We start from the raw sequence: 230,686 nt of genomic DNA, 5'->3' as shown, positions 1-230,686 counted from the left end.
ACGCGAGCTCCAGCGAGGAGGCCCCACCGCGCACCATGGAGGCGGAGGCGGCGGCGCGGGAGGGGGCGACGAGCAGGCCCGGCAGCAGGCCGCCCACGAGCACCGACGCGGCCAGGACGACGACGGGGGCGACGAGCAGCCGGGGCGCGGCGGGCGCGTCCTGGCGCGGCCCTCCGAAGAGGCCCCACCAGAGGCGCAGCGTGTACGCGAGCGTCAGGCCCGCGCCCACGAGCCCCGCCGCCATGAACGCGGGGCCCCTCTGCGCGAGCGCGTGGAAGAACACCTCGTCCTTGAAGAAGCCCACCGTGAGGGGCAGCGCGGCGAGCCCCGCGGCGCCCACGGCGCTCGCGCCCGCGAGCACGGGCAGCGCGTGGCGCAGGCCGCCCACCTCCGACAGCTTCTTCTTGCCCGTCACCTGGGTGATGGCGCCCGCGGTGAGGAACAGGGCCGCCTTGCAGGGGGCGTGGGCCGCGACGTAGAGCGGCGCGCCCTCCGACCCCAGCGCCACCAGGACCAGCGCATAGCCGTACTGCGCGATGGTGGAGTACGCGAGCACGCGCTTGAACGGATCCGCCACCAGGGCCATCAGGCTGCCCACCGTCATGGACAGCAGGCCGATGGCGAGCAGCCCGTCCCGCACGGCCACCGCCGGGGCGAACAGCGGGTAGAGGCGCTGGAGCAGGAAGACGCCCGCGGCCACCATGGCGGCCGAGTGCAGGTACGACGACACCGGCGTGGGCGCGGCCATGGCGCGCGGCAGCCAGAAGTGGAACGGCACCTGCGCGCTCTTGCCCAGCGCGCCCACGGCCAGGCACACCAGCGCGCCGGTGGAGGGCGGGTCGTTCGCGGCGCGCTCGAAGACGAGCGGCAGCGAGAAGGTGTCGTACTGGAGGCCCAGCGCCATCGCGCCCGCGAAGAAGACGACGGAGGTGGCGCCGGTGAGCACCAGCGACAGCAGCGCGGCGGCGCGCGACTCCGGGTCCTCGCGGTCGAAGCCGATGAGCAGGTACGAGACGATGGTGGTGAGGTCCAACGCCACGAACAGCAGCAGCAGGTCATCCACGGTGACCAGCAGCACCATGGCGGCCATGAAGGACAGCAGCAGGACGTGGAAGCGCACCTCGTCGCGCGCGGGCCGGCCCTCCTTGGCCAGGTGGTGCGGCATGTACGCGCGCGAGTAGACGACGACGAGCGCGCCCACCAGCAGCGCCATCGCGGCGTAGAGGCCGGACAGGCCGTCCCGGGTGAACTCCAGCGACAGGCCCCACGTCGGCGCCCAGGGGAGCACCAGGCGCGCGGGCCCCTGCATCAGCTCCCAGCAGAGCGCGACCAGCGCGACCACGGCGCCCGCTGCGCCCGCCCAGGCCGCGGCCTCCGTACGCCACCGGCCCGCCAGGTACGCGAGCGGCGCACACGCCAGGGCCAGCAGGATGGGGAGCACGAGGACGGGCATGGGTGGGCCAACGGCCCACCTTAGGGATCAACCACCGAAGCAGACACACAACCTTCAGCCTGCTCCGCGAAGCGTTGTCCTGTGCCCACTCCGGGTGCGGAGGGTGTGCGATGGTGGACACACCGGGGCCCCGCCCTCCCCTCTACAGCGAGCCCAGCAGCTCCCGGCACTCGCGCCGCCAGTGGAGCGAAGCGCCGGGCACCTGCGCCACGCGCACGGAGCCGTCGGAGGGCTCGCGCGACAGCAGGCGCACCTCCTCCGGGCGCACGTGCTCCAGCAGGTCCGGCGAGTGCGTGGACAGCACCACCTGCACGGGCTGCCCTCCGGTGGACTCGCCGCGCGTCATCGCCCGCAGCAGCTCCAGCACCTCGCGCACGAGCCCCGGGTGCAGGGTGCGCTCGGGCTCGTCCACCGTGAGCAGCTCCGGCAGCGGCCGCTGATACGGCAGCACCAGGAACGCGAGCAGCCACAGCACCCCGTCAGAGACGTGCTCGGGGCCGAACCACACGTCCGGGCTCCAGCGGTCGCGGAAGCGCAGGCGGAAGGAGCGGTCCTCCAGGTCGCGCGCCACGTCCACCTCCGTCAGGGAGGGCACGCGCCGCGCCAGCTCCTGGGAGATGGCCTCGCGCGTGGACATGGGCAGCGCCGCGAAGACGCTCGCGAGGTTGCCGCCCTTGCGCTCCAGCCAGGTGGCCTTCGCGGAGGAGCCCCCCGTGCGCAGGGCCTCCATGTTCAGCGCCAGTTGCTGCGTGGCGTGCCCCTGCCCCGGCAGCGTGTCCATCACGCTGAACGGATACACCACGCGCGTGCGGTCGCCGTGCGCGTACGTCCATTCAATGGAGAGGGGCCGCGACGCGTCCCGCCGCCAGAAGTCGGTGGGCTCGTACGCCAGCTGGTGCTGGAGCCCCTCCAGCACGGCCGTCTTCCCGGAGGCCGTGGGCCCCACCAGGACGGTCAAGGGCTCCAGCGCGAGCTTCACGCCAAGCAGACACCGGAAGTGCTCGAAGTGGACGGACGCAATCACGCCCCCGAGCCTAGCGGGCCCACCCCAGGGGACGTCCACGCCCCCCTCCGGAAGCCCTGCCCGGACGGCAGGGAGGCGTCGCGGCTCAGGACTTCAGCGCGCGCGGCCGCACGGGCACCGACGCCGCCATCACCGACGCCGCCCCCACGTACACGTCCACCGGCGACAGCGGCCCCGAACCCGGCAACGCCGCCACCTCGCGCACCACCTCCGCGCCCGCGTGACAGCACGCGCGCAGCTCCGCCTGGAGCCGCGCGCCCGTGTCGCCCTCCCGGGGCGCGTCCAGCAGCAGCCGGCCCAGCACGTCCCGGGGCGCGGGGGACAGCTCGCGCAGCCCCGCCTCCACCTCCGCGGGCGCTGGATCCGTCGCGCTCACACGGCCCGTGACCAGCTCCAGCAGCACCCGGCCCAGCGCGCGCAGGTCCGCGTGCTCCGCCAGGGGCGCGTCCACCGCGTCTTCCAGGACGGGCAGGACGGGCGGTGGCGCCACGTCCGGGAGGGCCGGCGACGTGAAGCGCCGCAGCAGCCGGCACGCGGGCCGCAAACCGAAGTCCGTCAGCGTCACCTCGCCCCGGGGGCCCAGCCGGATGCGGTTGGCGCGCACGCCCCCGTGCACCACCTGCGTCGCATGCGCGGCGTGCAGCGCGCCCGCGACCTCCGCGCCCACGTGGCACACGAACGCCTCCGACAGCCGCGCGCCCCGCCCCGCCACCCGCCGGCGCGCCGTGGCCAGGGAGCAGCCGGGGACGTAGTCCGACACCACCGTCAGCGTGTCGCGCGCGTCCACCTGGAAGCCGTGCAGCCGCGCGATGCCGGGGTGCCGCAGCGGCACCGCCCGCGTCAGCGCGGACTCCAGGGGGAGCCGCGTCTCCGGCGCGAGCCCCGGCGCCAGCAGGTACGTCTTCACCACCAGCGGGGAGTCACCCCGCTGCCCCGCCTCCAGCGGCCACACCAGGGACACCCACTCCCCCAGCGGTCCCCGCCCCAGCGGATGGATGGGCGCGAACGCGGGCAGCCGGGAGGCGAACGGAAGCACGGACATGACGACCTCCAACCCAACACATCCAACCTGGGACGTCAACCCATCCGTCCCGATGCCACGGGTCCTGCCGGCCTCCCGGCGCCCGGGCGCGCGGCCCGGGCGACGGAAGGGCGCGGCGGGAGGACTAGAAGTAGCCGCCCACCGTCGTGGAGATGCCGAGCGTCACGTCGTTGCCGGTGAAGTTGCCCTGGCTGCTGCCGATGTTGAAGCCCCGGTCGCTGATGAGCGCGCGGACCTGGGGACCCGCGCCCACGAAGAAGTGCTCCGTGACGTGGAAGAGGATGGGCGCGTAGATGTCCAGGACGAAGGACACGTCGCTGTTGTTGGGGACGTGCCCGAAGCGGATGCCGAAGCCCAGCTTCGGCCAGAACGACACGCGCTCGTTCAGCGGCAGGTTGTAGCCGACGCGACCCAGCACGCCGAGCCCCACCTGGGTGGCGTCACCGAAGCCCAGCGACAGCTGCGCGGCCGCGCCCACCGACAGGTTCTGCTGGAGGAAGTAGTCCGCCGCCGGCTCCAGGTTCACCAGGAAGACTTCGCTCCCGGTGTTGTAGCCCAGGAAGCCGGACGCATCCTGGCTGATGACCAGCTGGCCCGGCTGACCGAAGTCCGACGCCCGGCCCGGATCGCTGTTCAGGTTGGGCGCTTCCGCCGCCACCGCGTTCGCCGACACCGCGAGCCCCGCAACCAGCGCCAGACCCATCCACTTGTTGTTTCCACGCATCGAGCATCCCCTCACGTTCGCGCCCGGCCGACCCTTCCCGGTGCGCATGCGGGGCCCCTTCTAATCAAAGGCCGCCGCGATGCGAGGATGTTTTCCCGCCTCCCGACACTTCCGGGGGCGCAACTCCCTTCTGCTGAACACCGCCCGCGCTTCCTGATCGCGGTCCGCTAGCGGACCGCGCGCGCCACGCCCCGGGCGCCCAGGGCCGCTCCGCCCAGCACCCCGCCCGCCAGCGCCGCCAGGCCCAGCGTCGCCGTGAAGCGCAGCCACGCGGGGGTCGGTGGCACGCTGCCCCGGGGGCCCACCCCCTGCGCCACGGGGGAGAACAGGTTGCCTTCGCGCCGCTTGAGGGGCGTGTCCGTCGTCTGCATCCGCGCGCCGAAGCGGCCCAGCACCGCCTTGCCCACCGACGGCGCCAGGCCGTTGAGCCACAGCATCAGCCGGCCCTGGAGGAACGCCGGCACCGACGTGCGCCCCGGCCGCTTCGCCAGCCGCACCACCGCGCGCGCCACCAGGTCCACGTCGTACGTGGGCGGCACCGGCACGGGCTGCCGGTCCAGCAGCGTGGGCGCGTGGTCGAACATCGGCGTGGACACGGAGGGCACCATCACGTTGGAGACGTGGATGCCCGTGCCCGCAAGCTCCATCTCCAGCGACTGCGCCCACCCCAGCGTCGCGTGCTTCGCGGCCGAGTACGCCGACAGCAGCGGCGCCGACCCCGACGCCAGCATGGACTGGACGTTGAGCAGGTGGCCGTGGCCCTGCTCGCGGAAGCGCGGCAGCACCGCCCGCGCGAAGCGGAGGTAGCCGAAGCACGCCACGTCGAACACGCGCGTGATGTGCTCCCACGGGAGCTGTTCGAAGGGGCCATAGGACTGCACCGCCGCCGCGTTCACGAGCAGGTCCACGCGGCCGTAGCGCGCCACGCACTCGCGCACCACGCGCTCCACGTCCTCCTGCGCCGTGACGTCGCCTTCGCACACCAGGCACTCACCGCCGCGCCGGAGCACCTCCGCGCGCAGCTGCTCCAGCGCGAAGCGGCGCCTCGCGGTGACGCACAGCCGCACCCCGGCCTCCGCCAGCCGCACCGCGGACTGCCAGCCCACGCCGCTCGACGCGCCGGTGACGATGGCGACCTGCCCCCTCAAGTCCTCGTGACGTGCCATGCGGGTCCGCCCCTCCCTCCATCAGGTGGGCCTTCCCGCCCCGGGCGGCACGCGCAAGGGGCCGGCCCCCCCGGGAGCATCCCTCCCTCGCCCGGCCGCCCTGCGTGCCGGGGACAGGGCGGGGCCCGCGCCGCCCCTCCCCGCCGTGCACCCGCCAGCGGGGCGCACCACCCTATGGACCAGGAGCGCGCCGGGAGTGTGAAGGCCGCGAACCGCGGGAGCACGCCATGTCAGAGCACCCCTCCAGCCCGGTGACGGATGATTCGCCCCAGCGGCTGGTGACGCGCGCCATGGACCAGGGCCGGCGGCTGGCGCAGGCGGAGGTGGAGCTGGCGAAGGAGGAGCTGCGCCGCGACGCGCGTCAGGCGATGAAGGCGGCGTCGCTCGTGGGCAGCGGGGCGATGCTCATGCTGGGGGGCGCGCTGTCGCTGGCGGTGTCCCTGGGCCTGCGCCTGGACTCGGTGCGCGGCACGCTGCTGCTGGGGCTGGGGCTGGGCGGCGCGGGGGCGGTGCTGGGATGGCAGGGCGTGCGCAGGCTCCCCGGACGACCGCTGGCGGAGACAGGCAGGCGCCTGCGCCAGGACCTGGACGCCCTCCGCCCGTCGCTCTCCTGACGTGGACCGCTCAGCTCCAGGAGATGTCGTAGAAGGCTTCCACCAGCGACAGCGCCTGTCCCCGCACCTGCACGTCCCGCACGCCGGTGATCTCCAGGGCCGCGCGCAGGATGCCTTCCGAATAGGGCACCGGCATCAGGGTGCGCTTCATGGAGATGCGCCCCGCCGTGGGCCCCGTCCACTCCACGGTGCGCTCGCCGAAGTTCAGGGCCATCCGGTAGCCCGTCTGCATCCCCTCCATCAGCCGCCTGGGGTCTCCCCCGGCCTGCTGCACCATCTCCCGCGCGAACATGGAGTTCAGGAAGTCCAGCATGGCCTGGGTGCCAATCTGGCGCATGGCCGCGTCGAAGTCGCCCACGAGCGGCGCCAGCTGGGAGGCCGCCGCATAGGCCAGACGCAGGAAGCGGGGGAACGGGTAGGGCTGCGTGGGGACCCAGTCCGCCGTCTCGCCCGTCTGCTCCAGGATGCTCGCCACCGCCGCCTCGCCGCCCAGGAAGCGCACCGCGTCCAGGGCCCCCAGGAAGAACATGCCTCGCGACGTGTCCTCCTCGTTGGTGACGCCCAGGCGGGCGCTCAGGTCGCGTGCGATGTCCTCTGGAAGCTCCAGTGTTCCGCGCGGCATCGGTCGTCCTTTGGGCGGCAGTGGGGGAGGCTGCCGGAGAGGACCATTCCACAGGTCATGACCCGCCGCGAGTCCCTCGCCGTTCACGCGACACATGTTTCACGACGTGGGAGGTTCTTCCGGACCGGCTCCCGGAGAGGGCAGGAAGCGGCCCACCATCTCCATCAACTGGTTCACGGACACCGGCTTGCGCAGGTAGGCCACCGCGCCCGCGGGCTGGAAGGGACTGCCGGACAGCACGACGATGGGCACGCCCTCCAGCATGCGCTCCTGCGCCAGCCGCGACAGGAACGACTGGCCATCCATCACCGGCATCATCAGGTCCAGCAGCACCAGGTCTGGACACGGATTGGACCCGAGCCAGCCCCAGGCGTCCTCGCCATGCACGCACTGCGCGACCTGGAAGCCTTCCATCTCCAGCAGCGTGCTGACCGCGTCACGGATGTCTTCCTCGTCTTCAATCAGCAGGACGAGAGGGGGGCTGTTTGGCATGCAGGTTCCACTCGCTCCCCGCCACGTTCGAACCTCCCCGTGGCCCCAGGCCTCCACGTTTTCGCCGGACGATATGGGGGTCACCGGGCGAAAGCGGGAGTGGCGTTCGTTGCCAACATGGATGGATAACGGCCGGGCCCCCCGGTCCTGATTCTCCATTTCAGAGATTTTCTACCTGCCCGCCTGCCCCAGCGTACGGCGCTGGACGGCCCTCACGGGTCATGAAGGACCGGGATTGACGTTTCAGGGCAGGCGCCCCATGGGGCGGGGCATGGCGCGACCGCAATGCCAGACACGAAGTCGGCTCCACGCGCACCTTCAGGGCGACGGCAACGTCACACCGAAGCGCACCAGGTCCTCCGGCGTGTTCACGTTCACCAGCGCGCGCGCGTGCGAATCCACCGCGCGCAGGGCGGACTCCGGCAGCGTCCGGGTGCGGAAGCGCGACAGCACCTGGCGCAGGGACGGGTTCTCCGCCAGCGCTTCGCCCCACCGCGCCACCAGCGCCGCGCGGTAGACGGCGAGCAGCGGCTCCCAGCGCCCTTCGCGCTCGAAGCACACCGCGTCCACGTCCCGGGCCCGGGCCTCCAGCACCACCCGCGCCGCGGCCCCCGTGACGAAGGGCATGTCACACGCCACCGCGAACACCCATGGTGTGCGCGCCGCGCCCAGCGCCGCGTGCACGCCGCCCGGCGCGCCCCGGCCCTCCACCGCGTCCGCCACGATGCGCGGCCCGAAGCGCGCGTAGGGCGCGGGCGCGTTCGTCACCAGCAGCACGTCCCCGAAGGATGATCCGAGCCCCAACAACCGCTCCAGCACCGTGCGCCCGTCCACCGTCAGCAGGCCCTTGGCCACACCGCCCAGCCGGGTCCCCTGCCCCCCAGCCAGGATGGCCAGCGTCACGTCGGGAAAGGTCGCGGATCCATCCATGTCCGCGGAAGGCTACACAGCTTTCCCTCCGTCCACGCCTGGGTCATTCTCCCGGGAAGCAGGCCACTCCCTGGATTTCGCCCGGTTCGGGAGGGAGGGAGCAGCCTCAATCCCAACCTCCCCCATGGACAAACGCGACGGGGCCGGGCGTAGAGTCGGGCCTCCGACGCATGCCGCTGACTCCCCTCCCCGCCGCGCGAATGGCCGCGCTCGAAGCCATCTCGCCCGCGGCCCCCTCGCACCTTCCGTTGCTGGAAGCCCACGGGCGGTTCCTCGCCGCCCGCGTGGAGGCCTCGCGCGCGCTGCCCGGCTGCGACAACTCCGCCATGGACGGCTGGGCCGTGCGCGCCGAGGAGACGCGGGGGGCCTCGCGCGACCGCCCCGCGCGCCTGCGCATCGTCGACACCGTCTACGCGGGCCACCTCCCCCGGCGCGCCCTCCAGCCCGGCGAGGCCGCGCGCGTCTTCACCGGCGCCCCGTTGCCGCCCGGCGCGGATGCCATCGTCCGGCAGGAGGCCGCGCGCGCCGACGACGACGGCGCGCACGTGGCGCTCTTCCTCTCCGTCCTGCCCGGCCATGACGTGCGCCGCGCGGGCGAGGAGGTGATGCCCGGCACGCCGCTGTTCCCCCCGGGGCAGCGCGTGGACGCCACCGTGCTGGGCGTGCTCGCGTCGCTGGGCGAGTCCACCGCGCTGGTGCGCCCCGCGCCGCGCGTGGCCGTGGTCGCCACCGGGGACGAGCTCGTCGCGCCGGGCCAGCCCGCGCAGCCGCACCAGGTCTTCGAAAGCAACCGCGTGCTCGTGGCCGCGCTCGCGCGCGAGGCCGGCGCGGACGTCACGCACCTGGCCCGCTCGCGCGACGACGAGGCGGAGCTGCACGCGCACCTGGAGCGGCTGGTGCCCCAGGTGGACGTGCTCATCACCACCGGGGGCGCGTCCGTCGGGGACCGGGACTGCGTGAAGCGCGTGCTCGCCCGGATGGGGGCCCGGTTCCTGGTGGACGGCGTGGCCCTCAAGCCCGGCAAGCCCGTGGCCGTGGCCCGTCTGGGTGACACCGCCGTCGTCGTGCTGCCCGGCAACCCGGGCGCCGCCACCGTCGCGTTCGACCAGTTCGCCAGGCCGCTGCTCTTCAAGCACCAGGGCGTGGTGGAGCAGCGCCGCGTCGCCCGCGCCCGGCTCTCCGAGGGACGCCACAAGCAGGCGGGCCTCACGTACCTCGTCACCGTCGCGGCGCTGGACGTCCGGGACGACGGCCCCCTGCCCTGGGCGAGGCTGCGGCCCCAGGGCGCCGGGCAGATCCTCCAGAACGTGGCGGCCCGGGGCTGGGCCGTGCTGCCGTCGGGCCGCGCGGACTTCGCCCTGGGCGAGCCCGTGGACGTGCAGCTCTTCGAACAGCCGGACTTCCTGGCCGTGGAGGCCGCGTGAAGCCGCGGCCCATGCTCGGCCTCATCGGTGGATCCGGCGCGGGCAAGACGACGCTGCTGGAGCGGCTGCTGCCGGAGCTGTCCTCGCGAGGCCTGCGCGTGGCGTGCCTGAAGCACTCCTCCCACGCGCATCCGCTCCACCGCGGCGGCAGCGACACCGCGAGGCTCCAGGCCGCGGGCGCGGTGCGGGTCGGCTTCGCCACGCCAGAGGGAACGCAGCTCACCACGGCGGAGGCGCTGTCCCCCGCGCACCTCGCGCATGCCACGGAGGCCGTGGACCTGTGGCTCGTGGAGGGGTGGAAGGACGGGCCGCTGCCGAAGCTGGAGGTGTGGCGCGAAGGCCTGGGGCCGCTGCTCGCGACGTCCCGGCCCGAAGTGCTCGCGGTGGTGACGGACGCGCCGGCGCTTCCCCAGGCCCTGGCCTCCCGCTCGCGCCTGCCCCTGGGCGACGCGCGCGCCGTCGCGGACTTCATCGTCGCGTGGATGCAGGAGCAAGGGGACCCGCGCGGCTCCAGCGCGCTGGAAGGGCCCGCGGCGACGGCGGCGGCTTCGCGCGCACCGGCTGCACCACGCCCGGCCCCGAGCGCCGTCTCCCGGGGCATCACCCACCGCCCCGTGCGCCGCTTCGACGGCGAGGTGCTGCGCGCCGCGGAGGACGACCGCATCGCGGTGGAGGAGCCGCTGGAGATCCGCGTCAGCGGTGACGCCGTCGCCACCACCATGCGCACCCCGGGCCATGATCGCGAGCTCGCCGTGGGCTTTCTCTTCGCCGAGGGCATCCTCCAGGACGTGGACGACCTGGGCAGCCTCTTCCACTGCGGCCACCCGGGCGAGGAGGGCTTCGGCAACGTGCTGGAGGTCACCCCCGCCTCCGGCGCCGTGCTGGACCTGGAGCGCGTGCAGGCCACCCGCCGCGGCACCCTCACCACGTCCGCCTGTGGCGTCTGCGGCCGCCGCAGCGTGGAGGACCTGATGGCCGCCTGCGCCCCCGTCGCCCCCGGCCCCGTCCTCTCCGCCCACGCCGTGGCCCGCGCCACCGAACGCCTGCGCGCCGTGCAGCACAACTTCGAGCACACCGGGGGCGTCCACGCCGCCGCCGCGCTCGACGCCCACGGCGCCCTGCTCGCCGTCCACGAGGACGTGGGCCGCCACAACGCCGTGGACAAGGTCGTGGGCACCCTGGTGCTCGCACGCGCCGTGCGCGCCCCGCGCCGCCTGCCCACACCGCCGTTCCCGGCCGCGCCCGCCGTCCTCGCCGTCAGCGGCCGCGCCAGCTTCGAAATCGTCCAGAAGGCCGCCCGCGCCCGCATCCCCGTCGTCGTCAGCGTCTCCGCCGCCAGCTCGCTCGCCATCGACCTGGCCCTGCGTTCTGGCGTGACGCTCGCCGCGTTCTCAAGGAACGGTCGCTGCAACGTCTACACCGGTGCGGAGCGACTGGGACCCGACCTTCCAACTCCCTGGAACCCTTGATGGAACCCCTTGATGACCTCCGCCACGGCCCTCCAGCAGGGGGCGATGCATCCACCTGTCAGACCGGCATCGTACATGCAGTCACCCCCAGGTCCGGGTGTGTTGGGCCCCCGGGACGATCCACCGTCCCATCCAGGGCTCACTGATTCGAGAACACGGGCGGCTTCCCCCGTAGGATGAGGTCGCCCCAGGAATCACCTGTAGTCACGTCTTCCACGCTGAGCGGCGGTTGCGCCGCGACGCACAATTTGGCAGTCTTACATTTCCTCCTGGTTAAACTTTTCTAGCCATGACGGTATCCTCTGCGAAACCCGAACGTTCGAAGCAGAGGGGGGTGGACACGATGAGCAGTGCGACTGCAGGCGCCGAGGTCAAGGCATCCCCGTCGGCGGCCCCGCTGACGGGGAGCGCGGTCTTGGAAGAGGCCACGGATCCTCCGCGGCTGGCCCCCGGCTTCGCCGCGAAGCTGAACCTCACCGTGGACGTGGTGCTGCTGGTGGGCGTGCTGCTGGGCACCGCGTGGCTGCGGGGCGGCCAGACGCTGCCGCTGGGCTGGGAGCTGCCCGGCATGGTGCTCACCGCCGTGCTGGTGTGGCTCATCACCGGCACCGCGCTGTGTCTCTATGATTCGCGCTTCGCCGAGCGCAGCAAGCTGGACCACGTGGCGCTGGTGTCCGTCACCACGCTGGCCGTCGTGACGGTGCAGGCGGTGCTGGAGCTGGCCATGCCCGTCGCCGCGCACGTGGGCGTCGCGCCGCTGCTGGTCGTCTTCTGGCCGGTGGCGCTGCTCCTGCGGTTGGGCGTCTTCCGGCAGGTGGCCTCGCAGGAGGCCCCCACCGACGAGGTCCTCATCGTCGGCACGGGCGCCATGGGCCGCTACACCGGCGAGGACCTGTCCGGCCGCGGCCGCCACAAGATCCTGGGCTACGTGCGCTTCCCGGAGGACCACGCCTCCGGCGACAGCCTGCCCGCGCAGGTGCTGGGGCCCGCGGATGAGCTGGAGCGCCTGCTGCGCACGCTGCCGGTGAGCGAGGTCTACATCGCCGGCAACACGCTCAAGCAGGGCGAGTCCATGCAGGCCGCCATCAAGCTGGCCGAGCGCTTCGGCGTGCCGTTCGCGCTGCCGGCGCACTCGTTCCGCCTGGACCGCGCCCGCCCGGTGGAGTCCCGCGCGGTGGCGGACGGCTACCTGCACTTCGCCGCGGTGGCGCCCAAGCCGCACCAGATGGCCATGAAGCGCCTGTTCGACATCGCGGTGTCCGCGGTGGCGCTGTGGATGCTGCTGCCGCTCTTCGCGGTGGTGGCGGCGGCCATCAAGTTCACCTCGCGCGGCCCCATCTTCTTCAAGCAGCTGCGCACCGGCCAGCACGGCAAGCCGTTCTACATGCTGAAGTTCCGCTCCATGGTGGTGAACGCGGAGGAGCTCAAGGAGCGGCTGGCCGCGCAGAACGAGCAGACCGGCCCCGTCTTCAAGATGAAGAATGATCCGCGCATCACCGGCATCGGTCGTTTCATCCGCAAGTTCTCCATCGACGAGCTGCCCCAGTTCCTCAACGTGCTGCGCGGGGAGATGAGCATCGTGGGGCCGCGTCCCCCGGTGCCCAGCGAGGTCGCCAAGTACGAAACCTGGCAGCGCCGCCGCCTGTCCGTGCGCCCGGGCCTCACCTGCATCTGGCAGGTGTCCGGCCGCAACCAGATCTCCTTTGAACAGTGGATGTACCTGGACATGCAGTACATCGACCACTGGAGTCTGACGGGCGACATCCGCCTGCTCCTGCAGACCGTGCCGGTGGTCATCACGGGGCGCGGAGCAAGCTAGCAGCCAGTGCCGTTTCCCCGGGCCCGACGTTGACGCGTCGGGCCCGTTTGTCTTTCCATGGGGCGGGCCTTCCCCCCATCGCATGCGCAGCGCCCCTGAAGGCCCGCGTCATCCATGACCGTGAACAGTCCGACCCCCTCCTCCCCTGAAGTCGAAGACGGCGCGCGCGCGAACGAAGTCCGCGGCGCCGTGCGCAGCACCCTGCAGCTGGGCGGCTCGCTGATGGTGACGTACGCCATCGCGCTGGGCATCCGGGCGCTGATGCCGCGCTACCTGGGGCCGGAGGCCTTCGGTTACTTCAACTGGTCGGAGGCCTTCGCCGCCACGTTCTTCGTGGCCACGAACCTGGGCCTGGAGACGTACATCCGCAAGGAGGTGCCGGTCCGCCCGGATCACGCGAGCGACTTCTTCGGCACCACCATGCTGCTGCGCCTGGCCATGACGGCGGTCCTCATGGTCGCGCTGGCGCTGGTGCTCCACCACACGGGCGAGCCCCCGGAGGTGCAGCACCTGGTGCAGTGGTTCGCGGTGGCCCATTCGCTCACCGTGGTCAACGCGTCCATGGCGGCGCTGCTGCACTCCAAGGGCAAGGTCGCGGGCCTGTCCATCTCCAACGTCATCACCAAGATTGTCTGGGGCGGGGGCCTGGCGCTGATGGCCGCGATGGGCGTGGGCATCCAGTGGCTGGCCGTGCCCATGGTGGCCTCCGAAGCGGTGAAGCTCGTCATCAGCTGGCGCCTGGCGAAGGTGCACCTGGGGCTGAAGTTCCGCATCGACATCGCCGCCACGAAGAAGGTGATGAAGAAGTGCCTGCCGTTCTTCCTGACGGCGGCGGCGCTCGCGTGCAACGGCCGCACGGACATGTCGCTCCTGGGCAAGCTCGCGTCGAAGGAGGAGGTCGGCTGGTACGGCGGCGCGTTCAGCATCGCGGGCCTGACCTTCCTCATCAGCCCCATCTTCGGCTGGGTGCTGATGCCCATGATGTCGCGCGCCGCGTCCCGCTCCCCCCAGGAGCTGTCGCACCTGACGCGCCGCTCGCTGGAGGGCGTGCTCGCCTTCACCGTGCCGGTGATGATGGCCATGGTGCTGGGCGCGGACCTGTGGGTGCGCCTCATGTGCGGCCCCGGCTTCGAACCCGCGGCGCTGCCGCTGCGCGTGCTGTCGCCCATCTTCGTGATGGCCTACGTCACCATGGTCAGCAGCATCTGGCTCACCATGTCCAACAAGGAGTGGTGGGTGACGCTGGCGGCCACGATGGGCGCGGTGGTGAACCCGCTGCTCAACCTGGCGCTCATCCCGTGGCTCTACGGGCGCATGGGCGCGTCCGGCGGCGCCACCGCCACCGCGCTGTCCATGTTCTTCACGGAGGTCATCGTCACGGTGCTCTTCCTCGGGCGCATGGGAAGGAACTCCTTCGACCGGCGTTCGCTCGTCATGGTGGCCAAGACGGCGGTGGTGTGCGGCGTGTGCGTGGCCCTGGACCGCTTCCTGGCGGGCAGCGTGTCCGCCTGGCCCCGGCTGGGGCTGACGGCCACCACCTACGTGGTGGGCGTGCTCGTCACCGGCGCCATTCGCCCCGCGGAGCTGCTCCAGGTGGTACGCATGGCGCGGCAGCGGGGCAATGCGGCCCCCTCCGAGGTGGTCGTGACGGCCACCCCCACCGTGTGAGGAGCCAGCGCGCCATGCCGTCCCGTCCCTCCCGATTCCGCGGTCCCGGCTCCCTGTCCCGCGCGCTCGCGTGCGCCGGCCTGCTGCTGCTCGCCCCCGCGTGCAGCGGCCTGGGGAAGTACACCTGGGTGAACGACTACCAGGAGAAGCCGACCGAATCCGACGCGGCCTATCAAATCGTCCCGGGCGACGTGCTCAACGTGCGCGTGTGGGGCCAGGACTCCATGACGACGCGCGCGAGGGTGCGCGAGGATGGCCGCATCAGCCTCACCTTCCTGGACGACGTGGAGGCCGCGGGCCACTCGCCGGCCCTGCTGGCGCAGCAGATCCAGACGCGGCTCAAGGACTTCATCAACCACCCCGTCGTCACGGTGGCGCTGGAGGAAGCGCGCCCCATGTCGGTGACGATGCTGGGGGAGGTGGCCAACGTGGGCGCGCACGTGCTCGCGCCCGGCTCCACGCTGCTCCAGGCGCTGGGCGCCGCGGGCAGCTTCACGGACTACGCGCACCGCGACCGCATCTTCGTGCTGCGCCGTGAAGACCCGAAGGTGGAGGAGCCCACGCGCATCCGCGTGAAGTACGACGACCTCATCCGCGGGGAGGGCCGCGCGGCCGCCTTCCGCCTGCGTCCCGGCGACGTGGTCGTGGTGGAATAGCCCGTGCTGGACGCGGTCCTGACCAGCCTGTGGCTGGAGGTGGCGTCCGCCTCCGTGTCCTATGCCGTCCAGGCGCGCGTGGACACGCGCGTGCGCTCCATGGAGGCGCAGGCCACCGGCCCGGACGTGCCCCCCGTGGCCGGGGACATGGACCTGGTGCCCACGCTGGGCCTCAAGTTCGACGACGGCAGCGCGGTGGCCCAGGTGGAGTACGCGCCGCGCATCTCCTTCCGCGAGGCCACCACCGACCCGCGCACGGAGGTGCAGCACGTGGGGCGCCTCCTGGCGGACTGGCGGCCCCAGCGCGGCCTCACCCTGCACGGCACCCAGGAGTTCGTGCTGGGCCAGGTGAACCTCTTCACCAACCTGCCCCTGGGCGGCAGCCTGGATGACCCGCTGGGCGGCGGCCCCATCCCGGGCGACACCGCCGTGGACGTGCCCATCCAGCCCCTGCCGGAGGGCACGGACAGCGTGTTCTTCCTGTCCTCGCTGACGACGCTCGCGGCGGAGACGGTGTGGCTGGGCCGGGGCCTGTCGCTGTCGGGCAGCGCGGGCTTCTCCGCCAGCGGCGGCCTGGACGCCACGGCCCGGGAGGCGGTGCCCTTCCAGTACGGTCCGCGCGGACAGGCGGCCCTGGGCTGGTCCCCCGCGCCCCGGCACACGCTGGCCACCACGGTGGGCGTCACGGATTCGCGCTTCTCCACCGGGGCCCGCGCCACGGTGAGCACCCTCACCGGCGCCTGGACGCACCGGGTGGACCGGCGCACGTCGGTGGAGGTGGGCGTGGGCGTGGGCGTGGCCTACTCCCTGCGGGCGACCGAGGAGCCCCCGGACGAGGAGCTGCCCGGAGCCACCCCAGCGGGTGGGAGGCGCGTGGGGACCTTTCAGGTGGGGGTGCCGCCGGAGGAGGAGCCCCCGGCGCGCCTGGACCTGCTGCCGGACCTGACGCTGGCCATGTCCCACCGGGTGCCGTCGCGGGTGGCGGACTTCAACAGCCGGGTGGCCGCGCGCGTGACGCCCTTCGTGGACCGGCTGACAGGGCTGGTGTACCCGAGGGCCGACCTGACGTTGAACGGCACCTGGGCGCTGGGCCCCCGGGTGCGGCTGTCGGGGACGGGGGGCGCCGCGTTCGCGGTGGGTGGCGCGGTGGGCGACCGTCAGGTGGTGGGCGGGGTGGGCGCCAGCTGGACGGTGTCACGGTGGGTGTCACTGGAGGCGGACACGCGGACGGCGTGGACTCGCTCGCCCGACGTGGAAGCGGCCCGCATGGTGTGGTCCGCGACGCTGGGACTGTCGGTACGGCAAACTGGTATCCTCTGAAGCTCCCCCATGGCGAAGCTCATCCTCCTTTCCGTCCTCATCGCCACCATCGCGCTGCCCGGTGCGGCGGCGCGCGACGCGAATCCGTGGAAGGGGATGAAGAAAGCCATCCTGTGGGTGGCCCTCTTCAATGTGGCGTACGCATACGGCGTGCTCGTGCTCGTGCCCCGGTACGGGTTCGGGTGAGGGAAGGAAAGGCATTCGACGTGATGGAGCTCCAACACCTCACCGTCCTCCTCGTGGAGGACTCTCCGATGTTCCGCGTCATGCTGCGTGACATGCTCCAGGAAATGGGCGTGAAGAGCGTGGTGGAGAAGCCCAACGGGAAGTCCGCCATGGAGTACCTCCAGGGCGCGGAGAAGCCCGACCTCGTGTGCCTGGACCTGACGTTGCCGGACGTGTCCGGCTACGACGTCTGCGAGCACATCCGCCGCACGCCCGCCATCGCCCACGTGCCGGTGCTGATGGTGAGCGCGCGCAACCTGCCGGAGGACAAGGCCTACGCGGAGGAGGCCGGCGCCAACGGCTACCTGGGCAAGCCCTTCACGCCGGAGGAGCTGGAGAAGCGCGTGCGCCAGGTCCTGAAGGCCGCGGTGGCCCGGAGCCCCCAGTGACGTCCCCCGCCCCCCGCCCACCCCCGTCCGCCCCGCCCCCGCATTACGTCCCCGAGCGTGAAGAGACGAACGCGCCGGCGGACCTCATCGACTGGGGCTTCCTGTTCGACGGGCTGGGGTTCGTGCGGCGGGCGGTGCTGCGACACTGGTTCCTGGGCCTGTGCATCATCGTGGTGATGAGCGCCCTGGGCTCCGCGGCGGCGAAGCTGATGCCGCGCAAGTACCACGTCGAAACGCGGATGCTGACGTACCGCAACCTCATCATCTCCTCGCTGGTGAACCCGGGCCGCTCCATCCCCGTGGAGGCCGACCAGCCGACGCGCGCCGCGTGGGAGATGGTGCTCAGCCGGGGCAACCTCAAGTCCGTCATCAAGAACGCGAAGCTCATCGAGTACTGGGACAACATGCGGTCGCCGCTCAGCCGCCTGAAGGAGCAGTACACGAAGAAGGCGCCGCCCCCCATGTCCAACGAGGACAAGGAGGAGGCGCTCATCGCCATGCTGGAGAACAGCCTCAACGTGATGGCGGAGGGCGGCTCCGGCACGGTGACCATCGGCGTGGACTGGAGCGATCCGCAGATGGCCTTCAACATCGTGGAGGCCGCGGCGCAGAACTTCCTCGACATGCGCCACGAGTCGGAGATGGGCGCCATCACGGAGTCCGTCAACATCCTGAAGTCGCAGGTGGAGAACGAAGCGGCGAACATCAAGCAGGCCATCAACGACCTGGAGCGCGCGGTGAAGCAGGCGGACGCGCGCCGCAAGAAGCGGGAAGCGGACCCCAAGCAGGCCAGCGCGCGGCAGGCGCTCTTGCAGACGGACCACGCGCTCGCGCAGCTGAAGTTCCTGGTGCAGGCCAAGCGCCGCGCCATCCGCGACGTGGAGGACTTCAGGAGCCGCCGGCTCACGGAGCTGCGCTCGCAGCTGGCCGAGCAGCGCGTCGTCTTCTCGCCGCAGCACCCGGTCATCGTGGACCTGGAGCAGCGCGTGGCCACGATGCAGGCGGACTCGCCGCAGCTCATCTCGCTGCGCGCGGAGGAGCAGTCGCTCATCCAGGAGTACCTGCGCATGGGCGGCACGGACGTGGAGTCCGCCACGGAGGGCACGAGCCTGGCCGGGTTCGGCGGCCCCATGGCGGGCGCGATGCTGGGCACGCCGGATGATCCGGAGGTGGCGGTGGCCACGGACCGGATGCGCATGGTGGTGATGCGGCACCAGGAGAAGCTGCGCCGGTTGGACCAGGCGCAGACGGAGCTGGAGATCTCCAAGGTGTCCATGAAGCACCGCTACAGCGTGCTGTTGCCGGCGCTCTTCCCGGAGAAGCCGTCCAAGCCGAACCCGAAGCTCATCGCCATCGCGGGCGTGGTGGGCGGGGTGGCGCTGGCGGTGTTCGCGGCGGTGGCGTTGGACATCCTGCGCAGGCGGGTGCTGGAGAAGTGGCAGGTGGAGCGGCTCTTGAAGTTGCCGGTGCTGGCGGAGCTGGAACGCCGCTGAAGGTTCAAGCGCGCGGGGGCCTGGAGGCCACGCGCGCGGGGGTGACACTGTGACGGTCTGGACCTGGGTGGACGTGGCGCTGTGCGTGGGGCTCCTGCCGGTGGTGGGAGGCTGCGGCTACCTGCTGCTCTTGACGCTGCTGTCGGGGCGCAAGGCGGCGCCGGTGCCGCCGTCGCCCGCGACGCGGAAGTTCGACGTGGTGATTCCGTCGCACAACGAGGAGCTGGGCATCGCGCGGACGGTGGCGAACCTGTCCGCGGTGGACTACCCCACGGACCTGCGGCGCATCATCGTCGTGGCGGACAACTGTTCGGACGCGACGGCCCAGAAGGCGCGCGAGGCGGGCGCCACGGTGCTGGAGCGCCAGGACGCGGAGAAGCGCGGCAAGGGCTACGCGCTGGCGCACGCCTTCGAGCGCAGCCAGAAGGACGGCTTCGCGGACGCGGTGGTGGTGGTGGACGCGGACACGGTGGTGACGCCCAACCTGCTGCACGCCTTCTCCCGCCGGCTGGAGGACGGGGCGCACGCGGCGCAGGCGCACTACGGGGTGATGAACCCCACGGCGTCGTGGCGCACGCGGCTGATGACCATCGCGCTGGGCATGTTCCACCGGGTGCGCTCCATGGGGCGCGAGCGGATGGGCGTGTCCTGCGGCCTGCGCGGCAACGGCATGTGCTTCACGCACGCGGTGCTCAAGCAGGTGCCGCACGACGCGTTCAGCGTGGTGGAGGACCTGGAGTACGGCATCCGCCTGGCGCGCGCGGGGCACCGCGTGCACTACGCCTGGGAGGCGGAGGTGTTGGGGGAGATGGTGACGGCGGAGAAGCAGAGCCGCTCGCAGCGGCAGCGCTGGGAGGGGGGCCGCGCGCAGATGCGCAAGCTGCACGGCTGGCCGCTCTTGAGCGACGCGCTGAAGCAGAAGAGCGGGCTCCTGTTCGACCTGTCCATGGACGTGCTGGTGCCGCCCCTGAGCCAGCTGGTGCTGGCGACGGTGGCGGGTTCGGTGCTGGCGACCGGCGTGGTGTGGCTGTCCGGGGGCACGGCGGTGGCGACCTCCGCGCTGGCGGCGTTCGGGCTCACGTCGCTGGCGCTGTACGTGCTGCGCGGCTGGTGGGTGTCCGGCGTGGGCGCGCGCGGGCTGCTGGACCTGGCGTGGGCGCCCATCTACGTGGTGTGGAAGGTGTGGCTCATGGTGCGCGGCCCCGGCGCGGAGAAGCGCGGCGAGTGGGTGCGCACCACGCGCGAGGCGGAGCGGCCGTAGTCGGCTGCCCGGGGCCGCTCCAGCGGCCCCTGCCCCGTGCGCTCGCGCTCCGTGGCGACCTTGGGCCGCACCCGTTCGGACGTGGGTGAGGGCTCAACTTCTTCCAAGCGCGGGACGTCCGACGGCGAACGCGCGGGTGAGGGGCTCAGCCGCCCCGAGCGATGGACGGCCGGCGCGGACGTCGCGCCTCGGTGGGTGTCGAAGCGCGGGACGTCCGCTTCGCCACCGTCGTGGGAGCGCCGAGCGCCGCCTGGATGGGGCACACGGTGTCCTCCGCGCAGAAGCCTTCGGCCATCAGGGTGGTGATGGCGCGACGCATGCGGCGCAGGTCGTCGATGCGGGCATCGATGGCCTGGACCTTCTCGTTGGCGAAGCGGGCCACGTCGCGGGTGGGGATGCCGCGCCGGTCGGACACGGCGAGGAACGCGGAGACCTCCTTCAGGGTGAAGCCCAGCTCCTGGGAGCGGCGGATGAAGCGCACGCGGATGGCGGCCTCCGGGCCGTACAGGCGCTGACCGCTGTCGCTGCGCTCCAGGGGCATCAGCAGCTTGCGCCGTTCGTAGAAGCGCAGCGTGGACAGCTTCACGCCCGCAACGCGAGCGAGCGCGCCGATGCGCAGGGGCCCCTCCGGGGGAGCTTCAGCGGGCCGTCGCGAGGCTGCCATCACGCCACCTCCTGGTGCCGAGGATGACACCGCCCTGCGCGAACATCCACGCCAGCTCCAGCACCAGGAACCCGACGAGCACCTGCGTGGCCCCCTGCGAGAGCGCGTAGAGCATCCACGCGGAGAACAGCGCCCGGCCCACCGTGTCGAAGGCCCCATGGAACGCGGTGGGCTGGAGGATCCGCACGACGGACCACAGCGACACGATGGTGCCGAAGAGGGCCACGAAGAACAGGTGCGTGGGCGTGAACGCGGGCAGCGGGTCCCCGCCCAGGGACAGCGCGTGGTGCACGTCACGAACACCGGAGAGCACCGCGTCCGCCGTCCACGGGGTGGCGAACGGCAGGGTGACGGCCAGGTCATACAGCGCGCTGGCCAGGACGACGCGACGGGACAGGGAGGAGTCAGGGTTCATGCCAGAAACCCTAACCCCTGCACCTTGGTGCAGAGGCAAGCGCCCCTCGCACGGCGGGCCTCAACGGGCCGTCGCGGGAACACCTGCATGGCCCTTCCGCGCGGCCAGCAGGAGCCCGCCCTGCGCGAACATCCCCGCCAGCTCCATCACCAGGAACGCGATGAGCACCTGCGTCGCGCCCTGCGCGAGCGCGAGCACCATCCACGCGGCGACCACGGCCCGGGCCACGGTGTCGGCGGCGCCATGGAACGCGGTCGGCTGGACGACGCGGACCACCGCCCACAGCACCGCCAGGACGCCGAACAGGGAGACGAAGAACAGGTGCATGTCCGTGAACGGCGGCATGGGCTCACCGCGCAGCGACAGCGCCTCGTGCGTCCACCCCATGAGCCCCAGCGCCACCTCCGCCGTCCACGGCGTGGCGAACGGCAGGGTGATGACCAGGTCGTACAGCGCGCTGCCACGGACGATGCGGCGAAGCAGGGAGGAGTCGGGGCTCATGCGGGGAACTCTATCTCCAGCGACAAGCCCCTCCCACGAACCTCAGTCCGCCAGCGGCATCCCGAAGTCCGGCTGTCCACGCTCGCCGGACACCCAGCGGTAGACCTCCAGCACCTGCTCCGCCTTCGCGCGCCACGTGAATTGCTTCTGGATGCGCGCCCTTGCGCGCTCGCCCATGGGGCCAATCACGGACGGATCCGCGACCAGCTTCTCCAGCACCCCACGCACGCGCTGCACGATTTCGTCCGGCGTCCCCATGGGGATGGCGAAGCCCGTGGACGGGCTCACGATTTCACCCGGACCGCCGTAGTCCATCACGATGGGCACCAACCCCAGCGCCATCGCCTCCGCCACCACCGCGCCGCCGAACTCGCGCACGCTCGGGAAGCCGAAGATGTGGTTCTTCGCCAGCCGCCCCTGCAGCTCCTGGTGCTTCACCCAGCCGGCGAACGTGACGCCGTTCTGCAACCCACCCCGGGCCACCTGCGCGCGCAGGTTCTGCATCTCCGCGCCGTCGCCGATGAGCTCCACCACCACCTTGCCCTCGCGCACCAGCGGCGCCGCCGCGTCGATGAGCATCGCCATGCCCTTGTACGGCACGAAGCGCCCCACGAACGCCACCCGCAGCGGCTCGCCCGGCTTCGGCGCCTCCGCCTTCGACGCGCCGAAGCGCCGCACGTCGATGGCGTTCTCCGGGATGTACACCGTCTTGTCCTGGTACTCCGCCGCCAGCTGCGCGCGCGTCGCCCGCGAGCCCATCATCAGCGCCGCCGCGTTCTTGCGCGTCGACTTGTAGAAGGGCATCAGCTTGTAGACGTCCCGGATGTAGCTCAGCCACTCGCGCTCACGCACGCGCGCGTCCCCGAAGCCCTTGGGCCACGGCAGGCCGCCGTTCATCGGGCCCATCACGAAGGGCACCCCGGCCTCCGCGCAGCGCGCCGCCAGCGTGCTGGGCGTCGTGGGGCTGATGGGCGTGTAGCGGTGCACCACGTCGAATTCCTTCGCGCGGATGCGGTCCCCGAAGCGCCGCCAGAGCAGCTCCTCGAAGTAGTAGTAGGGCAGCACGCTCAGCGCCGTGGCCGTCGTCCAGCCCACGCCCGCCTTGCCCCGGAGGACCTCGCCCACCTTCTCCAGCGGGCGCTCCACCGGCGTCGAATCCAGCGCCGTGAAGTCCTTTCCCTCCACCAGCCCCTGCTTGAGGATGTTCTCGCGGTTTCGGACCTGGGTGACCAGGTGCACGTCCGCCACCTCGGCGAGCGCCCTGGCCAGGGACCAGCCTTCCAGGGGGACGCTCACCCAGTCTGGGTTGCACAGCTCAGCAATCAGGAGGACGCGGGGTCGGGAGCCAGCCATACGCCTTCCGCATCTATCCCAACCCGGGCCCGGGATATAGCCTCCCCCGCATCCGTCCGATGACCTTCGCACCCTCCCGCGCCGCCTGGCTCCAGTACATCGTGATGGTCGCGGGCCTGGGAGCCGTCACCCTGGGCGCCGCCGCCGTGGGTAATGGTGACCCCATCGTGACCCTGGCGCCCACGCTGGCGCTCACGGTGGGGTGGGTCATCTGGAAGCTGCCGCTGCGCTATCTGGCGCTCACGGTGCTCTACCTGGTGCTCGCGGTGGACTACACGCCGGAGCGTCCCCAGTCGATGTTCTGGCCCTCGCCGCTGTTCCCCCTGGGCAAGCTGCTCTTCACGCAGATGCACGAGCTGGTGGGCATTGGCGCGCTGAGATTCCCGCTCATCGACGGGCTCATCATCGGGGCCATTGGGATTGGCATCTGGCGGCGGGCGACGAAGTCCACCATCGACCCGCCGGTGGTGCCCATCCCGCGGCCGCTCGCGGTGGTGCTGGCCATCTCCTTCTTCTCCATCATGTGGATGGAGGTGTGGGGCATCGCCCGGGGCGGGGACATCAAGAACTCGCTGTGGCAGTGGCACCAGGCCGCCGTGCTCCCGCTGGTGGCGATGATGTACCACTACAGCCTGCGCGGGCCGGAGGACTGGCCCGTGGTGGCGCGCACCATCATCCTGGCGGCGCTCACCAAGTCCGCGGTGAGCACGTACTTCGCGCTCGTCGTCGTCCCGGCCCAGGGGTTGGAGGTGGAGTACACGACCTGCCACTCGGACTCGATGACGTTCATCTTCGCCATCACGGTGTGCATCGCGCGCTGGCTGGAGAAGCCGAAGTCGGGTCACGCCATCCGGGGCATCCTCATCATCCTCCTGGTGTTCATCGGGATGTTCTTCAACGACCGCCGGCTCGCGTACGTGAGCCTCGTGGGTGGCCTGGCGGCCGCGTACTTCTTCAACCCGTGGACGCCGCTGAAGAAGGCCCTCACGCGCGGGCTCATCGCGTGTTCGCCGCTGCTCGTCGTGTACATCCTCGTCGGGTGGGGTTCGAACAGCAGCGTGTTCAAGCCGGTGGCGACCTTCCGCTCCATGATTGAAGGCCAGCACGCCGAAGGAGAGCTGGACTACCGCGACATCGAGAACCTGAACCTCATCGCGACGTGGAACACCAACCCGCTGTTCGGCACGGGCTACGGACACGAGTTCCTGGAGCCCTACCCGCTGCCCAACATCGCGTTCGTGTTCCCCACGTACCGCTTCCATCCGCACAACTCGCTGCTGGGCCTGCTGGCCTTCGGCGGCTGGTTCGGCTTCACGGGCGTGTGGATGTACCTGGTGGTGACGGTGTATCTGGCGGCGCGCTCGTACCACCGGGCCTACGCCGCGGAGCACCGAACGGCGTGTCTGGTCATCGTGGGCGTGGTCGCGTCGTACCTGAACCAGGTGTTCGGAGACATGGGCATCATCTCGTACATCTGCACGTTCCAGGTGGCCGTGATGTCCGTGCTCTCAGGCAAGCTGGCCATGGTGACCGGCGCGTGGCCATGGCCCCAGCGAGAGAAGGTGCTGGGCCTGAAGCGCGTGGAGCCTCCGCCTCAAGAACCGCGTCCCGTGACGGTGGACGCGGGGCAGGTGGCGTGACGGGGCGTCAGCGCTGGACGGCGAGGATGCGCCACTGGCGCACGTCGATGGCGTAGGTGACGCTCGCGTCCATCACGGGCCCTTCCGAATCACAGGCATGGTCCCTGGGCACAAAGCGCACGAGCAACACGCCTTCGGACGCCGGGGACGTCCACACGTCGAAGGAGTCACGCCGGTAGAGGCAAAGCTCGTCCGGAGTGGCGTCCTTGTGCGGCTTGAGGTCCAGGGGGCGGAAGTCATCCATCGCCAGTTGGGTCGCGACCGCCACGGTGGCGGGGGTCAGCATCCGGCCCTCGGCGGGGAGATCCAACGGGAACTTGAAGCGGGCCGCTTCTTCGGGCGGTGCGTAGATGGGCCGCACCGGCCAGCGGAAGAGCGCGCAGGCGGGAAGGGTCAGCGCCAGCAGCAACACCAGGGCCTGCTTCACTCGCCCAAGCTGCAACACATAATGCGTGCACCCCATCTAGTCCTCACCCACGGGCGTGATGAACCCCGTGTCCTTGTCGCCTTCATGGATGTACCCGATGAGCTTCCACGCCTTGTCCCGCCGAAGATAGACCTCGCCTGGACGACGCTCCCCTTTGTACGGAATCAGCTTCGTGAGGGTGCACTCCGAATCGAACTGGATGCGCAGGGACCAGCGCTGGGTCTTGGCCCAGCGGTCCTCTTGGGACATCTCCGAGGGGAACCAGGGATGACTGTGGAAGTCGGCAAGGATGGACGCGGCGCCCCGGTCGTCCCGCACGCTACCGGGGACGCGGCAACTCTTGCGGCGCAGGTCCGTCCCAACCAGGCCTGTTCGCCCCAGGGGTGAAGGCCAGCTCGCGGAGTACTCCCCACTACCCAGGGAGTAGAGGACTCCGCAGTACTCCCGGCCGTAATCCTTCGCCTGGGCGAGGTCCAAGGCCATGACCGCCGGGCAGAGCTGGTCGATGACGTCATCGACGTTCAATGAAGGGCGGATGGCAGGCCAGGGGCCCTTGACCCAGACCGCGCTTCCCTGACGGCCGAAGAGGACCTCACTTCCGCGCTGCCAGTAGGACGGGGGGCCGGCACAGCCCAGCAGCAACGCCACTCCGACAGTCCAGCCCCACCGCTTGTGCATCCCGCCTCGCATCTCCCAGGCGGGAGGTTGCGGGAGCCCATAGCATGCTCAATTCCAACAAGACCAGAATTTCAATCAAAACAAGACAAACAACAAGCAAGCCGTGGCGCCCTTGGCCGCTGCGTGCAGGGGCTCCAGTCCCAGGGCAAGGTGTTGGCTCTGCGTCCGGAATGGGTGACGCGCGGCCTCTGTCCACACCCGGTCCCTACCGCTGCGGCGTCACGCCCGGCCCCTCCCTGTCCGGCCCGCCCCTGGCCTCGCGCGTCAACAGCGGTGGACAGCCCGGGCCTGGGGTGATTGTTTGCCCTCAAATCATCTAGCTTGAGACTGGGGAGTGTCGCCGTGCGCCGTCCCGCTTCGCCGTGGCTGTGGCTGTTGCTGCTCTTGGGGCCCGTGGGGGCCTTCGCGCTGAACGCGGGGTTGCCTCCGCCGCCCTCGGACGTGGACCGGCGCACGCCTGCGGCGACGGCGACGGGGTTCCTGGACGCGGCCCATGCCCGGGACGCCGTCCGGGCGCCGCAGTACCTGGACCTGTCGCGGCTGCCCCCCGCGACGCAGGCGGAGGAAGGCCTGAAGCTGGCGCGGCGGCTGGTGATGGTGCTGGACCGGACGCTGTGGCTGGACTTCGCGCGCATCGGCCGCGAGCCGGAGGGGCCAGGGGAGCGCGCCCGGCGCGAGGTGCTGGGTCAGGTGGCCACGGCCCGGGGGACGCAGGACATCATCCTGGAGCGCGTGGACGCGGAAGGGGGCCCCGTGTGGGTCTTCAGCGCGGACACGGTGGGCGCCATCGACGCGCTGTTCGAGGAGCACGGCTCGCCGCTGCTGGAGCGCCTGCCGCCCGTGTTCTTCACCCGCCCGCTGTGGGTGCTGGAGGCGTGGCAGTGGCTGGGGCTCGCGGTGCTGCTGGCGGGAGCCTGGGTGCTGGGGCGGCTGGGCGAAGCGCTGGCGCTGCGCATCGGCGCCCGCGCCGCCGGGCTGACGAAGTCCGGGTGGGATGACGAGCTGCTCGCGGCCGGCAAGGGCACGATGCGCCACGTCCTGGGAGCGCTCATCACGGCCACGGGCGCGCGGCTCCTGATGCTACCCCCGCCCGCGCAGGGCGCGGTGGACCTGGGCGCGCGCTCCATCATCATCGTGGGGGCGGCGCTGTTCATGCTGCGCTTCTTCACCCGCGCGGCGCGGTTCGTGGAACAGAAGGTGGCCCAGTCCCCGGAGGGCACCGACGTGGCGCGCGTGCGCGGGCTGCGCACGCAGCTGTCCATCCTGCGCCGCGTGGTGGAGGTGGCGGTGGTGCTGGTGGCCGCGTCGCTGCTGCTCCTCCAGTTCGAGGCGGTGCGCAACGTGGGCGTGTCGCTGCTCGCCTCCGCGGGGCTCGCGGGCCTGGTGATTGGCCTTGCCGCGCAGAAGTCCATCAGCACGCTGCTGGCGGGCATCCAGCTGTCCATCACCCAGCCCATCCGCATTGGCGACACGGTCATCGTGGAGAACGAGTGGGGCTGGGTGGAGGAGATCACCCTCACCTACGTGGTCGTGAAGGTGTGGGACCTGCGCCGGCTGGTCATCCCCATCACCCACTTCCTGGAGAAGCCCTTCCAGAACTGGAGCAAGGTGTCCCCGGACATCCTGGGCACGGCCGAAATCTACGTGGACTTCCGCACCAACGTGCCCGCGGTGCGCGCGGAGTTGAAGCGCATCCTGGATGAGGAGTCCAAGGGCCTGTGGGATGGCAAGGCGCAGGGGCTCCAGGTGACGGACCTGAGCGAGCGCACCATGAAGCTGCGCGCCCTGGTGAGCGCGTCCGACGCGGGCAAGGCCTTCGAGCTGCGCTGCATCGTGCGGGAGAAGCTGGTCGCCTACCTCCAGGCCCAACCCCACGGCCTGCCCCTGCTGCGCGCCGAGGCCAGCCACCTGCCCTTCCCGGAGGCGAACGACTCCGGCCCGGCGCTCCTGCCCGCGCTCCACGGCAACACCGCCCGGGTGGACCCCCCGCGCTGAGCGCTCAGTGCCACGCGCCGACGGAGAGCCGGCGCTCCTCGGCGATGGGCAGCAGCCGCTCGCGCAGCTGCTCCCGCACCTGGTGCAGCCACCAGCCCACCGTGCCGGTGGAGCGCCCCACCTGGGCGCCGATGCTCACGTAGGAGCGCCCCTGCGCGCGCAGGTGGAACACCTCGCGCTGCTGGGGCGGCAGGCCGTCCACCGCCTCCATCAGGTCCTTCTCCTGGATGAACGTCCAGAGCTCGCCGCCCTCCTGCTCGTCCGGATCATCGCTCAGCGCCGTCACCCAGCCGGCGTTGACCGCCTTGCGCTGCTCGGCCCGGTGGTGCCGCAAGAGGCTGATGGCCCGCGTGTTGATGACCCTTCCTGTCCACGCCCGGAACGCCTCCGCCCCCTGCAGGTGCAGCCGCTCCTTCCACGCCTCGTCCAGCGCGTGCTGCACCAGGTCCTCCGCATCCGCGGTGTTCCCCAGGATGCGGCGGGCGTGCTTCAGCAGCCCCGAACGGAATTGAATCACCAGCATCGCGAACAGCTGCGTTTCTTCGTCAGCCATGGAGTGCCCCCCGAGCGGCGTCCGTGCAGGACCATGATGACAAAGCTGCCCAATCCGGACAGAGCCTTCTTTCCCGGTTTTACCAAGACTGTCTGGAAAACCTATCCCACCCGGTGATTTCCAACCGGGCTGTCACGAATGCATCCAGTGTCTGTCTTTCAGGTGTCCAACAGGGGCAGGGGCGCCGGGATTTCCGACAGCCCCTTTGTTGGAATGACAGACAGTCATCACCCGGGCCTGTTTCAGCCCCCCGTGGCCCCGCGGGGCCATTGACCGGATCCACCGCGACGGTGTCCGGGTCCCCTGCCGGACAGCCCGTGCCCTACGGATGCACGTAGCGGCCCAGGAAGAGCGGCGTCCCGGACGGCACGTGCTCGATGAGGAAGACGAACGGCCGGTCCACGGTGAGCGGCGCGGACGGCTCCGCCGAGGGAGGCAGCCACATGAGGGTGTCCACGCGCCCCGTGCCCCGCTCCATCACCACCACCGGGGCCTGCTGGTACGCATGCGACAGCCACAGCCCTCCCGACAAGCCCATGCCCCGCAGGTCCGCGGTCTGGTCGAAGAGGCCTCCCAGCCCCAGCGAGGACAGCGCTGGCGCCAGGGGCGGCCCCTGGCGCACCTCGAAGCGCGGCAGCGCCAGCGCGACGAACGCGTCCTTCAGGCCCGCGCGCACCTCGTCCAGGAAGGCCCGTGACAGGCGCGACGTCACCTCGTCGAAGCGGCCCGCGTGCGGCGCGATGATGACCATGCGCAGCGTGTCGTCCTTGTAGGGCAGCGCGACGGCGTCGTATCCCTCACCCGCCAGCAGGGGGAACAGCCCCCGCGTGTGCATCATCGCCACGGGCACCGGGCCCTCCTCACGGGTCTGGAACAGGCCTTCGGCCGTGTCGCGCTCCTGGAACCGCGTCCGCCAGCCGGCGTGCAGCGCCAGCGTGCTGACGAGCAGCAGCCGCTCCTCCGCGGACAGTCCGTCCCGCGGCAGCACGTCCTGGAGCGCGCCGCTGACGGTCTCTTGAAGCCAGGTGTTGACCCTGGCTCGCGTGGCCAGGGGGTTCTTGCGGAAGTCCTCCATGTAGACGTGCTGGCCGTGGAGGGTGCTGACCGTGTCCTGGTACGCGGAGGGCAGGCCTCCGTCGAGGAGCGCGGCATCCTGCCGGACCCAGAGCGCATTCGTCCGGATCAGCCTGGACATGGGAGAGGTGTTCCGGAGGACGTAGCGCGCGTCGAGCGTCATGGACAACGCCGCCAGCACTTCGTGGAACCGCCCACGCCCGGCCTCGCTCCGGAGCACGGGGAGGACCTCCGCCATGGCCTGCTCGGTTTCGCCCGACGTGCCCGCGTACACCATGCCCAGTGCATCCACGAGGCCATACGGGGAGAAGGCGAAGTTGGCCTCCGTCTTCGCGCTCTCATGGAACAGCGCCACCCCGAAGTCGGTGATGCCAGACACCAGGTTCCGGGTCTCCAGGGGCTCCACCGGGCCGCTGTAGGAAGGACCGCAGCAGGAGCCCACCACCCGCTCCCCCGGTGGCGCGGCCTCGGGCACATCGGGAGGCCCCTGGCATCCGGTCAACGACAGGGCCACGACGAGCAGGGAGGTCCGCGAAACGTTGGAGACGGTCATGCCGCCCACGGATAGCAAGGCCCGTGCGCACGTCCCCTGAAAGCAATTCCAGGGGCTTGCCACGCAGGAGGCGCGGACGGCGCCACGGATTTCCGTGGCGCCCGGGCGGCCCGCCCTGCTCCAGCCGCTACGAAGCCCGCGCGCCCAGCATCGCCGCGAGCATGTCCGCGCTGCGCTCGCTGCTGAACTGCTGCTCCACCTTGCGCCGGCCCGCCTCGCCCAGGCGCAGCGCTTCGGCCGGGTCGCGCGACAGCGTTTCCAGCTTCTGGGCCAGCTCCGCGGGGGCCTGCGGCTGCACCAGCACGCCGTCCACGCCGTCGTCCACCAGCTCCTTCACGCCGCCCGCGCCCGTCACCACCACCGGCACGCGCATGGCCATGGCCTCCATGATGGCCACGCCCAGCGGCTCCTGGAGGCTGGCCAGCGCGAAGATGTGCGAGCGCTGGATGCCGTCCTTCACCACGTCCTCGCTCACCGCGCCCAGCAGCGTCACCGCGTCCTGGAGGCCGTCCTTCGCCAGCTTCGCCTCCAGCACCTTGCGGTACGTCGTGCCGCCCGCCTCGTCCTCGCCCGCGATGGACAGCCGCGCGTCGATGCCCTTCTTGCGCAGCATCCCCACCGCGTCGATGAGGTCCGCGTGCCCCTTGCACGGGTTCAGCCGGCCACACGCGAACAGCTTCAGCGGCCCCTCGCCGGACCACGGCTCGTAGTCCACCGTGCGCTGGAAGCGCGACAGCTCCACGCCCATGGGCGCCAGCTCGATGCGCTCAGGGAGGCTCCCCGCCAGCTCCTGGCGCACCTCCCCCAGCAGCTTCTTCGTGATGACGAAGGCGAACTTCGAGTGCCGCCACTTCTCCCGCTGGTTCGGCCCGTAGTCGTCCAGCGGCCCGTGCAGCGTCATGCTGTACGTGAGCCCCGACAGCAGGTGCGCGAACATCGCCACGTGCGCGGCGTTGGCGCACGAATGCACGTGCACGTGCGTCCAGCCGCGCTCGCGCGCCAGCGACGCCAGCCGCCCGCCCATCACCGCGAACGCCACCAGCTGCGCGCGGCCCTTCGCGTCCAGGCCCTCCGCCCTCGCGATGGACGCCAGGCACCGCGCCCAGCCCGTGGGCAGGGCGCGGGCAATCTCCAGCGCGGCCTTCGCCACGCCCAGCGGCCCCGGCGGCGCCAGGTACTCCGTGCGCGCCATGGCCTCGCGGGCCCAGCTGTGGCTGATGATGCGCGCGGGCGGCGGGCGGGTGGACACCAGCTCCGGTGAGACGCCCTTCCCCGGCAACGCCTGCAGCTCGCGCCAGAAGAAGATGTGGGTCTGCCCGGGGAACTCGGGAATCAGGTAGCCGATCTTCTGCACGGGCCGTTCTTTAACACGCCCGGGCCCCGCCGCCGGCCCCCACCAGGAGCCCGCGCGAGGCCCCCTCCGGGGGTGTCAGTGATGACAGCAGGGCATGGGCGCGCCCCTCCGCCTGCCCGCCCACCCGGGTCGTTGGGCCGTGACGCCCCCATGCGTTATACCGTCCGCGCCGCCTATGTCCGCCGATTCGAGCCCGCCGTCACCTCCCGAGGAGACCCCACCGGCCAGCGCCGTGCCCTCCGCGGAGCTGTCGCGGCTGTGGTTCGCGCTGGACCGCCGCGCGTGGCGCTTCCTCACCGTCATCCCGGCCCACCCTGGCGCGCCCGCGCTGGACGCGGCCCAGGCGCTGCTGGAGGCCGGCTCGCCCTACCCGGAGCCGCCGCTGCGGCTGGTGGACGCCACCGGCATCGAGCCCGCCGGGGCCCCCCGGCTGGTCCAGGAGGTGCGCCGCCGCGTGGAGCAGGGGGAGCGGATCATCGTCGTCATCGACTCGCTCGTCACCCACCCCGCGAGCCTCCCGCTGGCCCTCGCCGCGGACACCGCCCTCATGTGCATCACCCTGGGGGAGACGGACTTCGGCTCCGCGGAGAAGACGCTGCGCCTGGTGGGCGCGGAGCGCTTCGCCGGCAGCGTCACCTTCCCGCGCGCCACCAAGAAGCAGCGCCGCGCCGCCAGCGCCAGGAAGAAGCCATGAGCCCCTCCGCCTCCTCCGCCGCGCCAGCCCCCCGGCTGAGCGTCGTCATCGCCACGTACAACCGGCTGCCCCTCATCACGCGCCTGCTCCAGCAGCTCGCCGGCCAGACGCTGCCGCCGGAGCAGTTCGAGGTCGTCGTGGTGGACGACGGCTCCGCCACCGACGTGCGCGGCCCGCTGCTGGAGCTGAAGCTGCCCTACGCCCTGCGCGTGGAGGTGCAAGCCAACGCGGGCGCCGCCGCCGCGCGGCACCGGGGCGTCATCGCCGCGAAGGGCAGCGTGGTGCTCGTCACCGACGACGACATGCAGGTGGCCTCCGACTTCCTCGCGCGCCACCTGGCGCACCACCCGCAGGGCTCGCGCAACGTCGTGCTGGGCCGCATCCGGCCGGACCCCGAAATCAGCGACATGCCGCTGTTCGAGCGCTGGTACGCGCACCTCAACAACCGCATGGCCGAGGAGCTGTCCGCCCCCGGCGCGCAGGCGCGCGGCAACCACCTGTACACCGGCAACGTGTCCTTCCCCCGCGCGGACTACGTGGGCGTGGGCGGCTTCGACAAGACGCTGGGCCAGTCCGAGGACGTGGAGCTGGGCGTGCGCCTGGAGAAGGCCGGCTGCGCGTTCCTCTTCGCCCCGGACGCCTACGTGCTGCACGGCAGCGACCACGTCAGCTTCGAGAAGTGGATCCGCCGCGCGCACCGCTACGGCATGTTCGACACCCACGTCTCCGTGAAGCACCCGGACGTGAAGGGCGTGAACCCGTGGCGCCTGCTCTTTGAAACGAACCTCCTGTCGCGCCCGCTGCTGGCCTCCGCGGTGGTGGCGCCGGAGGCGTCCCGCCGGCTGACCCACGCGGTGGTGAACGCGTCCCAGGTGGCGGACAAGCTGGGCCTCAAGGGCGCCGCGTTCGCGGGCACGTCCGTGGCCTACGGAATGGAATACCTGCGCGGGGCCCGCACGGAAGCCGGCGGCCTCCGGGGCATCGCCAAGGGCGTCGCGCGCTACCTGCGGGGCCGGGGGAACAACCAGCCATGAAGACCTTGATTGGAGCCCTCATCTCGGACGCGGTGGAGATGGCCAGGGCCGCCTCCGGCAGCTCCGACGCGAAGTCGCTGGCCAAGGTGGTGCTCACCAGCGATTCGTACCGCATCACCGCGCTCAACCGCGCGCGCGAGGCGGCCATCACCTTCCACATCCCGCTGCTCAACCACGTGCTGCGCGTGGCGCAGACGGCGGTGATGGGCATCGAGATTGGCAAGGACGTGACGCTGGGCAAGGGCGTGTACTTCGTGCACAGCCTGGGCGTCGTCATCGGCGGGGACGCGCGCATTGGCGACCGCGTGCGCTTCTACGGCAACAACACCGTGGGCACCGCCAAGGACAACGGCTACCCCATCATCGAGGACGACGTCTGGATTGGCGCCGGGGCCCGCATCCTGGGGCCGGTGCGCATTGGCGCGCGCTCCCGCATCGGGGCGAACGCCGTGGTGCTCCAGGACGTGCCGCCGGACAGCGTCGCGGTGGGCATCCCCGCGCGCATCTTCCCGCGCAAGGATCAGGACGACGTCGCGCTGTAGTGGGCGCGGGTCGCGGGGGTCGTGGCCGGCCGCTGAAGCAGCGGTCGGCGGCAGGGGTCGCGGTCGGCTGTTGGGGTGACGGGCAGCCGTCGCGGTCGTGGTCGGTCGCTGGAGTGGCGGTCGCGGTGGGTCGTCGGAAGTCGGCGGTGGTTTCGTGCCGGGGGATGCGTTGAAGAAGGTCATGGCGGACAGTGCGAAGCAGGCGCGGTGGAAGCGGAGCGTCATCCTCACGTGCGCGGTGCTCGGAAGCAGCGCCGGCGTGGCGATGGCCCAGCAGGGCGCCAGCGCCGCGAAGGACGCCCCCCAGCCTCCGGCGGCGGCCCCCGCGCAGACCCGGGACGCCAACGCCTCCGTGGTCATCTACGACGGCGGCCTGACGCCCGGCTGGAAGGACATCGGCTGGGCGCCGCGCGAACTGCCGAAGAGCGCCCCCGCGCGCGTGCGGATGTACAACCACGGCGGGTGGATCCTCTACCAGCCGAAGCTCACGGGCGCGTACGGCGCGCTGACGTTCCGCTTCACCGCGCCAGAGGCCCACGGCGAGTTCCTGGACGTGCGCCTGGACGCGCCCGGCGCCACGGTGTTCCCGCACGTGCGCATCAGCCCGGAGTTCATCGTCAAGAAGGACAACGAGTGGGCGGAGGTCGTCGTGCCCATGGAGGTCCTCAACCCGCGCAGCGCCCCGTTCGACCGGGTGGTGCTGCGCGCGTCCAAGGACGTGAGCCGCGACTGGGTGCTCTTCGACAAGGTGGCCCTGGTGCCGCTGTCGCCGGACATCGCCGCCGCGCGCGCCGCTGGCGGGGGCCGCGCGGGCCGGGGCGCGGGCCGGGAGTCGAAGATGGTCATCGACTGCGCCGCCCCTTCCCGCCCCATCAGCCCGCTCATCTACGGCATCGCGCTGGACGGCAACCGCGAGACGCAGGACACGCACCAGTGGAAGCTGGGCGCCACCATCCGCCGCTGGGGCGGCAACCCCACCTCCCGCTACAACTGGAAGCTGGGGCGCGCGTGGAACACCGGCAACGACTGGTACTTCCGCAACGTGCAGCTGGGCTTCGGCGCGGATGACTTCCTGGAGTCCAACCGCAAGCACAACCTGCAGTCCGCGCTCACGCTGCCGCTGATTGGCTGGGTGGCCAAGGACACGTCCTCCGTGGGCTTCCCGGTGTCCACGTTCGGCCCGCAGCAGGCCGTGGACGAGACGGAGCCCGCGGGCGGCAACGGCATGCGCCGCGACGGCACGCCCCTGCCCCCGGGCCCGCCCACCGCCACCAGCGTGCAGGCCCCGCCGGAGTTCATCTCCGAATGGGTGCGCTCCCTGCGCGAAGCCGACGCCAGGCGCGGCGGCGCGCGCGGCGTGCACATGTACATCCTGGACAACGAGCCCGCGCTCTGGAACTCCACGCACCGGGACGTGCACCCCGAACCGCTCACCTACGACGAGCTGCTCAAGCGCACCATCGACTACGGCACCGTCGTGCGCCGCGCGGATCCCGAGGCCGTCATCGCCGGCCCCGCGGAGTGGGGCTGGACCAACTACTTCTGGTCCGCCGCCGACTTCGCCCCCGGCCGCCCGCCGTACACCGACCGGCGCGCGCACGGCGACGTGGCGCTGCTGCCCTGGTACCTGCGCTCGCTGCGCGACCACGAGAAGAAGACGGGCGTGCGCGTGCTGGACGTGGTGGACGTGCACTTCTACCCGCAGAGCAACGTGGGCGTGGGCGTGGAGGGCGGCACCGACCCGGACACCAACGCGCGGCGGATCCGCTCCACGCGCGCGCTGTGGGACCCCACCTACAAGGACGAGTCCTGGATTGGTGAACCCATCCAGCTCATCCCCCGCGTGAAGCAGTGGATCGCGGAGAACTACCCCGGCCGGGGCCTGTCCATTGGCGAGTACAACTTCGGCGCGCTCAAGCACATGAGCGGCGGCCTGGCGCAGGCGGAGGCCCTGGGCCGCTTCGGCCAGCAGGGGCTCACGTCCGCCTTCTTCTGGCAGTACCCGCCGGAGAACAGCCCCACGTTCTGGGCCTTCCGCGCGTACCGCGACTTCGACGGCAAGGGCGGCCGCTTCCAGGACGTGTCCCTGCCCACCGCCGCGCCGGAGGGCACCAGCCTCTTCGCGTCGCGCGACGCGTCCGGCAAGAAGCTCACCGCCGTGCTGCTCAACTTCGACCCCGAACAGGCCGCCCAGGCGCAGCTGGAGTTCAAGGGCTGCGGCACGCTCAACACCGTGCGCGTGCTGGGCTACTCCGGCGCGCCGGGTGGCTTCACCGAACAGGCCACCGGAACGAAGGCCGAACAGGCCCTGTCACAACGCCTACCCCCCTACTCCATCACCGTGCTCGACCTCACGGTGAAGTGAAGACGACGCCTTGACCACCGCACACGCCCCCGCCGCCGCCCCTAACCGCCCGCGCCTGAGCATCGGCCACCTCGCCATCGACCAGCTCACCTTCCCGGAGGCCGTGCAGGCCATCGGGGCGCTGGTGGACGCGCACCAGGGCGGCTACGTCTTCACCGCCAACGTGGACCACGTCGTGCTCGCGGAGACGAACACGCGCTTTCGCGACGCGTACTCGAAGGCCGCCATCTCCGTGGTGGACGGGATGCCCATCGTCTGGGCCTCGCGCATGCTGGACGTCGCGCTGCCGGAGCGCATCGCCGGCTCCGACCTCATCCTCCCGCTGGTGAAGCTGGGCGCCGAGCGCAAGTGGCGCATCTTCCTCCTGGGCGCGGGCCCCGGCGTCGCGGAGAAGGTGGGCCGCCAGTTCCAGGCGCAGTACCCCGGCATCCAGGTGGTGGGCTGGGACTCGCCCATGGTGAACCTGGACGCGGGCGACGCGCAGAACGACCCCATCGTGGCCCGGATTCGCGAACAGGACCCGCACCTGCTCTTCGTCGCGCTGGGCAGCCCGAAGCAGGAGGTATGGATTTCCCAGGTGGCCCAGAAGCTGGGGCCCACGGTGGCCATCGGCATCGGCGCGGGCTTCGACTTCATCGCCGGCACCGCCAAGCGCGCCCCGGAGTGGATCTCCAAGGCCGGCTTCGAGTGGCTCTACCGCCTCACGCACGAGCCCAAGCGCCTGTGGCGCCGGTACATCCTCAACGACTCCCAGTTCGGCGCCATCCTGCTGCGCGAGCTGTGGAAGCGCACCGGCGGCAAGGGCGGGTAGGACGCCAGCGCGCGGTCAGCGCTTCGACAGCCGGCGCACCAGCACCTCGTGCGCCGGGTGCCGGGCCACGATGGCCTCCGCGTCCGGCAGCTCGAAGTCCGCGAACTCGAAGCCCGGGGACACCGTGCAGCCCACCAGCGTGTACGCGCCCAGGGTCTCCGCCGCCTGGAGCACGCCCGCGGGCACCAGCACCTGGGGCTGCTCGCCCTTCATCACGTCCCGGCCCAGCACCGCCGTCTCCAGCCGGCCGTCCTCGTGCATCAGGTGCAGCGCCAGGGGTTCCCCGTCGTGGAACAACCACAGCTCATCCGCCCCCACCACCCGGTGCCACGCGGAGAAGATGCCTTGCGTCAGCAGGTAGTAGATGGCCGTCCCCGCCGACCTGCGCCCCCGCAGCGTCTGTACCTGGAAGGCCGCCCGGTAGGTCTCCCGGTAGTAGCCGCCCTCCGGGTGGGGTTTGAGCTCCAGTCTGCGCACCAGTTCTTCGACCATGGTGCCCACAGTCTAACGCCTCACACTCTCAGGGCTTCTTCTTCTGTTGTTGCATCGCGGACGCCACCAGGTTCATCAGCTTGAGCTGGACCGGCGTCAGGCGTCGCAGGTTGCGCAAGAGCCGGCGCATCTCCGGCGGCTCCTCGTCGCCGCGCGCCCGGGCCTTCTCCTTGGGCGGCGGGGCGGCGAACTCCTCGCCCAGGCCCAGCATGTTGTGCGGAGGGATGTTCAGGACGACGCACAGCCGGCGCAGGTTCTGGACGCTGGGCAGCATGTGCCCGCGCTCCAGCCGGCCATACACTTCCGACGCCATGCCGATGCGGTCCGCCACGTCCGCCTGGGTCAGGCCCATCCGCACTCGCACCGTGCGCGCCGCAGCGCCCAGGATGCCCGCCAGTTCAGTGTCCATGTCCTTGCCAGTCCCCGGTAGGAAGCGCCCCCATGGCCGCGGGCGCACCGCATAACCCTGAAGGTCGGGTCATGTCACCATACCCCTGGCGTTTTTTCTTCCCCTCTTTTCGACCCCGCACCTCCTTGATTTCCGTCTGCACCCGCTAGGGCCCGGCTCCTCGGGGCCAGCGCGCCCCTCGGGCCCCATGGACCCGACCCAGCAGGTCCAACCGCCCACCCCACCCGGTCCCCCTCGCTTCAGGCCCCATTCAGGGCGCCGGTTCCACCAGCGGCGAGCGCCTGCGCTCCGCCGCCGTGAACAGCAGCGCCAGGGGCAGGCCCATGAACACCGCGTGCCACACAATCTGGAGGAACTGCGGCGCGTCCAGGAACCAGGGGAAGTAGCCGCGCGCCAGCAGTTGGAAGTCCACCAGCCACACGAAGATGCCGAAGAGCATCCCCACCGCCGCCTGGAACTCCCAGCGGCCGCGGCTGTCGGTGGGCAGCATGGCGTCCAGCAGCGTGTACATGAGGCCCCAGCCCGCGGAGATGGTCAGGTGCACCGCCAGCCCCACCGCCACCGCCATCCCCGTGGACACCTGCGGCGTGAAGGCGGGCGGCCCCAGCAGCACCGCCGCGCTCATCCGCACCGGGTAGAAGGGCCCGTCCCCCGCCGCCACCGACAGCGCCGTCTCCGCCAGCGCCAGCATCACGCCCGCGGCCACGCCGAAGAGCAGCCCGTTCATCAACGACCAGGGGGGGGTCCGCCGTTCCATGGGTGCGCCTCCTCGAAGCATGCGCGGCCCCATCCGGACTCCAGGCCTGGGACTCCGGGCCTGGAGCCCCTGGCTGGGGCCTGTTCGTTCAACGCTGCGCACCCGCGCGGCAGGGGGCAGCCGGCCCGCACCGGATGCCCGTCGCACCGGAGCGCGGTCGTGCGGACGAGCCCCGCCGGCGCCCGGGCCTGGAATGCCACGCCCGGTGGTCATTTCTTCCCCCACGATTCCAGGCAATCGGTAATTTGTTCAGTCCCCCTCCGGGCGATCCAGCCAGGGGCCGCGAAAGTGCCCGGAATTCCCGGCAACGCGGGCGGGCATGCCGTTCGCAAGGAGAGGAGTCCGCCAAGGAACCCGACCCCGTGTCCCAGTCCTCCACCCGAAACCGCCTCGTCCTCCCGTACCGCGTCCACTACGCGCCGCCGGCATGGCGGGAAGTGGGCCGCATGTCCGCGGAGGCCTTCGAGGCCCTCCAGCAGACGCTGGCGCGGCTGGCGGAGCGGTCGCGCGGTCAGGACTCGGTGGCGGGGCCCGCGCGACACCAGGTGGAGGGCCACGGCCTGGAGCTGCTCTACGAACGCGACCCGCGCGCCAGCACGCTCACGCTGCTCGCGGTGACGCGCATGGGCTGAGCGGTCGCCGTCTTCCGCCCGCGCCTCAGGCGCCGCGGCCGGACAGCCGGTTCACGGCGGCCACCAGCTCGTCCGGGATGATGGGCTTGCGCAGCAGGCCCCGCGTGCCCGGGGGCTCCTCGAAGGCCACGGCGGTGAGCACCAGCACCGGCACCTCCCGCAGGCGGGGCCAGTCCGCGCGCAGGTGGCGCAGGAACGTCTCCCCGTCCATCACCGGCATCCGCAGGTCCAGCAGGATGAGGCACGGCGGCGGCAGGTGGACCAGCTCCTCCAGCGCCTCGCGCCCGTGCGCGGCCACCGCCACCTCGTAGCCTTCTCCCTCCAGGATTTCGGCGATGGCGGCGCGGACGTCGTCGTCGTCCTCCACCACCAGCACGGGCCTGCGGGGCGCGGAATGGGGCATGGGCACAGCATACGGACCCCCTCCCCCATTCAGGCACGGCATCCCGGAAATCCCCGACAACTGGTGGACAGATGCCAGCCCTGGAGGGTCCCCCCCTTGGGTCGCGAGCCTGCGCTCTGGGAGGGTGGCCGGATGCTGACGCTGCCCGTCTACCTGGAGCTGGGCGCGGTGGGGTTGGGGGCCCTTTCGGGGGCGCTGCACGCGCTGCGCCGGGAGGTGGACGCCATGGGGGTGCTGGCCCTGGCCATCAGCACCAGCGTGGGGGGCGGCATGCTGCGCGACGTGCTGCTGGCGCAGGGGCCCCCGGCGGCGCTGCGCTCGTCGAAGTTCCTGCTGGCGGTGGCCGCCTGCGCCCTGCTCGCCGTCGTCTTCGCGCCGTGGATGGCCCGCCTGTCCCGGGCGCTGGACGTGGTGGACGCGCTGCTGCTGGGCGTCTGGGTGGTGCTGGGGCTGGAGAAGGCGCTCGCGTTCCACCTGCCCCTGCCGGCCGCGGTGTTCCTGGGGCTGGTGACGTCGGTGGGCGGCGGCGTCATCCGCAACGTGCTCCTGGGGGAGCCCTCCACGCTCGTCATCGCCGGGGAGCTGTACGCGTCCGTGGCCCTCTTGTGCGCGCTCGCGTACGTGGCGCTCTCGGTGGGGCTCCAGGTGCCCGTGCCCGTGGCGGAGACGGTCGCCATCGTCGGCGCCGCCACCCTCCGGCTGCTCGCCATGTGGCGGGGCTGGTGGCTGCCGGCCCGCTTCGACCTGCTCCACCTGCTGGACCGGCTCCGGGCCTGGCACCAGCGCCGTCACCGGTAGCCGCTCCCATCCCCCACCTGTCGGGTCGGTCCCCACCCCCCAGGTGATTTATTTTGAGCAAAAACCATCAGCGGGTGTCCACGGGGCTCCGACGGGGAGTCCCTCGCGGGTTAGGACTCCGGGTCATGACGGAGGGCGGGCAGGCTCGCAAACGTGTGGTGACACACGGGGCCCCGGGGCCTCGGGGGCCTGGGGGGTTAGCGAGGCCCGGCGCCCCTTCCTATCCTTGGGCCGACCATGTCGATGAGGGCCATGAAGCAGGAGCCGCCCCCCACCGGGGAGGCGAGGAGCTGGAAGGCGCGCGCCTTGCGGGAACTGGACGCGGGGCGGGCGCGCATCCAGGCCATGCTGGCGCCGCTGCCGGAGGTGGAGCTGATGCGGCAGCACTCGCCGCTCATGTCGCCGCTCGTCTGGGACGTGGCCCACGTGGCCAACTACGAGGAGCAGTGGCTGCTGCGCGCCCTGGGGGCCCCGGCCTTCACGGACCCCGCGTTCGACGCCATCTACGACGCCTTCCGCCACCCGCGGAGCACCCGCTCCACGCTGCCCCTGCTGGAGCCCGAGGACGCCTGGGCCTACGCCACCCGCGTGCGCGAGGCGGTGCGCGCGCACCTGGAGGTGCTGCCGGAGGAGGGCGCGGATCCGCTGCTCGCCGGGGGCCGCGTCTTCGGCATGGTGGCGCAGCACGAACAGCAGCACGCGGAGACGCTCGCCGCCACGCTGCAGTTGATGACGCACGGCGAGTACCACCCGGTGGAGCCGCCCCGGCACCAGCCCGGCGCGGTGCCGCAGCATGAGGTCCTCATCCCCGGCGGCCCGGTGCACCTGGGCAGCGCGGACGCCTGGGCCTACGACAACGAGCGGCCCCGGCACGCCGTGGACGTGGCGCCCTTCCTGCTGGACGCGCACCCCGTCACCAACGGGGACTACCTCGTCTTCGTCGAGTCCGGCGGCTACGAGGACGCGCGCTGGTGGGACCCGAAGGGCTTCGCGTGGATCCAGGCGGAGGGCCTGCGCCACCCGCTCTTCTGGATGCCCCAGGGCGGGCACGCGTGGCTGCGCCGCCGCTTCAGCGCGGTGGAGCCGCTGCCGAAGGACGAACCCGTCCAGCACGTGTCCTGGTACGAGGCGGACGCCTACGCGCGGTGGGCCGGCAAGCGCCTGCCCACCGAGGCCGAGTGGGAGAAGGCCGCCCAGGGCAGTGACGGCGTGGAGCGCGCGTACCCCTGGGGAAACGACGCGCCCACGGACGCGCACGCCAACCTGGGCGGGACGCGGTGGGGCCCGTCGCCGGTGGGCAGCCACCCCCTGGGCCGCAGCGCGGACGGCGTCTTCGGCCTCGTGGGGGACGTGTGGGAATGGACCTCCAGCGACTTCCAGCCGTACGCGGGGTTCCGGGCCTTTCCCTACCGCGAGTACTCGGAGGTGTTCTTCGGGACCGAGTCGAAGGTGCTTCGGGGAGGCGCCTGGGCGAGCGCGCCGGTGGCGGTGCGCAACAGCTTCCGCAACTGGGACTTCCCCATCCGCCGGCAGATCTTCGCCGGCTTTCGCTGTGCACGGGACGTGAGGTGAGGAACGCGATGAGGATGAGGACGGAGCAGGGAGAGGCGCGGGGTCCGGGCACCGACGACGCCCCGGGCGTGCGGGTGGACGTGTACGTGAAGCCGGGGGACGCGCAGCGCGCGCTCCGGGCCGAAGCGCTCCAGGGCCTGTGCCACGCGCCCAGGGAGCTGAGCCCCAAGTGGCTCTACGACGAGCGCGGCAGCCAGCTCTTCGACGACATCACCCGCCTGCCGGAGTACTACCCGACGCGCCGCGAGCGGGAGATCCTGCGCGCGCACGCGGACGACATCGCCCGCCTGAGCGGCGCGGACACGCTGGTGGAGCTGGGCAGCGGCACCAGCGAGAAGACGCGCCTGCTGCTGGACGCCATGGACGCGGCCGGGCAGCTCCAGCGCTTCGTGCCGTTCGACGTGAGCGAGGCCTTCCTGCGCAAGGCGGCCGAGGGCCTGGCGCGCGAGTACCCGGGCATCGCCGTGCACGCCGTCGTGGGCGACTTCGAGCAGCACCTGGGGCGCATCCCGAGCGGTGGCCGTAGGCTCATCGCCTTCCTGGGCGGCACCATCGGCAACCTGAAGCCCGCGCAGCGCGCGCTGTTCCTGCGCGAGCTGTCCTCCGGGCTGCGACCGGGGGACGGGCTGCTGCTGGGCACCGACCTCATCAAGGACCGCGAGCGCCTCTTCGCCGCCTACAACGACAGCGCGGGCGTGACGGCGGACTTCAACCGCAACGTGCTGCGCGTGCTCAACCGCGAGCTGAACGCGGACTTCGACCCGGAGGCCTTCGACCACCTGGCCCCGTTCGATGAGCGCAACAAGTGGATCGAGATGCGCCTCATCTCCCGCAAGGCCCAGTCCGTGTGGCTGGGGGACCTGGGCAGGCGCGTGGACTTCGCCCCGGGCGAATGTCTGCGCACGGAGGTGAGCTGCAAGTTCTGTCGCGAGCAGGTGCAGGCGGAGCTCAGCGACGCGGGTCTGGACCTGGCCGCGTGGTGGACGGACGCGGACGGCGACTTCGCGCTGTCACTGGCGATGAAGCGCTGAGCGAAGGTTCCGCCCGGCGCGCTGAAGGAGGCGCCGGGCACGGACCCGAAGTCAGGGCACCGGGCCCAAGGGCCCGGGATACGACGGCGCGACTACCGGCGGCGCGGCGGGTTGCGACGCACCGGCACGGGCACCGGGGCCGGCTGCGCCGGACGGGTCCACGCGGCCCACAGCGCCGCCGCCGCGGTGATGACCAGGCCTCCCGCTGCTGCAAGCTGCTCACCCAGGGCGCCGATCTCCACGACGGCCAGGGGGAGGGGAAGCATCTCGGTGAGCGTCATGCGCGGACTCCTTACGAGGGGCACAGCGTGAGGACCTGGGACGGGCCGCGACGGGCGCTCGACGCAGATCGGGAAGCTAAGGTTAGGAAGTCGGAGGGCTTTCGGGAAGTCCCGGAGGCAGGTGATGACGGGGCGTGGACGGAATTGCACCTCGGCGCGGGCCCGAAGTCCATCCCCTCCCCGTCCCAGCTTCGCGAAAACATCACCCGCCTCACCTAATGGGGACACGCGGGCGGCGCAGAACGTTCCTGCCCGCCTGCTTTCTTTCCGCGGCCTCCCACCCCCTCCGGGGCTAGCCCCCGTGCGGATGGTGCGTCTTCCACTCCACCATCATGCAGTGGTCCTGCACCACCTGGATGCCCGCGCGGGCCAGGCGCTCCGCCGCGGCGTCATTGCGGATGCCCTTCTGGAACCACACCGCGCGAGGCTTCTTCGCCAGCAGGTCGTCCACGTGCGCGTTGATGTCTTCGGGGCGCAGGAACACCTCCACCACGTCCACCTCCCCGGGCACGTCCTTCACCGACGCGGACACGGGCTCGCCCAGGATGGTCCCCTGCTCGTGGTGCGTGGGGACGGGCAGCACCGTGAAGCCGTGCTCCTTGAGGAACCGGGGGATGGCGTGCGCGGGCTTGTCCGGGTGGGTGTCCGGCCGGATGCCCAGGACCGCGACGCGCTTGCTGCGGCCCAGCAGCGCGCCAATGCCCGTCGGGTCGTCGATGAGGTTCTTGCGCCAGTCGTCCATGGGCTGCTCCTTGAAGGAAGGAGCGCATCGAACGGGGCGAAGCAGTCCACGCACAACCCGGGGCCTGACGCGACGGGCGCCAACCGTCCTGCGCAGGACGTCCGGCTTCAGCGGGGCGCGGCCTGGACCTGGATGGTGCGGCAGGCCTCGGTGGCCAGGCGCACCTCTTCGGTGGAGGCGCCGGGGAGGCTCGCGCACAGGAACAGGTCCTCCCCCACGCGCCGGGCGCCGTAGAACGCGGGCGCCTCCGGGCCCACGCCGCCGTCCGGCAGCGTCGGGGCCAGGGTGACGCGCAAGAGGGAGAAGGACGCCGTGTCCTCTTCCTGGTCCAGCGACAGCGTGAAGTGCTTCATCTGCTCGCGGACGGTGTCCGCCAGCTTCTCCGAGGAGGGCATCTGTTCGCCCTGTCCCGGCTTCAGGTCCACGCGCAGCGCCGGGCGGCCGGGAGGGCCCGCCTGGAAGCTGCCGTCGGTGGCCACCTGCGCGGACCAGCCCGGCGGCAGCGGCACCTTCACCCCGGAGCGCAGGCCCGCGTCCTCCGTCAGGCTCCCGGAGGACGGCGCTTCGTCCTGGCAGCCCCGGCAGCCCGTGAGCAGCGCGAGGGTCACGAGCCCCGCGACCCTTCGCACGCTGGACGGGAGGACGGACACCTACTTCTTCTCGCCCATGGGCGGAGGGCCACCCTTGCCGATGTTCTCCATCTTCACCGCGCCCTCCAGGATGGCGCCGCGGTCCATGGTGAACGACGGCGTCTCAAGGTTGCCCTTCATGCGGCCCGGCTGCTTGAGCTCGATGAGCTGCGCGGCGCGCACGTTGCCTTCCACGGTGCCGTTGATGATGACGGTGCCGGCCTGGATTTCAGCCTGCACGCGGGCGCCGTCGCCAATGACGAGCACGTCCTTGGTGATGATCTGCCCGTTGAACTTCCCGTCGATTCGAACCTGACCCTCGAAGGTGAGCTTCCCCTCGAACTCGCTTCCCTTACCCAGAAGCGTGTGAACCTCACCCGGACGCGTCGACACGTAATCCTCCTCCCGTTTGAACAGGGGCTTGCTGGGTGCTTCGTCTTTCTTCCCGCCAAGGAGCGCCACGCCCTACTCCTTCCTCAGAAGCTTCAACAGCCTGTCCAGGTCATCGTAGGAGAAGAAGTCCACTTCAAGGGTGCCTTTTCCTGGGCTTTTCTCCGACAGGCGCACCTTTGTCCCCAATCGACGTTGCAGCTCTTCGGTGAGCGCCTTCACCTGCGGGCTCACCTTGGCCGCCGGCTTCCCGGTGTCCTTCGACTTCGCGGACCGGCCCTGCTGCACCAGCCGCTCCGTGTCGCGCACGGACAGCTTCTTCTCCGTCACCTGGCGCGCCAGGTTCTGCAGCTCCGGCAGGCGCGGCACGCCGAGCAGCGCGCGCGCGTGGCCCATGCTGAGCGACCCGTCCGCGACCATCGCCTTCACGTCCGCGGGCAGCGCCAGCAGGCGCAGCGCGTTCGCGACGGTGGAGCGCTCCTTGCCCACCTTCTGGGCCACCTGCTCCTGCGTGAGCTTGAACTCGTCCACCAGGCGCTTGTAGCCATCCGCCTCTTCGATGGGGTTCAGGTCGGAGCGCTGGAGGTTCTCCACCAGCGCCAGCTCGAAGGCCTGCGCCTCCGTGACCTCGCGCACGATGGCGGGGATCTCCTTGAGGCCGGCGGCCTGGGACGCCCGCCAGCGGCGCTCACCGGCGATGATCTTGTACCCGTCCCCGTCCTTGCGCACGAGGATGGGCTGCAGGATGCCCTGCGCCTTGATGGACTCGGCGAGCTCGTGGAGCTTCGTCTCGTCGAAGTGCCGGCGGGGCTGGAGGTTGTCGCGGTGGATGGACTCGATGGCCAGCTTCAGCACCCCGGCCTTCGAGGGGGGCACGGGCGCCGGAGCGGCGGGGGCGGCCTGGGGGATGAGTGCGGAGAGGCCCCGGCCCAGGGCGCGCTTCTGGGTGTCTGCGGTCTTCTGCACGGTGTTCAGGAACTCCCGCGCTGGCGTGGTGCCGGCGCATCGGGCCTTCGGTGTACCCGGCGAACCGGGGCAGGCGTCAGCCCATTCGCTTCAAAGGCGCCAGGCGCTCAGGCGACCCGCCGCTTGGACGGCCGGGGGTTCTCCCGGCGCATCAGCTCCCGGCCGAGCGCCAGGTAGCTCTCGCAGCCCTTGGACTTGATGTCATAGAGGATGATGGGCTTGCCGAAGGACGGGCACTCGGACAGGCGCACGTTGCGCGGCACGACGGCCTGGAACACCTGATCCTTGAAGTAGCCGCGCACCTCGTCCACGACCTGGTGGGCGATGTTCGCCCGCGCGTCGAACATGGTGAGCAGGATGCCCTCCATCTTGAGCGCGGGGTTCAGGCCCTGCTTCACCAGGTCGATGGTGTGCGTGAGCTGCGACAGGCCTTCCAGCGCGTAGTACTCGCACTGGAGGGGGATGAGGACGGAGTCCGCGGTGACGAGCGCGTTGAGGGTGAGCAGGCCCAGCGAGGGCGGACAGTCGATGATGATGTAGTCGTACTTGTCCTTGAGCGGCAGCAGGGCTTCGCGCAGGCGGAACTCGCGCCGCTCCTGGTTGACCAGTTCGACCTCCGCGCCGGTGAGGTCGGGCGTGGCGGGGATGACCTGGAGGAAGCGCAGCTCCGTGGGGTGGATGAGCTCCGAAGCGGGGCGGCCCCCGAGGAGTGCGTCGTAGACGGTGCCGTGGAGGGCGTCGCGCTTGAGGCCCAGGCCGCTGCCGGCGTTGCCCTGGGGGTCCATGTCCACCAGCAGGGTGCGGCGCTCGGCGGACGCGAGACTCGCCGCGAGGTTGATGGCGGTGGTCGTCTTGCCGACCCCGCCCTTCTGGTTGGAGATGCAGATGATACGACCCACGTGGCCCATCCTCTCTCGCCCCGGGTTCACCGGAGCCCCGAGCACTCATGAATGCTCGGGACGCACTAACTGGTGCTGATCAGGCAGCTAGCACGGGGTTCTCGGACGGATCAAATTAGTGTCCGTGATCAGCCGGTGCTCCTGCCAGGCCCCTCGCTCTGGGAGGCCGGGCGTGGCGGAACGGGCAGCGCGTGGGCTGGAATTCACGCGGCGGAGCGACCGTGGCAGTGCCTGCTCGGCTGCTTCGGAATGCGGGAATAGGGCGCGGTTTCCGTGCGGGCTGGAAGGGTGGTGGGTTTTTCAGGGGGTCCGGTGGCGGGAAGTCCGCGCGGGAGGCTTCGGCGGGTTCGCGGCTTCGCGTGGGCGTGGTCTCCGGGCCCGTCACTTTGCGCGCGGCAGGCTCGCGTTCGTGACGCGGTTTCGTGGTGCGGGCGCCAGCTTTCGTGGCAGAGGCCGTGGGCCATGGTTCCGCGTTGGGTTTCGCGGGCACATGCACGAGACGACTGGCGACGCTCGTGGCGGAGGTCTTGGGCCGTGGCTTCGCTTCGAGCCCATGGGCCGCATCCGCGACGTGCCCAGGAACTTCGCGTTGGGACTCCCATGCACCTTCTTGATGCGGACGTGGGCTTTCGCGGTGAAGGTCGTGGTCCGAGGCATCGCATTGAGCCCGTCAGTCGATTTCGCGGCGTAGCCGAGCATCACGCTCGGATGCCCACGCATCCTCGCGAGGCGGTCATGAGGCTTCGTGGTCGAGGTCGCTCAGTGGCTTCGCCTTGAGCCCATCGGTCGCCTTCACGGCGTGGTCCGTGGCGTTGACTTGGGGCGCTTACGCAGCTTCGCGATGAAGTCACGGGCCTTCGCGGTGAGCGGCGCCGTTGGGTCCGGAGGTCGCGAGCCGGTGGCGTCATGTCGGGCTTCGGGTCCGCACCGGACCGAGGTCATGGACCCGCGCGGAGGACAGCTCCCGAAGTGGAGGAGTTCACGGTCGAAGACTCCGCATCGCATGGCGGTGCGACTTCGCGCTGCCGCCCTGCGCATTCGCGGCGAGCCCCCGCGTGTCGTCGATGGCCGTGGGCCAATGGCCGCGCATCCCAGCTCACCGGTTCCATCGGGAGTGGGGCGATGGCCAGGCGACACCTCGTTGCGGGATTCAAGATGGGGCGGGTTCCGGCGACGCAGTTCGACGCCCCCGTACTGGCTGCCTCCACCTGGACGTTTCGCGAAGGCCACCGCATCTGGGTCTTCCCGCCCGTGCCTTTGCGCTCGCGACTCAATCCCGCGTCCGGCGTCCACCCACGCAAGGCAGCGAAGTGCAGCGCAGCCAAGGTCCACACCATCGCCTCCAGCCACCTGGTCGCGCGACGCCGAGCAACGCAGCACTGCGCTCCCCTGCCCCGCTTCGTCCCCCGACGCTGCGCGGAGATGGCGTCCCCGGACCACGCGCTTGATTCAGCACCGATGCGCCGTGAACGGCGACGCGCTGGATCCGGACGACCGCGCAGTCCTCGAAGGCCCGGAAAGGCTCCCGCATTGGTGAGCGCATGAACCTTCCGACGCCTCGCGCGCCCTGACAGTGGAAGCGATGCGGGACCTGGAGCCGCGAAGGCCACGACGTTCATCCTCAAGGACAGGTGGCTGAGTGCGGCCCGGAACGCATCGACCTTCACCGCTCCTGACTCATGCATGAGTCGGCGCTCGACTCCGGCGTTCCACGTGGAACAACCGCGTCCCTTGCCGCCATGGCGGGCAGTCCTCGGTGAGACCAAGGGCCCCAACCAGCACGTCTTCGGTGGTAACGAAGAAGCCATGGGCCGCTGTGCTTCGTGTCTGCACCGACCGCGAGCAGACGCCGCCTGCCCAGGTTCGTGAATCGGCCAGCATCCGCACCCATGCACTGCCCGGATGAAGGGGCACGAGGCACCACGGTTCAGCAGCGCCCTGCGGTCATCGACTCTCTCGCATCCACGTCCCCTGGCATCTGCTTCAGCATCCGCGCGCCAGGCCGGAGCACCTGAAGTCCCTGCTCCATGGGACCGGTGTTCCACGTGGAACAAGGCGGGCCGAACGGCCCCCACCGCATCACCCCATGAGCCCGCCCGACCACTCCGCGCTCCGGTGCATCGCCTCCTGCTCGCGAATCCAATGAAGCGTTCCCCATGGTGGATGTTCCACGTGGAACAACGACCGCCGAGCACCGTGCCCGCCTTCGCGCGAACTCATGTGAACGGATCCCGCCGGACTCCAGACACGGCGGCACCTGATGCGCGTTCCATCACGCGCCATCACCACCGCAGCTCCGCTTCGCGCCAACCCTGCCGATGCTGGGATGTGCATGGAGCAGCGAGGCGGGATGTTCCACGTGGAACACGCTGGGCCTCCCGGAGGCAGGCCGAACGACCCGTGTCGCTTCTGAGCGAATTCACCAGATGAAGGCAGGAGAAGGAGCAGCCGGCCCAGCGCCTCCTTTCACGTCCTTCATCCAGCGGCCCATGCCGCGCACGAACCCACTGCGATGCACATGGATCCGTGGCTTCATCCGCATGCGCGCGAGGCCCTGATTCGGGTGCCAGCACGTCCGATTCGCGCTTCACCGCCAGGTCATCGCATCCATTGCGCGGCCCGCATCCTGTCCACTGCGGCCATGGGTGATGAGCTGGCGCTGAACCCGCGTCGACGCTTGGGGTCCAGGCGGCCAGGAGAGCCCCCACTCCTGACGTATTCGTGTTCCACGTGGAACACGCGCCGCGTCCCCGCGACTTGCTGTCGGGCGGATCCATCTCATCTCCCTGACCAGACCACCCCTGAACGGACAGGGGCCCGGGACCAGGAGCACGGTGCGCCGCATGGCGTCCTCATCCACGGCAAGCCCACCGCCGTGTTCCACGTGGAACATCGAACCGCCTTCCGCATGCCTGTCAGGAAGAAGAGAGCGTGAGCCCTCCCTTCATCCGGCGTGCACGTCGACCTCGGCATGAAGCCCGCCGCGCGAATTCAGCGGACCTCCCATCCATCGCGGGACAGCGTGTTCCACGTGGAACAGCACACCTCGCCTGCGTGGCTTCAAGGCACTCGTGTGGATCCTCCGCCAAGAGGTGTTGGGCGGGTGAGGAGCGCCGCCCCGACAGCCGGTCCCGCTACCGGATGTCAGCGGCCCTTCTTTCCATGCGCTCAGCGTTGCGCCGGCCCCGCCTGGAAGAGGCGACCCGGCGGATGGCGCATGGTTCAAACCTGTCGGACAGTCGGACATGTTCTTGGCGGGTGGCCACCGGCGGGGCGTCCCCATGCCATCCGGTTCTGGCTTGCCCACCTTGGGCCCAGTTCCACACGCCCCTTGTCTCCCATGTCCGGCTATCGCGCCGTGATGCCGGAGCGATGACCCGGGACGAAGGAGCAGTGCACCACGCGGTTCCCGCTCCTCCTCAAGGTCCTTCACCTTGAACCCCGTGGGGCATGTTCCACGTGGAACACCGCCTCCGCGGAGGGCGCCCGGCTCAACGTGCACCGCGCGATGTGGATGAAGCCGGATGACGGGTGCCTCGTTTGCCGGCGCCGAAAGTCCGCGCATCGTCAAAGCTGGGAACGCGACGGGCGCGGTGTCACGAGGTCGGACGCGGCTCCGGACCCGCCAATCCACCGCCACCGTGTTCCACGTGGAACACCCCTCGTCGCGGTCCCCCTTCGTGTGGCTCACCACGCGATGGAAGCCCCGGACCGGTCCCGTGCTTCACGGTCAGCCAGTGCCTGGGCCTTCGCGCGACGGCCTCAAGCGGTACGAACGGAGGCACCGGTCCGACCCCGGCCGTTCACGACCCTCGAAAAAACCAACCACCCTCCCCTGCCCCCATCAGCGGGGCCAGGCCGCGCCTTGGAGCACGACGCGGTAGCCGTCCGGATCCTCGAAGGTCCTCCCGTGCGCATCCCAGTACGGATTGCGCGAAGTCACCGCCGCGAAGCCCGCGGCCTCCATGCGCCGCACCTGCTCCGCCCACGCTTCGGTGTCCGGCACGTAGAACACCAGGAGGTGCTCTGCCGTGGGTGCGCGTGGCGCTTCGTGCCCGCGCTCCACCGTGAACTCCAGATGGTAGGGCGCACCCGGGTGCCCGAGCATCACGCCGTCGAACCCCGCGTGGCCCTCGAACCGACCCAGCACCTCGAAGCCCAACCCGTCCCGGTAGAAGTGCACCACCGCCTCCAGGTCCCTGGTCGGCCTCGCCACCCGCAGCTTCACCGTGTCCATCGAGTGCTCCTCGCGCCATCGACCCGACCGCGCGCGCATCATCATGGAGGTCACGACCGGGAGCATGGCCCCCTGCCCCGCTCCGGCACCCGAACTCCCGGCCTGACGAAACGCTGCGCGGAACACGGAAGCGCATTACCGGACTCGCAGCCATGCGCCTCCGCTCCCCAGGGTTCCCGCTGCTCTCCCTCCTCATCCTGTTCGGCGGAGGTCCCGCTCGGGGTGAGGACACGCAGGCCGGGGTGCCTGCCTTCAAGTTCGCCTGGCCCGTGCCTTCGCGCGTGGGCATCACGGAGCGGGTCGTCAGCGAACGCGAACACGCCACGCTGAAGTACGACGGCGTGCTCACGGCACGAAAGCCCGGCCCCGGCGCCACGCTCCACTTCGAGAACCTCCAGCAGGTCGAACCCGCTGCCCGGAAAAACCCACCAGGGACCGCCGGCACGGAGGACCTGAAGGCGCTGCTCATCACCTTCACCAAGCCCGACCTCCTCCTGTCGGAGACCGGCGCCCTCACCCGCATCGAAGGACTGGAGCCCGCGCTCGGGAGCGCCGTCACCGTGCTCGAACCGGATCCCCAGGAACGTGAAAGCCACCGGGCCCGCTGGGACACGCCCCTCTTCCAGAATCAGGTGCGGGACCGGGCGGAGCTGACGTGGGCCGCGTGGGTGGGAACGTGGAGCGGCGTGCGGCTCGCGTCCGGCGAGGAGCGGACGAAGGCGGTCCGCTTGCGTCACCCCAACGGTCCGCTGGAGCAGCGCTCCACGCTTCGGCACCGGGGCGCGGTCGCGGGAACGTCTGGCGCGGTGCGGTTGGAATGGGAGATGTCGCTGGACGGAGCGCCCTACCGACAGGTCGTCGCGCGGACCCGGGAGCTGCGGTGCAGCGCGGCGCTGGCCCGCAACCCGTCCGACCCGTGCGCCGCGGAGGTGCTGGAGTCCGCGAGCAGCGTGACCACCGTGGAGCTCGTCACCGAACCCGGCACCCTGCGCCCGTTCTCCGCGCGCACCGTGCACACCGAGACCTTCACCCTGAAGGGAAAGCCGCCCGTCATCCAACGGGAAGAGCGGTCCTACGCCTTCGACTGGAACCGGAAGGCGAAGCGGCCGGGGGCCCGCTGACCCGAGAGGCGGACGCGCGGATCCTGGTGGTTCAGGTCATGGGATGAATTCACGCTCTTTTCCCGGCAGCCACCAGCCATCAGGTTGTGGCCATGACCACGAAACAGCAGCCCCTGAAGTCTGGATACGGCGCGCGGACGACGGCGCGGGAGGTGATGGGCGACCGCCGGCTCGATGGCGTCATCGCCGTGGTGACAGGCGGCTACGCGGGCATCGGACTGGAGACCACGCGCGTGCTCTCCGCCGCCGGTGCGGCGGTCATCGTCCCCGCGCGCACGCCCGACAAGGCGCGCTCGGCGCTCGCGGGCATGGAGCGCGTGGAGTTGGAGCAGCTCGACCTGGCGGACCCGGTCACGATTGATGCCTTCGCCGAGCGCTTCCTCGCGTCCGGGCGTCCCCTCCACCTGCTCGTGAACAACGCCGGCATCATGGCGACGCCGCTGGCGCGGGATGCTCGCGGGTTCGAGTCCCAGTTCGCGACCAACCACCTGGGCCACTTCCAGCTCACGGCGCGCCTGTGGCCCGCGCTGCGAAGGGCGAACGGTGCGCGCGTGGTGGCCCTGTCGTCGCGGGGCCATCGCCGCGCCGGAGTGGACTTCGAGGATCCGCACTTCGAACGGCACGCCTACGACAAGTGGGCCGCGTACGGTCAGTCGAAGACGGCGAACATCCTCTTCGCGCTCGCGCTCGACGCACGCGGTGAGGCCCACCGCATCCGCGCGTTCTCCGTCCATCCCGGCGGCATCCTCACCGACCTGATGCGGTCCATGTCGGAGGAGGAGAAGCGCGGCGCCATCGAGAACTCGAACAAGATCGCGCCCCTCAAGACCGTGGAACAAGGAGCGGCGACGAGCATCTGGTGCGCGACGAGCCCCCAGCTCGACGGCCTGGGCGGCGTCTACTGCGATGACGTCGACATCGCGGAGGTGGTGGGCGCGGAGTCCCCCGTCCCCCGGGGCGTGATGCCGTGGGCCGTGGATCCGACGCTGGCCGAACGGCTGTGGACCGCGAGCGAGGCGTGGACCGGCGCGAGGCTCAGCGGGTAGCGCGGGAACAGCGTTCGCGCGCGCGTTTCATCCGCGCCACCCCACGAGCACACCGGAAAAGAAGACGGCCCCGGAGCAAACGCCCCGAGGCCGCTGAGAACCCAGCGGATCCGCGCAGCGTGCGCGGATCCGCTCCCCTCCCCTACCCCTTCGCGAACACCGCGACCTGGCGTTCGGCCCCGGAGAACGGCAGCCGGTAGGAACGCGCGGACACCACCCGCAGGCTGCGCTCCCCCGCCCGGGCCGCGAGCTCCGCGTCCGTCTGCGGCTTGCCGAGCATCGCCACCACGCGCCCACCCTCCTCCACGTACGCGGGCGCCAGCGCGAGCCAGTCCGGCAGGTCCATGAACGCCCGCGCGATGAGCACCTGCGCTTTCGGAATCCCTTCCGTCTCCGGCTTGCCCTCCGCCCGCGCATGCAGCCCGCGCACGCCGGTGAGGCCCAGCCTGGCCGCCGCGGCCTTGATGAACGCGACCTTCTTGCCCACCGCGTCCACCAGCGTCACGCCCAGCGTCGGCAGCACCAGCTTCAACGGCAGGCCCGGGAAGCCCGCGCCCGCGCCCAGGTCGAGCAGCGTCGTCGCGCCCGTCACCTCCGGCAGCACCGCCAGCGAGTCCAGGAAGTGCTTCTCCAGCACCTCCTCCGGCGCGGTGATGGCCGTGAGGTTCACCTTCGCGTTCCACTTCAGCAGCTCCGCCATCAGCCGCTGCAGCCGGGGCCCCACGTCCTCCCCCACCGTCACGCCCAGCGCACTGCATCCCGCCGCCAACTGATCCGCGAACCGCGCGTTATCCACAACGCCTCCACCCCGAAGGGGCCTTCAAGTCCCTGGAATTGCTCAGGGGATGGTCATCCCCAGAATTGCCCACACCTTATCCACAGCCCTGTTCCTGATCACCCCGCGCCCCGCTGCCCCGCTTGAGCGCGACCAGCAGCAGGGACACCGCGGCCGGCGTCAGGCCCGGAATCCTGCGCGCCTGCCCCACCGTCCCGGGCCGGTGCGCGGACAGCTTCTCCACCGCCTCCGAGCCCAACCCCCGCACGTCCGCGAAGCGGAACGTCTCCGGGATCCGCCACCGGTCGGAGGCCTCCGCCTCGCGCGCCGCCGCCCGCTCCGCCTGGGCGATGTAGCCCTCGTACTTCACCTCCACCTCCACCTCGCCGGTGACGTCGGGGCCCAGCGCGGGAAAGTCCTCGCGGCCCTGCGCCAGCTGCGCGTACGTCACCTCCGGGCGCTTGAGCATGAGGGCCAGCCCCGTGCGCTTGATGCGCGCCACCTCGCCCGTCACCGCGTGGGCCCGCGCCTCGGCCCGCTCCAGGGCCTCCTTCGGCAGCAGCCCCACCCGGTGCCCGTGCCGCGCGAGCCGCAGGTCCGCGTTGCCTTCGCGCAGCTTGAGCCGGTGCTCGGAGCGGCTGGTGAACATGCGGAACGGTTCGTCCACGCCCTTCGTCACCAGGTCGTCCACGAGCACCGCGCCGTGCGCCTCCTCCCGCCCGATGACGAGCGCCGGCTCACCCTTCACCTGGAGCGCCGCCTGGATCCCCGCCCACAGGCCCTGGAACGCGGCCTCCTCGTAGCCGGAGGTGCCGTTGAGCTGGCCGGCGAAGTACAGGCCCGCCACGGCCTTCGTCTCCAGCGTGGGGTGGAGCTGCGTGGGGGGCGCGAAGTCGTACTCCACCGCGTAGCCGTAGCGGATCACCTCCACGCGCGACAGGCCCGGGATGGTGCGCAGGAAGTCCAGCTGCACGTCCGCGGGCATGCTCGTGGACAGGCCCGCCGGGTACACCAGCGGCGACGTGGGCCCCTCCGGCTCCAGGAACACCTGGTGTCGTTCGCGCGCGGCGAAGCGCACCACCTTGTCCTCCAGCGACGGGCAGTAGCGCGGCCCCCGCCCCACGATGTCCCCCTGGAACAAGGGCGAGCGGTGCAGGTTGTCGCGCAGCAGCTGGTGCGTCGCCTGCGTCGTCGCGGTGAGGCCGCACATCACGGCGGGCTGGCGAGGGAACGGCTCACCCCGGGTGAGCTCCACCTGCGTGCGCCAGGAGAACGGCCGCACGTCGGTGTCCCCGGGCTGCGGTGCGACAGCGTCCCAGTCAATGCTGTCGCGGGACAGGCGCGCGGGCGTGCCCGTCTTGAAGCGGCCCAGGGTGAAGCCCAGGGCGTGCAGGGATTCGGAGAGGCCGCGCGCGGCGTCATCCCCCAGCCGGCCGCCGACCTCCTTCTGCTCGCCCACATGCATCAGGGCGCGCAGGAAGGTGCCGGTGGTGAGCAGCACCGCGCGGGCGAGCACCTGGGTGCCATCCCCCAGCACGACGCCCCGCACCCGCCCGCCTTCCGCGACGACGGAGGCCACTTCGCCTTCGCGCACGGTGAGGTTCGGCTGGGAGAAGAGGACGGCCTGCATGCCGGCGGCGTAGGCGTCCCGGTCGCAGAGGATGCGGGTGGCCTGCACGGCCGGGCCCTTGGAGGGATTGAGCGTCTTGAGGTGCGTGCCGGCGAGGTCCGCCACGCGGCCCATCTGTCCGCCGAGCGCGTCCATCTCCCGCACCAGGTGGCCCTTGGCGGTGCCGCCCACGGCGGGGTTGCAGCTCATCACCGCGGCGCGGTCGCGCTTGAGCGTCACGCCCAGGGTGGACAGGCCCAGCCGGGCGCACGCGAGCGCCGCCTCGCAGCCGGCGTGGCCCAGGCCCACCACCACGATGTCGTATCGGAGTTCCATCGCGTCACGGGGCCGCAGGGCACCAGCAACCCGCGGCCCGCCGTGGGTATCACGCCCGAGCGCGTCCGTGGCAAGCCGGGGTGCGCGACAGGCCTTCCCCGCGCAAGCCCCCTCCCCTGCCCGGTGGCTCGCCCGGAGTTCGGGAGCACGCGAGGCGGACGGTGGGAGGGGTGACAACGCCGCCCGCCTCGCGCGCACCAGCCATCAGGTCCATCCACGGGCGCGCCCGGCACACCGGTGGCGTCTGGCCCGTGGACAGCCAATGGCATCCATGAAGTTTGCCCGCACGAGTCCCCCGGTCTCGTGCCTTCTCATGGCGTCGCACACACGGGAGACGGGCCTGCCCGTGCGGTGAGGGCGCATGGGGTGTCGGACTCGAACCTGCGAGGCCGGCCTTCTTCCCGTGTGCGCGACGGGGAAGGGTATAGCGAAGGGGTCTGACATCCGGGTTCCGGGCCCCTGCTTCCAGAGGCTCCCGGCCCGGAAGACCGGCTCCCGCGTCAGCGCGTGGGCAGGGGCTTCGCGGAGGGGCAGTGCACGTTGTCCGGGCAGCGGCCCTCCGTCTTCGGGATGCACGCGCCGCAGCACTCCATCTCGTCCGGCTTGCACTCCGGCACGCACGCACCGCACTGCACCACGCCGCCGCAGCCGTCCTCGGCCGCCCCGCAGCGCAGGCCCAGCGAGGAGCACGTCGCGCGCTGGCACACACAGCGGTCGTCCACGCAGGACTCGTTGGGCTTGCAGCCCGGCGTGCACGCGCTGGTGGGGGCGCCGGAGCCCTTCTTGGGCCCTGACGGCACCGGCGGGGCCACGCAGCGGCCCTCGGAGCAGGTGCCGGCCTCGCAGTCACCACAGTCGATGAAGCCGCCACACCCGTCCGGCGTCCGGCCACAGGCCACCATGGCCACGGAGCAGGTCGCCGGAGCGCAGCCATCCACCGCCACGTTGTCGCGCGACACGCCCGAGGAGGCCCGCACCGCCTCACCCCGGCCCGACGTGCACGCTCCGAACAGCCCCACCGCCACGAACAGCCCCGCCCACCGGCCCAGGCTCCGCACCGCTTCCATGTCGTCCACTCCCTCGCTCCCGACGCATCGCGCGTCCGGGAGGCTTCAACGGGCGAGCCGCCAAGGAGGTCTTGCGCGGGCCCGGGCCGCATCATGCGCACACCGGGGCCACTTGTCCGGAGACGCAGAAGCCCGGACGCACCACGGACGGGTTCCCGGAAGTCAGGAGCCCGGCATCTCGGATGCCTGGTGCCTGGAAGCGCCAGGGATTCAGGCGCTCGGAAGGCTCGGCGCCTGGGGGCGCCAGGGCGTCAGGCTCGGCGACGGTGGGGCAGGGGAGGGCTCAGCGCTGGAGCAGCGAGCGGGCCCACGCGACGGCCTGCGCCTCCGTGGGCGCGTCCTCCGGCTTGCGCGCGGGCACCTCCAGCCCCCGCTTCGCGGCGGGACGCGCCTCGATGGCGGCCAGCCACCGCTGCACGCCCGGCAGGCCGTCCACGGACACACCGGCCCAGTCGTGGATGCGCACCCAGGCCCAGTTCGCGATGTCCGCGATGCTGTAGTCGCCGGCCAGGTACTCGTGGTCCTTCAGCTGGCGCTCCAGCACCGTGTACAGCCGGCGCGTCTCGTTCTGGTACCGGTCGATGGCCGGCTGGAGCTTCTCCGGGAAGTAGCGGAAGAAGACGTTGGCCTGCCCCTGCATGGGGCCCACGCCGCCCATCTGGAACATCAGCCACTGCATCACGCGCGAGCGGCCCTTCACGTCCGAGGGCATCAGCCGGCCCGTCTTCTCCGCCAGGTACACCAGGATGGCGCCGGACTCGAAGACGGCGAAGTCACCCTCCGCGCGGTCCACGATGGCGGGGATGCGGCCGTTGGGGTTGATGGCCAGGAAGGCGGGCTCCTTCTGCACGCCCGTGGAGATGTCCACCGCCTGCACCGTGTACGGCAACCCCAGCTCCTCCAGCGCCACCGACACCTTGTGTCCGTTCGGCGTGTTCCACGTGTACAGGTCGATCATCCGCGTCACCCCGGGCCGTGCGTGAGAAAGGGGCCACCTCTAACGGGGGCAGGGGAGGGGCGCCCGACAGAAGTTCACGTCCGCTTCGGGGGGCGGAAGCGGACGATGCGCACGTCGAACGCGGGCGCGTCACCCAATGCCTCACGCATCAGCTCCAACGCCCGGGCCTCGTCGAAGCTCCCGGAGCCCGCGCCGATGACGGGAAACGCCAGGGATTGGAACCCGTGCTCCCCGGCCCGCGTCAGCGCGTTGTGCACCGAGTCCTGGATGGACCGAGCGGAGGCGCGCCACAGCAGGTTGATGCCCGCGACGTGGATGATGCCCTTGAAAGGCAGACGTCCGGGCCCCGTCACCACCGCGGAGCCCAGCGGCATGGGCCCCACCCGCGCCAGCTCACGGAACGGCGCCGTGCCACCCCGGCGCTTGATGGCCCCGGACACCCCCTGGGGCAACAACAGCCACCAGGGGATGATGTTGCGATTCCAGGCATTGACGATGGCATCCACCGGCTGGTCCAGCAGGTCGCCTTCCACGAGCGTCACGGGCATGGCGGGCAGCCTTGCACGGACCCGGTGCTCAGGGTGACGCCGGAACGTTGACCGGCGTCGCGGCCTGCTTCGCCGCGGTGGCGAAGTCCCCCGCGCGCACCAGGGTGGCCTTGCTCCAGTCCACGTGGTTCGCCAATGCCTTGCGCACGTCCTCCGGCGTCAGCTTCAGGAGCTTCGCCTCCAGCGCCGCGTCGAACGCGAGCGTGCGTCCGAAATACAGATAGCTGGCCAGCTGGTTCGCCAGGTTGCCGTTCTGCGCCCGGGACGTCTGGCGATACTCCAACAACCCGGAGCGGGCCTTGTCCAGCTCCTCCTGGGTGAGCCCCTTCTGGACCGCGCGGGTGACCTCCTCGCGCATGGCGGCCTCCAGCTTCTGGGCATTCTGCGGCGCGTAGATGGCATACGTGACGAACGACCCCACCGCGTCCAGGTCCCCGGAGTCCACGCTGCTGCCCACGCCATAGGACAGGCCGTCCTTCTGGCGCACGCGCGTGGCCAGCCGCGAATTGAGGAAGCCGCCACCCAGCACGAAGTTGCCCATCATCACGCCCGGCCAGTCCGCGTCATCCGCGCGCAGCTTCAACGCCTGCCCCGCCAGGAAGTACGCATTGGCCTTGTCCGGCGTCTCCAGCGCGAGCACCTGGGGTGCCACGGGCTGATATGTCTTTGGCACCCGCGCGTACGGGCCCGGGCTCTTCCACCCGTTGAACAGCGTCCCCGCGAGCGCGAGGAGGTCCTTCGCGTCGAAGTCACCCACCACCGCGAGCTCCCCGTTCGAGGCGCCGTAGAACTGGCGATGGAAGTCGCGCGCCTGCTCCAGCGTGACGTCCTTCACGTCGGACAGGCGCTCCTCCAACGTGGGCACGTAGTAGGGGTGGCCCTTGGGGTAGTGCGCGGACAGCGCGCGCCAGAACGCGATGCCGCCCTGCATCTGCGGCTCGCTGCGCTGCGACTCCAACGCGGCCAGCCGCTCCTGCTTGAGGACCGCGAACTCCCGGGCGTCGAAGGAGGGCTCGCGCAGCACCTCCGCCACCAGCTTGAGGACCTCCGGGAGGCTCGCGCGGGGGCACTCGATGGAGACGCTCGCGCCCAGCGCGCCGCCCTCCACGCCCACGCGGGCCTTGAGGGCGTCCAGCGCGTCCGCCAACTGCTGACGGGTGCGCTTCGTCGTGCCGCGCATCAGCATGCGGCCGGTGTACGCGGCGGCGGGCAGCTTGCCGTGCACGGACTCCCCGGTGCCCCAGCGCAGGGTGAGCGCCAGGTTGACCATCTCACCGCGCGTTTTCTTGGGGAGCACCGCGTACTTGATGCCGCCGGGCAGCTCACCGCGCTGCACGCGCGCTTCGATGTTGGCGGGGGAGGGGTCGAAGGCCTCACCCTGCGCGACGAGCGCGCGGCCCTGGTAGCCGTCCACCGCCTTCGCCACGTCCACCGCGGGCGGCAGCTCCGCGCGGTCCGGCTTCGGGGTGGGGAGGAAGGTGCCCAGCGTGCGGTTGGAGCCCTTGAGGTACGCGGCGGCCACGCGGGTGACGTCCGCGGGCGTGACGGCTTCGATGCGGTCGCGGTGCAGGAAGAGCAGGCGCCAGTCGCCCACCGCGGCCCACTCCGACAGGAGGATGGCGGCGCGCTCGGAGTTGTTGAGCAGCAGCTCCGTCTGCTTCGCCAGGCTCGTCTTCGCGCGGTGGACCTCCTCGGCGGTGAAGGGCTTCTTCGCGGCCTCCTCCACGGTCTGGAGCAGCGCTTCGCGCGCGGGAGCCAGGGGCTGGTCCTGGCGGGCCTCGGTGCTGAAGCCGACCACGCCCGGGTCGCGCAGCTGGAAGTTGAAGGCGCTGACGCGCGCGGCCTTCTTCGTCTCCACGAGCGCCTTGTAGAGGCGGCCGGAGGGAGCATCGCCCATCACCTCGGTGAGCACGTCGATGGCGGCGAAGTCGGGGTGGGCGCCCTCGGGCACGTGGTAGACGCTGGTGAGCAGTTGATTGTCACCCACGCGGCGCAGCGTCACCTCACGCTCCCCGTCCTGGGTGGGCTCCTGGGTGTACGTGAGCGGCACGGGCGTGGTGGGGCGCTTGAGCTTGCCGAAGGTGGACTGCACCAGGGCCAGGGCCTTCGCGGGCTGGAAGCTGCCGGCGACGACGAGCACCGCGTTGTCCGGGCGGTAGTAGCGCCGGTAGAAGGACTGGAGCCGGTCGATGGGGACGTGCTCCAGGTCCGCCTTGGCGCCGATGGTGGCCTTGCCGTAGTTGTGCCAGAGGTAGGCGGCGCTCATCGTGCGCTTGAAGAGGATGCCGCGCGGGTCGTTCTCGCCGGACTCGAACTCGTTGCGCACGACGGTCATCTCGCTGTCGAGGTCCTTCTGCGCGATGAAGCTGTGGACCATGCGGTCCGCTTCAAAGGAGAGCGCCCACTTCAGGTTGTCGTCCGACGCGGGCAGGGTCTCGTAGTAGTTGGTGCGATCCAACCAGGTGGTGCCGTTGGGACGCGCGCCGCGTTCGGTGAGGGCCTGGGGCACGTTGGGGGTGGTGGGCGTGCCCTTGAACATCAGGTGTTCGAGCAGGTGGGCCATGCCCGTCTCGCCGTAGCCTTCGTGCTTGCTGCCCACCAGGTAGGTGACGTTGACCGTCACGGTGGGCTTCGTCGGATCCGGAAAGAGCAGCACGCGCAGGCCATTGGGCAGGCGGTATTCGGTGATGCCCTCCACGCTCGCCACGGGGGTGGTGGCGGACGGCTTCGTCTGGGCGCGAGCGGTGACGGCGGGCTTCGCGGCGGGGGAGGGGGCGGCCCACGCGGGAGGGCCGGCCACGAGCAGGACGGCCAGCAGGGCGAGCGGGGTACGACGTGGCATGCGGTCCTCGGGGGACGGGGGAGGGGGCACGGCCCTTCTAACCGCCCCAGGAGGTCCTGCCATCCCGAGCATCGTCACGCCCGGCGGCCGGGCGGCCACGGAAGGACACGGGTGGGGCGTCCCAGGTCATGTCCCGCACTTCCAACCCAGCAGGTTGTACGGTATCCTGGCGCGGATCCGCTCCGCGGGGTGGAGAACCTCCATGTCAGGAGGGGTTGATAGGAGACCCGCTCTCCACGGGAGGAACGGCATGGCGACGGCGATGGGCGGGGACGTGATGATGAAGCTGCTTCAGGAGTTCCGCGAGTTGCAGGAGGAGGCGCGGATCCAGTCCGCGCGGACGGACGCGGTGGTGGACGCGGTCATCCAGCAGACTGAGATGATCCTGGAACACTCGCGACTGCACTTCGAGCGCACGCGGGTGCTCTTTGCACGGTCACGGGAGCTCGCGGCGCAGACACGGGTGCTCTTCGAGCAGACACGGGTGCTCTTCGAGCGCACTGATGAACTCTCAAGACAAATCGGAGGGCTCTCCGAGAGCACGGACACGTTCCGGGAGAGTCTGGAGAAACTCGCTGACCACCTGCTGGCGCTGGCGCAGGAGCTGAAGGGGGTCAAAAGCACGCACAGCAGGATGATTGAGCAGGCGGGTCGCGCCATCCACCGGCTCGTGGAGGCACAGGACTCCGACCGCCAGCGCATCAACGTGCTGGAGCTGCACCTGGACGGCACCGGGAAGGCCTGAGCCTCCCAGACACGGGGTGGCCTGAAGCACCGTCCGCCCCACGTCCGCAATGACAGCTCAGACGCGGGCCTCGTGCCGAACCCCAACGCGGTGAGGTCCATGTCGGAATGGCCCAGCCGTCGCGTCCGCCTCCGTGCCTCCGGGGAGCGGAAGAAGAAGGCGCGGGCCCCCGCCTGCCCGGGCGGCCTCCGCGCGGTGGGACCGCGCTCCACGAAAGAGGGGTGCACCCTGGAGGCGGGGCGCGGGAGCCGGGTCGCCCCCTGTCCGCCGGGAGGGGCGAGCGCCGCCTCCCGTCAGCCGTCTGTCACACGTCGCAAGGCAAGCATCGTCCAACCCGTGCGTTGGTGGTAGGCCGCCCGGAGTCGGGGGGCCGTCCCTCGGGCACGTGGACACCAGGAGTCCTTCCGGATGAAACGCTTCTTCATCGGCGCGCTGGCCTTCATTGGAGCGCTGTCCGTCCTCTTCGTGGTGGGTGTGGTGGGGTTGTTGATGCTCGCGTCGTCGAGCAAGCCGGGCGTGCCCTCCAACATGGTGTTGGAGCTGGACCTGCAGCAGCCGCTGCCGGAGCACACGCTGGACACGTCGTTCGCGGGGGCCTTCGGGGACACGCCCACGTCCCTGCGCGACGTGGTGGAGGCGCTGGAGAAGGCCGGGACGGACTCCCGGGTGAAGGCGCTGGTGGTGCGGGTGGGGCAGCCGGGCAGCGCCTCGCAGGTGCAGGAGCTGCGCGACGCGGTGAAGGCCTTCCGCGCGACGGGCAAGCGGGCGGTGGCGTACGCGGACGGCTTCGGGGAGGCGGGCAACGGCACGGGGGCGTACTACCTGGCGAGCGCCTTCGACACCGTCTACATCCAGCCCTCCGGGGACGTGGGGCTCACGGGCCTCACGGTGGAGACGCCCTTCGCGCGGGACGCCTTCGCGAAGTTCGGCGTGAAGGCGGAGTACGGCAAGCGCGCCGAGTACAAGAACGCGGTCAACTCCTTCACCGACGAGGCCTACGGCCCCGCGCAGCGCGAGGCCACCATGGCCTACGGCACCAGCCTCTTCAACCAGGTGGTGAAGGGCGTGGCCGAGGGCCGCAAGCTGTCCGAGGACCAGGTGCGCGCCCTCATCGACCAGGGGCCCTTCATGGGCCAGAAGGCCCTGGACGCGAAGCTGGTGGACGGGCTGCGCTACCGCGATGAGATCCACGACGAGCTGAAGAAGCTGGCCGGCGACGGCGCCCGGTTCCTCTACGTGGACAAGTACCTGGAGCGCGCGGGCCGGCCGCACCAGACGGGGAGCACCATCGCGCTCATCTACGGCGTGGGGGAGGTGCTGCGCGGCAAGAGCCAGTCCAACCCGCTCTCCGGCGGGCAGGTGATGGGCGCCGACACGGTGGCGGCGGCCTTCCGCAAGGCGACGGAGGACCCGAACGTGAAGGCCATCCTCTTCCGCGTGGACAGCCCGGGCGGCAGCTACTCCGCGAGCGACACCGTGCGCCGCGAGCTGCAGCGGGCGCGCGAGGCGGGCAAGCCGGTCATCGTCACCATGGGCACGTACGCGGCCAGCGGCGGCTACTTCGTGGCCATGGGCGCGGACAAGATCGTCGCGCAGCCGGGCACGCTGACGGGGAGCATTGGCGTGTACAACGGCAAGTTCGTCACCGCGGAGCTCTGGGCGAAGCTGGGCGTGAACTTCGACACGCTCGACTTCGGCAAGAACGCCTCCTACGGCAGCACGGACCTGGAGTTCACGCCCGAGCAGCGCGCGCGGTTCGAGTCGGAGCTGGACGCCATCTACCTGGACTTCACCACCCGCGCCGCCCAGGCGCGCGACATGCCGCTGGAGCAGCTGCAGGCGGTGGCGAAGGGCCGCGTGTGGACGGGCGAGGACGCGAAGGAGCGCGGGCTGGTGGACGCGCTCGGCGGCTACGCGACGGCGCTGGCGCTGGCGAAGGAGGCCGCGAAGCTGGAGAAGGACGCCCCGGTGCGCCTCCAGGTGTTCCCCCGGCCCAAGGACACGGGCGAGGTGCTGTCGGAGCTGCTGGGCAAGAGCGACGCGGACAACAGCGACGACGAAGCGGCCGGGGCGCGGGCGGGGGTGTCACCCCAGCTGCTGGAGCAGGTGCGGGCCGTGTACCGGGTGGGCGCGAAGCTGGGCCTGACGTCGCAGGGGCGCGAGGGCCGCATGCTGTACGCCCCCACGCCAGAGGTGCGCTGGTAGCGCGGCCGGCCGTCAGACGTACACGGCCGGGGCCGGGCGGCCTTCGTCGGGCCGCACCGGGCGCCCGAAGATGCTGTGGTAGCGCAGGGCGTGCGCCGCGCAGCGGCTGCGGCGCGGATCGAAGACGAGGCAGTTCGCCACCGGGCCGGCGTACACGTGCAGCGTCACGCCCGGGGCGCCGGTGGAGCACACGCGGTGGACGGGCGCGTTGGCGTCCCGGAAGTCCACGTGGCCCACGCCCACCGGTCCCACCCGCTCCGGCGCACCCAGCCGGGCCAGCCCAGGCCCGGTCCCGCCCTCCAGCAGCGGGTAGTTCTCCAGCAGGAACTGGCCGCGCTGGACGCTGAACCAGCACTCCTGCCCGTCGTGGTCGTGGATGGGCGAGGACACGCCGGGGGACCAGCAGTTGAGGATGATCTCCAGGCCCTCGTCCCGGTGGACCAGGTTGCGCGTGTAACGGCCCGGAAGGAAATGAAGGTAGGGCTTGAGGCTGGACGGCTCCAGTTGGAGCCCGGCGAGGGAGGTGTCCACGCCCGCCAGGCCGCCGGGGGACGAACGCCGTGCGCGGATCATCCGCACGAATTCTCTCAGGCACGCATCAGCCATGCTTACAGGCTAGGAACGTCTCCGACATCCGGCCACCCTCGGGTTGACCGGTGAACGTCCGCTTCGTCGTCCCCCCCTCAAGGATTGAGCCTTCGTTCGTTCAACGACGGCGGGAGGCGGGAATCACGGCGGTGGGTGTGGCCGCGTTCCCGCCAAGGGGTCCGGCCCAGGCAGCGTCTGGCGGCCCGTTACTCTCCGGTTTCGCTGTAATTTTACACGCCCATGAGCTAAGGGGGCATGTAAGTGGTGGCAGGTCGACCCGGCCGCGGTACCGAGGGGGGCCGAGGGGAGCGAGCAATGAAGAAGCGTTTGGGGGACATCCTGCTCGCGCGGGGTGTGGTGGATGCGATGCAGTTGCAGTCGGCGCTGGCGTACCAGCGCAAGTGGGGCGTGGCGCTCGGACAGGTGGTGGTGGACCAGCGCTTCTGCACGGCGGAGGCGGTGTTGTCCGCGCTGGCGGCGCAGTCCGGTGTCACGTCGGTGGACCTGGACGCGCAGCCGCTGGACGCGGCGCTCGCCAGGTTGATCCCCCTGAAGGTGGCGGAGGCGCACCGGGTGGTGCCGTTGCGGCTGGAGGGCCACGGCCCCCGCGACACGGCGCTGGTGGTGGCCATCGCCGCGCCGGCGAGCCTGGCGGCCCTGGACGTGGTGAAGAGCGTGTCCGGCAAGGCGCGGGTGGTGCCGCTGCTGGCCACGGACGCGGCGCTGGGCCGGGCCATTGGCCGGATGTACCGGGGTGAGTCGGCGACGCCGCAGCGCCGCCCGGGGATGGAGGGCTTCTCGCTGCCGGAGTGGGACGAGTCGCTGCCCCTGGTGGTGGGCGCGTCCCTGGCGGAGCTGACGGAGCAGGAGGCCCCGGGGCAGGAAGCGCAGGGCCTGCCGATGCTCGCGCCCCTGGAGCCCGCGAGGGTGCCAGCGCCGGCGCCGCGCGTGACGGTGCTCGAGCAGGTGCTGGTGTACGGCTGGGGCGCGGAGGCGGCCGCGGGGCTGGTGCGGGTGCTGGGCGACGCGGGCTTCACGGTGAAGGTGGCCAGCACCGGGGACGTGTGCGTGGCGGGGGAGACCCAGGTCGTGGTGGCGCCGCTGCCCGCGATGGAGGTGCTGGCGCAGCGGCTGCGCGCGCAGGTGCTGGTGGCCGGCAAGAACCCGGAGCGGGACCTGGCCCGAGCGCAGGCGGTGCATGCCCGGGGGTTCGTGGCGGCGCCGGTGGATCCGGAGCTGCTCCTGCGGGCGGTGCGGCGCCTGTCGCGCATCTCCGACGAGGCGCGCCTCAAGCACGCGAGCTGAGGGGCCCAGGCCTCCTGGAGGATCCGCCCGGTTTCGCGGATCCGAGGCATCCCGGAGGCTCAGCCCGAATTCGCGGATCCGAGACACCCGGAGGCTCCAATCCGTTCGCGGATCCGAGGCCCCCCGGGGGCATGGCACCCGGGAGGATCCGTGCGCTGCGCGGATCCGGGGTGCGAGGCGGAGCAGGAATCCCGCCTGACCGGGACCGCCCCACCTCGCGGTGACGCCTGCGCGCGGGGCGGCTCCAGGGCCGTGCGCGGATCAGGGCACCGCGACGAGCCGGGGCAGCTCCTCCGCCACGTCGGGGAGCCACAGCGAGCCCAGCTCCAGGGACACGGAGGGGAACGGCTCGGCGCGCACCACGGCGTCGTCCTCGTGGCTGGCGGTGAGGAGCCAGCCGCGCTTGAGCCGCTGGTAGACCTCCAGCGTGCGCGCCACCGGATCCACGAGCCACACGTGGGAGACACCGGCACGAGCATACAGGGGCAGCTTGCGCGCACGGTCCAGCCCGGTGGTGGCCGGGGTGAGCACCTCGCAGACCCAGTCCGGCACGAGGGTGAAGAAGGCAGCGCCGGGCTCCGGCGGCGCGGCCACGCGTTCGCGGCGCCACGCGGCCAGGTCGGGCACCAGCAGGTCCTCGCCCAGGTGCAGCTCCGGGGCGCGCAGGAAGCACCAACGGCCGTTGCCACCGCGACGCTGGTCCAGCCGCTCTCCCAGCTCCACCCCCATCATGAAGGCCGCGCGCGCAGGTGCCACGGAGGGGCGAGGCGAGGCCACCAGCTCGCCATCGAGGATTTCACCCACCCAGCCCGACGGCAGCGCCGAGAGCAGGGAGTGGGAGGTGGGCTGAAGGTGCTGGAGTGCCGTCATGAATCCTCGGGGAGCGCCGGGTAACGCGAGGCATTCTAGGGAGGGGTCTGACATGCCGGCCGGCGCCCGGCGGGGGGGCTATTTCCCGATGCAGAAGCGCTGGAAGAGGGTGTCCAGAAGGGCCTCGGAAACGCTCGTTCCGGACACTTCGCCCAGGGCCTCCAGCGCGAGCCCGACCTCACCGGAGAGGACCTCCAGGGTGGACACGCGCGAGGCCTCCTCGGCGCGGCCCAGCGCCTCGGCGGTGCGACGCAGGGCATCCGCATGGCGCTCGGAGACCAGGGCCACCGCGGAGGGCGTGCCACCGCCCCACAACCGCGTGAGCACGGAGGTCCGGAGCGCGTCCACGCCTTCGCCCGTGAGGCCGCTGACGCGCGGCCGGGGAGGGGGGAGCGGCGCTCCGGGCCCAGCGGGTCCTCCGGTCGCCGGAACCGTCCCGAACACGGGCGAAGCGGAGGCTGTCGCTGCTGCCCGCCCCGTGCCCCCTCCACCCGCGCCGGCCAGGGTCGCGGGCACCGCGTCGCACTTGCCGGTGACGACGAACACGGGCGTGGCGCCGACCTCGCGCATCCACGACGCGGCCTCTTCCACGGAGGCCTCCGGCGGCAGCACGAGCACCGCCAGGTCCACGGCCGCGAGCAGGTCCCGCGTGCGCGCGATGCCCAGGGCCTCCACGCGTCCGGGAGCCTCGCGCAGGCCGGCGGTGTCGTAGAGGGTCACGCCCAGCCCGTCCCATTCGACGCGCGCCTCCAGGGCATCGCGGGTGGTGCCGGGCTCCGCGTCCACGAGCGCGCGCTCCTCGCCCACCAGCCGGTTGAACAGCGTGGACTTGCCCGCGTTCACCGGCCCGTACAGGGCCACGCGCGCGCCCTGGCGCACCAGCCGGCCGCGCCCCACCTCGGCACGCAGGGCGTCGGCTTCGGAGCGCAGCGCGGCGACGCGGGGCCCCGCGTCCTCGTCCGCCCCCTCTGCTTCGTCGGGAAAGTTGAGGACCCCTTCCAGGTCGGCGTGGAGCGCGCGCAGCGGCTCCTCCAGCGCGCGGATCCGCTCCGCCAGCGCCCCGGACAGCCCGGCCGCGGCGGCGCGCACGGCCGCCTCCGAGTCCGCCGCCACCAGGTCCGCGACCGCCTCCGCGCGGGTCAGGTCGATGCGCCCGTTCAGGAACGCGCGCCGGGTGAACTCACCCGGAAGGGCAGGGCGGACCCGCGCGTCCTCCAACGTCCGCGCGAGCAGCAGCCGCAACAGGCGCGGGCTGCCATGCGCCTGGAGCTCCACCACGTCCTCGCCCGTGAAGGACTGGGGCGCTCGGAAGTAGAGGAACAGACCCTCGTCGAGCACCCCGCCCGCCGCGTCCACGAACGTGGCCAGGTACGCGTGGCGCGGCGTGGGCACCTGGGGGACGCCGGGCGCGAGCGCACGGCCCACCTCCAGCGCGGCCGGCCCGGACAGCCGGAGGATGCCCACCGCGCCCGCCGCGGGCGCGGTGGCGAGGGCGACGATGGTGGCGGAAGGAGGCGTCATGGCGGGGCAGGGGAGGGGGCCCGGACACAGGCGGCCCCCGAGTATCAGGGACCGTCCGCATCCAGCACGGGGGACACGACACCTTTCGCCATGGACTCGCGCGGGAGTCCAGGAGCGGGCGTCCACCTGCCCGTCCATCACCCGACCGTCAGCACCTCGACGCTCGCGGGACGGGACTAACGGGGCCCCTGCGGCGGGGTGGAGCCCCGGGCCGCGCGCTCCACGTCGTCGCGGTGGGTTTCGATGTACTTCTCCACTTCCGCGTCGTCGACCTGCAGGTCGCGCAGCACGCCCGGGTACACGAAGCGGAAGGCAGGGGACTCCTCGTCCCCGCGCAGGCGGAAGCTCATCTTCAGCACCGCCGCGCCGTACAACTTGTCTTTCAAACCCTTCGACTTACCCATTCGCTCCTCTGGCTCCCAGACGCCCGCCGGCGGCATGGACGGGCCCTCCCGGGCGCCCGCTCAGGCGTCGACGTCGTCCTCGTCGTCGTCCGGCAGCATGCTCCGCTTGGGCATCGGGGCGGGCTTCGCCGGAGTGAACACCACGCGTCGGTTGCGGCCCTCGCCTTCAGCCGCCACCTTCACGCCTCCTACTCCTTCTACTGCCCTGAGGACGCGCGCGCGGTCCTCTGTCTTCATCGCGGCGAACGCATAGAAGCGCCCCAGGCTGGCGGACTTCTCAGCGAGCTTGCGGACGGCCTCCCGCAGCACCGCGTCCTCCTCGCACTGCACCGAGCGCTCGTCCGCCTCCGCCCCCTTCGCCTGCTGCGGCGTGGAGGCCTTGGGGGTCTGGGCCGCGGGCTGCGCGCCCCGGGCAGGGCGGGCGGGCTGCGCGGCCTTCTCCTGCGCCACACGGGCAGGCTGCGCCGGAGCGGGGGCGGCCGCCACCTGGGCCACGGTCGCCGCCGGAGCGGGGGCCGGGGCCTGCTGCGCCGCCTCGCGACGCGGCCGGGGTTCCGGGTGGCCGCCCGCGCCGAGCATCACCCAGCGACGCTCCACGCCGGGGCGGTGGAGCATCTTGTTGAGCAGGAACTGGAGCGAATCCAGCACCTGGCTGCGCTTGCCCGGCTCCACGCCCGGAGGCGGGCCGGACTCGAAGTGGAGCGCCACGGACAGGCTGCCGTCGGCGGCGTCCTGCAGGTCCAGCCGGGCCGGGAAGCCCATCAGCCCGAGGATGTCGGTGAGCAGCCGCTCCACCCGGGGGCGGAAGTCCGCCCCGCCCGCCCCAGCCTGCGTTCCCTGCGGGCCGCTCACTTGCGCTTGCCTCCCCCGGCGGTGACCACCGCCGGTGTCCCGCCGCCGGACTGATCCTTCTTGCGGTCCAGCCACTTGCGCAGGCCGTACTGCTGCCCGATGGAGAGCACGTTGTTCGTGAAGATGTAGAGCGACAGGCCGGCCGGGTACTGGAGCAGCGTGAAGGTGAAGATGATGGGCATCACCCAGGTCATCATCTTCGCCTGCGCGGCATCCATCATCTGCGGCTGCATCTTCTGCGTGATGATCATCGACACGCCCAGCGCCAGCGGCAGCAGGTACGTGGGGTCCTTGTACGTGAGGTCCCGCCAGATGGGCCCGATGAACGGCTCACCGTAGATTTCAAAGCTGTTGCGCAGCGCCGTGAAGAGCGCGATCCACACCGGCATCTGGATGAGCAGCGGCAGACAGCCGCCCAGGGGGTTCACCTTCGCCTCCTGGTACAGCTTCATGATCTCCAGGTTCTGGCGCTCCTTGTCCTCCGCGAACTTCTTGCGGATCTCCTCCATCTTGGGCTGGAGCACCTTCACCGCCTCCATGCTGACCATGGAGCGGTAGGTGAGCGGCAGGAGCGCCATCTTCACCACCACGGTGAGCAGGATGATGGCGAAGCCCCAGTTGCCCACGAGGCCGTAGAAGAACCGCATGATGGCGAGCAGCAGCTTGCAGACCACCGCCCAGATGCCGAAGTCGACCGTGTCCTCCAGCCGCGGGTGGTACGTCGTGGCGGACAGGCCGGCCACGGTGCGCAGCGCCTGACCGGGCGCCGGGAGCAGGAGGTCCGGGTCCTTGGGGCCCAGGTAGCCGCCGAAGCGGAACGTGGCCGTCTGGCCGGAGGCGACGTTGAGCGGGAAGGCCGCGGAGACCTCGCGCGCGGTGGGCGACGCGACCAGCGTGCAGTTGCCGGCCAGGGGCCCGTCCAGCGGGTAGAGCGCGGACAGGAAGTACTGCTGGTCGATGCCGAAGTAGGAGATCTGCCCGCGCGTCTCATCCGGAGGGCTGTCGCCCGGGGACAGCTTGTGCAGCTCATCCCCCACCCAGCACGCGGAGCGGCTCAGGTTGCCCACGCCGCCGAAGAAGGACGGCGCGTGTTCGAACTCCGGGTCGATGGCGCGGCTGTAGTGCAGCTTCAGCTCGCCCGACTGCGCCTGCGCGGAGGTGTTGCGCACCTGGAGCGTGTAGGCGAACTCGAAGCCCTCGCGCGGCCACAGCACCGTCTTGGTGACTTCCCACGGGCCCTGGCGGCCGGTGAAGACGAGGGTGCCGCCGTTGTCGGTGGGGTTCTCCTGCACCGCGTAGCGGGTGTTCGCCGCGAGCGGGGCGCCGCCTTCGATGCTCACCGCGAGCGGCAGGGGCTGACCGGCCACCGGGTTCGCCACGTTCATCTGCGGCGGCGGGGGGATCTCCTTGCCGAAGAGCTGCGCGAAGCCCTCCTTCACGGAGAGCGACTGCTGCTCGCGCATCTTCACGCCCTGGAGCACGGCGGAGGTGAGGCCAGCGCCCTCGGAGGAGAAGGCGTACTTGACCTCCGGACGGGCGATGTCGACGGTGCGCACCGGGGGAGGGGGCTCTCCGGGGGCGCCCGCGGCGTCGCCGGTCGGCGTCCCCGGGGGCGGCACTGCGGCGACCGTGGGGGTGCCAGCGTCCTGGGTGGCGGCCAGCTCCACACCGGCATCCGCGCCCGCCACGTCCGTCGACGGCGTGGGGGCGAAGAAGAAGGTGTAGGCGGCCGTGGCCGCGAAGGAGAGGGCGAGCGCCAGGAGCAGTCGCTTCTGCGAATCGTTGGACTGGGGCGACAGCGGGTCGTTCGTCATGGATTTCCCTCTGCCGGCGGCAGAGGGCCGGGGGGCAGGCGGAAAGAAACCGTCAGGGGACGGGATCGAATCCGCCGGGGTGGAAGGGCTGGCAGCGCAGCAGGCGCCAGACGGTGAAGGCGCTGCCCTTGAGGCCGCCGTGCTTCTCCAGCGCCTGCATGGCGTAGGTGGAGCACGAGGGATGGAACCGACACGCCTTCGGCAGCAGCGGCCCCAGGAACCGCCGGTAGAAGCGGATGGGCAGTGCGATGACGAAGGCGAGTGGACTCATGGGGCTGGCTCTTTAGGGGGCACGGGCGGTGCCGGAAAGAGCCGTTGCAGCTTACGGGTGACGCCGTCGAACGCACGGGAAACTTGCGCGAAGGAAGCCTCCTTCGCCGAGGAGCGGACGACCAGGACTACGTCGATACCGGGCGGCCATTGCGCGCGGCGCTTGCGGAACAGCTCGCGCAGCACCCTGCGAAGACGCGCGCGCACCACCGCGTTGCCCACCTTGCTGGAAACGGTGAGCCCCACGCGGGAGTGCGCCCGGTTGTTGCGTTGGACGAGCGCCAGGAGGCAGTCGGACGGTAGCTTCTGACCGCCCTCCTGGACCTCCAGGAACTCACGTCGCTGAAGCAGGCGAAAGGCCTTGGGGAAGCGCTCGCCGGTTGCCTGAGGCACCCGCGGCGCCGCTCCCTCGGCCATCACACGTGCGTCCAGTTACTTCTTGAACGACGAAACCACCAGACGCTTACGGCCCTTCGCGCGGCGGCGCTTGAGGACATCCCGGCCGGACTTGGTGCCGTTCCGCTTCCGGAACCCGTGGGCGCGATTGCGCCGGATCTTCGACGGCTGGTACGTGCGCTTGGACACGACTACTCCCTGAGAGCTGAAGGCGGCGCCCGAGACTTCCGGCGCGACCCGTACATTGGAAAGGGGGCGTCCGTAACCCTATTTCCTGGACAAGTCAATCACAGGATCACCCTGCCCCATCCCTGTTGCACGGGGATGGGTGGACCCGGCCGATCATGTGGGAAAAGGGGGGAGGGGGCAAGGAACGTGCCTGCACGGGCTACGTCCGCCAACCGGCGCGCCCGGAAGGCCCTGAATCTTTGACCTTCGCCAAATCCAGACCCGACAATCTTTTCCGGGTTCGCCGTCGACGTCCGGGACGGGCGGCCTGCTCCCGGACAGATCAGGGGGCCTCCATCCATGGCGGCAATGAAGGGGAGTCTTTCATGAAGATGATGACGGGAGTTCTCGTGGTGGCGGTGATGATGCTGACCGCCTGCGGCACCCTGCCTGGCGAACAGCAGGCCCAGGAGTCTCAAGCCGAGGCGTCCACCCCCAGCCTCCAGACGCAGGAGGCCGCGCTCGCCAGGGACTGCACGGTCACCATCGAATGCGCGGACGGGACACCGCGCACCTGCAGCGGCACCGCGGGGGCGTGCGCGGCCAGCGGGGCCGGCAGTGGCAGCGTGACGTGCAACGGGGTCACGACGGGCTGTGCCCCCATCCTGGAGCCCGTCTGCTCCTGTCAGAGCGACCGCTGCTGCAACCCGCGGTGCCTCAACGACCCGGACTGCCGGCTCGTGCCCCAGGACCCGACGTTCCCCTGATGCGCTGAGGGCGTCAGAGCCAATGCTCCCGGCGGGACTCCTGCCGGGGGCGTTGAACCGTGGCGGACCCGACGTCCACGGATTGAGGAGAGCGTCCAGCACAGGACCGCCGGCATCGTCACGCCCGGTCCTGGTCGGATCCGACCTTCCGACCGCTGATCCGTTCAGGTGGAGACTCCGCCCACCTCCACGCCACCCGTGCAGGGTCGCTTCGCAACCCGCCGGAACACTTCGGAAGATCCGTTGCGGAACGGATCCACGCGGGCAGGGCAGGGCGGATCCGAAGCGCTCCAACACCCATGCCGTGGGTGGATCCACCACAGATCACTCCAGGTGGGTGAACCCCTGGGAACTGTTGGGCTTCTGGCCGGTTCCTTGATCGCCCAGAAACCCTCTGTTAGCACCGCCGACGCCCGCTGGTTCTCCCATCCGCACCGTCCTTCGAGCCTCCGTGTGAACGCCCTGGCCACTCAAGCCCCGCCGTCGCTGCCCAGTGCCGGAGTCATCTGGACCCGCACGCTGGAAGCCATCCGTCAGGAGGGCCTCCACTACGCGTTGACGTGGCTGGAGCGGATGCCCCCCCTGGAGGTGCGCGAGAACGCCCTCGTCCTGGGCGTGCCCGACCGCTTCTTCCGCGACTGGGTGGATGACCACTACCGCGCCATGCTGGAGACACACCTGTCCCGGCTGGAGCCCTCGCTGGGCCGCGTCGCCTATGAAGTCGTCGCCGGTCCTCCGCCGTCCGCGAACCTGCCGCCTGCCCCCACCGTGAAGGTGAACTCCGCGCGGCCGTCCCGCCTCAACGCGCGCTTCACCTTCGACACCTACGTGGTGGCGGACAGCAACCAGCTCCCCGCCGCGGCCGCGCAGGCCGTGGCCCACCGGCCGGGCCACAACTACAACCCGCTCTACATCTACGGCGGCACGGGCCTGGGCAAGACGCACCTGCTCCAGGCCGTGGGCAACCACATCTGGGAGAAGGACCCCACCCAGCGCGTCGTCTACCTGTCCAGCGAGCAGTTCACCAACGAGTACGTGGAGAGCGTGCGCGAGCACCGCATGACGGACTTCCGCCGGAAGTTCCGCGAAGAGTGCGACGTGCTGCTCATCGACGACATCCAGTTCCTGGGCAAGCGCGAGGAGACACAGAAGGAGTTCTTCTACACCTTCGAGACGCTCTTCAGCCTCAACAAGGCCATCGTGCTCACCAGCGACATGGTGCCCGCGGAGGTGCCCGGCATGGAGGACCGCCTGCGCAGCCGCTTCGCCATGGGCCTGATGGCGGACATCCGCGAGCCCTCCTACGAGACGCGCGTCGCCATCCTCCAGAAGAAGGCGGAGCAGGAAGGCCTGAACCTGCCCGACCCCGTGGCGCACTTCATCGCCCGGCACGTGCAGAAGAACGTGCGTGAACTGGAGGGCGCGCTCGTGAAGCTGTCCGCGATGCACAGCCTGACGCGCCAGCCGGTGACGGAGGAGTTCGCGGCCCAGGTGCTGCGGGACATCCTGCCCGCGCAGCGCGCCGTGGACGTGGACGCCATCCAGCGCGAGGTGGCCCGCTTCTACAAGCTGACCGTGGAGGCGCTGAAGGAGGACCGGCGCCACAAGGCCCTGGCCCACGCGCGCCAGGTGGCCATGTACCTGAGCCGCAAGCTGACGAAGAGCTCGTTCCCGGAGATCGCGTCCCGCTTCAACAAGGACCACTCCACCGTCATCTCCGCCGTGCGCAAGGTGGAGGGCCTGCGGGAGACGGACCCCAGCGTGCACCGCGACTTGTCGGAGTTGGAGACGAAGCTCGGCGGGATGTGACGGGGAGGGGCGTCCCCGGCTTCGGGCATGCCGCGCCCTCGCGGCCCCGGAGCAACGGGCCCCCTCAGTCCTTCCACACCAACCCGAAGCGCTGGTCGAGGTAGTTCAGGGCGAACAGCCACAGCGGCGGGCTCACCACGCCCAGGACGATGCCGGCGATGGCCTGCCCCCGCCGCCCGATGGGCGGATGCGCCTGGGGGTTCACCCGCATCAGCCCCACCACGCCGCACACCACCGCGAGCGGCGAGAGCAGCGGCATGAACAGGCTGCTGAAGCCGAAGTGGAAGGCCTGACGCGCGATGGGATTGTTGCGCAGCCGGTTCCACAGCGCCGCCAACGCGCCGGGCGTCACGTCCCGCCGGAAGAAGAGCCGGCAGCGCACGTCGCGGTGGATGTGGACCGCGACGAACGTGAAGGGGAGGGCGGCCAGCAGGTGCTGGAAGCGGAGCGCCGGCTGCAGGGCTCCCGCGCCCAGCGCCACCACCAGGGGGGTCGCCACCAGCGCGTGCCGCGCCCACGGCTTGCCCAGGAAGAAGGCCGTGCCCATGGGCACGGTCGCGAGGAACAGCGCCGAGAACAACCACTCCTTGCGCGAGGGCGGGCCCTCGGACGCGGCGGAGTAGAGCACCCCCAGGACGAGGCTCAGCGTGAGCATCCCCACCGTCCAGGCCCAGGAGTCGCGCCGTCCCCAGTACTCCTGGCGGAAGGCCTCCAGGTAGTCCACCCCCGGGCGCTTCGCGCAGGCGACGCAGTAGATGCGCCCATCCCCCAGCAGGGACGTGGCGCAGTCCGCGCAGATGAAGCCGCCACAGCGGGAACAGGTGCCGCCCGCGAGCACGTCGGGGTGGACGGCGCAGTGCGGCCGCGCGGAAGGAGGGACCTCCAGGCTCATGGCCGCAGTGTCGCACGGCGAGCAACATCCGGCACCCCGGAGCCCACCTGCTCGCCTTCGGGCTTACAGGCCCCTGGGCGCGTGTTAAGCGCGCGAGGCACTGTCCTGAACCGTGGAGGAACCTTGTCCCGATTGAAGGCCCTCGCCGCCGCAGCCCTGTTCCTGGGGTCTGCCGCGCTCGCCCAGCAGCCCGAGGCGAAGCCGTTGGAGCCCGGCCGCGAAAACCTGGCCATCCCGTATGAGAAGTACACGCTGCCCAACGGCCTGGAGGTCATCCTCTCCGTGGACCGCAAGCTGCCCGTGGTGGCCGTCAACGTCTGGTACCACGTGGGCGCCTACGACGAGCAGCCGGGCCGCACCGGGTTCGCGCACCTCTTCGAGCACATGATGTTCCAGGGCTCCAAGCACGTCCCGGACGACGTGCACATCGCCCTGATGGAGCAGTCCGGCGCGACCGACCTCAACGGCACCACCAGCTTCGACCGCACCAACTACTACGAGACCGTGCCCAGCAACCTGCTGGAGACCGCGCTGTGGTTGGAGAGCGACCGCATGGGCTTCCTGCTGGACGCCCTCACGGAGAAGAAGCTGGAGACGCAGCGCGAGGTGGTGAAGAACGAGCGCCGCCAGGGCGTGGAGACCGCCCCCTACGGCGAGGCGCAGGAGAAGGCGTGGCAGGCGCTGTTCCCGGCCCCGCACCCGTATTCGGGCAACGTCATCGGGTCCATGAAGGACCTGGACGCGGCCAACGCGGACGACGTGAAGGCGTTCTTCCGCACCTGGTACGCGCCCGCCAACGCGACGCTCGCCATCGTGGGCGACTTCGACGTCGCGAAGACCAAGGCGCTGGTGGAGAAGTACTTCGCCACGCTGCCCTCCGGCCCCAAGCCCAAGCGCCCCGACGTGAAGCCCGTGAAGGTCACGCGCGAGACGGTCATCCGTCACGACGAGAAGGTGGCCACGCTGCCGCTGCTCTCCATGTCCTGGCTCACCGCCCCGTACCTCAAGCCCGGGGACGCGACGGCGGACGTGCTCGCCACCGCGCTGAGCACCGGCCGCGCGAGCCGCCTGTACCGCCGGCTGGTGCTGGACAAGCAGTTGGCGCAGAGCGTGGACGCCACGCAGCAGAGCCACGGCGCGCAGTCCGTCTTCACCATTGAGGCGGTGGCCCGGCCCGGCGTCACCACGGACGCGCTGAAGAAGGAGATCGACGCGGTGCTGGACGAGGTCCGCAAGGACGGCGTCACGCAGGAGGAGATCGTCCGCGCGCGCACCCGCTATGACACGCGTCAGCTGGCGGGCCTGCAGGCCGTGGGCGGATCCGGCAGCAAGTCCGACACGCTCCAGACCTACAACCAGTTCGTGGGCGAGCCCAGCTACGTCGCGCAGGACCTGGCGCGCTACCAGGAAGTGACGCCCGCGCTGGTGAAGCAGTTCGCCACCGACGTGCTGCGCCCCGACGCGCGCGTCGTCCTCCACGCGGTGCCGCCCAGCCAGGGCACGCCGCCGTCTTCCGGTTCGGGCAAGGAGGCCCGTTGACCATGCACCGCCGAATCCTCACTGCCCTCCTCACGCTGACCGTCTCCGCCTGCGCCACCACGAAGCCCGCGGAGGCCCCTCCCGCTGAACCCTCCGGCGCCCAGCAACCCCAGACGCCCGCGCCGGATGCGGAGGCCTTCCGTCAGACGCCGCCCAAGCCGGGCACGCCGCCGGAGCTGGTGCTGCCCACCTTCGAGAAGGCCCAGCTGGACAACGGGCTCACCGTCATCGTCAGCACGCGCAAGGAGCTGCCGCTGGTGTTCGCCGGCATCGCCTTCGCCGCCGGTGTGTCGCAGGAGCCCGCCTCCAAGCTGGGCGTGGCGGACCTGTCCTACCGCATGCTGCTGGAGGGCGCGGGCAAGCGCGACACGGTGGCGCTGGACAACGCGTTCGCGGACCTGGGCGTGTCCCCCGTGATGTCGGTGGAGCCCGACGGCGCCTTCGTGGGCGCGCGCGTGCTCACGCGCAACGTGGACGCGGTGATGGCGCTGCTGTCGGACGTGGTGCTGCGGCCCACGTTCGACGCCAAGGCCTTCGACCGGCGCAAGAAGCAGCAGCTGGGCGAGCTGGTGCGCCGCATGGGCGACCCGAACTTCCTCGCGCAGCAGGCCTACTACGCCGCCGTCTTCGGCGCGGACCACCCGTACGGCCACCCGTCCGGGGGCACCCCCAAGACGGTGCAGGCGCTGACGCTGGCGGACGCGAAGAACTTCTACGTGAAGAACACCGGGCCCCGCGCCGCCGCGCTCATCATGACCGGCGACGTGACGCTGCCGCAGGCGGTGGAGTGGGCGAAGAAGTACTTCGGCGGGTGGAAGGGCGGGGCCGTGGCGCCCAAGCCGCCGCCCGCGCCGCCCGCGCCGCCGCGTGAGCAGGTGCGCATCGTGCCCAAGCCGGGCCTGGAGCAGACGGTGGTGCTGGTGGGCCGTCCCGGCCTCGCCACCGGCCATGCGGACGAGTACCCGCTGGAGCTGGCCACCACGGTGTTCGGCGGCTTCTTCGGCAGCCGGCTCAACATGAACATCCGTGAAGACAAGGGTTACAGCTACGGCGCCAACGCCTCGCTGGGCACGCGGCTGGGCGTGGGTCCGCTCACCGCGTATGCGGCCGTGCGGCAGAACGTGACGGGCCCCGCGCTCAACGAGTTCATCCAGGAGCTGGCGGGCCTCAAGACGAAGCCCATCACGGAGCAGGAGCTGGCCGCCGCGCGCGAGGGCCTCATCCGCGCCTTCCCGGGCGCCTTCGAGACGGTGGAGGGCCTGGGTGGCAGCGCATCACGGCTCTTCTTCCAGCGCCGTCCGATGGACGAGTTCAAGAAGAGCGTGGAGGGCCTGCGCGACGCCACCGCCGCCGAGGTGCAGCGCGTGGCCGAGGCCTACCTGGACCCGGCCTCCATGCAGGTGGTGCTCGTGGGTGACCCGCTGGTCATCCAGGAGCAGGTGACGCCGCTCAACCTGGGCAAGCTGACCCTGGTGGAGACGCCCGCCTCGGACGCGGCGCCCGCGTCCAAGTAGGCGGGGCGTCACGGGAAGTGCTACCGGCCGGGGTCCCGACATGCGTCGGGGCTCCGGCCTTCTTCATTCCCGGGTGGGCTCGTTGTCCTCGCGGGCCTCGGCCTTGAGGCGGCCGCGCACCTCGCGCTCCTCGGCGTCCACGTCGTCCAGGACGCTCTGGGGGTTGTTCACGTCGCCGCCCACCGGGCCGTCGCTGTCGAAGGCGAACTTCTGCTCCTCCGTCGAGTGCTTGGTGTCGTCCGCGTACAGGGGCTTGGTGTCGTCCGCTTCCAGCCCTCCCTCCACGCGGTCCTTGGCGAAGCCGGGCTTGTGGGCAGCGGCGTCCTTGTCGCTCTTCTTGCGGGTGGCCATGGGGTGCTCCCAGTCAGGTGGGTCAACAGGGTGACATTGAGAATGTCGGCAGCCTCAAGGCAGTGCACCACGGTGGACTCCGGGAGGCGGGGGCCCGGTTGCCCGCCCCCTGACCGGGTATCGTTGAAACGGCTAGGATGGTGACTCCATGAACGGACAGCGCGGGCATGGCATGCGACACGAGGGGACGACGTCCTGCGCGGGCACGCGTTCCCAGACCACCCTGACGCGCACTTGCACCGGCCTGGCTCGCGGACCGCCTGATTTCGGACGGACCTCCCCGGTCCCCCTCCCGAACCCGGCCCCGCGCTCCTCCTGAGCGCGGGGCTTTTTCGTCGCCCCAACCCCCAAGAGAACCTCCCCGGAACCGCCATGACGACCCTGACGCCCCCGCTGGACTCCCACCGCCGTCCCCCCTGCCGCCGCGAGGAGGCCGTGTCATGCGCGTGATGAAATTCGGTGGCACCAGTGTCGGGGATGCGGAGCGGATGCGGGGCGTGGTGGCGCTGGTCGAGGAGGCGCGCAGGACGGAGCGGGTGACGGTGGTGGCCTCGGCGGTGTCCGGCATCACCAACCTGCTGGTGGGGGCGGCGCGGGCGGCCCAGGAGGGCGAGCCGGTGCAGGACGTCTGCGCCCGCTTCGAGGACGTGCACTCCGCCATCGCGAAGGCGCTGGGCGCGGAGCTGAAGCCCGCGCAGACGCGGCCCCTGGCCGAGGGCCTGGTGGCGCTGGGCGCGGAGCTGCGCGGGCTGTTGCAGGGCGTGGGGCTGCTGCGCGAGTGCTCGCCGTCGGTGCTCGCGCACCTGTCGGGCCTGGGCGAGCGGGCGTCGTGCCTGCTGCTGGCGGCGCTGCTGGAGGCGCGGGGGCTCCAGCCCACGAGCCTGGATCCGCGACAGGTGTTGCTGTGTTCGGGAGACCCGCTCCAGGCGACGCCGCGCGTGGAGGCGATCCGCGAGCGGTTCGCGCCGTTCCGGGACGGCGGGCCGGGGCTGCTGCTCATGCCGGGCTTCTTCGGGGGGGATGCGCGCGGCAAGACGATGTCGCTGGGGCGGGGTGGGTCGGACTACTCGGCGGCGCTGGCGGCGGCGGCGCTGGATGCGCGGCTGCTGGAGATCTGGACGGACGTGGACGGCATCTTCAGCGCGGATCCGCGCCTGGTGCCGGAGGCGTTCGCGCTGGAGGAGGTGAGCTTCGAGGAGGCGATGGAGCTGGCCTACTTCGGGGCGAAGGTGCTGCACCCGAAGACGATTGCCCCGGCGCGGGAGCGGGGCATCCCGGTGCGCGTGTGCAACAGCTTCCGGCCGGAGCACCCGGGCACGCGGGTGACGGCCACGGCGAAGGCGACGCGGCATCCGGTGCGGGGGCTGTCGTTCCTGCAGGACATCGCGCTCATCAACATCGCGGGCGCGGGGTTGAAGGGCGTGCCGGGCACGGCCGCGCGCGTGTTCGAGGCGATGGCGCGCGCGTCCATCTCCGTGGTGCTCATCACCCAGGGCTCCAGCGAGTCCTCCATCAGCTTCTGCGTGGGGCAGGAGGAGGGCGACCGGGCGGTGCAGGCGCTGGAGGAGGCCTTCGAGGCGGAGCGCGAGGGGGGGAAGGTGGACCCCATCGAGCAGCAGCCGGGGCTGGCGGTGCTGAGCATCGTGGGCGACGGGATGCGGCACCGGGTGGGCGTGGCGGGCACGTTCTTCAGCGCGCTGGCGGACGTGGATTGCAGCATCGCGGCCATCGCGCAGGGCTCCAGCGAGCGGAGCATCTCCGCGGTGATCGCGCAGGTGGACGGGCCCCGGGCCATGGCGCACGTGCACCGCAAGTGCTTTGGCACCACGGAGATTGTGGAGCTGTTGGTGGCGGGCGTGGGCACGGTGGGGGGAGAGCTGCTGCGGCAGATCCACCAGCAGGCGCCGAAGCTGCGGGCGCATGGTCTGGACTTGCGCGTGTGCGCCATCGCGAACAGCCGGCGCAGCCTGGTGGCGCCAGAGGGCGTGGCGCTGGACGGCTGGAAGGCGCTGCTGGAGGCGAGCGCGGCGGGCTTCACGCTGGACACGTTCCGGGAGTGGGCGAAGGCGCGGCGTCCGGGCCGGCCCATCTTCGTGGACTGCACGAGCAGCGAGGACGTGGCGCTGGGGTATCCGGCGCTGATGGCGTCCGGGCTGCATGTGGTGACGGCGAACAAGAAGGCGAATTCGGGACGGCAGGACCACTGGCGCGCCTTGCGGGACACGGCGTCGCGGCACCAGCGGAAGTTCCTCTACGAGACGAACGTGGGGGCGGGGCTGCCGGTCATCGACACGCTGAAGAACATGCTGCGCACGGGTGACACGGTGCACCGGGTGGAGGGCATCCTGTCCGGTTCGCTGTCCTTCATCCTGGGATTGACGGAGCAGGGGGTGCCGCTGTCGAAGGCGGTGGGCACCGCGATGGAGAAGGGCTTCACGGAGCCGGACCCGCGCGACGACCTGGAGGGCACGGACGTGGCGCGCAAGGTGCTCATCCTGGCGCGGGAGCTGGGGCGCACGCTGGAGTTGGAGGAGGTGGCGCTGGCGTCGCTGCTCCCGGAGGAGTTCGACGCGACGGGGCCGCTGCAGGACTTCCTGGCGCGGCTGCCACAGGCGGACGACATCTTCCAGCAGCGGGTGGAGGCGTACCGGAAGGAGGGCAAGGTGCTGCGCTACGTGGGCAGCGTGGGGCCGGAGGGCGTGCGCGTGGGATTGGTGCCGGTGCCGCTGGAGCATCCGCTGGCGGCGGTGAAGGGCGGAGAGAACGCGCTCAGCTTCCTGTCGGAGCGCTACAGCCCCACGCCGCTGGTGATTCGCGGATACGGCGCGGGCGCGGCGGTGACGGCGGCCGGCGTGCTGGCGGATGTGCTGCGATTGGTGGAGGGGCCGCTGCCCTGACGGTGTAGGGGTGGGGCGCGGAAGTAGGGCCTGGGAGGGTCGAGATGGCGGAGATGGGCGAGGACGCGTTCGTTCAGAAGGTCGAGCTACGTCGTCATCACGGCGCTCGAATCCGGCATCGAGACACGGCCTCGTGACAGTGCGAGTCCTGGGGAAGTGGCTGGCGTGCGGTGTGCTGGGATTGTTGCTGGCGGCCTGCGCTTCCAGCACGCCGCTCCAGCAGCGGTGGGATGCGGCGGAAGCGGAGTGCGGCGAAGCGAGTGAAGACGCCTGTGTGACCCTGCTGTGTGAGGGCACGGAGTGCGGCTTCTATCGCTGTGAGGACGTGCCCGGGGAGGTGGTGCTGGCGCGCGGCCTTCCACCCCGTCCGCCTCCCGTGGCGGTGGCTCCCGCCCCGGGCAGCGGGCCCCGGCGCAACTGGGGCGGGAGCATGAACCCGCCGGGCGGCAAGAAGCCCGTCGTGGTGTTCCCCAAGGCCGAAGACATTCGGTCCGTGGTAGTTCCGCAGCGGCGGTTGTCCGCGGGGAAGATGGAGAAGCATCACATCTTCCCGCAGGCGCCGGATCTCGCTCGGTGGTTCAAGCGACAGGGCGTCGACATCCACCTCTACACGCTGCCCCTTCCCGTTCACGTTCACCGACGCATCCATAGCGGAGGGGACAGGGGCGGCGATTGGAATCAGGCTTGGCGCGAGTTTCGCGATGCAAACGAGCATGCCCTACCTGCGGAGATCTACAAACACGCCGGAAGCCTCATCTATCGCTTTCAACTCACGGGTGATTCCATCCAGCAGTATTACTGATCTTCCGCAGCCAAGGCACTCAAAGCCATGAGCCGTTATTTCTATCTTCGTCCCGACAAAGCAACCTGGGCCACCTACAGGGGTGAGTTCAATGCCGTCCCAAAATGGGGGTTGCCCGGCCTGAAGGATTGTCCGGGCTGTGGTGCCTCCTGGTCATCCTGGGGCACTCACTATCCCGCCGTGGATCTGTCGGAGCTTCCAGAACGACACGAGTTCGAAGAAGCTCGACAAGAGCCCTTTCACGAATTCGTGCGTCTCCGGGAGTTGGTGCGTCCCCTGGCGCCTCCCAATTCCAAGCTTCCACCCGGCGCCGACTTCGGTCCGTTGGTCGGTCCTGCTTCCGGTCGGTTCGCTCCCTTCTCGGGACTTGAAAGCTGTTGGATTGTCGTTCGCCGGGACACCTTCGACAGCCTCCAGGCAGCGGGCGTGCGAGGATTACTCGGCTGCAAGACGGAGCTGAAGTTCCGTCAGAAGACGCCGCCGGAGCTCATCGAACTCCAGATCGAACCGCGCGGATTGCTCCACCGGGATTGCCTTCCGCCCGACCTGGCCCCTCCGTGCACCACTTGCGGACGACAAGGCTTCACGCTGCCGGACGACCCCATCCTCGACGAAGCCTCTCTGCCCACGGACACGGACCTGTTCCGCGTGGGCAACTTCGCCACCGTCATCATCGGCACCGACCGCTTCAAGGACGCCGTGGAACAGGGTGGATGGGAGGGCATCCAGTTCCGTGAACTTCCCGTGCGCTGACGCTCAAGTCTGGAGCGGGAAGGGCAGCAGCCCCAGCACAAGTCCCACGCCGGTGGCGATTCGCGGGTACGACGCGGCGGTGACGGCGGATGTGTTGCGGTGGGTGGAGGGGCCACTGCCCTGACGGTGTAGGAATGAGGGGACGGAAGTGGAATCCGGGAGGATCGAGATGGCGGAGATGGGCGAGGACGAGTTCGTTCAGAAGGTCGCTGAACGGCTGGCGCGGATGCCGAAGGACACCGCGCCCACGGGGGAGCCGTACCACCTCCTGGAAGCCGCGACGGCCGACGGTGAGCTGCTGGGCCAGTATTGGATGGAGGGCCCCGAAGGGGGCCTCCCCGTGTTCCAGAGCCGGAAGGATGCGCTCACGGCGATCCGGTGCATGCCGCTGCCCTCGGAGCTTGGAGGATATTCGGAGGCCGCCGATCGCTGGCACATCCGGGCGCTCTCCGGGGATGAGTTCCGCTATTTCTTCCTCAATCCATACGTCACGCTCTACGTCGTCATCACGGTGCTTGAATCCGGCATCGAGACGCGACCTCTGTGACAGTGCGAGTCCTGGGGAAGTGGCTGGCGTGCGGTGTGCTGGGGTTGTTGCTGGCGGCCTGCGCTTCCAGCACGCCGCTCCAGCAACGGTGGGATGAGGCGGAAGCGGAGTGCGGCGAGGCGAGCGAAGATGCCTGCGTGACCCTGCTGTGTGAGGGCGCGGTGTGCGGCTTCTATCGCTGTGAGGACGTGCCCGGGGAGGTGGTGCTGGCGCGCGGCCTTCCGCCACGTCCGCCTCCCGTGGCCGTGGCCCCTGCTCCGGGCAGTGGACCCCGTCGCAACTGGGGCGGGAGCACGAACCCGCCGGGCGGTAGGAAGCCCGTCGTGGTGTTCCCCCTCCCTGACAACGTCAGGCCTGTGGAGCTTCCACAGCGGCGGTTGTCCGCGGGAAAGATGGAGAAGCACCACGTCTTCCCACAGGCGAAGGATCTCGCGGACTGGTTCAGGATACAGGGCGTCGACATCCACCTGTACATCCTGCCCCTTCCTGTTCACGTTCACCGACGCATTCACAGCGGTGGGCCCAAGGGCGGTGAGTGGAATCAGGCGTGGCGCGAATACAAGGACGCCAATCCGAACGCCGCTCCGCAGGAAATCTACCGGCATGCCGGGTCGCTCATCTATCGTTTCCAACTCCTTGGCGGCCCCATCCAGCAGTACAACTGACCCTCTTCTGACCAGGGATTGAAATTCCATGTCTCGCTATTTCTGGCTGCGTGACGACACGGTGGCCACTGCTCGCTACAGCGGAGATTTCGATGCCTCTCACAAATGGGGTCTACCCGGCCTCAAGGATTGTCCAGGCTGCGGGGCCACCTGGGGTGGCGCGGGACACAACTACCCGGCCGTGGACCTTTCACTCATCCCCGAGCATGGAGAATTCGAAGAGCCCCGACCTGAACCCTTCCTCGAGTTCACCCGCCTCCAGGCACTGGTGCGTCCCATTGCCCCACCGAATTCAAAGCTCACTCCTGGGACCCGCTTCGGTCCTCTCGTAGGGACCGGTTCCGGTCAGTTCGGTCCTTTCACGTGGCTTGGACACTCCCTGTTGATCATCCGCCGCGACACGCTCGACAGCCTCCAGGCAGCGGGCGTACGGGGACTTCTTGGAACCCGCACGGAGATCCGGTTCCGTCAGAAGACGCCGCCGGACATCCTCGAACTGCAAATTGAGCCACGTGGGCTGCTTCACCGTGACTGCCTTCCCCCTGACGTGGTGCCCCCTTGCACCACCTGTGGAAGACAGGGTCTCAGTCGGCCGGACGATCCCATCCTTGATAAATCCTCACTGCCCACGGACACGGACCTGTTCCGCGTAGGCAACTTCGCCACCGTCATCATCGGCACTGACCGCTTCAAGGACGCCGTGGAACAGGGCGGATGGGAGGGCATCCAGTTCCGTGAACTGCCCGTGCGTTGACAATCACAATCACAGCACCAGCTCCATGTACGCGGTGCCAGGCACGGGGCTCGGGTAATAGGGCGGAATGCCCACAAAGCCCATCGACCGGTAGAGCATCACCGGGCTGCCATGAAGGTCTCCGCTCATCCCCGGACAGGGAAGGGCGGCGGCTCCACCACCACTTCCATCGGCAGGTGCTGCTTCTCCGCGATCCACCGCACCCACAGCTTCGGCCGGGCCGTCAGGCCATCCCGATGCTTGGGGCGCTCCAACCGGATGGACAGCCAGTTGCGGTCCCTCAAATACAGTTCCTTGCCCACCGGCAGCAACTCCGTCTGGAGAAACCCTGGCAGGTCCTCGCGAGAGTCCTTCGACATCGCGAGCATCCCCTTGAAGGCCAACCAGCACGGCGGCGGGTGGACGATGGGCGAGGACGTCACCTGTTCAATGAACACCTCCCCCACCGTGCCCAGCGCGGGCACCAGGTGGTCCGGGTTGCGGGAGCGCACCCGGGCCCTGGCCCCGACGTGCACGTCTCCGGACAACACCGTCACCGCGCAGTAGGACCGCTTCGACAGGGAGAACAGGTTCATCAACAGCCGCGTGCGCTCGCCGCGGTGCACCGCGGACTCCCACTGGTCCAGCAGGTCGTCGCGCAGTTGGATGCCCCCCGTCATGTCCTCCATCGCCGGCCCGAAGCGCAGGTGCACGAGCGGCACCGAGGACACCACCAGCACGTGCCGCGCCTTCTTCCCGTTCTCCGGTCGCAGGCGGTGCTCCTCGCGCCAGGCGTCGAACGCGTCCCACTGCGCCCGGCTCATCACCGTGAACTCGGACTGCGGATGGGCGTCGTCCGTGTCCAGCACCCGGCTGGTCCGCCCGCTGCGCAGGTCCAGCAGCACCACGTCCAGGTCGCAGTCCTCCGTGGAGAAGCAGAACGTCCGGAAGTAGTGCCGGGTCTCGCGCGGGTCCTCGTCCCGGACCTCCCGCCGCACGGGCTGGATCAACCCCTGGTCATCCGGTTCGCGCGCCGTCTCCGGCCGCTCCAGCGTGCCGTGCTGGAAGGCCTCGAAGGCCCGCGCCGCCGCGCTGTAGATGGCCCGATACCAGGGGGACCGCTGGAGCTCTTCGTGCGAACCCCAGCCGTCGAAGATGTCGTGGTCGTCCCAAGTGAAGAGGCCGGGCACCCGCTGGAGCAGCGCCGCGATGCCCTCCGGCCCACTCCAGCGCTCCCGGTACAGCCAGACGTATTCAGCGAGCAGGGCCTCCCGCAGCCCGTCCGGCACGGCCCGCGTCAGCCGCTTGGACCGGGGCAGCTTCATGTGCCCGTTGAGCACCTCCATCGTGTTGTGGAGCGAGTCCGCGTAGAGCTGGTCTCCGCCGCCAATGAGCAGCTGGAAGCCCGGCGTCTTCGCGGGGTCCGTCGGCTCCTTCTGATGGTGTTGCAGCATCCGCTCCCAGAGCGCGTACGGCTCCGCGAGGTCGCTCCAATCACTCGCGCGGCTGGCGCCGTTGCAGGAGAAGAACGCGATGTTGGGCGACACGCCCCGCTGGGGAACGACGACGTCGGACACGACGAGCGGCGTGGGAGGACCTGCCGGAGACGCGGCGCGGCCGCTGCGCGGCGGAGGAGGCTCGAACGTCACCGGCACGCCGGGCAGGCCCAGCGCTTCGAAGTGGTAGGACAGCCGCTGGGCCACGTCCTTGCGCGGCAGGACGACCTCCCAGCGCCACACCACGCCCGCGGTGTCCTTCGGCAGGCGGGTGAAGTCCGCCGCGGGCTTCACGTCGTCGAACGTCGCGACCGTCACGCCCCGCGCGTCCGTGAAACACAGCCTCGGGGCCGGGCACGCATCCACCGACGGACTGTCCAGGAACACGTTGACGTAGAAGCTCCACACGTCGTGGGACTTCGGGTCGGGTGTGGACTGGGCCTTCGCGTACAGGATGGGTCCGAGCAGCAGCTTCATCACGTCACCCTGGGGTTTCCACGGCCGGAGCCGGCCAGCCCGGGAAGCGTTGCACGGACGTCCTCCCCCGTCGATGCGGGGATGGGGCCTGCCCGCCTCCCGGTGCGGCCGTCGGCCTCTCAGCCCTTCGGCGGCGGCGCGGCGAGCGGCTGGTAGGTGCCGAAGCTCCAGATGTTCCCCTCGGGGTCGAGCGCGCTGAAGTCCCGCGAGCCGTACTCGGTGTCGTGGAGGTCCATGAGGATGCTGGCGCCCGCGGCCTTCGCTCGCGCGCAGAGCGCATCCGGGTCGGTGACGACGACGTAGATGCCCTGGTTCTTCGCGGGCACCTGCTTCGACGTCGCCATCTTCATCCGGTTCGCGGTGTCCGCGCCGCCGAACATGACGAGCCCGTGGCCCAGCGTCAGCTCGACGTGGGCCAGGGCGCCGGCGGGGGAGCGGTAGACCGCGCGCTCCTCGAAGCCGAACGCCTGCTTCAGGAAGCGCAGGGCGGCCTCCGGGTCTTCGTAGCGGAGGAAGGGATACAGGCTGGGCAGGGACGTGGACATGGTGGGCTTCCTTTCACCGTGCATCCTGCCCATCCGCCCAGGCCGGTTCTTGTACGGATTTCACCTGCGCCCCTGCTTCGAAGCCGCCCGCGTCCGGCAGCGAACGGCGCAGCAGGGCGGAGGGGGGCCCGCCGGTGAACTGGCGGAAGTCCCGGCTCAGGTGGGCCTGGTCGAAGTAGCCCAGCTCCACCGCCAGCTCCGCCCAACGCACCGGCCCGCCAGCCTTCAGCCGCTCCACCGCGCGGTCGAAGCGCAGCAGGCGCGCCAGCCGGCGGGGTGGCAGGCCGACCTGTTCATGGAACTGGTGGATGAGGTGCTTGTGGCTGCGGCCCAGCCCTTGCGCCAGCGTGGCGATGTCCAGGTTGCCGCCCGCGTGGAGGATGCGCTCCACGGCCCAGCGCACGCCGGCCTCCACCTCCGGGCCCCGCTCCACCCGCCGCGTCAGGAACGCGTCCACGAGCGCGAAGCGGGCCCCCCAGCCGGGCGCTTCCGCGAGCTGCTCCACCAGGCGCCGCGCGTCCAGGCCCCACAGGTCCTCCAGGCCCACCACGCGGTGCGACAGCTCATGCATGGGCAGGCCGAAGACGCGCCGGGCCCCCAGGGGCGTCAGGTTCACCTGGACCCCGTGGGACACGCCGCCGTGTTCGGTGGTGCTCCAGCGCTCGTCCAGGCCGGCGGTGAAGCCGGAGCGGTGCCGCGTCACCCGTCCCGCGTCGTCCAGGTGCTTCAGGAGCGGGCCGAACTCCAGGATGAGCACCACCTGGACGCCGGGCAGCTCCTGCCGGCGCATGGGCGCGGCCGTGGCCTCGCGGAAGCCGCAGTAGTCCCGAACGAGGGTGGCCAGGTGCGCGGGCGGCGTGGCGAGGGCCATCTCCCAGCCACCCCGCTCCGACGCGTGGCGCACCACGCGGATGGAGTGCATGCGCCTGGATCTCTACGCGGAAGGGGCGGCTACTTCGAGCCCTTGCGCAGGAAATCGAGCAGGGCCGCGTGCCATTTGTCGGGTGCCTCGAAGTGGGGAATGTGGCCCACGCCGGGCAGCTCCACCAGCGTGGCGCCGGGGATGGCGGCGGCGGTCTTCTTTCCCAGCGCGGGGTACTGGCCCAGCTTGGGGAGGAGCGCGGGCGGCACGCTGCCCTTGCCCACGACGGTGCGGTCCTCCTGCCCGATGACGACCAGCGTGGGCGCGCGCACGAGGGGGAACTCGTGCACCACGGGCTGCTCGTAGATCATCGTCTGCGTGGCGGCGGAGACCCAGGCCATGCGCGGGTACTCGCCGCTGAGCGTCTGGCGGTAGAGGACCTGGACGTACTCGTCGTACTCGGGCTTCCACTTCACGTAGTAGGTGCGCTGGTACTTGCGCAGGCCTTCTTCCGTGGCCTGGAGGTTCTCGCGGTAGAGGTCCTCGGTGGACTTCCAGGGGACGCTCTCCCGGTAGTCCTCCAGCCCGATGGGGTTCTCCAGCACGAGCTGGGACGTGGTCTCCGGGTACATCAGCGCGAAGCGGGTGGCGAGCATGCCGCCCATGGAGTGGCCGACGATGACGGCCTGCTTCACGCCCTCGGTGTCGAGCACCTTCTTCGTCAGCGACGCGAGCGTGTGGAAGCTGTACGCGATGGCCGGCTTGGACGACTTGCCGAAGCCCACCTGATCCGGCGCGATGACCCGGAAGCCCGCGCCGGTGAGAGCGCGAAGGGTGTCCTTCCAGTACGCGCCGAAGAAGTTCTTGCCGTGCAGCAGGACGACGGTGCGCCCGTTGGCGTTGGCCGTGGGCTTCACGTCCATGTACGCCATGCGCAGGTCCTGGCCCTCCAGCGTGACGGGCAGGAACTGCACGGGGGCGGGGTAGGGGTAGCCCTCCATGCCCAGGCCCAGCGCTTCCGGCGCGCGGCGCGGCTCCTGCGCGTTGGCGGCCGGGGCGGAGAGCAGCAGGGCGGAGAGGAGCAGGGCGGGGACGCGGACGGACATGGGCCTCCTCGGGCACGGTGGGACGCGGGGGAACGGGGGCGGGGAGGGCGCATTCCCGTCCGGTTCCGGCCCGGTCTGATTCCCTACAGCGCCCCGCCCGCCCGCAGGTGGATGCCGTACTCCAGCCAGGCCTTGAGGCAGCACAGCATGTGCATCCAGCCGCCCACGTTGCCGTAGGCCGACTTGAACCCCTGGGCGTCCTGCGTCCAGCCGGACTCGCTGATGCGCACCATCGTGTTCCCGGCGTCGAGCGGCTCGAAGAGCATCCGCACCTGGGTGAGGGAGCCGTCCTCCGTGGGCCACTCGAAGACGATGCGCTGGTCCGGGATGACCTCCCGGACGATGACGTCGTGCTCGCCTGGCACCTCCGCGAAGCGCCACTTCACCGTCGTGCCCTCCGCGAGCGGCGCGCTGGCGTGCTGGACGAAGTAGGCGCTGAGCTGCTTCGGGTTGACCACCGCGTCGAACACCTGCGCGACCGGCTTCTGGATCTTCAGCTGCACCTGGAACTTCGTCTCCATGGGCGCTCCCTCCTGTTTCCTGGCGCGTCCAGAAATAGGTTATAGAATTATAACATGTCAAGCAGCACCCGGGACGACCTCCTCTTCAAGGCGCTGGCGGACTCACGGAGGCGGGCCATCCTGGACCTGCTGAAGGACGCGCCCCGGACGACGGGGGAGCTGTGCGAGCACTTCGAGGGCACCCTGGACCGCTGCACGGTGATGCAGCACATCGGGGTGCTGGAGCGGGCGGAGCTGGTCCTCTCCCGTCGCGAGGGCCGCACGCGGTGGAACTACCTCAACGCGGCGCCCTTCCTGGAGATCCAGGAGCGGTGGATCTCCTCCTACGCCACGCACGCGGTGGGGCTGCTGTCGAAGCTGAAGCGGGACCTGGAAGGGGAGTGAGGCGGGGGCTTTGGGCTACGTGCCCCAGGGGCGGAGGCGTCGGAGCAGGCCCGCGTCCTGGAGGCGTGCCTGGACGTCGGCGGCGAGGGCCACGTGGTCCGGGTTGGAGACGGTGAATCGCTCGGGCGTGAGGGTGATGATCGTGCCCCGGTCCGACAGATGCTCCACCTGGACGGGGGCAGGGAGCGGAGGCACCGGACCGCGCGAATCGGCGAAGTACATGACCCAGCCGACGAAGGTGCCCGGGAAGGGGAAGCCCTCGGGCACGAGACGCTCCCGATGCTCATGGGAGGTGGCGATACCGAATTCCGGTTCCCATGCGAGCGCCATGGCGCGCACCACGCCGGTCAAGACGGGAGCCGTCAACACCCGCTCCGCGACACTGCCAAGACTGGGAGTGTTGAGGATGCAGACGGAACTCATATGCGTCACGGCACTCCCGCAGTGGCCTTTGACAGCCGAGATTTCATCCTCGTTCTCACCTGCCCAGAGCCAGAAGCTGAACGTATCGCCGAACCGATGGGCTTTGCTGCCCAGGAGCTTCTTGAGCGTAGCGGCGTCCGGCTGCACCTGACGTTTGCGAGCCTTCTCAAATGTCGCCGCCGTTTGATGCCAGCGATTCCACGTGGGCTCCAAGGGGCCCATGTGACGGAAGAGGGCTTCCATCCGCTGCGCGCAGGCATCGACCGGCTCCTGGCGGGCCAACCAGTAGCAGCCCGTGTAGTACGTCTCACTCATGATTCCAGAACTCAGCGGGCAGGAGGAACATGCACGACTTCAATATTGTCGAACTCATAATCAGTGAAGGTTTTTCGGAGGATATCGGCGAATCGCTTCTCCGCGACAATCCAGCGAATGCGCCTGCCCCTCGCCAGTTTGAACTGATTGCGAGCCTGTTCAACCACTCCAGTGAGGCCCTGGAAGAACTCCTTCATCTCCGTGTCGCTCTTGATGAACGCCTCATAGCCCGGCCCCTTGGCTTCCAGCAGCATGTCCTCCTTCGCATTGAAGCCGTCGAAGTCCACCTTCATGTCCCCGTCCTGCATCCGGTACGCGGAGCCCTCCGGCGCTCCCGTTACCTGCGCCTGATACGCCCGGGCGCGGTCGGACATCGACTCGTTCACCTGCACCCACTTGCCCGGCCCTCCCGAGGGCAACCCACCTGGAGCGCCTCCGCTGGGAGGCCCCATCGCCGCCATCGACACCGCCGTGGGCACGAGCGTCAGTTCCACCGTGCCGCCCACCACCGCCACCGCGCTCACCCGCTCCACCGCCGCCACGTTGAAGCCCACCCGCGATGCCCCCAGCATCGCGGCATCCGTGAAGCCAGGCAGCAACGTCAGCGCCGACGTCATCCCCACCGTCACGCCGTGACTCACCAGCACCGTCACCGCGAGCACGAAGAGCCGCGCCACCTCCGGCCCCAACGTCCGGCCGAACGTCTCTCCCGCTTCCTCCAGTTCCTGGAACGTCATGGCCCGGTCCGTCGCGGTCTTCAGCGCCCCGCACGCCCGCACCACGGCGAGGAACGACTCGATTCCCAGGTACGCCAGCACCACGGCGGCCAGCACCGCCGCGGCCTTGGTGAACACAGGGTCCGGCGCCGCGGCCAGCACCACCCATGACGTCAGCGCCCCCACCACCACGGAGACGAAGAACGCCGGGTCGAGCGTTTCATCCACCGCGTCCGCGAGGCTTTCGCGCAGCGGATCCAGCGACATGCCCACGGCGAACGTCAGCCGGTCCATCGCGCTGAAGCCCATTCCCTGCTCCAGCAGGGACAGGCAATCCACGGGAGCTTCATGCGCCCGGCACCACTTCCCGTACCGGTCGCGCAGCAGGAACCCGAGCCCCTCGTCCATGAGCGCGCCATCGCCCGTCCTCGCGCGCACCACGCGTCCCAGCCGCGAAGGCCGGACCGTCAGCGGCACATCCAGCACCAGTTGGGCCAATGCCTCCTTGAAGGCTCCCTCCTGGATGGGGATGCGCTGAGCCGAGGTGCGAGGCGTATACGTCCGCACCTGGCCATCGCCCGTGCGCAAGCGCACCGTGGGGCCACTGGCGCAGCCCGTGACGAGCACGAGCACCAACATCCACACCCCAGACCTGCGCACATCCATGGCGCTGCTCCTCCCGCGAAGCGGCACCAGGGTATTCGGTCTGGATTCAATTCCTCACAACGGACTCCGGGCCTGGTGCTGACGGAGGGCAGGGGCCCCCTCCCCATCAGACTTCGACGAACCGTGCGCCCGTGACCCCTCCTTCTCCAACTGCTGCATCCGGAAGGCGCTGGAGCCGTGGCCCCAGCGCCTCCCGGAACCCGCTTCCTACTGGAGGATGCGGCGCATCCTGGGCGGATGCAGTTGTCCCGCCTTGACGGCCGGTGTCACCCGCTTCGACTTGAGGGCCGCCTTGTTGGCGGCAGGCAGGCCCTGCGCCAGTCCGAAGATGAAGCTGAAGTCGGACGCAATGCCAGACGGACCCTGGATGGTGGCGCTCGCGTGGCAGACGATGCAGTTGCTCGCCCGGGGCCCCTGGCCGAAGTCCGCCGTCTGCTGGATGTAGGTCTCCATCGTCGTGTTCGCGATGGGAACGCTCCCGGACGGCGTCGGTGAGGCGAAGGGCAGGGGTGCCTTCACCGGCCGCGTGGGGCTGGCGCTGGCTCCGGTGGACCACAGCATGTTCACCAACAGGTAGTTCTCCCAGACGGAGCCGGGATAGGCCTGTCGCAGGTGCTGCTGGACCGTCGCCGTCACCTGGGCGGCCGTCGCGTCAATGGGCGTCAACCGCGTCACCTGCACCGCGGACGGCGCCGGACACCCGTTGCCAATGTAATACGGCGGCGGTGTGTTGGGCGTGCAGCCCACCGTCACCTGCGTGGCCCCGCCATCCGCCGAACAGTGCGCCGGCACCGACAGCGTGCGCGGCTGGCATTGCGCGTCGTAGAAGTTCCACGCCGTGGTGCCCGCATCCGCGCCGTGGTCGGGCGCGTTGTCCACGTGCTCGAAGGTGGACCACACCAGCGTGGGCTGGCTCTGCGTCGCGTGGATGATGTGCAACCCCACCAACGCCACCGTCGCCGCGCGGCACTTCTGCGTGGTGGGGTCCACCACCACCGCGGGCGCCAGCTTGTAGCGGTTCCACCGGGAGTCCGTCGGCGAGGAGACCTCCATCCACGCCGACTTCGTCTCGATGGCGCCCACGCTGTTCGGCTGGAACGAACCCTGGGGCAGCACCAGCGCCACCCCCGCGTCCGCCTGCGCCATCTGGTTGGACGCGTTGTAGAGCCCCGCGTCCACCACGTAGTCGAACTCCGGCTGGTTGATGCGCACGTCGTACCAGACGTTCGTGCCGTTCTGGGCCCCCAGCCACGCGGGCCCGGTGAAGGGGAACGCCTGCGCGCTGCTGGTCGGGTCGAACTGCTCCGCGAACTTCGACGCCACCGTCAGCGCCAGCAGCCCCTTCGCCTCCACCGCCGTCAGGCCCGCCTCCGCCAGACAGGCCGGGTCCACCTTCTGCGCCGTGCCCCACGCGGGCGGCGGGCCGCCGTCCGGCAGGAACACCTGCGCCACGTCCATCCACGTCTGCCATTGCACCGCGCCCAGGTCCCCGGGCGTGCCGAAGCCGGCGTCCGTCCCCCCATCCATGGAGGCGGAGGGCCAGTTCAACGCGATGAACTGCTGCCAGGCGAAGCAGTCCGCGTCCACCTGGCTGGCCACCTGGCTGAAGTCAGGCGGGATGTCCGGCCCGAACTGGAGGGTCTGCGTGTTGCCACACGGAAAACTCGAAGGCGTGGCGGCCTTCCGCGCTTCGGTGAGCACCGGAGGGGCCGTCTCCGCCCGCGGGGGATTGGCTTCCGCGGAGGAAGCCCCCGTGAGGCAGCCCGCCGTCAAAGACAGCAGCGCCACCAGCGACAGCGCCGGGAGGTGTCTGGGAGGGGTCATGGAGGCGGAGCTCAGGCCGACACGACGTGGATCGCGGCGGGGAAGCCCACGGACTGGGACTGACCGGGGTTCGTGACCCACAGGCTCCTGGGACCGGGGGCCGCGGTGGCGGACACGTTGATGCTCACCAGGAGCGCGGCGACCGGCGCGGGATAGGTATTGCCCGGCACCGCGTACGTCACGTCCGCCCGGCTCTGCACCGTCGCGGTGATGCCGTCCCCGAAGGACACCGTGGGGAAGCCGCCGCTGGACGACAGCGTGTCGGCGGTGATGACCAGGGAGACGTGGGTCTGCCCCGGCTTCACCCTGGGCGCGATGAGCGTGCTGTTGCTGGCCAGGTTCATGGGGACGCCCATCACGTTGGGCACGTTCGTCTGCACCAGCGCCTGGAACACGGCGGCGTGGAAGATCTGCAGCGGCTGGGCGAACTGGGTCGGCGGCGTGGCCACGCAGGACTGCACCGGGGCCGTGTCCGTCTGCTTCAGGCCCGCGCCGGTGATCTGCATGAGGAACGTCTGCGCCACCTGGGAGGCCCACTGGATCTTCTGGCCGTTGATGGTGAGGTCCGACACCGTGTACGGCTTGGACGCGGGCACCTGGAAGGTGGCGTGCAAGATGTAGTTGCCGGGCAGCTTGCGGCCCTGCTCGTCCTTCAGCTCCGGCGTGCCTCGCACGACGGTCCAGAACTCCGACACGGGGGTCTTGTCCGGCGACTGGTAGTTGAAGGACGCGAAGTCCGGCATCTGGATGTAGAGGCCCGGCGGGTTCGCCAGCGTGGCCTTCATCGACGCCTGCGCGGGGTTGGGCGGCGCGACCAGCTGGTTCACGCTCTGCCCGATGTGCGGGTCGCTGTTGCGCGCGGGCTGGCCGTACTGGGCGCAGCAGATGAGCGACTGCGCGTTGCCGTTGCCCCCGGGGCGCGGCACCGTCGCGGCGGAGGCCAGGCCAATCTCCGTCTGGAGCGTGTTGGGCGTGCTCGTCAGGTGCATCGCGCCGCCCTGCGTGGCGGTGGAGACCGGGCCGCTGTTCCACTTGTTCAGCGGGTTGTACGCGGGCCGCCCGGTGGAGGGATCCACGATGGGCGTCTTGCGCACCGGGTCGTTCAGGTACAGGTCCGCCAGTTGGATCTGCGGCTTGCCCAGCGTGCTCCGGTACAGCTCCAGGACCTTCTCCGGGCTCACCGCCCAGAGCGAGTTCCAGTACTCCGGGTTCTCGCAGGTGAAGTCGATGCGGACGATGTCGCCGTTCGCGTTGCGCTCCACGCTCCACTCGCAGTACTCGTCCTGCCAGCCGCGCGGCCCGAAGGGCCCGTAGTTCGACACGGCGCCCGAGCAGGGATTGGTGATCTGCGGCAGTTCGGAGAAGGGCTTGCCGCTGGCCGTGCTGCCCGTGTCCGCCAGCGCCTGAAGGTCGTTCAGGGGCAGCACCAGGTTCTGGCTGTTCGTGCCCCCGCCACCGCCGTAGTAGTACTCCAGGCGCCCGGGGAACGCGTTCCACTGGATGGGCTGGTACACCACGTTCGTGGGGTCCGTCGTCACCGGGTTGAAGTACCAGGTGTTGTTCGCCGCGTTCATGCTGTTCCACGGGTTGCCGGTGATGCCCTGCTGCGTGAAGCCCGTGAGGTTGAACGTCCAGGCCTCGTTCAATTGCTTCTGGAGCGTGGGGTCGTTCGGGAAGTCCACCTGGTTCGCGGGCGTGAGGAAACGCTGGACCAGGTCAGCGGTCTGGGACGACAGCATGGCGGTGCTCCTTGTGGGGAGGGACAGGCCTCTCGTGGGCGGGGGTGCCCGCCGAGAGTTCAATGCGGGCGCCATCCAGACAGACGCCGAGCCTCCTGGGCAACGCCCCGCGGTGCGTAAGGGATTACCGAGCCCGGGTCGAAAGGGATTGCATCCTCGGGGGGACGCCCTTTGCGCCCCACGGGGGAGGCGATGTCCTGCCGCGTCAGTGCGAGCTGTCTGAGAAAGGCTGCACTTCGGACGGGGCTTCAGCGACGTTCTCGAAGCGGGTCGGGCGCAGCATGCGCAGGGTCAGCACCAGGGCCAGGAAGATGGCGCTGGTGCTGAGCGCCACGAAGCGCAGGCCCACGCGGTCCGCCAGCGCTCCCTGAAACCAGACACCCAGCGAATAGCCCGCGCCCAACACCATGCTGTAGAGGCTGCCCATGCGCGCCTGCAACTGGCGCGGCACGCGGTTCTGGCAGGACGCGCTCAGGCTGCTCATCAGCACCAGGTAGTTGGCGCCCAGGAAGAAGATGCACACCGCCGCCACCTGCAGCGTGGGCGCCAGCCAGTAGATGCCGGACAGCGCCGCGATGGACGTGGCCGCGTAGCCGCGCAGCCTGCGCTGACCGAACAGCTCCGCGAGCGTGCCCACGCCCAGCGCCGCCGTCACCGCGCCCGCGCCCTGACAGGTCACCAGCAGCGACGTCGCCGCCGCGCCCTGGCCCAGCTCGCGGATGGCGAACACCGGCACCAGGCCGATGAAGGGCGCCACCAGCGCCGCCACGAAGAAGGTGGCCACCAGCACCAGCGAGATGTCCTCGTCGTCGCGCGCCACGGTGATGCCGCGCCGGATGCCCGCCCAGAGCGGTTCGCGCTTCGCCGTCGCGTCCCGGGGCTGGGGCACCACGCGTGAGAGCGCCACCAGCACCGCGAAGAACGACAGCGTGTTCGCGAGCAGGGCCCACGCGGGCCCGCCCGCCTGCAACACCAGCGCGGCCAGCGTGGGGCCCAGGATGCGGCCCAGGTTGAACTGCGCCGAGTTGAGGCTCGTCGACAGGTGCAGCTCCTCTGGCGGCACCAGCTCCGCCAGGAGCGCGCCGAAGGCCGGGTAGGTGAGCGTGCTCACGCACCCGTTGAGGAAGGAGATGACGCCAATGACAGGCACCGTCAGCTGCCCCCGGAACGCCAGCACCGTCAGCACGCCCGCCAGCGCCGCCTGCAGCACCGCGCCGAAGGCCGCGTAGGCGCGCCGGTCGAAGCGATCCGCCAGCGCTCCGCCCACCGGCGACAGGATGACCGCGGGCAGGAACGACAGCGCGACGATGGCGCCCGTGGACTCGGCGCGGCCGGTCGTCTGCGTGACGTAGACGCCCATCGCCACCGTCTCCATCCAGGTGCCGATGTTGGAGATGAGCGCGCCCATCCACACCGCGAAGTAACCAGGGTGTTCGAAGGGTCGCAGCGAGGCGAGTCTTGGCAGTCGATGGGAGGAGGGCACGGCGTTGTTTCTCTTAGCGCACGACGTGACCGCGCGCCCGGCACGCCGCGGCACGCTTGGGGGCGCAATGAACCAGACGGCGGTCCAGGCAGCAGCCCGGCTTCAAACAGGCGCTCATCGCGTGACAGCGACGCACGCGACACGGCAATCCCGACACGGGCCCGGACGGTTGTGGAACCGGGGGCCCGTGGGTGGGGGTGCGGCGTTGTCGGGAAGGGGAGGGCGGTGCGCTACGGCGCGCTGCCGGCGGCCGTCACGGGGGCCTGGCGCGGGGTGAGGCGGCCGTCGTCGTCGATGCGGGCGCCCGTTTCGGGGAAGTCCTCCGCGGAGAGCTTGCGCACGAGCGAGACGACGTTGCCGGCGGGATCCGACTGGGCGATGCCCTGGCCCACCTGCTTCGTGGGGAGGATGCGGCCGTTGGAGAAGCGGCCCAGGCCGTCCAGCTCCACCTCCAGCACCATGCCCAGGCCCTGCGGACCCTTGAGGTTGAAGCGGCCGTAGGTGGCGAAGTTGCCCATGGAGTAGGCGATGAGGCGGCCCTGGTAGAACTCCATGGCGCGCGCGACGTGCGGTCCATGGCCGAGCACCAGGTGCGCGCCCGCGTCCACCACCGCGTGGGTGAAGACGCGCAGGTCGCCGCGGTCCTCGCCGAAGAACATCTCCCGGCCCTCCGGCACGTGCAGGGCCTTGCCGCCCTCCGCGCCGCCGTGGAAGGAGACGACGACGATGTCGTGCGAGGCGGCCACCTGCTTCACCAGCGCCGTGGCGTTGGGCAGGTTGTTCAGGTGGTTGCATCCGGGCGACGTGTGGAAGGCCACGAGCCCAATCTTCAGGCCGTTGCGCTCCACCGTGGCCACGCTGCCCGGAGGCCCGCTCCAGGCGATGCCCAGCGCGTCCAGGGTGGACTCGGTGGCGCGGCGGCACTCCTCGCCAAAGTCACCGGAGTGGTTGTTCGCGGTGGAGACGACGTCCACGCCCGCGTCCTTGATGTCCTGGCCGTAGGAGGTGGGGGAGCGGAAGGCATAGCAGTTGGCGGGGGAGCGGCACTTGGTGGTGCGGCCGGTGTCGCACAGCGGGCCCTCCAGGTTGACGAAGGTGAGGTCCGCGTCCTCCAGCAGGGGGCGCACGCCGGCGATGACGCTGGCGCCGCCTTCGGGGGGCAGGTGGCCCTCCGGCACGGTGGTGCCGAGCATCAGGTCGCCGGTGGCGCGGATGCGCACCTTCGCGCCCGGGGGAGGCGGAGGCCGGGGCGTGCCGTCCACGGGCTGCGCCAGCCGGGCCTGGAGCGCGGCCTGGCTGCGGGCCTGGGTGAGCGCGCCCTCCAGGTCGGGCTGGTCCGGGTTGAGCGCGCGCACCTGCGTCCACTGCGTGAGCGTTTCGGACCAGCGGTTATCGAGGGAGTAGGCCCAGCCCAGCTCCCAGCGGCAGTCGGCGCGGGACGGCGCACCCTGGACGCACGCGGACAGCTCCGCGATGGCGGTGCGGGGGTCCTTCGCCTTGAGGGCTTCCACACCCCGCGCGTAGTGCTCGGCCGGGTCGCCCACGGCGATGAGGCCCGGCGCGGTGCCGGACCTGTCCTGCATGGCGACGGCGGCGGCGCGCAGGGCCGCGACGCTGACGTCCACGGCGACGCGGCCTGCCTCGGAGAGGCTGGCGGACGGCGTCGCGGGCTGCGCTGGCGCGGTGGTCGGGGTCTCGGCGCCCGTCCCCGTCCCCGTCGCGGGCGAGGTGTTCGACGGCGCCCCCGGGATCGGGGTCGAGGCAGGGGCTGCCGCTGCCATGCCGGCGGGCATCCGCACCGCGACGGCGGTGGCCTGGGTGTCGGGGACCCTGGCGTTCGCGAAGGTCACACCCGAGGAGGCCACGCGGGGCTCGAAGCCCCCAACCCGCACGGCGCTTCCGTTGCCATGCGGTGGCAGGATCGCCGTGAGCACCGGTGAGGGGTTCTGCGCGGCGGCCCTCACGGAGGCGAGGCCCGCGTTCGCGAGGGATGCCGAGCCCATCCCGGCACTGCCCTGGCCATTCGCCGCGGCCCTCACGGAGGCAAGGCCCGCGTTCGTCAGCCGTGCCGAGCCCATCCCGGCCGTGGGCTGACCGTTCGCCGCGGCCTTCACGGAGGCAAGGCCCGCAGCGCTGAGTTGAGCGGTGCCTGCCCCGGCCGTGCCCGGACTGGCGGACGCCCTCATCACCGCCATCACCCCGGCCGCGCCGAGGCGCTCGGCTCCTGCGTCCCGGATGACGGAGCGCACGGAGGCCGTGCCAGCGTCGAGGAGGAGCGCGGTGCTGGGGCGCTCGGCTGTGGAGAAGTTGGGGACGGACGCGGCGGGCGCGGCGAGCGCCAGCATCAACAGGACGGACGGGGCCATGGCCCGCGCATCTTACGGGAAGGCGGAGGGACGAGGGCGACACCGCTCAAGCCGGCTCGATAGCAGCCGGGCAGGCGACACCCCCACATCCCTCCCGCTCCCGTCCGCGTGTCCCCCCGGACAGTGCCTACCCCAGCGCGTCGAGCAGCACCGAGCCCCGGCGCTGACGCGGCAACAGCCGGAAGTGCCTCAGCTCCCTGCGCTTCACCCGCTGCTCCAGCGCGCTGTGCAGCGACAGCCGCCCCGGCCCGCGCATCAACGTCCCCAGGGCGATGGCGATGAGCGCCACGTTGAACTCGTACCCGCCCTTGGTGATGTCGAAGCCGTTCTTGCCGTGCACCTTCGCGATGGCCACCGCCTGCGTCACGATGATGGAGAGCGCCGTGAACCGCGTCGCGATGCCCAGGATGGAGCTCACCCCCGCCACCAGCTCCGTGATGCCGGTGGCCAGCACCCACGGACGCCCCGGCTTGAACCCGAGCTGCTCGAACATGCCCGCGTGCTGTTCGGTGCCCTCCTTCTTCAGCTTCGCGAGGCCGTGCTGGATCATCGTCGCACCCAATGACAGACGCGGCGGCAGCAACGCGGCCGACTTCAGGAGCGACGGTTGTTCGTTCAGCATCGTCACGTTCATGGGTGCTCTCCTCGTCCGGACGCGAACGCCCGTGGGTGAAGTGCCCATTACGTTGTGACCCGTCCCTCCCTCCGGCCCGGACGCCCGGCGGGCCCCTGGCCCCGCGGGCGGGCGCTCAACCCCCGGCCCGCTCCGCCAGCGGCACGTCCATCAGCGCCGCCACCTCCGGGCCGTAGCCCCCCGGGCCCGCCCCGTGGACGATCAACGGCGGCCTCACCGACAGGCCCCGGTCCTGATCCCGCAGCGCCTGCACCAGGAAGCGCGTCGCCGGGGCCTCCACCCGCGCATGCACCGTGCGCAGCACCCGGGGAAACAGCTTCGCCCGCGCGAGCACCCCCAGCACCTCCGCCAGCCGCGCCGCCGGGTACACCAGGCTCACCGCTCCCCCCGGACGCAGCGCGTGCCGGGCCGCGGCGACCACCGCGTCCGCGTCACACGCCACCTCCGACTTGGACACGGCCCGCTCCTCGTCCGGGCTCACCACGCCCGCCTGGGCCCGGCGGAACGGCGGGTTCGACACCACCTGCGCGTACGCCCCGGAGGCCAGCAGCGTCCGCGCCCGCCGCAGGTCCCCGAGCACCGGCCGCACCCGGCCCTCACACCCGTTGAGCGCCACCGCGCGCGTCAGCCGGGCGTGCACCCCAGGCTGCAGCTCCAGCGCGTCCACCGGGTCCGTGACGCCGAACTGCTTCACCAGCAGCAGCGACACCACGCCACTGCCCGCGCCCAGCTCCAGCACCGGCCCGGGCAGCTCCCGCCCCTCCGTGGCCGCGAAATGCGCCAGCAGCACCGCGTCCAACGTGAAGCGGTAGCCCGACCGACGTTGGAACACCCGCACGTCCGCGGTGCCAATGGCGTCCAGCGTCTCCTCGTCGTCCCGTGGGTCGGGCCCCGTCACGTCAGCGCGCGCCGTGCATCCGCTCGGCCACGTCCAGCACGCGCGCCTCGCAGGAGACCTGGTCCAGGTGGCTGGCCTCCACGAGCCCCGTGGGGCTGGTGACGTTCACCTCCGTGAGGTAGTCGCCCAGCACGTCGATGCCCACCAGGATGAGCCCCTTCTCCTGGAGCGCGGGCTTGAGGCGCTGGCAGATGTGCAGGTCACGCGCGGTGATGTCCGCCTTCATCGCCTTGCCGCCCGCGGCCATGTTGCCCCGGTGGTCCGCGTCCGACGGCACGCGCAGCACCGCGCCCACCGGCTCACCGTCCACCAGGATGATGCGCTTGTCCCCCTGGCGACTCTCCGGCACGTACGTCTGCGCGAGGATGGGCTCCTTCCCGCCCTGCGTCAGCAGCTCCACCATGGAGCGCGCGTTGCGGTCCCCCGGCGCCAGGAAGAGGATGCCCTTGCCCCCGAACCCGTCGATGGGCTTGAGGATGGTGCCCTTCTCGTTCTGGGCCGCGAACTCCATCACCACGGACAGCTCGCTGGTGACGCGCGTCTCCGGCATCAGGTCCGGGAAGTTGAGCGTGAAGAGCTTCTCGTTCGCGTCGCGGATGCCGGACGGATTGTTGATGAACACCGGCATGCGGTCCGGACACAGCTCCACCAGCTGCGTGGCGTGCAGGTAGTTCGCGTCCACCGGCGGGTCCTTGCGCAGGAAGAGCACGTCCAGCTCCGACAGGGGCCGCACCTCCTCGCGCAGCACGTCGAAGTGCCGGCCGGGCTCGCGCCGCACCCGCACCTGGCGCATGCGCGCCTCCGCGCACCGGCCGTTGAAGCGCAGCCACCCCTGCTCGAAGTAGTAGACGTCGTGCCCGCGACGCTGGGCCTCCAGCATCAGCGAGAACGTCGTGTCGTGGTCCACCCGCACGCTCTCGAGCGGGTCCATCAGGAAGCCAAGGGAGAACGCCATGAGGGTCGAGGCTCTTCTTCCAGAAGAAAGGTGGGGGCCGAAAGGATAGCGGACCCCCTCCGCCCGTGCCGCTCATTCCCACCCCTCCCGTCCGCGCCACGACGCAAGCCGGCGGGGCAGGGGAGCGGCGCTTCAGCGTCCGGGCAGCTCCTGCAGCTTGAGGTTCAGGCGCACCGTCTTGCCCGCCTCCACCGGCACCGCGAGCACGCGGCGCTTGTTGTCCGTGCCCACGAGGATCAACTCGTTCGCCCCCGCGGGCAGCGCGCGCTTCAGCAGGGGCGTCTTCCCCAGGGACTTGTTGTTGAGGAACACCTCCGCGGGCTCGTCCAGGAAGAGCGTCACCTCGCCGCGGACGCGCTTGCCCCGGCCACCGCGGGCATCGTCCCGGTCCCGGGTGACGACCTTGTCCCGGTCCTTGTCCCTGTCGTCCGCGTCCGCCACCACGCCCGCGTCCGGCGGAGGGGGCCGGATGGGGATGGCCACCATGGGGCCCACGTCGACGGGCGGGGGAGGGCCACCCTCCTCCAGCAGCTTCGTGACGCGGAAGGCGCCGTAGGCCCCGCCCATGATCAACCCCAGCACCAGCACGGCCCACACGGCGCCCAGCTTCGAGCGCTTCACCGGGGACGCGGTGTCGGCGCTGGACGGCTCCTCCGCCCGCAGCCGCGCGACCTCCGCCTTCTTGCGCGCCTCCACGATGCTCAGCGCGTCCGCCTTGCGCTCCGGCAGGTAGGGGCCGTCGTCCTTCTGGAGCGCCCGCTTCGCCGAAACGATGACCTGGCTGCTCGTCGTCACGTCCGCGCTCTCCAGCAGCGAGCGCGTGGCCGCCATGCGCTCCGCGAAGAGGCTCTTCATCAGGGCCGCGCGCTGCTCGGCGTCCATCAGCTTCGTGCCGGCGGCCTTCTCGATGGCGCGCGCCATGTCCCGGCCGGACGCGTAGCGGCGGTCCACGTTGCGCTCCAGCGCGCGCATCACCACGCGGGAGATGTCCTCGGAGATGTGCGGCAGCAGCACGGAGGGCCACGGGATGGGGTCCTCGAGGATCTTCACCATCTCATCGCGTTCCGTCTTGCCGGCGAACAGCCGCTCGCCGGTGACGAGCTCGTGCAGCACCACGCCCACGGAGAACAGGTCGCTCCTGCCATCCAGCGGATCGCCGCGCACCTGCTCCGGGGACATGTAGCCGGTGGTGCCCTTCACCGTGCCCACGTGGGTGCGCTCCAGGCTGTTCTTCGCCTTGGCGATGCCGAAGTCGAGCAGCTTCACGGTGCCGTCGTACGTCACCATGATGTTCTTCTGCGCCACGTCGCGGTGGATGACGGGGCTGGGCTGGCCCCCGGGCGACGTGAAGGTGTGCGCGTAGTGCAGCGCGAGGCAGACGTCGCGCGCCACCGACAGCGTGAAGCCCAGCGGCACCGGCTGGCGCTTCTTCAGGCACGCGCTCGTGACCTGGTTCAGGTTCTGCCCGCCGATGAACTCCATGGCCAGGTAGAGCCCGTCGTCCTCCTCCCCCAGGTCGAACACCTGCGCGATGTTCGGGTGGTTGAAGGCCGCGGTAATGCGCGCCTCGTCCAGGAACATGCGGACGAACTGCTCGTTCGAGCGCGCGTCCGGGAGGATGCGCTTGATGACCACGTACTTGCGGAAGCCGCCCGGGCCGGACGTGTAGCCCAGGAACAGCTCCGCCATGCCGCCCACGGTCAGCTGCGTGAGCACCTCGTACTTCCCGATGCGCTCGCCCCGATGGAAGTCGATGAGGTCATCCTCCAGCGCCCCGGACCGGCGCGCCCACGTCATGATGAGAAGAAAACGGCCCGCGGACCATAACAGGGCTGTTGCGCCCGGGGACGTTCCGTCCAGGTGGAGACCCACTTGGGGTGGGCCCGCATGCCCCCCAGGTCCCTGTGGATGGCCTGTGGATGGCCGGGGGTGGGCTGTGGACAACCGGCCGGCGAATCCCCGGGCTGTGGATGGCGGGGGGAAACCGGCAACTTGCCCACATGTAGCAGATCGCGGATTCCTTCATGAATCCATGGGGTTGCTGACTTGTCCCCAACTCCGCGCCGCCTACCGCTTCCACCAGTTGATCAACACTACAAATAGACTGGTTAAAGAAGAGGGCGCCTGTGCCTTCGCGTGGGGAACGGGCCACGACAGCACCCGCTACAGGCCGCATCCGCTACAGGATGGTGGCGCGCAGCCGGTCCAGCAGGCCGGGCAGGTCCTGGAGCAGCTGCCGGTCCAGGTCCTCCAGCGCGTCGCGGAACATGACCAGGTCCTCCGGCTCGCGTTCGGCGGACACCATGCGCTGCAGGCCGCGCAGGCGCAGGTTGCGCTGGACCAGGCGGGCCAGGGTGTCCTCCAGCTCGTCGGCGAGCTCGGGGTCCAGGCGCAGCTCCTGCCCCACCAGCTCCCGCAGCTGCTCCACGCGGTAGGTGAACTCCCAGCTCTCCTCGTAGCCCGCGCGCCGGGGCACCGGCTGCCCTTGGGTCCACCGCTCGTTCACGGGGCCTCTAGTGCGGCCGGGGCCGGGTGAGGCCCGTCAGGGAGAGCCGGGTGCGCGTCGGGTCCAGCTCCACGAGCATCCGGCAGTCCGCCACGTCCAGGCGCAGGGTGTAGGGAAGGCAGGGCACGTGGTCAGCATGCTCGCGGCAGGCGTCCGAGCCCATCCGAAACAGCTCCGCCAGCACCGCGCGCCGCACCTCCGGCGACAGCCCGTCCACGGTGGACTGCACGCCCCGGGCGATGAGCACCGTGAACGCCTGCATTCCGGGAGAAACACTGGAGGGGCTGGCCAGGGTCATGCCGTGGACCTTTGCCAGAACCATACCTTGCAACAGGCCTGTGTTTTCAGCGGGTTGCGGTGATTCAAACCCCTTCGGGCTGAAAAAAACTCAGGCCTGGAAGGGGACGATCCTGAAGCCCCGGGGGGTGGGGTGCCGTCGGACATGGGGATGGAGAGGGGTGCTATAGCCCGGGGTCGGGAGGCACGATGACGCGCACGCGGACGGTGGTGAGGTGGGCTCCAACAGGCCTCCTGGGGGCCCTGGCGGCCGTCCTGGCCCTTCTGGGGGCCTGCCGGGACGAACCCCCCCTCACCGGCGCCCGGAGCCTCCTGCGGGTCTCCCAGGAGGTCGTGGCGTTCCAGGCCAGCTACCCCGGGGTGACGCGGGAGGTGGAGCTCCGGGTGGTGAACGCGGGGCGGACGACGCTGGACGTGGAGTGGACGGCGCTGGCGCCCCCCTTCTTCGCGGACAGGCTGCCCACGCGGATGGTGCCGGGGGAGGTGCCGGTGCGGCTGCGCTACCGGCCGGAGGCGACGGGCGCGGCGGAGGCCACGCTGACGGGGCGGGCGCCCGGGGGCGGGGAGGTGCGCGTGGTGCTCCAGGGGCAGGCGAACGCCATCCCCACCTGTCCCACGCCGGTGGCCTGCCACACGGCGACGTTCGACGTGGTGACGGAGGCGTGCGTGGAGGCCCTGCAGCCGGACGGCACGGCGTGCGACCCGGGCAACGCGTGCCTCCAGGACGCCACCTGCGCGGCGGGGCGGTGCCGGGGGACGGAGCGCGTCTGCGACGACGGCGACGCGTGCACCACGGACGTGTGCAACCCGCTGGACGGCTGCGCGTCCGTGCCGGCGCCGCCGTGTCCGGGGGACGGCAGGTGCCAGGTGGGCACGTGCGACCCGAAGGTCGGGTGCGGGCTGGCGAAGGCGCCGGACGGCACCTTCTGCGGCCCGGAGCGCGGCTGTGACGTGGCGGACGTGTGCCTGGACGGGGCGTGTCAGCGGCGCGATCCGCCGGACAACTTCACCTGCGCGCCGGCGAGCCCCTGCCAGGGACCGGGCCGGTGCAAGGGGTCCGTGTGCGAGCGCCCGGCCGCGACGGCGCTGTTCGCGGACTGGACGTACGACGCGGCCTCCAACGGCGAGGCGCTGCACGACCTGCTGGTGGGGCCCACGGGGGACGTGACGCTGGTGGGCTTCTTCATGCCGGCGCTGATGGACGCGGCGGGCCCGGTGCCGGTGCGGGCGAGCGTGGCGGGGCGGCGGTGCATGTTGTGGAACGACCGGCTGCTCTGCATGGACCTGCCGCTCTCCGGGCAGGTGTCGCTGTTGGACCGGGCCACGGGCGCGCCGCGGTGGACGTTCGACCTGGCGACGGCGCGGCCGGACTTCGCGAAGGGGCTGACGACGCTGTTCATGGCGCGGCTGGGGGTGATGCAGCCGGACCGGCTGGCGGCGCTCTTCGAGGCGTATCCGGAGGGCACTGGACGCGACACGTTGTGCCGGCGGTACTTCCTCGTGGTGTTGGATGCCTTTGGCGGGATGGTGTCCGCGCAGGAGGTGAAGGACCCCCTGCTCTCCGAGTGCAACCACCCGCATCCGTACGGCGTGGCGTCGGACGCGGCGGGGGACCTGTACCTGGCCTTCGGGCAGACGCAGAACGTGGGGGCGCCGCTGTATCCGGGGGCGCCCACGCTGCTGATGGCGTTCTCGCAGGACGGGGTGCCGCGCTGGCGCAAGACGGAGGCGTTCAGCGCGGGGGAGCTGGCCATCGTGAACGGGCTGCTGCTCAACGAACGCTCCACGCAGGCGCTGCGCACGCAGGACGGACAGGCGGTGGGCTCCCAGACCTTCCCCAACAAGTTGGGCCGCGTGGTGGCGACCTCCGAGCGCCTCATCCCGTCGCCGTCGCAGGACGACAGCAAGCAGTCCTGGCGGCTGGAGGGGTATGGGTTGCCGGGGCTGGAGCCGGCGTGGACGTACACGTTCCAGGGCTGGCCGGGGCCGGTGGCGCCGGAGCTGAGGCTGGCCAGCTGGACGACGCGGCCGGGCCTGCCGCCGGAGACGGTGGTGCTGGGCACGGGGCTGAATGGGTTCGGGCTGCCCACGATGTTCGCGGTGAGCGCGAAGGACGGCGCGGAGGTGTTCCACTGCCCGGTGTCCAACGCGACGACGCCCGCGCAGTTCCTGGAGCTGGGGCCGGACAGCGTGGTGATGATGGACGGGGCGCAGACGTGCGGTGACTGCGATCCCCCGTTCGCCAACAGCCAGGCGCGCTTCCGGCGCTTCCCCATCCCCGGCCTCAAGCCCGCGGAGGAGCCCTGGCCGGGGACCTTCGGGGGGCCGGGGCATGACCACCACGAGGATCCGGTGCGCGGACGCTGAAGTGGCTACCCCTCCGGGATGAGTGCCTGGCGGGCACCCATGTCGGAAGGGGATGTTATCCCCCGGGTCGTGATTGCAGGGGGGATGCGGGATGAGCGATTCGCGTGACGGGACCCTGGAGGGGTTCGACCATCAGCGCACGGAGGTCGTGCTGGGGTTGGTGGGGGCGCTGGGGACGGACCTCCAACGGATGGAGATCTTCCTGACCGAAGGACTCCAGCGCTTCAACTACGAGCCCAGAGTCATCAAGGTGACCCGACTGCTGGAGACGCTCCAGTCGGCACGGTTGGATCTGGAGTTGAAGGGATCGACGGAGGACGAGCGCATCGCCAGCCGCATCCAGGCCGGCAATGAATTGCGACGTCTTTCAAAGCGCAATGACATCTTCGCGCTCTATGCCGCGCAGCAGATCGCGGAACTCCGGGTCCATCCTGGAAGGGATGAGGAGCGCCTTCCGCGATGGCAGACCGTGAACCTCGTGCACTCGCTGAAACATCCAGACGAGGTGCGGACCCTCCGGCGCATCTACGGGCCGGGGTTCTTCCTGGTGGGTGTGTATTCGCCGGAGTCGCTGCGCCTGCGCAAGCTGGTGGATCGACACCTGATCCCGGAGGAGAAGGCCCGTGAGCTCATCCGGAAGGATGAGAACGAGAAGGTAGGGCACGGACAGCACGCCCGGGACACGTTCGAGTTGTCGGATGTCTTCATTTCGATGACGGGCAACGAAGAGGAGTCCCAGGGCCAGGTCTTCCGCTTCCTGGACCTCGTTTTTGGCTCTCCCTGGACGACCCCTACCCAGCAGGAGCACGCGATGTTCATGGCCTTCGCCGCCGCTCAGCGCTCTGGCAGCCTCGCGCGGCAGGTGGGGGCTGTCATCACCACTCCGACGGGCGACGTCATCTCCACTGGCGCGAATGACGCCCCCCAGTACCGGGGAGGCCAGTACTGGCCCGGCCCCGATGATCGGCGGGACAGCGCGCGGGGCGAGGACTCCAACGACGTCCTCAAGCGGAAGCTCGTCGTGGGTGTCATGCGCAAGGTGAAGAAGCGCTTCGGTCCGGGGGATGAACCCCAGGAGGGGGATGACGCCTTGTACGCGGAGGGGCGGGAGCTCTTCGCCGACACGGGACTGCTGGACATCACCGAGTACAGCCGTGAGGTGCACGCGGAAATGGCGGCCCTGTCCGCATGCGCGCGGCTGGGCGCCTCCACGCAGGGCGCGCACCTGTATGTGACGACCTTCCCCTGTCACAACTGTGCCAAGCACATCGTGGCCGCGGGCATCGAACGGGTGTACTTCGTCGAGCCCTATCCGAAGAGCCATGCGCTCCGTCTGCACGGTGATTCCATCGCCTTGATGGACGGCCAGGATGTCAAGGGGCGAGTCGTCTTCGTCCCCTTCATGGGCGTGGGTCCCCGCCGGTTCTTCGACCTGTTCTCGATGCAACTGAGTTCCGGACGTCCCGTGTCCCGGAAGAACAAGGAAGGGCGCAAGGTGGAATGGGCGAGCACGAAGAGTTCGCCCCGCATGCCGCTGCTCCCGTATGCTTATGTTCAGCGTGAGCGCATCGCGGCGGACGAACTGCTCCAGGCGTCACAGCGAACCCAACAGGAGCCTGAGGGTTCCGGAGGAGAAGGTTGAATGTCCTTCACCAGGCGGACGGACACAGAGGAAGCCCGGCGGTTCTGGGATTCATTGGAGCGCAACCGGCGCGTCGTGGCGAAGTGGCCGGATTGGATGCGACGCGGGTCCGTGGGTGAGACGTTGTCGCGTGAGTGGGATGGGGACGTGGAGACGGAATCAGCGTCCATGCCCCAAACTGAAGCCCCTCCCGAGCAGCCCTGACCGCGGGGGGAAGCAATCCCTCTCACCGTCCTGAGAGGGATTGGAGCCGGTCCAGGATGCGCCCTTCGCGCAGGGTGCCGTCCGGGTCCCGGGTCAGGGGCAGGCCCACCGCGGTGACGTCTTCGGGCCTCATGCGCGTGAGCCACCCCAGCCAGGCGCAGACCGTGGCATCCAGCTGGTCGTGCGTGCACGGAGCTCCGTCCACGAAGCGCAGGCCTTCGGCTTCGAGCAGGGCCTGACGCCGGGCGCGTCCCTCCGGCGTGGCTTTTCCCCCCAACTTCTCCACAGCCAGCGTGCGCCACGTCGCGCCGGGGAAGGCCTCGAACAGGCGCGCCCGCGAAGGCTCCGGCACGTCCAGGTCCAGCAGGGGTGCCCGGCTCCGTAGCGCGGCGAACAGCAGCACGCTCCCGCGCACGAAGCCCGCGAAGGGAGCTCCGGGCAGGGGCAGCACGTCCGGGGTCCGCCCGGGTGCTCGCAGCCGCCGCTCCGCGTCCCGCACCCGGGCGCCGGGGTTCGCCAGCGCCTGCGGCCCGTCCACCACCACCACGTCCCCGGGCCCCACGGGGAAGGCCTCCCACAGGGCGTTCCGGTCCAATCCGTGGCGCGCGTCCGCGCGGGGCCAGACGCGCTGGGAGAAGCGCACGTGGCCCTTCGCATCCAGCACGGCCTCGTCCACGGGGCGGGGCACCCGGGCGAACGGGTCGGTCAAATCCCAACCGACGAAGCGGGTCGTCATCCCGTGCCTTCCTGCGGCGAGGTCGCTCGCCCGGCGTTAAGAGGGGTCGCCTCCCATTCCACCGAAGGTGACTCGCACATGCACTACCGCCCCCTGGGCCGCACCGGGCTGTTCGTCTCTGAACTGTGTTTCGGCGCCATGACGTTCGGCGGTGAGGGCTTCTGGAAGGCCATCGGGCAGCAGGGACAGGCGGAGGCGGACACGCTGGTGGGCAGGTGCCTGGACGCGGGCATCAACTTCTTCGACACCGCGAACGTGTACTCGAACGGCCTGTCGGAGGAGTTGCTGGGTAAGGCGCTCGCGCCGAAGCGCTCCCAGGTGGTGCTGGCCACCAAGGTGCGCGGCCGCATGGGCCCGGGCATGAACGAGGTGGGCCTGTCGCGCTACCACATCCTCGACTCCGTGCACGCGAGCCTGAAGCGCCTGGGCACCGACCACATCGACCTGCTGCAGATCCACGGCTACGACGTGGCCACCCCGCTGGATGAGACGCTGCGCGCGCTGGACGACCTGGTGCGCGACGGCAAGGTGCGCTACCTGGGCGCGTCCAACCTGGCCGCGTGGCAGCTCATGAAGGCGCTGGGCCTGAGCGACAGCCGCAACCAGGCCCGCTTCGAGTCGCTCCAGGCCTACTACTCCATCGCCGGCCGCGACCTGGAGCGGGAGGTGGTGCCGCTGCTCAAGGACCAGGGCGTGGGCCTGATGGTGTGGAGCCCGCTGGCCGGCGGCTTCCTGTCCGGCAAGTTCCGCCGCGACTCGCAGGGCCCCGAGGGCTCCCGCCGCGCCGCCTTCGACTTCCCGCCCGTGGACCGCGAGCGCGCGTACAACGCCATCGACGTGATGGACGTCATCGCGAAGGAGCAGGAGGCCTCCGTGGCCCGCGTGGCGCTCGCGTGGCTGCTGCACCAGCCGCACGTCACCACCGTCATCCTCGGGGCCAAGACGCAGGCCCAGCTGGAGGACAACCTGGCCGCGTCCGAGCTGCGCCTCACCCCCGCCCAGTTGGAGAAGCTGGACGCCGTCTCCAGGCTCCCTCCCGAGTACCCGGGCTGGATGGTGGAGCGTCAGAACGCGGACCGCTTCCCCCCGGCCCGCTGAGCCCATTCCACTCGCAGTCCCATCCATGCGGACTTTTTCAAACGCGCTGGATGGACCCGACCTGCTGCATGCGTCCGGGAGGGGTGCCGCCGGGATGTCCGCGCTTCCACGGACAGTCCGGGATGGCGAGCATCCACGGAGTCAGGGGCCGGGGCTCCAGGTGCGGTGAAAGACACGGAGGGTGTTTGGGATTGGGACGGACTCCCGATATCTTGGGGATTGTGAAGCGCTCGGTGAACCCGGGCGTGGTCCACGGTGCCCACGCGCCTGCCTGGCAACACCCCCGTGTGGTCGGGGTCGCGTGGAAGGAGTGCGGTCGCCCGGATGACCTTGGAGGTCCGGTGCGCGGCGGCTTCGTCGCTTCGTGGGGGGCCTGTCCGGGCCCCGGGGATTCCCCGGGGCCCGGGTAACCTTTCCTCCCTGGGAGGGGAGGGGCGCCTGCCTGGGCTGCTTCAGCGCTTGGAGTCGATGCGGGAGCCGCCGCTGACTTCGAGCTTGGAGTTCTGGGGGCGCACGGACAGGCTGATGACGCTGCCGCCGGACGCCTCGCCGGAGACGCTGCTGGGGGCATCCGCCTCCACGATGGCGCCGCCGCTCGCGTCCACGTCCAGGCTCTTCACGCCCTGGAGCTCGCGGGCATGGAGCTGGGAGCCGCCGCTGACCTCGGCGTCCACATGCTCCGCGCGGCCGATGAGCGTCACCTGGGCGCCGCCGCTGGCCTCCGCGTCCACCTTCTTCGCGTCCACGCCGCGCACGGTGATTTCTGCGCCGCCGCTGGCCTCGGCCTCGAACTCGTCCGCCGCGGTGGCTTCGGCCTCCATGTGGCTGCCGCCGCTGGCCTCCACCTGTTCGACGCGGGGTGAGGACACGATGAGGCGCACCCGGCCGTTCAGGCCACCCCAGAGCCCCTTGCGCTCGATCCGCGTGGTGAGGATGCCGTCCTCCACGACCAGCCGGATGCGGGACAGGGACTCGGCGGGGCCTTCCAGGCGGACGGACTTGGGGCCCACCTTCACCTGGGCGTGCATGCCGTGGCCCACGGAGACGCCGTGGAAGTCCTCCACCTGGCGCGTCTCACCGGTGCCCTGGCTGGGAGGGGTCTTGGCGTCCTCCGCGTGGGCGGTACAGGCGGCGGTGGAGAGGCAGCAGGCGACGAGCACGGACAGCGGGGCGATCCTCATGGTCGGCTCCAGACAGACGTGGCGCGGGACGCAGGAGCACATCCCGGCGGGATGCCCCAGGTACGCGGGAGCCGGCGGGTGATTGCATGCCCGTGACGGGACGCCTCGGGGGCGCCCCTGTCAGGGATTGGCCAGCATCTCCAGGGGGACCCGGACGGACGTGGTGTCGTCGGGTTTGATCTCCACGAGGAGCTTCAGGGGCCGGCCGGTGCCATCCATGAGCTTCAGGGTGTGCCTGCCTACCGGGAGGGCGACCTTGGTGAGGGGCGTCTCCCCGAGCGAGCGGCCACCCAGCGACACCCGCGCCGAGGGTTCGGTGACGAGCGTCAGGAAGCCCTGGGGTGCGGCGGCTTCGGAGGCCTCCGGGGGCTCGGCCTGAGCGGTGTCGGTGGTGGCCGGGCGGGGCTTGCGGACCGGGGCGGCGGTCGCGTCAGCGTCACGCTTCACCCGGCGCGCCGGGGTGGGCTTCTTCTTCTCCCCCTGGGCGTCGTCGGCGGCTACGAGGTCCGGGCTGTCGCCTTCGGCCAGGGGGGCGGAGGGCTCCGTGTCGGAGGGCTCGGTCGGGGCGCCGGCGAGGGCGGTGGACGGCTCCGGCGTCGGCGGTGGGGCGGCCGGTTCGGTCGGCTCGGGCTCTTGCGCCTGGGGCGTTGGCTCCGCGATGGGCGGTGGAGAAGTTGTGGAGGACTTCCCGGACGGGTTCCGCCCGAGCACCGAGTTCCACAGCGCGCCGACCCGTCCGCCATCCCAGCCGAGCGCCACGGTGGTGCCGAGGCCCGCGAGCGCGAGGAACACGACGCAGGCCGCGATGAGCGCGCCACGGCCGCGGCGGGGGGTGGCCTCATCCGGAGGAAGGTCGTGGGGGTCGGCCGTCCGGCCGGCGGTGCGCGCCCCGTTGGAGCGGGTGGGGGGCGTGGACTGCTTGCGACGGGACGATGCCGCGCGGCGGACCGCGGGCGTGTTCTCCGGCGCTCCTTCCGGGGACCGGTTCGGCGCGCGGGAGATGGAGGTTTCGTTGTCGTTGAGCGTCGCCGGCATCGCGTTGTGCGGCAGGGTGACGCGCATGCTGTCCTGCGTGGAGGCACGCGGGGGCCGGGGTCGGGAGTCCTCGGGGGCGCTGCTCGCGGCGTCCCGTGCGGAACGGCCCCGTGCGTCCTCGGCGCCGCTGTTCACCGCGTCGCGGGGCGGCCGGGGGCGCGAGTCTTCAGCGGAGCCGTTGCGTGAAGGCCGGGAACGGTTGTCGTCAGCGGATCCATTCGCGGCATCGCGTGCGGAGCGGGAGCGGTTGTCGTCAGCGGATCCGTTCGCGGCATCGCGTGTGGAGCGGGCACGGTTGTCTTCGGCGGATCCACTCGCGGCGTCGCGCGAGGGCCGTGAGCGTGGGTCTTCGGCGGATCCGTTGACGGCCTCACGAGGCGGCTTCGGTCGTGCGTCCTCGGCGCCATTCGCGGCATCGCGTCCGGCGCGGGCACGCGGCTCTTCCGGAGTCACGAAGGTGGGAGGCTCGCGGGAGCCTCGGGCCCTGGGGTCCTCGGCGGGTGGCGTGGCCACGCGGGACATGGGCGTGAGGATCGTCTCTCCCTCGACGTAGCCGGGGGAGGTCTCCACGGTGGACGGCGTGATGCGCAGGAGCGGATCCAACACCACCGGCGCCAGGGCCGGCTGGGTGCGCGCGCCGGCTTCGGAGTCGTCGGACTTCCCGCTCAGCGCATCATGGGACTGCGAGCGGAGCGGCTCCGGCGTGGGCGGCGACACCCGGCGCGAGGGAGTCGGCGCGGCTGCCGTCTTGCGCGCGACGAGCTCTTCCGTGGTGTTGCGACGGACCGGTGCACTCGTGGGCGGTGAAGCCCTGGCCGGCGCGGGCGGCTTCGACGGGGCCACGGGCGTGGGCGCGCGCGGCGGCGTGGAGACGCCCTGCGGCAGGCCGGGGATGGCGGGCTCGGGCAGCTCCGCGCCCCGGGCCAGCACCTGCGCCACCTGCGTCTCGCTGGAGGAGCCGTTCCCGGTCGCCTGACCGCTCATGAGCAGCAGGCGGGTCTGGTCACGGCGCTCGGAGAACAGGCGCATCATCAATTCGCTGCTCTGCTCCGGGTGCCAGATGCGCGGGCCCACCGCGCGCTCGATGGCGCGGGCGAACTCCAGCGTGGTGCCGTAGCGGTCCTCGCGCCGCTTCGCGAGCGCCTTGAGGACGATGGCGTCCAGCTCCGGGGGAATCTCCTTGTTCACGCGCGAGGGCGGCGTCACCTCTCCGCTCAGCACCGCGTTCATCATCGCGTCGGCGCTCTTCGCGTAGAACAGGCGCATGCCGGTGAGGCACTCGTGCAGCACCACGCCCAGGCTGAACAGGTCGCTGCGGGCGTCCAGCGGATCGCCCATGATCTGCTCCGGCGACATGTAGCCGCTGGTGCCCTTCACCATGCCCACGGCGGTGCGGCCCGCGCGGGCCAGGCTCTTGGCGATCCCGAAGTCGAGCAGCTTGGTGACGCCTTCGTACGTCACCATGATGTTCTTCTCGGCCACGTCCCGGTGCACCACGGGGGAGGGCTGGCCGAGCGGATCCGTGAAGGCGTGCGCGTAGTTGAGCGCCACCGCAGTGTCGCGCACCGCCATCAGGCTCAGGCCCATGGGGATGGGCTCGTGGGCGCTGCGGCAGGCGCGGGCCACCTCCACCAGGGTGGCGCCGGGCACGAACTCCATCGCGAGGAACAGCTCCCCGTCCGCCACGTCCAGGTCGTAGACGTGCGCGATGTGGGGGTGGTTGAAGGCGGCCGTCACCTTGGCCTCGTCCAGGAACATCCGGACGAACTCCTCCTCGCCGCGGATGTCGGGGAGGATCTGCTTCAACACCACCATCTTGCGAAAGCCGGCGAGGCCCTTCTGGGCCGCGAGGAAAATCTCCGCCATCCCGCCCGTGGACAGGCGGCAGAGCACCTCGTACTTGCCCAACACCCGGCCGCGGAACCCGTCCGGAGTGAGCGTGAGCGTCGTCCCAGCCATCGAAGGGGGCTGACTCTACACCCGTGGAGGGAGGGTCGCGAAAGGCCCGGACCCCGGTTTCTGGGCGGATGCCAGGGTTTACAGGGATGAGGCCTCCGTCCGGGTGCGGACAGGGCCTCCGCGAAGTGTCCGACACCGGAGGGGCGGTGCGCGGGGAGGGGCGGAGGAGGCGAGGGGGGCTGGCTAGCGTGGGCGGCCGAGGGTTCGGGGGGGTGCGCATGCGGGCCGGGGCGACGAGCCAGGGAGGAGGTCGGGGCGCGGCGGTGCTGCTGGGCGTGCTGCTGGGGGTGTGGGCAGGGGAGGCCCGGGCGAAGGGGCTCCAGGTGGAGTTCGACCTGCAGACGCCGCTTTTCCTGGACCGCACCTACCTGTTCGCGTCGCCCAACCGCATCCAGCGCCTGGGGGACCCGGAGTCGCCCGCGCCGTTGCTCATCGAGGGCCAGTTCGCGCCCAACCTCTTCCTGCCGCAGCTGCGCTACGGCGACTTCAAGCAGGACGGGCGGGAGACGCTGTTCTCCCTGGTGTTCACGCCGAAGATCCTGCTGCGGATGTTGAACACGGACAGCAACCCCATCCTGCCGCCGTCGTACATGCCGAAGTTCACGCTCCAGGCGGCGCACCTGCGGCTGTTGCATGGTCCGGACCGGGATGGAGAGCCCCGGGTGCTGGCGCTGGGGTTGAACGTCATCCTGGGTCACCACTCCAACGGCGAGGACGGGTGCTTCTTCGCGAACCAGACGGGGAAGGACCCGGACTGCACGCCAGCGGAGGGGCAGCTTCCGCTGAACGAGGTGACGGGGAGCTTCTCCACGAACCTGCTGCGCATCGAGGTGCACGGGCGGCTGGGGTTCGAGGTGGATCCCCACAAGTTGAACGCCTGGCTCATCGGGGCGAATGCCTTCTACGAACTGAATACGGCGATTGGCCCCGGGGGAATGAGCTCGCAGCAGCGCACGGTGTATGGCAATGGGCACTGGGGGGTGGGGCTGGTGGGGGAGCGCGCGGTGAACGGGAACCGCTTCCGGCTGGAAGGGGCGCTGTCGCATCCGTTCGGGGAGACACCGGGTCAGCGCAGCACGCTGAGCGTGGAGGCGGCGGCGAATCCCCGGTGGGGGTCGGGTTTCGGGGTGTTCGCGCGGTACGTGCGGGGGCAGGACTACTACAACATCCTCTTCCTGGAGCGCATCAGCCTGTGGCAGTTCGGGCTTGTCTTTGAGCTGAACCCAGGCACGCGGTTGAAGACAGACAGCGGGAAGCCGCCCGGCTTCCAGTGACGTCCGGCCCGCTCACGGAGCCGTGGGGCGTGAATCACGAGATGAGGGGCCCTCGCGTCCTCTTCATTCGAGTTCGGGGTAGCCCCCGGCGTCCTGGCTCTCCCGCATCATCGCGTCGAGCTGGGCCCGGCGGTCGGACTTTTGTCGCGCGCGGTATTCGAGGACGTCCTTGCTGTAGACGCGCCGATGGGTGCCCGTGCGGTGGAAGGGGATGCGTCCCTCGTCGAGCAGTTGCACCAGGTACTGCCGCGACACGTTGAGCAGGTTCGCGGCCTGCTGGGTCGTGAGTTCCTTGTGGACCGGAACCACGGTCACCGCATCGCCCGACGCGAGGATGGCGAGCAGTTGCTGCATCAGCGTGAGCACGTCCGTCGGCAGGGGCACGGATTCGTGGTTGGGGCCCAACAGCGAGAAAAGCGGATGTCCGCTGCCCTTCTCACCCAGCTCCCGGGTGATGAGCTGCGCGAGCTTCCGCACCTGCTCCAGGGACACGCCACTGGCGGCGACGGGCTCCGACGCACGAGGCGGAAGGGCATCGGCGGTGGGCGAAGTCATAGGTGCCTCCAAGGCCGCGCAGCTCCGGGCCAGAAGGAATCATGTTCACATCCGACGCAAACGCAAGCCGTCCAATGGGTATGGGCCGGATGAGGAGTCAGGAGAACGCCGCAACCGCAACCCGGAGGAGAAGAATCCCGGGATCTCCCCGTGTGCCCTGGAGGTGGGTTACGACGGCGCCGACATGGACACCTCCGCCTCCCCGCGCACCGTCACCGGCCGCGTCGACGTGCATCCCCGTGGTTTCGGCTTCCTCACCGTGCAGAAGCCCGGTGCCCCCGAGGTGCTGTCCGCGTTCATCACGCCCCCGGACCTGAACCCCCTCTTCGCGGGCGACATCGTCTCCGCCACCGTGACGGCCTCCGCCGAAGGCCGGTGGACCGCGTCCGGCCTGTCGCTCGTGGAGCGCTCGCGCACCGTCGTCTACGGCGAGGTGGTGTCGCGCCGGGGCGCCTTCTTCCTGCGCATCGACAAGGAGGTCTCCAACACCGAGTGGCCCCTGGACCCGGGCACCACCCCCATCCAGGCCAATGACGCCGTCGTCGCCCGCATCGCGGACGGCAAGGTCGTGCTGCTCTACAAGTTGGAGCCCGGCGCGGACCGCTCCCTGGAGCGCGTCATCGCCCGCCACGGCCTGCACCGCGATTTTCCCCAGGAGGTCGTCGCCGAGGCCCTCCGCGCCCGGGAAGTCCCCCACGCCCTGGGCACCCGCCGCGACCTGCGCGCCATCCCCACCGTCACCGTGGACGCGCCCTCCACCCGCGACATCGACGACGCCATCTCCGTGCTGCCCGCGGGGCCCGACGGCGCCGTGCGCCTGCTCGTGTCCATCGCGGACGTGGGCGAGTCCGTGAAGGAGGGCAGCGCCCTGGACCTGGAGGCCCGCGCCCGCGCCACCAGCGTGTACCTGGCCGGCCGCGTGCTCCCCATGCTCCCGGAGGAGCTGTCCTCGCACTGGCTCAGCCTCGTGCCCGACCAGGAGCGCCACTGCCTCACCGTGGAGCTGCGAATCGACCCCGACGGCCGCGTCACCTCCGCGGACGTCTATGAGAGCCTCATCCGCTCCTGGGCCCGGCTGAACTACGACGAGGTCGCGGAGTTCCTGGACGATGGCACCGTGTCCCCGGCCATGGAGTCCGTGCGCGAGGCCATGCCCTGGTTCCGGCTGGCGGCGGCCCGCCTCGCCGTGTCCCGCGCGGCCCGGGGCGGCATGGTGATGTCCCGCGACGAGGCGCGCTTCACCTTCGACACCGCCACCGGCGCCGTGTCCGGCCTCGCCGGGGAGAAGGACACCTCCGCGCACGGGATGATTGAGCGCTTCATGGTCGCCGCCAACGAGGCCATGGCCATGTGGCTGATGACGCGCGGCGTGCCCACCGTGTTCCGCGTGCACGAACAGCCCGACCCGCAGCGCGTGGCGGACGTGAACGCGTTCGCGCTGCACTCGGGGTTCGCGGCCGGCTTCGGCGCGCAGCTGACGCCCCTGGCCCTGGCCGCGTTCGACCGGCAGATCTCCGGCGCGAAGGCGGAGCCCGCGCTGCGCTCCGTGCTGCGCCGCTCACTGGGCCCGTCCCACTACACCGTGAAGCCCGGCCCGCACTTCGGCCTGGCCGCCCCCCTGTACCTGCACTTCACGTCCCCCATCCGCCGGTACGCGGACCTCGCCGTGCACCGGCTCATCAAGGCGTACCTCCAGGGCCGCCGTGACTTCGTGCACGAGGATCCTGAGGTCGAGCTGCTCGCCCAGCACATCAACCTGCGCGCCCGCTCCGCCAACCGCGCGGAGGTGGACCGCCACCACGAACTGGAGGCCCGCTTCATGGCCACCCGCATCGGGCAGCAGTTCCCGGCGCGCATCGTGCGCGTGAAGCCCTTTGGCCTCGTCACGCAACTGGATGGCATGTGGGTGGAGGGCATGGTGCCCGCGGACGGCCTCGCCGGCGGCCCCTACCGCCCCGACGCGCGCGAGCTGTCCATGGTGGGCGCCACGCGGACCTTCACCGTGGGCATGCCGGTGAAGGTCAAGGTCGTCTCCACCGACGAACAGCTGGGCCGCGTGGAGTTCTCCCTGGCGGAGTGACGCTTCAGCCCGCCAGCGGCAGGCCCTCCGTGGACTCCAGGAGGGCCTTCCCGCGCACCCACCCGAGCAGCCCGCTGGACGACTTCACCAGGTACCAGACGTCGTCCCGGTCGCCCTTCGCCGGGACGCTCGCGGCCAGCACCTGCACCTTGGACCCCTGCGCGGTGTGGGCCACCACCGCGGCGCCGGTGCGGGCCTGCGCCAGCGGGAAGGACTTCTTCACCGTGGCCTCCACGCCCACCGCGTACAGCTCCTGCGGCACGCGGTTCAGCTTCCACGCCTTGCGGTCCAGCGCGTACTTCTCCCGCCGGTGCCAGAAGCCCATCCACGTATCGACCAGGACGATGCCGTTGCCCTTCGCCTCCGTGAGGGCCCGCACGTCACCCAGCGCCTTCACGCCCCTGCCGTCGTAGCCGTAGAGGAAGAAGCGGTGGTCGTCGTCCACGTCGCCCACGGAGTGCACGAGCAGCTCCTTCCACGTGTCGCCCGTGTCCAGGTCCACCACCGTGAAGCCGCTCACCTCGTTGCCGGCCGCGTTGCCCTGCAGCGTGGTGGCGCCGACCTTCAGCGTGAACTTCCCGTCGGCGCCCGGCGTCAGCGACACCGCTTCGGGCTTGCCGTCACCATCCAGGTCCACGCTGGAGGACTTCACGGGCGCGTCATTCGTCGCCCCGGGCTGGGCTCCGGCGGGAGCGGCGGCGAGCAGCACGGCGGAGGACAGCACGGCCAGCAGGGACGTCTTCACGGGAGCAGGACCTCGGTGGGGCAGGGCTTGGGGCACTCGGAGGAGGACAGGCTAGCTGCCCGGCCACGGACCGGACACCGGCTTTCACCCCGAGCGGCGGAAGCGCCCCCGGAAGTGCCGGTCCAGGAAGGCCTCCGCCTGCGTCAGCGCCTCGCGGGCCTCCGGTGACAGCGCGGCCGCCTCCGCCCGCGCCCTGCGCATCATCGAAGCCGGAGCCGCCGCCACGCCGTCCTCCGGCGGGGGCAGCGAGCGCGCCACCGCCTCCACCCGCGCGTGCGCGGCGTCCACCACCCCCTTCGCCTCGTCCAGGGACACCTCCCCTTCGGCGAGCGCGTTCAGGAGCTGGCAGCGGTAGCGGCGGCAGGCCTCCGGACGCTCCGTATAAGCGGTGCAACACCGGCCGTTCAGCGCCGCGCATGGCTGGGGCAGCACCACGGCGCCGTCTTCTCGGGTGGTGAGAGGCAACCCACGTTGGCCCAGCGCCCCCGACTCATGGGGTTGGAGCGGCACCTGGGTGAAGAGGGTGCCGTCACAGCACATGCCGCAGTGGAGGCAGAGGGTGGACAGGGGCATGGCGAGGAATCCAGATAACCGCTCCGAGGGGCGCGAGTCATCCCGGACGTGTTTCACCGTGTCTCCGCCCCCGGAGGCCGGAGACGTCCCACCACCTGACATGCGACATGCCCGGAGCGCACTGAGTGCGGGGATGACCCGCTTTTCGTGGGTAGCGCGCGACCCGAGGATGGGACATGCGTGCACCCGTCTTGGAAGGCCATGCGTCTGTCCGTGGAAGGATTTCTCCATTCGTGAGAAGCGACTCGAAGACAATCCGAAGGCTGCTTGCCGATGCGGCCCGAAGGTCTGAGTGCAAGCAGGGTGAATCGTCTCCACTCTGTGGGAATCCGAGTTCCCCGGGTCACCCGTAACTGGGGAGAGCACAGTTTCTTCGGACGTCGTAGGATCATGCCTCGTAGGACATCGAGGGAGCCCCCAATGCACACGGACACTCAAGACGCGCCGGCTGGCCGCGAGACCCTTCTCGGATATCGGGTGGGGACGGAGTTGAGCGCGGCGGCGTCGTTCGGAGCGGACTTCTCGCCTGGGCGTCTGGTGCAGCTGTCCCTGGAGCACCTCACGCTCCACCTGGAGTCACGCACCGTGCCCCGCAAGGGACAGGCCGCGTCCGTGGTGGTGGGTGAGGGCGAACGCTGGGCCACCGCGCTGGACGCGGAGGTGATTGGCGTCAACGACGCGCGGCCGGAGGTGAGCCTGCGCTTCGTCGCGCCGCCGCTGGACGCGGGCCGCCGCATCGTGGGGCTCCTGGAGTCGCTGCGTGACAACGGCCTGCTGCTCACGCCGGAGACGCGGCCGGTGTGGCGTGAGCAGATCGACCGCGCGGACCGCGTGGCGCGCATCTGTGAAGCGCTCGCCTCGCGCCAGGCCCGCGGCGTGCTGCGCACCCAGGACGGCCAGCGCGTGGAGGTCACCGCGTCCTTCTTCGAGCCCCTCCAGGACATGTTCGGCTGGCGCCTGCACGGCGCGCTCCCCCCCGGCCCCTTCACGGTGGAGGCCTTCGGCTACAGCAGCGTGGTGCACCTGCAGGGCGAGGCCGCGCGCGTGGAGGGTGAGCTGCTGGTGATGCCGGTGCCCACGTCCATCGTGCGCTTCCGCCACCGCTGGCTGCGCCGCACGCAGGCGAGCCCGTCCTGCACGCTGGACTTCGACCACCCGCTCTGGCCGCAGGTGCACGTCAGCCGCGGCCTGCTGGACGTCTCCTATGAGGGCCTGTCCTTCCTCACCGAGCCCGGCGAGGACCTGATGTACCCGGGCCTGCGCCTGCCGGTGGTGGAGGTGGCGCTGGAGGGCCACGCGCCGGTGCGCCTGCGCGCGGAGGTGCGCAACATCTCCAGCACGCCCAACGGCCGCCGCTGCGGCGTGTGCGTCCGTCCGCTGGACGCGGAAGGGGCCCGGGCGTGGCGCGCGCTGGTGGAGGCGCAGGCCCACCCGACGACGAAGGTGGAGGGCGACTGGAACGACTCCACCTGGAAGCTCTTCGAGCGCTCCGGCTACTTCCGCCTGCCGGGCAAGGAGCCGGAGAAGTTCACCAGCCTGCGCGAACAGTTCGAGCAGACGCAGGACAAGCTCCAGGAGCAGCCCCGGCTGGGCTACCGCGTGGTGCGCCCCGCGGACGACGGCGTGGAAGCGACGCTGTCCGTGCTCAAGCCCTACGCGGGCAGCTGGATGGCGCACCAGCTGGCGCGGCACCAGCCCGTCAACAGCCGCTCCACCGCGCGCGAAGCGCTGCGCGACATCTACCTGCGCGGCTACGAGCCCACGCAGGCGGACCCGGAGGTGAAGTGGTTCTTCGCCTACTGCGAGGCGAACGTGCGCTGGGTGCGCTACACCAAGTTCGACTTCGCCACCTGGTACGCGCACACCGGCCAGACGTGCCTGGTGCCCTTCCGCCTGATGGAGGGCGAGGTGGACGGCACCTGGACCGCGCCGGCCGGCATCCAACTGGACGCGCCCACCGCGGAGGAGCGCGCGCGCTTCTTCCACCAGGTGGCCACCACCCGCCCGGAGGCCTACCGCGAGGCGCTGGACCTGGTGCCGGAGCGCTTCGACCTGAGCGCCATGCGCACCGGCTGGGGTGAAGCCGGGCTGTCCCGCGAGCGGGAGCTGGTGGTGGCCCGTCACGAGGGCCGCGCCGTCGCGCTGGCGGTGTTCGAGTCCGCGCAGCCGGGCCTCAACCTCTTCAACGTGCTGGACGGCGTGCGCCTGGTGCCCCTGGACGACGACGCGCGCCCGGAGGTGCAGGACGCGTTCGTGGCGCTGCTGGGCCGCGCGGCGGAGTGGTACCGCGCGCGCGACCGCAAGGTGTTCGTCCACTACGTGGAGGGCGCGTGCGTGGAGTACGCGGAGCGCGCGTCGCTGGCGGACCTGGGCGAGGGCAAGCTGTGGGTGATGTCCGCCCGACTGCTCCCGGAGTTCCTGGAGCACCTGTGCGAGTCCACCACGCCTCGCGCCGCCTGATGCATGCCCGCGCGCGGGCCGGGTGCTCCCCGGGCCCGCGGCGGTGCGCGGCCTAGAGGCCTTCGTCGTCCGGGTCCGGGTAGGACTCCAGCTCCTCGTCCTCTTCCTCCACCGGCGTCGGGGCCTTGGCGCCCTTGCCCTTGCCACCCTTGCCTTCGTGGGGCGTGGCCGGCAGGTCCGTGTCCGGGCTCACGACGTAGCCCTGACGGCCCTGCTGGATGCGGCGCAACAGGCCCTCCTGCTCCAGCGCCTCCAGCAGGCGCGCGAAGGTGGAGAAGCCGTGGTCGCGCTCGTCGAAGTCGGGCTCCTTGCGGACGATGGTCTCCTTGATGAGGGACGGGTTGAGCGGGCCCGTGGCGCGGCGCAGCAGGCTCTGCACGACCTCGCGGGCGATGGCCGGCACCTCCGCCTTGTTCTTGCCGCCCTTGCCCTCGTGGCCCTCCTTGCCGGAGGACTCGGCCTTGTGGCCCTTGCCCTCGTCCTTGTGGCCCTTGCCGCCGCGCTTGCCGCGGCCCTCGTCCTTGTCGCCCTTGCCCTTGCCGCCGTGGTCCTTGTCCTTCCCACCGTGCGACTTGGGCCGCATGTAGATGAACTGGTCACAGGCGTTCACGAACATGCGGGAGCTGGCCTCCTTCACCGCCAGCCCGATGACGGTGCGGCCGTTCTCACGCAGCTTGTACGCCAGCGGGCAGAAGTCGCTGTCGCCAGAGCCGATGACGAAGGTGTCGATCTGCTCGCGCGCGTAGCACAGCTCCAGCGCGTCGATGACCAGGCGCATGTCCGCGCTGTTCTTGCCGGCGCGGGTGGAGGGGGGCACGTCCACCAGCTCCACGCCCACGTCGTGCAGGCGCACCTTCGCGTCCGCGAAGCGCGACCAGTCGCAGTAGGCGCGGCGGAAGACGACCTTGCCCTGCTCCAGCAGCTGGTCCAGCGCGGGCTGGAGGTCGAAGTTGTTGGAGCTGATGCCGGTGTTGGTGACCAGGTTCTCGAAGTCGATGAAGAGGGCGATGCGGTGCTGCTCGTCGGTGCGTCCAGCCAAGGGTGCCTCGTATTCTTGCCGCGCTCACGCGGCGGGAGAAGGACAGACAGGGGGGCAATCCGCGAGGGGTTGTCGGCCCGTGCGCGCTCCACCCTACGGTGTTGCCGCCACCACGGGTACGGCCCGTGTTCCGCCGCTGAACATTCAGCGCCTCCCACCCTACGTTCAGGTGTGAGCCAGGGGGCAGTGCCCCCAAGGCACGGAGGTATGACGATGATGCGCAGATTCCCCAGAGGATGGCGAGCAGTGCTGTTGAGCGCGCCGATGCTCGGCCTGCTGCTGATGCCCGGACCGGTTCAGGCACGCGAACCCAACGTGGGCAAGACCCAGGACCTGGGCTCGCACGACCAGACCGAACGGGCCAGCACCAGCCCCGCCAACGTGGTGGGCACCGTCCCGGACACCAGCCCCTCGCGACTCACCCAGAACCACTCGGTGCGGCAAATCACTCCCGACGAGGAGCGGATGCGCCAGGTGACGGGGCCGGTGGTGAAGCAGGACGGGCTGACCCTCTACGTGCGGGAGGAGGGGGCGGGGCCGGTGGTGCCGCTCGACATGAGCGCGCTCGAAATCTCCCGGCTGCCGCGGGAGGGCCAACAGGTCGTGGCCCTGTACCAGGTGGAGGGAGAGACGAACAACGTGGCCCTGTCCCTCCAGGGCGAGAAGATGGAATAGCGCTCAGTGCGGCTTCGCGCCACGCACCTCGTCCAGCACGCTCAGGTCCACGAGCCCGGCGATGTCGTCGCTGGGAATGAAGCCCAGCGCCTTCGCGTGACGGGCGGACGTGGCGAGCGCGGCGGGCACCGGGTCCAGCGAGGGCTCCAGGCGGGAGAACGCGTCCTGGAGCACGGGCGCCGGCAGGGGCTTGCGGGTGAGCTGGCCGAAGGCGGCGTTGGCGGACGTGGCGAAGGCGGCCGGGTCCGCGCTCCAACGCTCGGTGAGCCGGACGTGCGTGCGCAGGAGCGCGGCGATGCGCGGGCGCTGCGTCTCCAGCACCTTCTTCGTCGTCACCACCACGGTGGACGGGAAGCGCCTGCCCGGCCACAGGTCGCGCTCGTCCACCAGGATGTGACCGCCCCCTTCGGCGAGCATGCGCGCGCCCCAGGGCTCCGGCACCCAGGCACCTTCAATGGCGCCCTGGAGGTACTGGCCCAGGATGTCCGGGTTGCTGATGGGAATCACCTGCACGTCGCCGTCCGCGTCCGTGGCGATGCTGAGCTTCTGGGCCTTGAGCCAGGTGCGCAGGGCGATGTCCTGGGTGTTGCCCAGCTGGGGCGTCGCCAGCTTCTTGCCCTTGAGCTCCGCGGCCGTCTTCACGTTCTTCACCACCAGCACCGCGCCGCCGTTCACCGCGCCCGCGATGATGCGCAGCTCCCGGCCGGCCTTCAGGTACGTGTTGATGGCGGGGCCGGGCCCCACGTAGGCCACGTCCACGGAGCCCGCGACCAGCGCCTCCATGGCGGCGGGCCCGGCGTTGAACTGGCGCACCTCCAGGCGGCCCGTGCCGGGCTGTGACGCGAACAGCCCCTCGGAGTTCGCCACCAGGGCCTGGGCGTGCGTGATGTTGGGGAAGAAGGCCACGCGCAGGGGAGCGTCAGCGCCCGTGGGCGTGTCGCGCTTGCAGGCGGCGACGCCGGTCAGGAGGGCGCAGAGGAGGAACAGGCGGGTCAGCGGACGCACGGAAGGCATTGCCGCCACGCTAGGGGACAAGCCGTGCCCGTTATCAATGCCCCTGGGGGTGAAGCGTCATGGGGCGCACACGCCCGCGCCTCACCCCGGCGCCGTCAGTCCCCACCGTCGCCGCAGCCGCGTCTCCACCGTCTGGAAGAGGACGCGGTCCACCGTGATGCCGATGAAGATGATGGCCAGCATCACCGCCATCACCTGCGCCACGTCCATCAATTCGCGGCCCATGGTGAGCAGCTGTCCCAGCCCGCCGGAGACGAAGAGCAGCTCGCCCGCGAGCAGCGCGCGCCACGCGAAGCTCCACCCCAGCTTGAGGCCGGTGACGATGCCGGGCAGGGCGCCGGGCAGGAGCACGCCGAAGTAGAAGCGCGGGCCGCGCACGCCCAGCGTCCGGGCCACGCGCGACAGCTGCGGATCCAGGCCGTTGACCGCGTCCTCGGTGGCGATGGAGATGCCCAGCACGCTGCCCATCACCACCACGAAGAGGATGGCGCTGTCGTTGAGGCCGAACCACAAGAGGGCCAGCGGCAGCCAGCAGATGGAGGGCAGCGCCTGCAGGCCCATCACCACGGGCTTCACCGCGTTGCGGAAGAAGGCCGTCCGGGCAATGAGCAGCCCCAGCGGCACGCCGATGGCCACCGACATGAGGTAGGCGCGCAGCAGCCGCCCCATCGAGCGCGCGGTGGCGCCGCCCATCCGCCCGTCGCGCACCATGGCGACGAGCGTCTGCATCACCTCCAGGGGGCCGGGGAACAGGTGCCGGGTCCACACGCCCGAGCGGGCCAGGCCCTCCCAGAGGGCGAACAGCAACACCACCATTCCCAGCTTCTGCGTCCACTTCAGCATGGCGGGGTCCTCACCGTCCGGTCACGACACTGGGGCGCGGCAGGCTGGAGGGCGTCTGCGTGCGGGGGTGCAGGGGCTCCACCCGCCGGGCTTCCAGCGCGGGGCCCTCCACGGCGCGCAGCCGGTGGCGGATGTCGCGGGCCATCGCGTCCAGCGACGGGTCCTCCAGCGAGCGCGGCATGGGCAGGTGGATCTCCAGGTCCTCCACCACGCGCCCGGGGCGGGGCGCCATCAGCACCACGCGGGTGCCCAGCATCAGGGCCTCCTGCACGTCGTGGGTGACGAACACCACCGTCTTGCCGGAGCGCAGCCAGATGGCCTGCAACATCTCCTGCATGTGCACGCGCGTCTGGGCGTCCAGCGCGCCGAAGGGTTCGTCCATCAGCAGCACGGTGGGGTCCACCGCGAGCGCGCGGGCCAGGCTGGCGCGCATCTTCATGCCGCCGGACAGCTCATGCGGCAGCGAGTCCGCGAAGCCCTCCAGGCGCACGCGCTGGATGAAGGTGTCGGCGCGCTCGCGGCGCTCGGAGCGGGGCACACCCCGGGCGCCCAGCGCGAAGGTGATGTTGCCGCGCACGGTGAGCCACGGGAACAGCGCGGCCTCCTGGAACATCAGGAGCCGGTCCGGCCCTGGGCCCTGGATGGACCTGCCGTCGATGGACACCGTGCCGCCGGTGGGCGCCACGTGCCCCGCGAGCGCGTAGAGCAGGGTGGACTTGCCGCAGCCGGAAGGCCCCAGCAGGCAGACGAACTCCCCCGAGCGGACGTTGAGGTTCACGTCCTGGAGCGCGACGACCTTGTTGGAGAAGCGATGACCCAGCTGGGCGATGGAGATCTTCGCCCGGTCCGCTTTCACGTTCGCGGGCCGCAACAGCCGGGGAGCCACCTTGCGCAGGCCACGCAACCGCTCGATGAGGCGTCGCACCATTGTCCACAAGCTATGCATCTGCCCCGGAGTCGCACAGGCTCGGACTGGGAGCAGGCGGGCACCATTCACTGGAGGACAGGTGCCGCGGGCCGCCGCCTAGCGGGCCGCCGCGCGTTCGGCCTTGCGGTGCGCCAGGGTGCGGGAGAAGAGCCAGAGGCTCAGGGCGAGCACCGCCAGGCCCACGCCGGTGAAGGCCCCGCCCACGCGCAGCGACGCCCTCCGGTCGTCCCGGAACACCGTGAGGCTGTCCGTGCGGGGGCCCGTCAGGTAGCGCTGGACGGTGTCCGCGAAGGCGGTGGCCTCCGCTTCGTCCTGCGTCCACTGGAAGGCGAGCGGCTGGTCGCCGGACGTCGTCTCCAACTGGGGCCGGAAGATGGGCGCCGCGCCGCTGCGCCGGCTGCGGCTGCGGTCCACCCCCACGCGGAGGATGTCCTCGGGCGCGTAGCGGCCGACCTCCTCCTCACCCAGCCAACTGGAGCGGGTGAGGACGCAGGGCGCCCGGGGTTCGCACCGCAGGTCCATGCGGGCCATCTGGCGGAGGAAGAACACCCCCAGCACCAGGAAGGGCAGGGCGAGCAGCAGGAAGGCCGTGGCACCGATGGCGGTGGCGCGACTGCGACGGTAGGGGAGCGCACGCACGGCATGCGTCTATAGACCCGTGGGTCGCCGGGGGGCAGTGCTTTCGCGCGCCCGCAAGTGTCGTCCTCCGGGCAGGCAGGCGGCGGAGGGTGTTCAGCGCCGGGGCCCTCCGGGAAGCCGGGCGCGGAAGGCCGGGACGGGGCAATGGCACTTGCGACATGGGTCGGGGGTCCGCACCCCTTGTCCTGGGACGTCGCACCCTTGTCCCGGAGGAGTCAGCCGCCCATGAAGGCCGTGGCCATCACGTTCCCCTCGCGCGAGGTGCGCGTCGTCGACATTCCGGAGCCGCGCCTGCACTCGCCCACCGAGGTGAAGGTGCGCACGTTGGAGGTGGGCGTCTGCGGCACGGACCAGGACATCCTGAAGGGCCACCACGGCGCGGCGCCGAAGGGCGAGGACCACCTCATCCCGGGCCACGAGTGCGTGGGCGAGGTGGTGGAGGTGGGCGCGCACGTCCAGGGCCTGAAGGCCGGGGACCTGGTGGTGCCGCGCGTGCGCCGGCCGTGTCCGCACACGCGCTGTCCGGCATGCCGCCATGGCCACCCGGACTTCTGCGTGACGGGCGACTACACGGAGCGCGGCATCCAGGGCGCACACGGCTTCTGCGCGGAGTTCTTCGTGGAGGACGCGGCGTACCTGCACCGCGTGGACGACGCGCTGCGCGGCGTGGCGGTGCTCACCGAACCGCTCACCATCGCGGAGAAGGGCCTGCGCGAGGTGGCGCACATCCAGACGCGGCTGCCGTGGAAGACGTCCCCGGGCAAGGCGCTGGTGCTGGGCGCGGGGCCGGTGGCGCAGCTGGGCGCGATGCTGCTGATGCGCGCGGGCTATGAGACGACGGCGTATTCGCGCAGCCCCAAGCCCAACGAGAAGGCCGCCGCGACGGAGGCCATGGGCGTTCCATACGTGTCCTCCAAGGAGGTCACGGTGGAGGATTTGAAGAAGCGGTTGGGTGGCGGCGTGGACGTCATCTACGAGGCGACGGGGGCGTCCAAGGTGGCCTTCGATTCGCTCAAGGTGCTGGAGGAGAACGGCGTGCTCATCTTCACCGGGGTGCCCGGGCGCGAGGAGCCGCTGGAGCTGCACGGCGACGAGGTGCTGGGGCAACTGGTGCTGGGCAACCGGGTGATGTTCGGCACGGTGAACGCGTCGGACGGGGACTTCAGCGCGGCGCTGGAGGACCTGGCGCGCTTCCGTGCCCGCTGGCCCGGGAGGCTGGAGGCGCTCATCACCCAGCGCCACCCACCGTCGGAGTTCGCGAAGGTGGTGGAGTCGAAGGGCGGCATCAAGCACGTCATCTCTTTCCAGGAGCATGCCCGGTGAATCGCAACGTGGACCTGAAGGGCGGCGTCGCCATCGAGGACCATGGCGTCATCGGAGACCTGCGCACCGTGGCGCTGGTGGGCCACGAGGGCACCATCGACTGGCTGTGCTACCCGCACTTCGACAGCCCCAGCCTCTTCGCGGCGCTGGTGGACCCGGAGAAGGGCGGGTACTGGCGCGTGTCGCCGGAGCCGGACGGGGTGCTGAAGCGCCAGTTCTACTGGCCGGACACCAACGTGCTGGTGACGCGCTTCTACACGTCGGACGGCGTGGGGGAACTCATCGACCTGATGCCCCTGGGCAAGGGCGCGAGGTCGGAGGGGCGGGAGGTGCTGCGCCGCGTCCGCGTGGTGCGCGGGCACATGGCCTTCCGCATGGAGTGCTTCCCGGCGTTCAACTACGCCCGGGACGAACACGAGACGCACGTCGTGAGCGGCGGCGCGGCCTTCGTGTCCAAGGACCTGAGCATGCAGCTGGTGACGCCGGCGAAGCTGAAGCAGGAGGGCCGGGGCGTCGTCGCGAACTTCACGCTGCAGGAGAGCGAGTCCATGGTCTTCACCCTGCGCGAGGGCGGGGTGGAGGGCTGCCACCTGCACCTGCACACGCACGACTCCGCGGAGAAGCTCTTCCGGGACACGGTGGACTACTGGCGGCACTGGTTGTCCAAGTGCAAGTATACCGGGCGCTGGCGGGAGATGGTGCAGCGCTCGGCGCTGGCCCTGAAGCTGATGACCTTCGAGCCGTCGGGCGCCATCGTCGCGGCGCCGACGTGCAGCCTGCCGGAGTCCCCGGGGGGCACGCGCAACTGGGACTACCGCTACTGCTGGCTCAGGGACGCGGCCTTCACCGTCTACGCGTTCATGCGCATCGGGTTCGACGAGGAGGCCGCCGCGTTCATGCGCTGGGTGGAGGCGCGGTGCGCGGAGTCCGGGGACGGGCCGCTGCCCCTGATGTTCTGCCTGGATGGCAGTCCGGTGCCGAAGGAGGAGGAGCTGCTTCACCTGTCCGGCTACGGCGGCGCGAAGCCGGTGCGCATTGGCAACCTGGCGGCGGGTCAGCTGCAACTGGACATCTACGGCGAGCTGATGGACTCCGTGTACCTGTCCAACAAGTACGCGGCGCCCATCTCCTATGACTTCTGGCGACACCTGCGCCGGCTGGTGGATTGGGTCTGCGAGAACTGGCACATGGCGGACGAGGGCATCTGGGAGATCCGCGGCTCCCGCCGGCACTTCGTCTATTCGAAGCTGATGTGCTGGGTGGCGTTGGACCGGGCCATCCGGCTGGCGGACAAGCGCAGCCTGCCCGCGGATCGCGCGAAGTGGCTGACCACGCGCGACACCATCTTCGAGGAGATCATGGAGAAGGGCTGGTGCGCGGAGAAGGGCGCCTTCATCCAGGCCTACGGGCATGAGGCGCTGGACGCGGCGAACCTCCTGATGCCGCTGGTGTTCTTCCTGTCGCCGGTGGATCCGCGGATGCTCTCCACCCTGGACCTCATCCGCAAGCCGCCGCGCGAGGGCGGCCTGACGTCCGACGGGCTGGTGTTCCGCTACGAGGCGGACGAGAAGCTGGATGGCATTGAAGGCAGCGAAGGCACCTTCAACCTGTGCAGCTTCTGGCTGGTGGAGGCGATGACGCGCGCGAGCGCGGCCCGGCCGGACCTGCTGGACGAGGCGCGGCTCATCTTCGAGCGCATGCAGGGCTACGCGAACCACCTGGGGCTCTACGCGGAGCAGACGGGCATGTCCGGCGAGGCGCTGGGGAACTTCCCGCAGGCGCTCACGCACCTGTCGCTCATCAGCGCCGCGTACAACCTGGACCGGACGCTGGGACGCCACGATTGAGAGGGGGAGGCTGGTAGAGTGCCGGCACCCGCCATGTCCGACCTGTACCCGCTGCTGTTCCGCATCGCCGTGAAGGCGGATGCCCACTACGACGAGCTCAGCCGCCGCGTGCGCAAGGGGCTGGGGATCGCCCCGCCGCTGCGCATCCTGCCGTACCGGGGCTACGGCACCCCGGAGCGCGTGGTCATCAAGGCGCGCGTGCTGGAGGAGCGCAAGGTGAAGCCCTCGCGCCAGCGGCACACGCTCTTGAGCAGCGCGGTGGCGTCGTACAAGCGCTACATGACGCGCGAAATCTCCAGCGCGCACGTGGCGGTGCGCTGGGGGGACAAGCACTGGGAGGGCACGACGGACGAGGAGGGCTTCCTGGAGCTGTGGGTGCCGCCGCCGTCGGGGGTGCGCTCCGGCTGGCACATGGTGGAACTGGAGCTGCTGTCGCCGGACGCGGACGGGGTCTCGCGCGTGTCGGCGCCGGTGCGGGTGGCGGGGGCGAGCGCGGAGCTGGGCGTCATCAGCGACATCGACGACACGGTCATCGCCACGGGGGTGACGGATGTGCTCAAGCGCGCGTGGGCGCTGTTCCTCACGGAGCACCGGGTGCGGCTGCCGTTCCCGGGCGTGGATGCCTTCTACGCGGCGCTCCAGGCGGGCGCGAGCGGCACGGCGGACAACCCCATCTTCTACGTGTCCAGCAGCCCGTGGAACCTCTACGAGCACCTGGACGAGTTCCTGGCCACGCACCGCATCCCCATCGGTCCGCTGCTCTTGCGCGACTGGGGCCTGTCGCGCCACGGCTTCGCGCCGGGCGGGGGACACGGGCACAAGCTGGACAAGATTCGCGGCGTGCTGGAGACGCTGTCGCACCTGCCGTTCGTGTTGATTGGGGACAGCGGGCAGGAGGACGCGGAGCACTACCGCACCATCGTGCGCGAGTTCCCCGGCCGCATCCGCTGCGTCTACATCCGCAACGTGCCGGGGCGCTCCAGCCGCGCGATGGAGATGGCCACCATCGCGGAGGACATCCGCGCGGGGGGCAGCGAGCTGGTGGTGGTGGACGACACGGTGGCCGCCGCCAGGCACGCGGCCCGGGCCGGGTGGATCCGCTGGGAAGAGGTGCCCGAGGTGGAGGCGCACCGCCGCGAGGACGCCGCCCGGGGTGCCCTGGGCGAGCGGGGCTGAAGATTTCCAGCCGCCGCGTGCGGCTTCGCGTCACGGCGGGGTGACGCGGGGGTTGTTGCTTGAGGGTGGGGACGGGGGTGTGGCAGAGCGGGGGCTCCCGCTTCACCGCTCCTCCCCGTCTCACCGCTCAAGGATGTGATCATGCTTCGACACCGGGTGCAGTTGTCCGTGCTGGCTTCCGCGCTGTGGTTGGGTGCCTGCAACGCAGCGCCTCCGCCCACGGAGCCGACGCCGACGCCAGAGGCCACGCGGTCCGTGCGCTCGGTGGAGTCGCGGCTGAGCCAGATTGAGCTGGAGTACGAGGGCCCGACGGCGCTGCTCGAAGCCGACATGGAGGCGGGCAACGAGGAATGCGACACGTACAACAACTGGTGCGACGGCACGCTGGACGTCTACAGCTTCCCGTGGACGTCCACGCAGGCGCCCACGCTGGCGGACGCGGTGGAGTCGGTGTTCGCGCTGCGCCAGGACGACCGCATCCCGTTCCGGTTCCAGGGCAACGTGCCGTTCAGCACGATGTCGCAGCAGCTCTTCTTCTTCGACGCGTTGGATCCGCACCTGTTGACGGAGCTGGGCAACGGCACGGAGCAGGTGCAGGTGGCCTACTACTACGCGTCGTACCTGGTGGCCGCGGGCGCGCATGACTGGAACCACCTGTTCATCGTGCTGTTCCCCCAGTCGCACCGCGTGGCCGTGTTCAACCTCGTGAACCACGAGACCTGAGCCGTCAGCGGCGGCTCACGCCACCGGACGGCCGCTCTGCATGTGGACCATCCGGATGGCGCGCTCCATCAGCTCGCCCTGGGCGGAGCGCTTGTCCCCGGTGGCCGGCGGGATGCGCCGGCGCCAGGTTCCGTCCGAGGCCAGCTCCCAGGAGCCGCTGGTGTCCATCATGCAGCGCTCCACCACGTCGCGCACCTGGGCGCTCAACGACGGCTCCTCCACGGGCGCCAGGATCTCCACGCGGTGGTCCAGGTTGCGCGGCATCATGTCCGCGGACCCGATGTAGCACCGCGACGTCGCGCCCCGTTCAAACGAATAGATGCGCGGGTGCTCCAGGAAGCGGCCCAGGTTGGACACCACGCGGATGTGTTCGGACACGCCGGGCACCCCGGGCCTGAGGCAGCAGATGCCGCGCACGTTGAGCTCCACCTTCACCCCCGCGCGGGACGCGTCGTACAGCGCGCGGATGATGCCGGGGTCCACCAGCGCGTTCATCTTCATCAGGATGCGCGACGGGGTCTCCGGCGTGTGCGCGGCGAGGGTCTTCTTGATCTCCTCCATCAAGCCCTCGCGCATGGTGAGCGGCGCCACCAGCAGCTTGCGGAAGGAGCGCGGCCGGCCAAAGCCCGTCAGGAAGTTGAAGACGTCCGCCACGTCCGCGCCAATGTCCGGATCCGTGGTGAACAGGCCCAGGTCCGTGTAGAGCCGCGCCGTCTTCGGGTTGTAGTTGCCCGTGCCGATGTGCACGTAGTGCCGCACCCGCTCGCCCTCGCGCCGCACGATGAGGATGGCCTTCGCGTGCGTCTTCAGGCTGGGAATCCCATACACGACGTGCACGCCCGCCTCTTCCAGCGCGTTCGCCCAGCGGATGTTGGTGCGCTCGTCGAAGCGGGCCTTCAGCTCCACCATGCACACGGCCTGCTTGCCCTGCTCCGTCGCGCGGATGAGCGCGGGCACCAGCGGGGAGCTGTCCGACGTGCGGTACACCGTCTGCTTCAGCGCCAGCACGTCCGGGTCCTCCACCGCCTCGCTCACGAAGCGCTCCACCGACGTGGTGAAGGATTCGTAGGGGTGGTGCACCAGCAGGTCCCCCCGGCGCATCGCGGACATCACCGTGCCCCCGCCCTCCGGGGACTCGCTGTCCGTGCGCAGCCGCGCCTGCGTCACCGGCGTCCACGGCGGGTCCCGCTGCTCCGTGAAGCCCGGCGTCATGGCCAGCGACATCACGTCCGCCAGGTCCAGCAGGCCGTGCTCCTCGTACACCTGGCGGGGCTCCAGCGTCAGCGCCTCCACCAGCGGCTCCAGCAGCTTCGCGCTCATGCCCGCCTGCACCTCCAGGCGGATGACGTCCCCGAAGCGGCGCTGGCTGAGCTCCGTCTCCACCGCCTTGAGCAGGTCCTCCGCGTCCTCGGACACGGTGAAGTCCGCGTCGCGCGTCACGCGGAACAGGCTCCAGTTGAGCACCTCCATCCCGGGGAACAGGTCCCCCAGGTGCTGCGCGATGATCTCCTCCAGCGGCACGAAGAACGAACCCGCGCCGCCCTTGAGCGGCACGAAGCGCGGCAATATCTCCTTGGGCACCTTCACCCGCGCCACGCTCTCCTCCTCCGCCACCGGGTCGCGCAGCAGCACCGCGAGGCTCAGCGACAGGTTGGAGATGTACGGGAAGTGCCGCCCCAGCCCGATGGCCAGCGGCGTGAGCACCGGGAAGATCTGCTCGCGGAAGCGCTGGTCCACCTGCGCGCGCTGGTCCGCGTCCAGCTCCTTCATGGAGAGGATGCGCAGGCCCTTCTCCGACAGCGCGGGGCGGAGCACCTTCTCGAAGCAGTCCGCGTGGCGGCGGCCCTGCTCCAGGATGCCCGTGTGCAGCTTGTCCAGCGTGTGGCCCGGGGACGCGCCGTCCGGCACCAGCCGCCCCACGCGCGCGGCGATCTGCTCGTGCAGGCGCGCCACGCGAATCATGAAGAACTCGTCCAGGTTGCGCGCGTAGATGGAGATGAACTTCAGCCGCTCCATGAGCTGCACTTCCGGCGACTCGGCCAGCTGCAACACCCGGTCGTTGAACGCGAGCCACGACAGCTCGCGGTTGAAGAACAGGTCGCTGTCCGTCACCTCCGTCCCGGGGGGCACCGCGTCCCGCTCCACGGACTTCTGGGTGACGCCCTTCGCGGCGGCGCGCTTCGCCATGACGTGTGACTCCTCGAGCAGACCCGCACTCAGGATGTGCCCTCTAGCAGCCCCGAACCGTTCCGATTGTGAACTCGCACGCCTGGAATGGCACCAGACGTCCGGACGTATCCCACCCTGGCTGACGTTGTCGGCGGCCGGTGGGGCGGGGGCGGGGTGGACTTTCCTGCATCCCTTGCATCCCGGGAGCGCGGACGGCATTCAGGAGGGGTGAGCGTTCCTGACAGCCCCCTGCGAGTCATCCCCGGTGATGCCCCGGCGGACACGTCCCCGGATGCCCTCTTCTCCGCCTTCCGCGAAGGCAGTCAGAAGAAGCATGGCCACTTCAGCTTCACCTGGTTCGTGGCGGCCGCGGTGCCCCTGTTCCTGGCGGTGGGCTTCTTCTTCCTGTGGCGCAACCACGGCACCACCTTCTCCGTCATCACGCCGCACGGCATCAAGGTGGTGAAGGCGGGCATGTCCAGCCAGGAGGTGAAGGGCCTGCTGGGCTATCCGCTCACGCTCCAGAAGCAGGGCGCCCAGGACTGCTACCGCTACGGCCGGCCCAACTTCCGCAACGACGTCTTCGTCGTCTACTCCGTCTGCTACGAGGAGGGGCAGGTGCGCGACGTGCTCGCCCACCAGTACTCCGCCTGGCAGGTGGACCCCTCCGGCTCCTTCATCGCGCCGGGGCAGGGCACGCCGGCCCCCGTCCAGGAGTAGGGCGGGCCTTCGAGAGGGCGGCTCCTCGCGCCCCATCCAATCCTTTATAAAGGGTTGGATGGGATCCAGTGGGTCCAGTGGATATGGTTTAACGGATTAAAATCCGCGTCCCGCTGCGTCAGGGATTGGCGTCGGGTCCGGACACGTCCGTGATGTGGAGCGTGTAGCGGATGGGGGTGTCCTGCTCCGGGTGGGCCATGCCGTCCACCACCACCAGCACCGTCTGCCCCTGGGCGAGCGTGAGCTCCACCTTCGGAGCGTTCTTCCGGGTGGGGCGTGGGTGGGAGGCGCAGCCCAGCTCCGTGCCCCGGCAGCCGGTGAGGACGTACAGGGCGTTGCCGGCGGCGGCCTGGCCGTCGTCGGGCGCCGTGTCGAAGCGGTAGGTGCCGGCGCGGGGCGCCGTCCACAGGTGGGCCCGGTCCTGCTGGAGGAGCGCGCCGCAGGTGCCCTGGAAGCCGTCGCCGGAGCGGGCCGTCTCCCCCTGGAAGGTGACGGGCAGCGCGCTGCCCAGGTCGTGGTGCGCGCAGCCCGGGCCCTTGCAGCCGGGCTCCTCGCGGCACTCGGTGTCCGCGCAGTCCACCCAGCGGTCACCGTCGTTGTCCATGTTGTCGAAGCACGCGCCGGCCTCGCTGGGGCGAAGCGCGTCGATGTGCAGCTCGAAGTACCCCTGGGTGAACGCCCCGCTGGCCTCCGCGTCCACCGTCACCAGCACCTGCTGGCCCTCTGTCAGCGCCACCGCGACCCGCGCGCCGCCGCCGTAGCTGATGCCGTCCGTGGCGCACGCCAGCTCCTGGCCTCCGCAGCCGCCCCCGTACACGGCGATGACCGAGCGCACCGCCGAGCGGGCCGTGTCGAAGGTGAAGGTGCCCGTCCGGGGCGCCGTCCACAGGTAGCCCCGGTCCGGGGACCCCGCGCCCCCGCATGAGGCCGCGTGGTCGTCGTTGGCCTCCACGGTGGAGCCCTTCACCGTCACCGGCAGCGCGCTGCCCAGGTCCCGGTCCGCGCACACCGGCCCGGACGTGGCGCACACGCCGGGCACGCCCGTGCCGCCGCACGTCTCCGGCGCGGTGCAGCTCCCGCAGGCCAGGGTGCCGCCGCAGCCGTCCGCCACCGCGCCGCACGTCTTGCCGAGCAGGCCGCAGGAGGCCGGCCGACACGCGGGCCCGCCGCACACGTTGGCCACGCCACCCCCGCCGCACGTCGTGCCCGGGCCACACGCGCCGCACTCCAGGGTGCCGCCGCAGCCGTCCGCCACCGCCCCGCACGTCTTGCCCAGTGAAGCGCAGGTGGCCGGGGTGCACGGGGCCTGGCCGCACACGTTGGGCACGCCCGTGCCGCCGCACGTCTGGGGCGCGGCGCAGCCGCCGCACTCCAGCACCGCGCCGCAGCCGTCGGACACGCGGCCGCAGTTCACGCCCAGGGCCTCGCAGGTGGTGGGCACGCAGGTGCCGGGGCCGCAGACGTTGGCCCGCCCCGCGCCGCCGCACGTCGCCTCCGGCCCGCAGGCGCCGCACTCCAGGACGCCGCCGCAGCCGTCCAGCACCTCGCCGCAGTCCCGTCCCAGCACGGCGCAGGTGGCGGCCAGGCAGGTGGCCTGTCCGCAGACGTTGGCCACGCCGGCCGCGCCGCAGGCGAGCCCCGGCCCGCAGGCGCCGCACTCCAGGACGCCGCCACAGCCGTCCGCCACCGTGCCGCAGTCCTTGCCCAGCGAGGCGCAGGTGGCCGGGGTGCACGCGGCGTGGCCGCACACGTTGGCGGCGCCGCCTCCGCCACACGTCTCGTCCGGCCCGCAGGCGCCGCACTCCAGGACGCCGCCGCAGCCGTCCGCCACCTGCCCGCAGTCCTTGCCCAGGGCCGCGCAGGTGGTGGCGACACAGGGGGGCGGCCCGCAGACGTGGGGCACGCCGCTTCCCCCACAGACCTCCGGGGCCGCGCAGGCGCCGCACTCCAGGACGCCGCCGCAGCCATCCGGGGTGGGGCCGCAGTTGGCGCCCAGGGCCCCACAGGTGCCGGGCACGCAGGGCGCGGGGCCGCAGACGTTGGGCACGCCGCCCCCGCCGCAGGCCTCCCCTTCCGCGCACGGGCCGCAGTGCAGCGTGCCGCCACAGCCGTCCACGGCGACGCCGCAGTCCAGGCCCTGGGATTCGCACGTCATGGGATGGCAGAAGGTCGTGGAGGGCAGCAGCCGGAAGGACGTGTCGTAGGGCTGCTGCGTGGGGCCGCAGGCCACCCCCACGACGAGCAGCGCCACCCACCAGCCTCCACCGCGTCCGCTCCCCATGCTCCGCCCCGCCACCCGTGAAGTCCCTGGGCCAGGGTGGGGGTGCGGCGGGTCCCCGCGAAGCGGTGGCAAGCCCCGAAGGGCCGCCAGGGGTTGGAAAGGCGTCACTGCCCCACCCGGCCGGGCGGCGGGGCGCACACTGGCGGACACCGGACAGGCCGGGGAGGGGGGTGGGCGCGGCGCGGCGAAGTCCCCACCGTGAACGGACGCGGATGCGAAGTGGGGGCAGAGGTCGCGTCCGACGGGGAAGGGACACCCATGGCACGTCCCAGGCGCTTCGGACAGACGACCGGCTGGGGATTGGGGGCGAGCCTCCTGGTGGCGCTCGTGCTGGTGGCGGTGGCCGTGGCCGCGGTGCTGACGACGCGCGCCGCCTCCGATGCGCGGGTGATGGAGCGCTCCGTGGACCTGCTCGAGGTGGAGCAGCTGGGGCGGGCCTTCAGCGACAAGGTGTCCCTGGCCAACAGCGCGCTGCTGGCGGGCGGGCGCTCCCTGTCGCAGGACACGGCGCTGCCCCGGCAGCGCTTCCTGGACACCACCGAGCGGCTGCGAGAGCGCCTGACGGATCCGAGGGACCGGGTGTTGGTGGACGCGGTGTGGAGGGCGGAGCAGGAGCACGAGGCGGCCCTGCGGGCCCTGCGCTCCCCGGGCTCCCCGGGCTCTTTCGATGAGGAGCAGGAGGGGACCCGCGCGCGCCTGGCCCAGGCCCATGCCCGGGTGCGCGAGGCCCAGGCCCAGTTGGAGGCGCGGGTGCAGGCGCAGCTGCGCGCGGACAGCCAGGCGGCGGTGGAGGCGGACCAGCGGGAGCTTGTCCTGCTGCTGCTGGCGTCGCTCCTGGGGTTGGGCGTCGCGGCGGCGCTCGCGTGGGTGCTGCACCGCCGGCTGCATCCGCTCAAGCGCGAGGCGCTGGCCAGCGCGAACCGCTTCCAGGCCCTGGTGGAGGGCGTGCGCGACTACGCCCTGGTGCTGCTGGACGCGCGCGGCCGGGTGGCCAGCTGGAACCCGGGCGCCGAACGCATCAAGGGCTGGAGCGAGGCGGAGATTTTGGGCCGCCCGGCCTCCACCTTCTACACGTCCGAGGAGGCGGCGGCGGGCCACGCCGAGCGCGACCTGTCGCGGGCGCTGAAGGACGGGCGGCTGCGCTCGGAGGGCTGGCGGCAGCGCAAGGACGGCTCGCGCTTCTGGGCGGAGGTGGCCCTCACCGCGCTGCGCGACGAGGACGGCGCGCCGCAGGGCTACGCGGTGGTGACGCGCGACATCACCGAACAGCGGCGCTCGGAGCGGATGCAGGAGCTGCTCGCGGAGGCCGGCCGCGTCTTCCACCAGTCGCTGGACCCGGACCTGACGGTGGCGGAGCTGGCCCGGCTGCTGGTGCCGGAGGTGGCGGATGGCTGCATCCTCTACCTGCTGACGCCCGCGGGGGAGCTGCGTCCCCGGGCCGTCACCCACGTGCGGCCCGAACGCGAGGAGAGCCTGTGGGAGTCCCTGCGGCGCTTTCCCCCGCGCGTGGGCATGCCCCCCGCCATCTGGTCCGTGATGCGCAGCGGGCGCTCGCGCCTGGATGAGAACGTGACCATCGGTGACCTGGCGGACTCCGCGGAGAGCCCCGAACACCGGGTGCTCATCGAACGCATCGGCATCGGCTCCTCGCTGGTGGTGCCCTTGCGCGCGGGCAGCCAGACGCTGGGCGTGTTCGTGCTGATGACGGCCCGGGGCCACCGCAGCTTCACGCAGACGGACCGGGTGCTGGTGGAGGAGCTGGCCGGCCGCGCGGCGCTGGCCCTGGACAACACGCGGCTGTTGCGCGAAGCGCGCGAGGCGGTGGAGCTCATCGCCGTCACCGCGCACGACCTGGGCAATCCCTTGCAAGCACTGCAATTGCTGCTGAACAAGGTGCAGCGGGCGCAGGCGTCGGGCCAGGAAGAGGGGGTGCGACAGGGATTGGTGGCGGCGCACGGCCAGGCGCAGCGGCTGGGGCAATTGCTGCACGACCTGCTGGACCTGTCGCGGCTGTCCTCCGGCAAGCGGCTGCTGGACGCGGCGCCCATGGACCTGGGGGAGCTGGCGCGCGAGGTGGTGGACCGCTTCGCGGAGAGCGCCGCGCAGGCCGGGTGCGAACTCACGCTGGAGGTGGAGGGCGGGCAGGTGGGCCAGTGGGACCGGATCCGCCTGGACCGGGTGGTGACGAACCTCATCTCCAACGCCCTGAAGTTCGGCCGGGGCCACCCGGTGTGGGTGCGGGTGTCGGCGCTGGACGCGGAGCACGCGCGGCTGACGGTGCGCGACGAGGGCGTGGGCATCGCGCCGGAGGCCCAGCGCCGCGTCTTCGAGCGCTTCGAGCGCGAACTCTCCGCGAAGGCGGAGGCGGGCTACGGGCTGGGGCTCTACATCGTGCGCCAGCTGGTGGAGGCGCACGGAGGCACCATCCGCCTGGAGAGCGTGCCGGGGCAGGGCGCCACCTTCACCGTGGACCTGCCGCGCACGCCCGCGCTCGTGGATGGGGCGGTGGAGCCCGTCATGCTCCAGTGACGCCGCGCCGTCCTCACAGGTGCAGCGAGGGCACCGGGGGGACCAGGCCTGGCTGGATGGGGAAGTCCAGGGGGAGCTTCTCGCGCTCCTCCAGGCGCTCGAACTCCAGCGAGTCGTGCGCGCAGAACACCGTCACCTGTTCGCCGTGGCGCTGTACCAGCTCCCGCAGGCGGCGCAGGTTGTACCAGCGCATCCAGCCGTCCTTCTGCATCAGCTTCTGGTAGGCGCGCAGCCCCACGGTGCACCGGTAGCGGTCCAGGTCCATCTCCCCGTGGTGGAAGTACGCGTCGCCCGCGTGCAGCAGCCACCCTTCGCCCGTGTCGATGGCCACGCCCGCGTGGCCCAGCGTGTGGCCCGTCAGCGGCACCAGGAGGATTTCGGGCGGCAGGCCGGACAGCTCCCGCACGCAGTCGAAGCCGAACCAGCCTTCGCCCCGCCGCGCGGAGTAGGTCTCCCAGCGCTTGTCCAGCGACCACTGCTGGGGGCGGAAGCGCGCGCGGTCCAGCCAGGTGCGCTGCGCGCTGGCCACGCGGTACTCCTCCGCCAGCAGGTGCACGCGCGCATGGGGGAAGTCGTCCAGGCCGCCCGCGTGGTCGAAGTCCAGGTGCGTGAGGATGATGTCGCGCACGTCGCTGGCCTGGAAGCCCAGCCGCTCGACCTGGCGGATGGCGGTGGACTCCTCCACCAGGGCGGGCCGGCACAGCACATCGCGGAACAGGCCGTTGAGCCGCACGCGCGGTTCATACACGTCATTGAGGCCGAAGCCGGTGTCCACCAGCACCAGACCGCGGGCCGTCTCCACCAGCAGGCAGTGACAGGTGAGCGCCGCCGGGCCGGTGAAGCCGCGCCGTCCGTCCATGAGCCGCCCGCCGGGCGGACACATCGTGGTGCAGTTCAGGTGGTGGATGCGCATGGCGGCTCCCGCTCCTCGTTGGCCGTGGCGGACTCCAGCACCCCAGCAAGCCGAGCCCGTGGGGACCGCCCGTCGTTCGTTCAGGGCAAAAGTGCGCCGTGGCCCTGCTGGGAGGAATCACCCTGCCCGTGAAGGGCCGGGGGCTCGCCTGCCCGTCGGGGAGGGGGCCTGCCTTCAGGGCGGTGGGGACTGGCCTGCGTCCTCGTGGTGCGTGGGCGCGGACACCAGCACCAGCGCTTCGGAGGCGGTGACGGAGCGGTGCTCCACGCCGCGCGGGACGATGAGCAGCTCGCCTGCTTCCAGGTCCACGGAGCGCTCGCGCAGCTCCACGCGCAGGTGGCCCCGGGTGACGAAGAACAGCGCGTCACCGGTGGCGTGCTGGCACCAGGGGCCGTTGCCCGTCAGGCGCACCAGGTGAACCGGCTGTCCATGGAGCATGCCCACGGGCTGGGGCGTGTCGGGGCCGGACAGGTGGGTGAAGGCGTGCGCCAGGTTCACCTTCTCCAGCGGGGGCGGCGGGGTGCCCGCGTCGTCGGCGGTGGGAGTCCGCGCTTCGGCGGGGACGGCCACGGTGCCGCGGCGGCGTGAGTCCCAGCGGGGAGGACGGCCCCCGATGGGGGGCGAGGTCCGGGTGGGCGTGCTCATGCGGACAGGGTCTCCTTGGGGGGAGGCAAGCACACCCCCTGATGGATTGTGTGTCTTTCCCCGGCGGCCGGACCGGTGTTTCGCATCCGGATGGAAGGCCGGGTCCGGTATCCGACGGATGCGGGCATACGATAGGGTTTGCGGTCGCCATGTGCATTCCCCGCCGGTCCCACTGTCCGACAACCCGGGCCGTGACGTGTGGTGAAGGACGGTCGCGCCCCTGGCTTGGGACGCCCCGTGAAACACCCGGTGGTGCATCCCAGCGCTCCACGCCTCACGGCTTGAAGCCAGGCTTCCGGGGAACGCCTTCCATGCTCCCCATGTCCCGCGGGGGGCCCGCCAGGCTCCAGCGGGGGCGGCCAGGGCGCCGCTACGGCCTGGTGGAGGACGGGGGCGCCGGCTCCGTCACCGTCACCGGCCCCTCGTGCACCACCGTGCGGGTCCCGTGGTCCAGCGTGACGACCCGCAGCGTGTACGTGCCCGGCGGCAGGCGCACCGCTGTCTTCACCGTGGAGTGACACATGCACCGGCAGGACTTGCCGGACAGCGTCCGTGTCACCGTCACGGTGCCGTCCTTCAGGTACGAATCCACCTGCGCCGTCAGGCCGCACTCGTGGTCCAGCGGCTGCTCCACCAGCAACCCCGCCGCGGTGGAGCGCGTCGTCACCGGCGAGGCGTCCGTCAGCGAGCCCACGCCCGTCGTCGCCGGGAAGCGCGTGTCGCTGTCCTCGGACGGCGTTGGCTGGGCCAGACACCCGTCGAACGAGGACCGCGATGCTCCCGGTTCGGGCGGGGGCACCAGCGCTCCGCCCCGCCCCACCACGGGAGCCCGGGTGTGTGTCACCGCCGCCCGCGCGGAGGACGCCCGGCCCTGCCGCCGCGCCTGCGGCGCACCGGGGGAGAACGACGGCGGTGACGCATCCTCCGGATTCCCACACCCCACCCACAGCAAGCCCAGACACATCCAGCGCCGCAGGCGCATGGCCGCGTCGCTGCGTGCGTGGCGTCCTCCGCCGCGCCCTCCCGGGCCTCGTCGACGCGCCCCGTCCGCCCCCACTGCCTTCCCGCCCATGTCCCGCCCCCGGCGCGGCGCGGACCGCCGCCCCGCGTCGGCTGAGATGCGCAGGCCCCGCGTGGAAGGGAATCCCTCCCCTCCGCCGGGGCCGGACACTGTCTGGGATTGGGGAACCCGGCGAGCACGGCCAGCAGCGCGGCGACGGGACGTCGTTGGAGTCGCCCTCGCGGAGTTCAGGCGCCTTCCAGCATCCGCCGCACGCGGGCCACCAGGACGTCCATGGCCACGGGCTTGGTCACCATCTCCATGCCCGGCAGGAGGAAGCCCGAGGCCTGGGCCGCCGCCTGCGCGTGGCCCGTCATGAAGAGCACCCTGAGGTCCGGGCGCCGCCGCCGGTCGTCCGGGTGCAGGCGGGCGAGGAGCTCCTGGAGCATGTACGACGGCCGCGCCGGCATGCCCCAGATGCGGCAGAACTCCTCCGACGTGAAGACCGTCTGCGTCTCCCGGTCCAGCTCGAAGACGCCCACGCCCCCCGCCCGCTGCGCCAGGCGCAGCGTGGCCAGGGCGTCCTCCTTCTCCCGCTCCGCGCGCTTGCGCGCCGTCGTCTCCAGCGGCGCGCAGAACACCCCGGAGATGACGCCCGCGTCGTCCCGCACCGGCACGTAGGAGAACGTGAACCAGACCTCCTCCGGGTAGCCCTGGCGCGTGACGGTGAGCGGCAGGTCCTCGAAGGAGACGGTCTCCCCGGAGAGCGTGCGCTTCATCAGCGGCTCCAACTGCGGCCAGATGTCCGGCCAGATGCGCGAACAGGGCCGGGCGAGCGCCGGGTGCCGCGCGCCGATGAAGGGACGGTACGCGTCGTTGTAGAGGTAGCAGAGCTCCGGCCCCCACAGCACGAACATGGGCGTGGTGGCGTCCAGCAGCAGCCGCACCATCGTGCGCAGCGATTGGGGCCAGGCGGAAGGCGGAGGCAGGGGGGTGGACGACCAGTCCAGCCGTCGCATCCGCTCCCCCAGCTCCCCGCCACCCGCGAGGAACGACAGGGCCGCGGCGGAGCCAGAGGTCGGTGCGTCGCTCAAGGCGAAACCCATACCAGCCGTCCGGGGTGATTGCCATCAACGACAGGGCCCGCTCCCACGGCAGGGAAGCGGGCCCCAGGGGCTCACGGGTGGGCAGGCGCTCTGCTCAGCGCACCCAGTTCACGTTGCTGTACGCCTTCGTTCCATCCGCGCGCTCGGTGTTCGTGAGCGGCGCGTAGACGCGCGTGGAGATGGTGTTGGCCGCGGTGTCGATCTCCACCAGCCGCGTCGGGTTCGTCGTGCCGTCGTGGAACGTGTTGAGCATCTGGTAGATGGTGTTGCCGTGGACGCCGGTGTCCGTGCGGTAGGCGGCGTTGCCCACGTGGCCGGAGAAGACGAAGCGCACGTTGGCGTACTGCTTGATGAGGTTGTCGAAGACGTACTGGGGGCTGTTGTTGCCGTAGCCGCCGTTGCCCTGCTCGATGCCGCCGCTGCCGTTGAGGTGCGAGTGGGTGATGAAGATGACGTTGTGCTGGGGGAACTGCGCCAGCACCGTCTTCGCCCAGTTCACGGAGTTCGTGCGCGCCCACAGCTCCAGGTTCACGACCAGCCAGTTCAGGCCGCCCGCGCTGAACGTGTGATAGGCGTTGTCACACTTGCCCGTCTCGAACACGCCGCCCAGCGCCTTGAAGCGCGACAGCGGGAAGTACGTGTTGAAGGTGGTGGTGTTGCGCAGGTTGGCGTTGACGTTGCCGGGGCACGCGCTGCCGCCCTGGCACACCGCCGCCGTGTCGTGGTTGCCCAGGGCGATGGCGTAGGGAATCTGGGCGTTGTCCAGGACCGCGAAGGAGTCGCTGGCGCGCTGGTAGTGGATGTGGTCCGGCGTGTCCCAGTCCATCAGGTCCCCGGTGTGCATCACGAAGCGGATGTCCTGCGCCGTCTTGTTGTCGGCGATCCACTGCATGCGGTGGGTCAGCCGCGCGGGCTGGTAGACCGTCTCCTGCTGCGTGTCGGGGATGACGACGAAGGTGAACTTCGTGTCCACGGGCTGCGCGGTGGTGGGCGCCGCGTAGAACTTGATGCCCTGGTTCGTCCAGCCCGCGGCGGTGAGGCTGTCGCGCTCCGCCTGGGTGACGGCGTGGCGGTGCTTCTGCAGCGTCGTGTTGTTGAAGCGGTAGACGGGGATGAGGCACGCCTCCGCCGTCTTGGAGGCGTAGAAGCCCACGCCCTCGTCGGTGGTGTAGCCGGAGGCCATGAGGCTCGTGCGCTCGGCGGCGTCAATGGTGACGATGTGTTCGACCTTGCCAGGGCTGTAGAGGCGGTACACGGGCGACAGGCCGGTGCCGGCGGTCTTGGAGGCCTTGAAGGGGGTGCCCCGGTCATCCGTGAAGCCGTACGTCGTGCCCGCGTTGGTGGCCTCCGTGGGGTTCGTCGTCAGCAGGCTGGAGCCGGTGGCCGGCCGCACGCGCATGTACACGGGCGCGTTGAGCGCCGCGCAGTCCAGCGCCGCCGTCGTGCTCCCCACCTCCTCCACGGAGGATGGCTGCGCTTCGGGTGCTTCGCCCGGGCCACAGGCGGACAGCACGCCGGCCAGGGCCAGGGAGGCAATGATGGAAGTGGGCTTCAAGGTGTCTTCTCCGTGGAGGCCTCGTCCGAGGCCGTCCGGTGTCGTCAGTGATGTCTGGTTGTACGGTTTAAAATAGTATTACAAGGACGCGCATAGCATTGACGGACCGGCCGGGAAAGGCCCCTGTTGAGGAACGTCGCATGTATCACAGGGCGGAGGATGGCCTCCGCGCAGGGGAGCACCGCGATGGAGGCACGCAGGGCCGGGGTGTGGATGTTGTTGTTCGTGCTGTGCACGGGCTGCGCGGGGGGCCCCACGGTGCGGCTGCGGACCGCCGGTGGTGGGCCGGTGCGAACCCATGCGCCCCGGAGCTGGGATGGGCGTGTTCCCATCAGCGCGCGGGACTTCGAAGCGGCGCTGTCGCGGTTGGCGTTGGAGGTGCCGCTGACGGTGCGCCCTTCGCGGACAGGGCGGGTGGTGCGCGCGAAGGCAGGCGAGGGGGCGCTCCTGGACCAGGGGCTCGGGTTCCTGCTGCGCGACCGGTATGGGAAGTGGTGTCGGGCGCATGAGGCTCCCGTGGATTGTCTGTCCTTTCCACGGCGGTGGCGATGGCCGCGATGGGACCTCCCGCGGCGGGTGGACCGCCGTCAGCAGGAGGGCCCGGGAAGTGGGTCCAGGTGGAGGAGTCGATGTCCGAGCGAGCCCGGGCGTATCAAGAGCAGGTGACGGGAGCCCCGAGGGGGACCGCGTACCGACTGCGGAGCGGGGACTCGCAGGCGGACTTCGACGGCTTCGACCCGAAGGAGGAACTGCTGCTGGAGGCGAAGGGGCCGGGTTATGAGAAGTTCATCAAGGACGACATGGAGATGAAGGACTTCTTCCGGGGGTTCGGGCAGATGCTCAACCAGGCCCGCCGTCAGTCCACCCTGGCGGAGGGAATGCGCATCCGCTGGTATGTCGCTGAGAAGCGAGTCGCGGATCTCCTTCGAGTCGCATTCAGCGGCCAAGGTATCAAGGTCGACGTCGTCCATGTCCCACCGGTTCGTGGAGGAGCCCTGAACCCATGAAGGAGACGTACTACGCGGGCTGCTATTGGCTGGCCCGGCCTGAACCCGTCGATGCTTGCGCCCATCGCCTGGCGGATTTTCTTTCGCGGCTGGGGCCTTTGGAGCCCATGTGGAACCGCTGGCATCAAGCAGGGGCGAACTTCGAGAAGGCCCGTAGACGTCAGGTGCAGCCGGATTCCGCCACCCTTGCGAAGCTGCTGGGCAGCAAGGCGAATCGGTTCGCGGGCAGTTCCAGCTTCTGGCTCTGGGCGGGGGAAAACGAGGATGAAACCTCGGGCGTCAACGGCAACTGCGGAGGCCCCTCCAAGCATGTGTGCTCCGTCTGTGTCCTCACCCTTGGCAATCTTGGGGGCAGCGCGGAGCGCGTCCTGACCGCCCCCTCCCTGACCGCCGTGGTGCGCGCCATGGCGCTCGCGTGGGAGCCTGAGTTCGGCATCGTCACCTCCCACGAACATCGGGAACTCGTGGCGCCGCAGACAGGAGCTGACGCCGGGACGTTCGTCGGCTGGGTCATGTACTTCGCTGACGTTCGTGGCCCCGTGCCGCCGCTGCCCGCCTCCGTCCAGGTGGAGCACCTGCCGGAGCGGGGCACGCTCATCACCCTCACGCAGGAGAAGTTCACCGTCTCCAATCCAGAGCACGTCGCCCTGGCCGCCGATGTCCAGGTGCGCCTCCAGGACGCGGGGCTGCTCCGGCCCCTGCGCCCCTGGGGCACCTGAAGAGCGCTTCAATCCATGCCGTGGCGGACCGCTTCGATGTTGTTGCCGTCGGGGTCGAGCACGAACGCGCCGTAGTACCCGGCGTGGTACTGGGGCCGCTTGCCGGGCGCGCCGTTGTCCTGGCCTCCCGCCTTGAGCGCGGCCTGGTGGAAGGCGTCCACGGCCTTACGGTCCTTCGCGCTGAAGGCCACGTGGCGGGGAGACGCGGGCGTCTTCGTCTCGATGATCCACAGGACGGGGCGCTGGGGCGGACCGAAGGCGGCCATCCGGCGCGTGGGGAACTCCGGGTCCTCGGTGGCGATCCGCTCCATCACGAGGCCGCAGCCCAGCGTGGGCAGCAGCGCTTCGTAGAAGGCCTTCGTGGCGGCGAAGTCGGTCGCGTAGAAGCTCAGGTGGTCGATCATCCCGTCGTCCTAGCAAGAACGCCGGGGCCCGTGCTCCCGTCCTCAGTCCGGGTAGAACATGGGGTCGCGCGTGGCGACGAACGACGAGATGGCGTGCGCCACCTCCGGCGGCAGGGCGGTGAACTGCACGCCCACGCCGGGCATCAGCTCCGGGGTGCGGTCGTTGCCGTCGCGGGCCCAGCGCACCACGCCGTTCACCGTGAGGGGCCGGCCACCGGGCAGGGTGAAGTCCAGGTCCACCGTCGTGCCGCGCGGCACCGCCTCCACCGTGGCGATGAAGATGCCGCCCTCGCTGATGTCCATGGAGAAGCCGGTGAAGAAGTTGGAGTCGCTGCGCATGTCGATGGCCGTGTGCATCCGCACCCGGCCATTGCTGCGCGCCTCGTCCCTGGCCGGCGGGAGCGGGAGCCTGGGCCCCGGCTTGTCGGAGCGGGTCGGCGTCTCGTCGCGGGACGGCTTCGCCCGGGCGGGCGTCATCGCGGGGGGGCGGGCCAGCTCCTCGGTCCGGGCCTCGGCTTCGGCGCGGGCCCTGGCCTCGGCTTCGGCGCGGGCCCTGGCGGCGGCCTCCACGCGCTTCAAGTCGGCTTCGGCGTCCGTCAGCGCCTTCACCACCCGGGCGGCGTCCTCCTGGTGCAGGCGCAGCGAGGACTGGAGGTCCAGCCCGGCCTGACGGCGGGTGTCCAGGGCGGCCTCGCGCGCCTCCAGGGCCTTCTCGCGCAGCTGCTCCATGTCCGGGGTCAGCGCGGGGGACTCGGTGTCCTCCAGGCGCACGGCCCACTGGGACAGGCGGGAGTCCCCGGCGCTCTCCGGGCGGGCCAGGGCCTGGCGCACGCGGTCGAGCCGCTCGGTGAGGGCCTGGGCGTCGGCGGCGGCGCGGGCCACCTGCTCGGCGAGCCGCTCCTCCAGCCGGGCCATGTCGGACTCGGCGCGAGCCAGCTCGGCCTCTCTGGAAGGCGGAGGCGTCCGGGGGGAGGGGGGCAGGGGACTCATCGGTGGGGCTCCAGGCGGGCTTCCACTCTACCGCCGCCGGGGCTCCCCCACGAGCCCCCACCGTTCCCCGGGCCCGGAGCTCAGTCCGCGCCCTTGATGCAGGCCACCGGCTTGAGGCGGTGGGCCACCCGGGCGAGTCCGGCCTGCTCCACCGTCTCCAGCACGTCGTCCAGGTTCTTGTAGCAGGGCCCGGACTCGTCCAGCGGGGTGACGCGGGTGTTGAGCAGGATGCCGGCCTCCTTCATGCGCCGGTCGGTCTCCTCCTGCTGGAGCTGCCGGCGCGCGGCGGCGCGGGACAGCCGCCGGCCGGAGCCGTGGTTCACGGAGTAGATGGACTTCTCCGCGCCGGGTTCGGCGAAGAGGATGGCGCTGCCCGTCTCCATGGACCCGGGGATGAGGATGGGGTGGCCGGTGGCCTCCCACACGGTGCCCTTGAGGGCGGGGTGGCCGCCGGGGAAGGCGCGGGTGGCCCCCTTGCGGGCGACGAACTTCCCGGCCTCGCGCTGGATGAGGTTGTGGGAGATCTCGTAGTAGATGCTCGCGGTGCCGCCGAACACGTCCTCCAGGGCGCCGCACACGGCCTCACCGATGAGCAGCCGGTTGGCCACGGCGAAGTTGGCCGCCATGTTGTGCAGGTTCCAGTAGTCGCGGCCCAGGGCGCTGTCCGCGTCCAGCCAGATGAGGTCCTCGCTGCGGCTCTTGAGGCCCAGGTGCGCCGCGCCCTCCACGAAGAAGTGCTTGGCGATGTTCCACCCGAAGCCGCGGCTGCCGGTGTGGAGCATCACCCAGACGCGGCCCTCTTCATCCACCTGCATCTCGGTGAAGTGGTTGCCGCCGCCCAGGCTGCCCAGCTGCCCGCGCTTGTCGTAGGCGCGCACGGGGATGTCCACCCCGGTGTCCTCCACGGGGATGAAGTCGCGCTCGGTGACGGAGTGGCCCCGGCCCAGGGCCTTGGCGCCGTGGCGGAGGACCTCCTTGACGGTGCTCTCGTTGAGCTTGCGCTGCTTGCTGACCCGCTTGGCGCCCACGCCCACGGCGATGCGTTCCGTGACTTCGTCGATCCACTGGCGGCGCTTCGCGGGGTCCGCCACGTCCTCCACCTTGAGGGAGGTCTGGAGCTGGACCATGCCGCAGCCGATGTCGTACCCGGCGGCGGTGGGCAGCAGGACGCCGTCGGTCTCCACGATGGTGCCAATGGGGACGCCGTAGCCCACGTGACAGTCGGGGGTGATGGCGACGCGGGTGACGCCGGGGAAGGTGGCGGCGTTGACCACCTGGTCGAAGACGGCGTCTTCCAGACCGGGGGACTCCGGGGTGCCTTCGCCCCAGAGGAGCTTGTCGGAGAGGAACAGGTCCGCGTGCACGCGCATGGTCTTCGTGCGTGGCAGGACGTAGTGGCCCTCGGCGACCTTTTCCAGGTGTTGCTTCCAGCTCATGGCGTGTGACCCCAGGTGGGTGAACCCGCGGCAGGGACGAAGCTTTCCCTCTTACCTGACGGGAGGTGGGGTTTCCGACATCCGAATGGCTGCCTGCCTGCTGTGGATGGCGGAGGGAGGGTCGGTGGAGGACGGGTCCGCTGGTCCTGAGTGCACTGATCGGCAGTCGGACAAGCCTGGGGCTTGCGGTGGTGGATCGGCATTCCCATTTCTCTGACGAGCATCAAGGGGGTGGGCGATGGGGTTTCTGACTGGGGTGGTGCTGGCGGTGGCGTTGCAGGCGGGGCCGGTGGAGATGAGCGCGGGCCCGGTGTTCAACCCGGCGCTGTGCGCGAAGAAGCGAGTGGATCCGTGTGGCTGCCATCACGTCTACGGCATCCGGCACTGCCACCAGAGCCGCAAGAGCAACCACTGCGAGGCGCAGGTCCGCGCCACCGAGCCGGAAGAGGCGCACGAGGCGGAGGCCGCGAGCACGCCAGTGCAGAGCCTCATCGACCCGAAGAAGTCCGTGTCGATGTAGGGCGCGGGGGCCGGCCTCTCGTCAGGGGCCGGTTCCGGTCACCTCGGTGAACCGCGGCCCGGTCATGCCCTCCAAGGCCACGGTTCAATCCCAGGTCCGGAACACGCTGCGGTGACGAGCGCGAGCCGCAAGGGACTCCACCACCGTGGCGACATGCGAAGTCCTCCTGGGAGCATGTCCGCTCTCAAGAAGACCCCATGAGCTGGGTTGTGATTGCAAGCGCCCACGCGCGCCAATGCCCGGCCCCTACTGCTGGGCGCGTGGCGTTGTCGTGGCTGGAGCGCACCCCTCAAGGGGCCGTGGCCGCGTCTCCAGGCAGTGCTTCCGAACGGCTCACCTGCAGGTCGCTGTCCGAGCGGATGATGACCCAGCGCGCCTGGGGCGACACGCGCAGGGCCACCACGTTCGGCGCCAGGCGCCGCATCTCCGGCCGGTAGGGCAGCGTGGCCAGGGGCGGCATCGTCAGCGATGACGCGTGCGGGTGCCCGAGCTGGGAGCGCGGCAGGGGCGCGGGAGGCGGCGGCGTTGGCAGGGCCTCCGGCGCACGGTTCAGCAACGCGATGACCTTCACGGTGGGCCGCTCCGGCGGCAGCTCGGACCTCGACACGGGCGTGAGGGCGGTGGGCGCCACGACACCCGCGGGCGTCTGGGGCAGCGCGGGCAGGGCCAGCAGCGCACCGGGCAGGGCCTTCTGCGACGCGGCCTGGGCTGACGGTGAAGAAGCCGGAGCCGTGGACCGCTGCGCGCCATCCATGCCCTGGGACCGCGCCAGGGGCGTGACCTGCACTGGAGCGATTCGCGGAACCGGACCGGCGATCGCGAACGAGGACGGGCCCTGCACCGGAGCACCCCGCGGAGCTGGACCGGGGCTCTGGGGCCGAGCCGAGGGAGAGCCCTGCACCGGCGCACCGTGCGGGACCGGAGCAGGGGAGGGCGCCCGAGCCGGATTCACGGCCGGCGTCGCACCCTGCACCTGCGCACCGTGCGGCGCCGGAGCGGAGCGGAGCGCGGGATTCACGGCCGGCGTCGCGCCCTGCACCTGCGCGGCAGGCGGAACCGGACCGGGTGTCGGTGCCCGGGCGGGCGTCGCGATGCCCGGGCCCCGCGCGCCCTGAACGGGTGTCGGTGCCTGGGTGTGATCACCCGCGGCGATCCGCGACAGGGAGCGCGCGAGGAGCTCCGTGGCCGTCTCCGGCCCCCGCGCGGGAGTGGTGGCCGGCGCGACGGGGCGGTGATGCGGTAGCAGGGCCTCCCGCCCCGGACCCGAGCCGAGCCCCTGCATCCGCCCGGGCCCCGTGCTCCGCGTTCCGGAGGCCGTCATGGGCGTGATGGGCGGCGCGGCGGGGAGTCCCCCGGAAGGGTTCGCTTCCTGCGCGGCGTTGAGCACGAAGGCCGGGGGCGGGGGCGGGGGCATGCTCCGCATATGCCCCGGCGGGGGCGTGGGGGGCAGCCGGTCGAAGAAGTCACCCGTGGAGGGGCAGGCCTGTTCGTCCTCCAGCAACGTCGAGATGACCTCGCCCTGGCCCAGCCGCACCACGTCCATCTGAAGGACCGGATCGCGCGGATCCAACTCCAGCGCCGCCTTCAGCGCCCCCCGCGCGCGAGCGGCGCAACCCAATAGCATCAGTATCGTCGCTGCATCCCGGTACGCGGTGATGGCCTGGGCCCGCTGCCCGGCGCGCCGGCACGCTTCCGCGAGCCGCACGCGCACGTTCGCGTCATGCGGCAACAACCTCACGAGCTGCGAGTACGTCTCCACGCACTGCGAATACCTGCCCCGCTGGTACAGGGCGTGGGCGGTTTCCTTCAACTCCCGCAGCTTCTTCTCGCGCTCGCTCATGGAAGGCCCCTGCGTCCGTGCTGCTTCCTTGAGCTAGCAGGCTGCGTGCCGAGCGCCCTTGACGCGCGGTCCCGTTCACTGGCGCGCCCCCACCGCGACCCGGGACCGGCAGGCCTGTCCACCACCCGGCGGCCCCCAAGGCGACGCGCCGTGCTCCCGTGCACGCTGTCCAATGCAAGACGCCGCAGCGACCCTGTAGAAATGGGAACGACGCTGTAACAACGACAGTGCTGCATTCCGAGTTATCCGCGAATGGCGCGACACCTTCGCGACGTCGGATGCGCACGCATGCGACGCTGGGGCTCCTGTGGAGTCCACCGGAAACACCTGAAAGGTCACACCATGTCCTCCCGTTTCGCGGTCCTGGCGTTGGGAACCCTGCTGTCGGCGTGCATCCCCCTGGGCGCGCGCGAGCCATCCCAGGCGACCAAGGCGTCGGCGAAGAAGGTGGCCCAGCGGAAGGTGGACGCGCCGCCCGCCGACGAGACGCTCACGTTGAAGAAGGGCGCGAAGCGCACGCTGACGGTGACGGGCCTGAGCCGCGTGGCGCTGGGCGACCCGACCATCGCGAACGTGGAGACGAAGGGCGCGGACGTCGTGGAGCTCTCCGGCCTGGCGCCAGGGGTCACCACGCTCATCACCTGGGACGCGGCGGGCAAGCGCCGCACGTACCGCATTGAAGTGGGCGGCTAGCGGCCCGCCCCGCTCACGGCTCCGACAGCAGGAACAGCGCGTGCGAGCTGGCGATGGGGCGGGTGCGGTCGTCCTGCCAGGCCTCCACGCGCACGTTGGCCACGCGCCGTCCCTGCCGGGTGATGAAGGCGCGCGCGAAGGTGTCCTGCGCCTTGCCCGAGCGCAGGTAGTCCACGGTGCTGGAGATGACCTTGGGCACGCGCCCGGTGTCCGTCTGGAGCAGCAATTCGAAGATGGCGGAGGACTCCAGGAGCGCGCCCAGGGCGCCGCCATGCAGCGCGGGCAGGATGCTGTTGCCAATGAGGTGCGGCGCGTACCGCATGCGGCAGAGCATCTCCCCGGCGAGGTTCTCCACGCCAATGCCCATGAAGCGCGTGTAGGGGATGGCGTCGGTGAGGCGGTGGTATTCGCGCGACTGGCGCACCGTGCGCACCAGGTCGGCGAGCGGGAGGGGGGAAGGGGTCATGGCGCTCAGTCCTCCATCCGCATGAAGGTGCCCTGCGAGGAGGCCACCGGCATCGCCGGGTCGCCCTGGTGCACCAGCGCGCGCACGAAGGCGATGAGGCGGGTGACCTTGTAGCACTCGGCGTGCGCGGTCAGCTCCAGGCCGGGCCGCGCGGGGCGCAGGTAGTCGATGCGCAGGTCCAGGGTGACGATGGCGGCGAAGGCGCTCAGCCGCGCGAACACCGCCGCGCCACACGTCGCGTCGATGAGCGTCGTCACCGCGCCGCCCGCGATGACCCCCGTCTCCGGGTTGCCCACCAGGACGTCCGCGTAGGGCATCACCACCGTCGCGTCCGTGGCGCCCACGTCCACGAGCCGCAGCCCGAGCGCGTGGTTGTGGGGCACCGCCTCGGTGAACAGCACGGAGAGCTGCTCCTGCCGTCCCGCCTTGTCCGTTGGAAGCGTGAAGTCCGACATGGCCGTCAGCGATAGCAGATTCGAATGCGCGATGGGGCGTGCCTTCGGGACTGCGCGCCACGGCTGGCCGGTTAGGCTGCCGCGCCTTTCACCTTCTGCCTTCTTGAAGAGGACTCCACCGGTGAACCGACTGACCTCCGCCCTCTGCTTCGCGCTGCTGGTGCCGGGCCTGCTCCTGGCCGCGCAGCCCCTGCCCCGGCCCGCGGGCGCCGCCGTCCCGCAGCCGAAGGGTGAGGCCCCCCAGGAGCCACCCCCGCCGCCCGCGCCCAGGGACACCGCGCGCGACGCCGCCCGGGCGAGCGAGGGAGACGGTGGCACCCTGGCCCCCGTCGCGGCCGCCGAGGCGCCGGACGCGAAGAAGGACGCCTGGAGCGTGGACGCGCCCCCGGGCGCGACCGCCACGCAGGTGCCCATCGACGTGCGCGAGGGCACGTGGATGAACGTGGACGTGAGCCCGCGCGGGGACGAGCTCGTCTTCGACCTGCTGGGGGACGTGTACGTGCTGCCGCTGACGGGCGGCGAGGCGCGGCCGCTGACGTCCGGCGCGTCCTGGGACATGCAGCCGCGCTACAGCCCGGACGGGAAGTCCATCGCGTTCACGAGCGACCGCGGCGGCGGCGACAACCTCTGGGTGATGAACCGGGACGGCTCCGACCCGAAGCCGGTGACGCAGGAGAAGTTCCGCCTGCTCAACAGCCCGGCGTGGAGCCCGGACGGGCAGTTCCTGGTGGGGCGCAAGCACTTCACCGGCCGGCGCTCGCTGGGCGCGGGCGAGGTGTGGATGTACCACCGCGCGGGCGGTGAGGGCGTGAAGCTCACCGAGCGCGTCAGCGACCAGAAGGACCTGGGCGAGCCCGCGTTCTCCCCCGACGGCCGCTACGTCTACTTCAGCCAGGACGTCACGCCGGGGAAGGCCTTCGAATACGACAAGGATCCGAACAAGGAGATCTACGCCATCCAGCGGCTGGACCTGGAGACGAAGGAGGTGGAGCCCTTCGTCACCGGCCCGGGCGGCTCCATCCGGCCCACGCCGTCGCCGGACGGCAAGCAGCTGGCGTTCGTGCGGCGGGTGCGCGCGAAGAGCGTGCTGTACGTGGCGGACGTGGCGTCCGGGGCGGAGCGGCCGCTGTACGACGGGCTCGACCGGGACATGCAGGAGACGTGGGCCATCCACGGCGTGACGCCGGTGATGGCGTGGACGCCGGACAACAAGGCGCTGGTGTTCTGGGCGGGCGGGAAGCTGCACCGCATCGACGTGGCGACGAAGAAGGTGTCGCCCATCCCCTTCCACGTGAAGGGGACGCGCACGGTGTTCCAGCCGGTGCGCAGCTCCCGGGCGGTGGCGCCGGAGCGCTTCAACGTGAAGATGCTGCGCTGGATGCAGGTGTCACCGGATGGCAAGCGCGTGGTGTACCAGGCGCTGGGGCGGCTCTACGTGAAGGAGCTGCCGTCGGGCACGCCGCGCCGGCTGACGCGGCAGAACGAGCACCTGGAGTTCTTCCCGTCGTTCTCCCGGGACGGGCGCTCCATCGTCTACACGACGTGGGACGACGACCGGCTGGGCGCGGTGCGCATCGTGGCGGCGACGGGCGGGGAGGGGCGCGTGGTGACGGCGCAGCCGGGCTACTTCGTGGAGCCCGCGCTGAGCCCGGATGGGAAGTGGGTGGTGTACCGGGCCACGGGGGATGGCTACCTGATGCCGGGCACATGGAGCCGGGAGACGGGCCTGTTCGCGGTGGCGTCCGCGGGCGGTGGCGTGTCGCGCAAGCTGACGCGGGCCGGGGAGCAGCCGCACTTCGGCGCGAAGTCCGACCGCGTGTACTTCCTGCACGTGGAGTCGAAGGAGGCGGAGGACGTCCGCACGCTCCGGAGCGTCTCACTGGATGGGGGCGAGGAGCGCACGCACCTGAAGAGCGCGGGCGCGTTGGAGCTGCGGGTGTCGCCCGACGACCGGTGGGTGGCCTTCCGCGAGGACTTCAACGCCTACGTGACGCCCTTCGTGCGGGGCTCCAAGGAGGTGCAGGTGGGGCCGGGCGCCAAGGCGATGCCGGTGACGCAGGTGAGCCGTGACGCGGGGGAGTACCTGCACTGGTCCGGGAGCGGCTCCCGCATGTCGCTGCACTGGGCGCTGGGGCCGAAGCTGTTCACGCGGGCGCTGAAGGACGCGTTCACGTTCCTGGATGGCTCTCCGAAGACGGTGGCGCCGCCCTCCGCGGAGGGCGTGGACGTGTCGTTCACGTCGAAGTCGGACGTGCCGGAGGGGACGCTGGCGCTGGTGGGTGGGCGCATCGTCACGATGAAGGGCGACGAGGTGCTGGAGGAGGGCGTGGTGGTGGTGAAGGGCCACCGCATCGTCGCGGTGGGGCCGGTGGGGAAGGTGGCGGTGCCGGCGGGGGCGAAGGTGGTGGACGTGAAGGGCAAGACGCTGATGCCGGGCCTGGTGGACGTGCACTGGCACGGGAGCATGGGCGTGGACGGGCTGATGCCGGAGCAGAGCTGGGTGCAGGCGGCGTCGCTGGCGTTCGGGGTGACGACGCTGCACGACCCGTCGAACAACTCGGAGACCATCTTCGCCGCGAGCGAGCTGGGCAAGGCGGGGATGCTGGTGTCGCCGCGAATCCACTCCACGGGCACCATCCTGTACGGGGCGGCGAGCGCGGGGGCGCGCGTGGAGATCGACTCGCTGGACGACGCGCGCCGGCACCTGCGGCGGATGCAGGCGCTGGGGGGCTTCAGCGTGAAGAGCTACAACCAGCCCCGGCGGGACCAGCGGCAGAAGGTGCTCCAGGCGGCGCGCGAGCTGGGGATGCTGGTGGTGCCGGAGGGCGGCTCGCTGCTCCAGCACAACCTGACGATGGTGGTGGACGGGCACACGGGCGTGGAGCACTCGCTGCCGGTGGCGCGCATCTACGACGACGTGCGCCAGCTCTGGAAGGCCACGCGCGTGGGCTACACGCCGACGCTGGGCGTGTCCTACGGCGGGCTGATGGGGGAGAACTACTGGTACCAGAAGACGAACGTCTGGGAGGACACGCGCCTGTTGTCCTTCGTGCCCCGGCGCGTGGTGGATGAGCGGTCCCGGCGCCGGGTGATGGTGCCGGACGAGGAGTTCAACCACCAGAACGTGGCCCGCGTGGCGAAGGAGCTGAACGACCTGGGCGTGAGCGTGCAACTGGGCGCGCACGGGCAGCGTGAAGGCCTGGCCGCGCACTGGGAGCTGGCGATGTTCGTGCAGGGCGGCATGACGCCGATGCAGGCGCTGCGCGCGGGCACGCTGAGTGGGGCGCGCTACCTGGGGATGGACGCGGACCTGGGCTCGCTGGAGGGTGGGAAGCTGGCGGACCTGGTGGTGTTGGACAAGAACCCGCTGGAGGACATCTCCCACAGCCGCACGGTGCGCTACACAATGGTGAACGGGCGCCTGTACGACGCGAACACGCTGAACGAGGTGGGCACGCGTCAGCGCACGCGCGCGAAGTTCTTCTTCGAGAAGGACGGCAACGAGGGGTGGAGCCCGAAGGCCTCTACGCATGCCAACGAACAGGCATGCGATTAGGCGTCGCGCTGTGGATGTGTTTCGGTGCCGTGGGCTGCACGCTGGGCCCACGGCAGTTCCCGCAGCTGCGGCAATCCACGGGGATGGGCCCGGGGCCCGGGCCGGGCTGCGTGAGCACGCTGGATTGTCAGTGCAAGGACGGGGTGGTGGCGGCCTGTGAGCAGCTCGCAACCGCGCCCCGTCCCCGGATGCCGCCTCCGTTGCCCCCGCCCGGAGCCGCGGAGGAGGCGCGCGAGAAGGAGACCGAGCGGCGCCGGGACACCTGCGGCGATGACTACGTTCGCTGCGTTGATGCGGGAGGGGGAGGTCTGCCCGGCCGGGTGGAGGGCGAAAGCCGGTGTGACTCCTGCCGGGCCTACTGCATGGCCCATGGCTTCTGGCCCACCTCCATCTACACCTGGAATGGGAGACCAATGAAATGCCCAGGAAAATGAAAGAAGCCTTCGCGGATCCATCCCTGCACGACCCGCACTGGCGTGCCTTCATCCTGGACATGGAGGGCATGAGCATGCCCGGGGACTGGCGACGCTTTCGCGCGGACCTCAGACGACTGGAGCGGCGCCATACAGGACGGGTGCCAGCGGCGCCAATGCACCGCGCCATCGCGGAGGACGCATTCTTGTGTGCCGCGCATTGGGAGCAGACTCCACGCATCGTGCGCGGCGCGCTGCGTGCGTTGCTTCGATATCCGCTGCGGTTCGCGCTCTACTCCTTCGTGGCCGCGGAGTACTGGCGCTGGGCGTTCAAGGTCTCTCCCGACGACCTGCCCGCCGCCGAGGCCATGCTCGTGAAGGTCCGTGAGGCCCTGCCCACCCTGGATGAGCACGAGCGCTGGAACACGGAGGGCCTGCTGGCCTCCCTGAAGCGCCTCTGACGCTCAGCGCGTCGCGGCCACCTGGGCCAGGGCCTGCTCAATCTCTGTCAGCGCGTAGGGCTTGGGCAGCACCACCACGCCCAGCCATTGCTGCGGGTCCCCATCCAGCGCCGCGCGCCCATGCCCGGAGGCGATGATGATGCGCATGGCGGGCTTTCGCAGCGCCACCTCGCGCGCCAGGTCCACGCCCGACATGCCCGGCAACGTCACGTCCGTGAACAACACGTCGAACGGACCCGCGGCCAGCGCCACCCGCGCCTCCTCCGCGCTCGCCACCGGCATCACCGCGTGCCCCAGCAAGCCCAGCAGCTCGCTCGCCGACGTGCGGACGTCCTCGTCGTCCTCCACCAGGAGCACGTGCATCCGCCGCGCGGACTCCTGCGTCGCCGACGACTCCTGACGCGGCGGCACCTCCGGCCGCGTCACCCTGGGCACCGGCGGCGTCAGCAGCCGCTGCTGACGTTGATCCAACAGCGCCCGCACCTTGCGCGCCAGGTCCTCGCGCCGGTAGGGCTTGCTCAACAGATGCACGCCCGCGTCCAACCGGCCGCCGTGCACGATGGCGTTCTCCGTGTACCCGGACGTGAAGAGCACCTCGATGTCCGGCTGGAGCCGCCGGGCCTGCTTCGCCAGCTCCGGGCTTCGCAACGGCCCCGGCATCACCACGTCCGTGAAGAGCAGGTCCACCGCCACGCCGCTCTTCAGGATGGACAGCGCGCTCTGCCCGTCCACCGCGCGCAGCACCCGGTAGCCCAGCTCCGTCAGCAGCTCCACCACCGTCGCGCGCACGTCCGCGTCGTCCTCCACCGCCAGGATGGTCTCCTTGCCGCCCTCCACCGGCCCCGTCACCACCTCCGACACCGGCGCCTCCGCCTGGAAGGAGCGCGGCAGGTACACCTTCACCGTCGTGCCGTGCCCCAGCTCGCTGTAGAGCTTCACGTGGCCGCCGGACTGCTTCACGAAGCCATACACCATGCTCAGCCCCAGGCCCGTGCCCCGGCCCTCCGGCTTCGTGGTGAAGAAGGGCTCGAACGCGCGCTCCATCACGTCCGGCGTCATGCCCCCGCCCGTGTCCGACACCGCCAGCCGCACGTACGGTCCGGCCAGCACCTCCGGGTGCTGCTGCGCGTAGTGGTCGTCCAGCGACGCGTTGCTCAGCTCCAGGGTCAGCTTCCCCTCGCCCCGCATCGCATCGCGCGCGTTGATGGCCAGGTTCAGGATGACGTTCTCCAACTGGTGCGGATCCGCCAGCGTGTTCCACAGCCCGCCGCTGATGACCGTCTCCAGCTCCACGTCCTCGCCCAGCGCGCGGCGCAACAGGTCGTCCATGCCCTGCACCAGCCGGCCCAGGCTCAGCGAGCGCGGCTCCAGCGGCTGCCGCCGCGAGAACGCCAGCAGCTGCGCCGACAGCCGCGCCCCTCGCTCCACCGCCCCCAGCGCCGTGCGCACCCGCTGCAACCCGCGCTCGTTGCCCGCCACGTCGCGCTGCAACAACTGGAGGTTGCCGCCGACGATCTGGAGCAGGTTGTTGAAGTCGTGCGCCACGCCCCCCGTCAGCTTGCCCACCGCCTCCATCTTCTGCGCCTGTCGCAGCTGCTCCTCCGCCTGCCGCTGCTCGGTGACGTCGCGAGCGGTGGCGTACACCACGCCGTCCTCCGGCACCGGCACCGCCATCCAGGAGAAGTGGCGATAGGCGCCGCTCCGCGTCCGAAAGGAGTTCTCGAAGCGCAGGGTCGGGCGGCCCTCGGCCAGGTGGCGGACCTCCTCCCGCGTCTTCTCCCGCGCCTCCGGTGGCTCCATCCACTGGCTCGTGCGCCCGAGCAGCTCCTCCTCCGTCCACCCCAACGTCCGGGTCCAGGCCGGGTTGACGCTGAGGAAGCGGCCCTCCAGGTCCGCCACCAGCAGCAGGTCCTGGGAGAGCCGCCACACGCGGTCCCGCTCCTGCGTGCGCTGCGCCACCCGCTGCTCCAGGGTCTCGTTGGCCTGCCGCAGGTCCGCCAGCGCCTTGAGCCGCGACAGCGTCGTCCACACGCGGTCGGCCACGTTGCGCGCCAGCTCGACTTCATCCTCCAGCCACTGACGCGGCCGCACGTCGTGCAGGAACAGCACCGCCACGAACTGGCCGTGCTCCATCAGCGGGATGTTGAACAGCGCCCGGATGCCCACCTTCTCCAACATGGCCGCCTGGGACGCCGTGCGCGGATCCAACCGCACGTCCGGGATGGCCACGACGTCGCCGCGCTGGAGGTCCTCCAGGAACACGCCGTAGTCGTGGAAGCGGTGCACGCCCTCCACGCGGGACACCTTCGGGTCGGACACCCAGTTGGGGTGCATCAGCACCAGCGCGTGCGCGGCGTCCACCGTGCCGTACCCCGCGCGGGGCACCCCCAGCAGGCGCCCCACCACCTCCATGGCCAGCTGCGCCGCGGCGTCCGGAGACGTCACCTCGCGCAGCCGGTCCGTCATCTCCAGCAACGCCGCCTGCCGCAGCTCCGCCCGCTTGCGCGCGTCGATGTCCACCAGCACGCCCGGAAAGCGCAGCGGCGCTCCCTGGGGCGAAAGCTGACAGTGGCCGCTCGCCTCCACCCACCGGTAGAGGCCGTCCCAGCGGCGCACGCGGTACTCGGCGCGGAAGGCGCCCCCCGTCTTCAGGACGCGCCCGATGATGGCCTCCACGCCCGCACGGTCCTCCGGGTGCATGGACGCCATGAAGACCTCCAGCGGCAGCCCGTCGCGCGCCTGCAGCGGGTTCAGCGAGAAGGCCCGCGCGAAGCGCTCGTCGGTGATGACGTTGTCGGCGGGCACGTCCCACACCCAGGTGCCAATCACCGCCTCGGTGTTCAGCGCCAGCTGCACGCGCTCGTTGGCCGCGCGCAGCGCGTCCTCCGCCAGACGCCGCTCGGTGATGTCCTGCGTGACGCCAATGAGCTGCACCGGCCGTCCCGCCGCGTCGTTCACGAACGACGCCCGCCGGGCAATCCAGCGCACCGCCCCGGTGTCCGGCCTGCGGATGCGGTACTCCACCGACAAGGCTGACTGTCCGGCGGCCCGCGAGCGCGCGTTGGACAGCCGGTGCCGGTCCTCCTCCAGCGCCATCGCCTCGATGACCTGCGCGGGCACGGTGTCCGTGCGCGGCAGGCCGTACAGGCGGCAGAACTCCGGCGTCACCGTCAGCAGGTTGGTGGCGATCTCCAGCGTGAAGACGCCAATGCCTCCCGCCTCCTGCGCCAGCCGGAGCTGTTCGCGCTTCACCCGCAGGCGCTCCTCGGCGTCCCGGCTCTGGGTGATGTCCCGCGAGACGCAGATGGCGAAGCGGGGCTGGCCCTGCGCGTCCTTAGCCAGCGACACGTGGTCGTGCACCCAGACGACGCTGCCGTCCGGCCGCGGGTAGCGCTTCTCCAGGGTGAAGGACTCCCCCGTCTCCACCAGGTGCCGGAACAGGGAGTAACTCCGCTCCTGGTCCTCCGGGTGCGTCAGGGACCGCAGGGTGCGCCCCAGCACGTCCTCGCGCGGGCGCCCCACCAGGTCGCAGAAGCGCTGGTTCACCAGCTCCAGCGTGCCCGTCAGGTCCGTCTGGGCGATGCCCACGCTGGCCTGCTGGAAGAGCCCCAGCAGGCGCTCGCGGTCGAACGCGGAGGGCGGCGTCGCGACCTCCGCGTCCTCCAACCCGGCCTCGCGCAGGCGGGCCCTCAAGCGCGCGACCTCCGCCCTCAGGGCCTGTTCGGTGTCGGAAGGAGGGACGCTCATGGGTGGGGGGCCGGGGCGGGGGCGACCTTCGGCGGTCGGACTGTGGCCCGGTCCTCAGGGGGGGGCAACGGAGAATTCGAGCGGCTTCATTCCTGCGAAGTCGCTGCCTCCTCCGAAGGGTCCGCGCCCGTCCGCGCCCGGATGAACGACCGGATGTGGGTGATGAGTGCCTCCTGACGGTGGACCAGGAATCCGGGTGCGTCGCCCCGCCGCAGGGCAGCCAGGGCTTCGGGCGTCAGGGCATGGCTGGGGAATACCGCGGGCGGCAGCGCTCCGGTGCGCACCAGCCCCAGCAACGTCACGCCCGGCGCGAGCACGGGGTGGAAGAGCTGGTTGGTCAGGGTGAGCAGCATGGAGTCCCCCAGGCCGGGCGCCGTGGACAGGCCCGGGGGCGACGTGGGGAACAACGGCAGGAACGCGACTGCGCCCTGGGCCTCCAGCAGGGGCCCGGGCTCCAGGACGTCGCCGGTGAGCAGGTGCCGGGGCCCGAGCGCCAGCAGCGCGTTGGCCTCCACCCGGTCCGCCACCGACGCGAGCCCCGCCATGCCGGGCTGGGAATAGCGCTCCCAACCGCGAGGCGGCGGTGGCCCCACGCGGGAGAGCAGCGCGCGCACGGTCGCGTCCGCGTCCGGGGTGAGCAGGGCCAGGCTCGCGCGGGCCTCATCGTCGGGAAACGAACGCTCCGTGTCGAAGAGGGCGCGCTGCCACAGCCAGTGGGACAGCCCGGCGCGCACGTCGGCCGGAGGCTGGGGGTGCAGGTGGAAGAAGCGGCACAAGAGGGGCAGCACGTCCGGCCGCGGCAGGAGGCTCACGTGCGGGATGGCCGCGTCCTGGCGGAGGAAGTCGAAGGCGTGACCCACGGCGCGCGCCGTCTGTCCCAGGGCCTGGGCCCAGTCCTCCTCCGCGCCAAACTCCTCCCGGAAGTCCCGCGTGAAGTCCCGGCCCCGCACCGCGAGCAGCAACGCGAGCAGCGCTTCTTCCTCCATCCGCCCGAAATCACGGGTGGTCAGGTGCTCCGCCAAAGCCTCCAGGCTCTGGCAGGACGCGTCGGGTTGCCAGGGGGGGGCGGGTGTCATGGGACTTCCTGCGTAGCGGAGACTGGAGGACACTCCCATGGGCCAGAGGTCGCAATGCTCACTTCGCGCCTTGACGGTGCGAGGAATTTCTTTAAAGAATGCACGCACGTCCTCTTCTTCTTGGAAGATGGCGTATGTACCGGGCCTCGCGTTCCCCAACCGCGGAACCGGTGCGTGACGTCCCAGTTGAGCCCCGCGCGCCGCGTTCCCCCTCTCGGCGCGCGGTGGCCCCTGGGACTCCGGGCCTCCGCCTTCCTCTCAAGTATCCTCGAGGATTTGCGTGTCCACCCCTGCCTTCGTCCTGCCCGTCTCGCTGGCCCTGCGACTGCTGACCTCCGCGGCGCCCGCTCCCCAGTCACCCGCCGCCGCGCCCAACCCGCCCCAGGTGCCCAGGGCGCCGGCCACCGCTCCGGTGAAGACGCCCTCGCCGTCCGTCACCAAGGCCTTGAGCGCAGCGCAGCAGGCCACGGCGGCGCGGCTGATGGGGGCCGCGCTCACGGAGGGGCATGCGTACGCGCGGCTGGCGGAGCTGACGGATGGGATTGGCCCGCGCCTGTCGGGCTCCGACGGCGCGGAGGCCGCGGTGCAGTGGGCCCTGCGCGCGTTCAAGGCGGACGGGGTGAAGGCCTGGAAGGAGCCGGTGAAGGTGCCGCACTGGGTGCGCGGCGAGGAGCGCGGCGAAATCGTGGCCTCCGAGCGCACGCGCGGCCTGCCGCTGGCATTGCTGGCGCTGGGCGGCAGCGCGCCCACGCCGCCGGAGGGGCTCACCGCGGAGGTGGTGGAGGTGGGCTCGCTGGAGGAGCTGGCCGCGCTCGGTGACAAGGTGAAGGGGCGGATCGTCTTCTTCAACCACACCATGTCGGAGGCGGTGGACTACGGCCGCTTCGCGGGGCTGCGCGGCCGGGGCCCGGCGGCGGCGGCGAAGCAGGGCGCGGTGGCCGCGCTGGTGCGCTCGCTGGCCACGGCGTCGTTGCGCACGCCGCACACGGGGTCCACGCGCTTCGACGAGGGCGGCCCCCGCCTGCCCGCGGCGTCGGTGTCGGTGGAGGACGCGCTGACGCTGCACCGGATGCTCCAGGGCGGGACGGTGAAGGTGCGGTTGGTGTTGGGGTGCTCGGAGCTGCCGGACGCGGATTCGTCCAACGTGGTGGCGGAGGTGCGGGGCCGGGAGAAGCCGGACGAGGTGGTGCTGCTGGGCGCGCACCTGGACTCGTGGGACGTGGGCACGGGCGCGCACGACGACGGCGCGGGCGTGGTGATGGTGATGGAGGCGGCGCGGCTCATCGCGAAGCTGCCCCAGGCGCCCCGGCGCACGGTGCGCGTGGTGCTGTTCATGAACGAGGAGAACGGCCTGCGCGGAGGCCGCGCGTACGCCCAGGCCCACGCGAAGGAGCTCTCCAAACACGTGGCCGCGCTGGAGATGGACTCGGGGGGCGGGCCGCCCCTGGGCGTCAGCGTGCACGCGGGCCCGGGCGGCGAGGACCTGCTGCGGCCGTGGCTGCCGCCGCTGGAGGGCGTGGGCGCGGCCACGTTCATGGTGGGCCACGCGACGGGCGCGGACCTGAGCCCCATGGAGCCCGCGCGCGTGCCCTTCGTGGGCGTGCGCGTGGACAGCAGCCGCTACTTCGACGTGCACCACTCCATGGCGGACACGCTGGACAAGGTGGATCCGCAAGACCTGGCGCGCAGCACCGCCGCGGTGGCGTGGGTGGCGTACGCGCTGGCGGAGGCGCCGGGCGTGCTCGCGCGCCCCACCGGGCCGGAGTCCGACGGCCCGCCGCCCGCGAGGAAGTAGGCGCCGGCTACTCCGCCACGGCCTGGCGGGGGCCCGCGTGCCTGGAGGGCATCTCCGGCAGCAGCAGCGTGACGAGCAGGGCCGCCAGCGCGACGAAGATGGCGAAGCGGTACACCGCCGTCGTCGCGCGGGTGAAGGACTCCTTGAGCGCGCGCTCCACCTGGTCCACGGTGGACAGCGCGCGGGCCTCGTTCGCGTCCAGCTTCGCGTGGGCGCGGGCCTCGGCGGTGCCCTGCAGGGACCGGGAGGCCTGCCGCCGCTCCTCCGCGAAGTCCCGCCGCAGCCTCGCCTTCACCTCCTCGGCCTGGAACGGGCCGCCCGCGGGAGCGCCCTCCTGGCCCACCAGGCCCCCGGGTGACGACGCCTGGAGCTCCTGGCGCACGTCCTGGGGCAGCCCCTGCGTGGCCCGCGCGGTGCGCGTCGTCAGCTCCCGGCCCAGCGTGCCCGCGAACACGGTGCCCAGCAGCGCCACGCCCACCGTCATGCCCAGCTGCCGGAAGAACGTGGCCGCGGACGTGGCCACGCCGATGCGCTGGGGCGGCACCGCGTTCTGCACGGCCACGGTGTACAGCGGGATGGACGGCCCCAGGCCCAGGCCCACGAGCACCATCTTCACCGTCACCTCGGCCTGGCTGGATTCAGGCGTCAGCGTGAAGGCCATGAGGGCGAAGCCCGCCATCAGGAACAGCAGCGAGCCCACCATCAGCGCCTTGTAGCGCCCCAGCCGCGACGCCAGCTGTCCGGACACCACGTTGCCCGCCACCACGCCCAGCGTCAGCGGCGTGAGCGTCAGGCCGGAGTGCGTGGCGGACAGCCCCACCACGTTCACCATGAACAGCGGCAGGAAGGTGACGGACGCGAGGAACACCGCGCCAATGGTGAACACCGCCGCGTTGCCCGCGGAGAACGCGCGCAGGCGGAACAGCGACGGGTCCAGCAGCGGCTCCTTCGCGCGGCGCTCCCGCCAGACGAAGAGGACCGCCGCCACCGCCGACAGCGCGAACAACCCGAGGATGGGCGCGGACCCCCACGCGAACCCGCCCGCCCGTGGCGCGGACGCCCCGTGGCCCAGGCTGAGCGCGAGCAGCAGCGGCACCACCGCCACGGCCAGCGCCAGCGCGCCTGGCAGGTCCAGCCGTCCGCCCTGCGCGCCGTCGGGCTTGAGCGCGGGCATGCGCAGGAAGATGAGCGCCAGCGCCAGCGCGCCCACCGGCAGGTTGATGAAGAACACCCAGTGCCAGCCCAGCGTGTCGGTGATGAAGCCGCCCGCCAGCGGGCCAATGACGCTGGACAGGCCGAACACCGCGCCGAACAGGCCCTGGTACTTGCCCCGGTCCCTGGGCGGGAACAGGTCCGCCACCACCGCCAGCGAGGCGGTGAAGAGCGCCGCGCTGCCCAGCCCCTGCACCGCGCGGCAGAGGATGAGGACGAGCGTGGAGCGGGCCGCGCCGCACAGGAAGCTCCCCGCGAGGAAGACGAGGATGCCCGCCACCAGCACCGCGCGCCGGCCCACCAGGTCCGACAGCTTGCCCCACACCGGCACCATCATCGTGGAGGCCACGAGGTACGCGGTGGTGAGCCACGGGTAGTGCTCCGGCGCGATGCGCAGGTCCGCCTGGATGGTGGGGCCCGCGGTGGCCACGATGGTCTGGTCCAGCGCGGCCAGCAGCAGGCCCAGCAGCGCCCCCGCCAGCGTGAACGCCTTCTGCGAGCGGCTGAACCGTTCGGACGCCGGGGCGGCAAGGGGATCCGGAGCGGTATCGGCGGTGTGGGCCATGGCGCGGGCACGCGCTCGCGCGTGCATCCGCGCGAATCTGGCGACGCCGGAGGAGGATGGCCACGCCCGCCTGCCCGGCTGCCCTCCATGCGGGGACGCAATCCGTCCGGGGTGGGACGCGCGTGGACACCTCCCGCCGGCAAGCGTTGTTACCGCGCCGTGGGCGCCTCGCCCTATCCTCCCGCCGCTTTCATGACGCGGGCCCGCCGGACGCCAGGGGCCGCGTCCCGCCGAACACCGAAAAGGGGAGGAGTGCCGCATGCGGATCCACGGAGTGCTGGCCTGTGCCGTGATGCTGTCGCTGGTGACGGGCTGCAAGGACGACCCGGCGCCCCGGCCCGACGCGGGGACCCCCGACGCCGGGAGCCCGGACGCGGGCGTGGAAGACGCGGGGAGTCCGGACGGTGGCGGCACCGCCGGGCCCACCCTCTCCGAGACGCCCCGCTGGGAGGTGGCCGGCGACGGCCTGAACCCGAAGGAGTGCTTCGGCCGCTCCGTGGCGCTGGGGGACCTCAACGGCGATGGCCGCACGGACCTGCTGGTGCCCTATCCCGTCTGCAAGAGCCTGGCGACGGACCCGGGGCGCGTGGCCGTGTACGCGGGCGAGGCGCGCTACTTCTCCAAGGTGCCCGTCATCACGACGATGACGTGGGAGCACCCCAGCCCGCGCACCTCGGGCTACCGGCTGGTGGCGGCCACGGGCGACATCGACGGGGATGCCTACGCGGACGTGGTCCTGCAGGGCTACTACGGCGTCAGCGTCTTCAAGGGCGGGCCGGACCTGGCCCGGGTGCTGGCGCAGCCGGTGTTCCGCGTGCCGGCGGACTCCGCCACGCGCTTCACCTCCGCGCGCCTGCTGGACCTGGATGGCGACGGGAAGGACGACCTCGTCGTCACCACCGCCACCGGCGGCACGACCCTCTATCGCTCCACGCCCGACGTGGCGGAGCGCCCCTTCACCAACGTGCGCGTCTTCTCCGGCCACGTCACGCCCGCCGGAGACACCGACGGGGACGGGGCCCAGGACCTGCTGGTGACGCTCCTGGAGGGGCAGAACGCGGTGGGGTTGTTCCTGGGGTGCAAGGCGGACAGCGCGCGGGTGTGTGACGGCCCGCTGACGGTGGCGCCGGTGTGGAAGGGCTCGGCCGAAACGCTCCAGGCGCTGGGAGACCTCAACGGCGACGGCCGTCCGGAATTGCTCGTGAGCCTGCGGGGCAGCCAGCGGCTGCACCTGTCCGACGCCGCGCTCCAGGGCTACTCGCCCACCGCCGCGTGGCAGATGATGGACGACGCGGCCTTCCCCCTCCTCGGGCAGAACGCCCTCTCCGTGGGGGACATGGTGGAGGGCGGCACGGGCCACGACTTCGTCATCTCCGCGCTGGGGCGCGCGTACCTCTTCCGCCCCACGGCGAATGTGTCCGGCCCGCTGGAGCCGGTGTGGGCGTGGCCTCGCGCCAACCACCTGGATCCGCGCACGGCGCTGGGCTTCGTCCCCCCCATCCTGGCGGGCGCGGGCGACCTGGACGGGGACGGCCATGACGACCTGGTGGTGGGCCTGACGCCAGAGGCCGACGGCACGCGCTTCCCGGGCCGGGTGGTGGTGTTCGGCGGCGGCGCGGTGCCGGACTCGACCGGGCCCGCGCCCGCGCTGGCGCCCACGAAGACGTGCAACCTCCCGGTGGATCCGGTGAACGGCAAGCCGGACCTGACGGTGGACCGGGACGTGCTCGCGCGCACGCTGTACGTGGAGCGCCGCACCTTCGCCCAGGACTCATGCGAGGTGCGCGAAGGCTGCGTGCCGCAGGGCGGCGAGCGGCGCCTGCTGCGCTTCAGCACCTCCATCATGAACATGGGCTCCGCGCCCGTGGTGGTGCCGTCGCCGCAGGAGCGGCCGGACCTCTTCGTCTACGACGAGTGCCACGGGCACGACCACCTGGTGAACTTCGCCGGCTACGCGCTGCGCGATGCCTCCGGGAAGGACGCCACGGTGGGCCGCAAGCAGGGCTTCTACCTCATCGACTTCACCCAGTACTGCGCGGACGGCAGCGCCTTCGCCTGGTTCGACCCGGGCACCGGCATCTCGCCCGGCTGGTCGGACGTCTACACCGCCGACACCGCGTGCCAGTGGCTGGACGTCACCGACACGCCGGACGGCGAGTACACGGTGCGCGTGGGCGTGGACGAGAACCACATCATCGACGAGGAAGACACGCTGCCCAACGAGGTCACCGTCAAGGTGCGCCTCTCTGGCGACACGGTGACCGTGCTGCCCTGAGGGGCAAACCCCGCGAAACCCGGACGGGAGCCCCCTTCCGTGAAGGCCGCGTGCAATGGGCGGCCCTCCCGGGCGTAGAGTGCCTGACGCGGCCCGCCCGCCGGGGTTTCCCGGCGCGGTGGGCCGCGCGGCCTCCAGCGTGCTCAAAGGGGTGGTTCAGGTGAATTTCCGGGTCGACGTGTGGGAGGGGGCGCGCATCGCGCTGTCCTCACTGCGTTCCAACCGGCTGCGCACGTTGCTCACCACGGTGGGCATTGGCGTGGGCGTGTGCACGCTGCTGGCCATCGTGGGCATCATCCAGGGGTTGAACAGCTCGTTCGCGGAGCAGCTGGGGAAGATTGGCTCCAACACCCTCCAGGTCTCCAAGTTCCCCTGGGTGATGAACGGGGACTGGTGGGAGTACCGCAACCGCAAGGACCTGTCGCTGGACCTGGTGCCCGCCCTGCGGGGCGCGTCCGAGCACGTGGTGGCGGTGGCGCCCCTGTACTTCGAGAACGCGGAGGTGTCGTTCCAGGAGCGCAAGCTCGCGTCCGTGCAGACGCTGGGCACGAGCCCCGACTACGTGGTGACCTCCAACGTGGACATGGCCGCGGGGCGCTTCCTCACCGACGCGGACGTGGACAACCGCTCCGCGGTGGCGGTGATTGGCGCGGAGGTGGTGAAGGTGCTCTTCCCGGGCATCAACCCGGTGGGCCACCGCATCCTGGTGGACAAGCGGCCCTACCGCATCGTCGGCACGCTGGTGGAGCGCGGCACGGTGCTGGGGCAGAACATGGACCTGGCGGTCATCCTCCCGTACCCCGCGTTCATGGGGCAGTTCGGCAGCAAGCGCTCCCCGCTGCTGGTGCTCGCGGTGGACGCGCAGGAGCGCATCCCCGTGGTGCAGGACCGGCTCACGGAGACGCTGCGCCGCGAGCGCAACACCAGGCCCGGCGCGCCGGACGACTTCGCCATCAACCGGCCGGACCAACTGGCCAGCATCTACAACCAGCTCACCGGCGCGCTCTACGGCGTGGCGACGGGCGTGGGGCTCATCACGCTGCTGGTGGGCGGCATCGGCATCATGAACATCATGCTGGTGTCGGTGCGCGAGCGGACGCGGGAGATTGGCGTCCGGCGGGCGCTGGGCGCGCGCAAGCACACCATCATCCTCCAGTTCCTGATGGAGGCGGCCAGCGTGTCCGCGGTGGGCGGCGCGCTGGGCACCGCGGTGGGCATGGGGCTCGCGTGGCTGGTGAACTACCTGACGCCCCTGGCGGCCCGGGTGGATCCGCTGACGGTGGCGGGCGGGGTGGGTTTTTCGGCGGTGGTGGGGCTGCTGTTCGGCATCTGGCCGGCGGCGCGAGCGGCGAACCTGGATCCGGTGGAAGCCCTCCGCCACGACTGAAGCAGCGAGGAGACCCCGTCGATGTGGATGGCATTCTGGGACACGGTGCGGCTGGCGTTCGGCACGTTCCGCTCCAACCCGCTGCGCTCGTTCCTGACGCTCCTGGGCATCGTCATCGGCGTCACCACGGTGGTGGCGATGATGTCGCTCATCGAGGGCCTGAAGAACCAGGTGAACAACCAGCTGTCGGACCTGGGCGCCAACTGCTTCCAGGCGCAGCGGCTGCCCTTCGGCCAGGGAAACCTGTCGGCGGCGCAGCTGGCGCGCCGGCCGCGCTTCACCTTCGCGGACCTGGACGCCATCCGGATGCAGCCGTCCGTTGGACTGGCGGCGGCGGAGGACTCCAAGGGCGGCCAGAAGGCGTCCACCTCCGAGCGCGAGTCCCGGGCCAACGTGAACGTGTGGGCCGGCACGTCGGAGTACTTCCAGACGAACGCCATCAGCATCGCCACCGGGCGGCCCTTCACGGACGCGGAGACGGTGGACGGGCGGCGGGTGGCGGTGATTGGCGCGGACCTGGCGGACACGCTGTACCCGGGCATGGACCCCCTGGGGCGCGAGTTCCGCATCCTGGGGCGCACCTTCCAGGTGGTGGGCACGCTCAAGCGCCGGGGCGGGTTCATGGGCGGCGGCAGCCAGGACAACCAGGCCATGATCCCCATCACCACGTACGCGGGCATCTTCGGCATCCGGGACCTGCGCATCAGCATCCAGGCCCGCTCCGCGGAGGTGCTGTCGCGGGCGGAGGATGAGGTGACGCTGCTCATGCGCCGGCGTCACGGGCTCAAGCCGGACCAGGCGGACGACTTCTTCATCTTCTCCAATGCGAGCACCACGGAGATGTTCAACAACATGTCCGCGGCCATCTCCGCGGCCAGCTTCGGCGTGTGCCTGCTGTCGCTGCTGGTGGGCGGCATCGGCATCCTGAACATCATGCTGGTGGCCGTGACGGAGCGGACGCGGGAGATAGGCATCCGCAAGGCGCTGGGAGCCAAGCGCTACCGCATCCTCGCGCAGTTCGCGCTGGAGGCCGTGGTGCTGTCGCTGGTGGGCGGCGCGCTGGGCGTGGCGCTGGGCGTGGGCCTGTCGCTGCTGGCGCGGTGGATGATCCAACTGCCCACGGAGGTGCCGCTCTGGGCCGTGGCCGTGTCGCTGGCCATGAGCTGCGGGGTGGGGCTGGCGTTCGGCATCTACCCGGCGGCGCGCGCGGCGAAGCTGGACCCCGTGGAGGCGATGCGCTCCGAGTAGGCGCGGGCATGAAGAAGGCCCCGACCCGACATGCGCGGGTGGGGCCCTGACCTCTACGCGCGCTGCCCGCGAGGCGCTACGGGCAGGGGTACGTACAGGTGATCTGCCCGGAGATGGGGTTCTTGAAACAGGTGGGCGTGCAGTCCCCCGCGGTGGCGGAGGCCGGCGCGACGGCGACGCCAATGCCCATCACGGTGGCGACGACAGCGGCGATGAAGGCGATGTGGCGGACGTGCTTGCGAGCCTGCATGGTGTCTTCTCCCTGGGTCGTGTTCGTGCTGCGAGGCGAACTCTAGGGGCTCCGTCTGACAGCGCCACGGGGCATGTTTCATGCCCGTGCGCTGGTGTGGGGAGCAGGGCGCCAAGGCGCCGCACGCGGGAAGAAAAATGAAACATCGGTGCGGCGAAACAATGCGTCAACGCCGCTGCGTGGGGGTGCGGCTCCACTGGTAGCCCACCGTGGCGCCGGTGCCGATGAGGGAGAACGCGAGGTAGCGGCGCACGGTGGCCAGCCGTTCGCTGTCGCCGGCCAGGTGCTTCAGCCCTTCGTGCGCGGCGATGCCGAGCAGCATCCCCGCGGTCGCGCCGCCGAGCGCGCCCAGGTACGCGTGGCCGCGGTTCTCGCTGTCGCCGAACGCGACCTCGCCCATGCCCCAGGTGCCGAGCGCGGCGATGGGCGGCGTCACCACCATGGCGGCGCCGAACGCGCCCACCTCCAGCTCCTGCCACCGGCCCTGCGGATAGGAGGGGTGGACGAAGAGGAAGCGTCCGGGAATGGAGGCCGCCAGGGTGCCGGCGGCGGCCTCGGCGGCGGTGGCGCCCAGGCGGGAGTCGCCACCCACGCGCGTGGCGACCCAGACGGAGGCCAGCGGCACCAGCGTGACGCCTCCGTGCGCGGCGAGCGTCGCGCCGGACAGCCTCGCGTCCGTGTCGGGTTCTCCGTGCGGGATGAAGGGCCGCAGCGCGCGAGGTGGCGCGGCGGGTGGCGGCGTCGCGGTGTCCAGGCGCGGCACATCCGAGGGGATGGACTCCAGCGGGGGGGGCTGCACCGTGGAGGCGGGGGACTCCATGGGCGACGCGGGGGGCTCCTCCTGAGTCGTGGGCGCTTCCGGCGAGCGGGGCTCGGACGTCGGTGGCCCTGCCGATGACCCGGCCTGTGTTGAAGGCGCTTCCGGCGGGTGGGGCGCGAACGTCGGTGGCCCCATGGAGGAGGCAGGTGTCTCCACCTGCGCGAGCCGCGCCTCCGCCGCGAGCGCCACGGGCGCCCCCAGCAGGCTCCCCAGCAGGAGTGCCCGGACACTCCAGTCCCAGGCCGGCCGCTTCCCGCGTCGCTCCATGTCCGTGTCCGTCCTCCGCGTGCGGGCCGCTGTCCGATGCCGCTCCCAGCAGTGCGCACGCGGCCCGCCCGGCACCACCCGCCTCGTGAGACACCCGGCGCAACCGTCCTCGGGTGGACGGTGTCCGGGGCCTTCCGGGGGCATCTTCCACTCCCGCGCACGCGGTGGATGCGCACGGGAGGGGGCTGCCCTAGCTTCGTGAACGTGCGGTTGGCCTGGCCCATCTTGATTGCCCTGCTCGCGGCGGGGTGCCCGTACCCCAACCACCGGCAGGACCTGCGCCTGCGCTCACTGCCAGAGGCGCCAGCGGCGCGCTCCATCGCCATCACCCAGACGCTGGGGGTGCCGCTGGAGCCGGGCAACCGCGTGGAGCTGGTGCAGAACGGTCACATCTTCGACGCGATGGAGGAGGAGATCCGCGCGGCCCGCTCCAGCATCCACATCGCCAGCTACATCTGGCGTCCGGGCATCCCGTCGGACCGGCTGATCATCGCGCTGCGCGAGCGCAGGGCCGGCGTGCAGTGCCGCGTGCTCGTGGATCCGCTGGGCAGCGTGAACTTCGAAATCGTCGCCCCGGTGCTCACGGATGCGGGCTGTGACGTGCGCCTCTACCGCCCGATGCAGGGCACGGTGGCGTCACTGGACGCGGTGCGCATCCGCGCGCGCATGCACCGCAAGCTGGTGATTCGCGACGGCGAGGTCGCGCTGACGGGCGGCTTCGGCATCTGGCGCAGCTGGCTGGGCAACGGCGACGCGGCGGAGACCTGGCGCGACACCAACGTGCGCATGCGCGGGCCCGTCGTGCGCGGCGCGCAGCTGGCGTTCGCGGGGAACTGGCAGGAGTCCGGCGGGGACTTCCTGCCACCGGAGTCCTTCCCGCCCCTGGCGCCAGCGGGGGACGCGCAGGCGTGCTTCGTCGCGAGCACCAGCCACCGCTTCCTGTCGGAGGCGTCGAAGATGTGGGCCCTGTCCATCGCGTCGGCGAAGCGCCGGCTGTGGATCGCCAACTCGTACTTCATCCCGCCCGAAGCCTTGAGCGACATGCTCATCGAGAAGGCGCGCCAGGGCGTGGACGTGCGCGTGCTGGTGCCGGGCCGCCACCACGACGTGAAGCCCGTGCTCACGGCGCAGCGCGCGTCCTATGCGCGGCTCCTGGAGGCGGGCGTTCGCATCTGGGAGTACGAAATCTCCATGATGCACTCCAAGACGCTGCTCGCGGACGACGCGCTGGGCATCGTGGGCTCCACCAACATGGATCCGCTGGCGCTCAACCACACGGAGGAGGGCTCCGTCATGGTGGAGGACCCGGCGCTGGCGAAGGCGCTGGAGGCCGCCTTCGAGCAGGACCTCACCCATTCCCGGGAGATCCACTGGAAGGGCTGGAAGCAGCGGGGTCTGCTTCAGAGGCTGGCCGAACAGCTCCCGAGCGTCATCGGCGATTTCCTGTGAGCCGCACGGTGCGGCGCGAGCGCGCCCGCAGCCGCGCGCCCGGGGACAGCCGGGGCAGGGGCCCTGCTTCCAGCAGCCACGGTGGGGCCACGTCGCGCAGCGCGGACAGGTACGCGGGCGAGCGCATGGGCGGGCACACCAGCACCGCCTTCTGGAACTCCTCCGGCGGCCCGTACCCGTGCGCGTCCACCGCGTGCACCATCATCGACGGGGCGATGTAGAGCCGGTCATACGCGGGGATGAAGAGGTTGCTGGTGCCCAGCTTCACGCGGGGCCCGCCCTCCAATTCGAAGGTGCGCGGGCCCTCCGTGAACCGGCACAGGCCGCAGTCATGCCACCCGAGCGAGCGCCGGGGCTGCCACGGGTCCTCCAGCAGCTCCACCAGCCGCATCACGAAGCGCCGTGACGCGTGTCCGCGCGGATACGGGTGCAGGTGGTCGATCCACCCCACCGCGAGCACGGGCTTGCCGCCCTCGCCGGGGTCGGAGCAGGGCGTGAGGTCCTCGAAGAAGGCCATGAGGCCGGGGAGCGTCGCACCGCGTCCGACGTGGGAGCAAGCCGCTGGAGGGGCCTCCTGTCCCCTCGGCATCGCCTCCGGACATGTCACCCGCGCCCCCGCGCCGGAGCAGGCATCGCTGCCCGCCTGCCCGCCCTGCGGACAGGGGCGCTCCGCCCGGGAAGCCCGCGAGGGCGTGCGTGCGTTTCTTGCCTCATGCCTGCGATTCGACCGTTGCGCCTCGCCCTGCTGTCGCTGTCCGTGGCCCTGCCGGCCTTCGCGGCCGGTCCCTCCGTCTGGGGGGAGGGGCTGATGGTGAAGGTGAGGCCGCAGACCGCGGCCCGGAGCGCCACCGAGGTGCGGCTCACCGCGGCGCGCAACGAGTTCGTCTCCTTCCAGGTGGCGCTGCACGGCGGGGACACGGGCCTCCAGGGCGTGCGCGCCCGCCTGCCCGCGCTGGAGGGGCCGGCGACGCTGACGGGGCGGAACGTGACGCTGTACCGCCAGGCGCTGGTCACCACGAAGAAGGCGTCGGTGGCGGGGGAGCCGGTGGGCCGGTGGCCGGACGGCCTGGTGCCGGACACGGACGAGGTCGCCGGGGAGCAGCGCAAGGCCTTCCCCTTCGACGTGCCCGCGAAGGAGGCGCGCGCCATCTGGGTGGACGTGCTCGTGCCGGAGGACGCGCCGCCCGGCGAGTACACCGGCACGGTGACGGTGGAGGCGGACGGGGGCTTCCAGCGACAGGTGACGGCGAGGCTGACGGTGGTGGACGCGGTGCTGCCGAGCACGTCCTCGCTGCCGTCGGCGTTCCTGCTGTGGCCGCCGCACGTCTGCCGCGCGCACACGGGCCGGGAGGACTGTACGCCGCAGGAGCTGGAGCCGCTGCTGGCGCGCTACCAGCGGATGGCGTTGGAGCACCGCTTCACGCTCTCCAGCCTCTTTCCGCGCAAGCCGTGGCCGCCCGTGTGGAGCGACTTCGACGCGACGTGGGGCCCGTACCTGGACGGCACCGCGCCCACGCGGCTGCCCGGCGCGCGGATGACGAGCCTGGAGTACGTGGGCCCGCTGGACGCACGGAACCTGGCGGACTTCACCGCGCACATGCGACAGAAGGGCTGGCTGGACCGGGCCTACGTGCAACTGGGGGACGAGCCGCCCTACGGGACGAGCTTCGCGCAGGTGCAGGCGACGGGGGCGCTGGTGCGGGACGCGGCGCCCGGGCTGCGCACGATGTTGACGACGAACTCGCACGAGATGGCCAACCACGACCTGGAGGGCCTGGTGGACGCGGTGGTGCCGCTGGTGAACCACCTGGACGGCACGGAGGGCGTGTACCGGGGCAACCAGCGCGACACGTACACGGAGTTCCTGGAGCGTCCCGGTACGGCGTTGTGGGCGTATCAGAGTTGCATGAGCCACGGCTGTGCGTATGGGACCAACGCCCCGGAGAACAAGCCGGGGGCAGGGTGGCCGTCGTACATGCTGGACCGCTCGGCGGCGAAGGCCCGCGCGATGGAGTGGGTGACGTTCCTGGAGGGCGCGACGGGCGAGCTGTACTACCAGTCGGTGGGCATGCTCTCCACGGCGTGGGCGGACCAGTACCGCTTCAATGGCAACGGGGACGGGACGCTCTTCTACCCGGGCACGCCGGCGGAGATTGGCGGGGCGACGGACGTGCCGGTGGCGTCGCTGCGCCTGAAGCTCATCCGTCAGGGCATGCAGGACTACGAATGGCTCAAGGCGGTGAGTGACGCGGGCGACCCGGGATTCGCGCGCAAGGTGGCGCGGGAGCTGATCCCGGCCGCGTCGCGCGTGCCGGACGACGGCGCCGCGTTCGACGCGGCACGGCTGCGGCTCATCCAGCGTCATCAGGAGCTGACCGCCGGTGAGGCGCCGGTCCCCGACGCAGGCACGCCGCCAGGGTCACCGGACGCGGGTACGCCGCCCGGGCCCCCGGGCCCGGGCACGCCGCCGGGAGGGGGCGCGGAGGGACCGGCGCAGGAGGCGCCCACGGCCAGGCCCGGCGTGGATCCGGAGGATGCGGGTGCGCCGACGGGCGGCTGCACCACGGGCGGAGGCGGCGCCGCGGCGGTGGCGGGGAGCCTGCTGTTCGCGGCCTGGGCGCTCAAGGGCGCGCGTCGGAAGCGGTGTGCCAGCGCTCCGTGAGGGCGGGCTGGCATGCGGCCGGGCGGCTCCCCGAACGCCCGGAGGCATCCCTGGAAGCCTTTGGGAGGGATTGCCGGGCGGCACCGTGTCCTTGGAGAGGATTCATCACTTCGAGCGTGGGGAACGCGACGTCCGTCTGGCACGGAGGTCGTGAGTGATGCCACCAAGGTGGCAGCCGGGGGGCAGGATGGATGCGAACCCGCTCGCGGGTTGTATGATGCTCCATGAGCTCAACCCACGGAGGTACGGCGCAACGCCAGCATCCGTCGGGAGGCAACGACCACCGCGTCCAGTTCTACGAAGACCCCTCGTTCCTCTTCGACGTGGTCGCGAAGTTCCTGGCCGCTGGTTTCCAGGCCGGTGAATCCGCCGTCGTCATCGCTTCGGAAGCCCACACGAAGGGCTGCACGGCGCGGTTGAAGGCCCTGGGCTTCGACGTGGAGCCAGCGCTGGAGGATGGGCGGCTCGTCCTGCTCGATGCCCGGGCCACCCTCGCGAGGTTCATGGTCGACGGGCTGCCGGACTGGAGTCGCTTCCAGCAGGTCATCGGGGACGTGCTCGACAGGAGCCACCGTGCCTCTGGCGGGCGCACCGTTCGTGCCTTCGGCGAGATGGTGGACCTGCTGCTGAAGGATCAAAACCCCCAGGCCGCGCTGCTGCTGGAGGAGCAGTGGAACGCGCTGGGCAAGACGCATCCGTTGGGCCTGCTCTGCGCCTATGCCTTGGGTGGCTTCCAGACGCAGGAGGATGCGCGGGTGTTCCACGCCGTCTGCGGCGCGCATGCCCACGTCATCCCCACCGAGGCCTATTCGCAGGTGCCGGCGGAGGAGCTGCGTCTGCGCGAGGTCGCCGCCCTTCAGCAACGCTCCAAGATGCTCGAAGCGGAGATTGAACACCGCAAGCGCATCGAGAAGGAGCTCCTGGTGGCGGTGCGGCTGCGCGATGACTTCCTGTCCGTCGCCGGGCACGAGCTGCGCACGCCCCTCGCGACCCTCCAGCTCCAACTGCACACCCTCACGCGGCTGGCGCGGGAGACGGGCGATGCGCGGGTGCAGGAGCGGCTGGAGCGGGTGCGGCAGCAGGTGCAGCGGCTGGGCACGCTCACGGAGGAGCTCCTGGACGTCGTCCGCGTCGGCGAGGGGCGGCTCGCGCTCCAGACAGAGACGTGTGACCTGGCGGCCATCGTGCTCGACGCGGTGGACCTCTCCTCGGAGGAGGTGGCCCGGTCGGGCTGCCAGCTCCGGGTGCGCGCCGAGCAGCCGCTGTGGGGCGAGTGGGACCGCTCTCGGCTGGAGCAGGTGGTGACGAACCTGCTCTCCAACGCGCTCAAGTACGGCGCGGGCAGGCCGGTGGAGGTGGTGGTGGAGGCGTCGCGGGACCGCGCGAAGCTCGTGGTCCAGGACCACGGCATCGGGATTCCGCTCGACGCCCAGGCCCGCATCTTCGACCGGTTCGAGCGTGCGGTGCCGACGAGCAGCTACGGGGGCCTGGGGCTGGGGCTCTGGATGGTCAGGCAGGTGGTCGAAGCCCACGGCGGCGGGGTCCGCGTCGAAAGCGAGCCCGGCAGCGGGGCCACCTTCACGGTCGAGCTGCCGTACACGAAGGGCTGAGCCCCCGGGGACGGACTCGTGACGGGTGACGGCGCGCTGTCCCCCCTCCCGGCCCGCGTGATAGGGGGCGGCGCATGAGCACGGACGTGGTGGCGCGGATCCTCATCCGCGAGGCTGGCCCCGCGGATGACGGGGCGATTGGCGAGCTGCTGGTGGAAGCCTTCATCACGCAGTACGCGAAGAAGCTGCCGGAGGTCGTCTACTCCGAGCAGCGCAAGGCGTTCCTGCGCGACGTGGCCTCGCGCCGGAAGGAGTGCACCATCCTGGTGGCGGAACTGGACGGCGAGGTCGTGGGCACGGTGGCCCTGTACCCGCCCGGCTCGCCCGGCTCCGAATCCTGGCTGCCCCGCACGGCGGACCTGCGGGCGCTGGCCACGTCGGTGCGCTTCCACGGGCAGGGGCTGGCGCAGCCGCTGCTGGCGGAGACGGAGGTCCTCGCGAGGCGCTGGGGCGTGGACGCCATCACCCTGCATGTGCGCCGGGGCGCGACGGGCGTGGCGCGCATGTACGAGCGCCGGGGCTACCAGCGCGTGCCGTCGGGCGACATCGACCGCCCGGAGGTGTACCTGGAAGCCTTCATGCTGCCCCTGAAGTGAAGACCGGAGGCCGCGTGGGGCCACGACACCGTAAGCCGTGGACACCGGCTGCGTGTCCGGTGTCAGGCTGACGGCGTTGAGATGCCCGGAGGGTGAGCGGGTCTCCGTGCCCGCGCTGCGCGAGGACTGGACGTCACGCAAGCCGCGGATGCATCACCAAGATTGAGCCGAGTGGCCCGAACAACTTTCCGGCCCGCGTGGGCGAGGACATTGGGTACGCATCCCGGTGTTGGCTACTTCTTCTTCGGCTTCCAACGGAGCAGTGCGTGTTGGCCTTTCCGCGCATGGATTTCATGTGTGGCGAGGCTTGAGCGGTCACGCCAGAAGGATTGTGTCGCCCACTGCGGTGGTACGCCCATGGAGTTCAGCCAGCGAGGCTTGCCATTCATCCCAGCCAGGAGATTCCGGACCGAACCGGCCCAGGCCTCTCCTCCATGCGCCGAGCGTGTCAGCTGCCTGAGGACGCAGAGGATGGCGTAGATGCGTTTGTTGTTGAGGGCGGGCCAGTCCGTGGCGCGCTTGGGCACAAGCGGCCGGATGGCGAGTTCCCGGTTCCAAAGTCTTCCGTGATGGGCACAGACATTGCGCACGTATGAGAGCGAGTGAAGCCATGACTCGGCCACGCTCTGGTGCACATTCCAGCTCTTCAAGGCTTCTTGCTGGTCCTTTGTCTGCATCCCCTTGAACATCTTGGAAAGGGTTCCAAGGGACATGACCTCGGAGGCCATCCAGATGGGGACATTCGGGAAGCCTACGTAGTTGGTCTGGAAATGCTCAAGGAACTTCTCTTTGGCGCGCCCTATTTCCTTGAGCAACTCCTGATGCCAGGCGTCATGGCTGAACCCCGCTGTGAAGTTGGACGGATCCGTATGGGCAAATGCACCATGGCCATGACCCATCGTGTATGTGATGAGTGTGCGTGCAAGGATCTCGACCCGCTCGATGGCGTCAAGAACGACGAGCCGAAGTCGGCGGTCGAACTCATAGAGTTCAAGTACCTTCTCGAAAGTCGTTCCAGGTTCGAAACTGCTATCCGCATTCCTGAAGGGATACCAGTAGGCACTGAGCCGGTAGTAGCTGATGCGTCCAAGGGCTGCCAACGCATGATCGCGGTTGGCGACGAGCATCCCCCGTTGTTCCAATTGGGTGAGCTGCTGGTCGAACGTCAGGGCTGGCTTGGTGTATTGCTTACCCAGATACTTCTCCCCAATTCCAGGTGTGCGAATCCGGGGCCAGTGCCCTCGGGGCGCAGAAATAAAAAAACCCGCCAGAGGCGCGTGACTGAGAGTCCAATCAGAGGCGTGGCGGGTGTGTTACTGACAGTGATAATCGTCGATGATCGTGGAGTCAAGGAGGTACGGCCACGCAAAAAAGCCCCTGCCTCGTAGGTTGCCCTGCACCTACTAGGACTTGTGGTTGGGGGTTCGGCCTACCCCAATTCAAGCGGCGTGTTCCCTGACTTCGTTGGCGAGCAGGCACTTTGCTGACGGCCTGCATGCGACGGAGTTCAGGCCGCCGCGGCGGAGATGCCGCCGGCGCCCTGGGCCACGCGCATGCAGTCGTCCAGGAAGCGCAGGTAGCAGTCCAGGCCGCGCGTGCCGTACTCCGCCAGCCGCCGGCCTTCTTCCGGACGGGTGCGCAGCAGGCCCTCCATCATCCGCTCATTGAGCGCGGTGTGGCCCACGTCCACCTCCGCGTGCTCCCGGAGGAAGGTGAGCGTGTCCAACGTCTTCTGCCCCAGCACCGCGCGCACGTTCGCCAGGATGCGCGGCACCAGCACCACGGTTAGGTAGCCCACCTCGTACTCGATGGCCGCCTGACCCAGGGGCAGGTCGCCGGTGATGACCTCGTCGTGCACCTGCCGGTACTGGCGCATGGCCTCCGTGGGGGCCTGCGCGACCAGCGTGTCCGCGTCCAGCACGTCCGCGTGGCGCGTGTTCCAGGTGGCCACCAGCACGCGGGCATCCTGAATGGTCATCAGGTGGTGCCCGGCCTCGTGCTTCGCGTGGGTGATGAGCTGCCGGCCGACCTTCTCATCGCCCAGCGCGATGCAGCGCTCGCCCGCGCCGCGGATCCACCCGTCCACCGGCTCGGTCATGTAGGCGCCCCGGGCGGACCACTCGATGAGGAAGCGCTCCATCACGCGCGGGGTGATGTCCGGGGACAGCAGCGTGCGCACCACGGCGTCCGTCTCCAGGCGGGCTCGGTGCTGCTGAACGTGCGGCAGGTAGTGCGTCTCAATCAGGCTCATGACAACTCCTTGTCGGGGATGGGGAGCGGACGGCATGCCGTCTGCTCGTGGAGGTGCTCCAGGAACTCGGGCGCGAGGTCGGCGGGGATGAGCCAGAGGTACGGCTTCATCTCCGGGGCCTCGTCGTGCAGGCCCGCGGCTTCGACGTCCCCGGGCGCTTCGGCCAGGAAGGTGAAGCCGTCGCGGCCCCGGCTCGCGAACCAGCGGCGCGCTTCGTCCAGCAGCGCGGGGTAGGCGTCCCTCCCGCGAGCGGACAGCGGGAACAGGCGCGCGGAGTCCAACAGGCGGAAGGGGTTCGTTCCCGGAGGACCGACCTCCAGCACGGCCACCGCCAGGGGCGTCGTTCCCGCGCGCGCGACCAGCAGGTGCCGTTCGCGCTCCAGACCCCGGGCCCGCCAAGACCGCGCCGCGTCCGCCAGGTCCAGCGCCTCCAGCCGGAGGTCCAGGGCTTCGGCGTAGCAGGGGGGCCGGGTGAGGGCGAGCTCCTCCGCGAGCCGTCTGCGCTCGGCTTCCGTCGCGGGCCCCAGCTCCAGTTCGGAGTCCTGCCGTCCCTGGGGAGGCGCGCACTCGACGTCAATCATCCGCATGGGCAGCAGGCAGGTGCGCCCGGTGTGGGCCATCCGTTCGGCGAAGCCGACGTGCACGCGGTGCGTGAAGGGCACGGTCGATTCGATGTACGACGCGAGCCACCGGAAGCCGCTGTCCGCCTGGGCGTGCTCCACGGCGCGCACGTAGAGGTCGCGCAGCATCTGCCCCCTGGCGCGCTCGTACCGCGAAGCGTCCGGGTGCCGGGCCAACTGGTGCACCATCCACACGGAGCGGTAGGGCTTCATGACGGAGAGCGTCGCCTCCACGCCGCGCTCCGAAGGCCACACCACCTCGGAGAGGACCGCCTCCAGCCCCCGGGCCCGCTGTCCCAGCGCCACGAAGCTCGCCCGTCGCGCCTCGAACCACTCCGGGGACCGACCGGCCAGGTCGAAGTAGCCGGAGTCGCTGAACAGCCGCCAGTGCGCCTCCACCAGCGCTCCATCGGCGCGCGTCGTCGGGTGGAGTGCCTGCTCCACCAGCGCCCGCCAGCGCTCCGCGTCGTCGCGGGAGCCAGGCGTGACCTGAAGGCCGCAGTGGAGGGCCCCGTCGGCGCAGGCGGTGACGTGGCGCACCTCTCCCCGCAATGACAGCCGGGCTCCGTCCTCCGTGAGCAGCTCGATGGGCTCCAGCGACCGGCCCACGGAGAGGCGCTCGCCCGGGGCCAGCCGCAATGACAGTCCTCCCAGGGACAGGTCCACCGCCCCGCGCTCCCGGCCGAGCCACCCGGGCAGCGGCAATCTCACACACAGGTGCCTGGGGGAGGGGGCGCGTCGGTGAGCCCGGCGCCGCACCTGGACGATGCGCGAGGGCAGGGACGTCACCCACGCGCCCGCCGCGTGGGGGCCCTCCGCGACATGCAACCGGTACACGCAGCCGTGACCCTGGAGTTCGACGTGGCAGGGACCGGCGTCCGGCGCCACGCACCTCCAATGCAGGCGCCCGGTGTCCCGCTCCAGTCGTTCAAGCCGCAGCGGTGAAGCCCTGTCTCCCCGGCGCAGCAGGGCGCGGGAGCCCAGGGCCACGGCGGTGGTGAGGATGGCGCGGATGCGCTCCGGGTCGGTGACGTCCTCCCGGACGATGACGGGCGGGGCGCCGACATCCCATTCCAGCTCCGGTGCCTCGGACGACGGGCGCGGCTGTGCCCGCGCGAACTGCGCTCCCACGGTGTCTCTCCCGGCGGATGGACGGCGGCACGCGCGTGAATCACCCGTGTTTCACGGGGAGGCGTGCTTGAACTGGATACGGAGCCGGTCCGGAAGTCGGGTCGTTGAATCAGGAGGAATGCGGCGGCCCCTGGCTCCACGCTCGCCGGGATCCATTCAGCGGATGGGAGAACTCCTTGAAGCGACGCGAGGCGCCCCGTTCGCCAGGAAGCGCCTGGGCACGCGCGGCGGTGGTGCGTCGGCCCGCGCTGGAACGCCGGGGTCAGCCGCCCGGAGGGAGGCGCTTCATCGAGGGCACGTCCCGGGAGGGTGAAGGCGTGGAGGGTGGTGGTGTTTCACCGGCGATGCGAAAGATCCGGTGCGGTGAGAGGACGTACTTCTTCTCCGCTCCCTGGCCGCGCAGGGTCCAGGCCGTGCGCTGGGAGCCGCTGTTGAGCACCCGCGCCAGCACGGTGCGGGCGGGCTCCCGGGAGGTGGCCTCCAACAGGGTGGGGGTCTCCAGCCGGAGGCCGCGCGTGCTCCCCAATTCGAGCGGTGTTCCTCCCTGCTTCGTGACCTCGGCGCAGAGGGCCTGGAGGACCTCCCCCAGGGGGCGCTCCTGGCGGGGCAGCGTGATGAGCGTGTCCAGCGGGGAGCCCTGCACGGGGGTGACGTGCCAGAGCCCTCCGGCATGCATCAGGCGGAAGCGCGGCGCGGCCTGTCCTGCCTGCTGGGCGATCAGCCGGTTCAGCACCTCTTCCTGAAGCTTCGCCTCCTTTCGGGTGGCATCCGTGACGGTGTAGGTCAGGTCGATGGCGCCGCCCGGCGGAGACGCGCCCAATGGCTCCTCATAGGTGATGCCCCAGCCCTCGCGCGTCTCCAGTCGCTTCACCGCGTCGGCGAGCGGTTGGGGGGTGGCCTCGACGGTCAGTCGCACCTCCTCGCTCCCGGCAGCCCCTCCCACAAGACAGACACCCAACAGCGCGGCATGAATCCCGGCCTTCTTCGTCGTCATGACATGGCTCCTTCATGGAGACGAATCAGCAACACCTGTGCCGACGCCCAACGCGGGGCGTTTCCTGGTGGCGCCGCACACGCGCTCCATTGAACCGTGACAGTTTGTCATGGGGCCTTCCCGTGGGCCTGTCAGGACACCACACGGCTGCCTGGGCTTGATGGAGGGAAGGGACAAAGACGCGCATGATGGCTGTCTTTACCCCGCTGGAGATGGCGCTGGGTCCAACCGACCGCCGTGGCGGGGGACGCCTTGCCGGACTCCCGGAACGAAGCTCCAGGAGGACGAAGGAGCCATGTGCTGATCGCCCGGCCTGGCGCTTGGGGCTCGTCCCTGACCCCCTGATGAAGTTGGCAGGCCAGAGGACCCAGGCGGGGAGTCAACGAAACGAACGCCGCGTGGCCACCTGACGCGTCAGCCGCTCCATCTGGCGTGTCAACGCGGAGGTCCGGCTGGGGCCTCGTCTGCTCTCCACCCTTGGATGCAGCCCAGGGCGGAAGGGCACAGGTGTTGCACTGCGGCGACACCACATTCCTCGGGAGCAAGCCAATGAAAATACACATCGCAGCACTCGCAGCCACCTCGCTTCTTTTCCTGTCATTCACTGCGACGGCAGAAGAGGCGGACCCTCGATGGACAAGAGACGCCACTGCTGCCTGCATGAAGGCGACTGGAGGACCCGCCAAAGTGGTCCCTGACTTTTCGGCCATAGACGTTGAGAGTTGCAGTCTCACGTGCCAGGCAAGCAACGGAAAGACGGTCAAGACCACCCTGCCGGATGGAGGCTTCTGCATCAGGTATCTGATTGTGACGCCTCCTCCGAAGCCTGTCGTCGGAAAGTGCAACAGGGGGCACTGTCAGACCTGACGCCGGCAACTGGAGACGGTGCGCGACCGGGTCCCGCGAGGTCGTGCACCACCAGGTGCTGCTGCCGGGCCGTCAGGCTCGCGGAGGCACCCATCGACTGCTGGGGCGGCACACCGCCTCTCCGCGCACCCAGTTCCATTCGCGCGAGCCGCCGAGCCTGCGAGGAGGTGCGCACCGCAGCACCTCGCGCGGGGCTTGCCTCGCGGCGGCCCTGGGGGGCCTGCCGCAGCCTCCGATTCGCCTCCTCCCACGCCTGGAGCCGGAGACGTGCGCGGTGAGGCCCCAGTGGCCCGTGACGGTAGGACCGCCGCGGCCAACCGCCCCAGCCCAGGGAGACGGAACCTGCGCTGAGCCAGGGCCCCTCACGGCCCGCGCCTGCTTGTCGCGGGCAGGTGTCACACAGGGCGCGCCGCCACCCGGCGCCTGACCGCCGGTCAGTCGCTGAAAACAAGAAACCCCCTGGGTTACATGCAACGGGGCCGGTTGTTATCGGTGGGAAAGGTGCGTGCCCCGCAGGACGCGCTTAGCCTCCCGAGCCCATGTCCCTCCGCAAGGACTTCATCGAGCGGGCCGTCGAGCAGTTCGTCGCGGCCATCGCCAGCATCCTCCGGGCCCGGCAGGAGAAGCGGTACGGGGACGCGCGCGCCCTCGTCCGTGAGACGTCCCTGTCCGTGCTGGGGATGGAGTACGGCACGCTCATCCTGGCGGACGCCGAGTCCACCTCGCGGTTGCTCGGCACCTGGGCCCGCGTGCGGATGCTCGCGAAGCTGGTGCGCGAGGACGGCGAGCTGATGCGCGAGCAGGGGGACCCCCTCACCGCCGACTCCCGCTTCCTCCTGTCGCTGGAGCTGTACCTGGAGGCCATGTCGCTGGGCCTCAACCCGGACACCGAGGACGCCACCGCCATCGCGGAGCTGCGCGGCAGCATCGACACGGCCAGCCTCTCCGAGCGCCACCAGCGGATGCTCGCCCAGGCCTGACGAGGCGCGGCGCGCACGTTGGCCCACCCGCCAGCGTTGAACACCCCGTCCGGGCATCGGTCGGGTTTGCGACACACCAACATTCGGAGATCCATCGCTTCCGATCAGGCGAGGACACCGTCGCGCCCCGCCGGCTTGCCGCGCGTCGTGGACTTGCGTCTACCATTGCCGCCAATTCGTCACGCAACACCGGGGGGGTGCGCGTGTCCTTGGTTCGGTTTCCCGAGAGCGTTGTCTCTTGCCGTAACCTCGTGGGCGGGGAGTGGCTGTCGCCCACGGAGGCGCAGTCGCTGGACGTCCGCGGTCCCTATACGGGGGCGATCATCGGCCAGGTGCCGCTGACGACCGCGTCCGGGGTCGCCCAGGCGGTGGAGGCCGCGAGGATCGCGGCGCATGACTGGGGGCTGACGCCGCTGCGCGAGCGCACCCAGTGCCTCCAGGCCTTCCGGGGCCTGCTGGAGCGCCACCTGGAGCGGCTGGCGCACCTGGCCGCGAGCGAGTCCGGCAAGACGGTGGCGGAGGGGCGCGCGGGCCTGCTCAAGGGCCTGGAGGTCTGTGACTTCGCCCTGTCGCTACAGCAGATGGACAGCGGCGCGCACCTGGAGGTGAGCCGGGGCGTCACCTGCGAGTACCGCCGCGAGCCGCTGGGCGTCGTCGCCGGCATCACGCCCTTCAACTTCCCCGCGATGGTGCCCCTGTGGCTGTTCCCCATCGCCGTGACGCTGGGCAACGCCTTCATCCTCAAGCCTTCGGAGAAGGTGCCGCTCACCGCGTGCGCGCTGGGGGAGCTGATGGTGGCGGCGGGCTACCCACCGGGGGTCTTCTCCATCGTGCACGGCGCGAAGGCGACGGTGGACGCGCTCGTGGAGCACCCGGACGTGAAGGCGCTGGCCTTCGTGGGCTCCACCCCGGTGGCGCGGCGCCTGTACGTGGAGGGCAGCCGCCACGGCAAGCGCGTGCTGGCGCTGGGCGGCGCGAAGAACCACCTCATCGTCGTGCCGGACGCGGATCCGGACCTGACGCCGCAGGCGGTGGTGGACTCGTTCACCGGGTGCGCCGGCCAGCGCTGCATGGCGGCCAGCGTGATGCTCGCGGTGGGCAACGTGCAGTCGCTGGTGGAGGACATCGTCAAGCGCGCGGCGCGGCTGGAGCCCGGCCCGGGCATGGGCGCGCTCATCGACCGGGGGGCGGTGGACCGGCTGGAGACGGCCATCGCGAAGGCGAAGGCGGACGGGGCGCTGCTGCTGCTGGATGGACGCGGCCGGCGCCCCTCGGGTGAGCTGTACGCGAACGGCCACTGGCTGGGCCCCACGGTGCTGGACGGCGTGCGGCCGGACATGGAGGCCGCGCGGCTGGAGCTGTTCGGCCCGGTGCTGTCCATCGTGCGGGTGACCACGCTGTCGGCGGCGCTCGCGGTGGAGAACGCGTCCCCGTACGGCAACGCGGCCTCCATCTTCACCACCAACGGCGCGGTGGCGCAGACGGTGGTGGAGGGCGCCAAGGCCGGCATGGTGGGCGTCAACGTGGGCGTGCCGGTGCCGCGCGAGCCCTTCTCCTTCGGCGGCACGGGCGAGTCGAAGTTCGGCCACGGCGACATCACCGGCCCGTCCAGCCTCGACTTCTGGAGTCACCGCAAGAAGGTGACGCGCAAGTGGTCCGCGCGCACCGACGGCTCGTGGATGAGCTGACCCCCTTTCGCCTCCTTCAAGACCTTTCAGGACTGCTCCCGCGCCCGACAGGAGGGCGCCCTCATGGCTGACAAGAAGCCCGTCAATCACATCCGTCTCACGTCGCACCCGGACCTCCAGGTGCCAGGGGTGCCCCTGCGCTGGGGCGAACCGGAGCCCCTGCGTCGCGGCCCCGTGGTGGCCACCATGTCCGACGCCGGGAACCGCAACGTCATCGGCACGCACTCGGGCGCGTATGCCATCTACCGCGCGCTGGCGGTGTCCGCGGGCAAGCTGCCGCAGGACCACAAGGCGGACCTGACCAACACGTCCCCCGCGGCGCAGGTGGGGCCGTACCCGTCGTGGAGCGACTCCAAGCGCATCGTGTCGCTGGACCCCTGGGGCGCGGTGGCGTCGCAGGTGTTCCGCGCGTACGCCGAGCAGGGCGTGGACTACCGGCCCACCATCGCCGTCACCCGGGCCCACATCAACATGCCGGAGGTGCGCGACGCGATGCTGGCCGGGCGCCTCAAGGTGGACGGCGATCTGGTCGCGGCCAACGGCGACATCAAGGTCGTGAAGGCCGCCGTGGAGCCCGTCTGGTACCTGCCGGGCATCGCGGAGCGCTTCGGCCTCACGGAGGGCGCGCTGCGCCGGGGCCTCTTCGAGCACACCGGCGGCATGTACCCGGAGCTCATCACCCGCCCGGACCTGCACGTCTTCCTGCCGCCCATCGGGGGGCTGTCGCTGTATGTGTTTGGCGACATCGCGAAGCTGGCGGACCGGGACGTCCCGCTGGCGGCGCGCGTGCACGACGAGTGCAACGGCTCCGACGTGTTCGGCAGCGACATCTGCACCTGCCGCCCGTACCTGGTGCATGGGATTGAGGAGTGCGTGCGGATGGCGCAGCAGGGCGGGGTGGGGCTCATCGTGTATCACCGCAAGGAGGGCCGGGCGCTGGGGGAGGTCACCAAGTTCCTGGTCTACAACGCGCGCAAGCGGCAGGAGGGCGGCGACTCCGCGGCCACGTACTTCCACCGCACCGAGTGCGTGGCGGGCGTGCAGGACATGCGCTTCCAGGAGCTGATGCCGGACGTGCTGCACTGGCTGGGCATCACGCGCATCCACCGCTTTGTGTCCATGAGCGACATGAAGCATGACGCCATCGTGCGCTCGGGGATTGAAATCCTGGAGCGGGTGCCCATCCCGGACGGGCTGATTCCAGCGGATGCCCGGGTGGAGATGGAGGCGAAGAAGGCGGCGGGCTACTTCACGCGCGGGCCGGTGGCGGACGCGGGGGCGCTGGCGCAGGTGAAGGGACGGGACCTCGATGCTTGACGCGATCCGGGTGCAGGAGGTGTCCCCCACGGTGGCGTGGCTGCGCAGCCCGGCGGCCATCCGCGAGCGGTGTCACCAGGTGCTGGACCTGGGGCTGGCCGGGAGGCTGGAGTACTTCCGGGTGGAGCCCTCACGGCTGCCGACGGTGGTGGACCGGGTGCTGGCGGTGACGCATGAGGCGTACCCCCGGCTGGACATCCCGGTGCACAGCCGCTGGCGGCACTTCGACGCGGGCGGGGTGCCCCGGCTCGCGCAGCTGCAGGCGAAGCTGGCGCCGCTGCCGCCGGAGGAGCGCGCCCGGGCGAAGGTGGACCTGGGGGTGGTGAGCGTGCTGCTCGATGCGGGCAGCGGCCCCGCGTGGCGCTACCAGGAGCCCGGGGGCGCGACGTACGTGCGCTCGGAGGGGCTGGCGGTGGCGTCGCTGCGGATGTTCATGGCGGGGGGCTTCTCCTCGGATCCGGACCGGCCGCTGCGCGCGGACGCGGAGGCGCTGGGGCGCATGACGCGCGAGTCGCTGGAGCGCGGCTTCCAGGTGTCCGCGTCCAATCCGTTGCTCGGGGTGGAGGGCCGGCTGCATTTGATGAAGGAGCTGTCGCGCGTGCTGCCCCGGCCCGGGTCGCTGTTCGACATGCTGGCGGCGCACCGCCGGAGCGTGCGGGCCGCGGAGGTGCTGGGCACGGTGCTGGACGTGCTGGGCCCCATCTGGCCGGGCCGCACGACGGTGGACGGCGTCAACCTGGGCGACGTGTGGGCGCACCCGGCGCTGGGGCCCACCGACAGCGCGGACTCGCTGGTGCCCTTCCACAAGTTGTCCCAGTGGCTGGCATACTCGCTGGTGGAGCCGCTGGCGGAGGCCGGCGTGGTGGTGACGGAGCTGGACGCGCTCACCGGCCTGCCGGAGTACCGCAACGGCGGGCTCTTCGTGGACCTGGGCGTGCTGGTGCCGCAGGACCCGAGGCTGTTGGCGGAGGTGTATGACCCCGGCGACGCGCCCATCGTGGAGTGGCGCGCGCTGACGGTGGCGCTGCTGGACCGGGTGGCGGCGCTGGTGCGCGGCCGGCTGGAGTTGAGCGCGGAGGAGCTGCCCCTGGCGAAGGTGCTCCAGGGCGGGACGTGGACGGCGGGCCGCCGCGTGGCGGGGGAGCTGCGCGCCGGGGGCGTGCCGCCCATCCGCGTGCGCAGCGACGGCACGGTGTTCTGAAGCTGCTGGGGACATGAAGCGCTTTGAGCAGGCCCACAGGCCGCCCGGGACGCCCCGGGCGGCGCGAGGAGAACCCATGGACTTCCCGAACTGCACGGTGGTGGATCACCCGCTGGTGAAGCACAAGCTGACGGTGATGCGCAAAACGGACACGAGCACGGCGTCCTTCCGGGCGCTGCTGGAGGAGATCTCCCTCCTGCTCGGCTACGAGGCGATGCGCGACCTGAAGCTGCGCGAGGAGGAGATCCAGACGCCCATGGCGCGCACCACCGGCTGGGCGCTGGACGGCAAGAAGCTGGTGCTGGTGCCCATCCTCCGCGCGGGGCAGGGCATCCTGGACGGGCTGCTGCAACTGGTGCCGTCCGCGCGCGTGGGCCACATCGGGCTGTACCGCGACCCGGAGTCGCTGGGCGCGGTGGAGTACTACTACCGCGTGCCCGCCGACCTGGAGGACCGGGACGTCATCGTCTGCGACCCGATGCTCGCCACGGGCAACTCCGCGGTGGCCGCGCTCCAGCGCGTGAAGCGCAGCCGCCCCGGGAGCCTGCGCTTCGTGTGTCTGCTGGCCTGTCCGGAGGGGCTGATGAACCTGCGCGAGCACCACCCGGACGTGCATGTCTTCACCGCCGCCATCGACGAGAAGCTGGACGCGCACGGCTACATCCTGCCGGGCCTGGGCGACGCGGGAGACCGGCTGTTCGGTACGAAGTAGGCCGCCACGGGCCGCGGCATCCCGAAGAGAGCCTTTCGACTATCCTCCGGGACATGCGAATGATTGCCCCGTTGCTCCTGGCCCTGTCCGCGGGGTGCTCCTCCCCATCCGCCCGCCCGGAGCCCCAGCCGGCTCCGGTCGCGGAGGCTCCGGCGCAGGCGCCGTCCACCCCCACGCCCGCGGACCGGCCGGACCCGGGGGCCGCCGCGTACACCGCCTGTGGCTGCGGCTGCTGCCCGGGCGTCGAGGCGAACGGCGTCAAATGCGTGGGGCGCGAGGAGCTCCAGCAGCTCATCGCCAAGGACCAGGCCGACGCGAAGTCGCCGGACTGCGCCATGGCGGGCTGCACCCTCCCGACGAAGTACCAGGTCTGCGACCCGAACCCCGCCACGCCGTGATGCAGTGGGTCAGGAGGCCCCGACGCACACTTTCACTTCGCGGCTCTTGAGAACCGGGAAAGACGGATTTTAAAATCTATCCGTCTAAACGTTTTTCACCCTTCCCGGGAGTCCAGACATGCGCGCGTCGTGGCGGTCCACCCTGATGACGGTGATGTTGGGCGCGGTGTTCACGGAGGGGCTCGCGGTGGCCGCTCCGGCCGAGCCCTTTGCTCCGGAGGGCCAGCGGGCGCAGGAAGGCGCCCAGCGTTGGACGGAGGCGCTGTCCACGGGCGAGGGCACGGGCGAGCTGGTGAGCACGCGGGACGGGCTGTTGTACGAACCCAACGCGGTGATGCGCCGGCCTGAAGGGTCCAGCCGGTTGACGGGCCTCTTCACGTTCCCGGCGCGGACGCTGGCGCAGCCGGTGGACACGTTCCGTCCGCGCATCCAGGCGACGCAGGCCCCGGGCATGGGCGTGGAGGTGGACGTGCGCGTGCGCGTCCCGGGCGGCGCCTGGAGCGAGTGGCGCACGGCCGGCGCGGGCGAGGCCGTGAGGTTGCCCCGCTCCGGCACGGAGGTGCAGGTGCGGCTGGCGCTGGTGGCGGACGAGCGCGGCCGGGGCCCCGCCGTGCAGGAGGTGGCGCTGGAGGGCTGGCGCGAGGGGACGGACGCGGAGGAGGGGCTCCAGGCGCTGGCGCCGCTGAGCTACCGCGTCTTCGCCACCCGTGAGGGATTGGTGGGCGGCACGACGGCGAACGGGCACGTCATCCGGACGAATGACCGGTTCGCGGCGCTGCCGTCGCGGCGGGGGCTCGCGTCCAAGGGCGGCTCCGAATACCAGGTGCGCGTCTGTTATTCGAAGACGGCGAAGTGCACGACGACGTCTGTCTGGGACGTGGGGCCCTGGAACACGAAGGACGACTACTGGAACCCCTCCAGCGTGCGCGAGATGTGGAAGACCCTGCCGCAGGGCAAGCCGGAGGCGCAGGCGGCGTACCAGGATGGCTACAACGGCGGGTTGGATCAATTCGGGCGCCGGCCGGCGAACCCCGCGGGCATCGACCTGGCGGACGGGACGTTCTGGCTGGACCTGGGGATGACGAACAACGACTGGGTGGACGTCACGTACCTGTGGACGTCGGGCGGGGGCACGCCCACGGGCCTGGTGGTGGACAGCAACAACGCGAACAACGACCCGGCGAAGGGCTACATCCAGCTTTCGGGTTCAAGCTGGGCGTCGTCCACGAACGTGGCGGGCTACTACGGCAGCAGCTACCTGGTGTCGCCGGGCGCGGCGGTGTCGGAGCCGGCGACGTTCTGGTTCTACCTGCCCACGGCGGGCACGAAGACGGTGGATGCGTGGTGGACGGCGGCGACGGACCGCTCCACGGCCGCGCCCTTCATCGTCGTGAACGCGGCGGGCACGCAGCTGGCGAACGTGAAGGTGAACCAGCAGCTCAACGGCGCCCGGTGGAACACGCTGGGCTCGTGGAGCTTCCCGGCGGGCTGGAACAAGGTCCAGTTGAGCCGTTGGGTCACGGCCGGCACCTACGTCGTCGCGGACGCCATCCAGGTCCGTTAGCCGTCGTGGACGTCCCCGTCACGCGAGCGGTAGAACGCTGGACCGTCCCCGAGGAAGAACCTCCATGGCCTTGCGCACCGTGATTCCTCCTCCGCTGGAGGAGCCCCAGCTCTACACCGACCTCGCGTCCTGGTGGCCCATGTTCTCCCCGCCGGAGGAGTACGTGGAGGAGGCGGAGGACCTGCTGGGCATCCTGCGCACGGCGGCGCCAGGGCCCGCGACCACGATGCTGGAGCTGGGCGCGGGCGGTGGGAGCCTGGCCTTCCACCTGAAGTCGCACTTCACGCTGACGCTGACGGACCGCGCGCCGGAGATGGTCGCGGTCAGCCGGGCCGTCAATCCCGAGTGCGAGCACCGGGTGGGGGACATGACGTCCCTGCGGCTGGGGCGCACGTTCGACCGGGTGATGGTGCACGACGCCATCATGTACGCGGCGGATCGGGACTCGGCGCGGGCGACGGTCCAGACGGCGGTGGCGCACTGCCGGCCGGGCGGCGCGGTGGTGCTGCTGCCGGACTTCGTGCGGGAGACCTTCGAGCCCGCCACGGAGTCGGGGGGGCACGACTCGCCGGACGGGCGGGGGATGCGCTACCTGATGTGGACGTGGGATCCGGACCCGGAGGATGAGACCTTCGAGACGGCGTTCGCGTACCTGCTGCGCGAAGCGGATGGCACGGTGAGCATGTCGCAGGAGCGCCACTGCTTCGGCCTGTTCCGGCGCGAGGACTGGCTCACCTGGATGCGGGAGGCGGGCTGCTCCGCGACGACCCGGCGCGACCCGTGGAACCGCGAGGTCATCATCGGGGTGCGGGAGTCCGGTGACGGCGGGTAGGCAGCGCGCGGGCTTCGTGTCCGCGCTCGTGGGGTGGCTGGTGCCGGCGCTGGTGGCCGCCGCGCCCGCGCGCGTGGAGCTCGTCTTTGGCGGGGACGTGATTCCGCACGGCGAGGTGAAGTCGGTGGCGAGGGCGCATGCGCGCACCGGGGCGGTGGCTCCGGGCGGAGGCGCGGCGCCCTCACTCAATGACGAGGGCTGGGGCCACGTCTTCGGGCCGCTGTCGGACGTGCTGCGCACGGCGGACGTGGGCGTGGTGAACCTGGAGACGCCCGTCACCGACGAGCGCAAGGCCGTCACCCAGGAGCTCGTCTTCAACGCGCCACCGGCGATGGCGCGGGCGCTGGTGGGCGCGGGCGTGAAGGTGGTGTCCACGGGCAACAACCACGCGCGCGACCAGCACCCGGAGGGGATGGTGGAGACGCTGCGCCACCTGGACGTGGCGGGGCTGCGGCACGCGGGCACCGGGGCCACGCGGGACGCGGCCTGGGCGCCGGTGTTCATGGAGGTGCGCGGGGTGCGGCTGGGCTTCCTGTCCTTCACGCGGAGCCTGAATGGCTTCAGCAACCCGAAGGACGCCAACGCGCCGCACGCGGCCCTGGTGCCCTATCCGGAGCACGCCTCGCGGCGGGGCGTGAGTGAGAAGGAGGCGGTGGAGCGGGTGCGCGTCGCGGCGGCGCGGTGTGATGCGCTGTTCGTGCTGGTGCACTGGGGGCGCGAGTACGCGGAGGCCCCGCACCCGCTGGACCGGGCGCTGGGGCAGGCCCTGCTGGAGGCGGGGGCGTTCGCGGTCATCGGGCACCATCCGCACGTGCTTCAGCCGCTGGAGGCGTACACGACGAAGTCCGGCCGCAGGGGGCTCATCGCGTACTCGCTGGGCAACCTGGTGGCGAACCAGGGGCGGTTCTACAAGCACCGGGCGGGAGGGGCGGGGACGGAGGGGGACAAGCGGGACTCGCTGCTGCTGCGCGTGGGGGTGACGCGCGCGGAGGCGGGTGCGCCGGTGGCCCTGGGCGACGTGGCGGTGCTGCCGGTGTGGATCGAGAACAACGCCGCCGGACGCAAGGCCCGCGCGAAGCGGAACATCCAGCCGGTGCTCATCGACCGCGAGGTGGAGGAGGTGTCCCGGAGGCTGGCCTCGCTGGCCCTGCGCACGGGGACGCCGGACAAGGAGACCCGGGCGGAGAAGGTGGCCCTGGAGCAACGGCTGGCGAGCGCCCGGTACCGCCGCGAGCGCATCCTGCGAATGCTGCCCGCGGAGTTCCGCGTGGCCTCCCCGGAGCTGCGGCGGCGCGAGGACGCGACGGCGCGGGTGGTGCCGTAGGCGTCAGCTCACGGGCACGCGGGCGATGAGTTCCGCGAGCCGGGCCCGGCAGGTGGCGCAGCGTTGACGGAAGTCCTCACCGATGTCCGGAGACGCGACGAGCGTGTCCCAGTACGCCAGCGCATGGCGGGCGGCGTCCGCCCAGACGTCCAGGTTGTTGGCATGGGGTGGCGCGGGCTTGAACTCACGCTCGACGAGGTGCGCGCCATCCGGTGCGAACACCATGGGCAGCATGTCGTAGATGGGCGCGAGCTGGAACCGCCCCGGCGACTCCACGAAGCAGGAGACATTGCCAAGGTGCCGGTCGGTGTTCCCGATGAGCTGGCCGAAGGTATCAAGCCAGCGGATCCTCCGGACGTCTTCCTGGGAGAGCCGGCGTTCGGCAAACAGCCGCAGGGCAACGTCGGTCCAGGTGCCTCCCGAACCGACGTACTCATTGTCGATGGCACGCAATGACAGCAGGGCGCGTCTCCCTCGAAGTCCGATCCGATCAAACCGCTCGACCTCCAGGAATCGGTGACTTTCCAGGTCGAACCTGTGGGCCTTCGCCGCATCGAGCCCTGCCGTACGCACGGACTCCAACGCGAGGTGTTCGCTCGCGAGCAGGTCCCTCCAGCGTTGTCCCGCACTGCCTGCGCTCGCATCCGCGAACTTCACGAGCACATGACGGCCTTCGGCGTAGACGGCGAACTTCGGCTGCTCACCCCCAGCGGACGAGCCCGAGCCATCCGCCAGGAACGTCCGGGCCCGCTTGGGGTAGCTGTCCCGGCGGACCTCTTGGACCCACATGGCCAGGTAGCGGTTCAGGGACTCCTCACCCAGGATGAGGTCTCCCGTGCAGTCCTCTCCGCGTCGCGCCAGGGCGATGAGCACCTGATCTTCGTTCCAGTCCGTCGTGCGGGGAGGGAGCGCGAGGTCTGGATGACGCTCTCGGAAACCCCGGCCCATGTATCCCTGGGGGCTCATCTCCTCCGCGAAGGGCGGGAGTCCTTCGAAGCGTTGCCCGAGGCCCCTGGCAGCCTCCTGCCAGGTTCCACCCGAGGACAGGAAATGGAGCGCACCCTCACGATGGAGCTGGCCTGCCTCATCCACCCGATGGAGGGGGACCTGGGTTCCCAGCCCCGCCACCCCGCGCGTCCGGGCATACACAGCGCCCCGAGTCCGTCCCATCCGGCAGACCGCATCCCCCGCGGCCTTGAGCCACCGCGACAGGGTCTGCTGCGAGACGCCGAAATGCTGCTGAAGCGCCTCGGCCGACACCGGTTGCAGGCGCTGGACGACGTCCAGGAGCTGGGGGAGGGAAGGGGCGGTCATGAGTAGATAAGTGAGTAGATAACGAGACTGAATGAACGCGCAACCTGCTGATTTCAAATGAGTTCATGGGAATGGACCCTCAAAAAGTGGGTAGATGGCCAGCGCTCCATCTGACAGAGCTGCTCGGCTGCCCACCCTGGTGACACCCTCATGACCGGCAGCCCTGACGCCCGAGCCGTCAGGGCTTCCGCGGTGTCCCGTGCAGCTCTCGCAAGGACACGATGCGGTCCAGCAGCGGCCCGCCCAGCTTCCTCCGGGCGATGCGCTGTGACGGATAGATGCCCCGGTGCCCGGTGAGCAGGTACGCCACCGTGGCGACGATGGCCACGTGGGGCAGCACCGCGCCGCCCACCAGCTCCACCGCCATCAGTGACAGTGCCAGGGGGGTGTTCGCCGCCGCCGCGAACAGCGCCGCCATGCCCACCGCCGCGCCCAGGTCCACCGGCAAGCCCAGCAGCCGCGCGAGCACGTTGCCCAGCGCCGCGCCAATGAAGAACAGCGGCGTCACCTCTCCCCCCAGGAACCCCGCGCCCAGCGTCACCGCCGTGAAGACGAGCTTCCACGCGAACGCGTCCCCCGGCAGCGACACGTCCTGGAACGCGCGCAGGATGCCGGGCACGCCCAGGCCCAGGTAGTCGTCCGTCCCCGACAGCTTCCACAACCCCACCACGCCCAGGCCGCCCAGCGCCATGCGCAGGGGCAGCCACGGCACGTACCGCTCCAGCAGCTTCTTCAGCCCGTGCGTGCCTTCGATGAAGGCCACCGCCACCGCCGCCACCGCCGCCGCGAACACCAGCCACTTGCCCAGCACCGGCAGCGTCAACGCCAGCGCCTGGGGCGAGGGATACACGGTGTGGTGGATGCCCAGCCCCCGCGTCACCAGGTCCCCCACCACCGACGCGGTGAGCGCGGGCAGGAGCGCCTCGTAGCCGAGCCGCCCCACGCACACGACCTCCAGCCCGAACACCGCCCCCGCCAGCGGCGTGCCGAACACCGAACCGAAGCCGCCCGCGATGCCCGCCGCCAGCAAGTCCCGCCGGGTGTCCGGCGCCACGCGGAAGCGGTGGGCGATCTGGTCCGCCAGGCTCGCGCCCATCTGCACCGCGGTGCCCTCGCGCCCCGCGCTCCCGCCGAACAGGTGCGTGAGCACCGTGCCCACGAGCACCATGGGCGCCATGCGCAGGGGAATCACCGCGTCCCCCTCATGCACCGTGTCCAGCACCAGGTTGTTGCCGCCCCGGATGGACGCGCCCCACCGGCCGTACACCGCGCCCAGCACCAGCCCCGCCACCGGCAGCGCGTACACCAGCGCCCCCTGCTCCAGCCGGACCTCCGTGGCCCACTCCAGGAGCGCCAGGAACACCGCGGACGCCACACCGCACACGCCGCCCACCGTGCCGCCCAGCAGCAGCCACTGTCCCAACGCTCGGGCACCCCGGGGAACGTTCACGACCTCGCAGTCTAGGCGCGGCGCGGCAGCCCCGGCGGGGAAGTTCTCCCTCCGAGCAAACACAGACAGCGGATTCTTCCAGCCAGACAGGCTTCGCGGCCCCTGAAACATGATGAAACAACGCGTCAACCTGGGGCGTCGCGTCATCCGTCAAAGCAGGCACCCCCAGCTCTGACGCGCCATGGCGGAATTCATGCTCAACCGGCAATGCAAGGTGTGGGGCTATTTCGGGTCTGGGAGGTGATTCCTCAATCAAACCCGTGTACCTTGCGCCGCCTCTCCCCTTGCTGGGGAGAGACCCCCTACCTCCTCAGGAGCCGGTATGTCCGTTCGTCGCAGCGGGCTGTCCCTCGCCGCCGTCCTCGCCGCCACCACGTTGGGTGGAAGCGCGATGGCCAGCACCATCAACCAGAACACGTCGTGGACCATCAACCGTTCGGCGTCTCAGACGTACCGGGTGGTGGCGTACGGCGATTCCATCTTCGCCGGCTACAACGGTGGCATCAGCGCCGTGGCGCGCCGTGGCGCTCCCGTGGTGGAAGGTGAGTACGCGGCGAAGAAGTGGGGCACGAACGTGGAGGTCATCCGCCGCACGAAGTCCGGTGCGAAGGCGGACGACATCTACAACAACAAGATCGTCAACGAGCGCTCGTACATGCAGTCCGCCAACACGCGCGTCGTGATGTTCGAGATGTGCGGCAACGACTACCTGCAGGCGCGCAGCGCGTTCTCCGACCAGACGGGGACGTGCAACTACAGCGGCCTGCAGTCGGCGCTGGCGGCGTGCACCACGTACATGGAACGCAGCATGCAGACCATCAACCAGTACGCGACCAGCGCCAAGGTCAAGGTCATCGCGAACATCTACTACCCCGGCTTTGACGCGGACAACGTGCTGACGGCCTGCACGGACTCCGTGACGAAGCAGAAGGTGAACAAGCAGACCTACTTCCTGCCGCTGCTGGCGCGCAGCAACTGGCGCGCCTGCAACCTGGCGTCGCGGTACGGCTTCAAGTGCGCGGACTCCTTCGCGGAGATGATGGCGGCGGACTACGACCGCAACGGCGACGGCCAGGTGGACTCGGCCGCGATCGCCTACATCCCCGGTGAGTCCGAGGACGCCTACGTGCAGCGCATCAGCGTCACCCTGCGCAGCACGCTGCGCGACGCGAACCTGCACCTGGCGAACGCGAGCACCAGCTACGACTACATCCAGTCCGACAACACGCACCCGACGTACTCGGGCCCGACCATCGGCGTGAACATCTTCTCCGGCTCCGGCTCCGGTTCGGCCGCGCCGACGTACACGGACGCGCAGATCGTCAACGGCAAGAACCCGATCTGGAACCAGTTCGGCCACGAGCGCATGGGCTGGTCGATCTCCACCTTCGATCCCGCGACGCCGTAAGCTGAAGCCGCATCCGTAGTGCCCAGGGCCTCCGACCTGTCATTGGGTCGGGGGCCTTGTCATGTCCGGAGGTTTCATGAAGGCCTGTTGGCTCGTTGCCTTGCTGCTCACGGTGGGGTGCGCGACGCCGCGTGGGGTGACGCTGGAGACGGGGCAGGGGAGGTTCATCGTGTACACGCCCACGCCGTCCGCGCCGGTGGAGATCGACGACGCGGCCTTCCGGGAGGCTGTCACGCGGCTCGTGCTCGACACGCGGCTGGACCTGTCGTTCGGGTTGTCGGGACGGCACGTGTTGCTGGCTTCGGCAGGGGGCGTGGTGGACGGCGATGGGAGCGCGCTGTCCGCGCGGATTTGTGAGGGGTTGGAGGCGCGGGAGGCCTGCCTGGGCCTCTTGGGGCGCGGGTTCATGTCCGGCGCGATGCAGCGGGGGATGATGGCGCTCTTCTTCGCATTCGACACGGTGTGGGAGGGCGTCGCGGGCGTCATCCAGGAGCTGATGGCTCCCGCCGCGCTGCGCACGATGGTCACGGCGACGGTAGGCAGCGCGCTGTTGCTGCTGGTCATGCCCGAGCCCATCACGAAGCTCGTCGCGCTGGCGCTGACCGCGTCGTTGATTGCGTACCTGGGCACGGGGCCGGTGTGGAACCTGGGCCGGGCCTTCCTGCGGTTGATGGAGGAGTCCGAAGCCGCCCGGAGCCCCGAGGAACTGAAGGAGGTGGGGCACCGGTTCGGAAGGGTGCTGGGGAGCGACGGGGCGCGGGGGCGGGATCCAGGGGGACCCGGAGGGGGACGTGCATCACATCTGCACGGACAAGAACGAGGTGTCCGGCAGCTCAGGTGGGCCGTGGACACCGCAGTTCGAGCGATATTTCAGAAGAACTCAGATGGATCTCAATGACCTTGCGAACAAAGTGCGCATTGATGGACACAGGGGGCCTCATCCTCGCGAGTATCATCAGGCGGTGCTGGACCGGATCGCTAAAGCCATGAACAGCTGCAAGGGTGCTGACCAATGTCGGGCTGCGTTGGTGGGCGAGCTTGCGAAGATTGCGAAAGACCTGGTCACCGCAGGCACGGAAATGCGGAAGTTGATTACAAAGACAAAGACTCCTGGACTTGAGCGATGACTCGACGGTTTTTCCGACTGGCGATTGATGTGTACGTCAAGGGGCGCTGGTACCTGGGAGAGCCGACGACTCTTGATGGCGCGGAACTCGAGGACGTTTGGGTGTTCGGCTACGGCCACCCCATGGAATTCAACGAACGGCTGCGCATCTCGTTGGATCGACCTGGGAGGCCACTGGACTTCGATACAGCCGGAGTTGGTCAGGCACCCGTCGTCAATGCTCGGGTTGCGGACGTTTTCCGAGCGCTCGCACCGCATGATGTACAGCTCTTCCCAGCTGAGGTCGAGGGGCAGGCCGAGCCCTACTGGCTGATGAATGTGGTGCGAACAGTCCGCTGCATCGACGACAAGGCGAGCGCGGAGGTGCAGTTCTATACGCCAGAAGACGGCCGACCAGACAGGGTGGGCGAATATCGCTCTGTCATCGGGCTGCGCATCGACACCTCGAAGGTCGGTGACGCGCGCGTGTTCCGCCTCTGGGGCTGGCATCCCCCCATCATCGTTGACGAGGAGATCAAATCCGCGCTGGAGCGCGTCGGCATCGTGGGAGGAGAATTCGACCCGGTCTGAGCGGCGAGCTACGGGGGGCGGAGTGCCCGGTGGACCAGCGCACTACCTGAACTCATCCACGATGTAGACGCCCGCGCTGGAAGCGCCAAGGACGGCCATCCCAGGCTTGGAGCCTGGAAGCTTCCTGAGCTGCCCGATGCCCAACCTCGCCACCGCGCAGATGGGAACCTGGTCCCCTCCATCCAGGGGCTGGGCGGCGTAGTACCGGATGACAGCCTGGGGACCGCTGGTCCAGACCCGGCCATAGAGCCGGGCCGGTGCCGCCAGGGGGCCGAGATCATCTTCGAGCACGCTCTCAATCGAGCCCTCGTACAGAGCGAGCGGGCTGCTGGACTGATTCGCGTCGAGCTGGATCCACGCGGACGCACCGACGAACAGCCGCAAGTAGTTCATCGCCTTGCGCGCCTCTTCCGGACACTTCTCCGGTCCTGGCGTCCCGTCAGGTCGAAGGGCCACCCCGCTCGTCGCGGAGCCAGGGCAGCCGGACGAGGTCACGAGCAGCACTGCGCAGCCCAGGAGCGCGAGCTTGGTAGAGGCCATGCGTCGCGCTCTTACTGTGCAACGAGATCAGGATCTAGCTGAACGACTGCCTGCCGAAGGCCATCCTGCCGGTAGAACTCCAGAAAGACCGAGGTCAGTTTGCCGTCCTCGACGAAGGCACTCCTGTCCGCCACGAATGCCACCACGCCGGACTCTCCAGGAGCAATCGAGGGACGGGTCGAGCGAACGGCGACGGCGCTCTCCCTTCCGCTCGAAACGCTCAGGAGTCGGGCGGACTTCATGCTCCAGGCCTGCTTCAGGGAGAGGTTCCTGATCGTGAGGACGACCGCCGCCTTACCCTTTCCCCGGAACAGGGTCGCCTTGAGCTTCGTGTCGCCATCCTCGCCGTTGATGCGACTCGCAATCATGAAGGGCGTCTGCGCGACAGCTCCCGCAGCCAGGAGCGCGGCCAGGGCGTGGTCCTCGGAGGTCTCCTCCTCGCGATACCGCTGGTTCTCCTTGGTCAGTGAGCTGTTCTCCTGGAGCGCCCTGCGCAGCGCCGCGTGCATGGCCGCGTAGCCCTCGCGGTTCTTGAACACGTCGACCTGTTGGTCGGGCAGGCCCTGCTTCTCCCAGCCCGGAGGCCGCAGCAGGAACGGCACCTCGGTTCCATCCACGAGCGTCACGACCAGTGGAACCCCTTCCTCTTCGTTGAGGTCGTGGGTCGGCTCCAGGATGACCTTGTTGCGGACCACCGCCAGCGGTTCGAGCCGTCCCTCCCAGCCGAGCAACTTCGTCCTGTCGGCATCCACCGCCTTCTCGAATCGCAGCGTCGTGACCACCTGCCCCTTTACGTAGACGCGGTGGGTGTCGCCGTCCGGATGCTCTGAAAGCATGAGCGCACGCACGACGGTCTTCTCACGTTCGCTGGCGCCGACGACGGGGGCCACCAGAAGGCAAAGCAGAAGGATTCGAATCACGCACACAACCTACCAGGAGGGCTGCGCGGCCTCCAATCCCTCAGCCCAGCAGGCGCACCGCGAGGAACACCGGCAGCGCGACGTAATACAGGGCCCGGCAGGTCCACTCCGCGCCGGTGCGCACGCGGCGCGCCCACCGGGGGCCCAGCCACGCCGCTCCGAAACACAGCGCTTCCGCGAGCGCCCTCCAGAAACAGCCAAACAGCAGCAGGGCCAGGAACACCGGCAGCCACGTCCGGACGAACGTGAACAGATACGCCTTGAGGCCGTACATCTGCCACTCACCGAAGGGCCCCCCGAAGGAGATGTACTGGTGCGCCCGGAAGAAGATGGCCGCCAGCACCCCCGGCACCAGCCCGTACTTCAACAGCCAGTCGTACCAACGCCTGCGCCACTTCGCGCTCCGCGCCTGCGCGTAGCGCACCAGCGGATGGTCGCGCGCCTCACCCAACGCCCCCATCGCCGTCAGCAGGGGCGCCGGGTCCTGCGACTCCAGGCCGTACGCGAACGCCCGCCCCGTGCGCAGCTTCAACGTGAGCCCGGGGCCCGGAACGGGCAACCACCACGGATGGACCGACGCCAGGGCCTCGAAGGGAATCTCGAAGTGCGCGCCCCCGGACTGGGTGAGCACCAGGCCCTCCGGACGCACCGTCACCGTGGCCCGCGTCCCCAGCCTCAACAGGCGCAGCGCGATGAGCGGCAGCAGCCCTCCGACCGCCAACCCCGTCGCCAGCGGCCCGGGCTGCACGTCCTGGGTCCCCGCGAGCACGTCCCCGAACAGCAACGCCGTGAAGTAGCCGAGCGTGCCCAGGACGATGGCATGCAGGAGCGCACCCAGCGCTCGCAGCCTCGGCGTGAGGGCGTGGACGGGGAAGGGGCCTGACGCGTCGAAGGTCATGGGTGGCGGCGTGCGCATTGCTTCGGAGCGAGCGGCTTCCGTAGCATACGCCTCCCGGAGGCTCCCCGAGAACATGCGTTCCCCGCAGTCTGGCCCTGAGCGTCGCACGGATTCCGATGGCGTGACGCGGGTGACGCCCTCGCGAGAGTCCCGCGGCGCGGGCACATGGCTCATCGGCGGCGCGGTCGCCCTCACCACCCTGTGCCTGGGACTCTGCGCCTGGTGGCTCTCCCGGCCCGTGACCGTGGAGGAAATGCCGCCCCAGGTGGTCGAGGTGGCGTCCAGGCCCGCTCCGCGAGAGCCCCCGCCGCCCCCGCGCGCGCGTCCCTCCACCCCCGTCGCGGCGCCCCCGCCCGTCGAGGAGCCCGCCCCCGTGCCTGTCGATGATCCGCCCCCCGAAGGCAAGAGCGGCACGGCGCTGTACCAGCGCGGCACCAAGCCGCTGAAGCGCGGGCTCGTCGTGCCCGAGGGCTTCGAGCTGCCCCCCGGCTACCTGCGCCACTATCAGGCCACCGACCACGGTCAGGCCGTGGCCGCCATCCTGATGTTTGATCCGGACTTCACGCCGAAGGACGCCAACGGGCAGCCCATCCCCATCCCCGAGAACCGCGTCGTGCCCGAGGAACTGGCGCCCCCCGGCATGCCCCGCCAGATGCTGGAGCTCCCCGCCGAACCCGAGGACGGGGACGCGCCGTGACGGGATGGCGAGGGTGGGCCGGGGCGCTCCTGGGCGTCGCGGCGACCACCGTGTTGTTCGCCCGCTTCGGTGAGCTGCGGCCGGGCTTCGTCTGGCTGGGCGCGGTGGCGATGGCGCCGTGGCTCGCGGCGCTGGACCGGGCCCCTTCAGCGCGCGCCGCGCTGGCCCTGGGCACGCTCCTGTCGGTGACGTTCACCGCGCTTGTCTTTGGTTGGTTCCCGGGCGCCATCGCCGCGTATTCGCACGCGCCGCCGTGGCTGTGCTGGGGCGTGTTCCTGCTCATCGCCCCCGTGCTCGAACTCCAGTTCCTCACCGCCGCGTGGGCCCGGTGGTACGCGCGGCGCAAGGTGGGGGCGGAGCCTCGGCTCGCGTGGGTGCCCCCCGTGCTCACCGCGCTCGTGTACGTGGGCACCGAGGCGCTCACCCCCAAGCTGTTCGCGGAGACGTTGGGCCACGGCCTCTACGCGTCAGAGGTCCTGCGCCAGGGCGCGGACGTGGCGGGCGCTCCGGGCCTCACGCTGGGCCTGCTGCTCGTGAATGAAGGCGTCGTCGCGGTGGGGCAGGGGCTTTCGGCGCGGCGAGGCCTCCGGCCCGTGCCCCTGGCGCTGGCGCTCGCGCTGGGGCTGGTGGGCTTCGGCTACGGAGCGCTGCGGCTGGGCCAGGTGCGCGCGGCGGTGCGCGCCTCACCCGCGCTGGTGGTGGGCGCGGTGCAGGCGAACATCACGAACATCGAGAAGCGGGCGGCGGAGGAGGGCACCTACACGGTGGTGCGCGACATCCTGGACACGCACTACGCGATGTCGGACGCGCTGCTGCGCTCGGGGCCGCTGGACCTGCTGGTGTGGCCGGAGACGGTGTACCCGACGACGTTCGGCACGCCGAAGAGCGAGGACGGCGGGGCGTTGGATGAGGAGATCCGCGCGTGGGTCGCGGAGCGCGGGGTGCCGCTGGTGTTCGGCACGTATGACCTGGACGGCGAACGCGAGTTCAACGCGGCCATGTTCCTGGGCCCTTCCGCGACGGGCGAGCTGGCGCAGGCCGCGTACCGCAAGACGATGCTGTTCCCGCTGACGGAGTGGGTGCCGGACGCGGTGGACTCGCCCACCCTGCGGGCGTGGATGCCGTGGACCGGCCGCTGGAAGCGCGGGCCCGGGCCCCGCATGGTGGACTTCCGGTTGAACGGCGGGCGCGTGCTCAAGGTCGCGCCGCTCATCTGCTACGAGGCGCTCTTTCCCAACTACATCGCGGAGGAGGTGCGCCAGGGCGCGGAGCTGATCCTCACGCTGTCCAATGACTCGTGGTTCTCCGGCACCCCCGCGCCTCGGCTGCACCTGATGCACGCGGCCTTCCGCAGCATCGAGACGCGCACCCCGCAGGTGCGGGTGACCAACTCCGGCATCTCCGCCTTCATCGACCCCGCGGGCACCTGGACCTCCGAAATGGAGGACAACCAGCGCTCCAGCGTGGTGATGCGCGTGCCGGCGGCGGAGCGGCTGCACTCGCTCGCGGGCGCGTGGGGCGACTGGCTGGGCCCCCTGGCGCTGGTGCTGTCCGCCGGGCTGATGCTGTGGCTCTCGCGGAGGGCGTGAGCACGGAGGCGCTTCAGGTGGAGCGGGAAGCCGCGCTGGCGGAGCGGGCACGGCGGCGCTTCAGGTGGAGTGGGAAGCGGCGCTGGCAGGGGCGCACGGCGTCCCTCCACGCGGAGCCGGTGGGGCTCCGCGGACGGGCCCGCGCTCAGGCGGCTTCGGCGTTCGAGGCGGGGAGCTGCGCGTCCGCCAGCGGCTTCCGGGCGATGACCTGGATCTCCCGGCGCAGGTGCGTCACGCGGCACACCTGCACCCAGGCCCACAGCAGGGCGAAGCGCGCGTATTCGTACGGCGCCCGGAGGCCCTTCGCCAGCCTCCGGCGCAGGATGGCCTTGCCCGCCTTCACCGGCGCCAGGTCGGCCCGCGCGCACGCGTCCGCCAGGTTGTGCTCGTAGAAGTAGACGTGGTGCTGCCAGCCCCGCCGGTCCGGGCGGAACGAGCGGCCCTTCCGGGGCATCACGATGATCTTGTAGTACGCCGCGTCCGGCACGATGACGAACGCCACCCCACCCGGACGCAGCACGCGGTGGATCTCCCGCAGGCCGTCCATGGGCGGATCCACGTGCTCCAGCGTGTGCTTGAGCGTGACGATGTCGAAGGACGCATCCGGGAACGGCATCTTCGCCATCGAGCCATACTCGGCCGCGTAGCCCCGCTCGCGGCAGAGGTTCACGGAGAACTGCGAGTAGTCCAACCCCGTGGGGTTCAATCCCGCGCGCCGCGCCGCCTCCAGCACGTAGCCCGCGGAGCAGCCCACATCCAGCAGGTCCTTCGCGTGGGGCGCGTACTCCAGACACACCTGCACCTGGCGCAAGCACTTGCGCACCCGGTGGTCCCAGCGGCTCATGTACTTCGCGCGGTTGTGCTTGAAGAAGTCCTCTTCGTAGCCCGAGCCCAGGCCGGGCACCTGCTCACGCTTGTAGATGAGCCCACAGCCCGCGCAGCGGCCGTAGCTCAGTTCCTTGAAGGCCACCACCGGACGGGACCCGGTGGCTTTGCAGATAGGACAGGCGGAGAAGAAGGGAGCGAGCATCGCGGGCGCACTATCCATGCTCATGACCAGGAGCGTCAAACCCACCCCTGCCGCGTGGAAGGGAAAGCCTGTCTGGTTTCCGAGCCTGGGAGCCCTGGGCTCCCGCGCGACGCCCGTTTGCGCTAACCCGCCTCGACGAGGGCCGCGAGCTTTTCGAGGGACATCCGCCAGCCGGTCTCGTTGTCGGCGGGGGACACGCCGCTCGGGAGCCCTTCGTGCACGGCGATGACGTCCGTGCCGCCGTCCGCGTCCACGAGCGTGAGCGTGACCGTCATCTCGCCGCGCAGCGTGGGGTCCTCCGTCTCGAACTCCGTCACCTCGACCACCTGCGTGTCCTTCACGAGCTTCGCGAAGTGACCGTGGTACGTGTCCGTGTGCGCGGTCGTCTTGCCCGCCCCGGTGGGCGCTTCGTACGTGAGCGAGACGCGGAACGCGCCCCCTTCGCGCGGGTCGAACGCATGGACGTGGGCCGTCATGCCTTGCGGCACCTTCCACGTCGCGATGGCTCGCGCGTCCAGGAGTGCGCGATAGACGCTCGCGCGGGGCGCTTTCACATGCTGGCGGATGCGGGTCGGCTCCATGCCCGGACCCTATCCGGCCCGGAGGGATTGGCGCCGTGTCCCGAACCGAAGTGTCAGGGCCTCGTCGGAGCGGGTGACTCGACCGCGGGCGTGCCTTCCTTCGGGGGCGGCGCCGTGCGGCGCGCGAGGACGAGCGCCCCCAGCGCGAGCAGCGCGGTGGTGGCCACGCCCAGGGCCATGGGCCTCGCGGTGCCGTCGTGGCTGGCGCTCACCGCCGCCGACGCTCCGGCCGCGAGCATGAACTGGAGCGCGCCCAGCACCGCCGACGCGATGCCCGCCTGCTTCGCCTGGTGCTCCATCGCCAGCGCGGTCGCGTTGGGCGTGATGGCGCCCAGGCTGGAGACGAACACGAACAGCGCCACCGCGATGCCCCACAGCCCGCCCAGGCCCGTCACCACCACGCCCACCAGCGCCAGCCCCGCGAGCGCGGCCACCCGGAGCGACCAGCGCAGCACCTGCTCCGGCGAGGAGCCCGCCAGCAGCCGGTGGTTGAGCTGCGACACGAGCACCAGCCCCGCCGCGTTCGCTCCGAAGAACCATCCGAAGTTCCCCGGCGTCACGCCGTGCAGCGTGATGAACACGAAGGGCGACCCGCCGATGTACGCGAACATCCCCGCCTGCGAGAGCGCCACCGCCAGCGCGTACCCCAGGAAGTCCGGCTGCCGCACGATGCGGACCATGGAGCGGAAGGGCTGGGACGGCCCGCTCCTGGGCGGCGCCGTCTCCGGGAGGATGGCGAACACCGCGCCCAGCGCGATGACGCCGATGACCGCGTGGCTCCAGAAGATGGCGCGCCACCCGGACTGGTCCAGCACCCAGCCGCCCAGCAACGGCGCCAGGATGGGCGCGAGCCCCATCACCAACACCAGCCGCGACATCATCCGCGCCGCCGCCGCGCCGGAGTGCAGGTCCCGCACGATGGCCCGCGAGGACACCATGCCCACCGAACCGCCCAGTGCCTGCGCGAACCGACACGCCGCCAGCACCCCCGCCGAGGGCGAGAGCGCGCACCCGATGGAGCCCAGCACGTAGAGCGTCAGCCCCACGTACAGCGGCTTCGTGCGCCCGAACCGGTCGCTCACCGGGCCGGAGAAGAGCTGTCCCAACGCCAGCCCCGCGAAGAACGTGGCCAGCGTGCGCTCCACCTCGCCCGCGCTCGCGTGCAGCGACTGCGCGATGGAGGGGAACGCCGGCAGGTACATGTCGATGGACAGCGGCCCGAAGCCGATGAGCGCGCCCAGCAGGATGACCAGCCCGGGGCCCTCCGTGGAGCGGGCGGCCTTGGGGGTGGCGGTCGTCATCGGGCTCTCCTCTTCGGCGGCGGTCTGACGGCGCGGCGGGGCCGGGGCTCCTGCACCCGCGTGGAAACGGGGCCTGGGTGTGCGTGTTGAGAGCCGCGTGGGTGGAGAATGGCGCCTTGCATGGCGACTCCAGGCCCTGGTCGCTAGGAAGGTTGGCAAGCGTTCCTTCCATCATGGGCACGCCCTCCAGGGAGGGCGTGCCTGCTTCTTTACGGAAGCGCCCACCGAGCTACCTAGCGATTTCGAAGGCGCGAGACCTTTGTGTAGAGACGGGCCCGCCGCTGCTCGCGATCTTTAGCGAGGTGCAGTGCGCGGTGACAGTTCGGACAGAGCGCGACGGCATTCTCGTCTGTATCAGCCCCGCCCTCCGCGAGCGTCTTGACGTGATGGACTTCGAGGAATGGATCGCCGTCCTTGTCCTCGAATGGCGCGGGGCTGTCACATAGATCGCACTTTCCGTCTGCCTTTTCCAGGACGTATGCACGAACAAGCGGGTCACGCTTGAAGACCTTGGATGTCACCGAGGTCGAGTCCGGCGACTCCTGTCCCTTGGGCTTTTTCAGGGGACCGAGTGCCCGCGCTCGCTTAGTGCTCTTGTCGAGTTCCAAGGAGTCCGACGTCGGTCCAAGCGGAACCAGCCCCTTCGCCGCACGCAGCACTACTGGGACCAGCGGTGCTGGGTAATTGCGGTAGGGCACGTAGCCCTTGAGCCATGGCAGATGATTCTCTTCCAACACTGCTGAGATGTTGCCGAACCTCATCTCAACAGCGCCCTTGGTGCGGTTCTGGATGGCTGTGGAGAGCAGGTCGCGAATGAAGTCCGCCTTCACGAACGGCTCACCTTGATCGTGAAGGCCAAACATTTTGAAGTATGCGGCTACGGAAGCGTCGATTTCCGCCGGGGTCCAGTCGTTGCGTGCCATTGCCCGAAACCCTATCTTAGAGGCGGCCGGCCTTGAGCTCGCCCACCAGGTGGGCGCAGGCCCGCACGGTGAGCGCCATCATCGTCAGGGTGGGGTTCTGCGGGCCCTGGGAGGGGAAGCAGGCGCCGTCCGTGACGAAGAGGTTGGGGACGTCCCAGCTCTGGTTGAAGGGGTTGAGCACGGACGTCTTCGGGTCCTTGCCCATGCGCGCGGTGCCCACCTCGTGGATGGCCATGCCCGGCTGGGACAGCGTCCGGTTGACCTGCTCCACCGTGCAGCCGGACGCCTCCAGCATCTCCAGGGCGGAGGTGACCGCGTCCTCCGTCATCTTCAGCTCGTTGGCGGAGTGCCGGCACTCGATGTGCGCCGCCGGGATGCCCCAGCGATCCTTCACCGTGCCGCTCAGCGTGACGCGGTTCTCCGCGCGCGGGAGCATTTCGCCGAAGGGCACCATGTGCACCTGGTCGTCGAAGGTGAAGACCTGGATGCCGTAGCCGCGCGCGAAGTCGGGATGGCGCTCGGAGACGTTGCGGAACTGGGGGATGTACGCCCAGCCGTGCGCCTTCTGCTGGAGGTGCGCGGGCAGGTTCATCCGCGCCTCGATGCCGCGCAGGTAGATGTGGTCCATCAGGTGGCGGCCCAGCAGCCCGGAGCTGTTCGCCAGCCCGTCCGGGAACGCCCGGTTGCGCGAGTGCAACAGCAACCGCGTGGATTCAATGGTGCCCGCCGCCACCACGACCACCTTCGCGTGCACCTCCTCCGACGTGCCGGTGTTCGCGTCGATGAAGGACACGCCCGTCGCCTTGCCGGTGGTGGGGTCATGCATCACGTGGCTGGCGATGGCGTTCGAGCGCAGCGTCATCCGCCCCGTCTTCTGCGCCGCCGGCAGCGTCACCGGGGCGTTGGAGGTCCGCCGGGCGACGACGTGACGGTCGGGCCAGCGCTCCTTCACCTTCTCGCGCAGCCGGACCTCGCCGGGCGACAGCGGCGCGGGCCCCGCGAAGACGGAGTCCGGCAGCGTGTCCACGCCGTCCGAGTTGCCGTACAGACCCATCCACCGCTCGACGACTTCGTACGAGGGCGCCAGGTCCGCGAGCGACAGCGGCCAGTCCGGGCTGAGCCCGTCCAGGCTGCCCGCGTGGAAGTTGAAGTCAGACAGCCGGTAGAACTGGCGGCCGTGGCTCCTCACGCCGGTCCGCCCGCCCACCTGCCGCGCGCGGATCCACGCGAACGGCGCGTCGTCCGGCGTGGTGTAGGGATTGTCCACGTCATCCACGAAGGCGTGCGGGTGGAAGGGCCAGGCGAAGCTCGTCGCCTGAATGGACTGGCGCCCCTTGCGGTTCGCGTCCGTCTCCACGCGGTAGCCCAGCTTCTGCCGCAGCCGGTGCACCACGTGCATCACCTTGTCCGCCTGCGCGCTCCGGCCCGCTTCGAGCACCAGCACCCGAAGGCCCGCCTCCGTGAGCTGCTTGGCGGCCCAGCCTCCACAGGCTCCCGAACCCACCACCACCGCGTCGTAGACCGTCTTTGACACCTTCATTGCCGCTCTCACCTGGACGGTCTTTCTGCCGCCGTTGCTCAAGTTTGTCTAAACTGTAAACCAGGAGCTCGTTGGAGCCTATCGGGTGCACAGCGTCGGGTCGGTTCCAACAGCCCTCCGGGGTCGGGACTTCCCCTGGCGGGGGGGGCGCTGTCGGAGAGGGTCGGACATGGCGGGTGTGCTGAAGCGGATTCGGTGGGGGCGGCTGCTGGGCGTGCTGGTGGTGCTGCCGTGCCTGCTGGTGGCGCTGGCCCTCTTCGGCCGGGCGGCGTGGCGCTCCGAGCAGTACTTCCACTACCCGAAGCCGGCGGCGGTGCTGCCCGCGGACTTCCCCACCGCGCGGGACGTGACGCTGCGCACGGAGGACGGGGTGGAGCTGCGCGGCTGGTACGTGCCGTCGCGCAACAAGGCGGCGTGGGTGCTGGCCCACGGCCTTTCCCAGACGCGCGCGGACATGTTGCCGGAGGCGCGGGTGCTGCGCGACGCGGGCCATGGCGTGCTGCTGTTGGACCTGCGCGCGCACGGGCAGAGCGGGGGCGAGGCGTCCACCTGGGGCGACCAGGAGCGCATGGACGTGCGCGCGGCGCTGGAGTTCGTGCGGGCGCAGCCGGACGTGGACCCGGCCCGGGTGGGGGTGCTGGGGTTCTCCATCGGCTCCGCGGCGGTGGCGGAGGTGGCGGCGAAGGACCCCCAGGTGGCGGCGGTGGTGCTGCTGTCGCCCTTCAACACGCTGTGGCTGGCGGCGGCGTATGACTTCCGCCGCTTCGGCGTGGTGACGCAGACGGGGGCGCTGCTTCCCTTCTGGCGGCGGGGCATCCGGCTGGAGGAGGTGCGGACGATTGATGCGGTGGACCGCATCCAGCCCCGGCCCCTGCTCATCGTCGTGGGCACGGAGGAGTCCGGGCAGCCGCTGCTGGATGAGCTGTTCGCGCGCGTGGCGCCATATGCCCAGACGTGGCGCATCCCCGGCGCGTCGCACGGCAACTTCACCACGACGGCCCCCCAGGAGTATCCGCGACGGCTGCGGGCGTTCGCGGACGCGGCGCTGAAGGTCGGGCCTGTCGCGGAGGAGGCGGCGGCCGTGGAGGCGCCGCCCCCGGTGAAGGCGCCAGGGAAGAAGAAGGCCCCCGCGAAGAAGCCCACGCGTCGGACGAAGGCGGGGGCAGGGGAGCGCTGAAGGCCGCCCCTGCTTCGGGGCCCGCGCGACGACGCGGGCCCGCTCGCGGCGGCTACGCTTCGGCCGGGGGCGCGGCGGCTTCCAGCTTCGCGAGCTGGTCCAGGTACGCGCGGCCCTTCACCGGATCCGTCATGTAGAGGAACGCCGCCATGCCCTTGAGCTGCTCCAGCGACTCGCCCTCGCGGCCCGGCTTGCCCTTCTGGCGGTTGTGGATGGCCGCGCGCAGGCGGCGCACCACGTCGCGGGGGACTCGCGCGGCCGGGGTGCCGTCCTTCGCCTCGTTCACCACGAGCCCCGTGACCCGCTGACGGCTGCCCTTGCGGGCCACGCGCGTCTTGTTCGGGTGCACCGTGAAGCCCTCCGCCTCCACCACGTCCTTCACCCGCGCGAGCAGCACCGCCACCGGCGCGCCCTGGGCCCGGCGCGCCTTGGCCGCCTTCGCCTTCGTCCAGGAGAACGTCAGGTCGTCCGCGTAGCGCGTGTACGTGAAGCCCAGCTTGCGCGACAGCGCCGACAGCCGCTTGTCCATCCGCAGGCACAGCGCGTTGGTGATGCCCGGCGACGTGGGCGCGCCCTGCGGCAGCGCCCGGGGGCCCTTGGCGACGTGCAGCGTCTTGCCCCGGAAGGACAGCAGCTCGCGCGGGGCCTCGGTGGACATCAGCGCCAGCAGCGTGGACGTGCCCTCCGGCAGGCCGCCCTTGCGCAGCAGGCCCTTCACCCGGCGCCACGTCACCGTGGGGAAGAAGTCCTTCAGGTCCACCTTCACCACCACGTCCGCGCCCTGGTGCGCCAGCGCGTTGGTGAGGATGGAGCGCCCCGCCACGAAGCCGTGCGCCGCGCCGTGCACCGGCAGCCGCTCCACGACGTTGGAGAGCACCCAGCGCTGCGCCTGCTTCAGCTCCGGCTTGGGCGACGTGATGGTCCGCTCGCTGCCGTCCCGCTTGGGGATGCGCCAGCTCACGTAGTTGGAGCCCGTGTCCACGTCGCGGTGGAACGCGAAGCCGCGCAGCTTGGACACGCTGACGTCCAGCGCCTTGGCCAGCGCCTCCGCGTCGTCCAGCGGGGGCAGGCCGTTGACGCGCGCGCGCTCCTCGCGGTGCTCCAGGTCGAAGCGGTCCGGGAGCGAAGCCTCACTCCAGTGGATGCCCACGCCCAGGTGGTTGATGTGCGTGGCCTTCCACGCCTCGTGGGCCTGGCGCCCGAGCGCGCGGCGCTCCACGGCCTCCGCCTTCTTCTTCTCCTTCCAGGCGGTCTTCTCCTTCTCCTTGAGGGAGGAGAAGTCCACCTCGTCCGCGAGCGCGCCCTTCGCGACGAGCTGCGCCTGCACCCACTCCTCGGTGCCACCGGCTTCGGTGATGGCCTTCCAGCGCGCGAGCAGCACGTCGTGCGCGGCGCGGCGGGCCTCGCGCTTGGACGCGGTGGCGGCGGTGTTGGACGCGGCGGCCGGCGGGACTTCGGGCACGGCCTGCGGCGGGGCGGCGGGGACGAACGACTCCAGCTTGGCGGTCATCGAGGCACCTTCGACGGGCGCGGCGGCTTCAGGAGGGGCGACGGACGAATCCGAGCGGTCGAGGGAGGCCAGGAAGGCACCACCAGCTCACCTGGGGCACGGTAGCCTCACCGGCTCTCCCCTCCGGTGCACTAGGGCCCGGGTGGGAAAACGGCGGCTGCGTCGTTGGTTCCGCTTCCCGCCCGGGCCCTAGTGCACCGGAGGGAGAGAGCCAAGAACAGGCTACCTTGCGAAGAGTGTCCAGCATTCCAACCAGAGCGGCGCAACGCCGCTCCCGCGCTCGAGGCGCTAAGGCTGATGCGGTCCAGACCTCTCTCGACCACTCGTGATTCGTGTTTCGTCCGTCGCACCCATCCTTCCAGCCACCCCGTCGGCGGCCGGGCCGTTGGTTGAGGGTTTACACCAGAGTCGAGGCCGCGTCGATGTAGCCGTCCGCGGTCAATTTCTCCAGGCGGCTGAAGTACGCCGTCCGGGCTTCCGTGTCCGAGTCGAACCACAGGCGCTGGTGGCGTGAGTCGCCCAGGCGGGGACCCCAGGCGAGGACCACCACCTTGCCGTCCAGCGAGACGCGATACACCTGCTCCAGGCCCGTCGCCGGGTCGCGGCGCACGTACGAGCGCGTCTCCGCGCGGATGAGCTTGCGGCCCTCCGGCGTCTGGCGCAGCGCCTCCTCCTCCGTGCGGCGGCGCGCGTACGCCAGGCGCAGCGCGAGCATGTGCTCGCACGGGCCTTCACGCATCCCGGAGCGGCGGAAGTGCGGGCAGCCGCAGCCCGCGTCCTTCACGCGGCCCTCCAGGTCCAGCGTGAAGCTGGGGAAGAAGCTGCGCACGGCCTCGCGGTCCACCACCTCGCCCTGGATGCGCGTGCCCTCACCCACGAGGTCGTGCACCTGGGTGAGCTTCACTTCGCCCGCGCCGGGGCCGCCGTCGCCCAGCAGGCGGTGGGCGCGCGCCTCGCGCTCGTTGCCGTAGCGCAGCGCGGCCTCGTCCACCGGGGTGGGCATCAGCTCGCGGGGGCGGTAGGCGCCGCGCGCCACGTCGAAGAGGACGCGGCCGCGCAGGCACTCCAACTGGAGCGCGGCGCGCACCTGGTCCTTGGGCGCGCCCGCGTCCTTCGCCAGCACGTCGAAGGTGAGCGGGCCGTCCGCGCGCAGGCGCTGGCGCAGCTTCTCCGCGAGGGGCTCCGGCACGTCGCGCGGCATCAGCGCGTCGAAGGCCGCGGCGCTGGACCAGCCGCTCTCCGTCCAGCCCGTGAGCCCCAGCGTCAGCGTGGCCTGCCCCAGGTCGATGACCCAGAACACCGGCAGGCCCGGACCCAGCAACTGGACGTGCACGCTCTTCGCGTGGGGCAAGAGGCGCGCGAGCGCGGTGAGGCGGTTGCGGCCGAAGGTGCGCACCACCGCGGGGGCGCTGCCCTGGTACGGGCCGCCGTGGCACTCCAGCACCTGCTCCCACGGCTCCAGCACCAGCCGGGGCGCGGCGCCGGGGACCAGCTCGAAGCGCAGCGCGCGGGGCGCCTTCTTCGAGCGGCGGGTGCGCAGGGCGAAGAGCAGGTTGTACAGGTCGATGGGCGCGATGGAGCAGGTGGTGGCCGGCAGCGTCGCGGCCGACTGCACCTGGAGGAAGCCGCGCAGCCACGCGTGCGGCACCTCCACGTTGCGCGGGGCGCGGGGCTCACCGGGCGCGGGGGCCTTCGCGGACGGGGCGACGTGGGCCTCCAGCGTCACCGGGGCGTAGGCGCGCAGGCGGTCCAGGCGGGCGGGCAGGTCCGCGGGCACGTCCAGGAAGGTGGAGCCGTGCGCGGCCTCGCGGTGGTCGAAGAGGCTGTTGTCGAAGGCCAGCCGCGCGTAGGCGCTCTCGTCGCGGGAGAAGACCTCCAGTGACACCTGATCCGGATCCACCGTGAGGACGGGGTCCAGCACCGCGTCCTGCTTCTCCTCGCCTTCGAGCGAGCTGTCGAGGAACGCCTTCTGGGCCTCCCAGATCTGCGCGCTGGCGCGCTTGCCCTGCTTCATCAGGTACGCCAGGTACGCGGTGCGGTCGCGGCCCCGGTAGCGCAGGTCGCTGGAGAGCACGGCGAAGGCGGCGGCCAGCGCGTCGCGGAAGAGGGTGGGGTCCTTCACGGTGCCGCTGACGCCCACGGTGCCGCGCGAGCCCTCCAGGGCCAGCTGCACGCGCGAGGCGTCCGGGGTGACGACCACGTCGCTCGCGGCGGCGTAGTTCAGCGCGACGGGATGACGTGCGGTTGCGGTGCTCACGACGGTTGACCTTCCTTGCGGGCGCGCTCGGCGGCCCGGCGTGCACGTTTGTGGGCGCGGTAGGCCGCCTTGCGCAGCTCCACCGACTGCGACTTGTCGAAGGCCGCGGTCTTCAGCAGCGCCGCCGCCTCGTCACCGCCCAGGCGCCCCAGCGCGGCCCACGCGTCCTGCCGCACCTCCGGCTTTGCGTCGGACGCCACGGGCTTGAGCGGCTCCAGGTCCTTCTTCGCCAGCAGCGCCGGCACCGCGAGCCTGCGCGGCTCGCTGGCCGTGAGCAGGCCCGGCGCCACCTTCGCGCCCGTGGGGCCCATGGCCACCGGGTCGAAGGGCTTCACCTCCAGCGCCCAGGCGGAGGCCTGGTCCGGCACCAGCGCGGCCAGCACCGACGCGGCGGCGGAGCGCACCGGGGCGTCCGGGTCCGCCAGCGCGGTGCGCAGGGCCTGCGCCTCGTTTGTCGCCTTCAGCCGGCCCAGCACGCGCGCGGCTTCCTGCCGGACGCCCGCGGGGGCCTGGGTCTCACCCTTGCGCAGCACGTCGGCGGACGTCGCGACCAGCTCCTTCGCGCCCAGCCGCGAGCCCGCCCACAAGAGGCGCTCCCAGGCGCTGGCCAGCGGCTCGCGCTTCGGGGGCGACGTGGCGGCCCAGGCGGCGGCGGTGCGCCGTTCGGCGGCGACGACCGCGCGGGTCAGGCTGGAGGTGTCGGTGGCGCCCAACTCGCGCGCATCGCCCGTCCAGGTGCCCACCAGCCGCGCGGCCTCCTCGCGGGCCTCCGGCTTGTCGTGGCCCAGGAGCGCGATGACCTCCGGCAGCGGCAGCGCGCCCCGACGGGCGAGCCCCCGACGCAGCCGCAGCCGCAGCTCCGCGTTCTCCAGCGTGGCCAGCCGGGGCACGAGCTGCGCCGGGTCGCCTTCGCTGGCGAGGTAGGTGGCGGCGGGCTCGGAGATGTCCTCCTGGGTGCTGGCCACGGCGAGGAACTCCACGCGCGTGCGGTCCTTCGGGAACAGCGCGTCCAGCGCCTTGCGCGCGGCCTCGCGCAGGTCGTCGTCGTCCTCGTCCAGCGCGGCGGCCAGGGCCTTCTCCGCCTCCGGGTCACCGAGCTTGCCCAGCTCCTTCGCCACGGTGATGCGCACCTCGTCGTCCGTGTCGCTGTCGGCGAGCAGCGCCTCCAGCTTCACCCGGGCGCGCTCCCCACCGATGGCGCGCAGGCCGCGCACGCCGGCTTCCTGGTGCTCGGAGGAGGTGCCCTCCATCGCGGCGACCTCCACCTTCTCCTCGATGCGGCGGCGCTCCTCGCCCTCGGGCATCCGGCTGGCGAGCCGGCCCAGGGCCTCGATGGCGGCCAGCACCATGTCCTGTTCGGCGGGCGCGTCCGCGGTGCCGCCACCGGCCACCGTCTCCAGCTCGGAGAGGGCCCGGGCGTCGCCCAGGGTGCCCAGCGCGAGCAGGGCCCGGCCGCGCTCCTCGCCTTCACCGGCGCGCGAGTACAGCAGCAGGGGCCGCAGGGCGCTGGCCCGGCGCAGGTGCGCCACGCCCTCGGCCGCGGGCAGCATCAGCTCCCGGGCTCCGGCGCGCAGCACCTCCTCCAGCGGCTCCACCGCCGCGCCCTGCTCCACCACGCGCTTCGAGTAGCGCGCCACCGCTTCGGCGCGAACGGTGACGTCGCGGTCGGTGAAGAGCGAGACGAGCAGCGCGTCCTGGCCCTCGTTCTTGCCGTGCTCCAGCTCCGTGGCGGCGGCCTTGCGGACCTCCACGTCGTTGCTGCGCACGGCCACCTTCAGGAAGCGCACGGCGAGCGCCGCGTCGCGCTTCTTCAGGTCGCGCTCGCGCTCCTTCAGCTTCTCCTGCTCCGGCGGCCAGGTGAGCTGCATCGCGGCCGTCACGGTGGCGAGGCGCACGGTGGCGTTCTCGTCCTCCACGCTCTGGCGCGCGAGCACGTCCAGCGCTTCCGGACGGCGGGTGCGGCCCAGCGCGGCCACCAGCTTCGTGCGCTCCGGGATCTCTGGCGCCACGGACAGGCGCGCGGCGAGCGCGGCCACGGCGGCGGACGTGCCCAGGCGCGCCAGGGCCTCCTGCGCGCGGCGCACCACCAGCGGCACTTCGGAGCGCAGGAAGGCGCCCAGCACCTCCACCGCCCGGTCATCCCCGCGCCACGCGAGCAGCTCCGCGGCGCGCAGCCGCAGGTCCTCGTGCTCGCTGCCAGCCGCGCGGCCCAGGGCCTCGGTGACGCGCGGGTCGTTGGCGCCCGCCAGCCGCTCGATGACGCCCACGCGCAGGTCGGCGTGCTCGCTGCCCAGCGCGGCCAGCAGCGGCTCCAGGCTGCCCGCCGGGCTCAGCTTCTCCAGCAGCTCGAAGGCGGACTTGCGCACCTCCGGCAGCGGCGAGTTGAGCGCCGCCGTCACGCGCGGACGGGCCGCGTCGCCGCGCTCCGCCAGCTCCTCCAGCGCGGCGCGGGCCACGTCCGGAGCCAGCGAGGCCAGGGCCAGCGCCAGCGGCTCGTCGCTGCCAGCGGGGTACAGCTCCTTGAGGCCCGCGAGCGCCGCGCGTCGCACCAGCTGGTGCGGATCCTCCAGCGCGCGCAGCAGGGCGGCCACGGCGGCGGACGTGCCCGCGTAGCCCTCCAGGGTGAGCTTCACCACGCGGTCCACGGCGTCGCGGCGGACGCGGTGGCCCTCCTCGTCGCCCGCGGACACCTGCCGCAGCAGGCCCACGTAGGCGCCGAACGCCAGCCGGCGCAGGTGCTGGCGCTCCGCCTGGGTCGCCGTCTGCGGCGTCGCGGAGCTTCCCTCCGGCGGCTTCACCGCGGAGAAGAGGCGGCGCAGCCAGCTCTTGCCCGTGGCGGACGCCGTGCCCTGCTTCTCCAGCGTGGATGCCTGCACCACGTGAGATGCGCCCTCGGCCGTCTCCGGCTTCCAGGGCGCCTCCAGCGTGCGAGGCCGCGCGACCTTCTGCGCCTCGCGGAAATAGTCCAGGGGCTTGTTGCGCAGCAGCAGCACCTGGGCCGCCGCGTAGCGCTGCTCCGGCTGGGCGCTGGAGAGCGCCTCCGCCAGGCCCACCACGCGCCTGGCCCGGTCCTCTTCGGAGGGCCAGTCCTTCATGTCGCCGGCCTTCTCCGGGCGCGGCGGCAACAGCACCTCCACCAGGTGCGCGCGGTACGCGTCCGGCTCCGTGCGCAGCTCCAGCGCGCGCGCCGCCGCGTAGCGCACTTCCGGGCGTCCGCTGGACAGCGCGCTGGTCAGCAGGTCCGGCGGCTCGCCGTCGCGGCTGGCGCGCAGGTCGCGGGCGAGCACGATGGCGAACACCATCTCCTGCACCTCGCGCGCGGCGTCCTCCAGGCCGTGCAGCAGGCCGCCGTCACCCTCCGGGCCCAGGGCCGCGAAGGCGAGGATGGCGCCCAGCCGGATGGGCAGGTGCTCATGGCGCAGGTTGCCGGTGAGCACCGGCAGCGCGCGCACGTCACCCAGGCGCGACAGGCCGTCCGCCGCCCACGAGCGGGCCGCGACCAGCGAGTGCCCCAGGGCGTCCAGCAGCGCGCCCTCGTCGCCCCGGCGACTGGCGGTGGCGAGCCCGCGGGCGCCCTGCTCCTGGAGGTCCGTCAGCTCGTGCGGCAGGAGCACCGTGGCGTAGAAGCCCAGCAGGCGGCGCGAGCCCAGCGTGGCCAGCGCGCGCGCCGCGCGGATGCGCAGGGGGACCAGGAAGCCCGGCGGGTAGAGCCGCTCCAGGTCCTTGTCGGTGATGAGCCCGCGCAGGGGCTCGATGATGTCCTCCGCGCCGCGCGGGGCGAGCAGCTCCGCGGCCCGCACGCGCACCGGCAGCGCCGCCGCCGCGATGCCCGCGAGCAGGGGGCCGTTCTCACCGGGGATGAGCTTGTCGAGCGCCTCCAGCGCCGCGACGGCCACGTCCAGGTGTTCGTCCTGCACGCGCTTGAGGAGCGCGGAGCGCAGGGGCTCCGCGGGCGCGTGGATGGCGCCCTTCGCGGCCTTCTCGCGCAGCGCCGGGTGCGTGGAGGCGAGCGCGGCCAGGTGCGGCTCCGGCTTCTCCTTGCCCGCGAGCTTCACCCACGCCTCGTACGCGGCGGTGGCCACGGCCACGTCGCGGTCCTCCACGGACTTCTTCAGCCGGTTGAGCGCCCAGTCTTCCGTGCCGCGCTGGGCGAGCACCTCCACCGCGCGGTTGCGCAGGTCCGGGAAGCGGCCCGTCAGCGCGCGGTCCACCGCCTTCTCCGGCTCCTTCTCGTTCCACGCCCACAGCGTGCGGAACGCCTCGCCGCGCACCTTGCCGGACTCGTCCTCCAGCGCGTTGCCCAGCAGCGGCTCCGCGCCGGCCGCCTTCGCGCCCAGCTTCACCAGCCGGTCCAGGCCGCGCACGCGCACGTCCTCGTGCCCGGAGCGCAGCGCGGCCTCCGCGGCGGACAGGGGCGCGTCCACGTCCAGCGCCACCACCGCCTCCAGCGCCGTGGCGCGCACGTCCGCGTCCGCGTCGTCCAGCATCCACACCAGCCGCTCGCGGGCGCGCGGGTCCTGCAGCGCCTGGAGCGAGGCCGCCGCCTGACGCCGGATGGCGGACTCGTCCTCGCGCGACAACTGCAACAGCGCCCCCAGCGCCCGCCCGTCCCCCAACTGCGCCAGACCGCGCGCGCCCCGCACCGCCGTGTCCGGCATGCGGCACGCCATGGCCGCGAGCAGCGGCTCCAGGTCGGCCTCCGTCAGCGCCGCGCCCGCCGTGGCCTGGGCGAAGAGCTTCTCGCGCGAGGCGGCCAGCTCCGCGTCGGTGGCGGACTTCACCTCCGCCTCCCCGGCCGCGCGCTTCGCCTGGAGCGTCAGCATGCGCGCCACTTCACGCACCGACCGGGCGAACTCCTCGTCCTGCTTCTCCAGCGTGAGCGCCAGGGAGCGGCGCTCCAGCACGCGCACGGCGAAGGCCACGCGGCGCACGTCCCGGTCCGCGTCGTCCAGCGCGCGCGCCACCAGGGGTTGCAGGCGCGGGTCCCCCAGCAGGCCCGCCACGGAGGCGCGCAGCAGCACCTCCACCTTGAGGGCGGCGGGGCCCCGCTCGAAGGCGAGCTTCAGGGGCTCCGTGCTGCCCGACGGGGAGACGGCGACCAGCGCGTCCAGCGCGGCCTCGCCCACGGGGGCCTTGTCGTCCGCGAGCTTGCCGGAGATGAGCCCCGGCACCAGCGGCGACGTGCCGCCCAGCTTCGAGAGCCGGCGCAGCGCCAGCACGCGCGTGTCGGAGAAGCGCGAGTCGAGCGCCGCGCGCGGGGCCGCCAGCGGCGACTCCGTCTCCAGCTTCGTCAGCGCGTCCAGCGCGGCGGTGCGCACGCCCACCACGTCGTCGTTGAGCCGCTCGCGCAGCTTCGCCCGCGCGGCGGTGCGGCCGTGCGTGCCCAGCTCCATGGCGGCGAGCTTGCGCACCTCCGCGTCCGGGTCCGTGCCCAGCAGGGCCAGCGCGAACTCCAGCGCCTCTGGCTCCAGCAGCGCGGCGGCTTCGCGCACGGCGGCCTCACGGCGCGGACGGCCCGCCTTGCGCGCCTCCTGCAACACGTCGAAGCCGTGCGTGTACGTCACCTGCTCGTCCGTGGGCTTGCCGTCCGTGCCCAGCGTGAGGCGCGTGACGGTGCGCTCATCCCCGGCCGCGAACACGAAGCCCAGCAGCTGCTTCGCCTGACGGGGGTTGGCCGGCGGACCGAAGGCCACCGCGTGCACGGCTTTGGTGCCCAGCTCGAACGTGCGCGGCTTGCGGCGCTCGTCCAGCCGCCAGACCTTCAGCTTGCCGTCGCCGCCCACCGACGCGATGCGCTCCGCCGGCTCCTGGCCCGCCTCCGCCACGGGCGTGGGCGGGAACACCAGCCCCAGCACCGGGCCCGCGTGGCCGCTGTCCTTCTCGCCGCGGACCTCGAACTCCACCGCGCCGACCAGGTACCAGATGCGCAGCTTCCCATCGTCGCCCGCGGAGACCAGCCGCCCGTCGCGCGGCGTGAAGGCCAGCGCGCGCACCGCGCCCTCATGGCCCGCCATGTCCCGCCGGGCGCCGGAGGCCACCGTGAACGAGCGCACCACGCCGTCATCACCCGCGCAGGCGACGTACGTGTGCGAGGGGTCCACCGCCACCGCGCGCAGCGGCTGCGCGGACGCGCTCCACTCCGTCAGCTTGCGCGTGCTCTCCCAGTCCCACGCGCGCACGAAGCCGTCCATGCCCGCCGTGTAGAGCACCTTGCCGTCCGGGCTCGCGGCCACCGCCGTGCACCCGCCCGGGTGCGCGCCCTGGAGCTGGAACTGCACCGCACCGTCGGTGAGCGACCCGAAGCGCACCGTGCCGTCCGCGCCCGCCGCGGCGTAGCGCTCGCCGGACAGCGCGAGCCCCAGCACGTGGGCCGGCAGCGACGCCGTCCACAGGACCTTGTTGGTGCCGGGCTCGTACGCGGTGAGGCGGCTGTCCGGGGCGGCACGCGTGCCCCCCACGAGCAGCAGGCGGGCATTGGCCGCGAGCGCACGGACCTTCTCGATGTTGCCGATGGAGAGGTTGGCCATGGTGTCGTTGTCCTAGATGCCGCCGAGCTGCACGCCCGGGTGAGCCGCACGCAGTTGCACCAGCGAGGCCAGACAGCTCTGCCACTCGCCCTTCGCCACGGAGCCGGTGAATTCGCCCAGCACGGGCGCCACCACGCGGGCGAAGCTCTCGTCTTCCAGGCCCAGGTCCCGCACCAGCTCCACCACGCGGCGCTTGGCCACGCTCGCGGACAGCCGGCGCTGAACGTCGCCCTCGCGCGCTTCCTTCGCGCGCCCGGGCGGCAGGCCGAACAGCATGCGCCGCAGGAACGTGCGCAGCGCCTCCACGTCGCAGAAGCGCGTCGTGCCACCCGCCTCGCGCGCGTCCTTGCCGCCGCCCGCCGGCTTCCAGTCCTCCGGCAGGTGCAGCGGCCGGTGCTTCTCCCAGAGCAGCCGCACCGCGAACAGGCCCACCTCGCGGTCCGCGCTCTGCATCAGGCCGGACAGCCGCTCCGCCCCGCCCAGCCGCGCGTAGTGCCGGCGGATGAGCTCCACCGCCACCTCCCGCGTGCTGCGCTTGGTGGACTCCGTGAGCGCGAACACCTTGCCCGCGTCCAGCTCCTCCGGCTGCAGCGTGTGGCGCGCATCCGCCCCCGGCTCGCCCGCGTTGAGCAGGGCGTCATAGGCCAGGTTGCGGATCTCCTTCGCGTCCGAGTCCGCCAGCTCGTACACCCGCGTCTGGTAGCCCCACGCGCGCAACTCCGAGCGGGCGATGGTCAGCGCGAAGCGGCGCACGTCGTCGCGCGCGTCCAGCAGCGCGGGCCACAGCTTCTCCGGCGTGTACGCCTTGCGAGGCGCCCGGGGCTTGATGTCGTAGGACTTCGACTCCGGCTGCTCCGGCCCGATGCCCGGGTGGTGGCAGCGCAGGTACGTCTGCGCGAACGTGCGCACCGGCGGCGGCTGCTTCGCGCCCAACGCCAGGTCGAACAGGCGCTCCAGGCCCTGCGCCGCGTCGCCCGTGTCGCTGAAGTCCGCGGGCACCACGTTCTCCAGCAGGTAGCGGTGCCCGAAGTCGTGCAGCGTGGGGTCCGCCCGGCGCGCCAGCGCCAGCAGCCAGGGCACCGTGAGCTGCCGCGCGGTGAAGAGCTTGCGGTTGCCCAGCAGCGCCAGCGCCGTCTCGCGGTGCTTCGCGCTGAACACCAGCGCCTTCACCCGCTCCACGTCCAGGCCCGGCAGGCTGTCCGCGCGCGTGAGCCACTGCGCCGCCTGACGTCCCAAACGCGGGTTCGACACCAGGTCCAGCAGCCACTCCGGCCCGATGTCCGCCGGCTTGTACGCGCCCAGCGCCTTCATCGCCGCGTCCTCCACGACGCGCGGGCGCGACGAGCGCTTCGCCTCCGTCAGCGTCTGCTTCCAGAACGCCGCGGGCATCTCCCCGGCGGCGTACTTGGACGCGATGTAGCCGGTGGCCCACTTGAGCTGCTCCTGCTTGCCGAAGAGCTGCTCGCGCAGGAAGTCGTGGGTGAGCTCCGCCCGGTCGAAGGACTGCTCCAGCACCTTCGCCGCGAAGCCCGCCGTGGCCTTCGTGACGAGCAGCCGGCCCAGCAGCTCCAGCCCCAGCTCGCGCGGCTTGCGCTTCTCCAGCGTGGCGGCGGCGAACGCCACCACGTCGGCTTCGCCGTTCTCCACCAGCTCCGCCAGCCGGTCCGCGGACATGTCCTGCGCGTGGCCGCGCGCGTACTCGATGGCGTACGCCCGGGCCTTGTCGCTGGGGGACTCCAGCAGCGCGAGCACCGCGTCGTGCAGCCCGACGGCGCGCAGCTTGCCCTGGTGGAACTCCGGCGAGCCCTGGAGCGTCTCCACCAGGAAGTCGTGCGCGGTGCCCAGGGGCCGGCGCGCCAGCCGGTCCAGCCACGCGGGCGTCACCTTGCGCAGCGCCTCCGGGAAGTCCTTGCGCAGGCCCTGGATGGCGAACTTCGCGGCCGGGTCCGAACCGCAGGTGTCCAGCAGGCGCATCAGCGCGTCCGGCGAACGCTTCCACGCGTCCGGGTACATGCGCTGCTTCACCATGTCCCCGGGCGGCTGGATGGGGAAGCGCGTCGCGGAGTAGTTGCGGCCGTTGTGCGCCCAGACGTGGTGCGCCACCCAGCAGGAGGACCAGGACGTGTCCGGCTGGTAGTGCCGCAGCACCTCCACCGCGAACTGCGGGTAGAGCTCCGGCACGGCCGCGCCCAGGTGGCGCAGGAAGCGCCACGCGCGGCGCTGGAGGTAGGTGAGGGTGCCGCTGCCCACCTCGCGCGAGCGGTGGCTGCCGCGCTCGGTGTCGAATCTCCACGCCAGCACGCCGAACATCTCCGCGTCGTGGCGCGCCTCCGACAGCTTGTAGATGCGCTTGAGGCCCGCCCAGAGGCCGAACTTCAGCGGCGCTTCCTTCACCAGCGTGAAGAGCGCGGCGCGCGCGGGCTCGCTGTTCTTCTCGTACAGGGACACCAGCAGGTCCGCGAGCGCGAAGCGCGCGGGCAGGGGCACGTCCTTCTGCGCGAGGAAGCGCTGCCACGCCTCATGCGAGCCCTTGCGACGGCCGGCCTTCTCACCCTGCGCCTGCGCCTGCGCGAGCAGCGCCCTCAGCGCGTCGAAGTCGAGCGCGCCCTGCGGCAGCGGGGTGTCCGACGTCTTGTCCGGCTGGTCCAGGAACGCCAGCACGGCCTCGGCGAGGTCCGGTGCCTCCGCCCTGGCCAGACGTTCAAGGTCCGTTGCGCTCAGCGCGTCGCTCGGGGTCATGGGTCGGGGGGTTTAACACACCTCACCGTCCTCCAAGGGCCCGATGGGCCGACCTCACCAGGTGAGGGTGGGCACCTGCACCTCCTGCGCGGCGGCGGTCCCCACCGCCACGTCCTGCCGGTACGTCAGCCACCTGCCCTGGCCCCGGTGGTGCAGCACCAGCAGCGTGTAGGGCCCGGGGGGCACGTGGTCCCAGGTCTCGTTGCCGGAGGAGGTGCGCAGGCCCTTCTGGCGCAGCTGTCCCGCCGCGTCGTCCGACGCTGGCAGCGGCACCGTGCCCGGGAAGAGGAGCGCGATCCCCTGGGCCCCGCGCTCGCCCCAGCGCAGCGTCACCGTGGTGCCCGGCGAGGTCGCGAGCAGCTCCACCCGGGTGATGCGATGCGGCTGGACCTGCACCTTCTTGTAGGGCGCCACGTACGGGCCGCTCCCGGCGCGCAGACCCACCAGGTAGGCGCCGGGCTCCAGCTCGCGGAAGACGGTCTTCGCTTCATCGTCGGGCAGGAGGCTGATGACCTCCAGGTCCCGCTCCGCCCAGGCCGACACCATGGCGGGGTAGGGCTTGCCCTGCGCGTCCTTCACCGACACCTCCAGGCGGGTGTCGCCCTGGAGGCGCAGCTCGAGCGTGTCCTCGGTGGGGCCCAGCGCGCGCTCCAGCGTCGCGTAGTCCGCCTTGGCGTGCATCGCGGTGAGCCGGTACGGCCGGGACTCCACGGAGGGCAGCGTGAAGGTGCCATCCCGGGCGGTGGTGGTGTCCAGGAAGCCGCCGTGGACGTCGTAGATGTCGTACTTCTCCCCGGACTCCTCCTCCGCCGCGGCCTTCAGCTCCGCGAGCGGAAGGGACAGGGAGATGTCCACGCCCTCCAGCGGTTCGCCCGTCGCGTCGTCCACCACGCGGCCCCGGACGGTGTGCCCCGCTTCGATGCGCACCTCGCCCAGGTCCACGTCGCGCCCGGCGGGGACCCGCACCTCGCGCTGGGTGAGGGCGTGGCCCGGGGCCTGGAAGGTCAGGTGCTGGAGGCCGGGCTTGTCCACGAAGACGGTGAAGGCCCCGCGCGGGTCGCGCACGGGCTCCTCGTTCAGCTCGAAGCGCGTGAGGGGCGCCCCGTTCGGCTTCACCAGCCGTCCGGTGATGCGGCCCTGGGCGGTCAGCACGACGCGCACGGCCAGGTTGCCCGCGCGGGCGATGACCCTGGGCTCCTCCTCGTCTGGCACCCACCGGCCCAGCTTCAACCCTCCGAGCAGCTCATCGGATCCCTCGTCGTCCTCGTTGTCCTCGTTGTCCTCGGGCTCGGGTTCGGGCTTCGCGGGGGGGCGGGGCATCGCGTAGCCGGGCTTCGTCGCCGTCAGCTCGTAGTCCCAGTCCCGGGCCAGCGGCTCCAGGGCGAAGCGGCCGTCGGGCCCCGTCACGGCCTCCAGGGGGGAATAGGAGCGGCCCTCGCTGGCCTCGTCCTCCCTGGCCACGGCCGTCACGGTGACGCCCGCCAGGGGCTGGCCCCGGACATCCACCACCACGCCGGCCATCCGCCCATCCAGGTCCAGCCGCAGCGCCAGCTCCACGGTCTCCGAGCCCCGCACGTCCACGCGCTGGGGCAGCAGGCGCTGGTAGCCGCCCGCGGTCGCCGCCAACCAGACGGCGTAGCTGCCCGGCTCCACGCCCCGGATGACGAACGTCCCGTCCTCCTCCGTGGAGCCCGCGAAGTCGACGCGCCCGTGGTCCTCCGGGTCGTCCTCGTCCACGCCGCCCTTGCTCAGGGTGACGTCCACTCCGTTGACGGGGGCGCCGCTGGAGCTCGTCACGGAGCCCTGCACCGTGGCGCCGGACTCCAGGGTCACCTGGATGCCGGAGGAGGGCGCCTGGGCCTGGATTTCGCGCCGCAGGAAGCCCTCCGCCTCGACGATGAGGGGGCCCGCCATGGCCTTGTCCACCTTGATGACGAAGTGGCCCGTGTCGTCGGTCGTGGCCTCGAAGGTGCGGATGCGCATGTGCCTGTGGTGCATGAAGAGCCGTAGCTTCCCGGGGGTCGTCTCCGCGGGTTGGGGGCGCAGCGACAGGGAGGCCTCCTTCACCGGCTGGCCCTGGGCATCCAGGACCCGGCCCTCCACGAGGACCGCAGGGGACAGGACGAACTCCAGGGGCGGGGTGTCGCGGCCCACGGCCCGCTCCTGGGTGAGGTCCTGCATCCGCTCCGCCACCACCTGGAACCGATAGGTGCGCGCCATCAGCGGGCCCAGGCGCGCGTGGCCCTCCGCGTCGGTCTGTCGGGTCTTGTCCACGCCCTCGCCCACCCCGCCCAGGTCGAAGGCGTCCCTGTCGGCGCCGATGGCGACCACCACGGCGTCGCGCACGGGACGGCCCGCCGTATCTCGCACGGTGACGTCGACGAAGAACGCGGTGCCCAGGCTGAGCGTCACCTCGGCGTCGGATGGGTGCTCCGTCAATTCCACCTGGGCCCACGCCCGCTGGCCGTCGTGTTCCGCGGTCATGACGTAGGCGGAGGGCAGCAGGTTGTCGAAGCGGAAGCGCCCGTCGGCGTCGGAGACGGCGATGCGTCCACCGGCCTTCTCCACCACGGAGACGCCGGGGACGGGCCGCTCACCATTGAGCACCTGGCCCACGATGCGCCGGGGCGGGTGCAGCACCAGGTCCTCCTCCAGGGGCACCGGGCTCAGGTCCTGGAGCCAGGTGGAGAGCTTGCCCGGGTGGGCGGCGGCCAGGGTGTAGATGGCCATGGGGAGGGGGCCCACGGCGAAGCGGCCCTCGGCGTCCGCGGTCGCTTCGAAGTAGCGCGCGTTCCCCGAGTGCAGCACCGTCAGCCGGGTGCCGGGGAGCGGGGCGCCGTCCTCGTCCACCACGCGGCCGGAGAGCTTCTGGGCGGGGGCGAGCACCAGCTTCACGTCCTGGGCGCCGGTGGCGACGTCCTCCTCCAGGGCGGCGCCGTCCGGGCCCAGCGCCCACACGGCCACGGTGCCCTGGGGCAGCCCCTCCAGCGTGAAGGTGCCGTCCTGGGCGGAGGCGGTGCGCGTGAGCACGAAGGCCGAGCCCCGGTGGGAGGCCACCATCTCCAGCGCCCAGTCCCAGGCGGAGGCGGTGGTGCAGTCCCCGTCCGCCAGCGAGACGTCCGGGGCCGTGTCGCAGGGCAGCTCCGACAGGGTCTCTCCCGGCAGGGGCACCGTGGCGGAGACGTCCACGCCGGCGACGGGCTGGCCCCGGAGGTCCAGGACGCGGCCCCGCACCTGGAGCGCGCCCCGGGGCGGCGGGGGCGGGGCCTCCGACAGCGGCCGGCGCACGGGGCGGGACGGGGTGGCGCTCGGGCCCTCCGGGGACGGCGAGGGGGCGCGCAGCCACCACCAGGAGATCCCCGCTCCGACGAGGAGCAGCAACAGCGCCCCTCCGATGACCACCGCCGACGGCTTTCGCATGGCGCCCCTCCAGGGTGGGCGACTGTAGCAGCAGGGCCGACGTGGACCGCGAGAGGGGGGGCGGACGAAAAAAGGGGGTCAAACCAAGGATTTCAGCGGCCGACGTATTTGGAGATGAGGTGGGAGCGGTGGGGGCAGAGCCTCCGTTGCTCAAGGGCTCCGGGCGCAGAGCGTCCAGGGCGGCGGGGGGAAGGGTTCTGGGGGTCGATCTTCCGGAACTCCTCAAGGTTTTTCGCGGTCGCCGTCTCCAAGGCACAAGCAGGACGGAAGCGGGCCTTTGGGGGCCGTTTCCGATGAGGGGGACTCCTCGGGGGAGGAGTTGAGTCACTGGGAGCGCGTCGAGGGGGCGCGCTCCCAGTGTTTTTTACGGGGTCGGCCTGGATCCGCGCGGGGGCGCAGGGTCGGCCGGCCCGTTTCATTTCTGGATGGAGAGGATGACCTGGCGGTCCGGGTTCCCGCTCAGCCCCCGGAGACCACCCGCAGCGGCTGGGTGCCTTCGCGCAGGGGCTTGGTGGCCCCGGCCAGCTCCAGGACGTGCGCGCCTTCGGCCTCGAAGTGCGCGCGCAGCCAGGGGTGGCAGGTGAAGGCGATGACCTGGTGGTGTTCGGCCATGCGCGCGAAGAGGCGCACCGCGCCGCGGGCCCGCTCTGGATCGAAGTTCACCAGCACGTCGTCCGCGATGAGCGGGAGCGCGCCGCGCGTCTCCCCGAAGTAGCGGATGACGGCCAGCCGG

At 71.1% G+C, this 230,686-nt stretch carries 193 protein-coding genes and 2 pseudogenes (1 of these 195 cut by a window edge); 82 read left to right on the top strand and 113 right to left on the bottom strand.

The features are described 5' to 3' along the window. From mbhE to OV207_RS00950, 5 genes are all read right to left on the bottom strand, one after another. A protein-coding gene (gene mbhE, locus OV207_RS00970; protein ID WP_267551778.1) for a hydrogen gas-evolving membrane-bound hydrogenase subunit E crosses the window boundary here: on the bottom strand, positions 1-1,453 show its 5' portion. Its footprint begins 842 nt before the window's first position; the window shows 1,453 of its 2,295 coding nt (coding positions 1-1,453); its start codon is at positions 1,451-1,453; its stop codon lies off the left edge, out of view. A 142-nt stretch (positions 1,454-1,595) separates the two neighbouring features. Continuing rightward, a complete protein-coding gene (locus tag OV207_RS00965) occupies positions 1,596-2,477 on the bottom strand; it encodes an AAA family ATPase (protein WP_267551776.1) in 882 nt (293 codons plus the stop codon). An 85-nt stretch (positions 2,478-2,562) separates the two neighbouring features. After that, entirely contained in the window at positions 2,563-3,519 is a 957-nt protein-coding gene (locus OV207_RS00960; protein ID WP_267551774.1) for a protein kinase, read from the bottom strand. Positions 3,520-3,643: 124 nt separating this feature from the next. After that, positions 3,644-4,243 carry a hypothetical protein gene (locus tag OV207_RS00955; RefSeq protein WP_267551773.1) on the bottom strand — a complete coding sequence of 200 codons (600 nt, stop codon included), beginning with the start codon at positions 4,241-4,243 and terminating at the stop codon, positions 3,644-3,646. Between the two features lie 167 nt (positions 4,244-4,410). Then, entirely contained in the window at positions 4,411-5,409 is a 999-nt protein-coding gene (locus OV207_RS00950) for an SDR family NAD(P)-dependent oxidoreductase (protein ID WP_267551772.1), read from the bottom strand. Positions 5,410-5,636: 227 nt separating this feature from the next. On the opposite strand from OV207_RS00950, the gene OV207_RS00945 reads away from it, so the two are divergent. Next, complete coding sequence (locus OV207_RS00945) at positions 5,637-6,023, top strand: phage holin family protein (RefSeq protein WP_193429351.1); 387 nt, start codon at positions 5,637-5,639, stop codon at positions 6,021-6,023. A 10-nt stretch (positions 6,024-6,033) separates the two neighbouring features. On the opposite strand, the gene OV207_RS00940 is transcribed toward OV207_RS00945, so the two are convergent. The 3 genes from OV207_RS00940 to mobA form a co-directional block, all read right to left on the bottom strand. Then, positions 6,034-6,645 carry a TIGR02265 family protein gene (locus tag OV207_RS00940; protein ID WP_267551770.1) on the bottom strand — a complete coding sequence of 204 codons (612 nt, stop codon included), beginning with the start codon at positions 6,643-6,645 and terminating at the stop codon, positions 6,034-6,036. Between the two features lie 99 nt (positions 6,646-6,744). After that, the gene (locus OV207_RS00935) at positions 6,745-7,137 is read right to left on the bottom strand and encodes a response regulator (RefSeq protein ID WP_267551764.1); all 393 of its coding nucleotides are present in this window, start codon (positions 7,135-7,137) and stop codon (positions 6,745-6,747) included. A gap of 318 nt (positions 7,138-7,455) precedes the next feature. Then, positions 7,456-8,067, bottom strand: coding sequence for a molybdenum cofactor guanylyltransferase (mobA, locus tag OV207_RS00930; RefSeq protein ID WP_267551763.1), 612 nt, complete (start codon positions 8,065-8,067; stop codon positions 7,456-7,458). Positions 8,068-8,237: 170 nt separating this feature from the next. Here mobA and glp point away from each other — a divergent pair, with 170 nt between their 5' ends. From glp to epsU, 11 genes and pseudogenes are all read left to right on the top strand, one after another. After that, positions 8,238-9,491 (top strand): gephyrin-like molybdotransferase Glp, encoded by a 1,254-nt coding sequence (glp, locus tag OV207_RS00925; protein ID WP_267551762.1) that lies wholly within the window; start codon positions 8,238-8,240, stop codon positions 9,489-9,491. A gap of 11 nt (positions 9,492-9,502) precedes the next feature. Next, positions 9,503-9,958, top strand: a pseudogene (gene mobB / locus OV207_RS37725) (molybdopterin-guanine dinucleotide biosynthesis protein B); the annotation flags it as partial. Between the two features lie 132 nt (positions 9,959-10,090). Next, positions 10,091-10,960, top strand: coding sequence for a formate dehydrogenase accessory sulfurtransferase FdhD (gene fdhD / locus OV207_RS37720; protein WP_420715167.1), 870 nt, complete (start codon positions 10,091-10,093; stop codon positions 10,958-10,960). Between the two features lie 334 nt (positions 10,961-11,294). Further along, positions 11,295-12,779, top strand: a complete 1,485-nt coding sequence (epsZ, locus tag OV207_RS00915; protein WP_267551759.1) for an exopolysaccharide biosynthesis polyisoprenyl-phosphate hexose-1-phosphate transferase EpsZ — start codon at positions 11,295-11,297, stop codon at positions 12,777-12,779. 189 nt (positions 12,780-12,968) lie between these two features. Further along, positions 12,969-14,447 carry an exopolysaccharide biosynthesis flippase gene (gene wzx, locus OV207_RS00910; protein ID WP_267551757.1) on the top strand — a complete coding sequence of 493 codons (1,479 nt, stop codon included), beginning with the start codon at positions 12,969-12,971 and terminating at the stop codon, positions 14,445-14,447. Positions 14,448-14,461: 14 nt separating this feature from the next. Continuing rightward, positions 14,462-15,103 (top strand): exopolysaccharide export protein EpsY, encoded by a 642-nt coding sequence (gene epsY, locus OV207_RS00905; RefSeq protein WP_267551755.1) that lies wholly within the window; start codon positions 14,462-14,464, stop codon positions 15,101-15,103. A 3-nt stretch (positions 15,104-15,106) separates the two neighbouring features. After that, entirely contained in the window at positions 15,107-16,423 is a 1,317-nt protein-coding gene (epsX, locus tag OV207_RS00900) for an exopolysaccharide export protein EpsX (protein WP_267551753.1), read from the top strand. Between the two features lie 9 nt (positions 16,424-16,432). Then, positions 16,433-16,609, top strand: coding sequence for a hypothetical protein (locus tag OV207_RS00895; protein ID WP_193429363.1), 177 nt, complete (start codon positions 16,433-16,435; stop codon positions 16,607-16,609). Positions 16,610-16,632: 23 nt separating this feature from the next. Beyond that, positions 16,633-17,037, top strand: a complete 405-nt coding sequence (gene epsW / locus OV207_RS00890) for an exopolysaccharide biosynthesis response regulator EpsW (protein WP_193429537.1) — start codon at positions 16,633-16,635, stop codon at positions 17,035-17,037. Then, positions 17,034-18,530, top strand: a complete 1,497-nt coding sequence (gene epsV / locus OV207_RS00885) for a PCP family exopolysaccharide biosynthesis protein EpsV (RefSeq protein WP_193429364.1) — start codon at positions 17,034-17,036, stop codon at positions 18,528-18,530. The genes epsW and epsV overlap by 4 nt, the downstream gene beginning before the upstream one ends. Before the next feature lie 49 nt (positions 18,531-18,579). Beyond that, positions 18,580-19,791, top strand: a complete 1,212-nt coding sequence (epsU, locus tag OV207_RS00880) for an exopolysaccharide biosynthesis GT2 family glycosyltransferase EpsU (RefSeq protein WP_267551750.1) — start codon at positions 18,580-18,582, stop codon at positions 19,789-19,791. Positions 19,792-19,936: 145 nt separating this feature from the next. On the opposite strand, the gene OV207_RS00875 is transcribed toward epsU, so the two are convergent. From OV207_RS00875 to epsH, 4 genes are read right to left on the bottom strand one after another with little or no spacing between them, the layout of a single operon-like run. Next, positions 19,937-20,455: a MerR family DNA-binding protein gene (locus tag OV207_RS00875; protein WP_267551744.1), complete on the bottom strand. Its 519-nt coding sequence runs from the start codon at positions 20,453-20,455 to the stop codon at positions 19,937-19,939. Continuing rightward, complete coding sequence (locus OV207_RS00870; protein WP_267551742.1) at positions 20,430-20,870, bottom strand: hypothetical protein; 441 nt, start codon at positions 20,868-20,870, stop codon at positions 20,430-20,432. Before OV207_RS00870 ends, OV207_RS00875 begins: the two co-directional genes overlap by 26 nt. 60 nt (positions 20,871-20,930) lie before the next feature. Then, positions 20,931-21,371 (bottom strand): hypothetical protein, encoded by a 441-nt coding sequence (locus OV207_RS00865; RefSeq protein ID WP_267551740.1) that lies wholly within the window; start codon positions 21,369-21,371, stop codon positions 20,931-20,933. A 42-nt stretch (positions 21,372-21,413) separates the two neighbouring features. Next, the gene (gene epsH, locus OV207_RS00860; RefSeq protein ID WP_267551738.1) at positions 21,414-22,724 is read right to left on the bottom strand and encodes an exopolysaccharide biosynthesis glycosyltransferase EpsH; all 1,311 of its coding nucleotides are present in this window, start codon (positions 22,722-22,724) and stop codon (positions 21,414-21,416) included. Positions 22,725-22,783: 59 nt separating this feature from the next. Here epsH and wzy point away from each other — a divergent pair, with 59 nt between their 5' ends. Continuing rightward, complete coding sequence (gene wzy, locus OV207_RS00855; RefSeq protein ID WP_267551736.1) at positions 22,784-24,364, top strand: exopolysaccharide repeat unit polymerase; 1,581 nt, start codon at positions 22,784-22,786, stop codon at positions 24,362-24,364. 7 nt (positions 24,365-24,371) lie between these two features. On the opposite strand, the gene OV207_RS00850 is transcribed toward wzy, so the two are convergent. Beyond that, positions 24,372-24,827 carry a hypothetical protein gene (locus OV207_RS00850; protein WP_267551734.1) on the bottom strand — a complete coding sequence of 152 codons (456 nt, stop codon included), beginning with the start codon at positions 24,825-24,827 and terminating at the stop codon, positions 24,372-24,374. Further along, the gene (locus OV207_RS00845; protein WP_267551732.1) at positions 24,828-25,469 is read right to left on the bottom strand and encodes a hypothetical protein; all 642 of its coding nucleotides are present in this window, start codon (positions 25,467-25,469) and stop codon (positions 24,828-24,830) included. A gap of 342 nt (positions 25,470-25,811) precedes the next feature. On the opposite strand from OV207_RS00845, the gene OV207_RS00840 reads away from it, so the two are divergent. Next, positions 25,812-27,464 (top strand): mechanosensitive ion channel family protein, encoded by a 1,653-nt coding sequence (locus OV207_RS00840; RefSeq protein WP_267551730.1) that lies wholly within the window; start codon positions 25,812-25,814, stop codon positions 27,462-27,464. 4 nt (positions 27,465-27,468) lie between these two features. Here the strand turns inward: OV207_RS00840 and OV207_RS00835 are convergent, their stop codons facing one another. The 3 genes from OV207_RS00835 to epsE all read right to left on the bottom strand — a co-directional run bounded on the left by OV207_RS00835 (position 27,469) and on the right by epsE (position 30,998). After that, positions 27,469-28,017: an RNA polymerase sigma factor gene (locus OV207_RS00835; RefSeq protein ID WP_267551728.1), complete on the bottom strand. Its 549-nt coding sequence runs from the start codon at positions 28,015-28,017 to the stop codon at positions 27,469-27,471. A gap of 322 nt (positions 28,018-28,339) precedes the next feature. Beyond that, positions 28,340-29,644 (bottom strand): serpin family protein, encoded by a 1,305-nt coding sequence (locus tag OV207_RS00830; protein WP_267551722.1) that lies wholly within the window; start codon positions 29,642-29,644, stop codon positions 28,340-28,342. A 127-nt stretch (positions 29,645-29,771) separates the two neighbouring features. Next, complete coding sequence (gene epsE / locus OV207_RS00825) at positions 29,772-30,998, bottom strand: exopolysaccharide biosynthesis GT4 family glycosyltransferase EpsE (RefSeq protein ID WP_267551720.1); 1,227 nt, start codon at positions 30,996-30,998, stop codon at positions 29,772-29,774. Positions 30,999-31,173: 175 nt separating this feature from the next. Between epsE and OV207_RS00820 the strand changes: the two genes are divergently transcribed. From OV207_RS00820 to epsA, 5 genes are all read left to right on the top strand, one after another. Then, on the top strand, positions 31,174-31,692 hold the full coding sequence (locus OV207_RS00820; RefSeq protein WP_267551718.1) for a hypothetical protein: 519 nt from the start codon (positions 31,174-31,176) through the stop codon (positions 31,690-31,692). Then, positions 31,689-32,726 (top strand): exopolysaccharide biosynthesis glycosyltransferase EpsD, encoded by a 1,038-nt coding sequence (epsD, locus tag OV207_RS00815; RefSeq protein ID WP_193429377.1) that lies wholly within the window; start codon positions 31,689-31,691, stop codon positions 32,724-32,726. Before OV207_RS00820 ends, epsD begins: the two co-directional genes overlap by 4 nt. After that, positions 32,723-33,268, top strand: a complete 546-nt coding sequence (gene epsC / locus OV207_RS00810; RefSeq protein WP_193429378.1) for a serine O-acetyltransferase EpsC — start codon at positions 32,723-32,725, stop codon at positions 33,266-33,268. The genes epsD and epsC overlap by 4 nt, the downstream gene beginning before the upstream one ends. Before the next feature lie 181 nt (positions 33,269-33,449). Beyond that, positions 33,450-35,633, top strand: coding sequence for a GH44 family glycoside hydrolase EpsB (gene epsB / locus OV207_RS00805; RefSeq protein ID WP_267551715.1), 2,184 nt, complete (start codon positions 33,450-33,452; stop codon positions 35,631-35,633). Positions 35,634-35,643: 10 nt separating this feature from the next. Next, positions 35,644-36,444 (top strand): exopolysaccharide biosynthesis glycosyltransferase EpsA, encoded by an 801-nt coding sequence (epsA, locus tag OV207_RS00800; protein ID WP_267551713.1) that lies wholly within the window; start codon positions 35,644-35,646, stop codon positions 36,442-36,444. 15 nt (positions 36,445-36,459) lie between these two features. Here epsA and OV207_RS00795 read toward each other — a convergent pair whose 3' ends face one another. The 3 genes from OV207_RS00795 to OV207_RS00785 all read right to left on the bottom strand — a co-directional run bounded on the left by OV207_RS00795 (position 36,460) and on the right by OV207_RS00785 (position 38,102). After that, complete coding sequence (locus OV207_RS00795) at positions 36,460-36,936, bottom strand: cupin domain-containing protein (protein ID WP_193429381.1); 477 nt, start codon at positions 36,934-36,936, stop codon at positions 36,460-36,462. A 28-nt stretch (positions 36,937-36,964) separates the two neighbouring features. Next, the gene (locus OV207_RS00790) at positions 36,965-37,345 is read right to left on the bottom strand and encodes a helix-turn-helix domain-containing protein (protein WP_193429382.1); all 381 of its coding nucleotides are present in this window, start codon (positions 37,343-37,345) and stop codon (positions 36,965-36,967) included. Positions 37,346-37,595: 250 nt separating this feature from the next. Further along, entirely contained in the window at positions 37,596-38,102 is a 507-nt protein-coding gene (locus OV207_RS00785; RefSeq protein ID WP_193429383.1) for a hypothetical protein, read from the bottom strand. A gap of 362 nt (positions 38,103-38,464) precedes the next feature. Between OV207_RS00785 and OV207_RS00780 the strand changes: the two genes are divergently transcribed. Further along, complete coding sequence (locus tag OV207_RS00780) at positions 38,465-38,734, top strand: hypothetical protein (RefSeq protein WP_193429384.1); 270 nt, start codon at positions 38,465-38,467, stop codon at positions 38,732-38,734. Between the two features lie 25 nt (positions 38,735-38,759). Here the strand turns inward: OV207_RS00780 and OV207_RS00775 are convergent, their stop codons facing one another. Further along, complete coding sequence (locus tag OV207_RS00775; protein ID WP_267551710.1) at positions 38,760-39,137, bottom strand: response regulator; 378 nt, start codon at positions 39,135-39,137, stop codon at positions 38,760-38,762. A 96-nt stretch (positions 39,138-39,233) separates the two neighbouring features. Between OV207_RS00775 and OV207_RS00770 the strand changes: the two genes are divergently transcribed. The 3 genes from OV207_RS00770 (at position 39,234) to egtD (ending at position 42,538) form a co-directional block, all read left to right on the top strand. Then, complete coding sequence (locus OV207_RS00770) at positions 39,234-39,935, top strand: trimeric intracellular cation channel family protein (RefSeq protein ID WP_267551708.1); 702 nt, start codon at positions 39,234-39,236, stop codon at positions 39,933-39,935. A gap of 252 nt (positions 39,936-40,187) precedes the next feature. Next, on the top strand, positions 40,188-41,507 hold the full coding sequence (gene egtB, locus OV207_RS00765) for an ergothioneine biosynthesis protein EgtB (protein ID WP_267551707.1): 1,320 nt from the start codon (positions 40,188-40,190) through the stop codon (positions 41,505-41,507). Positions 41,508-41,515: 8 nt separating this feature from the next. After that, positions 41,516-42,538, top strand: coding sequence for an L-histidine N(alpha)-methyltransferase (egtD, locus tag OV207_RS00760; RefSeq protein WP_267551702.1), 1,023 nt, complete (start codon positions 41,516-41,518; stop codon positions 42,536-42,538). Positions 42,539-42,630: 92 nt separating this feature from the next. Here egtD and OV207_RS00755 read toward each other — a convergent pair whose 3' ends face one another. The 7 genes from OV207_RS00755 to OV207_RS00725 form a co-directional block, all read right to left on the bottom strand. After that, complete coding sequence (locus tag OV207_RS00755; protein ID WP_120533125.1) at positions 42,631-42,819, bottom strand: hypothetical protein; 189 nt, start codon at positions 42,817-42,819, stop codon at positions 42,631-42,633. Between the two features lie 292 nt (positions 42,820-43,111). Continuing rightward, positions 43,112-43,561, bottom strand: a complete 450-nt coding sequence (locus tag OV207_RS00750) for a CoA-binding protein (RefSeq protein WP_193429389.1) — start codon at positions 43,559-43,561, stop codon at positions 43,112-43,114. A gap of 107 nt (positions 43,562-43,668) precedes the next feature. Beyond that, entirely contained in the window at positions 43,669-44,211 is a 543-nt protein-coding gene (locus tag OV207_RS00745) for a hypothetical protein (RefSeq protein WP_267551698.1), read from the bottom strand. Continuing rightward, the gene (gene bacM / locus OV207_RS00740) at positions 44,212-44,652 is read right to left on the bottom strand and encodes a bactofilin BacM (RefSeq protein ID WP_193429390.1); all 441 of its coding nucleotides are present in this window, start codon (positions 44,650-44,652) and stop codon (positions 44,212-44,214) included. Between the two features lie 3 nt (positions 44,653-44,655). Continuing rightward, positions 44,656-45,546, bottom strand: coding sequence for a ParB/RepB/Spo0J family partition protein (locus OV207_RS00735; protein WP_193429391.1), 891 nt, complete (start codon positions 45,544-45,546; stop codon positions 44,656-44,658). Between the two features lie 107 nt (positions 45,547-45,653). Continuing rightward, on the bottom strand, positions 45,654-46,445 hold the full coding sequence (locus OV207_RS00730) for a ParA family protein (RefSeq protein WP_120533133.1): 792 nt from the start codon (positions 46,443-46,445) through the stop codon (positions 45,654-45,656). A gap of 3,844 nt (positions 46,446-50,289) precedes the next feature. After that, positions 50,290-50,748, bottom strand: a complete 459-nt coding sequence (locus OV207_RS00725; protein WP_267551688.1) for a VOC family protein — start codon at positions 50,746-50,748, stop codon at positions 50,290-50,292. 86 nt (positions 50,749-50,834) lie between these two features. Between OV207_RS00725 and OV207_RS00720 the strand changes: the two genes are divergently transcribed. Next, positions 50,835-51,803: a hypothetical protein gene (locus OV207_RS00720; RefSeq protein WP_267551686.1), complete on the top strand. Its 969-nt coding sequence runs from the start codon at positions 50,835-50,837 to the stop codon at positions 51,801-51,803. Between the two features lie 92 nt (positions 51,804-51,895). Beyond that, positions 51,896-52,849 carry an oxidoreductase gene (locus OV207_RS00715; protein ID WP_267551685.1) on the top strand — a complete coding sequence of 318 codons (954 nt, stop codon included), beginning with the start codon at positions 51,896-51,898 and terminating at the stop codon, positions 52,847-52,849. 142 nt (positions 52,850-52,991) lie between these two features. Here OV207_RS00715 and rsmG read toward each other — a convergent pair whose 3' ends face one another. The 6 genes from rsmG to OV207_RS00685 form a co-directional block, all read right to left on the bottom strand. After that, entirely contained in the window at positions 52,992-53,645 is a 654-nt protein-coding gene (gene rsmG, locus OV207_RS00710; protein WP_267551683.1) for a 16S rRNA (guanine(527)-N(7))-methyltransferase RsmG, read from the bottom strand. 76 nt (positions 53,646-53,721) lie between these two features. After that, on the bottom strand, positions 53,722-55,569 hold the full coding sequence (gene mnmG, locus OV207_RS00705; protein ID WP_267551681.1) for a tRNA uridine-5-carboxymethylaminomethyl(34) synthesis enzyme MnmG: 1,848 nt from the start codon (positions 55,567-55,569) through the stop codon (positions 53,722-53,724). A 500-nt stretch (positions 55,570-56,069) separates the two neighbouring features. Next, positions 56,070-56,636 (bottom strand): hypothetical protein, encoded by a 567-nt coding sequence (locus OV207_RS00700; RefSeq protein ID WP_267551679.1) that lies wholly within the window; start codon positions 56,634-56,636, stop codon positions 56,070-56,072. A 283-nt stretch (positions 56,637-56,919) separates the two neighbouring features. Then, complete coding sequence (locus OV207_RS00695; RefSeq protein WP_267551678.1) at positions 56,920-57,594, bottom strand: glutathione S-transferase family protein; 675 nt, start codon at positions 57,592-57,594, stop codon at positions 56,920-56,922. Positions 57,595-57,668: 74 nt separating this feature from the next. After that, positions 57,669-58,142 carry a macro domain-containing protein gene (locus tag OV207_RS00690; protein WP_267551676.1) on the bottom strand — a complete coding sequence of 158 codons (474 nt, stop codon included), beginning with the start codon at positions 58,140-58,142 and terminating at the stop codon, positions 57,669-57,671. 28 nt (positions 58,143-58,170) lie between these two features. Continuing rightward, positions 58,171-60,984 (bottom strand): M16 family metallopeptidase, encoded by a 2,814-nt coding sequence (locus OV207_RS00685; RefSeq protein ID WP_267551675.1) that lies wholly within the window; start codon positions 60,982-60,984, stop codon positions 58,171-58,173. 250 nt (positions 60,985-61,234) lie between these two features. On the opposite strand from OV207_RS00685, the gene OV207_RS00680 reads away from it, so the two are divergent. Both OV207_RS00680 and sppA read left to right on the top strand, forming a co-directional pair. Next, on the top strand, positions 61,235-61,729 hold the full coding sequence (locus OV207_RS00680) for a hypothetical protein (RefSeq protein WP_267551673.1): 495 nt from the start codon (positions 61,235-61,237) through the stop codon (positions 61,727-61,729). A gap of 408 nt (positions 61,730-62,137) precedes the next feature. Continuing rightward, complete coding sequence (gene sppA / locus OV207_RS00675; RefSeq protein WP_267551671.1) at positions 62,138-63,934, top strand: signal peptide peptidase SppA; 1,797 nt, start codon at positions 62,138-62,140, stop codon at positions 63,932-63,934. A 12-nt stretch (positions 63,935-63,946) separates the two neighbouring features. On the opposite strand, the gene OV207_RS00670 is transcribed toward sppA, so the two are convergent. Next, positions 63,947-64,507, bottom strand: a complete 561-nt coding sequence (locus OV207_RS00670; protein WP_267551667.1) for a cysteine dioxygenase — start codon at positions 64,505-64,507, stop codon at positions 63,947-63,949. 330 nt (positions 64,508-64,837) lie between these two features. Here OV207_RS00670 and OV207_RS00665 point away from each other — a divergent pair, with 330 nt between their 5' ends. Continuing rightward, positions 64,838-65,827: a general secretion pathway protein GspE gene (locus tag OV207_RS00665; protein ID WP_193429404.1), complete on the top strand. Its 990-nt coding sequence runs from the start codon at positions 64,838-64,840 to the stop codon at positions 65,825-65,827. A 261-nt stretch (positions 65,828-66,088) separates the two neighbouring features. On the opposite strand, the gene OV207_RS00660 is transcribed toward OV207_RS00665, so the two are convergent. The 8 genes from OV207_RS00660 to rpmH form a co-directional block, all read right to left on the bottom strand. Continuing rightward, on the bottom strand, positions 66,089-66,697 hold the full coding sequence (locus tag OV207_RS00660; protein WP_193429405.1) for a Uma2 family endonuclease: 609 nt from the start codon (positions 66,695-66,697) through the stop codon (positions 66,089-66,091). A 78-nt stretch (positions 66,698-66,775) separates the two neighbouring features. Next, on the bottom strand, positions 66,776-68,218 hold the full coding sequence (locus OV207_RS00655) for a tRNA modification GTPase (protein ID WP_267551659.1): 1,443 nt from the start codon (positions 68,216-68,218) through the stop codon (positions 66,776-66,778). Between the two features lie 176 nt (positions 68,219-68,394). Beyond that, positions 68,395-68,622, bottom strand: a complete 228-nt coding sequence (locus OV207_RS00650; RefSeq protein ID WP_120610409.1) for a hypothetical protein — start codon at positions 68,620-68,622, stop codon at positions 68,395-68,397. 60 nt (positions 68,623-68,682) lie between these two features. Next, positions 68,683-69,474, bottom strand: a complete 792-nt coding sequence (locus OV207_RS00645; protein WP_267551656.1) for a hypothetical protein — start codon at positions 69,472-69,474, stop codon at positions 68,683-68,685. Then, the gene (yidC, locus tag OV207_RS00640) at positions 69,471-71,288 is read right to left on the bottom strand and encodes a membrane protein insertase YidC (RefSeq protein ID WP_267551654.1); all 1,818 of its coding nucleotides are present in this window, start codon (positions 71,286-71,288) and stop codon (positions 69,471-69,473) included. The genes OV207_RS00645 and yidC overlap by 4 nt, the downstream gene beginning before the upstream one ends. 52 nt (positions 71,289-71,340) lie before the next feature. Then, the gene (gene yidD / locus OV207_RS00635) at positions 71,341-71,559 is read right to left on the bottom strand and encodes a membrane protein insertion efficiency factor YidD (protein WP_120537285.1); all 219 of its coding nucleotides are present in this window, start codon (positions 71,557-71,559) and stop codon (positions 71,341-71,343) included. Continuing rightward, the gene (gene rnpA / locus OV207_RS00630) at positions 71,556-71,978 is read right to left on the bottom strand and encodes a ribonuclease P protein component (RefSeq protein WP_415835501.1); all 423 of its coding nucleotides are present in this window, start codon (positions 71,976-71,978) and stop codon (positions 71,556-71,558) included. Before rnpA ends, yidD begins: the two co-directional genes overlap by 4 nt. Before the next feature lie 12 nt (positions 71,979-71,990). Beyond that, entirely contained in the window at positions 71,991-72,143 is a 153-nt protein-coding gene (gene rpmH / locus OV207_RS00625) for a 50S ribosomal protein L34 (protein WP_120537283.1), read from the bottom strand. Positions 72,144-72,508: 365 nt separating this feature from the next. Here rpmH and OV207_RS00620 point away from each other — a divergent pair, with 365 nt between their 5' ends. Both OV207_RS00620 and dnaA read left to right on the top strand, forming a co-directional pair. Continuing rightward, positions 72,509-72,889 carry a hypothetical protein gene (locus OV207_RS00620; RefSeq protein ID WP_267551641.1) on the top strand — a complete coding sequence of 127 codons (381 nt, stop codon included), beginning with the start codon at positions 72,509-72,511 and terminating at the stop codon, positions 72,887-72,889. Positions 72,890-73,342: 453 nt separating this feature from the next. Beyond that, on the top strand, positions 73,343-74,698 hold the full coding sequence (gene dnaA / locus OV207_RS00615; RefSeq protein WP_267551639.1) for a chromosomal replication initiator protein DnaA: 1,356 nt from the start codon (positions 73,343-73,345) through the stop codon (positions 74,696-74,698). 64 nt (positions 74,699-74,762) lie between these two features. Here the strand turns inward: dnaA and OV207_RS00610 are convergent, their stop codons facing one another. After that, complete coding sequence (locus OV207_RS00610; RefSeq protein ID WP_267551637.1) at positions 74,763-75,590, bottom strand: DUF4190 domain-containing protein; 828 nt, start codon at positions 75,588-75,590, stop codon at positions 74,763-74,765. Positions 75,591-75,722: 132 nt separating this feature from the next. Here OV207_RS00610 and OV207_RS00605 point away from each other — a divergent pair, with 132 nt between their 5' ends. Together OV207_RS00605 and OV207_RS00600 are read left to right on the top strand one after the other, a co-directional pair. Beyond that, positions 75,723-77,129, top strand: a complete 1,407-nt coding sequence (locus OV207_RS00605) for a M16 family metallopeptidase (protein ID WP_267552758.1) — start codon at positions 75,723-75,725, stop codon at positions 77,127-77,129. A 2-nt stretch (positions 77,130-77,131) separates the two neighbouring features. Next, positions 77,132-78,643, top strand: coding sequence for a M16 family metallopeptidase (locus OV207_RS00600; RefSeq protein ID WP_193429415.1), 1,512 nt, complete (start codon positions 77,132-77,134; stop codon positions 78,641-78,643). Positions 78,644-78,706: 63 nt separating this feature from the next. Here OV207_RS00600 and OV207_RS00595 read toward each other — a convergent pair whose 3' ends face one another. Beyond that, the gene (locus OV207_RS00595; RefSeq protein ID WP_267551635.1) at positions 78,707-78,994 is read right to left on the bottom strand and encodes a hypothetical protein; all 288 of its coding nucleotides are present in this window, start codon (positions 78,992-78,994) and stop codon (positions 78,707-78,709) included. Between the two features lie 440 nt (positions 78,995-79,434). Between OV207_RS00595 and thrA the strand changes: the two genes are divergently transcribed. From thrA to OV207_RS00565, 6 genes are all read left to right on the top strand, one after another. After that, positions 79,435-81,891, top strand: a complete 2,457-nt coding sequence (thrA, locus tag OV207_RS00590) for a bifunctional aspartate kinase/homoserine dehydrogenase I (protein ID WP_193429417.1) — start codon at positions 79,435-79,437, stop codon at positions 81,889-81,891. 172 nt (positions 81,892-82,063) lie between these two features. Further along, positions 82,064-82,693 (top strand): TIGR02269 family lipoprotein, encoded by a 630-nt coding sequence (locus OV207_RS00585; protein WP_267551633.1) that lies wholly within the window; start codon positions 82,064-82,066, stop codon positions 82,691-82,693. Between the two features lie 27 nt (positions 82,694-82,720). Continuing rightward, positions 82,721-83,446: a double-CXXCG motif protein gene (locus OV207_RS00580; RefSeq protein ID WP_267551631.1), complete on the top strand. Its 726-nt coding sequence runs from the start codon at positions 82,721-82,723 to the stop codon at positions 83,444-83,446. A 148-nt stretch (positions 83,447-83,594) separates the two neighbouring features. Continuing rightward, positions 83,595-83,993 carry a hypothetical protein gene (locus OV207_RS00575; RefSeq protein ID WP_267551627.1) on the top strand — a complete coding sequence of 133 codons (399 nt, stop codon included), beginning with the start codon at positions 83,595-83,597 and terminating at the stop codon, positions 83,991-83,993. Between the two features lie 2 nt (positions 83,994-83,995). Beyond that, on the top strand, positions 83,996-84,658 hold the full coding sequence (locus OV207_RS00570) for a TIGR02269 family lipoprotein (protein ID WP_420715166.1): 663 nt from the start codon (positions 83,996-83,998) through the stop codon (positions 84,656-84,658). Positions 84,659-84,686: 28 nt separating this feature from the next. After that, positions 84,687-85,412 (top strand): double-CXXCG motif protein, encoded by a 726-nt coding sequence (locus OV207_RS00565; protein ID WP_267551625.1) that lies wholly within the window; start codon positions 84,687-84,689, stop codon positions 85,410-85,412. A gap of 125 nt (positions 85,413-85,537) precedes the next feature. Here OV207_RS00565 and OV207_RS00560 read toward each other — a convergent pair whose 3' ends face one another. The 5 genes from OV207_RS00560 to OV207_RS00540 form a co-directional block, all read right to left on the bottom strand. Beyond that, entirely contained in the window at positions 85,538-87,364 is a 1,827-nt protein-coding gene (locus OV207_RS00560) for an alkaline phosphatase D family protein (RefSeq protein ID WP_267551624.1), read from the bottom strand. Positions 87,365-87,483: 119 nt separating this feature from the next. Then, positions 87,484-87,909: a VOC family protein gene (locus OV207_RS00555; RefSeq protein ID WP_267551622.1), complete on the bottom strand. Its 426-nt coding sequence runs from the start codon at positions 87,907-87,909 to the stop codon at positions 87,484-87,486. A gap of 13 nt (positions 87,910-87,922) precedes the next feature. Next, on the bottom strand, positions 87,923-88,831 hold the full coding sequence (locus OV207_RS00550; protein ID WP_267551620.1) for an AraC family transcriptional regulator: 909 nt from the start codon (positions 88,829-88,831) through the stop codon (positions 87,923-87,925). 29 nt (positions 88,832-88,860) lie between these two features. Next, entirely contained in the window at positions 88,861-89,877 is a 1,017-nt protein-coding gene (locus OV207_RS00545) for an alpha/beta fold hydrolase (protein WP_267551618.1), read from the bottom strand. Positions 89,878-89,960: 83 nt separating this feature from the next. Further along, positions 89,961-90,398 carry an SRPBCC domain-containing protein gene (locus tag OV207_RS00540; RefSeq protein ID WP_267551616.1) on the bottom strand — a complete coding sequence of 146 codons (438 nt, stop codon included), beginning with the start codon at positions 90,396-90,398 and terminating at the stop codon, positions 89,961-89,963. A gap of 54 nt (positions 90,399-90,452) precedes the next feature. On the opposite strand from OV207_RS00540, the gene OV207_RS00535 reads away from it, so the two are divergent. Then, entirely contained in the window at positions 90,453-90,782 is a 330-nt protein-coding gene (locus OV207_RS00535) for an ArsR/SmtB family transcription factor (protein WP_193429426.1), read from the top strand. 15 nt (positions 90,783-90,797) lie between these two features. On the opposite strand, the gene OV207_RS00530 is transcribed toward OV207_RS00535, so the two are convergent. The 12 genes from OV207_RS00530 to OV207_RS00475 form a co-directional block, all read right to left on the bottom strand. Then, positions 90,798-91,520 (bottom strand): immunity 52 family protein, encoded by a 723-nt coding sequence (locus OV207_RS00530; protein ID WP_267551614.1) that lies wholly within the window; start codon positions 91,518-91,520, stop codon positions 90,798-90,800. 11 nt (positions 91,521-91,531) lie between these two features. Then, on the bottom strand, positions 91,532-92,902 hold the full coding sequence (locus tag OV207_RS00525; RefSeq protein WP_267551612.1) for a Tox-REase-5 domain-containing protein: 1,371 nt from the start codon (positions 92,900-92,902) through the stop codon (positions 91,532-91,534). Positions 92,903-93,109: 207 nt separating this feature from the next. Beyond that, entirely contained in the window at positions 93,110-94,726 is a 1,617-nt protein-coding gene (locus OV207_RS00520; RefSeq protein WP_267551610.1) for a cytochrome c family protein, read from the bottom strand. A gap of 11 nt (positions 94,727-94,737) precedes the next feature. Beyond that, positions 94,738-96,465 carry a hypothetical protein gene (locus OV207_RS00515; RefSeq protein WP_267551609.1) on the bottom strand — a complete coding sequence of 576 codons (1,728 nt, stop codon included), beginning with the start codon at positions 96,463-96,465 and terminating at the stop codon, positions 94,738-94,740. 205 nt (positions 96,466-96,670) lie between these two features. Further along, the gene (locus OV207_RS00510; RefSeq protein ID WP_267551607.1) at positions 96,671-97,948 is read right to left on the bottom strand and encodes an MFS transporter; all 1,278 of its coding nucleotides are present in this window, start codon (positions 97,946-97,948) and stop codon (positions 96,671-96,673) included. Positions 97,949-98,178: 230 nt separating this feature from the next. Beyond that, entirely contained in the window at positions 98,179-99,741 is a 1,563-nt protein-coding gene (locus OV207_RS00505) for a CapA family protein (RefSeq protein ID WP_420715165.1), read from the bottom strand. Positions 99,742-100,441: 700 nt separating this feature from the next. Beyond that, positions 100,442-100,948: a DoxX family protein gene (locus OV207_RS00500; RefSeq protein WP_193429433.1), complete on the bottom strand. Its 507-nt coding sequence runs from the start codon at positions 100,946-100,948 to the stop codon at positions 100,442-100,444. Positions 100,949-101,063: 115 nt separating this feature from the next. Continuing rightward, the gene (locus OV207_RS00495) at positions 101,064-101,846 is read right to left on the bottom strand and encodes a tRNA1(Val) (adenine(37)-N6)-methyltransferase (RefSeq protein WP_267551603.1); all 783 of its coding nucleotides are present in this window, start codon (positions 101,844-101,846) and stop codon (positions 101,064-101,066) included. 1 nt (position 101,847) lies between these two features. Beyond that, positions 101,848-102,801, bottom strand: coding sequence for a glutathione synthase (gene gshB, locus OV207_RS00490; protein ID WP_193429435.1), 954 nt, complete (start codon positions 102,799-102,801; stop codon positions 101,848-101,850). 132 nt (positions 102,802-102,933) lie between these two features. Continuing rightward, positions 102,934-104,598 (bottom strand): serine/threonine-protein kinase, encoded by a 1,665-nt coding sequence (locus OV207_RS00485; RefSeq protein WP_267551601.1) that lies wholly within the window; start codon positions 104,596-104,598, stop codon positions 102,934-102,936. A 382-nt stretch (positions 104,599-104,980) separates the two neighbouring features. Continuing rightward, on the bottom strand, positions 104,981-105,307 hold the full coding sequence (locus tag OV207_RS00480) for a hypothetical protein (RefSeq protein WP_227027848.1): 327 nt from the start codon (positions 105,305-105,307) through the stop codon (positions 104,981-104,983). Positions 105,308-105,314: 7 nt separating this feature from the next. Beyond that, positions 105,315-105,605 carry a hypothetical protein gene (locus OV207_RS00475; protein ID WP_193429437.1) on the bottom strand — a complete coding sequence of 97 codons (291 nt, stop codon included), beginning with the start codon at positions 105,603-105,605 and terminating at the stop codon, positions 105,315-105,317. A gap of 188 nt (positions 105,606-105,793) precedes the next feature. Here OV207_RS00475 and OV207_RS00470 point away from each other — a divergent pair, with 188 nt between their 5' ends. Both OV207_RS00470 and OV207_RS00465 read left to right on the top strand, forming a co-directional pair. After that, positions 105,794-107,971: a tenascin-X gene (locus tag OV207_RS00470; protein WP_267551597.1), complete on the top strand. Its 2,178-nt coding sequence runs from the start codon at positions 105,794-105,796 to the stop codon at positions 107,969-107,971. Positions 107,972-108,062: 91 nt separating this feature from the next. Continuing rightward, complete coding sequence (locus tag OV207_RS00465) at positions 108,063-109,613, top strand: anti-phage dCTP deaminase (RefSeq protein WP_267551596.1); 1,551 nt, start codon at positions 108,063-108,065, stop codon at positions 109,611-109,613. Between the two features lie 226 nt (positions 109,614-109,839). Here the strand turns inward: OV207_RS00465 and OV207_RS00460 are convergent, their stop codons facing one another. After that, on the bottom strand, positions 109,840-110,553 hold the full coding sequence (locus OV207_RS00460) for a DUF429 domain-containing protein (protein ID WP_267551594.1): 714 nt from the start codon (positions 110,551-110,553) through the stop codon (positions 109,840-109,842). 78 nt (positions 110,554-110,631) lie between these two features. Here OV207_RS00460 and OV207_RS00455 point away from each other — a divergent pair, with 78 nt between their 5' ends. After that, on the top strand, positions 110,632-111,651 hold the full coding sequence (locus OV207_RS00455; RefSeq protein WP_193429440.1) for an aldo/keto reductase: 1,020 nt from the start codon (positions 110,632-110,634) through the stop codon (positions 111,649-111,651). A gap of 452 nt (positions 111,652-112,103) precedes the next feature. Here the strand turns inward: OV207_RS00455 and OV207_RS00450 are convergent, their stop codons facing one another. Continuing rightward, entirely contained in the window at positions 112,104-112,832 is a 729-nt protein-coding gene (locus OV207_RS00450; RefSeq protein WP_267551592.1) for a head GIN domain-containing protein, read from the bottom strand. Positions 112,833-112,952: 120 nt separating this feature from the next. Next, a complete protein-coding gene (locus OV207_RS00445; RefSeq protein ID WP_267551590.1) occupies positions 112,953-115,826 on the bottom strand; it encodes a serine/threonine-protein kinase in 2,874 nt (957 codons plus the stop codon). A gap of 218 nt (positions 115,827-116,044) precedes the next feature. Between OV207_RS00445 and OV207_RS00440 the strand changes: the two genes are divergently transcribed. Next, positions 116,045-117,100, top strand: a complete 1,056-nt coding sequence (locus OV207_RS00440; RefSeq protein ID WP_267552756.1) for a hypothetical protein — start codon at positions 116,045-116,047, stop codon at positions 117,098-117,100. Positions 117,101-117,163: 63 nt separating this feature from the next. Here the strand turns inward: OV207_RS00440 and OV207_RS00435 are convergent, their stop codons facing one another. Then, on the bottom strand, positions 117,164-117,655 hold the full coding sequence (locus OV207_RS00435) for a helix-turn-helix domain-containing protein (RefSeq protein WP_267551588.1): 492 nt from the start codon (positions 117,653-117,655) through the stop codon (positions 117,164-117,166). Positions 117,656-117,839: 184 nt separating this feature from the next. On the opposite strand from OV207_RS00435, the gene OV207_RS00430 reads away from it, so the two are divergent. Then, on the top strand, positions 117,840-119,735 hold the full coding sequence (locus OV207_RS00430; RefSeq protein ID WP_267551587.1) for a ribonuclease R family protein: 1,896 nt from the start codon (positions 117,840-117,842) through the stop codon (positions 119,733-119,735). Positions 119,736-119,739: 4 nt separating this feature from the next. Here OV207_RS00430 and OV207_RS00425 read toward each other — a convergent pair whose 3' ends face one another. Together OV207_RS00425 and OV207_RS00420 are read right to left on the bottom strand one after the other, a co-directional pair. Next, positions 119,740-120,480, bottom strand: coding sequence for an SH3 domain-containing protein (locus OV207_RS00425; RefSeq protein WP_267551585.1), 741 nt, complete (start codon positions 120,478-120,480; stop codon positions 119,740-119,742). 84 nt (positions 120,481-120,564) lie between these two features. Next, entirely contained in the window at positions 120,565-121,053 is a 489-nt protein-coding gene (locus OV207_RS00420; protein ID WP_267551583.1) for a YkgJ family cysteine cluster protein, read from the bottom strand. A 420-nt stretch (positions 121,054-121,473) separates the two neighbouring features. On the opposite strand from OV207_RS00420, the gene OV207_RS00415 reads away from it, so the two are divergent. Continuing rightward, positions 121,474-123,513: a PilZ domain-containing protein gene (locus OV207_RS00415; RefSeq protein WP_267551582.1), complete on the top strand. Its 2,040-nt coding sequence runs from the start codon at positions 121,474-121,476 to the stop codon at positions 123,511-123,513. A 52-nt stretch (positions 123,514-123,565) separates the two neighbouring features. Here OV207_RS00415 and OV207_RS00410 read toward each other — a convergent pair whose 3' ends face one another. Continuing rightward, positions 123,566-124,552: an NYN domain-containing protein gene (locus tag OV207_RS00410; RefSeq protein WP_267551580.1), complete on the bottom strand. Its 987-nt coding sequence runs from the start codon at positions 124,550-124,552 to the stop codon at positions 123,566-123,568. 264 nt (positions 124,553-124,816) lie between these two features. On the opposite strand from OV207_RS00410, the gene OV207_RS00405 reads away from it, so the two are divergent. After that, positions 124,817-125,227 (top strand): hypothetical protein, encoded by a 411-nt coding sequence (locus tag OV207_RS00405; RefSeq protein WP_267551579.1) that lies wholly within the window; start codon positions 124,817-124,819, stop codon positions 125,225-125,227. A gap of 3 nt (positions 125,228-125,230) precedes the next feature. Here OV207_RS00405 and OV207_RS00400 read toward each other — a convergent pair whose 3' ends face one another. The 4 genes from OV207_RS00400 to OV207_RS00385 form a co-directional block, all read right to left on the bottom strand. Further along, positions 125,231-126,241, bottom strand: a complete 1,011-nt coding sequence (locus tag OV207_RS00400) for an ABC transporter substrate-binding protein (protein WP_267551577.1) — start codon at positions 126,239-126,241, stop codon at positions 125,231-125,233. Positions 126,242-126,322: 81 nt separating this feature from the next. Beyond that, positions 126,323-127,084, bottom strand: a complete 762-nt coding sequence (locus OV207_RS00395) for an ABC transporter permease (protein ID WP_267551575.1) — start codon at positions 127,082-127,084, stop codon at positions 126,323-126,325. A gap of 10 nt (positions 127,085-127,094) precedes the next feature. Further along, a complete protein-coding gene (locus OV207_RS00390; RefSeq protein WP_193429450.1) occupies positions 127,095-128,012 on the bottom strand; it encodes an ABC transporter ATP-binding protein in 918 nt (305 codons plus the stop codon). Positions 128,013-128,108: 96 nt separating this feature from the next. Next, on the bottom strand, positions 128,109-128,651 hold the full coding sequence (locus tag OV207_RS00385; RefSeq protein WP_267551573.1) for a hypothetical protein: 543 nt from the start codon (positions 128,649-128,651) through the stop codon (positions 128,109-128,111). A 225-nt stretch (positions 128,652-128,876) separates the two neighbouring features. Here OV207_RS00385 and OV207_RS00380 point away from each other — a divergent pair, with 225 nt between their 5' ends. The 4 genes from OV207_RS00380 to OV207_RS00365 all read left to right on the top strand — a co-directional run bounded on the left by OV207_RS00380 (position 128,877) and on the right by OV207_RS00365 (position 133,720). Beyond that, positions 128,877-129,974, top strand: coding sequence for a glucose 1-dehydrogenase (locus OV207_RS00380; RefSeq protein ID WP_267551571.1), 1,098 nt, complete (start codon positions 128,877-128,879; stop codon positions 129,972-129,974). Next, positions 129,971-131,821: a glycoside hydrolase family 15 protein gene (locus OV207_RS00375; protein ID WP_267551569.1), complete on the top strand. Its 1,851-nt coding sequence runs from the start codon at positions 129,971-129,973 to the stop codon at positions 131,819-131,821. Before OV207_RS00380 ends, OV207_RS00375 begins: the two co-directional genes overlap by 4 nt. Before the next feature lie 33 nt (positions 131,822-131,854). Further along, positions 131,855-132,997, top strand: a complete 1,143-nt coding sequence (locus OV207_RS00370) for an App1 family protein (RefSeq protein WP_267551568.1) — start codon at positions 131,855-131,857, stop codon at positions 132,995-132,997. Positions 132,998-133,138: 141 nt separating this feature from the next. Continuing rightward, complete coding sequence (locus OV207_RS00365) at positions 133,139-133,720, top strand: hypothetical protein (RefSeq protein WP_267551566.1); 582 nt, start codon at positions 133,139-133,141, stop codon at positions 133,718-133,720. A gap of 15 nt (positions 133,721-133,735) precedes the next feature. Here OV207_RS00365 and ppk1 read toward each other — a convergent pair whose 3' ends face one another. Continuing rightward, complete coding sequence (gene ppk1 / locus OV207_RS00360; protein ID WP_267551565.1) at positions 133,736-135,907, bottom strand: polyphosphate kinase 1; 2,172 nt, start codon at positions 135,905-135,907, stop codon at positions 133,736-133,738. Between the two features lie 210 nt (positions 135,908-136,117). Here ppk1 and OV207_RS00355 point away from each other — a divergent pair, with 210 nt between their 5' ends. Further along, positions 136,118-136,609, top strand: coding sequence for a hypothetical protein (locus OV207_RS00355; protein ID WP_267551563.1), 492 nt, complete (start codon positions 136,118-136,120; stop codon positions 136,607-136,609). 118 nt (positions 136,610-136,727) lie between these two features. Here the strand turns inward: OV207_RS00355 and OV207_RS00350 are convergent, their stop codons facing one another. Next, positions 136,728-138,890, bottom strand: coding sequence for a tryptophan synthase alpha chain (locus tag OV207_RS00350; protein ID WP_267551561.1), 2,163 nt, complete (start codon positions 138,888-138,890; stop codon positions 136,728-136,730). Positions 138,891-139,148: 258 nt separating this feature from the next. Between OV207_RS00350 and OV207_RS00345 the strand changes: the two genes are divergently transcribed. Then, on the top strand, positions 139,149-141,419 hold the full coding sequence (locus tag OV207_RS00345; protein WP_267551560.1) for a sensor histidine kinase: 2,271 nt from the start codon (positions 139,149-139,151) through the stop codon (positions 141,417-141,419). Between the two features lie 13 nt (positions 141,420-141,432). On the opposite strand, the gene OV207_RS00340 is transcribed toward OV207_RS00345, so the two are convergent. From OV207_RS00340 to OV207_RS00320, 5 genes are all read right to left on the bottom strand, one after another. Then, positions 141,433-142,332, bottom strand: coding sequence for an MBL fold metallo-hydrolase (locus OV207_RS00340; protein WP_267551558.1), 900 nt, complete (start codon positions 142,330-142,332; stop codon positions 141,433-141,435). Positions 142,333-142,506: 174 nt separating this feature from the next. After that, entirely contained in the window at positions 142,507-142,977 is a 471-nt protein-coding gene (locus OV207_RS00335) for a cupin domain-containing protein (RefSeq protein WP_267551556.1), read from the bottom strand. Positions 142,978-143,347: 370 nt separating this feature from the next. Next, positions 143,348-143,959: a hypothetical protein gene (locus tag OV207_RS00330; RefSeq protein WP_267551555.1), complete on the bottom strand. Its 612-nt coding sequence runs from the start codon at positions 143,957-143,959 to the stop codon at positions 143,348-143,350. A gap of 266 nt (positions 143,960-144,225) precedes the next feature. Beyond that, entirely contained in the window at positions 144,226-145,071 is an 846-nt protein-coding gene (locus OV207_RS00325; protein WP_267551553.1) for a PAS domain-containing protein, read from the bottom strand. Between the two features lie 106 nt (positions 145,072-145,177). Next, positions 145,178-146,638 carry a metallophosphoesterase gene (locus OV207_RS00320; protein WP_267551551.1) on the bottom strand — a complete coding sequence of 487 codons (1,461 nt, stop codon included), beginning with the start codon at positions 146,636-146,638 and terminating at the stop codon, positions 145,178-145,180. Between the two features lie 629 nt (positions 146,639-147,267). On the opposite strand from OV207_RS00320, the gene OV207_RS00315 reads away from it, so the two are divergent. Then, entirely contained in the window at positions 147,268-147,645 is a 378-nt protein-coding gene (locus OV207_RS00315) for a restriction endonuclease fold toxin 5 domain-containing protein (protein WP_267551549.1), read from the top strand. After that, on the top strand, positions 147,642-148,364 hold the full coding sequence (locus OV207_RS00310; protein WP_267551547.1) for an immunity 52 family protein: 723 nt from the start codon (positions 147,642-147,644) through the stop codon (positions 148,362-148,364). The genes OV207_RS00315 and OV207_RS00310 overlap by 4 nt, the downstream gene beginning before the upstream one ends. An 8-nt stretch (positions 148,365-148,372) precedes the next feature. Here OV207_RS00310 and OV207_RS00305 read toward each other — a convergent pair whose 3' ends face one another. The 3 genes from OV207_RS00305 to OV207_RS00295 form a co-directional block, all read right to left on the bottom strand. Further along, positions 148,373-148,768, bottom strand: a complete 396-nt coding sequence (locus OV207_RS00305; RefSeq protein WP_267551546.1) for a VOC family protein — start codon at positions 148,766-148,768, stop codon at positions 148,373-148,375. A 42-nt stretch (positions 148,769-148,810) separates the two neighbouring features. Beyond that, positions 148,811-149,758: a TIGR02266 family protein gene (locus OV207_RS00300; RefSeq protein ID WP_267551543.1), complete on the bottom strand. Its 948-nt coding sequence runs from the start codon at positions 149,756-149,758 to the stop codon at positions 148,811-148,813. Between the two features lie 80 nt (positions 149,759-149,838). Next, entirely contained in the window at positions 149,839-151,194 is a 1,356-nt protein-coding gene (locus tag OV207_RS00295; RefSeq protein ID WP_267551542.1) for an RtcB family protein, read from the bottom strand. Between the two features lie 238 nt (positions 151,195-151,432). Here OV207_RS00295 and OV207_RS00290 point away from each other — a divergent pair, with 238 nt between their 5' ends. Next, a complete protein-coding gene (locus OV207_RS00290; RefSeq protein ID WP_193429470.1) occupies positions 151,433-151,714 on the top strand; it encodes a hypothetical protein in 282 nt (93 codons plus the stop codon). A gap of 289 nt (positions 151,715-152,003) precedes the next feature. On the opposite strand, the gene OV207_RS00285 is transcribed toward OV207_RS00290, so the two are convergent. Next, on the bottom strand, positions 152,004-153,554 hold the full coding sequence (locus OV207_RS00285; protein WP_267551540.1) for a tetratricopeptide repeat protein: 1,551 nt from the start codon (positions 153,552-153,554) through the stop codon (positions 152,004-152,006). A 342-nt stretch (positions 153,555-153,896) separates the two neighbouring features. Here OV207_RS00285 and OV207_RS00280 point away from each other — a divergent pair, with 342 nt between their 5' ends. Further along, positions 153,897-154,247, top strand: a complete 351-nt coding sequence (locus tag OV207_RS00280; RefSeq protein WP_267551539.1) for a pilus assembly protein N-terminal domain-containing protein — start codon at positions 153,897-153,899, stop codon at positions 154,245-154,247. Positions 154,248-154,260: 13 nt separating this feature from the next. Here OV207_RS00280 and OV207_RS00275 read toward each other — a convergent pair whose 3' ends face one another. Both OV207_RS00275 and OV207_RS00270 read right to left on the bottom strand, forming a co-directional pair. After that, positions 154,261-154,713, bottom strand: a complete 453-nt coding sequence (locus OV207_RS00275) for a PaaI family thioesterase (RefSeq protein ID WP_267551537.1) — start codon at positions 154,711-154,713, stop codon at positions 154,261-154,263. 5 nt (positions 154,714-154,718) lie between these two features. Next, positions 154,719-155,168, bottom strand: coding sequence for a PaaI family thioesterase (locus OV207_RS00270; protein WP_193429475.1), 450 nt, complete (start codon positions 155,166-155,168; stop codon positions 154,719-154,721). Positions 155,169-155,289: 121 nt separating this feature from the next. Between OV207_RS00270 and OV207_RS00265 the strand changes: the two genes are divergently transcribed. Both OV207_RS00265 and OV207_RS00260 read left to right on the top strand, forming a co-directional pair. Continuing rightward, positions 155,290-158,724 (top strand): amidohydrolase family protein, encoded by a 3,435-nt coding sequence (locus OV207_RS00265; protein WP_267551534.1) that lies wholly within the window; start codon positions 155,290-155,292, stop codon positions 158,722-158,724. A gap of 430 nt (positions 158,725-159,154) precedes the next feature. Beyond that, positions 159,155-159,598 carry a hypothetical protein gene (locus tag OV207_RS00260; RefSeq protein ID WP_267551532.1) on the top strand — a complete coding sequence of 148 codons (444 nt, stop codon included), beginning with the start codon at positions 159,155-159,157 and terminating at the stop codon, positions 159,596-159,598. Between the two features lie 3 nt (positions 159,599-159,601). Here OV207_RS00260 and OV207_RS00255 read toward each other — a convergent pair whose 3' ends face one another. The 3 genes and pseudogenes from OV207_RS00255 to OV207_RS00245 form a co-directional block, all read right to left on the bottom strand. Then, positions 159,602-162,850: a PAS domain S-box protein gene (locus tag OV207_RS00255; protein WP_267552754.1), complete on the bottom strand. Its 3,249-nt coding sequence runs from the start codon at positions 162,848-162,850 to the stop codon at positions 159,602-159,604. A 15-nt stretch (positions 162,851-162,865) separates the two neighbouring features. Next, positions 162,866-163,345, bottom strand: a pseudogene (locus OV207_RS00250) (PAS domain-containing protein); the annotation flags it as partial. 86 nt (positions 163,346-163,431) lie between these two features. After that, a complete protein-coding gene (locus OV207_RS00245; RefSeq protein WP_267551530.1) occupies positions 163,432-164,421 on the bottom strand; it encodes a hypothetical protein in 990 nt (329 codons plus the stop codon). Between the two features lie 280 nt (positions 164,422-164,701). On the opposite strand from OV207_RS00245, the gene OV207_RS00240 reads away from it, so the two are divergent. Next, the gene (locus tag OV207_RS00240; RefSeq protein WP_267551528.1) at positions 164,702-166,216 is read left to right on the top strand and encodes a M20/M25/M40 family metallo-hydrolase; all 1,515 of its coding nucleotides are present in this window, start codon (positions 164,702-164,704) and stop codon (positions 166,214-166,216) included. Between the two features lie 7 nt (positions 166,217-166,223). Here OV207_RS00240 and OV207_RS00235 read toward each other — a convergent pair whose 3' ends face one another. Further along, positions 166,224-167,993 (bottom strand): MDR family MFS transporter, encoded by a 1,770-nt coding sequence (locus OV207_RS00235; RefSeq protein WP_267552752.1) that lies wholly within the window; start codon positions 167,991-167,993, stop codon positions 166,224-166,226. 259 nt (positions 167,994-168,252) lie between these two features. Here OV207_RS00235 and OV207_RS00230 point away from each other — a divergent pair, with 259 nt between their 5' ends. From OV207_RS00230 to OV207_RS00220, 3 genes are all read left to right on the top strand, one after another. Then, positions 168,253-170,268: a lysyl oxidase family protein gene (locus tag OV207_RS00230; RefSeq protein WP_267551526.1), complete on the top strand. Its 2,016-nt coding sequence runs from the start codon at positions 168,253-168,255 to the stop codon at positions 170,266-170,268. Between the two features lie 160 nt (positions 170,269-170,428). Beyond that, the gene (locus OV207_RS00225) at positions 170,429-171,655 is read left to right on the top strand and encodes an ABC transporter permease (protein ID WP_267551524.1); all 1,227 of its coding nucleotides are present in this window, start codon (positions 170,429-170,431) and stop codon (positions 171,653-171,655) included. A gap of 27 nt (positions 171,656-171,682) precedes the next feature. Further along, positions 171,683-172,903, top strand: coding sequence for an ABC transporter permease (locus OV207_RS00220; protein WP_193429483.1), 1,221 nt, complete (start codon positions 171,683-171,685; stop codon positions 172,901-172,903). A 76-nt stretch (positions 172,904-172,979) separates the two neighbouring features. Here OV207_RS00220 and OV207_RS00215 read toward each other — a convergent pair whose 3' ends face one another. After that, positions 172,980-173,153, bottom strand: a complete 174-nt coding sequence (locus OV207_RS00215; protein ID WP_167509822.1) for a hypothetical protein — start codon at positions 173,151-173,153, stop codon at positions 172,980-172,982. Between the two features lie 166 nt (positions 173,154-173,319). Then, positions 173,320-174,240 carry a hypothetical protein gene (locus OV207_RS00210; RefSeq protein WP_267551521.1) on the bottom strand — a complete coding sequence of 307 codons (921 nt, stop codon included), beginning with the start codon at positions 174,238-174,240 and terminating at the stop codon, positions 173,320-173,322. Positions 174,241-174,444: 204 nt separating this feature from the next. On the opposite strand from OV207_RS00210, the gene OV207_RS00205 reads away from it, so the two are divergent. Continuing rightward, on the top strand, positions 174,445-175,689 hold the full coding sequence (locus OV207_RS00205) for a phospholipase D-like domain-containing protein (RefSeq protein ID WP_267552750.1): 1,245 nt from the start codon (positions 174,445-174,447) through the stop codon (positions 175,687-175,689). Here OV207_RS00205 and OV207_RS00200 read toward each other — a convergent pair. After that, positions 175,670-176,206, bottom strand: coding sequence for a hypothetical protein (locus tag OV207_RS00200; RefSeq protein ID WP_193429485.1), 537 nt, complete (start codon positions 176,204-176,206; stop codon positions 175,670-175,672). The two genes, OV207_RS00205 and OV207_RS00200, sit on opposite strands and share 20 nt — an antisense overlap. Positions 176,207-176,401: 195 nt before the next feature. Between OV207_RS00200 and OV207_RS00195 the strand changes: the two genes are divergently transcribed. The 3 genes from OV207_RS00195 (at position 176,402) to OV207_RS00185 (ending at position 180,557) form a co-directional block, all read left to right on the top strand. Then, entirely contained in the window at positions 176,402-178,351 is a 1,950-nt protein-coding gene (locus tag OV207_RS00195; RefSeq protein WP_267551519.1) for a DUF4091 domain-containing protein, read from the top strand. Positions 178,352-178,575: 224 nt separating this feature from the next. Further along, complete coding sequence (locus OV207_RS00190) at positions 178,576-179,961, top strand: ATP-binding protein (RefSeq protein ID WP_267551517.1); 1,386 nt, start codon at positions 178,576-178,578, stop codon at positions 179,959-179,961. 74 nt (positions 179,962-180,035) lie between these two features. Further along, positions 180,036-180,557 (top strand): GNAT family N-acetyltransferase, encoded by a 522-nt coding sequence (locus OV207_RS00185; protein ID WP_267551515.1) that lies wholly within the window; start codon positions 180,036-180,038, stop codon positions 180,555-180,557. 233 nt (positions 180,558-180,790) lie between these two features. Here the strand turns inward: OV207_RS00185 and OV207_RS00180 are convergent, their stop codons facing one another. The 4 genes from OV207_RS00180 to OV207_RS00165 form a co-directional block, all read right to left on the bottom strand. Then, positions 180,791-181,684 (bottom strand): Abi family protein, encoded by an 894-nt coding sequence (locus OV207_RS00180; RefSeq protein ID WP_267551513.1) that lies wholly within the window; start codon positions 181,682-181,684, stop codon positions 180,791-180,793. Between the two features lie 380 nt (positions 181,685-182,064). Further along, entirely contained in the window at positions 182,065-182,808 is a 744-nt protein-coding gene (locus OV207_RS00175) for a hypothetical protein (RefSeq protein WP_267551511.1), read from the bottom strand. Beyond that, complete coding sequence (locus OV207_RS00170; RefSeq protein WP_267551510.1) at positions 182,805-184,559, bottom strand: PilZ domain-containing protein; 1,755 nt, start codon at positions 184,557-184,559, stop codon at positions 182,805-182,807. The genes OV207_RS00175 and OV207_RS00170 overlap by 4 nt, the downstream gene beginning before the upstream one ends. Positions 184,560-184,821: 262 nt before the next feature. Beyond that, positions 184,822-185,553 carry a hypothetical protein gene (locus tag OV207_RS00165; RefSeq protein WP_267551509.1) on the bottom strand — a complete coding sequence of 244 codons (732 nt, stop codon included), beginning with the start codon at positions 185,551-185,553 and terminating at the stop codon, positions 184,822-184,824. Between the two features lie 1,406 nt (positions 185,554-186,959). Between OV207_RS00165 and OV207_RS00160 the strand changes: the two genes are divergently transcribed. The 9 genes from OV207_RS00160 (at position 186,960) to OV207_RS00120 (ending at position 196,436) form a co-directional block, all read left to right on the top strand. After that, positions 186,960-187,400, top strand: a complete 441-nt coding sequence (locus tag OV207_RS00160; protein WP_193429493.1) for a hypothetical protein — start codon at positions 186,960-186,962, stop codon at positions 187,398-187,400. A 203-nt stretch (positions 187,401-187,603) separates the two neighbouring features. Then, positions 187,604-189,088 (top strand): CoA-acylating methylmalonate-semialdehyde dehydrogenase, encoded by a 1,485-nt coding sequence (gene mmsA, locus OV207_RS00155; protein WP_267551508.1) that lies wholly within the window; start codon positions 187,604-187,606, stop codon positions 189,086-189,088. A 63-nt stretch (positions 189,089-189,151) separates the two neighbouring features. Further along, entirely contained in the window at positions 189,152-190,405 is a 1,254-nt protein-coding gene (locus OV207_RS00150; protein ID WP_267551507.1) for a GTP cyclohydrolase II, read from the top strand. After that, complete coding sequence (locus OV207_RS00145) at positions 190,398-191,606, top strand: URC4/urg3 family protein (RefSeq protein WP_267551506.1); 1,209 nt, start codon at positions 190,398-190,400, stop codon at positions 191,604-191,606. Before OV207_RS00150 ends, OV207_RS00145 begins: the two co-directional genes overlap by 8 nt. 76 nt (positions 191,607-191,682) lie before the next feature. Further along, positions 191,683-192,318, top strand: a complete 636-nt coding sequence (gene upp, locus OV207_RS00140) for a uracil phosphoribosyltransferase (protein ID WP_193429497.1) — start codon at positions 191,683-191,685, stop codon at positions 192,316-192,318. Between the two features lie 59 nt (positions 192,319-192,377). Then, a complete protein-coding gene (locus OV207_RS00135) occupies positions 192,378-192,716 on the top strand; it encodes a hypothetical protein (protein WP_267551505.1) in 339 nt (112 codons plus the stop codon). Positions 192,717-192,834: 118 nt separating this feature from the next. After that, positions 192,835-194,280 (top strand): hypothetical protein, encoded by a 1,446-nt coding sequence (locus tag OV207_RS00130; RefSeq protein WP_267551504.1) that lies wholly within the window; start codon positions 192,835-192,837, stop codon positions 194,278-194,280. A 64-nt stretch (positions 194,281-194,344) separates the two neighbouring features. Continuing rightward, positions 194,345-195,112 (top strand): class I SAM-dependent methyltransferase, encoded by a 768-nt coding sequence (locus OV207_RS00125; protein ID WP_267551502.1) that lies wholly within the window; start codon positions 194,345-194,347, stop codon positions 195,110-195,112. A gap of 16 nt (positions 195,113-195,128) precedes the next feature. Further along, positions 195,129-196,436 carry a CapA family protein gene (locus tag OV207_RS00120; RefSeq protein ID WP_324291493.1) on the top strand — a complete coding sequence of 436 codons (1,308 nt, stop codon included), beginning with the start codon at positions 195,129-195,131 and terminating at the stop codon, positions 196,434-196,436. A 3-nt stretch (positions 196,437-196,439) separates the two neighbouring features. Here OV207_RS00120 and yjjJ read toward each other — a convergent pair whose 3' ends face one another. Both yjjJ and OV207_RS00110 read right to left on the bottom strand, forming a co-directional pair. Beyond that, positions 196,440-197,750, bottom strand: a complete 1,311-nt coding sequence (yjjJ, locus tag OV207_RS00115) for a type II toxin-antitoxin system HipA family toxin YjjJ (protein WP_267551499.1) — start codon at positions 197,748-197,750, stop codon at positions 196,440-196,442. 178 nt (positions 197,751-197,928) lie between these two features. Further along, positions 197,929-199,200, bottom strand: a complete 1,272-nt coding sequence (locus OV207_RS00110; RefSeq protein ID WP_267551498.1) for a chloride channel protein — start codon at positions 199,198-199,200, stop codon at positions 197,929-197,931. Between the two features lie 322 nt (positions 199,201-199,522). Between OV207_RS00110 and OV207_RS00105 the strand changes: the two genes are divergently transcribed. The 4 genes from OV207_RS00105 (at position 199,523) to OV207_RS00090 (ending at position 202,304) form a co-directional block, all read left to right on the top strand. Then, positions 199,523-200,608, top strand: a complete 1,086-nt coding sequence (locus OV207_RS00105) for an SGNH/GDSL hydrolase family protein (protein WP_193429503.1) — start codon at positions 199,523-199,525, stop codon at positions 200,606-200,608. Between the two features lie 76 nt (positions 200,609-200,684). Further along, on the top strand, positions 200,685-201,506 hold the full coding sequence (locus OV207_RS00100; RefSeq protein WP_267551497.1) for a hypothetical protein: 822 nt from the start codon (positions 200,685-200,687) through the stop codon (positions 201,504-201,506). Next, complete coding sequence (locus OV207_RS00095; protein WP_324291479.1) at positions 201,400-201,735, top strand: AHH domain-containing protein; 336 nt, start codon at positions 201,400-201,402, stop codon at positions 201,733-201,735. The genes OV207_RS00100 and OV207_RS00095 overlap by 107 nt, the downstream gene beginning before the upstream one ends. Further along, entirely contained in the window at positions 201,732-202,304 is a 573-nt protein-coding gene (locus tag OV207_RS00090; RefSeq protein ID WP_267551494.1) for an imm11 family protein, read from the top strand. The genes OV207_RS00095 and OV207_RS00090 overlap by 4 nt, the downstream gene beginning before the upstream one ends. 42 nt (positions 202,305-202,346) lie before the next feature. On the opposite strand, the gene OV207_RS00085 is transcribed toward OV207_RS00090, so the two are convergent. The 3 genes from OV207_RS00085 to OV207_RS00075 are packed head-to-tail and all read right to left on the bottom strand — an operon-like array spanning position 202,347 to position 204,662. Further along, positions 202,347-202,844 carry a hypothetical protein gene (locus OV207_RS00085; protein ID WP_267551493.1) on the bottom strand — a complete coding sequence of 166 codons (498 nt, stop codon included), beginning with the start codon at positions 202,842-202,844 and terminating at the stop codon, positions 202,347-202,349. Positions 202,845-202,855: 11 nt separating this feature from the next. Next, positions 202,856-203,764: a DUF2381 family protein gene (locus OV207_RS00080; protein WP_267551490.1), complete on the bottom strand. Its 909-nt coding sequence runs from the start codon at positions 203,762-203,764 to the stop codon at positions 202,856-202,858. 40 nt (positions 203,765-203,804) lie between these two features. Then, complete coding sequence (locus tag OV207_RS00075) at positions 203,805-204,662, bottom strand: hypothetical protein (protein ID WP_267551488.1); 858 nt, start codon at positions 204,660-204,662, stop codon at positions 203,805-203,807. A gap of 130 nt (positions 204,663-204,792) precedes the next feature. Here OV207_RS00075 and OV207_RS00070 point away from each other — a divergent pair, with 130 nt between their 5' ends. Both OV207_RS00070 and lnt read left to right on the top strand, forming a co-directional pair. Beyond that, complete coding sequence (locus OV207_RS00070; RefSeq protein ID WP_267551486.1) at positions 204,793-205,359, top strand: hypothetical protein; 567 nt, start codon at positions 204,793-204,795, stop codon at positions 205,357-205,359. Further along, positions 205,356-206,948 carry an apolipoprotein N-acyltransferase gene (lnt, locus tag OV207_RS00065; protein ID WP_267551484.1) on the top strand — a complete coding sequence of 531 codons (1,593 nt, stop codon included), beginning with the start codon at positions 205,356-205,358 and terminating at the stop codon, positions 206,946-206,948. The genes OV207_RS00070 and lnt overlap by 4 nt, the downstream gene beginning before the upstream one ends. Before the next feature lie 145 nt (positions 206,949-207,093). Here lnt and OV207_RS00060 read toward each other — a convergent pair whose 3' ends face one another. The 5 genes from OV207_RS00060 to OV207_RS00040 form a co-directional block, all read right to left on the bottom strand. Further along, positions 207,094-208,002: a class I SAM-dependent methyltransferase gene (locus OV207_RS00060; protein ID WP_267551483.1), complete on the bottom strand. Its 909-nt coding sequence runs from the start codon at positions 208,000-208,002 to the stop codon at positions 207,094-207,096. 98 nt (positions 208,003-208,100) lie between these two features. Continuing rightward, positions 208,101-208,559: an SRPBCC family protein gene (locus tag OV207_RS00055; RefSeq protein ID WP_267551481.1), complete on the bottom strand. Its 459-nt coding sequence runs from the start codon at positions 208,557-208,559 to the stop codon at positions 208,101-208,103. A gap of 53 nt (positions 208,560-208,612) precedes the next feature. After that, on the bottom strand, positions 208,613-209,860 hold the full coding sequence (locus tag OV207_RS00050; RefSeq protein WP_267551480.1) for a multidrug effflux MFS transporter: 1,248 nt from the start codon (positions 209,858-209,860) through the stop codon (positions 208,613-208,615). A gap of 233 nt (positions 209,861-210,093) precedes the next feature. Then, the gene (locus tag OV207_RS00045) at positions 210,094-210,783 is read right to left on the bottom strand and encodes an HNH endonuclease (RefSeq protein ID WP_267551478.1); all 690 of its coding nucleotides are present in this window, start codon (positions 210,781-210,783) and stop codon (positions 210,094-210,096) included. A gap of 16 nt (positions 210,784-210,799) precedes the next feature. Continuing rightward, positions 210,800-212,323, bottom strand: coding sequence for a GMC oxidoreductase (locus OV207_RS00040; protein WP_193429514.1), 1,524 nt, complete (start codon positions 212,321-212,323; stop codon positions 210,800-210,802). A gap of 169 nt (positions 212,324-212,492) precedes the next feature. Between OV207_RS00040 and OV207_RS00035 the strand changes: the two genes are divergently transcribed. Further along, positions 212,493-213,500 (top strand): alpha/beta hydrolase, encoded by a 1,008-nt coding sequence (locus OV207_RS00035; RefSeq protein WP_267551475.1) that lies wholly within the window; start codon positions 212,493-212,495, stop codon positions 213,498-213,500. A gap of 52 nt (positions 213,501-213,552) precedes the next feature. Here OV207_RS00035 and OV207_RS00030 read toward each other — a convergent pair whose 3' ends face one another. From OV207_RS00030 to OV207_RS00005, 6 genes are all read right to left on the bottom strand, one after another. After that, entirely contained in the window at positions 213,553-215,010 is a 1,458-nt protein-coding gene (locus OV207_RS00030) for a reverse transcriptase family protein (protein ID WP_267551474.1), read from the bottom strand. 397 nt (positions 215,011-215,407) lie between these two features. After that, positions 215,408-217,267: an SWIM zinc finger family protein gene (locus OV207_RS00025; protein ID WP_193429516.1), complete on the bottom strand. Its 1,860-nt coding sequence runs from the start codon at positions 217,265-217,267 to the stop codon at positions 215,408-215,410. After that, positions 217,264-223,794, bottom strand: coding sequence for a HEAT repeat domain-containing protein (locus OV207_RS00020; protein WP_267551472.1), 6,531 nt, complete (start codon positions 223,792-223,794; stop codon positions 217,264-217,266). The genes OV207_RS00025 and OV207_RS00020 overlap by 4 nt, the downstream gene beginning before the upstream one ends. A 12-nt stretch (positions 223,795-223,806) precedes the next feature. Beyond that, entirely contained in the window at positions 223,807-226,533 is a 2,727-nt protein-coding gene (locus OV207_RS00015; protein WP_267551471.1) for a hypothetical protein, read from the bottom strand. A 54-nt stretch (positions 226,534-226,587) separates the two neighbouring features. Then, positions 226,588-229,953, bottom strand: a complete 3,366-nt coding sequence (locus OV207_RS00010) for a carboxypeptidase regulatory-like domain-containing protein (RefSeq protein WP_267551470.1) — start codon at positions 229,951-229,953, stop codon at positions 226,588-226,590. 459 nt (positions 229,954-230,412) lie between these two features. After that, positions 230,413-230,686: ATP-binding protein (locus tag OV207_RS00005; protein ID WP_267551469.1), on the bottom strand; the 274-nt coding region annotated here is incomplete at its 5' end.

It is taken from the genome of Corallococcus sp. BB11-1 (assembly GCF_026626625.1).
Taxonomy (GTDB): Bacteria; Myxococcota; Myxococcia; order Myxococcales; family Myxococcaceae; genus Corallococcus; species Corallococcus soli.
This window is presented reverse-complemented; position numbering and strand designations above follow the sequence as displayed.

What these genes read in the sequence shown, in the direction of transcription:
- OV207_RS00130 (WP_267551504.1), top strand. Translation starts at nt 192,835, where the DNA reads ATGCGCGCGTCGTGGCGGTCCACCCTGATGACGGTGATGTTGGGCGCG.
- OV207_RS00395 (WP_267551575.1), bottom strand. Translation starts at nt 127,084, where the DNA reads ATGCTGAAGTGGACGCAGAAGCTGGGAATGGTGGTGTTGCTGTTCGCC.
- OV207_RS00015 (WP_267551471.1), bottom strand. Translation starts at nt 226,533, where the DNA reads ATGACCCCGAGCGACGCGCTGAGCGCAACGGACCTTGAACGTCTGGCC.
- OV207_RS00125 (WP_267551502.1), top strand. Translation starts at nt 194,345, where the DNA reads ATGGCCTTGCGCACCGTGATTCCTCCTCCGCTGGAGGAGCCCCAGCTC.
- OV207_RS00275 (WP_267551537.1), bottom strand. Translation starts at nt 154,713, where the DNA reads ATGACCCCTTCCCCCCTCCCGCTCGCCGACCTGGTGCGCACGGTGCGC.
- OV207_RS00280 (WP_267551539.1), top strand. Translation starts at nt 153,897, where the DNA reads ATGTCCTCCCGTTTCGCGGTCCTGGCGTTGGGAACCCTGCTGTCGGCG.
- epsY (WP_267551755.1), top strand. Translation starts at nt 14,462, where the DNA reads ATGCCGTCCCGTCCCTCCCGATTCCGCGGTCCCGGCTCCCTGTCCCGC.
- OV207_RS00610 (WP_267551637.1), bottom strand. Translation starts at nt 75,590, where the DNA reads ATGAGCCTGGAGGTCCCTCCTTCCGCGCGGCCGCACTGCGCCGTCCAC.
- OV207_RS00105 (WP_193429503.1), top strand. Translation starts at nt 199,523, where the DNA reads ATGTCCGTTCGTCGCAGCGGGCTGTCCCTCGCCGCCGTCCTCGCCGCC.
- OV207_RS00665 (WP_193429404.1), top strand. Translation starts at nt 64,838, where the DNA reads ATGAAGAAGCGTTTGGGGGACATCCTGCTCGCGCGGGGTGTGGTGGAT.
- OV207_RS00950 (WP_267551772.1), bottom strand. Translation starts at nt 5,409, where the DNA reads ATGGCACGTCACGAGGACTTGAGGGGGCAGGTCGCCATCGTCACCGGC.
- OV207_RS00455 (WP_193429440.1), top strand. Translation starts at nt 110,632, where the DNA reads ATGCACTACCGCCCCCTGGGCCGCACCGGGCTGTTCGTCTCTGAACTG.
- OV207_RS00895 (WP_193429363.1), top strand. Translation starts at nt 16,433, where the DNA reads ATGGCGAAGCTCATCCTCCTTTCCGTCCTCATCGCCACCATCGCGCTG.
- OV207_RS00580 (WP_267551631.1), top strand. Translation starts at nt 82,721, where the DNA reads ATGAGCCGTTATTTCTATCTTCGTCCCGACAAAGCAACCTGGGCCACC.
- OV207_RS00345 (WP_267551560.1), top strand. Translation starts at nt 139,149, where the DNA reads ATGGCACGTCCCAGGCGCTTCGGACAGACGACCGGCTGGGGATTGGGG.
- OV207_RS00595 (WP_267551635.1), bottom strand. Translation starts at nt 78,994, where the DNA reads ATGGCCACCCGCAAGAAGAGCGACAAGGACGCCGCTGCCCACAAGCCC.
- OV207_RS00380 (WP_267551571.1), top strand. Translation starts at nt 128,877, where the DNA reads ATGAAGGCCGTGGCCATCACGTTCCCCTCGCGCGAGGTGCGCGTCGTC.
- OV207_RS00295 (WP_267551542.1), bottom strand. Translation starts at nt 151,194, where the DNA reads ATGAGCTGGAAGCAACACCTGGAAAAGGTCGCCGAGGGCCACTACGTC.
- OV207_RS00445 (WP_267551590.1), bottom strand. Translation starts at nt 115,826, where the DNA reads ATGGCTGGGACGACGCTCACGCTCACTCCGGACGGGTTCCGCGGCCGG.
- OV207_RS00940 (WP_267551770.1), bottom strand. Translation starts at nt 6,645, where the DNA reads ATGCCGCGCGGAACACTGGAGCTTCCAGAGGACATCGCACGCGACCTG.
- OV207_RS00550 (WP_267551620.1), bottom strand. Translation starts at nt 88,831, where the DNA reads ATGCACTCCATCCGCGTGGTGCGCCACGCGTCGGAGCGGGGTGGCTGG.
- OV207_RS00935 (WP_267551764.1), bottom strand. Translation starts at nt 7,137, where the DNA reads ATGCCAAACAGCCCCCCTCTCGTCCTGCTGATTGAAGACGAGGAAGAC.
- mobA (WP_267551763.1), bottom strand. Translation starts at nt 8,067, where the DNA reads ATGGATGGATCCGCGACCTTTCCCGACGTGACGCTGGCCATCCTGGCT.
- OV207_RS00145 (WP_267551506.1), top strand. Translation starts at nt 190,398, where the DNA reads ATGCTTGACGCGATCCGGGTGCAGGAGGTGTCCCCCACGGTGGCGTGG.
- OV207_RS00195 (WP_267551519.1), top strand. Translation starts at nt 176,402, where the DNA reads ATGCCTGCGATTCGACCGTTGCGCCTCGCCCTGCTGTCGCTGTCCGTG.
- OV207_RS00670 (WP_267551667.1), bottom strand. Translation starts at nt 64,507, where the DNA reads ATGATCCGCGCACGGCGTTCGTCCCCCGGCGGCCTGGCGGGCGTGGAC.
- OV207_RS00330 (WP_267551555.1), bottom strand. Translation starts at nt 143,959, where the DNA reads ATGCGCCTGCGGCGCTGGATGTGTCTGGGCTTGCTGTGGGTGGGGTGT.
- OV207_RS00875 (WP_267551744.1), bottom strand. Translation starts at nt 20,455, where the DNA reads ATGGCAGCCTCGCGACGGCCCGCTGAAGCTCCCCCGGAGGGGCCCCTG.
- OV207_RS00450 (WP_267551592.1), bottom strand. Translation starts at nt 112,832, where the DNA reads ATGAGGATCGCCCCGCTGTCCGTGCTCGTCGCCTGCTGCCTCTCCACC.
- OV207_RS00190 (WP_267551517.1), top strand. Translation starts at nt 178,576, where the DNA reads ATGAGCTCAACCCACGGAGGTACGGCGCAACGCCAGCATCCGTCGGGA.
- yjjJ (WP_267551499.1), bottom strand. Translation starts at nt 197,750, where the DNA reads ATGACCGCCCCTTCCCTCCCCCAGCTCCTGGACGTCGTCCAGCGCCTG.
- OV207_RS00290 (WP_193429470.1), top strand. Translation starts at nt 151,433, where the DNA reads ATGGGGTTTCTGACTGGGGTGGTGCTGGCGGTGGCGTTGCAGGCGGGG.
- OV207_RS00150 (WP_267551507.1), top strand. Translation starts at nt 189,152, where the DNA reads ATGGCTGACAAGAAGCCCGTCAATCACATCCGTCTCACGTCGCACCCG.
- OV207_RS00315 (WP_267551549.1), top strand. Translation starts at nt 147,268, where the DNA reads ATGTCCGAGCGAGCCCGGGCGTATCAAGAGCAGGTGACGGGAGCCCCG.
- OV207_RS00220 (WP_193429483.1), top strand. Translation starts at nt 171,683, where the DNA reads ATGGCATTCTGGGACACGGTGCGGCTGGCGTTCGGCACGTTCCGCTCC.
- OV207_RS00695 (WP_267551678.1), bottom strand. Translation starts at nt 57,594, where the DNA reads ATGATCGACCTGTACACGTGGAACACGCCGAACGGACACAAGGTGTCG.
- OV207_RS00350 (WP_267551561.1), bottom strand. Translation starts at nt 138,890, where the DNA reads ATGGGGAGCGGACGCGGTGGAGGCTGGTGGGTGGCGCTGCTCGTCGTG.
- OV207_RS00685 (WP_267551675.1), bottom strand. Translation starts at nt 60,984, where the DNA reads ATGCCACGTCGTACCCCGCTCGCCCTGCTGGCCGTCCTGCTCGTGGCC.
- OV207_RS00515 (WP_267551609.1), bottom strand. Translation starts at nt 96,465, where the DNA reads ATGCTGTCGTCCCAGACCGCTGACCTGGTCCAGCGTTTCCTCACGCCC.
- egtB (WP_267551707.1), top strand. Translation starts at nt 40,188, where the DNA reads ATGAAGCAGGAGCCGCCCCCCACCGGGGAGGCGAGGAGCTGGAAGGCG.
- OV207_RS00500 (WP_193429433.1), bottom strand. Translation starts at nt 100,948, where the DNA reads ATGAACGTGACGATGCTGAACGAACAACCGTCGCTCCTGAAGTCGGCC.
- OV207_RS00660 (WP_193429405.1), bottom strand. Translation starts at nt 66,697, where the DNA reads ATGACGGCACTCCAGCACCTTCAGCCCACCTCCCACTCCCTGCTCTCG.
- thrA (WP_193429417.1), top strand. Translation starts at nt 79,435, where the DNA reads ATGCGCGTGATGAAATTCGGTGGCACCAGTGTCGGGGATGCGGAGCGG.
- OV207_RS00470 (WP_267551597.1), top strand. Translation starts at nt 105,794, where the DNA reads ATGACGCGCACGCGGACGGTGGTGAGGTGGGCTCCAACAGGCCTCCTG.
- OV207_RS00045 (WP_267551478.1), bottom strand. Translation starts at nt 210,783, where the DNA reads ATGGCACGCAACGACTGGACCCCGGCGGAAATCGACGCTTCCGTAGCC.
- sppA (WP_267551671.1), top strand. Translation starts at nt 62,138, where the DNA reads ATGAAACGCTTCTTCATCGGCGCGCTGGCCTTCATTGGAGCGCTGTCC.
- OV207_RS00310 (WP_267551547.1), top strand. Translation starts at nt 147,642, where the DNA reads ATGAAGGAGACGTACTACGCGGGCTGCTATTGGCTGGCCCGGCCTGAA.
- OV207_RS00725 (WP_267551688.1), bottom strand. Translation starts at nt 50,748, where the DNA reads ATGCTCCCGGTCGTGACCTCCATGATGATGCGCGCGCGGTCGGGTCGA.
- OV207_RS00215 (WP_167509822.1), bottom strand. Translation starts at nt 173,153, where the DNA reads ATGCAGGCTCGCAAGCACGTCCGCCACATCGCCTTCATCGCCGCTGTC.
- OV207_RS00050 (WP_267551480.1), bottom strand. Translation starts at nt 209,860, where the DNA reads ATGACGACCGCCACCCCCAAGGCCGCCCGCTCCACGGAGGGCCCCGGG.
- OV207_RS00830 (WP_267551722.1), bottom strand. Translation starts at nt 29,644, where the DNA reads ATGACCGTCTCCAACGTTTCGCGGACCTCCCTGCTCGTCGTGGCCCTG.
- OV207_RS00715 (WP_267551685.1), top strand. Translation starts at nt 51,896, where the DNA reads ATGACCACGAAACAGCAGCCCCTGAAGTCTGGATACGGCGCGCGGACG.
- OV207_RS00620 (WP_267551641.1), top strand. Translation starts at nt 72,509, where the DNA reads ATGAAGATGATGACGGGAGTTCTCGTGGTGGCGGTGATGATGCTGACC.
- OV207_RS00100 (WP_267551497.1), top strand. Translation starts at nt 200,685, where the DNA reads ATGAAGGCCTGTTGGCTCGTTGCCTTGCTGCTCACGGTGGGGTGCGCG.
- epsW (WP_193429537.1), top strand. Translation starts at nt 16,633, where the DNA reads ATGGAGCTCCAACACCTCACCGTCCTCCTCGTGGAGGACTCTCCGATG.
- OV207_RS00600 (WP_193429415.1), top strand. Translation starts at nt 77,132, where the DNA reads ATGCACCGCCGAATCCTCACTGCCCTCCTCACGCTGACCGTCTCCGCC.
- OV207_RS00430 (WP_267551587.1), top strand. Translation starts at nt 117,840, where the DNA reads ATGGACACCTCCGCCTCCCCGCGCACCGTCACCGGCCGCGTCGACGTG.
- OV207_RS00655 (WP_267551659.1), bottom strand. Translation starts at nt 68,218, where the DNA reads ATGACGCCTCCTTCCGCCACCATCGTCGCCCTCGCCACCGCGCCCGCG.
- yidD (WP_120537285.1), bottom strand. Translation starts at nt 71,559, where the DNA reads ATGAGTCCACTCGCCTTCGTCATCGCACTGCCCATCCGCTTCTACCGG.
- OV207_RS00530 (WP_267551614.1), bottom strand. Translation starts at nt 91,520, where the DNA reads ATGAGTGAGACGTACTACACGGGCTGCTACTGGTTGGCCCGCCAGGAG.
- OV207_RS00835 (WP_267551728.1), bottom strand. Translation starts at nt 28,017, where the DNA reads ATGGCTGACGAAGAAACGCAGCTGTTCGCGATGCTGGTGATTCAATTC.
- OV207_RS00720 (WP_267551686.1), top strand. Translation starts at nt 50,835, where the DNA reads ATGCGCCTCCGCTCCCCAGGGTTCCCGCTGCTCTCCCTCCTCATCCTG.
- OV207_RS00555 (WP_267551622.1), bottom strand. Translation starts at nt 87,909, where the DNA reads ATGTCCACGTCCCTGCCCAGCCTGTATCCCTTCCTCCGCTACGAAGAC.
- OV207_RS00270 (WP_193429475.1), bottom strand. Translation starts at nt 155,168, where the DNA reads ATGTCGGACTTCACGCTTCCAACGGACAAGGCGGGACGGCAGGAGCAG.
- OV207_RS00775 (WP_267551710.1), bottom strand. Translation starts at nt 39,137, where the DNA reads ATGCCCCATTCCGCGCCCCGCAGGCCCGTGCTGGTGGTGGAGGACGAC.
- OV207_RS00235 (WP_267552752.1), bottom strand. Translation starts at nt 167,993, where the DNA reads ATGGCCCACACCGCCGATACCGCTCCGGATCCCCTTGCCGCCCCGGCG.
- OV207_RS00260 (WP_267551532.1), top strand. Translation starts at nt 159,155, where the DNA reads ATGAAAGAAGCCTTCGCGGATCCATCCCTGCACGACCCGCACTGGCGT.
- OV207_RS00180 (WP_267551513.1), bottom strand. Translation starts at nt 181,684, where the DNA reads ATGCTCGTCGCCAACCGCGATCATGCGTTGGCAGCCCTTGGACGCATC.
- OV207_RS00525 (WP_267551612.1), bottom strand. Translation starts at nt 92,902, where the DNA reads ATGGATGTGCGCAGGTCTGGGGTGTGGATGTTGGTGCTCGTGCTCGTC.
- OV207_RS00790 (WP_193429382.1), bottom strand. Translation starts at nt 37,345, where the DNA reads ATGGACACTGAACTGGCGGGCATCCTGGGCGCTGCGGCGCGCACGGTG.
- OV207_RS00560 (WP_267551624.1), bottom strand. Translation starts at nt 87,364, where the DNA reads ATGAAGCTGCTGCTCGGACCCATCCTGTACGCGAAGGCCCAGTCCACA.
- OV207_RS00020 (WP_267551472.1), bottom strand. Translation starts at nt 223,794, where the DNA reads ATGGCCAACCTCTCCATCGGCAACATCGAGAAGGTCCGTGCGCTCGCG.
- OV207_RS00955 (WP_267551773.1), bottom strand. Translation starts at nt 4,243, where the DNA reads ATGCGTGGAAACAACAAGTGGATGGGTCTGGCGCTGGTTGCGGGGCTC.
- OV207_RS00090 (WP_267551494.1), top strand. Translation starts at nt 201,732, where the DNA reads ATGACTCGACGGTTTTTCCGACTGGCGATTGATGTGTACGTCAAGGGG.
- OV207_RS00335 (WP_267551556.1), bottom strand. Translation starts at nt 142,977, where the DNA reads ATGAGCACGCCCACCCGGACCTCGCCCCCCATCGGGGGCCGTCCTCCC.
- mnmG (WP_267551681.1), bottom strand. Translation starts at nt 55,569, where the DNA reads ATGGAACTCCGATACGACATCGTGGTGGTGGGCCTGGGCCACGCCGGC.
- OV207_RS00545 (WP_267551618.1), bottom strand. Translation starts at nt 89,877, where the DNA reads ATGTCCGTCCGCGTCCCCGCCCTGCTCCTCTCCGCCCTGCTGCTCTCC.
- OV207_RS00010 (WP_267551470.1), bottom strand. Translation starts at nt 229,953, where the DNA reads ATGCGAAAGCCGTCGGCGGTGGTCATCGGAGGGGCGCTGTTGCTGCTC.
- OV207_RS00945 (WP_193429351.1), top strand. Translation starts at nt 5,637, where the DNA reads ATGTCAGAGCACCCCTCCAGCCCGGTGACGGATGATTCGCCCCAGCGG.
- OV207_RS00865 (WP_267551740.1), bottom strand. Translation starts at nt 21,371, where the DNA reads ATGAGCCCCGACTCCTCCCTGCTTCGCCGCATCGTCCGTGGCAGCGCG.
- OV207_RS00785 (WP_193429383.1), bottom strand. Translation starts at nt 38,102, where the DNA reads ATGGAACGGCGGACCCCCCCCTGGTCGTTGATGAACGGGCTGCTCTTC.
- OV207_RS00085 (WP_267551493.1), bottom strand. Translation starts at nt 202,844, where the DNA reads ATGGCCTCTACCAAGCTCGCGCTCCTGGGCTGCGCAGTGCTGCTCGTG.
- epsH (WP_267551738.1), bottom strand. Translation starts at nt 22,724, where the DNA reads ATGGCTGGCTCCCGACCCCGCGTCCTCCTGATTGCTGAGCTGTGCAAC.
- OV207_RS00540 (WP_267551616.1), bottom strand. Translation starts at nt 90,398, where the DNA reads ATGGAGACGAAGTTCCAGGTGCAGCTGAAGATCCAGAAGCCGGTCGCG.
- OV207_RS00030 (WP_267551474.1), bottom strand. Translation starts at nt 215,010, where the DNA reads ATGACCGCCAAGCTGGAGTCGTTCGTCCCCGCCGCCCCGCCGCAGGCC.
- OV207_RS00060 (WP_267551483.1), bottom strand. Translation starts at nt 208,002, where the DNA reads ATGAGCATGGATAGTGCGCCCGCGATGCTCGCTCCCTTCTTCTCCGCC.
- OV207_RS00200 (WP_193429485.1), bottom strand. Translation starts at nt 176,206, where the DNA reads ATGGCCTTCTTCGAGGACCTCACGCCCTGCTCCGACCCCGGCGAGGGC.
- OV207_RS00535 (WP_193429426.1), top strand. Translation starts at nt 90,453, where the DNA reads ATGTCAAGCAGCACCCGGGACGACCTCCTCTTCAAGGCGCTGGCGGAC.
- OV207_RS00160 (WP_193429493.1), top strand. Translation starts at nt 186,960, where the DNA reads ATGTCCCTCCGCAAGGACTTCATCGAGCGGGCCGTCGAGCAGTTCGTC.
- OV207_RS00365 (WP_267551566.1), top strand. Translation starts at nt 133,139, where the DNA reads ATGCTTCGACACCGGGTGCAGTTGTCCGTGCTGGCTTCCGCGCTGTGG.
- wzy (WP_267551736.1), top strand. Translation starts at nt 22,784, where the DNA reads ATGACCTTCGCACCCTCCCGCGCCGCCTGGCTCCAGTACATCGTGATG.
- OV207_RS00185 (WP_267551515.1), top strand. Translation starts at nt 180,036, where the DNA reads ATGAGCACGGACGTGGTGGCGCGGATCCTCATCCGCGAGGCTGGCCCC.
- OV207_RS00795 (WP_193429381.1), bottom strand. Translation starts at nt 36,936, where the DNA reads ATGGTCGAAGAACTGGTGCGCAGACTGGAGCTCAAACCCCACCCGGAG.
- OV207_RS00650 (WP_120610409.1), bottom strand. Translation starts at nt 68,622, where the DNA reads ATGGGTAAGTCGAAGGGTTTGAAAGACAAGTTGTACGGCGCGGCGGTG.
- OV207_RS00680 (WP_267551673.1), top strand. Translation starts at nt 61,235, where the DNA reads ATGGCGACGGCGATGGGCGGGGACGTGATGATGAAGCTGCTTCAGGAG.
- OV207_RS00565 (WP_267551625.1), top strand. Translation starts at nt 84,687, where the DNA reads ATGTCTCGCTATTTCTGGCTGCGTGACGACACGGTGGCCACTGCTCGC.
- OV207_RS00300 (WP_267551543.1), bottom strand. Translation starts at nt 149,758, where the DNA reads ATGAGTCCCCTGCCCCCCTCCCCCCGGACGCCTCCGCCTTCCAGAGAG.
- OV207_RS00075 (WP_267551488.1), bottom strand. Translation starts at nt 204,662, where the DNA reads ATGACCTTCGACGCGTCAGGCCCCTTCCCCGTCCACGCCCTCACGCCG.
- OV207_RS00210 (WP_267551521.1), bottom strand. Translation starts at nt 174,240, where the DNA reads ATGGAGCGACGCGGGAAGCGGCCGGCCTGGGACTGGAGTGTCCGGGCA.
- OV207_RS00400 (WP_267551577.1), bottom strand. Translation starts at nt 126,241, where the DNA reads ATGCCTTCCGTGCGTCCGCTGACCCGCCTGTTCCTCCTCTGCGCCCTC.
- glp (WP_267551762.1), top strand. Translation starts at nt 8,238, where the DNA reads ATGCCGCTGACTCCCCTCCCCGCCGCGCGAATGGCCGCGCTCGAAGCC.
- OV207_RS00420 (WP_267551583.1), bottom strand. Translation starts at nt 121,053, where the DNA reads ATGCCCCTGTCCACCCTCTGCCTCCACTGCGGCATGTGCTGTGACGGC.
- OV207_RS00040 (WP_193429514.1), bottom strand. Translation starts at nt 212,323, where the DNA reads ATGAAGGTGTCAAAGACGGTCTACGACGCGGTGGTGGTGGGTTCGGGA.
- OV207_RS00755 (WP_120533125.1), bottom strand. Translation starts at nt 42,819, where the DNA reads ATGACGCTCACCGAGATGCTTCCCCTCCCCCTGGCCGTCGTGGAGATC.
- epsB (WP_267551715.1), top strand. Translation starts at nt 33,450, where the DNA reads ATGGCGGACAGTGCGAAGCAGGCGCGGTGGAAGCGGAGCGTCATCCTC.
- OV207_RS00485 (WP_267551601.1), bottom strand. Translation starts at nt 104,598, where the DNA reads ATGACGTGGGCGCGCCGGTCCGGGGCGCTGGAGGATGACCTCATCGAC.
- OV207_RS00175 (WP_267551511.1), bottom strand. Translation starts at nt 182,808, where the DNA reads ATGAGCCTGATTGAGACGCACTACCTGCCGCACGTTCAGCAGCACCGA.
- OV207_RS00245 (WP_267551530.1), bottom strand. Translation starts at nt 164,421, where the DNA reads ATGACACCCGCCCCCCCCTGGCAACCCGACGCGTCCTGCCAGAGCCTG.
- OV207_RS00870 (WP_267551742.1), bottom strand. Translation starts at nt 20,870, where the DNA reads ATGAACCCTGACTCCTCCCTGTCCCGTCGCGTCGTCCTGGCCAGCGCG.
- upp (WP_193429497.1), top strand. Translation starts at nt 191,683, where the DNA reads ATGGACTTCCCGAACTGCACGGTGGTGGATCACCCGCTGGTGAAGCAC.
- gshB (WP_193429435.1), bottom strand. Translation starts at nt 102,801, where the DNA reads ATGGCGTTCTCCCTTGGCTTCCTGATGGACCCGCTCGAGAGCGTGCGG.
- epsD (WP_193429377.1), top strand. Translation starts at nt 31,689, where the DNA reads ATGAGCCCCTCCGCCTCCTCCGCCGCGCCAGCCCCCCGGCTGAGCGTC.
- OV207_RS00135 (WP_267551505.1), top strand. Translation starts at nt 192,378, where the DNA reads ATGATTGCCCCGTTGCTCCTGGCCCTGTCCGCGGGGTGCTCCTCCCCA.
- OV207_RS00035 (WP_267551475.1), top strand. Translation starts at nt 212,493, where the DNA reads ATGGCGGGTGTGCTGAAGCGGATTCGGTGGGGGCGGCTGCTGGGCGTG.
- OV207_RS00415 (WP_267551582.1), top strand. Translation starts at nt 121,474, where the DNA reads ATGCACACGGACACTCAAGACGCGCCGGCTGGCCGCGAGACCCTTCTC.
- OV207_RS00960 (WP_267551774.1), bottom strand. Translation starts at nt 3,519, where the DNA reads ATGTCCGTGCTTCCGTTCGCCTCCCGGCTGCCCGCGTTCGCGCCCATC.
- OV207_RS00165 (WP_267551509.1), bottom strand. Translation starts at nt 185,553, where the DNA reads ATGACGACGAAGAAGGCCGGGATTCATGCCGCGCTGTTGGGTGTCTGT.
- epsC (WP_193429378.1), top strand. Translation starts at nt 32,723, where the DNA reads ATGAAGACCTTGATTGGAGCCCTCATCTCGGACGCGGTGGAGATGGCC.
- OV207_RS00435 (WP_267551588.1), bottom strand. Translation starts at nt 117,655, where the DNA reads ATGACTTCGCCCACCGCCGATGCCCTTCCGCCTCGTGCGTCGGAGCCC.
- yidC (WP_267551654.1), bottom strand. Translation starts at nt 71,288, where the DNA reads ATGACGAACGACCCGCTGTCGCCCCAGTCCAACGATTCGCAGAAGCGA.
- egtD (WP_267551702.1), top strand. Translation starts at nt 41,516, where the DNA reads ATGAGGATGAGGACGGAGCAGGGAGAGGCGCGGGGTCCGGGCACCGAC.
- ppk1 (WP_267551565.1), bottom strand. Translation starts at nt 135,907, where the DNA reads ATGGCGAAGCGCGCCGCCGCGAAGGGCGTCACCCAGAAGTCCGTGGAG.
- OV207_RS00750 (WP_193429389.1), bottom strand. Translation starts at nt 43,561, where the DNA reads ATGGACGACTGGCGCAAGAACCTCATCGACGACCCGACGGGCATTGGC.
- OV207_RS00340 (WP_267551558.1), bottom strand. Translation starts at nt 142,332, where the DNA reads ATGCGCATCCACCACCTGAACTGCACCACGATGTGTCCGCCCGGCGGG.
- OV207_RS00690 (WP_267551676.1), bottom strand. Translation starts at nt 58,142, where the DNA reads ATGCCCGTGACGCTCGTGGAAGGCGACCTGCTGGACCAGCCGGTGGAT.
- OV207_RS00465 (WP_267551596.1), top strand. Translation starts at nt 108,063, where the DNA reads ATGAGCGATTCGCGTGACGGGACCCTGGAGGGGTTCGACCATCAGCGC.
- OV207_RS00055 (WP_267551481.1), bottom strand. Translation starts at nt 208,559, where the DNA reads ATGGAGCCGACCCGCATCCGCCAGCATGTGAAAGCGCCCCGCGCGAGC.
- OV207_RS00700 (WP_267551679.1), bottom strand. Translation starts at nt 56,636, where the DNA reads ATGGAAGCGGTGCGGAGCCTGGGCCGGTGGGCGGGGCTGTTCGTGGCG.
- OV207_RS00405 (WP_267551579.1), top strand. Translation starts at nt 124,817, where the DNA reads ATGCTCGGCCTGCTGCTGATGCCCGGACCGGTTCAGGCACGCGAACCC.
- OV207_RS00845 (WP_267551732.1), bottom strand. Translation starts at nt 25,469, where the DNA reads ATGCACAAGCGGTGGGGCTGGACTGTCGGAGTGGCGTTGCTGCTGGGC.
- OV207_RS00440 (WP_267552756.1), top strand. Translation starts at nt 116,045, where the DNA reads ATGCGGGCCGGGGCGACGAGCCAGGGAGGAGGTCGGGGCGCGGCGGTG.
- OV207_RS00305 (WP_267551546.1), bottom strand. Translation starts at nt 148,768, where the DNA reads ATGATCGACCACCTGAGCTTCTACGCGACCGACTTCGCCGCCACGAAG.
- OV207_RS00390 (WP_193429450.1), bottom strand. Translation starts at nt 128,012, where the DNA reads ATGGTGCGACGCCTCATCGAGCGGTTGCGTGGCCTGCGCAAGGTGGCT.
- OV207_RS00820 (WP_267551718.1), top strand. Translation starts at nt 31,174, where the DNA reads ATGTCCGCCGATTCGAGCCCGCCGTCACCTCCCGAGGAGACCCCACCG.
- OV207_RS00475 (WP_193429437.1), bottom strand. Translation starts at nt 105,605, where the DNA reads ATGACCCTGGCCAGCCCCTCCAGTGTTTCTCCCGGAATGCAGGCGTTC.
- OV207_RS00285 (WP_267551540.1), bottom strand. Translation starts at nt 153,554, where the DNA reads ATGAGCGAGCGCGAGAAGAAGCTGCGGGAGTTGAAGGAAACCGCCCAC.
- OV207_RS00520 (WP_267551610.1), bottom strand. Translation starts at nt 94,726, where the DNA reads ATGACCCCTCCCAGACACCTCCCGGCGCTGTCGCTGGTGGCGCTGCTG.
- OV207_RS00230 (WP_267551526.1), top strand. Translation starts at nt 168,253, where the DNA reads ATGCGGATCCACGGAGTGCTGGCCTGTGCCGTGATGCTGTCGCTGGTG.
- OV207_RS00850 (WP_267551734.1), bottom strand. Translation starts at nt 24,827, where the DNA reads ATGGGGTGCACGCATTATGTGTTGCAGCTTGGGCGAGTGAAGCAGGCC.
- OV207_RS00370 (WP_267551568.1), top strand. Translation starts at nt 131,855, where the DNA reads ATGTCCGACCTGTACCCGCTGCTGTTCCGCATCGCCGTGAAGGCGGAT.
- OV207_RS00460 (WP_267551594.1), bottom strand. Translation starts at nt 110,553, where the DNA reads ATGACGACCCGCTTCGTCGGTTGGGATTTGACCGACCCGTTCGCCCGG.
- OV207_RS00505 (WP_420715165.1), bottom strand. Translation starts at nt 99,741, where the DNA reads ATGCCCGCCGGCATGGCAGCGGCAGCCCCTGCCTCGACCCCGATCCCG.